This is a genomic window from Trinickia acidisoli (assembly GCF_017315725.1).
GTDB classification, from domain to species: Bacteria; Pseudomonadota; Gammaproteobacteria; order Burkholderiales; family Burkholderiaceae; genus Trinickia; species Trinickia acidisoli.
Genome location: NZ_JAFLRG010000001.1, coordinates 1 through 228894, shown reverse-complemented (window position 1 = coordinate 228894; position 228894 = coordinate 1). Strand labels below are relative to the sequence as shown.

At 63.7% G+C, this 228894-nt stretch carries 213 protein-coding genes, 2 tRNA genes, 4 pseudogenes and 2 riboswitches; of the genes and pseudogenes, 90 read left to right on the top strand and 129 right to left on the bottom strand.

Annotated elements, in window-relative coordinates:
• Positions 1 to 340: 340 nt before the first annotated feature.
• From J3485_RS29375 to J3485_RS01080, 3 genes are all read left to right on the top strand, one after another.
• Positions 341 to 595 (top strand): hypothetical protein, encoded by a 255-nt coding sequence (locus J3485_RS29375; RefSeq protein ID WP_309476968.1) that lies wholly within the window; start codon positions 341 to 343, stop codon positions 593 to 595.
• A 332-nt stretch (positions 596 to 927) separates the two neighbouring features.
• Positions 928 to 1206: a CopG family ribbon-helix-helix protein gene (locus tag J3485_RS01085; RefSeq protein WP_206955588.1), complete on the top strand. Its 279-nt coding sequence runs from the start codon at positions 928 to 930 to the stop codon at positions 1204 to 1206.
• A 26-nt stretch (positions 1207 to 1232) separates the two neighbouring features.
• Complete coding sequence (locus J3485_RS01080) at positions 1233 to 1484, top strand: type II toxin-antitoxin system RelE/ParE family toxin (RefSeq protein ID WP_242538443.1); 252 nt, start codon at positions 1233 to 1235, stop codon at positions 1482 to 1484.
• A gap of 193 nt (positions 1485 to 1677) precedes the next feature.
• Here J3485_RS01080 and J3485_RS01075 read toward each other — a convergent pair whose 3' ends face one another.
• From J3485_RS01075 to J3485_RS01040, 8 genes are all read right to left on the bottom strand, one after another.
• Positions 1678 to 1977 (bottom strand): AbrB/MazE/SpoVT family DNA-binding domain-containing protein, encoded by a 300-nt coding sequence (locus tag J3485_RS01075; RefSeq protein ID WP_242538442.1) that lies wholly within the window; start codon positions 1975 to 1977, stop codon positions 1678 to 1680.
• A 12-nt stretch (positions 1978 to 1989) separates the two neighbouring features.
• Complete coding sequence (locus J3485_RS01070; protein WP_206950780.1) at positions 1990 to 2979, bottom strand: ParA family protein; 990 nt, start codon at positions 2977 to 2979, stop codon at positions 1990 to 1992.
• Positions 2976 to 4160: an ATP-binding protein gene (locus J3485_RS01065; protein WP_206950779.1), complete on the bottom strand. Its 1185-nt coding sequence runs from the start codon at positions 4158 to 4160 to the stop codon at positions 2976 to 2978. The genes J3485_RS01070 and J3485_RS01065 overlap by 4 nt, the downstream gene beginning before the upstream one ends.
• A gap of 236 nt (positions 4161 to 4396) precedes the next feature.
• Positions 4397 to 4472, bottom strand: a tRNA-Ala gene (locus J3485_RS01060).
• Between the two features lie 74 nt (positions 4473 to 4546).
• Entirely contained in the window at positions 4547 to 4924 is a 378-nt protein-coding gene (locus tag J3485_RS01055) for a c-type cytochrome (protein ID WP_374192398.1), read from the bottom strand.
• On the bottom strand, positions 4924 to 5727 hold the full coding sequence (locus J3485_RS01050) for a BON domain-containing protein (RefSeq protein ID WP_206950778.1): 804 nt from the start codon (positions 5725 to 5727) through the stop codon (positions 4924 to 4926). The genes J3485_RS01055 and J3485_RS01050 overlap by 1 nt, the downstream gene beginning before the upstream one ends.
• A gap of 20 nt (positions 5728 to 5747) precedes the next feature.
• Positions 5748 to 6335, bottom strand: a complete 588-nt coding sequence (locus J3485_RS01045) for an SIS domain-containing protein (protein WP_206950777.1) — start codon at positions 6333 to 6335, stop codon at positions 5748 to 5750.
• A gap of 86 nt (positions 6336 to 6421) precedes the next feature.
• Positions 6422 to 6874, bottom strand: coding sequence for a YraN family protein (locus J3485_RS01040; RefSeq protein ID WP_374192431.1), 453 nt, complete (start codon positions 6872 to 6874; stop codon positions 6422 to 6424).
• A 37-nt stretch (positions 6875 to 6911) separates the two neighbouring features.
• On the opposite strand from J3485_RS01040, the gene rsmI reads away from it, so the two are divergent.
• Positions 6912 to 7793: a 16S rRNA (cytidine(1402)-2'-O)-methyltransferase gene (gene rsmI, locus J3485_RS01035; RefSeq protein WP_206950775.1), complete on the top strand. Its 882-nt coding sequence runs from the start codon at positions 6912 to 6914 to the stop codon at positions 7791 to 7793.
• Positions 7794 to 7848: 55 nt separating this feature from the next.
• Here the strand turns inward: rsmI and tssF are convergent, their stop codons facing one another.
• From tssF to J3485_RS01005, 6 genes are all read right to left on the bottom strand, one after another.
• Positions 7849 to 9696 (bottom strand): type VI secretion system baseplate subunit TssF, encoded by a 1848-nt coding sequence (tssF, locus tag J3485_RS01030; RefSeq protein ID WP_206950774.1) that lies wholly within the window; start codon positions 9694 to 9696, stop codon positions 7849 to 7851.
• A complete protein-coding gene (locus J3485_RS01025; protein WP_206950773.1) occupies positions 9693 to 9956 on the bottom strand; it encodes a PAAR domain-containing protein in 264 nt (87 codons plus the stop codon). The genes tssF and J3485_RS01025 overlap by 4 nt, the downstream gene beginning before the upstream one ends.
• A 34-nt stretch (positions 9957 to 9990) precedes the next feature.
• Positions 9991 to 11415: a virulence factor gene (locus tag J3485_RS01020; protein WP_242538441.1), complete on the bottom strand. Its 1425-nt coding sequence runs from the start codon at positions 11413 to 11415 to the stop codon at positions 9991 to 9993.
• Between the two features lie 47 nt (positions 11416 to 11462).
• Positions 11463 to 13625, bottom strand: a complete 2163-nt coding sequence (locus tag J3485_RS01015; RefSeq protein ID WP_206950771.1) for a T6SS effector phospholipase Tle3 domain-containing protein — start codon at positions 13623 to 13625, stop codon at positions 11463 to 11465.
• 19 nt (positions 13626 to 13644) lie between these two features.
• Positions 13645 to 16455 (bottom strand): type VI secretion system Vgr family protein, encoded by a 2811-nt coding sequence (locus J3485_RS01010; RefSeq protein WP_206950770.1) that lies wholly within the window; start codon positions 16453 to 16455, stop codon positions 13645 to 13647.
• 602 nt (positions 16456 to 17057) lie between these two features.
• Positions 17058 to 17654 carry a septal ring lytic transglycosylase RlpA family protein gene (locus J3485_RS01005; protein WP_206950769.1) on the bottom strand — a complete coding sequence of 199 codons (597 nt, stop codon included), beginning with the start codon at positions 17652 to 17654 and terminating at the stop codon, positions 17058 to 17060.
• A gap of 636 nt (positions 17655 to 18290) precedes the next feature.
• Here J3485_RS01005 and J3485_RS01000 point away from each other — a divergent pair.
• The 3 genes from J3485_RS01000 (at position 18291) to J3485_RS00990 (ending at position 20134) form a co-directional block, all read left to right on the top strand.
• Entirely contained in the window at positions 18291 to 18935 is a 645-nt protein-coding gene (locus J3485_RS01000; RefSeq protein ID WP_206955585.1) for an MBL fold metallo-hydrolase, read from the top strand.
• Complete coding sequence (locus J3485_RS00995; protein WP_206950768.1) at positions 18932 to 19585, top strand: 3'-5' exonuclease family protein; 654 nt, start codon at positions 18932 to 18934, stop codon at positions 19583 to 19585. The genes J3485_RS01000 and J3485_RS00995 overlap by 4 nt, the downstream gene beginning before the upstream one ends.
• A gap of 90 nt (positions 19586 to 19675) precedes the next feature.
• On the top strand, positions 19676 to 20134 hold the full coding sequence (locus tag J3485_RS00990; RefSeq protein ID WP_206950767.1) for an Lrp/AsnC family transcriptional regulator: 459 nt from the start codon (positions 19676 to 19678) through the stop codon (positions 20132 to 20134).
• A gap of 71 nt (positions 20135 to 20205) precedes the next feature.
• On the opposite strand, the gene J3485_RS00985 is transcribed toward J3485_RS00990, so the two are convergent.
• The 3 genes from J3485_RS00985 to J3485_RS00975 all read right to left on the bottom strand — a co-directional run bounded on the left by J3485_RS00985 (position 20206) and on the right by J3485_RS00975 (position 23065).
• Positions 20206 to 21393 carry a cation diffusion facilitator family transporter gene (locus tag J3485_RS00985; RefSeq protein WP_206950766.1) on the bottom strand — a complete coding sequence of 396 codons (1188 nt, stop codon included), beginning with the start codon at positions 21391 to 21393 and terminating at the stop codon, positions 20206 to 20208.
• Between the two features lie 307 nt (positions 21394 to 21700).
• Positions 21701 to 22000, bottom strand: a complete 300-nt coding sequence (locus J3485_RS00980) for an H-NS histone family protein (RefSeq protein WP_206950765.1) — start codon at positions 21998 to 22000, stop codon at positions 21701 to 21703.
• Positions 22001 to 22399: 399 nt separating this feature from the next.
• Positions 22400 to 23065 (bottom strand): HugZ family pyridoxamine 5'-phosphate oxidase, encoded by a 666-nt coding sequence (locus J3485_RS00975; RefSeq protein WP_206950764.1) that lies wholly within the window; start codon positions 23063 to 23065, stop codon positions 22400 to 22402.
• A 230-nt stretch (positions 23066 to 23295) separates the two neighbouring features.
• Between J3485_RS00975 and J3485_RS00970 the strand changes: the two genes are divergently transcribed.
• Entirely contained in the window at positions 23296 to 24414 is a 1119-nt protein-coding gene (locus tag J3485_RS00970; protein WP_206950763.1) for an MFS transporter, read from the top strand.
• Positions 24415 to 24628: 214 nt separating this feature from the next.
• On the opposite strand, the gene J3485_RS00965 is transcribed toward J3485_RS00970, so the two are convergent.
• Together J3485_RS00965 and J3485_RS00960 are read right to left on the bottom strand one after the other, a co-directional pair.
• Positions 24629 to 25777: a branched-chain amino acid ABC transporter substrate-binding protein gene (locus tag J3485_RS00965; protein ID WP_206950762.1), complete on the bottom strand. Its 1149-nt coding sequence runs from the start codon at positions 25775 to 25777 to the stop codon at positions 24629 to 24631.
• 454 nt (positions 25778 to 26231) lie between these two features.
• A complete protein-coding gene (locus tag J3485_RS00960) occupies positions 26232 to 27347 on the bottom strand; it encodes an NAD(P)H-dependent flavin oxidoreductase (protein ID WP_206950761.1) in 1116 nt (371 codons plus the stop codon).
• 258 nt (positions 27348 to 27605) lie between these two features.
• Here J3485_RS00960 and J3485_RS00955 point away from each other — a divergent pair, with 258 nt between their 5' ends.
• Positions 27606 to 28307: a dienelactone hydrolase family protein gene (locus J3485_RS00955; RefSeq protein WP_206950760.1), complete on the top strand. Its 702-nt coding sequence runs from the start codon at positions 27606 to 27608 to the stop codon at positions 28305 to 28307.
• A gap of 54 nt (positions 28308 to 28361) precedes the next feature.
• On the opposite strand, the gene J3485_RS00950 is transcribed toward J3485_RS00955, so the two are convergent.
• From J3485_RS00950 to J3485_RS00940, 3 genes are all read right to left on the bottom strand, one after another.
• A complete protein-coding gene (locus tag J3485_RS00950; RefSeq protein WP_206950759.1) occupies positions 28362 to 28676 on the bottom strand; it encodes a high-potential iron-sulfur protein in 315 nt (104 codons plus the stop codon).
• 128 nt (positions 28677 to 28804) lie between these two features.
• A complete protein-coding gene (locus J3485_RS00945; protein ID WP_206950758.1) occupies positions 28805 to 29911 on the bottom strand; it encodes an NAD(P)/FAD-dependent oxidoreductase in 1107 nt (368 codons plus the stop codon).
• 225 nt (positions 29912 to 30136) lie between these two features.
• Positions 30137 to 31114 (bottom strand): AAA family ATPase, encoded by a 978-nt coding sequence (locus J3485_RS00940; RefSeq protein WP_206950757.1) that lies wholly within the window; start codon positions 31112 to 31114, stop codon positions 30137 to 30139.
• Positions 31115 to 31441: 327 nt separating this feature from the next.
• Between J3485_RS00940 and J3485_RS00935 the strand changes: the two genes are divergently transcribed.
• From J3485_RS00935 to J3485_RS29215, 9 genes are all read left to right on the top strand, one after another.
• Entirely contained in the window at positions 31442 to 32047 is a 606-nt protein-coding gene (locus J3485_RS00935; RefSeq protein WP_206950756.1) for a hypothetical protein, read from the top strand.
• A 29-nt stretch (positions 32048 to 32076) separates the two neighbouring features.
• Positions 32077 to 32904 carry an endonuclease/exonuclease/phosphatase family protein gene (locus tag J3485_RS00930; protein ID WP_206950755.1) on the top strand — a complete coding sequence of 276 codons (828 nt, stop codon included), beginning with the start codon at positions 32077 to 32079 and terminating at the stop codon, positions 32902 to 32904.
• 35 nt (positions 32905 to 32939) lie between these two features.
• Positions 32940 to 33584, top strand: coding sequence for a LysE family translocator (locus J3485_RS00925; RefSeq protein ID WP_206950754.1), 645 nt, complete (start codon positions 32940 to 32942; stop codon positions 33582 to 33584).
• A gap of 251 nt (positions 33585 to 33835) precedes the next feature.
• A complete protein-coding gene (locus J3485_RS00920) occupies positions 33836 to 34606 on the top strand; it encodes a ferredoxin--NADP reductase (RefSeq protein ID WP_206950753.1) in 771 nt (256 codons plus the stop codon).
• A 483-nt stretch (positions 34607 to 35089) separates the two neighbouring features.
• Positions 35090 to 35959 carry a sensor histidine kinase gene (locus J3485_RS00915; protein ID WP_206950752.1) on the top strand — a complete coding sequence of 290 codons (870 nt, stop codon included), beginning with the start codon at positions 35090 to 35092 and terminating at the stop codon, positions 35957 to 35959.
• A gap of 4 nt (positions 35960 to 35963) precedes the next feature.
• Entirely contained in the window at positions 35964 to 36620 is a 657-nt protein-coding gene (gene rqpR / locus J3485_RS00910) for a response regulator transcription factor RqpR (protein ID WP_206950751.1), read from the top strand.
• A gap of 144 nt (positions 36621 to 36764) precedes the next feature.
• A complete protein-coding gene (gene bcaP, locus J3485_RS00905) occupies positions 36765 to 38162 on the top strand; it encodes a branched-chain amino acid transporter BcaP (protein ID WP_206950750.1) in 1398 nt (465 codons plus the stop codon).
• 241 nt (positions 38163 to 38403) lie between these two features.
• Positions 38404 to 38985, top strand: coding sequence for an SRPBCC family protein (locus J3485_RS00900; RefSeq protein WP_206950749.1), 582 nt, complete (start codon positions 38404 to 38406; stop codon positions 38983 to 38985).
• A complete protein-coding gene (locus J3485_RS29215) occupies positions 38967 to 39092 on the top strand; it encodes a hypothetical protein (protein WP_277991584.1) in 126 nt (41 codons plus the stop codon). The genes J3485_RS00900 and J3485_RS29215 overlap by 19 nt, the downstream gene beginning before the upstream one ends.
• 13 nt (positions 39093 to 39105) lie before the next feature.
• Here the strand turns inward: J3485_RS29215 and J3485_RS00895 are convergent, their stop codons facing one another.
• The 5 genes from J3485_RS00895 to fliE all read right to left on the bottom strand — a co-directional run bounded on the left by J3485_RS00895 (position 39106) and on the right by fliE (position 42469).
• Complete coding sequence (locus J3485_RS00895) at positions 39106 to 39483, bottom strand: EscU/YscU/HrcU family type III secretion system export apparatus switch protein (protein ID WP_206950748.1); 378 nt, start codon at positions 39481 to 39483, stop codon at positions 39106 to 39108.
• Positions 39480 to 41072 carry a flagellar hook-length control protein FliK gene (gene fliK / locus J3485_RS00890; RefSeq protein WP_206950747.1) on the bottom strand — a complete coding sequence of 531 codons (1593 nt, stop codon included), beginning with the start codon at positions 41070 to 41072 and terminating at the stop codon, positions 39480 to 39482. The genes J3485_RS00895 and fliK overlap by 4 nt, the downstream gene beginning before the upstream one ends.
• A 92-nt stretch (positions 41073 to 41164) precedes the next feature.
• Positions 41165 to 41494, bottom strand: a complete 330-nt coding sequence (locus tag J3485_RS00885) for a flagellar protein FliT (protein WP_206950746.1) — start codon at positions 41492 to 41494, stop codon at positions 41165 to 41167.
• Entirely contained in the window at positions 41491 to 41928 is a 438-nt protein-coding gene (fliS, locus tag J3485_RS00880; RefSeq protein WP_206950745.1) for a flagellar export chaperone FliS, read from the bottom strand. Before fliS ends, J3485_RS00885 begins: the two co-directional genes overlap by 4 nt.
• 199 nt (positions 41929 to 42127) lie before the next feature.
• On the bottom strand, positions 42128 to 42469 hold the full coding sequence (fliE, locus tag J3485_RS00875; RefSeq protein ID WP_206950744.1) for a flagellar hook-basal body complex protein FliE: 342 nt from the start codon (positions 42467 to 42469) through the stop codon (positions 42128 to 42130).
• Between the two features lie 260 nt (positions 42470 to 42729).
• On the opposite strand from fliE, the gene fliF reads away from it, so the two are divergent.
• From fliF to fliR, 13 genes are all read left to right on the top strand, one after another.
• Complete coding sequence (gene fliF, locus J3485_RS00870; protein ID WP_206950743.1) at positions 42730 to 44529, top strand: flagellar basal-body MS-ring/collar protein FliF; 1800 nt, start codon at positions 42730 to 42732, stop codon at positions 44527 to 44529.
• Complete coding sequence (gene fliG / locus J3485_RS00865) at positions 44519 to 45514, top strand: flagellar motor switch protein FliG (RefSeq protein ID WP_206950742.1); 996 nt, start codon at positions 44519 to 44521, stop codon at positions 45512 to 45514. Before fliF ends, fliG begins: the two co-directional genes overlap by 11 nt.
• Positions 45507 to 46175: a flagellar assembly protein FliH gene (gene fliH / locus J3485_RS00860; RefSeq protein WP_206950741.1), complete on the top strand. Its 669-nt coding sequence runs from the start codon at positions 45507 to 45509 to the stop codon at positions 46173 to 46175. The genes fliG and fliH overlap by 8 nt, the downstream gene beginning before the upstream one ends.
• Positions 46172 to 47854 (top strand): flagellar protein export ATPase FliI, encoded by a 1683-nt coding sequence (gene fliI / locus J3485_RS00855; protein WP_206955584.1) that lies wholly within the window; start codon positions 46172 to 46174, stop codon positions 47852 to 47854. The genes fliH and fliI overlap by 4 nt, the downstream gene beginning before the upstream one ends.
• Positions 47855 to 47867: 13 nt before the next feature.
• Entirely contained in the window at positions 47868 to 48320 is a 453-nt protein-coding gene (gene fliJ, locus J3485_RS00850) for a flagellar export protein FliJ (protein WP_206950740.1), read from the top strand.
• Between the two features lie 69 nt (positions 48321 to 48389).
• A complete protein-coding gene (locus J3485_RS00845) occupies positions 48390 to 49919 on the top strand; it encodes a flagellar hook-length control protein FliK (RefSeq protein ID WP_206950739.1) in 1530 nt (509 codons plus the stop codon).
• A 239-nt stretch (positions 49920 to 50158) separates the two neighbouring features.
• Complete coding sequence (fliL, locus tag J3485_RS00840) at positions 50159 to 50662, top strand: flagellar basal body-associated protein FliL (RefSeq protein WP_206950738.1); 504 nt, start codon at positions 50159 to 50161, stop codon at positions 50660 to 50662.
• Between the two features lie 82 nt (positions 50663 to 50744).
• A complete protein-coding gene (gene fliM, locus J3485_RS00835) occupies positions 50745 to 51746 on the top strand; it encodes a flagellar motor switch protein FliM (RefSeq protein ID WP_206950737.1) in 1002 nt (333 codons plus the stop codon).
• Positions 51739 to 52224, top strand: a complete 486-nt coding sequence (fliN, locus tag J3485_RS00830) for a flagellar motor switch protein FliN (protein WP_206950736.1) — start codon at positions 51739 to 51741, stop codon at positions 52222 to 52224. Before fliM ends, fliN begins: the two co-directional genes overlap by 8 nt.
• Positions 52221 to 52799 carry a flagellar biosynthetic protein FliO gene (gene fliO / locus J3485_RS00825; RefSeq protein ID WP_206950735.1) on the top strand — a complete coding sequence of 193 codons (579 nt, stop codon included), beginning with the start codon at positions 52221 to 52223 and terminating at the stop codon, positions 52797 to 52799. Before fliN ends, fliO begins: the two co-directional genes overlap by 4 nt.
• 3 nt (positions 52800 to 52802) lie before the next feature.
• Positions 52803 to 53582 (top strand): flagellar type III secretion system pore protein FliP, encoded by a 780-nt coding sequence (gene fliP, locus J3485_RS00820; protein WP_206950734.1) that lies wholly within the window; start codon positions 52803 to 52805, stop codon positions 53580 to 53582.
• 49 nt (positions 53583 to 53631) lie between these two features.
• Complete coding sequence (fliQ, locus tag J3485_RS00815) at positions 53632 to 53901, top strand: flagellar biosynthesis protein FliQ (protein ID WP_206950733.1); 270 nt, start codon at positions 53632 to 53634, stop codon at positions 53899 to 53901.
• Positions 53902 to 53925: 24 nt separating this feature from the next.
• Complete coding sequence (gene fliR, locus J3485_RS00810) at positions 53926 to 54708, top strand: flagellar biosynthetic protein FliR (RefSeq protein ID WP_206950732.1); 783 nt, start codon at positions 53926 to 53928, stop codon at positions 54706 to 54708.
• Between the two features lie 99 nt (positions 54709 to 54807).
• On the opposite strand, the gene flgL is transcribed toward fliR, so the two are convergent.
• From flgL to flgB, 12 genes are all read right to left on the bottom strand, one after another.
• Complete coding sequence (flgL, locus tag J3485_RS00805; protein WP_206950731.1) at positions 54808 to 56046, bottom strand: flagellar hook-associated protein FlgL; 1239 nt, start codon at positions 56044 to 56046, stop codon at positions 54808 to 54810.
• A gap of 11 nt (positions 56047 to 56057) precedes the next feature.
• Positions 56058 to 58061: a flagellar hook-associated protein FlgK gene (gene flgK, locus J3485_RS00800; RefSeq protein WP_206950730.1), complete on the bottom strand. Its 2004-nt coding sequence runs from the start codon at positions 58059 to 58061 to the stop codon at positions 56058 to 56060.
• 115 nt (positions 58062 to 58176) lie between these two features.
• Positions 58177 to 58932, bottom strand: coding sequence for a flagellar brake protein (locus tag J3485_RS00795; protein WP_206950729.1), 756 nt, complete (start codon positions 58930 to 58932; stop codon positions 58177 to 58179).
• Positions 58933 to 59305: 373 nt separating this feature from the next.
• On the bottom strand, positions 59306 to 60307 hold the full coding sequence (flgJ, locus tag J3485_RS00790) for a flagellar assembly peptidoglycan hydrolase FlgJ (RefSeq protein ID WP_206950728.1): 1002 nt from the start codon (positions 60305 to 60307) through the stop codon (positions 59306 to 59308).
• A gap of 15 nt (positions 60308 to 60322) precedes the next feature.
• Positions 60323 to 61495: a flagellar basal body P-ring protein FlgI gene (locus J3485_RS00785; RefSeq protein ID WP_374192397.1), complete on the bottom strand. Its 1173-nt coding sequence runs from the start codon at positions 61493 to 61495 to the stop codon at positions 60323 to 60325.
• Between the two features lie 5 nt (positions 61496 to 61500).
• Positions 61501 to 62226, bottom strand: coding sequence for a flagellar basal body L-ring protein FlgH (flgH, locus tag J3485_RS00780; protein WP_206950727.1), 726 nt, complete (start codon positions 62224 to 62226; stop codon positions 61501 to 61503).
• A 44-nt stretch (positions 62227 to 62270) separates the two neighbouring features.
• Positions 62271 to 63059, bottom strand: a complete 789-nt coding sequence (gene flgG / locus J3485_RS00775) for a flagellar basal-body rod protein FlgG (protein ID WP_206950726.1) — start codon at positions 63057 to 63059, stop codon at positions 62271 to 62273.
• Positions 63060 to 63104: 45 nt separating this feature from the next.
• Positions 63105 to 63863 (bottom strand): flagellar basal-body rod protein FlgF, encoded by a 759-nt coding sequence (gene flgF, locus J3485_RS00770; RefSeq protein WP_206950725.1) that lies wholly within the window; start codon positions 63861 to 63863, stop codon positions 63105 to 63107.
• Between the two features lie 40 nt (positions 63864 to 63903).
• On the bottom strand, positions 63904 to 65142 hold the full coding sequence (flgE, locus tag J3485_RS00765) for a flagellar hook protein FlgE (RefSeq protein WP_206950724.1): 1239 nt from the start codon (positions 65140 to 65142) through the stop codon (positions 63904 to 63906).
• Between the two features lie 36 nt (positions 65143 to 65178).
• A complete protein-coding gene (locus tag J3485_RS00760) occupies positions 65179 to 65904 on the bottom strand; it encodes a flagellar hook assembly protein FlgD (protein WP_206950723.1) in 726 nt (241 codons plus the stop codon).
• A gap of 11 nt (positions 65905 to 65915) precedes the next feature.
• Complete coding sequence (flgC, locus tag J3485_RS00755; protein WP_206950722.1) at positions 65916 to 66338, bottom strand: flagellar basal body rod protein FlgC; 423 nt, start codon at positions 66336 to 66338, stop codon at positions 65916 to 65918.
• A 65-nt stretch (positions 66339 to 66403) separates the two neighbouring features.
• Complete coding sequence (flgB, locus tag J3485_RS00750; RefSeq protein WP_206950721.1) at positions 66404 to 66907, bottom strand: flagellar basal body rod protein FlgB; 504 nt, start codon at positions 66905 to 66907, stop codon at positions 66404 to 66406.
• Between the two features lie 221 nt (positions 66908 to 67128).
• Here flgB and flgA point away from each other — a divergent pair, with 221 nt between their 5' ends.
• From flgA to J3485_RS00735, 3 genes are all read left to right on the top strand, one after another.
• Positions 67129 to 68298 (top strand): flagellar basal body P-ring formation chaperone FlgA, encoded by a 1170-nt coding sequence (flgA, locus tag J3485_RS00745; protein ID WP_445267847.1) that lies wholly within the window; start codon positions 67129 to 67131, stop codon positions 68296 to 68298.
• A 167-nt stretch (positions 68299 to 68465) separates the two neighbouring features.
• Positions 68466 to 68813, top strand: coding sequence for a flagellar biosynthesis anti-sigma factor FlgM (flgM, locus tag J3485_RS00740; RefSeq protein ID WP_206950719.1), 348 nt, complete (start codon positions 68466 to 68468; stop codon positions 68811 to 68813).
• A gap of 83 nt (positions 68814 to 68896) precedes the next feature.
• Complete coding sequence (locus J3485_RS00735) at positions 68897 to 69337, top strand: flagella synthesis protein FlgN (RefSeq protein ID WP_206950718.1); 441 nt, start codon at positions 68897 to 68899, stop codon at positions 69335 to 69337.
• 97 nt (positions 69338 to 69434) lie between these two features.
• On the opposite strand, the gene J3485_RS00730 is transcribed toward J3485_RS00735, so the two are convergent.
• From J3485_RS00730 to flhD, 23 genes are all read right to left on the bottom strand, one after another.
• On the bottom strand, positions 69435 to 69743 hold the full coding sequence (locus tag J3485_RS00730; RefSeq protein WP_242538437.1) for a HigA family addiction module antitoxin: 309 nt from the start codon (positions 69741 to 69743) through the stop codon (positions 69435 to 69437).
• A 3-nt stretch (positions 69744 to 69746) separates the two neighbouring features.
• On the bottom strand, positions 69747 to 70475 hold the full coding sequence (locus tag J3485_RS00725; RefSeq protein ID WP_206950717.1) for an RNA polymerase sigma factor FliA: 729 nt from the start codon (positions 70473 to 70475) through the stop codon (positions 69747 to 69749).
• Positions 70476 to 70506: 31 nt separating this feature from the next.
• Positions 70507 to 71382 carry a MinD/ParA family ATP-binding protein gene (locus J3485_RS00720; protein WP_206955581.1) on the bottom strand — a complete coding sequence of 292 codons (876 nt, stop codon included), beginning with the start codon at positions 71380 to 71382 and terminating at the stop codon, positions 70507 to 70509.
• Positions 71375 to 73189, bottom strand: coding sequence for a flagellar biosynthesis GTPase FlhF (flhF, locus tag J3485_RS00715; RefSeq protein WP_206950716.1), 1815 nt, complete (start codon positions 73187 to 73189; stop codon positions 71375 to 71377). The genes J3485_RS00720 and flhF overlap by 8 nt, the downstream gene beginning before the upstream one ends.
• Positions 73186 to 75288, bottom strand: a complete 2103-nt coding sequence (flhA, locus tag J3485_RS00710; protein ID WP_206950715.1) for a flagellar biosynthesis protein FlhA — start codon at positions 75286 to 75288, stop codon at positions 73186 to 73188. Before flhA ends, flhF begins: the two co-directional genes overlap by 4 nt.
• A complete protein-coding gene (gene flhB, locus J3485_RS00705; protein ID WP_206950714.1) occupies positions 75285 to 76490 on the bottom strand; it encodes a flagellar biosynthesis protein FlhB in 1206 nt (401 codons plus the stop codon). Before flhB ends, flhA begins: the two co-directional genes overlap by 4 nt.
• A gap of 269 nt (positions 76491 to 76759) precedes the next feature.
• On the bottom strand, positions 76760 to 78007 hold the full coding sequence (locus tag J3485_RS00700) for a DUF3443 domain-containing protein (protein ID WP_374192430.1): 1248 nt from the start codon (positions 78005 to 78007) through the stop codon (positions 76760 to 76762).
• Positions 78008 to 78030: 23 nt separating this feature from the next.
• Positions 78031 to 78552 carry a DUF2844 domain-containing protein gene (locus J3485_RS00695; protein WP_206950712.1) on the bottom strand — a complete coding sequence of 174 codons (522 nt, stop codon included), beginning with the start codon at positions 78550 to 78552 and terminating at the stop codon, positions 78031 to 78033.
• A gap of 397 nt (positions 78553 to 78949) precedes the next feature.
• Positions 78950 to 80275, bottom strand: a complete 1326-nt coding sequence (locus J3485_RS00690) for a DUF3443 family protein (protein ID WP_206950711.1) — start codon at positions 80273 to 80275, stop codon at positions 78950 to 78952.
• 22 nt (positions 80276 to 80297) lie between these two features.
• Positions 80298 to 80810: a DUF2844 domain-containing protein gene (locus J3485_RS00685; protein ID WP_206955580.1), complete on the bottom strand. Its 513-nt coding sequence runs from the start codon at positions 80808 to 80810 to the stop codon at positions 80298 to 80300.
• A gap of 205 nt (positions 80811 to 81015) precedes the next feature.
• Positions 81016 to 81702 (bottom strand): protein phosphatase CheZ, encoded by a 687-nt coding sequence (gene cheZ, locus J3485_RS00680; protein WP_206955579.1) that lies wholly within the window; start codon positions 81700 to 81702, stop codon positions 81016 to 81018.
• Between the two features lie 19 nt (positions 81703 to 81721).
• Complete coding sequence (gene cheY, locus J3485_RS00675) at positions 81722 to 82117, bottom strand: chemotaxis response regulator CheY (protein WP_206950710.1); 396 nt, start codon at positions 82115 to 82117, stop codon at positions 81722 to 81724.
• Positions 82118 to 82169: 52 nt separating this feature from the next.
• Positions 82170 to 83258, bottom strand: a complete 1089-nt coding sequence (locus tag J3485_RS00670) for a protein-glutamate methylesterase/protein-glutamine glutaminase (protein WP_206950709.1) — start codon at positions 83256 to 83258, stop codon at positions 82170 to 82172.
• Between the two features lie 5 nt (positions 83259 to 83263).
• Positions 83264 to 84034 carry a chemoreceptor glutamine deamidase CheD gene (gene cheD, locus J3485_RS00665; RefSeq protein WP_206950708.1) on the bottom strand — a complete coding sequence of 257 codons (771 nt, stop codon included), beginning with the start codon at positions 84032 to 84034 and terminating at the stop codon, positions 83264 to 83266.
• A 37-nt stretch (positions 84035 to 84071) separates the two neighbouring features.
• Positions 84072 to 85037, bottom strand: a complete 966-nt coding sequence (locus tag J3485_RS00660) for a CheR family methyltransferase (protein ID WP_206950707.1) — start codon at positions 85035 to 85037, stop codon at positions 84072 to 84074.
• 212 nt (positions 85038 to 85249) lie between these two features.
• A complete protein-coding gene (locus J3485_RS00655) occupies positions 85250 to 87202 on the bottom strand; it encodes a methyl-accepting chemotaxis protein (RefSeq protein WP_206950706.1) in 1953 nt (650 codons plus the stop codon).
• 37 nt (positions 87203 to 87239) lie between these two features.
• Positions 87240 to 87773, bottom strand: a complete 534-nt coding sequence (gene cheW / locus J3485_RS00650; RefSeq protein ID WP_206950705.1) for a chemotaxis protein CheW — start codon at positions 87771 to 87773, stop codon at positions 87240 to 87242.
• Positions 87774 to 87796: 23 nt separating this feature from the next.
• The gene (gene cheA / locus J3485_RS00645; RefSeq protein WP_206950704.1) at positions 87797 to 89989 is read right to left on the bottom strand and encodes a chemotaxis protein CheA; all 2193 of its coding nucleotides are present in this window, start codon (positions 89987 to 89989) and stop codon (positions 87797 to 87799) included.
• Between the two features lie 133 nt (positions 89990 to 90122).
• Complete coding sequence (locus J3485_RS00640; RefSeq protein WP_206950703.1) at positions 90123 to 90488, bottom strand: response regulator; 366 nt, start codon at positions 90486 to 90488, stop codon at positions 90123 to 90125.
• Between the two features lie 33 nt (positions 90489 to 90521).
• Complete coding sequence (gene motB / locus J3485_RS00635) at positions 90522 to 91565, bottom strand: flagellar motor protein MotB (protein WP_206950702.1); 1044 nt, start codon at positions 91563 to 91565, stop codon at positions 90522 to 90524.
• Between the two features lie 33 nt (positions 91566 to 91598).
• Positions 91599 to 92459, bottom strand: a complete 861-nt coding sequence (gene motA, locus J3485_RS00630) for a flagellar motor stator protein MotA (RefSeq protein WP_206950701.1) — start codon at positions 92457 to 92459, stop codon at positions 91599 to 91601.
• Between the two features lie 250 nt (positions 92460 to 92709).
• Positions 92710 to 93291 carry a flagellar transcriptional regulator FlhC gene (gene flhC, locus J3485_RS00625; protein WP_206950700.1) on the bottom strand — a complete coding sequence of 194 codons (582 nt, stop codon included), beginning with the start codon at positions 93289 to 93291 and terminating at the stop codon, positions 92710 to 92712.
• Positions 93292 to 93374: 83 nt separating this feature from the next.
• Positions 93375 to 93695 (bottom strand): flagellar transcriptional regulator FlhD, encoded by a 321-nt coding sequence (flhD, locus tag J3485_RS00620; RefSeq protein WP_206950699.1) that lies wholly within the window; start codon positions 93693 to 93695, stop codon positions 93375 to 93377.
• 656 nt (positions 93696 to 94351) lie between these two features.
• On the opposite strand from flhD, the gene J3485_RS00615 reads away from it, so the two are divergent.
• Complete coding sequence (locus tag J3485_RS00615; protein ID WP_206950698.1) at positions 94352 to 95419, top strand: glycosyltransferase family 4 protein; 1068 nt, start codon at positions 94352 to 94354, stop codon at positions 95417 to 95419.
• Between the two features lie 263 nt (positions 95420 to 95682).
• Here J3485_RS00615 and J3485_RS00610 read toward each other — a convergent pair whose 3' ends face one another.
• Positions 95683 to 95982: an H-NS histone family protein gene (locus tag J3485_RS00610; protein ID WP_206950697.1), complete on the bottom strand. Its 300-nt coding sequence runs from the start codon at positions 95980 to 95982 to the stop codon at positions 95683 to 95685.
• A gap of 481 nt (positions 95983 to 96463) precedes the next feature.
• On the opposite strand from J3485_RS00610, the gene J3485_RS00605 reads away from it, so the two are divergent.
• Complete coding sequence (locus J3485_RS00605; RefSeq protein WP_242538436.1) at positions 96464 to 97225, top strand: histidine phosphatase family protein; 762 nt, start codon at positions 96464 to 96466, stop codon at positions 97223 to 97225.
• A 32-nt stretch (positions 97226 to 97257) separates the two neighbouring features.
• Here J3485_RS00605 and J3485_RS00600 read toward each other — a convergent pair whose 3' ends face one another.
• Positions 97258 to 98082 carry a Cof-type HAD-IIB family hydrolase gene (locus J3485_RS00600; protein WP_206950696.1) on the bottom strand — a complete coding sequence of 275 codons (825 nt, stop codon included), beginning with the start codon at positions 98080 to 98082 and terminating at the stop codon, positions 97258 to 97260.
• Between the two features lie 166 nt (positions 98083 to 98248).
• The gene (locus J3485_RS00595; protein ID WP_206950695.1) at positions 98249 to 99130 is read right to left on the bottom strand and encodes a glucosamine kinase nucleotide-binding domain-containing protein; all 882 of its coding nucleotides are present in this window, start codon (positions 99128 to 99130) and stop codon (positions 98249 to 98251) included.
• Positions 99131 to 99367: 237 nt separating this feature from the next.
• Here J3485_RS00595 and J3485_RS00590 point away from each other — a divergent pair, with 237 nt between their 5' ends.
• A complete protein-coding gene (locus J3485_RS00590; protein ID WP_206950694.1) occupies positions 99368 to 99967 on the top strand; it encodes a DNA-3-methyladenine glycosylase I in 600 nt (199 codons plus the stop codon).
• A 146-nt stretch (positions 99968 to 100113) separates the two neighbouring features.
• Positions 100114 to 100542: a hypothetical protein gene (locus tag J3485_RS00585; RefSeq protein ID WP_206950693.1), complete on the top strand. Its 429-nt coding sequence runs from the start codon at positions 100114 to 100116 to the stop codon at positions 100540 to 100542.
• A gap of 221 nt (positions 100543 to 100763) precedes the next feature.
• Here J3485_RS00585 and rpsU read toward each other — a convergent pair whose 3' ends face one another.
• Positions 100764 to 100976, bottom strand: a complete 213-nt coding sequence (rpsU, locus tag J3485_RS00580) for a 30S ribosomal protein S21 (RefSeq protein WP_006401410.1) — start codon at positions 100974 to 100976, stop codon at positions 100764 to 100766.
• A gap of 781 nt (positions 100977 to 101757) precedes the next feature.
• Between rpsU and J3485_RS00575 the strand changes: the two genes are divergently transcribed.
• The 4 genes from J3485_RS00575 to J3485_RS00560 all read left to right on the top strand — a co-directional run bounded on the left by J3485_RS00575 (position 101758) and on the right by J3485_RS00560 (position 105739).
• Complete coding sequence (locus J3485_RS00575; RefSeq protein WP_206950692.1) at positions 101758 to 102576, top strand: flagellin domain-containing protein; 819 nt, start codon at positions 101758 to 101760, stop codon at positions 102574 to 102576.
• A 213-nt stretch (positions 102577 to 102789) separates the two neighbouring features.
• Entirely contained in the window at positions 102790 to 104214 is a 1425-nt protein-coding gene (fliD, locus tag J3485_RS00570; protein WP_206950691.1) for a flagellar filament capping protein FliD, read from the top strand.
• Between the two features lie 27 nt (positions 104215 to 104241).
• Entirely contained in the window at positions 104242 to 104541 is a 300-nt protein-coding gene (gene fliT / locus J3485_RS00565; protein WP_206950690.1) for a flagellar protein FliT, read from the top strand.
• A gap of 328 nt (positions 104542 to 104869) precedes the next feature.
• Complete coding sequence (locus tag J3485_RS00560) at positions 104870 to 105739, top strand: hypothetical protein (RefSeq protein WP_206950689.1); 870 nt, start codon at positions 104870 to 104872, stop codon at positions 105737 to 105739.
• Here the strand turns inward: J3485_RS00560 and J3485_RS00555 are convergent.
• From J3485_RS00555 to J3485_RS00510, 10 genes are all read right to left on the bottom strand, one after another.
• On the bottom strand, positions 105736 to 107727 hold the full coding sequence (locus tag J3485_RS00555; RefSeq protein ID WP_206950688.1) for an O-linked N-acetylglucosamine transferase, SPINDLY family protein: 1992 nt from the start codon (positions 107725 to 107727) through the stop codon (positions 105736 to 105738). The two genes, J3485_RS00560 and J3485_RS00555, sit on opposite strands and share 4 nt — an antisense overlap.
• Complete coding sequence (locus tag J3485_RS00550; protein ID WP_242538435.1) at positions 107727 to 110048, bottom strand: tetratricopeptide repeat protein; 2322 nt, start codon at positions 110046 to 110048, stop codon at positions 107727 to 107729. The genes J3485_RS00555 and J3485_RS00550 overlap by 1 nt, the downstream gene beginning before the upstream one ends.
• Before the next feature lie 36 nt (positions 110049 to 110084).
• The gene (locus J3485_RS00545; protein ID WP_242538434.1) at positions 110085 to 111899 is read right to left on the bottom strand and encodes an O-linked N-acetylglucosamine transferase, SPINDLY family protein; all 1815 of its coding nucleotides are present in this window, start codon (positions 111897 to 111899) and stop codon (positions 110085 to 110087) included.
• 7 nt (positions 111900 to 111906) lie between these two features.
• Positions 111907 to 112590, bottom strand: coding sequence for a glycosyltransferase (locus J3485_RS00540; protein ID WP_206950687.1), 684 nt, complete (start codon positions 112588 to 112590; stop codon positions 111907 to 111909).
• A 32-nt stretch (positions 112591 to 112622) separates the two neighbouring features.
• Positions 112623 to 113342 (bottom strand): WbqC family protein, encoded by a 720-nt coding sequence (locus tag J3485_RS00535; RefSeq protein WP_206950686.1) that lies wholly within the window; start codon positions 113340 to 113342, stop codon positions 112623 to 112625.
• Positions 113339 to 114436, bottom strand: a complete 1098-nt coding sequence (locus J3485_RS00530) for a DegT/DnrJ/EryC1/StrS family aminotransferase (RefSeq protein WP_206950685.1) — start codon at positions 114434 to 114436, stop codon at positions 113339 to 113341. Before J3485_RS00530 ends, J3485_RS00535 begins: the two co-directional genes overlap by 4 nt.
• The gene (locus J3485_RS00525; protein ID WP_206950684.1) at positions 114433 to 115650 is read right to left on the bottom strand and encodes an aminotransferase class I/II-fold pyridoxal phosphate-dependent enzyme; all 1218 of its coding nucleotides are present in this window, start codon (positions 115648 to 115650) and stop codon (positions 114433 to 114435) included. The genes J3485_RS00530 and J3485_RS00525 overlap by 4 nt, the downstream gene beginning before the upstream one ends.
• A 2-nt stretch (positions 115651 to 115652) precedes the next feature.
• On the bottom strand, positions 115653 to 116384 hold the full coding sequence (locus tag J3485_RS00520; protein ID WP_206950683.1) for a class I SAM-dependent methyltransferase: 732 nt from the start codon (positions 116382 to 116384) through the stop codon (positions 115653 to 115655).
• A 36-nt stretch (positions 116385 to 116420) separates the two neighbouring features.
• Positions 116421 to 117515 (bottom strand): DegT/DnrJ/EryC1/StrS family aminotransferase, encoded by a 1095-nt coding sequence (locus tag J3485_RS00515; protein WP_206955575.1) that lies wholly within the window; start codon positions 117513 to 117515, stop codon positions 116421 to 116423.
• A gap of 250 nt (positions 117516 to 117765) precedes the next feature.
• Positions 117766 to 119472: a glycosyltransferase gene (locus tag J3485_RS00510; protein WP_206950682.1), complete on the bottom strand. Its 1707-nt coding sequence runs from the start codon at positions 119470 to 119472 to the stop codon at positions 117766 to 117768.
• A 372-nt stretch (positions 119473 to 119844) separates the two neighbouring features.
• On the opposite strand from J3485_RS00510, the gene J3485_RS00505 reads away from it, so the two are divergent.
• Positions 119845 to 121986 carry a tetratricopeptide repeat protein gene (locus tag J3485_RS00505; protein WP_206950681.1) on the top strand — a complete coding sequence of 714 codons (2142 nt, stop codon included), beginning with the start codon at positions 119845 to 119847 and terminating at the stop codon, positions 121984 to 121986.
• Here the strand turns inward: J3485_RS00505 and motB (J3485_RS00500) are convergent.
• From motB (J3485_RS00500) to J3485_RS00490, 3 genes are all read right to left on the bottom strand, one after another.
• A complete protein-coding gene (gene motB, locus J3485_RS00500) occupies positions 121964 to 122959 on the bottom strand; it encodes a flagellar motor protein MotB (protein WP_206950680.1) in 996 nt (331 codons plus the stop codon). The genes J3485_RS00505 and motB (J3485_RS00500) overlap by 23 nt on opposite strands.
• Positions 122960 to 122973: 14 nt before the next feature.
• The gene (motA, locus tag J3485_RS00495; RefSeq protein ID WP_206950679.1) at positions 122974 to 123849 is read right to left on the bottom strand and encodes a flagellar motor stator protein MotA; all 876 of its coding nucleotides are present in this window, start codon (positions 123847 to 123849) and stop codon (positions 122974 to 122976) included.
• 432 nt (positions 123850 to 124281) lie between these two features.
• Positions 124282 to 124860, bottom strand: a complete 579-nt coding sequence (locus J3485_RS00490) for a hydrolase (protein WP_206950678.1) — start codon at positions 124858 to 124860, stop codon at positions 124282 to 124284.
• Between the two features lie 188 nt (positions 124861 to 125048).
• Between J3485_RS00490 and J3485_RS00485 the strand changes: the two genes are divergently transcribed.
• Positions 125049 to 125726: a TetR/AcrR family transcriptional regulator gene (locus tag J3485_RS00485; protein ID WP_206950677.1), complete on the top strand. Its 678-nt coding sequence runs from the start codon at positions 125049 to 125051 to the stop codon at positions 125724 to 125726.
• A gap of 571 nt (positions 125727 to 126297) precedes the next feature.
• Positions 126298 to 126720 (top strand): type II toxin-antitoxin system HicB family antitoxin, encoded by a 423-nt coding sequence (locus tag J3485_RS00480; protein ID WP_206950676.1) that lies wholly within the window; start codon positions 126298 to 126300, stop codon positions 126718 to 126720.
• A gap of 64 nt (positions 126721 to 126784) precedes the next feature.
• Here J3485_RS00480 and J3485_RS00475 read toward each other — a convergent pair whose 3' ends face one another.
• The 12 genes from J3485_RS00475 to J3485_RS00420 all read right to left on the bottom strand — a co-directional run bounded on the left by J3485_RS00475 (position 126785) and on the right by J3485_RS00420 (position 143416).
• Positions 126785 to 127711, bottom strand: a complete 927-nt coding sequence (locus tag J3485_RS00475; protein ID WP_206950675.1) for an alpha-amylase family protein — start codon at positions 127709 to 127711, stop codon at positions 126785 to 126787.
• Entirely contained in the window at positions 127701 to 129212 is a 1512-nt protein-coding gene (locus J3485_RS00470; RefSeq protein ID WP_206950674.1) for an AMP-binding protein, read from the bottom strand. The genes J3485_RS00475 and J3485_RS00470 overlap by 11 nt, the downstream gene beginning before the upstream one ends.
• Positions 129213 to 129221: 9 nt before the next feature.
• Complete coding sequence (locus J3485_RS00465) at positions 129222 to 129494, bottom strand: acyl carrier protein (protein ID WP_206950673.1); 273 nt, start codon at positions 129492 to 129494, stop codon at positions 129222 to 129224.
• Between the two features lie 23 nt (positions 129495 to 129517).
• Positions 129518 to 131125 (bottom strand): MBOAT family O-acyltransferase, encoded by a 1608-nt coding sequence (locus J3485_RS00460; RefSeq protein WP_206950672.1) that lies wholly within the window; start codon positions 131123 to 131125, stop codon positions 129518 to 129520.
• A gap of 11 nt (positions 131126 to 131136) precedes the next feature.
• Positions 131137 to 132342, bottom strand: coding sequence for an alginate O-acetyltransferase AlgX-related protein (locus tag J3485_RS00455; RefSeq protein WP_206950671.1), 1206 nt, complete (start codon positions 132340 to 132342; stop codon positions 131137 to 131139).
• Positions 132339 to 133358 (bottom strand): alginate O-acetyltransferase AlgX-related protein, encoded by a 1020-nt coding sequence (locus J3485_RS00450; RefSeq protein WP_206950670.1) that lies wholly within the window; start codon positions 133356 to 133358, stop codon positions 132339 to 132341. The genes J3485_RS00455 and J3485_RS00450 overlap by 4 nt, the downstream gene beginning before the upstream one ends.
• Positions 133359 to 133456: 98 nt before the next feature.
• Entirely contained in the window at positions 133457 to 134212 is a 756-nt protein-coding gene (locus J3485_RS00445; protein WP_206950669.1) for an alginate O-acetyltransferase AlgF, read from the bottom strand.
• 47 nt (positions 134213 to 134259) lie between these two features.
• Positions 134260 to 136821, bottom strand: coding sequence for an NfrA family protein (locus J3485_RS00440; protein WP_206950668.1), 2562 nt, complete (start codon positions 136819 to 136821; stop codon positions 134260 to 134262).
• The gene (locus tag J3485_RS00435; RefSeq protein WP_206950667.1) at positions 136818 to 138992 is read right to left on the bottom strand and encodes a glycosyl transferase family protein; all 2175 of its coding nucleotides are present in this window, start codon (positions 138990 to 138992) and stop codon (positions 136818 to 136820) included. The genes J3485_RS00440 and J3485_RS00435 overlap by 4 nt, the downstream gene beginning before the upstream one ends.
• Positions 138989 to 141220, bottom strand: coding sequence for a cellulose biosynthesis cyclic di-GMP-binding regulatory protein BcsB (locus tag J3485_RS00430; RefSeq protein WP_206950666.1), 2232 nt, complete (start codon positions 141218 to 141220; stop codon positions 138989 to 138991). Before J3485_RS00430 ends, J3485_RS00435 begins: the two co-directional genes overlap by 4 nt.
• A 79-nt stretch (positions 141221 to 141299) precedes the next feature.
• Positions 141300 to 142499: a non-hydrolyzing UDP-N-acetylglucosamine 2-epimerase gene (gene wecB / locus J3485_RS00425; protein WP_206950665.1), complete on the bottom strand. Its 1200-nt coding sequence runs from the start codon at positions 142497 to 142499 to the stop codon at positions 141300 to 141302.
• A 515-nt stretch (positions 142500 to 143014) separates the two neighbouring features.
• Complete coding sequence (locus J3485_RS00420) at positions 143015 to 143416, bottom strand: DUF6795 domain-containing protein (protein WP_206950664.1); 402 nt, start codon at positions 143414 to 143416, stop codon at positions 143015 to 143017.
• 327 nt (positions 143417 to 143743) lie between these two features.
• On the opposite strand from J3485_RS00420, the gene J3485_RS00415 reads away from it, so the two are divergent.
• From J3485_RS00415 to J3485_RS00400, 4 genes are all read left to right on the top strand, one after another.
• Positions 143744 to 144043: a type II toxin-antitoxin system RelE/ParE family toxin gene (locus J3485_RS00415; RefSeq protein WP_206950663.1), complete on the top strand. Its 300-nt coding sequence runs from the start codon at positions 143744 to 143746 to the stop codon at positions 144041 to 144043.
• A 6-nt stretch (positions 144044 to 144049) separates the two neighbouring features.
• On the top strand, positions 144050 to 144349 hold the full coding sequence (locus tag J3485_RS00410) for an addiction module antidote protein (protein ID WP_206950662.1): 300 nt from the start codon (positions 144050 to 144052) through the stop codon (positions 144347 to 144349).
• A 179-nt stretch (positions 144350 to 144528) separates the two neighbouring features.
• Positions 144529 to 145797 carry a multidrug effflux MFS transporter gene (locus tag J3485_RS00405; protein ID WP_206950661.1) on the top strand — a complete coding sequence of 423 codons (1269 nt, stop codon included), beginning with the start codon at positions 144529 to 144531 and terminating at the stop codon, positions 145795 to 145797.
• A gap of 387 nt (positions 145798 to 146184) precedes the next feature.
• Positions 146185 to 147423 carry a hypothetical protein gene (locus tag J3485_RS00400; RefSeq protein ID WP_206950660.1) on the top strand — a complete coding sequence of 413 codons (1239 nt, stop codon included), beginning with the start codon at positions 146185 to 146187 and terminating at the stop codon, positions 147421 to 147423.
• Positions 147424 to 147508: 85 nt separating this feature from the next.
• Here J3485_RS00400 and J3485_RS00395 read toward each other — a convergent pair.
• Positions 147509 to 147652 (bottom strand): annotated as a pseudogene (locus tag J3485_RS00395) (toxin-antitoxin system HicB family antitoxin); the annotation flags it as partial.
• A 416-nt stretch (positions 147653 to 148068) separates the two neighbouring features.
• Here J3485_RS00395 and J3485_RS00390 point away from each other — a divergent pair.
• The gene (locus J3485_RS00390) at positions 148069 to 149466 is read left to right on the top strand and encodes a hypothetical protein (protein WP_206950659.1); all 1398 of its coding nucleotides are present in this window, start codon (positions 148069 to 148071) and stop codon (positions 149464 to 149466) included.
• A 4-nt stretch (positions 149467 to 149470) separates the two neighbouring features.
• Here J3485_RS00390 and J3485_RS00385 read toward each other — a convergent pair whose 3' ends face one another.
• Positions 149471 to 150916 carry a heavy metal sensor histidine kinase gene (locus J3485_RS00385; protein WP_206950658.1) on the bottom strand — a complete coding sequence of 482 codons (1446 nt, stop codon included), beginning with the start codon at positions 150914 to 150916 and terminating at the stop codon, positions 149471 to 149473.
• Positions 150913 to 151584, bottom strand: a complete 672-nt coding sequence (locus J3485_RS00380) for a heavy metal response regulator transcription factor (RefSeq protein WP_206950657.1) — start codon at positions 151582 to 151584, stop codon at positions 150913 to 150915. The genes J3485_RS00385 and J3485_RS00380 overlap by 4 nt, the downstream gene beginning before the upstream one ends.
• A gap of 155 nt (positions 151585 to 151739) precedes the next feature.
• Between J3485_RS00380 and J3485_RS00375 the strand changes: the two genes are divergently transcribed.
• The 6 genes from J3485_RS00375 to vapC all read left to right on the top strand — a co-directional run bounded on the left by J3485_RS00375 (position 151740) and on the right by vapC (position 156656).
• On the top strand, positions 151740 to 152348 hold the full coding sequence (locus tag J3485_RS00375; protein WP_206950656.1) for a cytochrome b/b6 domain-containing protein: 609 nt from the start codon (positions 151740 to 151742) through the stop codon (positions 152346 to 152348).
• Between the two features lie 28 nt (positions 152349 to 152376).
• Positions 152377 to 153150 carry a molybdopterin-dependent oxidoreductase gene (locus tag J3485_RS00370; protein ID WP_206950655.1) on the top strand — a complete coding sequence of 258 codons (774 nt, stop codon included), beginning with the start codon at positions 152377 to 152379 and terminating at the stop codon, positions 153148 to 153150.
• Positions 153151 to 153208: 58 nt separating this feature from the next.
• Entirely contained in the window at positions 153209 to 153817 is a 609-nt protein-coding gene (locus J3485_RS00365; RefSeq protein ID WP_206950654.1) for a hypothetical protein, read from the top strand.
• Positions 153818 to 154074: 257 nt separating this feature from the next.
• Complete coding sequence (locus J3485_RS00360; protein WP_206950653.1) at positions 154075 to 155634, top strand: hypothetical protein; 1560 nt, start codon at positions 154075 to 154077, stop codon at positions 155632 to 155634.
• Positions 155635 to 156015: 381 nt separating this feature from the next.
• Positions 156016 to 156246, top strand: coding sequence for a type II toxin-antitoxin system VapB family antitoxin (gene vapB, locus J3485_RS00355; RefSeq protein WP_206950652.1), 231 nt, complete (start codon positions 156016 to 156018; stop codon positions 156244 to 156246).
• Positions 156246 to 156656: a type II toxin-antitoxin system tRNA(fMet)-specific endonuclease VapC gene (gene vapC, locus J3485_RS00350; protein WP_206950651.1), complete on the top strand. Its 411-nt coding sequence runs from the start codon at positions 156246 to 156248 to the stop codon at positions 156654 to 156656. The genes vapB (J3485_RS00355) and vapC overlap by 1 nt, the downstream gene beginning before the upstream one ends.
• Positions 156657 to 156687: 31 nt before the next feature.
• Here vapC and J3485_RS00345 read toward each other — a convergent pair.
• Positions 156688 to 156840 (bottom strand): annotated as a pseudogene (locus J3485_RS00345) (type II toxin-antitoxin system RelE/ParE family toxin); the annotation flags it as partial.
• 170 nt (positions 156841 to 157010) lie between these two features.
• A complete protein-coding gene (locus tag J3485_RS00340) occupies positions 157011 to 157595 on the bottom strand; it encodes a hypothetical protein (RefSeq protein WP_206950650.1) in 585 nt (194 codons plus the stop codon).
• Positions 157596 to 157797: 202 nt separating this feature from the next.
• On the opposite strand from J3485_RS00340, the gene J3485_RS00335 reads away from it, so the two are divergent.
• The gene (locus J3485_RS00335; RefSeq protein ID WP_206950649.1) at positions 157798 to 158181 is read left to right on the top strand and encodes a type II toxin-antitoxin system death-on-curing family toxin; all 384 of its coding nucleotides are present in this window, start codon (positions 157798 to 157800) and stop codon (positions 158179 to 158181) included.
• A gap of 94 nt (positions 158182 to 158275) precedes the next feature.
• On the opposite strand, the pseudogene J3485_RS00330 reads toward J3485_RS00335, so the two are convergent.
• The 3 genes and pseudogenes from J3485_RS00330 to J3485_RS00325 all read right to left on the bottom strand — a co-directional run.
• Positions 158276 to 158473 (bottom strand): annotated as a pseudogene (locus J3485_RS00330) (transposase domain-containing protein); the annotation flags it as partial.
• The gene (locus J3485_RS29490; RefSeq protein ID WP_374192396.1) at positions 158418 to 158606 is read right to left on the bottom strand and encodes an Arm DNA-binding domain-containing protein; all 189 of its coding nucleotides are present in this window, start codon (positions 158604 to 158606) and stop codon (positions 158418 to 158420) included. The pseudogene J3485_RS00330 and the gene J3485_RS29490, both read right to left, overlap by 56 nt.
• A 350-nt stretch (positions 158607 to 158956) precedes the next feature.
• Positions 158957 to 159796, bottom strand: coding sequence for a hypothetical protein (locus J3485_RS00325; protein ID WP_206950648.1), 840 nt, complete (start codon positions 159794 to 159796; stop codon positions 158957 to 158959).
• Between the two features lie 93 nt (positions 159797 to 159889).
• Here J3485_RS00325 and J3485_RS00320 point away from each other — a divergent pair, with 93 nt between their 5' ends.
• The 7 genes and pseudogenes from J3485_RS00320 to J3485_RS00285 all read left to right on the top strand — a co-directional run bounded on the left by J3485_RS00320 (position 159890) and on the right by J3485_RS00285 (position 166747).
• Positions 159890 to 160099: a helix-turn-helix transcriptional regulator gene (locus tag J3485_RS00320; RefSeq protein WP_206950647.1), complete on the top strand. Its 210-nt coding sequence runs from the start codon at positions 159890 to 159892 to the stop codon at positions 160097 to 160099.
• A gap of 31 nt (positions 160100 to 160130) precedes the next feature.
• Positions 160131 to 161165, top strand: coding sequence for a hypothetical protein (locus tag J3485_RS00315; RefSeq protein ID WP_206950646.1), 1035 nt, complete (start codon positions 160131 to 160133; stop codon positions 161163 to 161165).
• Positions 161162 to 161443, top strand: a complete 282-nt coding sequence (locus tag J3485_RS00310; RefSeq protein ID WP_206950645.1) for a mobilization protein — start codon at positions 161162 to 161164, stop codon at positions 161441 to 161443. Before J3485_RS00315 ends, J3485_RS00310 begins: the two co-directional genes overlap by 4 nt.
• Positions 161444 to 161566: 123 nt before the next feature.
• A pseudogene (locus tag J3485_RS00300) lies at positions 161567 to 163288 on the top strand (MobA/MobL family protein).
• A 45-nt stretch (positions 163289 to 163333) separates the two neighbouring features.
• A complete protein-coding gene (locus tag J3485_RS00295; RefSeq protein ID WP_206950642.1) occupies positions 163334 to 163588 on the top strand; it encodes a hypothetical protein in 255 nt (84 codons plus the stop codon).
• A 261-nt stretch (positions 163589 to 163849) separates the two neighbouring features.
• Positions 163850 to 164524, top strand: a complete 675-nt coding sequence (locus tag J3485_RS00290) for a PIN domain-containing protein (RefSeq protein ID WP_206950641.1) — start codon at positions 163850 to 163852, stop codon at positions 164522 to 164524.
• Positions 164525 to 164533: 9 nt separating this feature from the next.
• The gene (locus J3485_RS00285) at positions 164534 to 166747 is read left to right on the top strand and encodes an NACHT domain-containing protein (protein WP_206950640.1); all 2214 of its coding nucleotides are present in this window, start codon (positions 164534 to 164536) and stop codon (positions 166745 to 166747) included.
• A 77-nt stretch (positions 166748 to 166824) separates the two neighbouring features.
• On the opposite strand, the gene J3485_RS00280 is transcribed toward J3485_RS00285, so the two are convergent.
• The 3 genes from J3485_RS00280 to J3485_RS00270 form a co-directional block, all read right to left on the bottom strand.
• Positions 166825 to 167049, bottom strand: a complete 225-nt coding sequence (locus J3485_RS00280; RefSeq protein WP_206950639.1) for a hypothetical protein — start codon at positions 167047 to 167049, stop codon at positions 166825 to 166827.
• A 78-nt stretch (positions 167050 to 167127) separates the two neighbouring features.
• Positions 167128 to 168195 (bottom strand): integrase, encoded by a 1068-nt coding sequence (locus J3485_RS00275; protein ID WP_206950638.1) that lies wholly within the window; start codon positions 168193 to 168195, stop codon positions 167128 to 167130.
• Positions 168196 to 168301: 106 nt separating this feature from the next.
• A tRNA-Arg gene (locus J3485_RS00270) sits at positions 168302 to 168377 on the bottom strand.
• Between the two features lie 180 nt (positions 168378 to 168557).
• Between J3485_RS00270 and J3485_RS00265 the strand changes: the two genes are divergently transcribed.
• Entirely contained in the window at positions 168558 to 169808 is a 1251-nt protein-coding gene (locus J3485_RS00265; protein ID WP_206950637.1) for an integrase catalytic domain-containing protein, read from the top strand.
• Between the two features lie 392 nt (positions 169809 to 170200).
• Positions 170201 to 171106 carry a c-type cytochrome gene (locus J3485_RS00260; protein WP_206950636.1) on the top strand — a complete coding sequence of 302 codons (906 nt, stop codon included), beginning with the start codon at positions 170201 to 170203 and terminating at the stop codon, positions 171104 to 171106.
• Positions 171107 to 171202: 96 nt separating this feature from the next.
• On the opposite strand, the gene J3485_RS00255 is transcribed toward J3485_RS00260, so the two are convergent.
• Positions 171203 to 173293: a UvrD-helicase domain-containing protein gene (locus J3485_RS00255; RefSeq protein ID WP_206950635.1), complete on the bottom strand. Its 2091-nt coding sequence runs from the start codon at positions 173291 to 173293 to the stop codon at positions 171203 to 171205.
• Between the two features lie 283 nt (positions 173294 to 173576).
• Between J3485_RS00255 and J3485_RS00250 the strand changes: the two genes are divergently transcribed.
• Positions 173577 to 174656, top strand: coding sequence for an oxidoreductase (locus tag J3485_RS00250; RefSeq protein ID WP_206950634.1), 1080 nt, complete (start codon positions 173577 to 173579; stop codon positions 174654 to 174656).
• Between the two features lie 135 nt (positions 174657 to 174791).
• On the top strand, positions 174792 to 175178 hold the full coding sequence (locus J3485_RS00245; RefSeq protein ID WP_206950633.1) for a hypothetical protein: 387 nt from the start codon (positions 174792 to 174794) through the stop codon (positions 175176 to 175178).
• Positions 175179 to 175409: 231 nt separating this feature from the next.
• On the opposite strand, the gene J3485_RS00240 is transcribed toward J3485_RS00245, so the two are convergent.
• The 5 genes from J3485_RS00240 to J3485_RS00220 all read right to left on the bottom strand — a co-directional run bounded on the left by J3485_RS00240 (position 175410) and on the right by J3485_RS00220 (position 178475).
• Positions 175410 to 175826 carry a type II toxin-antitoxin system VapC family toxin gene (locus tag J3485_RS00240; RefSeq protein WP_206950632.1) on the bottom strand — a complete coding sequence of 139 codons (417 nt, stop codon included), beginning with the start codon at positions 175824 to 175826 and terminating at the stop codon, positions 175410 to 175412.
• Complete coding sequence (locus J3485_RS00235; protein WP_206950631.1) at positions 175813 to 176046, bottom strand: FitA-like ribbon-helix-helix domain-containing protein; 234 nt, start codon at positions 176044 to 176046, stop codon at positions 175813 to 175815. The genes J3485_RS00240 and J3485_RS00235 overlap by 14 nt, the downstream gene beginning before the upstream one ends.
• 96 nt (positions 176047 to 176142) lie before the next feature.
• The gene (locus tag J3485_RS00230; protein ID WP_206950630.1) at positions 176143 to 177225 is read right to left on the bottom strand and encodes a phytoene/squalene synthase family protein; all 1083 of its coding nucleotides are present in this window, start codon (positions 177223 to 177225) and stop codon (positions 176143 to 176145) included.
• An 85-nt stretch (positions 177226 to 177310) separates the two neighbouring features.
• Positions 177311 to 178192, bottom strand: a complete 882-nt coding sequence (locus tag J3485_RS00225; protein ID WP_206950629.1) for a DMT family transporter — start codon at positions 178190 to 178192, stop codon at positions 177311 to 177313.
• A 109-nt stretch (positions 178193 to 178301) separates the two neighbouring features.
• Positions 178302 to 178475: a hypothetical protein gene (locus tag J3485_RS00220; protein ID WP_206950628.1), complete on the bottom strand. Its 174-nt coding sequence runs from the start codon at positions 178473 to 178475 to the stop codon at positions 178302 to 178304.
• Positions 178476 to 179006: 531 nt separating this feature from the next.
• Here J3485_RS00220 and J3485_RS00215 point away from each other — a divergent pair.
• Positions 179007 to 180458 carry an MFS transporter gene (locus tag J3485_RS00215; RefSeq protein ID WP_206950627.1) on the top strand — a complete coding sequence of 484 codons (1452 nt, stop codon included), beginning with the start codon at positions 179007 to 179009 and terminating at the stop codon, positions 180456 to 180458.
• Between the two features lie 31 nt (positions 180459 to 180489).
• Positions 180490 to 180876: a DUF2784 domain-containing protein gene (locus J3485_RS00210; RefSeq protein ID WP_206950626.1), complete on the top strand. Its 387-nt coding sequence runs from the start codon at positions 180490 to 180492 to the stop codon at positions 180874 to 180876.
• A gap of 12 nt (positions 180877 to 180888) precedes the next feature.
• Here J3485_RS00210 and J3485_RS00205 read toward each other — a convergent pair whose 3' ends face one another.
• The gene (locus J3485_RS00205; RefSeq protein ID WP_206950625.1) at positions 180889 to 182619 is read right to left on the bottom strand and encodes a tetratricopeptide repeat protein; all 1731 of its coding nucleotides are present in this window, start codon (positions 182617 to 182619) and stop codon (positions 180889 to 180891) included.
• A 404-nt stretch (positions 182620 to 183023) separates the two neighbouring features.
• Here J3485_RS00205 and J3485_RS00200 point away from each other — a divergent pair, with 404 nt between their 5' ends.
• Positions 183024 to 184439: a hypothetical protein gene (locus J3485_RS00200; RefSeq protein WP_206950624.1), complete on the top strand. Its 1416-nt coding sequence runs from the start codon at positions 183024 to 183026 to the stop codon at positions 184437 to 184439.
• A 39-nt stretch (positions 184440 to 184478) separates the two neighbouring features.
• Here the strand turns inward: J3485_RS00200 and J3485_RS00195 are convergent, their stop codons facing one another.
• On the bottom strand, positions 184479 to 186185 hold the full coding sequence (locus tag J3485_RS00195; protein ID WP_206950623.1) for a thiamine pyrophosphate-binding protein: 1707 nt from the start codon (positions 186183 to 186185) through the stop codon (positions 184479 to 184481).
• Positions 186186 to 186428: 243 nt separating this feature from the next.
• Here J3485_RS00195 and J3485_RS00190 point away from each other — a divergent pair, with 243 nt between their 5' ends.
• A complete protein-coding gene (locus J3485_RS00190; RefSeq protein WP_206950622.1) occupies positions 186429 to 187448 on the top strand; it encodes a DUF3626 domain-containing protein in 1020 nt (339 codons plus the stop codon).
• A gap of 59 nt (positions 187449 to 187507) precedes the next feature.
• On the opposite strand, the gene J3485_RS00185 is transcribed toward J3485_RS00190, so the two are convergent.
• The 5 genes from J3485_RS00185 to gcvT form a co-directional block, all read right to left on the bottom strand.
• Positions 187508 to 188896: an L-serine ammonia-lyase gene (locus J3485_RS00185; RefSeq protein ID WP_206950621.1), complete on the bottom strand. Its 1389-nt coding sequence runs from the start codon at positions 188894 to 188896 to the stop codon at positions 187508 to 187510.
• A gap of 144 nt (positions 188897 to 189040) precedes the next feature.
• On the bottom strand, positions 189041 to 190075 hold the full coding sequence (locus J3485_RS00180) for an alginate lyase family protein (protein ID WP_206955574.1): 1035 nt from the start codon (positions 190073 to 190075) through the stop codon (positions 189041 to 189043).
• A gap of 224 nt (positions 190076 to 190299) precedes the next feature.
• Positions 190300 to 193257 (bottom strand): aminomethyl-transferring glycine dehydrogenase, encoded by a 2958-nt coding sequence (gene gcvP / locus J3485_RS00175; RefSeq protein WP_206950620.1) that lies wholly within the window; start codon positions 193255 to 193257, stop codon positions 190300 to 190302.
• A gap of 106 nt (positions 193258 to 193363) precedes the next feature.
• On the bottom strand, positions 193364 to 193744 hold the full coding sequence (gcvH, locus tag J3485_RS00170) for a glycine cleavage system protein GcvH (RefSeq protein ID WP_206950619.1): 381 nt from the start codon (positions 193742 to 193744) through the stop codon (positions 193364 to 193366).
• 79 nt (positions 193745 to 193823) lie between these two features.
• Entirely contained in the window at positions 193824 to 194942 is a 1119-nt protein-coding gene (gene gcvT / locus J3485_RS00165; protein ID WP_206950618.1) for a glycine cleavage system aminomethyltransferase GcvT, read from the bottom strand.
• Positions 194943 to 195033: 91 nt separating this feature from the next.
• Positions 195034 to 195200, bottom strand: a riboswitch (glycine riboswitch).
• Positions 195201 to 195220: 20 nt separating this feature from the next.
• Positions 195221 to 195329, bottom strand: a riboswitch (glycine riboswitch).
• Positions 195330 to 195606: 277 nt separating this feature from the next.
• On the opposite strand from gcvT, the gene J3485_RS00160 reads away from it, so the two are divergent.
• The 3 genes from J3485_RS00160 to J3485_RS00150 all read left to right on the top strand — a co-directional run bounded on the left by J3485_RS00160 (position 195607) and on the right by J3485_RS00150 (position 197071).
• Entirely contained in the window at positions 195607 to 196278 is a 672-nt protein-coding gene (locus tag J3485_RS00160) for a hypothetical protein (protein WP_206950617.1), read from the top strand.
• 155 nt (positions 196279 to 196433) lie between these two features.
• The gene (gene vapB / locus J3485_RS00155; protein ID WP_206950616.1) at positions 196434 to 196670 is read left to right on the top strand and encodes a type II toxin-antitoxin system VapB family antitoxin; all 237 of its coding nucleotides are present in this window, start codon (positions 196434 to 196436) and stop codon (positions 196668 to 196670) included.
• On the top strand, positions 196670 to 197071 hold the full coding sequence (locus tag J3485_RS00150) for a type II toxin-antitoxin system VapC family toxin (RefSeq protein WP_206950615.1): 402 nt from the start codon (positions 196670 to 196672) through the stop codon (positions 197069 to 197071). The genes vapB (J3485_RS00155) and J3485_RS00150 overlap by 1 nt, the downstream gene beginning before the upstream one ends.
• Before the next feature lie 10 nt (positions 197072 to 197081).
• Here the strand turns inward: J3485_RS00150 and J3485_RS00145 are convergent, their stop codons facing one another.
• Both J3485_RS00145 and J3485_RS00140 read right to left on the bottom strand, forming a co-directional pair.
• Entirely contained in the window at positions 197082 to 198161 is a 1080-nt protein-coding gene (locus J3485_RS00145; protein WP_206950614.1) for an aldose epimerase family protein, read from the bottom strand.
• Positions 198162 to 198231: 70 nt separating this feature from the next.
• The gene (locus J3485_RS00140; protein WP_206950613.1) at positions 198232 to 199446 is read right to left on the bottom strand and encodes a XylR family transcriptional regulator; all 1215 of its coding nucleotides are present in this window, start codon (positions 199444 to 199446) and stop codon (positions 198232 to 198234) included.
• Positions 199447 to 199783: 337 nt separating this feature from the next.
• Between J3485_RS00140 and xylF the strand changes: the two genes are divergently transcribed.
• From xylF to J3485_RS00105, 7 genes are all read left to right on the top strand, one after another.
• Positions 199784 to 200812, top strand: coding sequence for a D-xylose ABC transporter substrate-binding protein (gene xylF, locus J3485_RS00135; protein ID WP_206950612.1), 1029 nt, complete (start codon positions 199784 to 199786; stop codon positions 200810 to 200812).
• 102 nt (positions 200813 to 200914) lie between these two features.
• A complete protein-coding gene (gene xylG, locus J3485_RS00130; RefSeq protein WP_206950611.1) occupies positions 200915 to 202486 on the top strand; it encodes a D-xylose ABC transporter ATP-binding protein in 1572 nt (523 codons plus the stop codon).
• On the top strand, positions 202483 to 203673 hold the full coding sequence (locus J3485_RS00125; RefSeq protein WP_206950610.1) for a sugar ABC transporter permease: 1191 nt from the start codon (positions 202483 to 202485) through the stop codon (positions 203671 to 203673). Before xylG ends, J3485_RS00125 begins: the two co-directional genes overlap by 4 nt.
• A 77-nt stretch (positions 203674 to 203750) precedes the next feature.
• Positions 203751 to 204524 (top strand): D-xylose 1-dehydrogenase, encoded by a 774-nt coding sequence (gene xylB, locus J3485_RS00120; protein WP_206950609.1) that lies wholly within the window; start codon positions 203751 to 203753, stop codon positions 204522 to 204524.
• Positions 204521 to 205405 (top strand): SMP-30/gluconolactonase/LRE family protein, encoded by an 885-nt coding sequence (locus J3485_RS00115; RefSeq protein WP_206950608.1) that lies wholly within the window; start codon positions 204521 to 204523, stop codon positions 205403 to 205405. Before xylB ends, J3485_RS00115 begins: the two co-directional genes overlap by 4 nt.
• Positions 205406 to 205452: 47 nt before the next feature.
• Positions 205453 to 207237 (top strand): IlvD/Edd family dehydratase, encoded by a 1785-nt coding sequence (locus J3485_RS00110; protein ID WP_206950607.1) that lies wholly within the window; start codon positions 205453 to 205455, stop codon positions 207235 to 207237.
• Between the two features lie 58 nt (positions 207238 to 207295).
• Positions 207296 to 208468 carry a fumarylacetoacetate hydrolase family protein gene (locus J3485_RS00105; RefSeq protein ID WP_206950606.1) on the top strand — a complete coding sequence of 391 codons (1173 nt, stop codon included), beginning with the start codon at positions 207296 to 207298 and terminating at the stop codon, positions 208466 to 208468.
• Positions 208469 to 208553: 85 nt separating this feature from the next.
• Here the strand turns inward: J3485_RS00105 and J3485_RS00100 are convergent, their stop codons facing one another.
• Together J3485_RS00100 and J3485_RS29210 are read right to left on the bottom strand one after the other, a co-directional pair.
• A complete protein-coding gene (locus tag J3485_RS00100) occupies positions 208554 to 208820 on the bottom strand; it encodes a DUF2442 domain-containing protein (RefSeq protein ID WP_206950605.1) in 267 nt (88 codons plus the stop codon).
• Entirely contained in the window at positions 208817 to 209077 is a 261-nt protein-coding gene (locus J3485_RS29210) for a DUF4160 domain-containing protein (RefSeq protein ID WP_206950604.1), read from the bottom strand. Before J3485_RS29210 ends, J3485_RS00100 begins: the two co-directional genes overlap by 4 nt.
• A 271-nt stretch (positions 209078 to 209348) precedes the next feature.
• Here J3485_RS29210 and J3485_RS00090 point away from each other — a divergent pair, with 271 nt between their 5' ends.
• Positions 209349 to 210509, top strand: coding sequence for a hypothetical protein (locus J3485_RS00090; RefSeq protein ID WP_206950603.1), 1161 nt, complete (start codon positions 209349 to 209351; stop codon positions 210507 to 210509).
• Positions 210510 to 210535: 26 nt separating this feature from the next.
• On the opposite strand, the gene J3485_RS00085 is transcribed toward J3485_RS00090, so the two are convergent.
• Together J3485_RS00085 and J3485_RS00080 are read right to left on the bottom strand one after the other, a co-directional pair.
• The gene (locus J3485_RS00085) at positions 210536 to 210883 is read right to left on the bottom strand and encodes a DUF6396 domain-containing protein (RefSeq protein WP_206950602.1); all 348 of its coding nucleotides are present in this window, start codon (positions 210881 to 210883) and stop codon (positions 210536 to 210538) included.
• 33 nt (positions 210884 to 210916) lie between these two features.
• Positions 210917 to 212284, bottom strand: coding sequence for a cytochrome P450 (locus J3485_RS00080; protein ID WP_206950601.1), 1368 nt, complete (start codon positions 212282 to 212284; stop codon positions 210917 to 210919).
• Between the two features lie 190 nt (positions 212285 to 212474).
• Between J3485_RS00080 and J3485_RS00075 the strand changes: the two genes are divergently transcribed.
• Positions 212475 to 213413: a helix-turn-helix domain-containing protein gene (locus J3485_RS00075; RefSeq protein WP_206950600.1), complete on the top strand. Its 939-nt coding sequence runs from the start codon at positions 212475 to 212477 to the stop codon at positions 213411 to 213413.
• 60 nt (positions 213414 to 213473) lie between these two features.
• Here the strand turns inward: J3485_RS00075 and J3485_RS00070 are convergent, their stop codons facing one another.
• On the bottom strand, positions 213474 to 214391 hold the full coding sequence (locus J3485_RS00070) for a LysR family transcriptional regulator (RefSeq protein WP_206950599.1): 918 nt from the start codon (positions 214389 to 214391) through the stop codon (positions 213474 to 213476).
• A gap of 112 nt (positions 214392 to 214503) precedes the next feature.
• Here J3485_RS00070 and J3485_RS00065 point away from each other — a divergent pair, with 112 nt between their 5' ends.
• Complete coding sequence (locus J3485_RS00065; protein WP_206950598.1) at positions 214504 to 215268, top strand: SDR family oxidoreductase; 765 nt, start codon at positions 214504 to 214506, stop codon at positions 215266 to 215268.
• A 93-nt stretch (positions 215269 to 215361) separates the two neighbouring features.
• Here the strand turns inward: J3485_RS00065 and J3485_RS00060 are convergent, their stop codons facing one another.
• Entirely contained in the window at positions 215362 to 216258 is an 897-nt protein-coding gene (locus J3485_RS00060) for a LysR family transcriptional regulator (RefSeq protein WP_206950597.1), read from the bottom strand.
• 121 nt (positions 216259 to 216379) lie between these two features.
• On the opposite strand from J3485_RS00060, the gene J3485_RS00055 reads away from it, so the two are divergent.
• From J3485_RS00055 to J3485_RS00045, 3 genes are all read left to right on the top strand, one after another.
• The gene (locus tag J3485_RS00055; RefSeq protein WP_206950596.1) at positions 216380 to 217900 is read left to right on the top strand and encodes a M20 family metallopeptidase; all 1521 of its coding nucleotides are present in this window, start codon (positions 216380 to 216382) and stop codon (positions 217898 to 217900) included.
• 64 nt (positions 217901 to 217964) lie between these two features.
• Positions 217965 to 219266, top strand: a complete 1302-nt coding sequence (locus J3485_RS00050) for an MFS transporter (RefSeq protein WP_206950595.1) — start codon at positions 217965 to 217967, stop codon at positions 219264 to 219266.
• A 79-nt stretch (positions 219267 to 219345) separates the two neighbouring features.
• The gene (locus J3485_RS00045; RefSeq protein ID WP_242538433.1) at positions 219346 to 219921 is read left to right on the top strand and encodes a hypothetical protein; all 576 of its coding nucleotides are present in this window, start codon (positions 219346 to 219348) and stop codon (positions 219919 to 219921) included.
• Positions 219922 to 219948: 27 nt separating this feature from the next.
• Here the strand turns inward: J3485_RS00045 and J3485_RS00040 are convergent, their stop codons facing one another.
• The 3 genes from J3485_RS00040 to J3485_RS29205 all read right to left on the bottom strand — a co-directional run bounded on the left by J3485_RS00040 (position 219949) and on the right by J3485_RS29205 (position 222113).
• The gene (locus J3485_RS00040) at positions 219949 to 220824 is read right to left on the bottom strand and encodes a lipid A biosynthesis lauroyl acyltransferase (protein WP_206950594.1); all 876 of its coding nucleotides are present in this window, start codon (positions 220822 to 220824) and stop codon (positions 219949 to 219951) included.
• Positions 220825 to 221081: 257 nt separating this feature from the next.
• Entirely contained in the window at positions 221082 to 221219 is a 138-nt protein-coding gene (locus J3485_RS00035) for a hypothetical protein (protein WP_206950593.1), read from the bottom strand.
• Positions 221220 to 221579: 360 nt separating this feature from the next.
• A complete protein-coding gene (locus tag J3485_RS29205; protein WP_206950592.1) occupies positions 221580 to 222113 on the bottom strand; it encodes an H-NS histone family protein in 534 nt (177 codons plus the stop codon).
• Between the two features lie 454 nt (positions 222114 to 222567).
• Here J3485_RS29205 and J3485_RS28745 point away from each other — a divergent pair, with 454 nt between their 5' ends.
• Together J3485_RS28745 and J3485_RS00020 are read left to right on the top strand one after the other, a co-directional pair.
• Positions 222568 to 222885, top strand: coding sequence for a hypothetical protein (locus J3485_RS28745; RefSeq protein WP_242538432.1), 318 nt, complete (start codon positions 222568 to 222570; stop codon positions 222883 to 222885).
• A gap of 213 nt (positions 222886 to 223098) precedes the next feature.
• Complete coding sequence (locus J3485_RS00020; RefSeq protein ID WP_242538431.1) at positions 223099 to 223323, top strand: hypothetical protein; 225 nt, start codon at positions 223099 to 223101, stop codon at positions 223321 to 223323.
• Between the two features lie 601 nt (positions 223324 to 223924).
• On the opposite strand, the gene gyrB is transcribed toward J3485_RS00020, so the two are convergent.
• The 3 genes from gyrB to dnaA all read right to left on the bottom strand — a co-directional run.
• Positions 223925 to 226396 (bottom strand): DNA topoisomerase (ATP-hydrolyzing) subunit B, encoded by a 2472-nt coding sequence (gene gyrB, locus J3485_RS00015; RefSeq protein ID WP_206950591.1) that lies wholly within the window; start codon positions 226394 to 226396, stop codon positions 223925 to 223927.
• Between the two features lie 205 nt (positions 226397 to 226601).
• Positions 226602 to 227705, bottom strand: coding sequence for a DNA polymerase III subunit beta (dnaN, locus tag J3485_RS00010; RefSeq protein ID WP_206950590.1), 1104 nt, complete (start codon positions 227703 to 227705; stop codon positions 226602 to 226604).
• A gap of 253 nt (positions 227706 to 227958) precedes the next feature.
• A partial coding sequence (gene dnaA, locus J3485_RS00005; RefSeq protein ID WP_206950589.1) for a chromosomal replication initiator protein DnaA occupies positions 227959 to 228894 on the bottom strand: 936 nt, incomplete at its 5' end.

Sequence of the window (228894 nt, the reverse complement as noted above, 5' to 3'; positions counted from 1 at the left end):
TTCACCCGAGCTAGTCACAACTCCGACTGATGCCACGTCGACGGTTGCTGTGCCTGCAATTACAGCGACCGTCGCAACGGCAACCGTGACGGTCGCCCTGGGGGGGCACTTGAAACGCACACGGCACGCGATCGTGGCGAACGCCCAGGCGAGTCCGTGTGCCAGTCGCTTCTGCCTCGTGTCTCCTCTAAGCCAATATGCCAAGATTTTTCCACTGCGGGTTACCTTGAGCTAGCGAGTCGTCCGGAATAAGGGGCGGTGTGTAAAAATGCCCAACGCTCGATCTCGCGTAAGCGCGAATTTAAGCGCACCTAGAATCGGAAGCTGAACGAGCGCAGGCTTGCGTCCGCAACTACAACTTGCGGACGCAACCGCAACACAGAACGAAGTTGATTTCCTTCCGCTGCGGGTGACCAGCGTGACCGCGGCGGGCAAGCGCAAGTTTGACGCCGAAGGTAAGCGCAAGCTGATTGAAGCCTGCCTGCAGCCGGGCGCGTCAATTGCCGGACTGGCGTTGAAGGCTGGCGGAACGCGAACCAACTGCATAAGTGGATTCAATTGCGCGAACGCGCGAATGCCGCTGCTGCGACGGTAAGCGTCGAGGCGTTGCCATCGGCATTCGTGCCGGTCGTCGCGATCAACGAAGTGGCGCCGGTGCGCACGAACCCCGAGCCGGTGAGCGTGCGGCGATCGTCGCACGGATACGAACCGGGGAAGACAGCGACGCCGGCGCGGCTATCGGCGCAGTTGCCCAACGGCGTGACGCTGCAGCTCGAATGCGCCGCACACGATGGCACTCTCGTGAAGGCGATGGTCGAAGCGTTGGGAGACAACCTCCCGGCGCGTAATATCGGCGCCACATTGACCTCCGCAGCGATCAAATTTATAGTAGCCCAAGGTATTACCTTTTGCTACGGAGATCGGATCATGACGACAGCGACATCGATCAAGCTCGATGACGAACTGAAAGGTCGGATACAACACCTGGCTGAAGCGCGCCGGCGCACCCCGCACTGGATCATGCGTGAAGCCATCGAGCAGTACGTCGTGCGCGAGGAAAAGCGGGAGACGTTGAACCACGATACGCTCAAAGCGTGGGACGAGTTTCAAGCGACAGGCCTACACGCGACCGCAGACGAAGTAGATAAGTGGCTTGCGAGTTGGGGCACTGAAAACGAACTGCCGGCGCCCGAATGCCACAAGTGATCCTTGCAGCAGCAGCTATCCAGGACATGCAACGACTGCGCCATTTCTTGCAACCGAAGAACCCTGACGCCGCGAGGCGCGCTGGCGAAGCGATCAGACAAGGCGTGCGTGCCCTCGGTAGCCATCCTCGAATGGGGCGCCTAGTGGAAGACTTACCCGAGCAGTATCGGGAGTGGCCCATCGATTTTGGGGATAGTGGTTACGTGGCCCGATATCGCTTCGACGGCGATACCGTCACGATCTTGGCTGTGCGGCATCAGAAGGAAGCGGGGTATTGATCGCGGGATCAACATAATCCACTTGACTATCAGGCGCCCCCCATAAACGCAGCACTGCCGCAGACGAATTCACTGTCGCGACATAATCAGCGGCAAGATGCGCACCGATGCGAATGTTGACTAGCCGTGCGGATTGCCCCTATTTCGTCAGCAGCGACAGCTCGAAGCAAGACGTCGGTATCACCAGTCCCTTTCATGCGTTACCGGCCCCGGATTTAGCGCCGGCTTCGGCTATCGCTTCGTTGATTTCCTCGATGCTCAATCGAACGCCGTTCGTCTTGCTTTTAAGGATACCGCGCAGATCCCGGAAAGAACCTTCGGGGTGCACGGCCCTCAACTCGACGCGGCCGTCAGGCAGCAAATCCAGCTCGATCGTTTCGCCGGGCTTGATGCCAAGGTGCTGCATCACCTCCTTCCAAAACGTTACTTGGTTCCGCGCGGTGACCGTTAGTGTGCTCATAGGATTACCCCGTCGGTTACTCTGCGACGACATACTCGCCCATCCTCAACTCACAACAAACCCCGACTTCTCACCAATGCGTTTCCCCAATGTCAGGAAATCGTCGTAGCAAGCCCTGACGGCCTCTACATGCGCTCCGATCGCCCCATCAGCGGGTTTGAGAAAGAACATGGGTTTATGGGCGTCCATCGCCAGGGGCATAAGGGACCGATAGTGCTTCAACAACGACAAGCAGAACGGATCCTTTTCAACCACCGGTGGCTTGGCGACGGGTTTATCCAGCACTGCATTCCGATACACCCCCGGGATACGATCCATCCAGCGCTGATATGCCTTCACGGGGCGGCTGTCACGCACGCCATGCTGCATGACGACATAGCCAAGAGGCTGCATTTCCCCAGCCGGGGTATCGATTCCCGCATTGGCGGGTAGTTCGCCCAATCGCTTTTGCCAGCCTTTTCGCCAATCACGCAGAGTAGGTCCGAGATTGCGAAGCCCCTGCAGCGAAAACAAGTCCGGCGCCAAGGGCAAAACCACTTGCTCCGCAGCGATCAACGCCGCTCGATTGATGGCACCGAGGTTAGGGCCGACATCGATCAAAATGAGCTCGGCCTGCATACTTTCCGCAGCCTGATGCATGATGCGATGGAAGGCAGTAATGATACGAAACGCTGCCACGTCTCCGCCCAAACACTTTGGCCAATTCTCGGATAGCAGATCTTCGAATCGCGACAAGGCGAGATTACCCGCCACGAGGCCGATCCTTTGGGTCACCTTCTCAACATGAGGCGCGGCGATATCGCCGGTGCGATCGATCAGCGGTTGCAGACTGTCGACGACCGTACTCTTTTCGCCATCGTCCCACAGCGCCACCAAACGTTCATCGTCGAGGAACATCGCGCTCAAGTTGGCCTGCGGGTCGAGATCCACGACCAGTACCTTGATGCCCCTGTCGGCGTACAACCAAGCCAGGTGATAGACCAACGAGGTCTTGCCGACGCCACCCTTGTTATTGAAGAAGGCAATTGTTTTCATACCTGCTTCCTGCGAATGATGGCGAGAAACACTTTGTCATCGATCTGGAATTCGGCGGGAGCACTCCCGTTATCTTGCAGGAGTTTTTGCGCGCGCTGGATACCATAGCCGAATCGGTTGACGTAGCCCAGCGATTTCATGCACTCGGCAATGACCGGATTACGGTAGCTGTTGGTTTGCGTCAGGGTTTCGAGGGTGACCTCGCCGTAAAGCCCACCTGGGCTCTGGATTTCGATTCGGTCGGCAAACCAGTAGAAACGCACAGGCGTGTTGGACTGGTAGTCACGATGCATGATGGCATTGAGCAGCAATTCTCGTACTGCGATCGTCGGATAATCCTGGACGGTACGCTCACGGAGTGCAGTCGCCTGCTCCAAGCCCGTATGGATGTTAGCTTTCAGCCGAGCATCCAGTTCGCGCAGAACTGTCAGCAAGTCCCCCGAAATCTCGGCTTGGTCGTCCGGCCGTTCGGTCAACGTCGTACCCGGCAGGCGCAAGAACTGAATATAGGCACCGGGAAGGAAATAGCGCGGATTCTTGCCGAACATCAAGATGCCGGCAACGGTGGGCAGCTTGGCTCGATTGTCCAGGAAGCGCAGGGATTCCAACTGGTCCTCCACGGGCCGATGATTGGCAGCGATGACTTCCGGGTCGATCACGTCATGCCGGTACGCCTCGAACAACGCCAGCGACAAGTCACCCACGGCTGCATCGGACACAGGCGTAGCGTCGAAGCTGCGCGCGTTCGCAATTCGCCGCTCCATCAAAATGCGCTCCTCCTGTTCGCTGGCAATCGCTTTGCTCGGCCCTACACGCAGCCAGACTTGCCCCTTGTAACGCACCGGCGGCAGATCGGAAGGCTGCACTTCGACCACGGCCACTTGCCCGCCATCGAATTCAAATCGCGCTACCGACAACGCCGGAATCGGAAGGATATTGCCGTCGGAGCGCAATGCTCCGAGGTTTTGCAAAAGCTGGTCGGTGACGGTCAAATCCGACAGTTTGCCGGAATCGTCAACGCCGACGATTAGGTATCCCGGCCGCCGATGGTTGGGGTAATCGTTTGCGAAGGCGCAGACAGCTTGGGAGAACTTATCGGTGTTGGTTGTCGACGTGGTCCGCTCCACCCGATCCGATTCGAGATCGACCAGAAGGGCTTGCAATTGGTCTTCGGTCAGCATGGTGTCGCGCCTTTCTCACTAGTTCGTTCAGGCCAGAATCGATTCTGGCCTGCGCCCCGCCGGGGCCCTCCGCGAGCTTACCGTCATCATGCGTGACATTGAGCGACTGCGCGGTCTTTCGGACCGACGGCGCCGCTCCCTTACTTTCCCCGCGCAACACCTTGCTTCTGGTCTACGTCGACCGCAAAAACAAAAAGGGCCACAGGAAACCCTTCCTGTAGCCCTTTCAAATTCCGTGGTGGAGCGGATGAGGATCGAACTCACGACCTTCGCATTGCGAACGCGACGCTCTCCCAGCTGAGCTACCGCCCCAACGAAGCAGCAATTCTGGCACGGGGGCATGGGGTTTGACAAGCCCCCGAGCATCAAAACCTGTTCGAACCCAACTACTTAGCGGCGGCCCCGGCAGAAGTCGGCGCCCCCGCCAGCACCCAAGCGACAACGGTATGAATATCCGCATCGCTCATCCTGGGGTGAGAAGGCATGGGAATCACGCCCCAAACCCCAGCCCCGCCATCCCGAACCTTCTTCTCGAGCGTGGCCTGGGCCTGCGCATCCCCTTTGTACTTGGCGGCGATGTCTCGAAACGCAGGCCCGACAAGCTTCCGATCGACGGTGTGGCACCCCAAGCAGGCGTTTTGCTTGGCGATCTGATACCCAGCCGGAGCCGAAGCGGCCAAAGCCACCCCAGACCACCCCGCCGTCGCCATCGCCGCCGCGCTCGCCACCATCCTGGCGAACGCCCTACGCAGCACAACACCCATCACTGCACCTGCCCGCTACTACCGGGGTGCACCTGCGTCGAGTTGCTGACCGGTGCCGGCGCCTGCGTATCCAACGGCTGCTCCGTCACGCCCCCGCCCATCGGCACGGCCCCCACCGTCGGCGCGGCTTCCGCCGGCTGCTGCGCCGAACTCGGCGCGCTGGCCGCCTGCGACGCCGTCGGCGCCATCGCCTGGGCCTGTTCCGGTTGGATGTACTGGAACACCTTCACCACGCGCATCACACCCGGCACGCTGGCCGCCACGCTGGCGCCCCGCATCCCCTCGTCCTGCGTCACGAGCCCCATCAGATAGATGTTCCCGCGCTCGGCCACAACCTTGAAGTCGTTCGCCGAAAGCCCCTTCTCCGCGATCAAGGCTGTCTTCACCCGCGCGACGAGGTACGAATCGTTCGCCCGGCCGGAAAACTCCGTGGCCGGCGCAACCTTGAGCTCGTTGACGATCGCTTCGACGTCGCCCACGCCACGGGCGGTCTGTTCCGCCTGCTGCTTCATGGCATCGGTCGGCACTTCACCCGTCAGCAGCACACGCCGGTTGAACACGGTCACGTCCACATGCGCCGTATTACCTAGTTGGTCGGCAATCTGCGAGTACGCTTTTACCTGGATCTCGCGGTCGGCCGTTTGCGTGCCGAGCGTGCGCCGGTCCGTCGCCATCAGCGCCCCGCCGCCCGCCGCGCCGGCCACGGCCAGCACACATCCTTGCAACGACGCCACCAATGCAGCCGCCGTCGCCGCCGCCAGCGTGCCCCGCACAAGCGTCTTCATGACGCGATTCGCCCTCATCAACGCACTCCCTTTCGAAGTCAATCTTCGCCGAGCAACATGGCATCGATGCCGTCGCACAAGCAGTGGATAACCAACAAGTGCACTTCGTGAACGCGCGCCGCCCGCTGCGACGGCACGCAAATCTGGATATCGGTTTCGGTCAGCGCCTCGCCCACCCTGCCGCCGCCGTTGCCCGTCAGCGCGATCACGAACATCTCGCGCTCGTGCGCCTCGGCAACCGCTTCGATCAAATTAGCCTCATAGCCCGCCGCCGCGACGACGAGCAGCACGTCGCCCGCATGCCCCAGCGCGCGAAGCTGCTTGGCGTAGACGGAATCGAACGCGCCGCCTGCGCTCAACGCGGTCAGCACCGTGGAATCGGCCGTCAAGGCAATTGCGGGCAAGCTGGGTCGCTCGCGCTCGAAACTCGCGATCAACTGCGCGGCGAAACGCTGCGCGTCGGCCGCGCCCGCGCCGTTGCCGCACGCAAAAATCCTGCTGCCGTTCGCGAGCGCGCCGAACATCGTATCGATGGCGGCGGCGATCGGCATCGCGAGCGCGTCGAGCGCCTCGAGTTTCAATGCCGCGCTTTCGCGAAAATGCTGTTGAATTCGTTCGACTGACATCGGTTCTCTACTCTGCCGGCCCCGCCAATACGCGGCCGTTCGTCAGCGCGCAAGTTTACCCCACTCGCCACGTGCATTCGCACGTTTTAGCTGCCGTCCTCCCTAAACGCATCGCGCAGCCAAACGAGCCGTCTCCCTTCGAATACCACCGCATCGAAGCGGCACGGGCTCGCGCCGCCCCCGCGCGTCGCCAAAAAGTAGCGCGCAGCAAGCAGGATGCGCTGCCGCTTATGCACACCAATGCTCGCCGCCGCCCCACCGTAGCGGGTGCCGGCCCGCGCGCGCACTTCGACGAAGACGAGCGCGCCGTCCCAGTCGCGCATGACCAGATCGATCTCTCCGCCCCGGCACGTGACATTGCGCGCCACCAGTCGCATGCGCTGCCTTCGCAAGAAATCGAGCGCGTGCGCCTCGAACGCGGCTCCGATGCGTTTCGACCCGCCTCGGCTGGAAAAGTTGTCGGTGGCCTCGACGCTGCCGCCGCTTTGCTGCCGCGGCGCTCGCTCGCGCGCCGTTCTCGTCTGCCGCGCGTGGCACAATGGCGGCCTTCCCTCGCTCCTTCGTGTTTCTCGCTTCATGTCCGATCTCCTCGATCTTGCGCAGCGGCAGCAATACCCGCCCGCCACGCTGTACGTCATTGCGACGCCGATCGGCAATGCCGCCGACATCACGCTGCGCGCGCTGCACGTGCTCGGTCTCGTCGATCGCGTCGCCGCCGAGGACACGCGCAATACGGGGCAACTGCTCGGGCTCTACGGCATCTCGAAGCCGCTCCTAGCCGTGCACGAGCACAACGAACGCGAGGCCGCCGGGCGCATCGTCGATTACTTACGCGCCGGGGAGCGCGTAGCCTATGTCTCCGACGCAGGCACGCCCGGCGTATCGGACCCCGGCGCGAAGCTCGTCGATGCCGTGCGCGACGCCGGCTTCACCGTCGTGCCGCTGCCCGGCGCCAGCGCGATGACGACAGCCCTCTCCGCCGCCGGCGATTTCGTCGGCGCGTTCTCGTTTCTCGGCTTCCCGCCGACGAAGGCCAAGCAACGCGCAGCCCATCTGCAAACGCTCGCGGCGCATCCGCATGCGATGGTCTTCTATGAAGCGCCGCATCGCATCGTCGAAACTGTGCAAGCGCTGGCCGATACGTTCGGCGGCAACCGGCAATTGCTCATTGCACGCGAGTTGACGAAGTTACATGAGGCGATTCATCGATGCACCCTGGCCGAAGGGCCAACGTGGCTCGCCGCCGATCCGAATCGGCAGCGCGGGGAGTTCGTGCTCGTCGTTCAAGGGGCGTCGGGGCAGGAAGAGCAAGACGAGGCGGCGCACGACGCGCTGCTGTCGATGCTGCTCGAAGAGGTGTCTGTAAGCGCCGCGGCACGGTTGGCCGCTTCGATCACCGGGGCCTCGCGCAATACGCTTTATTCGCGCGCGCTGGCGTTGTCGAAGCGCGATAGTTGAAAGACAGCGCAGCGAACGGTAGCGCCAGCTCTTCGAGCCACATTCGAAGTCAACGTCAAAGAAGCGCGATCGCACCGGGCAATGGTCGCCCTCGTATCATCTCCGCTCCGTTTCGAGCCGATATGAGAACCAGTTGCACCCAGCTATTCGCCGGCGCGTAGTGCTGGAATACGCTTTCCAACACGCGAGCGAACACGCTCACCGCGCAGTCGCCAAGCATGGTCTCGTCGACAGCCAAACGCACACGAATGCCACGCACCAACATCGGCTGCGGCTCCATCTGAATCCATTCGAGCGCGGATTCGCGGGCGAGATACGTCAAGCTATCGATGTGCCGCGTCGCAGTTGTCGAACGCAAGGGCACATGAGCCTTCAATAACTGCTTGAACGCCGGTAGCCCCGCTTGACACAAGTTCAACGCCCCTGCGGACAACATCGCCACGATGTCCCACAGTGAGTGCCGCGCCTTCGATCGTTCGATGCTTTCCGTTGGTAAGCTTAGCATCGATACTCGCCCCGTCAGCTTCGCGTTCGCGTGCACCCAATCCCCCTGTGAGTCTCCGACTTGCAAGCGCGCAGGCGAATTTCCATTCGTACAGGTGAGGTCCATCTCGATCCGCTCGCCTGTTACGTCCGTCATTTCGCCGCTCGAATCGACGAGTGAGAGCAGCATGTCTTGTCCCGGCACGAATTCGGCAAGCCGGCCGTCGCGCTCGGCAAGCCAATAGATCGCGGAACGTTGCTGCGTCATGGGGTGCGAGAGGGATTGATAAGGCTCGATTTGCCGGATGACCGTGCCATTTGGCGAAGCCTGCGTCAACCGAACCGCGTCGACGCGATAAACCGAAGTATTCGAAACACTGAGCGCCCCCGGCATGATCGGATAAACAGCGAACACCGCGTTCTCCAGCGGAATCGGCACGGAGGGCAAGGCGAACAGATTGATGATCGGCGCGCAAAACAGTTTGAAGTTCGCCCCCGAGAGCCGTTGCAGAACTTGGGCCGGCGCTGAATCGCGATGTAGGTCCTTGATCGACAGATGCAACGTCACACGATTGCAAGCGCCAGCGACACGCACAAGAGTCGACAAATCGACATCGATAAAGTCGAACTTCTCCGGAAAAGAAAAGTACTCGAGGAGGATGCGAAACTGCGACTCGTGGCTGTCGTGTTGCTCGATCATGGCCTCATCATTATCGAAGCCGACGCAAGATAATGGTAAGGAGTCCAAAGCAATCCATGCTCCGCTTCCATCGGCTTCGACGAATGCATTCGATGTGCGCAGCAGTATCGTATCGATCGTCGCGGCAACCGTGCGGCAATCTCCGTCGACGAAAATACGCACACGCTCCGGCATGCTGCTACCGTCGATCGCATTTTCCCCAAGCGCTGCGAATGTGATCGAAACGATGCCCGTCGTCGCCTCGTGCAGTCGAACTTTGGGCGGCGCGGACGTCGCCGGCGCAAAGCCGGCGGCGGCTATGCGTAATGGGGCGAGTACGACATCGTAGACAGTTCGAAAGCAATACCCGCCCGTGCGCGTTTTCAATTCGATGCCGCGTTCGATCGTGGTTGGTTCAACCATCTTTTCGATGACATCGGCATCCTCGAAATGCGCGATCGAACACGAGGGGAACGGTCGCAGATACTCGGGATAGAGAATCTCGAGCAGCGCCGTCGGCAATTCGGAGAAATCGTCGTCAAGACGTGCGCTCGCTCTCGCATTGAGCAGCGCGGCCGATTGAATCAACCGTTCTACGTGCGCGTCCTCCGAGTGTTCGCCGGAAATAGCAAGCCGCGTTGCCGCTTTCGGGTAGCGTTGCGCGAATTCGCCGAGCGATCGACGCAATAGCGAGAGTTCACGCTCGTAATCGGGAAGTAGATCATCCTCCGCAGCGGTCATACGCGTCCCGACGACGACACGCTCGAAATCAGCGTCGCACCGCAAGAGGTTTTATGGCCGTGGAAGGCGGCGGGCTTGCCGTCCACGGTGAAGTTCGGGTCGCCTTCGGCGATCACGCAGTGTTGATGTCCTTGCATGGGGCAGATGCAACGGTCACCTTGCCGCGCAACGGGGCGGTCCATGACTTTGCTCATATCGCTTCCGGACACGACTTCGCCGCCGTGACTGGTTGCGTCGCCGACTCGGATGATCCCTCGCATGCTACCTCCGTTATTTCGTTACTTCGTTGCATCGTTAGTTCGTGAACCCTTGCGTCGGATAGGAAACGCCGCGATGGCGGCCCCACCACGGCAGGTACGCGTTGTCCTCACCGCGTGCCCTGAACCAGTCGCGCTCGGCATCGATCGGGATCAATTGAGCCGGCGGGGTCACGATCACCGCGTTCTGTCGAGCAGGATCTGTCGTGCCCGCCACCAACACGTGCCCGCCAAGGTGATTCGCTCGGCCGATCGCCAATGCGACGTTGGTTAGCGCGGCACCGGCCCCCATCTCGCCGAGCAACGCGGGGGTGTTGAAGGTTTGCTTCTGGAATTGGAAATCGGGCAACGTCTCGGTCAGCGTGCGACTTAGCGAGGCAATGCGTTCGGAGGCAGCGTCGCTGCCTGCGCCGGCATCGTGAATGACGTATGCGATGTCGGATGGCTTGATGCGCGCACTGAGCGCGGCGGTATCGATCGCGGCTTTCCAGGCTTGTGCCGCGCGGGTCGTGCCCACCTTCGGTTCGAAATCGGCAACGTTCGCCGTCGCGGCATAACCGATCCAAGCCAGTGGATCGCGGCCAGTGTCCCTCTGGGGCCCCGCGAGAATCAGCAGGACCATGTTCTCGTTCATTTGCATGTCGTTCGGCGGAAAGCTCGGGGCATCCCAATTCATCACCCAGACGCTTTCTTTCGGATGCATTTGCAAATAGTCGAGCGCCGCGTTCAGCGATGTGAAGCCGGCGTTGGGGCCGCCAGGTGTTACGTGGACCTCCGGCGGGGTGCTTTTCGTCCACAAGGTGGGGAAGTGAGGGTTGCCGATGTTGAATTGGCTTTTGATTTCCTCTCTCAGATAGTTGCCGGCCTCCGCTGGATCGAGCCGGTCAGCGGGAATCGCGTATTCGACGTGGATGCCGGCGAGCTCGCGCCATTCGCGTTTGTTCGACGACGCTACCGTGTAAAAGTAGTATGGGTTTATTACGTAGCGATCGGCGAAAATTACCAGCAATTCATCTATGTACTTTTCATGGAAGCCCTTGAACGTTTCTCGCCCATCAGCTCCACTCGCTATTCCTGCCACCGGTTTGATGGACGTGAAGCTCGCGGAGTCCGTTCGCACCATATCGTCATTCTTGTTCGCTGTGACGAGACCCAACGTCCACAGCAGTTGCCATTCTGTTGGGTAATCTCGACGTTGCAGGGGATTGAGCCATTCAAGCCCGACGACCTGTGCCGTGAACATCGGAGCGTATGTCGACGATAGCGGTTCCAACTCGGCTGGGCGGACCGTTTCTGCCGCCTTCGCGGGCGCAGCCAAGGCGCTTGAAAAACAAAAGGCAGCGACAGCCAGTAAGAACGGGAAGGCAAAAAGTTGAGCGATCACCTCTGCAAAACTCCATGAACGATGGGCGTGCACGCCCGCAAACATAAGCGCCGACACGATAATGATGGCGACAAGCATCACGCATGCAGCCAGAGCGAGCCGGCGACGCCAAGTTGAAATAAGCCTCATAGAACACCATCCCGCTGATCGACAATCTTGGACGGCATGCTCGCATCGGGATCGGACTTCACCCAATCAGCAAGCGATCGTTCTTTCATTGAACCAGTCTGAAAATACTCAAAATATTGATAGCTTGGATCAGACTTATCCATGCCCTTTCCGAATCGCCAATCCGCGGCAATACGCAACTGCTTGAGTTGACTGCGAGACAGGTAACACAACCCAATCGCAACGTCATAAGCCAGCGCCTTCTCCGCGTGCTCGGGATTGGTCATGATCGTCGAGTGATTCGTCGCGTTGTTATCGACGCCTTGCGTGAGGATTGTGTTGATCTTCTCTCTACGCCAGTGCAGATACTCGAAGCTCGCCTTAGCCAGATCGTCTTCACCCGTGACCTTGCCTTCTCCGTCCACCCACCCCGGCTGCTTCTCACGCCGGGCCATCATCCGCAGCGCCGCGTGGTCTTCATACCGTAGCGCCGCTTCGCTCTGCACGGTTCCCAATCGTTTGCCCTCCCAGGCATCGTATGGATCGTCCGGGTTCAAAGCCGTCCCGTCTTCGCCCTTGTTCTTGTGGAGCGAATCGGCCGGCCGGTCATAGCCCTCGTTGAAGTCGCTCGTATGATCGGCGTCCTCGACCGACGCCACCGCACCAAGGCGGATCGCTTGCGGTTTGAATGGAACCTTCAGCGCGGGCGCATTGATGTAGATCCTCCAGTCCGGATCAGGGCTCGCATTGACCGGAATCTTCGCGACTACATTGAACACATAGAGCATCGGCGCCGTAGCCAACGTCATGAATTGCGTGATCGGGCCGGGGTTCGACCGCAGCCCGCGTTCCAACGAGAACTTCGCAAGCGGCGAGGCCGGAAACCAGAACCCGTCCGTCTTGTTTTTGCCGCGCCGCCAATCATCGTCCCAATAGTGGTAATACGAGCCCGTATTGCCCACCTCGTAACCGGATGAGAAGACGCGCTGCGTCAACACGCCGTCGGCGTTCGTATCCGCACGCTCTTCGTCGTTCATTCCCCGCCAGCCCATGCCTTGCACGGTAGTGGCAGAAATCACTTGATCGTGTGGGCAGCAATAGAGCGTGACACGACCGTATGTGGAGCCATTCAAGCCATGCGCGGTTCGGTCGTCGCGGGCGTTGTACGCAGCCCCGCCGCTCTCCGACGTGCGCGTATTCGCCATCTCCGCATCGAGTTCGGCGGCCGCCGGCTCGAGAGCCGCCCGCTCGCGCAAGATGTCGAAGTAGGCTTTTAACGTCTCGGCGCGCGCGACGTAGCTTTCGCGCCCCCTACCTCCGTCCTTGTCTTTCACGCCGCGCTGGGCCCAAGAATCGGTCCCGATGCTGGGCACCAAGCTGTAGGGCGGATTGGAAAGCACGTAAGCGTCGGCGACGCATCGGCCGCTCTTGCCGAACACGTCCGTCACGGGTGGGGCACGATCTCCAAGAAACGCGGCCGCCATTCCAATCATGTTGCCCTGGCTGTGGCAAACCACGGTGATCGGCGTATCGGCTTGCTTTCTGCGGATCGATTCGATCAGCTTTGCCAGTCGCAGCGAAGCGAGCACCATATACGCTCGCGGTGGGCATTCGTACACCATTCGTGACTCGACGGAGTTCAAATGCTGTACGTTGATCCACAGAAACAGCCTGTCGTTCAGCCCTTCATGCCATGAATCCGGCAGACTCGTCGTTCCGTTGGCGAACGGGCCGCCTCCCCAATAGTTCTGCTCGTTCAGGAAGATGTTCGTGCCGTAACGCTGCATCTCCTCCTTGTTGGCCTTGTAGCCCCAGCGAAAGTGAATCACCGGGGAAAACGACGCCTGCGGCGAGATGTAGTTACCCGACCACATCTGCGGATTGATATAACCATCGGCCGTCAAGCTCTCGATGTAGTGCACGGGCGAGAGCTGACCGGCCTCGGGGCCCGTGTATTTCAATTGGTCGCTCTTGCGCCCGAGCCGCGCATTCAAGCCACGGCACAGCCCCTCCTCCGAAGCGGTGTACCACTCTCCATCCGAGTTCACGCCATGCACGAAGATGACGATGCCCGGTAGCGGCAATTGTTTGAGGCAGATCAGAGATGTCTCTGGATTGAACAACATCGTGCCCTGCGTGCGGCTCACGAGCACGCGCGGGTCATCCACGGAAGCGGCCATAGCTAGAATCTCGCTTCTTTTAAGTCTTGTCCTTGAAGAAGTCGACGACCAACGGTTCGAAGCGGTCGCCTCGGATTTCCGGCAGCTTGCCTTGCGCATCCGACTGCCCTTCGAGCAAGTCGCCGGTCGACTTGTATACCTCGCCCCGATAGCCTTCGACCGGTGCACCGTCCGAAACTCGGACCAATTGAGGTATGCGGCCCATCGATCCCGCATCGAATTTCGGCATATCGGCACTCATGCTGGCCGGCCCACTCCACGCATGACCGGCGGACTTCACCGTGAAGCTGCCGGGGCAGCCGAGCTCGATGTTTGCGCCATGAAGCTTGAGATAGGCACCGCCCGACGTGACGAACACGACCTCTTCACTCGCCGCGCCCGCAAGCTTGCCGCCCGCTGCCGTGAGTTGAATGTTCTTCGCGGAATCGATCTGCGTATCGTCGGCTTGGCTTTGCAGCGTCACCTTGCCTTGATTGGCGATCGCCGAAATGCCGTCCGACTGCGCGAATACGGCCACGCCCTGTCCGGCCTGGAGGTGGAGCCGCTGTCCGCTCGCAACCTGCACGTGCTGACGGGCTACGTAATCGATGTTCTCGCCGGCATAGGTAACGTGCGTCTTCGGCGTCACATTGACGGTGCCCGTTTGCGCACCGAATGCCATCAACGCATAGGCGCTCCTCATCGAGCCCGCCGCGCTGACGGCGCCCGCGCCACCGCTCGCGGACTGCCAGCCTTTGAACGCACTCGCAACCGTGCGCTGCCCCTGCGCATCCGTCTGCTTGCCGCCATGTTGGCCCGCGTAATCTCCGAGCGATTTGAACAGCGCCATGCATTCGGTCAACAACTGTTCCAGTTCGTCGCGATCGAGCTGATGCCCCGTTGCTTTGTTACGCGCGTAGGTCGTCAACAGAATGCCCCGCGCGGCCCGCAGCGCAGCGGCCGCGTCAGTTCGTAACTCCACCCCTTCGCCACGCGCCTCGCCGACGCCGCTCGTCCTCGGATGTGTCAGATAACCGAGATTGATTTCGCTCGCTTCGTGTTGGCTCGCCAGTTGAACGCTGATTTGCGATGGCGTGTCGTCGAAGCGCAGTTGGTTATAGCGTCGCCCTTTCACTTCTCGGGTCTTCGCGCCCGATACATAGCGATTGCCCGGCAGCGAGCCCGTATTGCTGAACGCCGCGGGCATGTTCGGACCATTGTGAAAAGCGCCGGCCACATACATCTTGTCGGGGTCGCCGCCGAGAAAATCCAATAAGACTTCCATGCCCTTGCGCGGCATCCAGCTCTCGCCGAAGTTGTCTCCGGCCAGCCCCGTCATGACCCGCACCCACGCACTGTCGCGCTGGGTGCCGCTCGTGCCCATGCCGTTGGCGTGCTCGTGATCTTCGGGATCGAGCCCTTGCAGTTGGACGTTGATTCGCCCGTACTCGTCGCAATAGATTTCCTCGCCGTCGGGCGTGACGACTACGCCGACGATCGGATAGACCCGAGGAAGATCGATGCGCGGATCGTACGTCGGCGTTAGCGGTATGAGCGGCGTCCCGCGCGGCACGCCGCTGAACGTGTTTTCGTATCGGCTCTGCGTCGAATCGCCATAAACGGTTGGCCGCGCGGGTGTGTCCACCGAGACAGGGGGTGATTCGAAAGACCAACGGCTCGCCGTGAACAACGCCTGCGCGCGCTCGTTCAGGTCTTTCGGCAAGTTGTTCTCGGCGCGGTGATGCAGGCCGGTGATCGTGATCCTTCGATCGCTCTTCGACACACGATCGAGCTCTGAATGCCCCGTCACCTCGATCCATTCGCCAATGGCGAGATCGCGGACGCCGCTGACGCCGTTTGAGCGAGCCGCACGCGCGCCGTGCGACATCACGCGCGCCAAGCCGAGTCGATCGTAATCCGCCCATGAATCCGCGAGATGCGGTGAGTCGATCCGCGAGTCCGTCAGCAGTTTGGCAAGATCGTTGCCTGCCTCACCTTGATCGACACGCGTCGGCCCGTGGATGCGGTCCATTCTGCCGGGCTTGTAGTCCCAACTGAAGCGCCGTATCGATCCCGGCACCAGTTGTCGCGCCGCGCACAGCAACGTGATGGCGTCTCTCTCGCCGATGGTGGCGTCCGGCCGATAAGCGATCGAACCCGCTGCGGATCGCTTCAATTTGATCGCATTATCGTAAAGGACCAGCGTATGTGCCGGATCGCCGGTTCTATCCACGTCCTTTTGACCCGGCTTGCCCGCACGCACGAACCAACCGATCCCTTCGCGTCGACATAAGCGACGAATAAACGCGGCATCGGATTCATCGAATTGGATCGTTTGTTCTCGGGAGGGAAACTTCGCTCTATCCACGTTCGCAATATCGAGATAGAACGCGTCGGCGAGGACAGTGCTCTTTTGCCGCCATTCGCCGATCAGCGTCGCAATAGTGTCCAGCACATTCTTTTGGCGAAAAATTCGCGTATTGATTCGCCGCTCCAATATCGACAGCGCATCTCGAATAACCAATTGGTAGGTGGCGAGGGAACCATCTGACTCGCCCTCTCGTGCATCGACGACGATGCCGCAAATGGCGCGCAAACCGCCCGTGTCGGTGACAAGCTGAACTGCGATCGGCAAACCGATGAACGTGCTCAGCGCTATGCCGGCGGTGGTCGACACGCACGATACGCTACCGTCGATACCGCCGCACAAGTCCTCGCGGATGTCGATGCGCTGCGGCAGCAATGAGCGCTGAAGGCGTTGTTGCCGCTCGCCCCAGTGAAGCCGGATGGCTCGCCTATTTTGAGATGGAAATGATCCAAATGATGTGTGTAGCTGATTTGCATAATTCACCGTTTACTCTCTCGCGAAAAGTGCGAACGACGTTCATTGAATGACTCAAGAATATGCATTCCGAGTAATACTCATGAGCACCAAACCTTACAAATGAAAGGTTTAAAACTATCAGCGATTGAATGCCTGTGTCAAACCGGCCGAATGGACAATCGATAGGAAATAATTCCCAGCCTTGATCAGAATTCCGTAGCAAATTCCAATTCGCGGATTCGAGCACGACATCAATCAACGACACTTCTCGTCATATTCGACTGTTCGCGCCCACGAGCGCTCGAGGCCCGATGGCGGAGCGAGGCAGCGATGCACCTCACAGCGGTACGCGCAGGACTGGACCGACGATCCCTTCCACATTTCGACCATCAGTCCTCTCGGTCATATCGGTTAGTAGTCCTGAATATTCTCACCTTAGATGTCGAAATGCATCGATTCGTGGATGCTTAGGGTGCTACAAAACCGCATGGAATCAAGCGAGCATCACGTATCGGTATCGGATCCCTCCACCAACTACTTAGGACTCCTGATTAATCTCACCTAAACAAAAACGGCGCCCCGAGAGGCGCCGTCGATAGTCGATCGTGAGGTACGAAGTAGGCGGACGACTAGTTGCCCACGTCCTTCGGCGGATTGCCGTTGCTCGCCAGCGTTTCGTCACGCTCGACGCGCGCCTCTTGCTGCGTCAACCCTTGGATCTGCACGCGTGCCGTACCCGCATGCGACATGCCGAGCAGCTTCGCCGCCGCGTAAGACAAATCGATCACTCGCCCGCGCACATACGGGCCCCGATCGTTGATCTTCACGACGACCGCCTTGTGGTTCGACATGTTCGTCACGCGGACGTAGGAAGCGAGCGGCAGCGTCTTGTGCGCGGCCGTCATCGCGTACATGTCGTAACGCTCGCCATTGGCCGTGCGCCGGCCAGCGAAGCGACGCCCGTACCACGAGGCTCGGCCAACCTGCTTGAAGTCGGAAATATTCGGGCCGCCCTCTTCGAGCGGCTTTGCATCGGCCAGCGACTTGTCGCCGGCAGCAGGCTGCGCCGACGGGCTGCCGAATGCGATCGGCGCGTTCGCGCCCTGCGCAACGGCGGGAACCGCGCTTGCGCTCCCGGTCTGGGTCGTGGCCGGCTGCGTGGCGCAGCCCGTTAGCGCGCCGAAGACAAAAAAGATCCCCAGCGATCGACAAAATCGATGATTCATATGACGTTTAGCCAATCTGTCAAGCCGCGGCAACCAGCGTTCCGCTGTGTGTGCGGCTCGGGCGATCGAGCGCGACACGCCACGCACGCGCTAAGCGTGCGTCGTGATACGGCACTCGGCTGCAGCCAAATCGGCCACATTCAGCCCGGTTGGTGTTCACGTCTGGTGCGGCTGTCCCCTTCAGCTTGACCAGACCCCAAACGCCGCCATCGAACATGGCACCCATGTTCTAGCGCACCCGAAGGCACAAGGAACAGCGGCGTAGGCTTGCCCGGCGGTACGGCCGATAGCCGTATCAGGCGCGCGGCGCCTGGCTGGGCAAGACGTGTGCATCGAACTTCGTCGACACGGATAGAAGCCGCGCAAATTGCAGCTTCAGACTTCAATTGACAACGATCGGCATGCGCAAGTTCACGCGAGGGCCAGATCGCCGGTAAGCGCTACGCGGGCCATCAGCCCACGCACAAGATGGCCCATTATAGCAGAAAAATGCAGCAATCCAGGCGGGGCGGTTAGGCCCTCAATTGATTCTCTCTATGGCCGCAACAATGCGAATTGGGTATGGCCGTTTGGCTAGGCAGCGCCGGGTGGAGCCGGCTGGTACCATCTTTCTTTTTGCCGTTCGCACCCACCGAGATGAAGGTCTTCGTCATTCCCGTCACGCCGTTTCAGCAGAACTGCTCGCTCGTCATCTGCGAGGCAACGCAGCGCGCGGCCATCGTCGATCCGGGCGGCGATCTCGAGCTGATTCAACGCGCCGTCGCCGAACATGGCGCGAGCGTCGAGAAGGTGTTGCTCACGCATGGCCACATCGATCACTGCGCCGGCGCGAAAACGCTCGCCACGCACTACGGTGTGCCGATCGAGGGCCCGCATCGCGACGAAAAATTCTGGATCGACAAGCTCCCCGATCAAAGCGTGCGGTTCGGCTTTCCGGCCGCTCAGGCATTCGAGCCCGACCGTTGGCTCGACAGCGGCGACACCGTCCAATTCGGCGAAGAATCGCTCGACGTCTACTACTGCCCCGGCCACACGCCCGGCCACGTGGTGTTCGTCAGCGCGCGGCATCGGGTCGCATTCGTCGGCGACGTGCTCTTCGCCGGTTCGATCGGCCGCACCGATTTTCCGCGCGGCAATCACGCCGATCTCATTCGCTCGATCCGAACCCAGCTCTGGCCGCTCGGCGACGACATCACGTTCGTTCCCGGTCATGGCCCGACGTCGACGTTCGGCGAGGAGCGGCGCACGAATCCTTATGTCGCCGACGGGGTAAGCGCATGACATCCGAGATCTACGTCAGCACCGACATCGAGGCCGACGGCCCGATTCCCGGCCCGCACTCGATGCTGAGCTTCGCATCGGCCGCCTATACCGAGGACAAGCAACTCATCGGCACGTTCTCGGCCAATCTCGAAACGCTGCCGGGTGCGCAAGCGCATCCGGTGCAGGAAGCCTGGTGGAAAACGCAGCCCGAAGCGTGGGCCGCCTGCCGCGCCGATCTGCGTCGCCCCGAGGAAGCGCTCGTGGCTTACGTCGAATGGGTCGAAGCGCTGCCGGGCAAGCCGGTGTTCGTCGGCATGCCGGCCGGCTTCGATTTCTCGTTCATGTTTTGGTACATGATGCGCTTCGCCGCGCGCTGTCCGTTCTCGTGGTCGGCACTCGACATCAAGACGCTCGCCTTCGCCATGACGGGCCTGCCCTATCGCAAGTGCATCAAGCCGCGTATGCCCAAGCACTGGTTCGACGATCACCCGCATACGCACGTCGCCCTCGACGACGCGATCGAACAAGGGGCCCTCTTCTGCAACATGCTCAAGGATTTACGCGTTTGGCAGAAGACGTTCTCCACGGCGGCACCGGCGCGGGCACGCACCGCCACAGCCGACGCAAATGGAGCAGGACAAAACGACGCCGAGAGCCCGCCAAATTAGGGAAAATCCCTCGCTCGCCGCCCCTGCGATTGCCTTTTGTTTCTTCCGCCACTAATATCGGACACAGTGGCTGTCGTAAGGGAGGCGCGGATGGCACTCGACACGTTTTCTCAAAAAATCTTGCGCCTGTTGCAGCTCGATGCGCGACGTTCGGTGCAGGAGATTTCCGATCAAGTCGGGCTGTCGAGTACGCCGTGCTGGCGACGCATCAAGGACATGGAGCAATCGGGCATCATTCAGCGCTATACGGCGCTGCTCGATCGCGAAAAACTCGGGTTGCATGTCTGCGCGCTGGCTCACATTCATTTGATGCGGCACACGGAAGGCGGGGTTGAAGCGTTCGAGCGCGAGATCTCCACCTGCCCCGAAGTGACCGAGTGCTACAGCACGACGGGCGAAGCCGATTACATCCTCAAGATCGTCGCGCCGGACATCAAAGCCTACGACGCGTTCCTACACGATCGCATCTTCAAGATTCCCGCCGTCGCGCAAGTGCGCACGAGCGTCGTGCTGCGCGAAATCAAATTCGATACGCAGTTGCCGCTTTGAAAGCGCCTTGACGCTGCTTCGGATCCGCTCTGCTCTGTGACTGCGACAAACCGGCTGCTCCGCGGCTGCGCTCAGGCATGCCCCGAAGCGCGAACCTTCGCCGCCCCAAGCTCACGCTGCAGCGTGACGTTGCGCGCACCCAATTTCCCTTTCAGCGCGGTCAGGTCGATGCGGTCGATCAGCTCGGCGTCGTGTTCGCGGTCGGCGAGCGCATCGGCTGCAAGCGTAATGTCGAGATCGAGCCCGGTGCTCAGATAATGCACGTTGAGCCCCGCGGCGCGCAGCCCGTATTTCGCTAGCTCGGTATCGACGAGCGCCGCGACCGCCGCGCGCGTCGGCAGCCGCGCGGGCGGATGCGCCACGGCGTCGTTTTCCGGGTCGACGTGAATCAGTGCGTCGAGTACGCGGTTGTTGGTCATGACGCGCGCGCGCGCCGATTCCGCGATGTAGTGCCCTTCCGAGACGGAGATCAGCGGGTCGACGAGGATGTGCGCATCGACGAGTGCGAGGTCGCCCATTTTGCGCGTGCGCAACTCGTGCACGTCGCGCACGCCCGGCGTCGCCATCAGAAGCTTGCGGATGTCCGTCGTCGCGACGTCGTCGAGTGCGCGGTCGGAAAGGTCTTGCAGCGCATCCCAGCCGAACACCCAACCCATCCGCGCGACGAGGAAGCCGACGATCGCGGCCGCGATCGGGTCGAGCAAACGCACGCCGAACAAGCTACCGACGATACCGACCGCAACGACGAGCGATGAAGCCGCGTCCGAACGCGCGTGCCAGGCGTTTGCGATCAGCATCGCCGAACGAACGCGTTGGGCTTGCCGCAGCATGTAGCGGAACAGCGATTCCTTCGATACGAGCACGAGCAAGGCCACGAAGAGCGCGCTGACGTGGACGGCCGGGATGTTTTCCAGGTTTGCGAGACGCGTGCCGGCGCGCCAAAGCATGCCGACGCCGACCGTCACGAGTAGCGCGCCGAGAAACAGCGACGCCACCGTCTCGTATCGGCCGTGCCCGTAGTTATGGTCCGCATCGGGTTTTTCCGCGCTGGCACGATTCGCCACCAGCACGATGAAATCGGAAATCAGATCGGCGAGCGAATGCACGCCGTCGGCGATCAGCGCTTGCGAGTGCGCGAACAAACCAATCGTGACCTGCAAGCTCATCAGGACGACGTTGGCCCCCACGCTCGCAAACGTGCTTTTGCGTGCGACGGCTTGCTTTTCTCCGGATTCGACTTCGACGGTATGAGGATGCATCGGAAACGGTAGAAGACCTGTTGTTTACCGTTCGATTGTACCAAGCAGCGCACGGCACCGCTGTGACAGCGATGTCATTTTTCCTTTTGAATCAGCGGGTTATGAGAACGCAACGTATTCTTATTTCGAATCTCGTCCGCACTGTCGGCCCCGCTATCGGCCAGCCTCGATCCGAATAGGCGTATCGTCCCAATTCATTGATTAGACGAATAAAAACCGCGCACCCAAATGGAATGGGTTACGCGGCTCTCTTTTAGACTGCCGCCCGCAATAGCGCCGGCGCGCCGACTGCTATCCGATCGGTTTATTACTTTTGAATCAGGAACTGATCGCGATCCTGACCGGCAATCCACCGGGGCGGCTTGCCGCGGCCCGACCATGTATTGCCGCTCGCCGGATCGCGATATTTCGGCGCAACGCCGGCGCGAGGACGACCCACCTTGGCATGCTTGCCGCGACCGCCGCCGAGTTCGGCAAGTGTAATGCCGTAGTCAGCCATTTTCTGTTTGATCTCGTTCAGCACTTCGGCGTATTCGCGCGCCTTCGCCTCTTCGATCTGCTTCTCCAGCTTCTCTCGTTGGGCGAGAAGTTCCTTGTAAGAAGACATATGTTCCCTTGTGGTTTCGGTAAATGGCTCCGATCTTATGCCGGGTTTGCCACCTGAATGCGAGGTGCCTCGGATATTTCGGATGCGAGATTAGCACAAAAGACAAGCGGACGAAAAGCCCGAAAAGAACATCACGAGAAATAACCTCACTCATTTGTTTCATTCATTCGTGATCGGACCGGTCATCTCGATTTACCCAATCCAAGTGCCACCTCATATTTCCAACGTCATGAGAACCCAACACCCCTAACTTTCAATGCATGAAACAGATTTTACCGATCTCGCAAGAAGTTCTCATCAAATGAGAGGATGATGCACCAGCGCGGCAATGCCGTGAGACGACCGGCCTGCCCGCCCGGCCGTCTCGGAAATTTCCCTAATATGAGATAAACGGACGCGCTAATCGACGTGATCGGCAATGCACTGCGCAAGCGCGCGTTCAAGCGCGGACATATCGTTTTTTGCCGAATCGAACGCATAGCGTCGACGCTGTCCGTGCACTTTCAAATCCGCGCCGTATCGGTCGACGCCAGCCAATCGCACGATCGACGGACGGCTCACGTGGCGGTCGAAATATTCGATCAGTGCCGTTTCGTCTTCGTCCGTCAAAGGTTCGAGTGGATCGAGTTCGTCGGCATCGAGCCAGCCCATTGCGCCGAATCCGCCGATGTATCGCATACGTTCGATTTCGAGCACGTGAAACGAAAAATCCCCGAGTGCGAGATAACGTTCGGCGTCGGGGTGATAGCGTAAATAGCGGCGCACGAGCGCAGGCTCGAGCCCGCCTGGTGTGAAGTGACCCAGCAGCGTCAGGCGTTCGCCATTCAGAACGTCATCGTTCGGTGGCGCATCGACGACGAGAAAACCCGCGCGCGGGTCGGCTTCGAGATTGCGCGCATGTTCGGCCAGACGACTCACGAGGACGACGGGCCGATGCTTGGCATCGGGCGCGAACGGCAGCGCCGTCGGGTACGGATAGCCGAGCGGCTCGCGCGCATGCGTCGCCAGTGCGCCCGTGGGCTTACGATGCAATAGATGCAGCGGTGCGTATGCGGAAATGTTCATGAGTTCGTGTCCCCGGCTAGGGTTCGCATCGCATCTCGGCGCGGCGCGAAGCCCTCCGTTAGAATCGGCGTTCCATTCATCGTAGCGCTTGCGAGCGCGGCCGCCGCGCCGGCTTGCGCGTCCTCGCCCTTTTTGGCCTTCCCAACGTGTCGCAGACCACCTCGCCCCAGGCCCCCGCCGCGCATCTCAATCTGGCTCCGGCCGCGCGGCAGCGCGCACGGTACGCCACTATGGCACTCTTTTTTATCGCCGGTATGGGGTACGCCTCTTGGGGCGTGCACGTGCCGACCGTGCGCGACAAGTTCCACCTGGACCCGGCGGCGCTCTCGCTCGCGCTGTTCGTTCTGACCGGCGGCTCGATCGCGGCCACCGTCAGCAATGCGAAATGGATCGCGCGCGTCGGCACGCGCCGCGCCTGTCTCGTGGGTGGGCTCGTCATGTCGGTCAGCATGGCACTGATTTTAGTCGCGCCGACGTACGAAACGCTGTTGCCCGTGCTCGCCACCTTCGGCGCGGGCCTGGCGACGATGGACGTGGCGATGAACGCCGAAGCGAGCGCCGTCGAGCAAGCGCTCGGGCGGCCCATCATGTCTTCGCTGCACGGCATGTTCAGTATCGGCGGGATGTTCGGCGCCGCCGCCGGCGGTCTAGCGCTCGCGCACGGCATCGCGAGCGCGCTGCACATGCTGCTGGCCGCCGTCGTCATTGCGACCGTGCTCGCGCTCGCTTGTCCCTCGGTGCTGCCGCACGTGCCGCACGCCGAAGGTCATCACGAAAGCGCCCGCTCGAGCCGCTGGCGCTCGCCCGTGCTGTGGGCGCTTGGCGCCGTCGCGCTCATCGCGCTGATCGCCGAAGGGGCGATGTACGACTGGGCCGCGGTCTACATGCGCGACGTCGTGCGCTCGAGCCCGGCCTTCGCCAGCGCCGGTTATGCCGCATTCACGGGCGCGATGGCCGCCGGGCGATTCGCCGGCGATGCCGTGCGCGCCCGCTTCGGGGCCGTGCAGCTCGTGGCGGTGAGCGCCTCGCTGGCCTGCGCCGGGATGATTGCCGCGCTCGTGTTGCCGTTCTCGGTCACGGCGTTGCTCGGCTTCGCGATGATGGGGCTCGGGCTCGCCAACATGATGCCCGTGCTGTTCGCGGCCGCCATGCGCGTGAAAGGCATCCACGCCGCCGAAGGGCTCGCGCACGTCGCGAGCATCGCCTATGTCGGCTTGCTGTTCGGGCCCGTGCTCATCGGCGGCGTCGCGCAAGCGACGAACCTGTCTGTCGGGCTTTCGGTGGTGGCGCTGTGCGCGGCGCTCGTCGCCTTCGTCGGGCCGCGTGTGCTTAGAAAGCTAGGCGTTTGATCGACGAATAGCCGGGCTGCGAATAACCGGGCTGCGACCGGACCGCGACCGCGACCGCGACCGCGACCGCGCCGATAATGGCCAGGCCGCAAACAAACCGCCAATACAAAATAAAAAGGGCGCGCCCGCCGCAGCGTACGCGCCCTCGAGTCCGCTCTCCGGCTGGTGGGCCACCCAAGCAGCCCACCACCTTCGATCGGTCGGCTCGCGCCGATTACATGTTCACTTCGCTCAGCAGCGTCTTCTTGCCGTCCTTGTAGTCGTACAGCGAGATCACGCCGTGCTTCAGATCGCCGTGCTCGTCGAACTGCACGTTACCGATCACGCCGTTGTAGTTCGTCGACGGCATCGCCGCGAGAATCTTTGCCGGATCGGTCGAGTTCGCACGCTTCATCGCGTCGACGATGATGTACACCGCGTCATACGTGAACGGCGCGTAGATCTGGATCGGCACGCCGAAACGCTTCTGGTACTTCGCTTCGAAGTTTTTGCCCGCATCACCCATCTTCTCGAGCGACTTGCCCGCTTCCGAGCACACGATGTTGTCCGTCGCATCGCCAGCCAGCGTCGAGAGCTGGTCGGTACAAACACCGTCACCCGCGAGGATCTTCGCCTTGATGCCGAGCTGCTTCGCTTGCTTGGCGAACGGGCCGCCGGTGGCGTCCATGCCGCCGTACATGATCGCGTCAGGACCTTCGCCCTTGATCTTCGTCAGAATCGCGCGGAAGTCGACAGCCTTGTCGTTGGTCGCGTCATGCGAGAGGACTTGCATACCGAGCGACTTCGCCGTCTTTTCGAATTCGTTCGCGAGACCTTGGCCGTATGCCGTGGCGTCGTCGACGATCGCGACCTTCTTCAGCTTCAATTGTTTAGCTGCGTAGTTTGCGAGGGCGGGGCCTTGCTGCGCATCGGTCGCCACGACGCGGAACGTCGTCTTGAAGCCTTGCAGCGTATATTGCGGGTTCGTCGCCGACGGCGAGATCTGCACGATGCCCGCATCGCTGTAGATCTTCGAAGCCGGGATCGTCGTGCCGGAGTTCAAGTGGCCGACGACGGCAACCACGTGGTCGTCGACGAGCTTCTGCGCAACCTGCGTCGCCGTGCGCGGGTCAGCCGCGTCGTCCTGCGCGTCCAGTTGCAGCGTGACCTTCTGGCCGTTGATCACGAGACCTTTCTTGTTGATTTCCTCTACAGCAAGACGAGCGCCGTTTTCGTTGTCTTTGCCGAGGTGAGCGATCTGCCCCGTCAGCGGCGCAACGTGACCGATCTTGACGATTTCGTCTGCCGCGGCACCCGTTGCCATCGTCGCGCACAACATTGCAGCCGCGGTGATCGGCAACAGCTTTTGCATCTTGATATTCATGTAAGTCTCCGGTTTCGGTCCCAAAAACGACGTGATCGCCCTAATCCCCGCCTTCCTCTTGTCTGTGCCGAAGGGGCAATTACGTCGGATGCATCGTCATGCACTTGGTTGGGCACGCGAGCCGGCCAGTTTGTGACAAGCCGCGCCTTCGTGCTGCGCGCAAGTGTAGGGCAACAAATTAAAGTTGTGGATTTTTTTGAGAAAGTGGGAAGACTACTAATAGCGCCGGCCGCAAAAAAGGCTGATGAAAACATCGTAACCGCCCGGAAACCCATTGGGCATGCGGGTTTTCGAGCAGTGGGATGGTGCGGCGGCCGCGCAACACTACGATCTTCAATTACGAAGGCGATGCGCAAAAGTCTCGATCTCGATCAAAAAAAACGCTTAACCGAACATACAAATGCCATTCAGTCGTTCGGTGATCGGCCCGCTTATACGACGATCCGTAGACAGCTTATTCCACTTGCGCCGCGCGTGAAACCCGACTCGAAGCGGCTCGCCATTCCGCATCGAGCGCGTCGATGAGTTCGGCCGTGCCGCAGCCCGGGCGACGGCCGCGCAGAAGCGGCGCGCCCTGCCCCGCCCACAGCGACAGGTAATCGCCGCGGTCGGCGCGCGCGGCCGCTTGACGCAGCTCCTGCGTCAGCGCGTTTTGCACGGGATACGGCGCCACGCGGGCGGGCTCAGCCTCGAGACGGTCCATCAGCGTATTGCGAATGCCGCGTGCATAGCGGCCGGTGATCGCGCGCGTGACCGACGTCGCGGTATCGCTGCTCGCGGCGAGCCGCTTTCTCCAGTCCTGCGCGATCGCGCTTTCGGCGCATGGCAGAAACGCCGTGCCGAGCTGCGCGGCCTGCGCACCCAGCGCGAGCGCCGCGGCGATCCCGCGGCCGTCCATGATGCCGCCCGCCGCGAGCACGGGAATGCGCAGTGCGTCGACGAGTTGCGGCACGAGCGCCATCGTGCCGACGAGCGGGTTCTTGTCGGCATCGATGAACGTGCCGCGATGCCCGCCCGCCTCGGCGCCTTGGGCGCAAACGGCATCCGCGCCCGCATCGCGCCAGGCGATGCCCTCGGCGACGTGCGTCGCCGTGCCGATCACATAGGTGCCGGCCGCCTTGAGCCGCTCGACGTCGGCCGCCTCGAGCACGCCGAACGTGAAGCTCGCGATGGGCACGCGCAACGCGATGAGCTGCTCGAGCTGCGCGCGAAGCGCTGGGGCATAGCGCTCGGGCGCGCGGCCCGGCGGCAGACCGAGTTCGGCGCGCAGCGGATCGATCGCATCGAGCGCACGGCGCAGCATGGCGCCGTCGGGCGCGATCGGGTCCAATACGAACAGGTTGACGCCGAACGGGCGCGAAGTCGCGCCGCGAATCTCGGCCACCTCGGCCGCGAGCTTCTCCGGCGCCATCGCCCCCGCGCCCAAACTGCCGAGCGCGCCGGCGTTGCTGGCCGCGACCACGAGCGCCGGCGTCGTCGCCCCCACCATCGGCGCTTGCACGAGCGGCAAACGCAGACCGAAACGTTCGGCGAACGGTGTGGCGTAATGGCTCGTGGCACGCGTGTTCATCTCGACTCTCCTCGTTCGGTTCGCTCTTGTGCGCGCGAGTGTCCCCCCGGGTGCTCAAGCTGCGCAACGTTGCGCTCACTCTACGCGCGGGTGCGGCTCACGAAAAATGAATTATCGAGATCGATTCGTTCGCGATCGGTGAACGAATCGATCGCGGCGGTCGTATGCACCTTCTATGCCTCTCGTACGCACCTTCAGCGAGCGGCGCGGATCGGTGCCAAACTGGCAGGCTCTACGACTGACGATGGGAGATAGGCAATGAGCGTAACGACCCGATGGATTGAAATCGATGCTGGCGGCGGCGAGCACTACGATGGGTACCTAGCCCTGCCGCGCGCCGGCAAAGGCCCCGGTGTCATCATCGTGCAAGAAATCTTCGGCGTGAACGCGCATATTCGGTCGGTGGCCGAGCAATATGCGCTGGCGGGCTATGTCGCGCTCGCACCCGACATTTTTTGGCGCAGCGAACGGCGCGTGGAACTCGGCTATGAAGGCGCCGACCGCGACAAGGCGCTTGCGATACTCAAGAGCCTCGACGTCGACAAGACGGCGGCTGACCTCGGCGCCGCGGCAAGCACGTTGCGCGCACAGCCCGAAACGGCCGGCAAGATCGGCGCGACCGGGTTCTGCTTCGGCGGACAGCTAGCCTACTTGATGGCGGCACGCGGGACGGTCGACGCGGCTGTCTCTTACTATGGCGGCGGGATTCAGAACAAGCTCGACGAAGCGGAGCACATCCGCGTGCCGATGCTTTTCCATTATGCGGAGCACGATTCGTCGATCCCGCAGACGGCCGTCGCCCAGGTCAAGCAGCGCTTCGCGGGGCACGCGAACGCGCAGTTCCACGACTATCCGGGCGTCGGGCACGGCTTCAACTGCTCCGACCGCGCCGCCTACGATCAGCATGCCTCCGCGCTCGCGCACGGGCGCACGCTGGCGTTTCTCTCGTCGAACTTGTAATCGATTGCGAATCGGTACGGCGCGTTCGAGCCGTGCCGATTCTTTTCGATCGCGTCAGGCCTTCTTCGAATAGGCGCTGCACCAGCCGCCGTTCGCCACTTGCTTGCCGCCGAACATCGGGCACGGCGCGAACGCCGAGGTAGCCGTGCCTTGGAAGAATTGGCAGTTGCTGCACTTCTCGCCCGCGGCGTACTTCGGTTGCTTCGTCTTGTCGACCTTGGTCGCGTCCATCTTGTAGCCGAGCGCGACGGCGGTCGGATCGTTTTCCGCGACATGCGGCGCGTCGGCCAGTGCTTCGCGCGAAGCCAGCGCGAGCGCGGAAACGGCGCCCAGACTCGTGATCAAAAACGTGCGACGGGACGATTTCATGGGGACTCTCCTTTGTATGACCTACTCAACGCTGCTCTGCGGCAGCAGTGGGCAAGCATAACAACGAAGCGCGCCCAGCGCATCCAGGCCGACCAAATGTCGCGGATAAGTGAGATAGGTGAGCGACGTCACGCCCGCCCGACGAGTTCGCGGACCCGCTGCGCGATCGCCAGCGAAGCCGTCAGCCCCGGCGATTCGATGCCGAACAGGTTGACGAGCCCCCGCACCCCATGCGCGGCCGGACCTTGGATCACGAAGTCGGCCGCGCTCTCGCCCGGCCCCGACAACTTCGGGCGAATCCCCGCATAGGCCGGCTGCAGCGCGTCGTCGGGCAGCTCGGGCCAATATTCGCGGATGGCGGCATAGAACGATTCGGCGCGGCGGGGATCGACGTCGTAATTGATCGTGTCGACCCATTCGACGTCGGGACCGAAACGCGCCTGGCCGCCAAGGTCGAGCGTCAAATGCACGCCGAGGCCGGCGTCGTTCGGCATCGGATAGATCAGGCGCGAAAACGGCGCCCGGCCCGAAATGCCGAAGTAGTTGCCGCGCGCGAGATAGAGCGGCGGGACGTGCCGCGCATCGAGGCCGCGAATCTTGCGGGCCAGCGCATTCGCGTGCAAGCCGGCGCTGTTGATGACGCAAGCGGCCGATAGCGTCGTCGGCGTTTCGCCTCCGACCGTCACCGTGAAACGCCCGGCCCTCGCCTCGACCGACTGCACCGGCGAATGAAACGCGCATACCGCGCCGCCGCGCTCAGCATCGCCTTGCAACGCGAGCAGCAATTGATGGCTGTCCACGATACCCGTCTGCGGCGAAAACACGGCCGCTTCGCATTGCAATGCCGGCTCGAGTTCCCGCGCGTCCGCACCGGTGAGCCGAATCAGATCGAGCACGCCGTTCTCTTTGCCGCGCGCCTCGATGGCCGCGAGCTGCGGCACCTGGTTGCGCGCCGTCGCGACGAGCAGCTTGCCGCAGCGCTGATGCGGGACGCCGCGCGCGGCGCAGTATTCATAAAGCATTTCGCGGCCGCGCACGCAAAGCGTTGCTTTCATCGAGCCGCGCGGATAGTAGAGCCCCGCATGTATGACTTCGCTATTGCGCGAACTCGTGCCGGTGCCGATCGCTTCGCTCTCTTCGAGCACGATCACTTCGCGGCCTCGCTCAGCGAGCGCGCGTGCGATCGCCAGACCGACCACGCCCGCGCCGATCACTACACATTCGATCTCATCCATGTTTGTCGCCGCGACCGGCTCGGCCGCGCTTCTCCGTCCGCTTTCGACTTCGGTGGGACTTCTTCGCGAGCGCGCTCAATGCGCTTGGAGCGTCCTGTCTGGCATCGTCGCGGCGCGCCGCGACGTCGATGCGTAAAGGCCATTGTACGACGCACCGTAGCACCGACGCCGCGTGCATGGAGTAAAGCGCCGTCTTATTGGCCGAAGCGATACGTATCGGGGGCGTCAGAAACCGATCGGCCGGCGGCGAGCGCCTCGCTCGGGGCGGATGTCGTCGGCGCGCACGATGTCGCGGCCATCGATGCGGGCCGCGCCGAATGCATGCAGCAGCGCGCGGCGCATGTCGCGCGGCGAGGTGCACGCGAGCGCTTCGAGGGCGTCGTCGCCGAGCCGCTCCGGGAAGCGCCGGCCCCAGCTATGCGCCGTACGGATTTCGTCGTAGATCGTCTGCGCAATGCGGCGCGCGCCGTCGCGATCGGGCGGCGCGATCTCGTAGACGCTCATGCGGCTCAGGATCGGCGCGGGAATCGCGCGCTCGTCGTTGGCCGTCGCGACCCAGATGACCTGGCCGGCATTGATCGGGACTTCGGCGAACTCGTCGATGAACGCCTGCGCGGTTTCGTATTCGAGCAACGCATAAAGTGCGCCGAGCGGATCGTATTGCGAGTCGCCGCTCGCTTTGTCGATTTCGTCGACGACGATCACGGGATTCGCATAGCTGCCGTTGACGAGGGTTTCGAAGACTTTGCCGGGCTTCGCATTCTTCCACTGCGACGAGGCGCCCGACAGAATCCATCCCGCCGTCAACGAACTCATCGCGACATACTGGTGCGAGGTGCCGAGCAGACGCGCGAGCGCCTTGGCGAAGTGCGTTTTGCCGATGCCCGGATCGCCGAGCAGCAGGATCGGCATCAGCTCGAGCCGGTCCTCCGTTTCGACGCACAGCGCGACCTGCCGGCGCACATCCTCGAGCGGATCGGCGAAGTTCGGCAGCGCGTCGATCAGCGCATCGATCGCCGGCATGCGGTTCGGCTTGACGCAAAACCGCAGGTTGCCGACCTTGAGCATCTTTTCGTAGGTTGTGCGCAGCGCTTCGTTCGCACTTTCGTTCAGTTCGTTCAGCGCGGTTTCGACCCGATCGAGGTCGTACAGCTTGCTGAACGACGCCACTGCGATTTCCTGTTTCACCACGGCTGTCGTCATCGCTCACCTCTCATGCCGCGACCGAAGCGCATGCACTGCCGAGCGCCCCGCCGATCCATGGTGTGCTGCCACGCGTCCGGCCTTGGGGCGGCGCATCGTTCGCTGCTTTGCGATTTCAGTGTAGCGAAGCAAGTTCCATGCGAAAAGCCAGCAGCGCCGTGCGCGTGCTGCTAATAAGCGCCGCGAACGCGCTCGCTCGCCAATGCGGCACGCGCCTCGCCCCGCGGCGAGGCGCCGTGGGTCATGCGGCCACAGAGGCGTTAGGCGTAAGATGGGCGCTTGTCGTCGCGCGCGGCCGCATTCGTCTGCGCGAAGGAGAACGGTTCGATGAGGCGTGCTACTCGCATCGCCGCCACGCTCGGCGGCGCCGTCGCCGGCGTGATCGGCATCGTGGCCGCGCTCGCGCTGGCCGGCGCGCTAACCGCGGGCAATGCAACGGCCGCGGGCGAAGCGCCGGCGAATTCCGCCGCTTCGGGTGGCGCCGGTGGCCCCGGCGGCGCCTCGTCCGACGACCTGCCCGCCGCCATCCAATGGCAACTCGACGTCGTGCGCGACGGACAAACGATCGACACGTTTCAAGCCACGACGATGGTCGGCCAGGCGTTCAGTGCCACGCATCATCATGCAGTCACCCATCGCGTCGGCTGCAAGGAAAACCCCGGAGGCGGCATCGATCTTGCGCGGACGATATCGGTCTCGCCCGTCGCGGCGGACGTCAGCGGCATCACCCTCGCCATCGATGCCGACGAGACGATCGAGGACGATAGCGCGCCGACGACGCCCGAAGGCTGTGCGTTGCCGCCGCAGCCTCGGCGCGTCGACGCGAGCCATCCCGGTCTGTTCGTGCCCGTCGGCGAGTCGGCCGACTGGACGCTGATCGACAAGAATCCGACGCTCGTCTATCGCGTGCACGCGAGCGTCGCGCCTCATTAACGGTTGGAACGAAGCGGAAACGAAGCGGCATGCGAAACCCCGAAGACCTCATGCAGACAGGTGCGGCAAGCCCGCAAAAGAAAGACTTCGTCGCGGTGAGCTGGAACCTGCACAAGGGTCGATCGCCGCTCGGCTTCACCGCCTGGAAGGCGATGCAGCGCTGGGTCGAATCGACGCATGCCGACGTCTATTTCCTACAGGAAGCGATGGCGCGGCGCATGCCGGGCCCGGTGCTCGCGACGAGCTTCGGTGCGCCCGTGCACGAGCCGCTCGCGGACGTCTGGGAATGCCAGGCGACCGAAATCGCCCATGCGCTCGACCTGGACATCGCGCTCGGGCCGAACGTCTTCAAGCCGTCGTGGCGCCATGGCAACGCAATCCTCTCGCCGCATCCGCTCGATCTCGGCGGACGCTGGGACATTTCAGCGCACCGGTTCGAGCGGCGCGGCTTGCTCGTCGCACGCGCGGCATTCGCGGGCCAATCCGTCACGCTGTTGTGCGCCCATCTCGCGCTCACGCGCTCGGCTCGGATGCGGCAGATGAATTGGATCGCCCATTGGATCGCGCGCGAGGCGCCGGCCGGGCCGCTCGTGCTCGCGGGCGACTTCAACGACTGGCGCAACGATTCGGTCGGGATCTTCGGCGAGCATGGGCTCGTCGAGGTCGCGACGCTGCTCGGGCAGCCGGCCCGCACGTTCCCCGCGTTCTCGCCGGCGCTCGCGCTCGACAAGATGTTCGTGCGCGGCATGCAGCCGATCGCCTGCGTCCAGCCTACGCAGGAAACCGCGTGGCTTTCCGACCACTTGCCCTACATCGCCCGTCTCGAATTGAGCGACTTACCCGTCGAAGTGCGTTAGATTGAGCGGTCTCGTTTCGCCTGGCGCTCACCACGATGCATTACTTGCCGATTCTTCTGCAAATTGCCGTCATCTATCTGATTGCCGCGGCCAGCCCCGGACCGAACTTCTTCATGGTCACGCAGCTTTCGCTTGCAGGCAGGCGCGGGCTTGGCGCCGCTTCCGCGCTCGGGGTCTGCACGGCATCGATGCTCTGGGTGACGCTGGCCATGCTCGGGCTCGCGGCCGTGCTGCAACGGCTCGAGTGGCTCTACACCGGCGTGCGCATCGCCGGCGCGATCTACCTCGTCTATTTCGGCCTGAAGCTGCTGCGTGCAAGCACTCGCCGCAGCCCGGCGCCGCAAGTTCACGACAGCGGCGCGGAGCCGATCGCGCACGGTGCGGCGGCGTGGCTGCGTTCCTACCGCTCGGGGTTCGTCACCTGCGCGACGAATCCGAAGTCGTGCGCGTTCTGGACGAGCGTGTTCGCGGCGATGTTTCCCGCGCATCCGCCGCTTTGGTTCTATGGCGCGGTGTTCGCGACGATCGGTTCGCTGTCGGCTAGCTGGTACTGCGGCATCGCGTTCATGTTCGCCACCGAGCGCACCCAGCGCGGCTATCGCAAACTGCGCAGGCCGATCGACGCGTTCTGCGGCGCCGCACTCGTCGGGCTCGGCGCGAAGCTCGTCGCCGAGCGATAGGCGCGCGCTACGCCGGCGAACCTCGGGAGCTGGGCGCGCGATGCGAACGGCGGCTCTGGTATGCCTTCGTCGTACCGGCTCGCCGGCTGCAAAAACCCTTCGCGCGATGGTGATGCTGCAGGCGCGGTAAAATAGCGGATTTTCAGCGTCGCGAGACGCAGCCGCGAAAGCCCCTTCGCCCCCTGCCCGCCGGCCGGAGCGTCCGTGTGCCGAGCGCTTTGGTGCCCATCTCTTCGCACTTTCACGTAGCCATGAGCAATCTGAACCCGCAAACCGTCCTCTCCGTCCATCACTGGACCGATACGCTCTTTAGCTTCACCTGTACCCGCGATGCGTCGTTTCGCTTCGAAAACGGGCAATTCACGATGGTCGGGCTCGAAGTCGACGGCAAGCCGCTGATCCGCGCCTACAGCATGGCAAGCGCGAACTACGAGGAAAACCTCGAATTCCTGAGCATCAAGGTGCAGGACGGCCCGCTCACGTCGCGTCTGCAACACTTGAAGGTCGGCGATCAAGTTCTCATCGGCAAGAAGCCGACGGGCACGCTCATGGCCGACAACCTGCTGCCGGGCAAGACGCTCTGGCTGCTCTCGACGGGTACGGGGCTCGCGCCGTTCATGTCGATCATCAAGGACCCGGACGTCTACGACCGCTACGAGAAGGTCGTCCTCACGCACACGTGCCGGTTCGTCGACGAACTCGCTTACAAGGAATACATCACCGATCACCTGCCGGCCCACGAGGACATCGGCGAGCTCGTTCGCGAGAAGCTCGTCTATTACCCGACCGTCACGCGTGAGACGTTCCACAACCGCGGCCGGATCACCGAACTCATCGACACGCAGAAGCTGTTCGAGGACCTGAACGTGCCCCCGTTCTCGCTCGAGAACGACCGCGTCATGCTCTGCGGCAGCCCCCATATGCTGCGCGATACGCGCGAACTGCTCGACGGGCTCGGCTTCAAGGAAGGCAGTAACAACGAGCCGGGCCACTACGTCGTCGAAAAGGCGTTCGTCGGCTAACGGCCGGAGCGGCAAGCGCTCGCACGCAGCAACGCTCGCTCGCACCCCGCGGCGCGCGCCATCGATTCTCGACCGCGGCTTGCGGCCACCCCGCCGTCGACAAAACCGGAGCCTCGTGCTCCGGTTTTTGTTTTTGCGCGGCAATTTGCCGCACCTATTTGCCGCACCTATTTGCCGCACCTATCTGCCCCTATCTGCCGCAGCTTCGGTTGTTACAACTGACCGCCGGTCGGCCCCGTTTGATCGTAGGATTTTTTCCTACAGCCGAAAATCTTCGGGCTGTCAATCAGGGCTTGTCGAGACGTTGCAACGCCAGTCGTGACGCCATGTTTCCTAATTTTGAGATATGATCCGCCCCGAAGAAGGGTCGAATGGAAACGATTTGGCTCGGCAATTTCGTTGTTACCAGATGTAAATTTCGTTACGCAACACGTCATCTTTTCCGCCGTCACAGCGTGCAAATTGGAGATTGTGATCTTCGCGATGAGTCAACGTCTGGCCAATTCGACCGATTTTTTCGAAGAGCGTGGCGGCGAGCGCGCCGAGAGGCGTCTGCGCGAACTTGCGACCGAACTGACGGAAGCGCGTGAAGCGATCAAGCGGCACGTCGCCCGCGAGCTCCATGACGGGCTCGGCGCCGAGCTGACGGCGGCACGCTTCGCACTCGCCAACGTCGAGCACGCGTTGAGCGCGGGCGGCGATCCCTCGGCGGCTGCGCAAGCGCTCGCGCTCGCGCAGCAATCGATCGATGCCGCGTGCGAAGCCGGCCGCCGCCTGGTTCAAGAACTGCACGCACCGAACGTCGAGGGCGGTATCGTCGCGGCGCTCGCCCAGTGGACGCGGACGTTCGCGCAGCGCACGGGCCTCGCGACGAGCTTCGTCTGCGCTGCCGACGTACGTCTCACGCAACTGCCGCCCGACGCGGCGCTCGCCGTGATGCGCGTGGCCCAGGAAGCGTTGAACAACGTGGCCAAGCACGCCGACGCTTCGCGCGCCGACATCTGCATCCAGACCGATGCGAAGCGCTTGACGCTCGTCATCGAGGACGACGGCCGCGGCATGCCGCCGCGCGCGCGCCGCGCCGGTGCACCCGACTCGGCCAGCGCTCGCGGCTTCGGCCTGCCCGGCCTGCGCGCTCGCTGCGAAGCGTTCGGCGGCGCGCTACGCATCGCCTCGCGGCTACGTGACGAATCGTGCACGCCTTGGCTTGGGACATGGCCTGCTGCCGACGCCGGCGCACCGGCCGCGCGCTCGGGCACGACCGTGCGCGCGCACTTCCTGTGGGCCGCCATGGCGCACGGGCAAAGCGCCGCCACCGGTCAGCGTCCGACCCGCGTGACGCGCGCGAGGTAAGGCGATGACGCTCAGAATCCTGCTCGTCGACGACCACGCCATCGTCCGCCAAGGCGTTCGCCAGCTCTTGCTCAACCACGGCGTCGCGCGCGAGGTCGTCGAAGCCGACAGCGGCGCGCAGGCGCTCGCGAGCCTCGACGGCGCCCCGTTCGACATCGTCTTGCTCGACATTTCGCTGCCCGACATGAACGGCGTGGAAGTGCTCAAGCGCGTGAAGCGCCGCGCGCCGCGCGCCCCCGTCATGATGTTCTCCATGTACCGCGAGGATCAGTACGCCGTGCGCTCCATCAAGGCGGGCGCCGCCGGCTATTTGTCGAAGGCGGTGACGGCCGCGCAGATGATCGAAGCCATCCGCCAGGTGGCCTCGGGCCGCAAATACGTGAGCCCCGCGCTCGCGGAGGCGCTTGCCGATTACGTCTCCTTCGACAACGACCACTTGCCGCACGAAAAGCTGTCGGACCGTGAGTATCAGACGCTTTGCATGCTTGCCTCGGGCAAGCGGCTGACCGACATCGCCCACGCGCTCTCGCTATCCGTGAAGACGGTCAGCGTCTACCGCGCGCGGCTGCTCGAAAAGATGAAACTGCGCAACAACGCGGAACTCACGTTCTACGTGATGAGCAATCGGCTCGTCGATCTCAACCCGGCGATGACGGCCTGAAAACAGGGTATCGTCGGTGGCATCTAAGACATTTCTGATTGCTTACGGCATCGCGGGTCAAGCGGGTCGTCTCCGCTAGAATCCAGGGTTTTTCCGTAGCCAAATTGCACCAGCAAGGTGCGATTTCTAGGAGACCCTCGCCCCATGTCCCTCTTCCGCAAGAAAAATGTCGAGCAAATGATCGCCGGTGCCGAGCGCACGGGCCTGAAAAAAGCGCTCGGCGCGCTTGATCTCATGTTCCTCGGCATCGGCGCCATCATCGGCACCGGTATTTTCGTGCTGACGGGCACGGGTGCCGTGCAAGCCGGCCCTGCGCTGATGGTCGCGTTCCTCATCGCCGCCGTCGCGTGCGCGCTCGCCGGCCTCGCCTATGCCGAGTTCGCCGCCACCATCCCCGTGGCCGGCTCGATCTACACCTACTCGTACGCGACGCTCGGCGAACTCGCGGCCTGGGTCATCGGCTGGGATCTCATGCTCGAATACGGCTTGGCGGCCTCGGCCGTCTCGGTCGGCTGGTCGGGCTACCTGCAGTCGCTGCTGGCCGGCTTCGGCCTGAAGCTGCCGATGGCGCTCACGGCCGCGCCGGGCGCCATCGCCGGCCATACGACGCTGTTCAACCTGCCCGCGTTCCTCGTCATGATGATCATTACGACGCTGCTGGCCGTCGGCGTGCGCGAATCGACGCGCGTCAACAACATCATGGTCGCGATCAAGGTGGTGGTCGTGCTCGCCGTCATCGCGGTCGGCGCATTCCACGTGCAGCCGGCGAACTGGCACCCGTTCATGCCGAACGGCTGGCACGGCGTCTTCGGCGCCGCGGCCGTCATGTTCTTCGCGTTCATCGGCTTCGACTCCGTTTCGTCCGCGGCCGAGGAAGTCAAGAATCCGAAGCGCGATCTGCCGATCGGCATCATCGCTTCGCTGGCCCTGTGCGCCGTACTGTACGTCGCGGTGGCCGCCGTCGTGACGGGTATCGTGCCCTCGCCGCGCTTCGCCGATATTTCGCACCCCGTCTCGTACGCGCTCCAAGTCGCGGGGCAAAACTGGGTGGCCGGCTTCATCGATCTGGGCGCCGTGCTCGGCATGCTCACCGTCATCCTCGTCATGAGCTATGGCCAAACGCGCATTATTTTCGCGATGTCGCGCGACGGGCTGCTGCCGCAAGCCCTCTCGCGCGTGCACCCGCGTTTCGCCACGCCGTTCCTGACGACTTGGATCGTCGGCATTTTCTTCGGCCTCGTCGGCGCACTCGTGCCTTTGAGCGTGCTGGCCGAGCTCATCAACATCGGCACGCTCGCCGCGTTCTCGATGGTCTCGATCGCCGTGCTCGTCCTGCGCCGCACGCATCCGCACCTGCCGCGCGCTTTCCGCTGCCCCGGCGTGCCCGCTCTGCCGCTCGCGGCCGTCGCGGCGTGCGTCTTTCTGATGGTCAACCTGCAATGGATCACGTGGGTCGCGTTCGTCGTTTGGCTCGCGATCGGCCTGACCGTCTACCTCGGCTACTCGCGCAAGCATTCGCTGCTCGCCCACGACAAGCACTGAGCGCCGCGCTAGCCGTGGGCGTACGAACGCTCACGGCGCCTGTGGCACCCCGTTTCCAAACGGCATTGCCGGCTTCGGCGGCGATGCCGTTTTGCTTTGCACGCGGCTTGCTGCTCGTTCCGCTCGTGCGGCCGATGAACTCACACGCGCCGCGGGTACATAATGACTAATCGGTACCCTGTTGCCGGGCGCCGGTTCTTCCTTTTCTTGGTTCTTCCCTTTTTACTGGAGGAGCAACGCAATGGAATTAACGGAAAGCTACACGCTGCCGGTGCCGCCGCAGCGAGCTTGGGAAGCGCTCACCGATGCCGCGATTCTGCGTGCTTCGATCCCCGGATGCGAAGACATTCAAGCCGACGGAGAGAACGGCTTCGCATTGGCGATGGATCTCGGCGCGGATGGGGTCGGGGCCCGCTTCAAGGGGCGGGTGCGACTGACCGAGGTCGATACGCCGGGCGCCCGCACGCTGTTGTTCGAGCTCGACGTGCCGCCATTGACTGCCTCCAACGGCTCGGGAGCGCCAGGACCGCATGGCGCACGACTGCGGCTCGAAGCCGACGGCGATGCGACGAGCACGTTGCTCTACACGGCGTACGCGCAAACGCTGCACGCCGACGGCAAAAGCGCCGCCGATGACGTCGTGCGCAAGGTGGCCGACGAATTCTTCAAACGCTTCGCGGCGCATCTGAACGCCGCCGACAACCTGCTGCCGAGCGATGCGCCGCAGCCGGCCGGCCCCTCGGGGCAACACGCGGCCGTGCTCGAATCGGCGCCGTCGGGCAAGGGAGGCAAATCGTGGAAGGCATGGACCTCGAGGTCCTGAACACGAGCCTGCGCTGGCTCACCGACGGCCAGCGCGTGTCGCTCCCGACGATGTTGCAGGTCGAAGGGGCCAAGGCCGCGCGCGAGCATGCAGCATGTGGGGCATGAGAGAGAAAAACGGCTAGCGCGGCAATAGCGGCACGGGCGAGCGGGGTGGCATGGGGCCGTCGGCGGCAGGCTTGCTTGGCGACGCCGTGGCCTGGGCCTCGAAGTCCTCGTCTTCGTCGGCAACACCGCTCTCGAGACGGTAGAGCCAGGCGAGCAACTCGGCCACGGCCTGATAGAGCTCGGGCGGAATACGCGCATCGAGATCGACCTGCATCAGCAGCGACACCATTTCCGGCGCGCGATGGACGTAGAGCCCCGCCTCCTGCGCACGCTGAATGATCATTTCCGCCACGAGCCCGTAGCCTTTCGCCACGACGCGCGGTGCGTTGTCGCCGCCTTTCGCGTCGTAGGCCAGGGCCGCCGCGCTCTTACGTCGCGGGCGCCGAGTCATGATCCACTCCATTCGAACGGATCGTCGAACAGACGGTCGATCGGCGAAGGCACCGGGCCGCCATGGGCTGCACCGCGCTTGGGCGGCGAATCGGCCTCGCCGGTTTGCGCTGCGGCCATGCCGGTCGCGCTGAGTCCGCCGTCGCGCACTTCGACGTCGGACACGTCCTTCGGTGTCTCGCGCGCCTCGGCCTCGGCAGCCGCTCGTGCGTAGGCCGACGTCGCGGCCGAAGCGGTGCCCCCGCCGGCGGCCGGCGCCGTCCCACCGATTTCGCGGATCTGCAGGCCGGTCAGCTCGATTCCCGCCGCCTGAAGCCGGCGTCCGAACGCCGCGCTGCCCGAGGCGAGCCGCGCTGCGCCGCCTGGGCTCGCCTGCACGCGCATGACGAGTTGAGTGCCGTTCATGACGAGTTCGGCGTCGACGGTGCCGAGCGTCGGCAGCGCAAGCGTGACGCGCGTACGCCACGTCTGCTGCGCATCGTCTTCGCCGTCGCTCCCCCAGCCGCGCCGCTCGCGCTCGGGTTCGATCGTCCAATCGAGCTTCGCGCCCGGCCATACCTCGCCGCTCCAGCGAAATTGCTGTGTGGCGAGCACGTCGAGTTGCTGGCGCACGAGCGGAATCGTCGCCGGATGGATCGAGGCGGCGATCGACGAAGGCATGTCGGCCGCAGGACCGCCGGCGCGGCCCGCGCTCGCGCCGCCAAAGGCCGCGTCGTCGAGCGAGCCGTTGGATGCGCCGCGCCACGCCGCGTTGTCGGCGGCCGTGCCGGCCGTACCCGCTGTGTCCGGATAAGGGGCCGCGTTGGCGTGCGGCGCCGCGCCGAACGGGGGAAGCGACAATTGCGGCGGCAGTTCGTGCGGCAACCAGCCTCCGCCGGCAGGCAGCGTACCGCCCGATGCCAGCCAGCCGGGCATGCCGGCCGCATCGGCATCGCCCGTCGGATTGCTCCAATCGAGCGGCAACTGGAGCGCCTCGGCCGCGAGCCGCGTTTGCGGCTCGTCGGCAAGAGCCTCGGCCGGATAAGTACCGCTCAGCCACTGCGCGAGATGCGATTCGTAGAAAAGACCCGATTCGTTGACGGTCTGCTCGAGCGCCTCGGCGAGCGCGGCAACAGGTATCGCCGTGGCCGCTGCGCCGACGGTAGCCGTGCCACCGGTTGAACCCGCTTGGGCGGATGCGGCGGAGGTAGCGGATGCGGCAGAGCCGGCGGCATCGCCCGCCATCGCAGCCGGGCTCGCATCGACCGCCGCACCGGCGGCGAAAAGCTCGCCCGCCGCCGCGGCCGTGTCGATCGCGGGCGGCGCGGGCCAGATCGGCGCCTCGCCGATGACGGCGGGCGTCGCCTCGCCGCCGAAGCGCGAAATGGCATCGAGCGTCAGTGCAACTTCGGAAAGAATGGCCTGCGCCGAGGCGGGAGGCGGCGTGTCGGCCAGCGCGGCGGCGCCGTCGGCCGCGGCCGGCGTATCGACCGTGAGCCCCGTCGCGCCCGATTGGGCCGCGCCCGTGCGCGCGCCCGCGCCGACGCTGTCGAGCAGACCGTCGATGCCGCTGACCAGCATCGAGGCGAGGGCAGAGTCGATTCCTGTCATGCCGCGTCCTTGCGCCGTCGTTCGAACCTGCCCTCGCTACGCGGGCACCGCGCGCCGCGGGCCGGAGAGCTGGATGACTACATCATGCACGCTCAACGCGCGCCGAACAGTTCCTTGAGCACATGCGCCGGGCGCCGTGCGGAAAAAAAAGCGGATAGGCGCGCGACGCTCGGATTGACGAGGTCGCGAATCGCGGCGTCGTCGGCCAGAATCTGGCGAATCAGGTCGTACTTGCGCATCCGCTCGTGTTCGTTGAGCGAGACGCTGGCATCGACCTCGCGCAGCGTATCGACAAGCGCCCGGTACTCTTCCTGCAACTCCATCAATTCGGTCCACAGCGCATGGCGAGCCGCCGACAACATGCGCGAGGAAACCGAGGCAATCGCCTCGTAACGTGCGAAATAGTCTGCTTTCGAATTCATCGCTGCGCGTCCGCCTGCCCCTGCTGCGCCATGATCCGCGCCGCTTCCACGCCGATGCCGATCCAGGCTTCCTCGAGCGTTGCGAGCAAGCCGTCCACTTCGATCAGCATCGCTTCGCTCTGGGCGATGTTCGCCTCCAACAATCGACGCGTCATGTAACTGTAAAGTGCGTCGAGTCGATGAGCGATCTCGCCCCCCACATCTTTGTTCAGCGATGCCTGCAAGCCGCTGCCGATGATCCCGATGGCCTTGCTGATCGCCTCGCCGCGCGGGCCGATGTTGCCTTGCTGCAAATGCATGCGCGCCTGCGCGATGGCCTTGCGCGCGCCTTGGTACAGCATGAGGATCAATCGATGCGGATTTGCGCCCATCACCCCTGTCTCGACGCCGACGCGCGCATAGGCACCCGCTCCAGCGTGTCCGTGGGAAAACATCGGCGCTTCTCCTTGTTGGTCGTGAATGTGCGGAAATCCAGTCGGCGCGGCGAGATGCACACATCGCCTCCCCGCGCCTGCCCCGTCGCTGCCGAGCATGCGTGAGTGCCGCGCGCTGGCCATATTGCGGTTATCGGATCGCCTAGGGCAAAGCTTTAGCCGCTTGCGGTCATCCAGGCAGCAAGCGGACTGCAAAGCTTCAGACTGATATCTGCATGATGTCGTTGTAGGCGGCCACGAGCTTGTTGCGAACTTCCAAGCCGAATTGCAGGCCGATGTTCGCCTTTTGCATGTCCACCATCACGTCGCTCAGCGAAACGTTCGGCGAGCCGAGCTCGAATGCCTGCGACTCCCCGACCGCTTTGTTTTGATCGTCGCTGATCTTATCGATCGAGCTCTTGAGCACCGTGGCGAAGCTGCCGGCCGTCGCCGCGCCCGACTGTTCGCCCAGCGCGGCGGCGTTCGATGCGCCGGCCGCTTCGGCTGCCATGGACTGCATCTGCTGCAGCGCCGACGTAAGCGGATTGACTGGCACGGTCATGATTTCTCCAGAAAAAGGGGCGAAAGGCCGCCGCCGTCCGAATGCGCGACGCACTGACCCATCACGGTGAATGAGGATAGCAGCGGGCCTTTTCGCAAACCCGTGAAACTAGGGGGGAAACCCGCTTCTATTCGACTGATTCAGTTGCAGATCGGTATGGATAATCCCAATCGTGAAAGTGTCCCGCCCGCCCCGACGCGGCTTCCCGCCTACTCGGACCCGCCGGCCGGACACCCCCGCATCCCGGAGAACCCCGACGCATGGATTCGCAGGCCAATTCTTTGATCAATCCCGACGCCCGCATGGGCCTCGCTAGCGCGCCCGCAGGCGCCGCCGGCGCTGGCGCCCTGCAAGGCGCGGGCGGCGCGGCCGACCTCGGCGGCATCGCCCAGCGGCTGTCGTCGTTCTCGCAGATGCGCGGCAACCCGCGCGCGCCGCTCATCATCGCCGTGGCCGTGTTCGTGGCCGTCGTCACCGCGCTCGTGCTCTGGAGCCGGACCCCCGACTATCGCGTGCTGTATAGCGGCCTGTCGGATCAGGACGGCGGCTCGGTGCTTGCCGCACTGCAGCAAGCGAACGTACCCTACAAGTTCTCCGACGGCGGTTCGGCCATTCTCGTGCCGTCCGATCAAGTCAACGAAGTGCGGCTGAAGCTCGCCTCGCAAGGCCTGCCCAAGAGCGGCTCGGTCGGCATGGAACTGATGGACAACGAGAAGTTCGGCATCAGCCAGTTCGCCGAGCAAGTGAACTATCAGCGCGCGCTCGAGGGCGAACTCGAACGCACGATCGAATCGATCTCCGTCGTGCGCCAGGCGCGCGTGCATCTGGCGATCCCGAAGCCTTCCGTATTCGTGCGCGACCAAGAGGCGCCCACGGCGTCGGTGCTCGTCAATCTCTATCCGGGCCGCACGCTCGACGACGGCCAAGTCTCGGCGATCACGCACATGGTCGCCTCGAGCGTCGCCGATCTGCCCGTCAAGAACGTCACCGTGGTCGATCAGGACGGTACGCTGCTCACGCAGCCTTCGTCGGGCGCGGGGCTCGACGCCTCGCAGCTCAAGTACGTCCAGCAAGTCGAGCGCAACACGCAGCAGCGCATCGACGCGATCCTCGCCCCGCTGTTCGGCGCCGGCAACGCGCACTCGCAAGTGAGCGCCGACATCGATTTCTCCCAGATGGAGCAAACGGCCGAAACCTACGGCCCGAACGGCAACCCGCAGCAGGCCGCGATCCGCAGCCAGCAGACGAGCGAGGCGAGCGATCTGACGCAAAGCGGCGCCTCGGGCGTGCCCGGCGCGCTGTCGAACACGCCGCCGCAACCGGCCTCGGCGCCGATCGTCGCCGCAAGCGGCGCCGCCGCCACGGGCGTGACGACGACACCGGTCAGCGAGCGCAAGGACGCCACGACGAACTACGAGCTCGACAAGCGTGTCAGCCACCTCGAGCAGGCCAAGGGCGGGATCAAGCATTTGTCGGCGGCGGTCGTCATCAACTACCAGCGCGTCGTCGACGCCAAGGGCCACGCGACGATGCAGCCGCTCACGCCCGAGAAGCTCGCGCAAGTCACGCAGCTCGTGAAGGACGCGATGGGCTTCGAGGTCAAGCGTGGCGACTCCGTCAACATCGTCAACGCGACCTTCACGACCGAAGCCGATCCGCTCGCGAATCTGCCGTGGTGGCGCCAGCCCGACGTCATCGCGCTCGCGATCCAGGCGGCCAAATGGATCGGCATCGGCATTGCCGCGCTGCTCCTCTATCTGATGATGGTCAAGCCCGCGATGCGGCGCGCGTTCCCGCCGCTCGAGGCGCGCGCGGCGGCCGACGGTCAAGCGGCGAGCGCGTTCGACGGCCCCGGCGAGCCGATGCTGCTCGACGGCGGTTCGCCGACGCCGATCACGACGGCGATGGAGCATGAAGACGACATGGAGCAAAACCTCCTGGCCTTCGAGAACGAGAAGCACAAGTTCGAACGGAACCTCGATTACGCGCGCACCATCGCGCGCAAGGATCCGAAGATCGTAGCGACGGTTGTCAAGAATTGGGTGTCCGATGAGCGCTGAAGGGGTGACGAAGAGCGCGCTTCTGCTGATGTCGATCGGCGAGGAAGAAGCCGCTGAAGTATTCAAGTTTCTCGCGCCGCGCGAGGTGCAGAAGATCGGCGCCGCCATGGCCTCGCTCAAGAACGTGACGCGCGAGCAGGTCGAGAACGTGCTGCAGGACTTCGTCAAGGAGGCCGAGCAGCACACGGCGATGTCGCTCGATTCGAACGACTACATCCGCTCGGTGCTGACCAAGGCGCTCGGCGAAGACAAGGCCGGCGTGCTCATCGACCGTATCCTGCAAGGCAGCGATACGAGCGGCATCGAAGGGCTCAAGTGGATGGACTCGCCCGCCGTGGCCGAGCTCATCAAGAACGAGCACCCGCAGATCATCGCGACGATTCTCGTGCATCTGGACCGCGATCAGGCTTCGGAAATCGCCGCTTGCTTCACGGACCGGCTACGCAACGACGTGCTGCTGCGCATCGCCACGCTCGACGGCATTCAGCCGGCCGCGCTGCGCGAGCTCGACGACGTCCTCACGAGCCTGCTCTCGGGGAGCGACAACCTCAAGCGCAGCCCGATGGGCGGCATCCGCACGGCGGCCGAAATCCTCAACTTCATGCCGACCCAGCACGAAGAATCGATTCTCGAGAACGTCCGCCAGTACGACGCGGACCTCGCGCAAAAGATCATCGACCAGATGTTCGTGTTCGAGAACCTGCTCGACCTCGAAGACCGGGCGATCCAGTTGCTGCTCAAGGAAGTGGAGTCGGAAGCGCTCATCATTTCGCTCAAGGGCGCGCCGCCCGCGCTGCGTCAGAAGTTCCTCTCGAACATGTCGCAGCGCGCGGCCGAGCTGCTCGCCGAGGATCTCGACGCGCGCGGTCCGGTGCGCGTCTCGGAAGTCGAAACGCAACAGCGCCGCATCTTGCAGATCGTGCGCAACCTGGCCGAGAGCGGCCAGATCGTGCTTGGCGGGAAGGCGGAAGATGCCTATGTCTGATTCGGGCCGTTCGAACAAGAAACCCGTCTCCGCGTATCAGCGCTGGGAGATGGCTTCGTTCGACCCGCCCCCGCCGCCCGATCCGGTCCGCGAGAACAAGCTCGTGCAAGAGGTGCATCGCATTCGCGAAGCGGCCCACGCGCAAGGGCTCGCCTCGGGCCATGTCGCCGGCCAGGCGATCGGCTATCAGGCCGGATTCGACCAGGGCCATGCCCAAGGGCTAGAGAAAGGCCGGCAGGAAGCGCATGCCGAGGCCGCGCGCCTCGCGGGCCTGGCCGATGCGTTCAAGGCCGCCCTCGATGGGGCGCAAACGGAAATGGCCGAGTCGCTCGTCGCGCTCGCGCTCGACATCGCCCAGCAGGTCGTGCGCCAGCACGTCACGCACGATCCGGCCGCCCTGCTCGCCGCCGCGCGTGAAGTGCTCGCGGCCGAGCCGGCGCTCGCGGGCGCGCCGCAGCTCATCGTCAATCCGGCCGATCTGCCGATCGTCGAAGCCTATTTGAAAGACGAACTCGATACGCTCGGCTGGAACGTGCGCACCGACGTCGCCGTCGAGCGCGGCGGCTGCCGCGCGCAGGCCGCAACAGGCGAAATCGACGCCGCGATCGGCACGCGCTGGCAGCGCGTGGCGGCCGCGATCGGCAAAGTGAGTCAATGGTGAACGAAGCCACCGTCCAGTCGTTGCGCGCAAGCGGCCTCTCGCCGCTCGAGGTCGAGCTCGCGCTTGCCTCGTTCAGCCCCGAGGCGATGCCCGAAGCGCGCCGCGCGCTCGCTCCGGCCGGCGACCTGGCCTTGGCCCGCGCCGATTCGGCGGACGAGTTGGCGGCGATCGATGCCATCGACGCCATCGCGAAGGCGGCATCGAGCGAAGACGCGCCCATGCCCACGCAGCCGCCTCACGGCGCCCGGGCGCCGCAAGCAAGCGCGGCCGCCTCGCTCGCCGGCTTCACGCCCAATCCCGCGCTCGCGAACAATCGCCATCTGGCGGCTTGGCGCACGCGCCTTGGCGCTTTGCGCGAACGCAGCGCGCTCGCCCGGCCGCTGTCGGCCTGCGGTCGTCTCACGCGCGCGGCGGGGCTCGTGCTCGAAGCAATCGGGATGCGGCTGGCCGTCGGCGCCGAATGTTTGATCGAGATGCCGCCCGGCAGCACGCTGCCGATGGCCGAGGCCGAGGTGGTCGGCTTCGCCGGCGATCGGCTGTTTCTGATGCCCACGACCGAAGTGGCGGGCCTGCTGCCCGGCGCGCGCGTCTATCCGCGCGAAAGCGCACCGCTCGCCGATCCGCTCGCGGGTGCCAAGCGCCTGCCGGTGGGCTGGGGCATGCTCGGACGCGTCGTCGATTCGTCGGGCCGGCCGCTCGACGGCCTCGGACCGCTCGATACCCACGCCGACGCCCCGCTGTCGGCGCCGTCGATCAATCCGCTCAAGCGCGAGCCGATCCAACAGGTGCTCGACGTCGGCGTACGCGCGATCAACGCGCTGCTCACTGTCGGACGCGGCCAACGCATGGGCCTGTTCGCCGGCTCGGGCGTCGGCAAATCGGTGCTGCTCGGCACGATGGCGCGCTACACGAGCGCCGAGGTGATCGTGATCGGGCTCATCGGCGAGCGCGGCCGCGAAGTGAAGGAGTTCATCGAGCAAATCCTGGGCGCGCAGGGGCTCGCCCGCTCCGTCGTCGTGGCGGCGCCGGCCGACGTCTCCCCGCTCATGCGGATGCAAGGCGCCGCGTACGCCACCTCGCTCGCCGAGTACTTCCGCGATCAGGGCAAGCACGTGCTGTTGATCATGGATTCGCTGACGCGTTACGCGATGGCGCAGCGCGAGATCGCGCTCGCGATCGGCGAGCCGCCGGCGACGAAGGGCTATCCGCCGTCCGTTTTCGCGAAAATGCCGGCGCTCGTCGAGCGCACCGGCAACGGCCCGGCCGGCGGCGGTTCGATCACCGCGTTCTATACCGTGCTGACCGAAGGCGACGATCAGCAAGACCCGATCGCCGATGCGGCGCGCGCGATTCTCGACGGCCACATCGTGCTGTCGCGTTCGCTCGCCGAAGCCGGCCATTACCCGGCGATCGACATCGAAGCCTCGATCAGCCGGGCGATGACGGCGCTCATCGACGAGAACCATCTGGAGCGCGTGCGAATTTTCAAGCAGATGCTGTCTCGTTATCAGCGCAATCGCGACTTGATCAACGTCGGTGCCTATTCGAGCGGGCGCGATGCGCTGCTCGACCGGGCGATCGCGCTGTATCCGCGCATCGAAGCGTTCTTGCAGCAGGGCTTTCGCGAATGTGCACCGTTCGACGCAAGCCTCAATATGCTAGGTGCGTTGTTTGAATGAGGAGTCCTAAGCGATGGCGAATCATTTCCCGATCAAGACGCTGATCGACCTCGCGCAAAACGACGTCGACGCGGCGGCCAAGCAGCTTGGCCGCGCGCAGCGAGAACGCACGGACGTCCAGACGCAGCTCGACGCGCTGGTCCGCTATCGCGATGAATATCACGCGAACTTCTCGGCTTCGGCGCAGACGGGCATGCCGGCCGGCAACTGGCGCAACTTTCAAGCGTTCATCGATACGCTCGACGCGGCGATCGAACAGCAACGGCGCCTCCTCGCCGCGGCCACCTCGCGCGTCGAGACGGCCAAGCCCGAGTGGCAGCGTCAAAAGCAAAAGCTGGGCTCGTACGAAGTCTTGCAGGCGCGCGGCGACGCGGAGCAGGCGCGCGTCGCCGCGCGGCGCGAGCAACGCGACACCGATGAGCATGCCGCCAAGATGGTGCGCATGCGGCTCGAAAATTTGAATTGAACCGGAATCGAATCGGCCCGGACGGCGCGGAAACGCGGCCGACGGACCGCCGAACATAAAGGCATACCCATGTCGCCCATCTCCATCCTCGGGTCTCTTTCTGGCGCATCGAGCAACTCGCCCGGCAGCGCGGGCTCGGGCTCGAACGCGCAAGCGGCCACGCCGTTTTCGCAGACGCTGCAGCAAAGCGTGAACGCGCAGCAGCAGGCGGCGCAATCGGCACAATCGGCACAGTCGGCGCAACCCAACACGGGCGCATCGTCCGCGAACGGTGCGCAGAACGCCGGCGCGTCGCAATCGGCGTCGAACGGCAGCCAAGCCGCGAACGGCAACGGCAGCTCGGCCTCGCAGGGGTCGTCAAGCACGACAGGCAGTGCCGATGCATCGTCATCACAAGCGAGCGCGGGGGCAAAGCACACCGACTCGTCCTCGACCTCGCAGCAGCAAGCCAGCCAAGCACAAAGCGCTGCCAACGCAAGCACCGCGGCCGCGCAAGCGGCCGCCGCTGCGCAAGCCACGGCGCAACAGATGCAAACGGCGGCGCAGCAGGCGCAGGCCGCGGCGACCGGTGCCACGGCCGACGGCACGTCCGACACCGCCGATGCCACGACCGGGACCGACGCCGCTGCGGGTGCATCCGGCACGGCGTCGAAAGGCACGGCCGCACCCAAGACCGTACGCGCGGCGCTCGAAGCCGCCTTGGCCGCGCAAATGGGTATGCAAAGCGCGGCGGCGGCCGCGGGCGCCACGGCCTCGAGTGCCGCGGCCAACACGCCTGGCACCCAAGCGCTCGGCAGCAGCGGCGGCTCGAGCGGCACCGGCAATCTCGGCAACGGCATCGGCTCGCTGCCGCTCAACGGCAAGGCCGTCACCGAACTGACGAGCGACGGCAAGAGCGCGAACGCACAGGCGATCGGCAACGCGACCGAGGAAGCCGCCAAGTCGACGGCCGGCACCACGGCTTCGTCCGACAGCACGGCCGTTGCCACGGCACAAGCGAGCGCGAGCGGCGGCGACGCCACGACGGCGATCGCAACGCTCAAGGACAACGCTCAGGCGAGCACCGCGGCGCTGGCTGCGACGCAAGCCGCTTCGGCCTCGAGCGTGGCCACCGCCCAAGCGGCCGCGGCCACACCGAACGCAGCAGCGGCCGCGGCGGCTTCGCTCGCGCCGGAAGTGGGCACGCCCGATTGGGAAGACGCGCTGAGCCAAAAGGTCGTCTTCCTCTCGAATGCGCATCAGCAAAGCGCGGAACTCACGCTGAACCCACCCGATCTCGGCCCGCTGCAGGTCGTCCTCCAAGTGGCCGACAATCACGCGCACGCGCTGTTCGTCTCGCAACACCAGCAGGTGCGCGAAGCGGTCGAGGCGGCGCTGCCGAAGCTGCGCGACGCGCTCGCATCCGGCGGCCTCGGCCTCGGCAGCGCGAGCGTCAGCGACGGGTTCGCCCGTCAGGCGAACCAGCAGCAGGCGGGCAACCAGAGCGGCGGCCGCGGCCGGCGCGGCGGTAGCGGCTCGAGCGACAGCGACGACACGGTGGCCTCGACCGCCACGGTCAGCACGCGGCGCACCGTCGGGCTCGTCGACACCTTCGCCTGACGCCCCGCACGGGCCGCGATGCTGCGCCGCACGCCCCCGCGGCGCAGCCTGGGCAGGCGCAGGCCCACACCCTTGTCCCTAGGTGCTGGGAGCGGATTTTGCTCCTCGCTTTTTCTCGCGGTCTCGGCGCTATCGTCTTAAACGGACGAGATGGCGTCGAATGTCCCTTCTTTTCGGCTTATCGCCAAAGCCCGCTATAGCCAACAATTCACCCTACCGCATTCACGCAAAGCATTGTCATGGCATCCACGACCGCAAGTCAGCAGACCGTCGACGTTCCCAAGAAATCGGGCAAACTCAAGCGCATCGTGCTGATCGCTCTGATCACGCTGTTGGCGGCCGGCGCCGCTGCCGGGGGTATGTACTTTTTTCTGTCCAAGCACGGGCTCGGCGGCCCGAGCAAGCCGGTGCCCCCGCCGCCCCCGCCGCCGCCTGTGTTCTTCGCGCTCGATCCGATGACGGTCAATCTGCTGTCCGACGACGGCCAGCACTACCTGCGCGTCGGCCTGTCGCTTAAGCTTGCCAATGAGAAGACGCAGGAGGGGCTGCAACTGCACATGCCGGAGATTCGCAGCCGCATCTTGCTCGCGCTGTCGAACAAGCATCCGGAGGATCTGGAGACGCTCGACGGCAAGCACGCGCTCGCGCAGGAACTGAAGACGCTGATCGAGAAGCCGACGGACCCGGGCGAGCCGCCCGTGCACGTCGAGGAAGTGCTCTTCACGGAATTCGTGGTCCAGTAGCGCGCGGTGCTCGGCGCAACGCCGGGCCGAACGCGCCACCTTGGCGATACTCACCAACCGCAACACAGGGACGAGCAAAGCGATGGGCCACGAAGAGTTCATGTCCCAAGAGGAAGTCGATGCACTCCTCAAGGGCGTAACGGGCGAATCCGATGCCGATACCGAGCACCGCGACAAGTCGGGCGTACGCCCGTACAACATCGCGACGCAGGAGCGGATCGTTCGCGGCCGGATGCCCGGCCTCGAAATCATCAACGAGCGCTTCGCGCGCCTCTTGCGTCTCGGCATCTTCAATTTCATGCGCCGCACCGCCGAGATTTCGGTCGGCCCGGTCAAAGTGCTGAAGTACAGCGAGTTCACACGCAATCTGCCGATTCCGACGAACCTGAATCTCGTGCACGTCAAGCCGCTGCGCGGCACGTCGCTGTTCGTGTTCGATCCGAATCTCGTGTTTTTCGTCGTCGACAATCTGTTCGGCGGCGACGGCCGGTTCCATACCCGGGTGGAAGGGCGCGACTTCACGGCCACCGAGCAGCGGATCATCGGCAAGCTGCTGCAACTCGTCTTCGACCACTACACGACCGCGTGGAAGAGCGTGCGGCCGCTGCAGTTCGAATTCATGCGCTCGGAGATGCACACGCAGTTCGCCAACGTCGCGACGCCGAACGAAATCGTCATCGTCACGCAGTTCTCGATCGAATTCGGCCCGACGGGCGGCACGCTGCACATCTGCATGCCGTATTCGATGATCGAACCGATCCGCGACGTGCTGACTTCGCCGATCCAAGGCGAGGCGCTCGAAGTCGACCGCCGCTGGATCCGCGTGCTCTCGAAGCAAGTCCAGGCTGCCGAGGTCGAGCTGACGGCCGATCTAGCCCAAATCCCCGTCACGTTCGAGGACATCCTCAACATGCGCGCGGGCGACGTGCTGCCGATCAACATTCCCGAGAACATCGTGGCCAAGGTCGACGGCGTACCGGTCATGGAATGCGGCTACGGAATCTTCAATGGTCAATATGCGTTGCGCGTGCAAAAAATGATCAGCGCAGCGGACAACACGATTAAGGAAACGGAATATGAGTGATCTGAACGCGACCCCGGGCGAAGGCGCCGGCCAAGTCGACGCGCAAATGGCCGCCATGGCCGCCGAGACCGCCAAGAAAGCCGCCGCGGCCGCGGACGACGAGGGCGGCCTCGACGATTGGGCTGCCGCACTGGCCGAGCAGAACTCGAACCCGACGCCCGCGCCCGCGGCCGGCGTGTTCCAGCCGCTGTCGAAGGTCGAGCCGACGTCGACGCGCAACGACATCGACATGATCCTGGATATTCCCGTCCAGATGACGGTCGAGCTCGGGCGCACGAAAATTGCGATCCGCAATTTGCTGCAACTTGCGCAAGGTTCCGTCGTCGAACTCGACGGGATGGCCGGCGAGCCGATGGACGTGCTCGTGAACGGCTGTTTGATTGCCCAAGGTGAAGTCGTCGTGGTCAACGACAAGTTCGGCATCCGGCTGACCGACATCATCACGCCGGCCGAGCGCATTCGAAAATTGAATCGATGAAAGCTCGCTTGCACCGTGCGCCGCTGCTGCGGCGCGTGGCGGCAATCCTCGCGGCGTATGCGGCAGCGGCAGCCGCATCGGCGGTGTTCGCACCCGCGGCCATGGCCGCCGACATGAACGCGGTCAACCACGCCGCGCAAATCGCCTCGCGCGTAGGGGCCGGCACAGCCGTGCCGTCCATCGGCGTGGGCGCCGTGCTACAAACGCTCATCGGCTTGGCCGTCGTCGTCGCGCTCGTGTTCGCCTGCGCGTGGCTCGCCCGACGCCTGGGCCTGCAGCCTTCGGCGCGCGGCCAGCTCGTGCGCACCGTCGGCGGCGTCTCGCTCGGCGGCAAGGAGCGCGTGGCCGTCGTCGAGATCGGCGACACCTGGCTCGTGCTCGGCGCCTCGCCCGGCAGCGTGCGGCTGCTCCATTCCATGCCGGCGCCGACGGCCGATGCCCGCATCGGCACGCCCGTCAGCGGCGCCGACCCTGCGGACAGCACCCTGCCCGGCACGTTCGGCTCGCGCTTTCGCGCCGCGCTGGCCGGTGAAGCAAGAAAGCGGTTTTCTCGGCCTTCGGGCGGAGGCAAGTAAAAAATGTCGTCCAGGCCCATCGTGCGGCTCGCGCGCGCCGCGCTACCCGCACTGCCCTTTTTGATCTTCACGCTGCTGCCGCAACTCTCGCACGCGCAAACGGCGCCGACGGGACTCCCCGCCTTCACGACGAGCCCCGGCCCGAACGGCGGCACGACCTACTCGCTGAGCGTGCAGACGATGCTGCTGCTCACGATGCTGTCGTTCCTGCCCGCGATGGTGCTGATGATGACGAGCTTCACGCGCATCATCATCGTGCTCTCGCTGCTGCGCCAAGCGCTCGGCACCACCACGACGCCGCCGAATCAGGTGCTCGTCGGGCTCGCGCTGTTCTTGACGCTGTTCGTGATGTCGCCCGTCATCACCAAGGCTTACAACGACGGCTACAAACCGTTCGCCGACGGCACGATTCCGATGGAGACGGCGGTGACGCGCGGCGTTGCCCCGTTCAAGCAGTTCATGCTGAAGCAGACGCGCGAATCGGATCTCGCCCTATTCGCGAAGATCTCGCATTCGCCGCCGCTGCAAGGGCCCGAGGACGTGCCGCTCTCGCTGCTCGTGCCCGCGTTCGTCACGAGCGAGCTCAAGACGGCCTTTCAGATCGGTTTCACGATCTTCATTCCGTTTCTGATCATCGACATGGTCGTTGCCAGCGTGTTGATGTCGATGGGGATGATGATGGTCTCGCCCGTCACCATTTCGCTGCCTTTCAAGCTCATGCTGTTCGTGCTCGTGGATGGTTGGCAACTGCTCATCGGCTCGCTCGCGCAAAGTTTCGCCTGAGCCCGCTTCCGAGTTCACCGATGAGCCCGCTTTTCCGAGGACCGCTCTCATGACGCCCGAATCCGTACTGACGCTCGCGCATCGCGCAATGTACGTCGCCTTGCTGCTCACGGCGCCGCCGCTGCTCGTCTCGCTGATCGTGGGCTTGCTCGTGAGCTTTTTCCAGGCCGCCACGCAGATCAACGAATCGACGCTTTCGTTCATCCCGAAGCTCATGGCCGTGACGATCACGCTCGTCATTGCGGGCCCATGGATGCTCTCGATCGCGCTCGACTACATGCGCGAGATGCTCACGAACATCCCTCAGCTCGCGGGGTAAAGCGCGCCGGCCCCGCCCCCACCGATGTTCACGGTCACCTACGCACAGTTGAACGCCTGGCTCACGGCGTTCCTCTGGCCGTTTACGCGCATCGTCGCGCTCGTCGCGGCTTCGCCCGTGTTCGGCCATACGTCCGTGCCCGCCCGCATCAAGATCGCCCTCGCGGCGTTCATCACGCTCATCGTGGCGCCCACGCTGCCCGCGATGCCGCAAGCCACCGTCTTTTCGGCCACCGGCGTCTGGATCATGGTCACGCAGTTGTTGATCGGCGCGGCGCTCGGATTCACGATGCAAGTCGTGTTCGCCGCCGTCGAGATGGCGGGCTCGCTCGTCGGGCTGCAGATGGGGCTCGGCTTCGCGACGTTCTTCGATCCGGGCTCGGACGCGTCCTCGCAGGTCATCTCGAGCTTTCTGAACGTGGTCGCAACGCTCGCGTTCCTTGCCTACAACGGCCATCTGCAAGTGATCGCAGCGCTGATCGAATCGTTCCAGTCCGTGCCGATCGCGTCGGCCGCGCTTGGCCCGCCGGGGCTGAACACGCTCGCGCAATGGGGCGGCGCGATTTTCACGGCGGGCCTGTTGCTGTCGCTGCCCGTCGTCATCGCTCTGCTCATCGCGAGCCTGTCGCTCGGCATCCTCAATCGCGCCGCCCCGCAGATCGGCGTGTTCCAGATCGGCTTCTCGGTCACGCTGATGGTCGGCATGCTGCTCTTGATGCTGATGCTGCCGAACATGATTCCGTTCTTCGCGCATCTCGTCGATACCGGTATCGACGAGATGGGGCGCGTCGCCGCGGCGCTGCGTTAGCGCATCGCCCGCCGCTCCCGCGTCGCCCATAAAAAAAGCCGAAGTCCCGACGACGGGGCTTCGGCCGGATCGCACGCCCTTGCGGGCGTGTGGCGTCAATCAGGAGCTGATGTACTGGAACAGCGACATGCCTTGAATCTGCACGAACGACTTCTGCGCAGCCTCCAGGGCGTTCTGCTCCTGCTCGTAGTTGCTGATGACCGACACCATGTTGATGTCGGTCAGATTCGACAGATTGCTTTGCGCTTGCAGTGAGTTCGACTGCGTCGTCGTCTGCAGCGCTTGCAACTCTTGCTCGCGGCCGCCGACCGACGCCTGAACCACGGTGATGTTCGTCAGCGAATTCTGGAAGGCCGCCGTGCCCGACGTCAGCGCGTTGGTCAGGTTCGCCGTGGCCGATGGGTTGTTGGTCGCCGGCGTTTGCAGTGCCGTGATGATCTTGTCGATCGTCGCAAACACGTCGCTGTTCTGCGACGACGTTGCCGGCGTGACCGAAAACGTATCTCCGGGGCTGGGCGCGCCGGAAATCGACACCTGCATGCCCGAACCGAGTTGAATCGGCGTACTCGCGTTGAAGGCCGTGGCGGCCGTCGTCGTCGGCGGCACCGCCGTATTGTCGGTGACCGTGTACGTGGGCGCGGCGATCGTGCCGCCGAACGTGATCGAATAGCTGTCGTTGTTGGTCGTGGCCGATGCGTTCGTGATCGAAGCCGCACCGATCGTGCCCGTACCCGTGTTGGTCGAGCTGCCCGCCGAAACGGGCGACGTACCCACCGAAGGTACCGTGAGGAACACGCTCGCGCCGCTGTCGTTCGTCGCGATTTGCGTCGTGGAGGCCACCTGGGCTTGGCGCAGACCGTTGTCGCCGAGGTACGTCACCCCGCCGCCGGCGGCGTTGGCAAACGGAGCGGTCGACGCTTGATAACCCGAAAACAGGTAGTTGCCGGCGCTGTCGCTCGTGTTGGCGAGCGTCAGCAACTGGCTGCGATAGCCTTCCATTTCCTTCGCGATCGAGGAACGCTCGGCATCGCTCAGGCTGCCGTCGCCGGCCTGCGTGATCTGCGCGTTGATGCTTTGCATCGTGTTGGCCACGCTCGAGAGCGTCTCGTCTTCGAGCTGCAGCGACGAGAGCGCCGTGCTCTGGTTGCTCTGGTACTGCGTCAGCGTCGCCGACGTCATCGACAACTGCACGGCTTGCGCCGCGGCGAGCGGATTGTCGGCCGGCGTCGTCAGCGCCTGGCCGCTCGAGAGCTGCTGGTAGTACGTCGCGAGCTGGTTCTCCTGATTATCCATCGTCTGGATATTCTGGCTATAGAACTCGGAAGTCGAGATACGCATCGCTGACCGCCTTATTGGAAGATGCCGATCAAGGTTTGGAACATCGATTCAGCCGTCTGAATCACCTTGCTGTTCGCTTGATAGGCCTGCTGGTATTGCAGCAGGTTGGACGCCTCTTCATCGAGATTGACGCCCGAAACCGATTGCTGCGCCGACGTGATCTGCGTCACGAGCGCCGATTGCGACGTGCTCGCCGCCTGGAGTTGGCTCGCGGCATTGCCGACGTTGTCGACGTACGAGGCATAGGCGCCCGTCAGCGTCGAGGTACCGCCGTTCAGCGTGTTGTTGGAGACGATCTTCGACATCGCGAGCGCATTGCTGCCGTCGAACGTGCCCGTATTCGGCGCGATCGTGAACGTATCGCCGTTCGCGGGCGTGCCCGAAATCGACAGCGACACGCCGTTCGTGATGCCTGCCGGCGGCGGCTGCGTCGTGCTGTTGATCGTCAGCGTCGCGCCTTGCGCCGGGCTGTAGGGCACCGTCGTCGTCGCGGACGTGATCGGAATCGTCGTGGGCGGCGAGCCGGCGACCGTCACGGTCGTCCCCACTTGGAAGCCGCTCAGCGTGCCCGTCGTCGAATCGTACGTGAGCGTCGTCGTGCCCGAGATCTGGTAGCCGGCGCTCACCGTGCCTTGCGTGATCGACGCCGAGCCCGTGTTCTCGGTCGAGGCCGACGCGAGCACCGGCGACGCCGCCGCGATCGCCGACGGATTCGACGTGGTCAGCCCGAAACTGTCGAGCGCGCCGCGCGTGGGCTGGATCGTGAACGAATCGCCCGCGCTCATCGAGCCCGACGTGATGTTCAGCATGAGCCCGCCCATCGCGGTCGTACCGTTCGGCGCCGTGGCCGAGGTGCCGACGACGGTGCCCGTCGTCGTATCGGTCAGCGTGTACGTGCTGCCCGAGTACGAAAGCGCATAGTCGTCGCTCGTCGGTTGCGCGGCGTTCGCGAAGCTGACCGACAGCGTCGCATTGCCCGTGTTGGCCGCGTTCGAGTAGACGGTCGGGCTGCCGGCGGTGAACAGGTTGCCGCCCGCATTGCCCGACAGATCGAGCCCGAGCGCGTTTTGCGAATTCACCTGCGCGGCGAAGCTCGTCGCGATCGCGCCGAGCTGCGATTCGGCCGGATCGAGCGTCTGGCTGCGAAACGTGAGCAGGCCGCCGATGGTGCCGCCCGTCGTCGCCGACGACGACAGATATTCGACCGACGACGACGGTGGCGACGAACCGGCCATGCCGTTGTAGGTGACGGCGAGCTCGCTCGGATCGCTCTGCGACGTCGCCGTGCCGAGTTGGAAGCTTTGCCCCGCCACGACGAGCGGCTGGCCGTTACCCATGAAGACGCTGTAGCCGCTCGAGTTTTGCACGACCGACACGCCCACGAGTTGCGACAGATTCGCGACGGCCTCATCGCGCTGGTCGAGCAACTGGTTCGGCGGCTGGCCTTGCGCGCTCGCCGCGGCGATTTCCGTGTTCAGGCCGGCGATTTGCGACGTGTACGTGTTGACCGAATTGACGGCCGTCGTGAGCTGCGTGTTCACGCTCTGACGCAGTTGGTCGTATTGCTGGCCGGCCGCGTTGATCTGCGAGACGAGCGTTTGCGCGTCGCTGACCGCGGTCTCGCGCGTCGCCGTCGTATTGGGGCTGGTCGAGACGTCCTGCAGGCCCGTGAAAAACGTCGTGATCGCCGAGGAGATGCCGGAGGTCGGGCTACCCACGAGGTTGCTCAACTGCGACGCCATCGAGTAGTTGGCCGACAGCGCACTGTTCGTCGACGTGGCGTTGTTGAGCTGCGTGGACAGGTACTGGCTGTAGTTGCGCTGCACCGTGACGGTGTCGACGCCGTTGCCGAGATAGCCGGAGCCGGTGTACTGGCCGCTCGCCTCGGCATAGACCGGGTTCTCGACCGTGTAACCCGCCGTCGACGCGTTCGAGATGTTCTCGCTCGTCGTTTGCAGCCCCCATTGGGCGGCGTTGAGCCCGGACAGGCCGATGCTGAAAATATCGTTGGACATGCGTCTTCCTGAAGGGCAGACGCCATAGGGCCGTCCGCCGCGTTGAGGGAACACATGTATAACGGCCGCGCGAACGAAAATTTAAGGGGGCCGCATGTGCCGCCCCCGGATTTTTTTATGCCTTGACGAGCGAGCGCCGGCGCATCTCGAGTTGGGTGATCAGGCGCTGCAGCGTGTTCTCCGCGCTGCCGGGCAGCGCAACGAAACGCATGCCGAGCTGGAAGCGTCGGCCGCCGTTCGGCAGGTCGGTCGCACGCATCGAAACGAGTTCGAGATCGAGCGCAAGCATGCCGTGCCCGTTCAGGTGCACTTCGACGTCGGGGAGCATGGCGCCCATCGGCAATTCGGCGACGCGCTCGTCGGTCGTACGCAGCCCGATGCCGCCCAGCGACAAGTCGTGTACTTCGAAGCGGAACGTATCGCCGTCGGGCAACCGGCCGCGGCAGAAATAGGGATCGAGCACGGGCGCGTCGACGCGAAAGTACTCGCGGCGCTGCACGTAGAACAGCACTTCGGGAAACGGTGCTTCGAACGCGGGCAGCCCTTCGAAACGCGTTTCGGCCGGCGTGACGGTGGAAAACTCGACGCGCACGCCGTCGGGCGATGCGCGGAAGATGCAGTGAGGCGAGGCGAGCACGCCTTTGTTCTGCTCGGGCAGCGCGCCCCAATCGAAGGAAAACGTGCGTCCGCGCACGTCGACATCGAGAATCTTCGTGACGAGTTGCCCGTTCTTGTACTGAACGGTCAGAAAATCGCCGCGGTTGGCCAAGTTGCGGAGCTGAACGCCGATTTCGAGCGGATTGCGGCGACCGAAATCATGATAATTTTCGGCGGTATCCTCCGTCGGGCCAGTCGACTGATTGGTATCCATGGGCTCGGGTATGCGAACTTGCGCGGCACGCTACACGCGCCGGCGCCAAAGCTTTCGGATGCATTACAGCAATCCGAACAGGGTCTGTCTGATTAGCGGCATCGGACGTGCAAAGTTTAGAGGTATTCTCGAAATATTTTTTTAGTTTTCGAGCAAACACTCGGTTTTCGGCCTATGCCGGCAACCGTTGCTTTAACCCTTTTGCAGTCTCTCGCCGATGACCGGCGCCATTATCTGCGGCCGATGCGGCGTTGTCCATCGCGGCTCGGCCGACCGCCGTGCGGCGGTCGGCCTTCATGCCGTCTTTCCCTGCTGGCCCCGTCGCGCTCGAAAGCGCTCCCCGTTAAACACTCGTCATTACCGATAAAATCGGTCAAACCATCTGCCGCATGATCGAAATCAGCTTATTCGCGTAGTGCGGATCGGTTGCGTATCCGGCTTTCTGCATGCCGTGCGCAAAGCTCGCCGCGTCGCGTGACGTCGACAGCACCGACGCATAGCGCGGGTTGTCGCGCAGCATGCTCGCGTAGTCGGTCATCGCCTCGGTGTACGAACCGTAGGAACGGAATTTCTGAACGACCTTGCGCGGCTTGCCGTTCACGTATTCGGTCGTGACCGCCGACACCGTTTTGCCCGTCCAGTCCGGCGTCGCCTTGATGCCGAACACGTTATGACTCGACGTGCCGTTCGCGTTCTTGATCTCGCCTTTGCCCCAGCCCGATTCGAGCGCGGCTTGGCCGACGATGAAGCGCGCCGGGATGCCCGTCGCCGCGCTCGCGGCTTGCGCCGGCGCCGCCATCTTGTCGACGAACGCGTCGACCTTGGCCGAGGCGCCGTTGCCGCGCAGCGGCGGCGTCAGCGAGCTCTGCCCCGAGTAGCCCTTGCCCATCGCGAGCGAGCCGTTCGCCTGCGCGTTCGAATACGCGCGCGCGAGCGCACCCATCATGGCCGAATTGCCGGAGTCGCCGCTCCCGCCCCCGCCACCGCCGAGCAAGTTGTTCAGTGCATTGGACGAACCCGAGCCGTTCGCGCCGCTGCCGCCCATGTTGCGCGAGAGCTGCGTGATGAGCGCATCCGCCACCCCGATCCCCTTCGACGACAACTGCTGCGCGAGCTGTTGATCGAGCATCGACTGATACTGCTTGCTGTCGTTCGAATCGAGGATGCCGTCTTGCGGCGTCGCCTCGCGCATGCTCTTGAGCATCATCTGGATGAACACCGCGTCGAACTGGCGGGCCGTCGACTTCAACGCCTGCTGCGGCGAGGCCGCGGCTTGAGCGCGCAACGCGTCGAAGCCCTGCACGTCGAGCGCGAAGCGCTGCGAGATGTCGGTGCCGGTGTCGACTTTGCCGTCGTAGGTCGTGTTCGGGTTCATCAGGACACCTTCTTCTTAGATGATCTCGAGGTCCGCGCGCAATGCGCCCGCGGCCTTCATCGCTTGCAGGATCGACATCAAATCGGCCGGCGTCGCGCCGAGCGCGTTGAGCGCCTTCACCACTTCCGCCAGGTTCGCGCCCGCCGTGACGAGCTTGAGCGAGCCGTTGTCCTGCTTCAGTTGAATCTGCGACTGCCGCGACGAGACGGTCGTGCCGTTCGAGAACGCGCCGGGCTGGCTCACGGCCGTCTGCGTGTTGACAATGACCGACAAGTTGCCGTGCGCCACCGCGCAGCTTTGCAGCGTCACCATCTGATTCATGACGATCGAGCCCGTGCGCGAATTGAGAATGACCTTCGCGGCCGCTTGCGCCGGACGCACGTCGAGGTTCTCGAGCTGCGCCATGAACGCGACTTGCTGGCTCGGATCGATCGGCGCGCGCAGTTGAATCGTACGCCCGTCGAGCGGCGTGGCCGTGCCTTCGCCGAATGCGTTGTTGACCGCCGCCACGATACGCTGCGTCGTGTCGTAGTCCATGTCGTTCAGCTCCATCTGCATCGTGCCGCCCGCCTGCGCGACTTGCGTCGGCACGGCGCGCTCGACGATCGCGCCGGAGGGAACGCGTCCGGCCGCGAGCTGATTGACCTGCACTTTGCTGCCGTTGGCGCTCGCGCCCGCGCCGCCGACGGCGACGTTGCCCTGGGCCAGCGCGTAGACCTGCCCGTCGGCGCCCTTGAGCGGCGTGAGCAGCAGCGTGCCGCCGCGCAGGCTCTTGGCGTTGCCGAGCGACGAGACGGTAATGTCGATCGCCTCGCCCGGCCGCTCGAACGGCGGCAGCGTCGCCGTCACCATCACGGCGGCCACGTTCTTGAGCTGCATGTTCGACGCGGGGCTCGCGCCCGTCGATTGGCCGTTGTTCAGCGAGATGCCGAGGTTGGCCAGCATGTTCGTGAGCGTTTGCGTCGTGAACGGCGTTTGCGTCGTCTGGTCGCCCGTGCCGTCGAGGCCGACGACGAGGCCATAGCCGATCAGCGGGTTGTCGCGCACGCCCTGGATCTGCACGAGATCCTTCAGGCGCTCGGCATGCGCCGTACCGGCGCAGGCCAGCATGACGGGCACGCCGACGAGCACGAGTGCGCGGCGAACGGTATGAAGCGTGCGCAAGGCGCGCATGAACGAGGTCGTCATCGCGATCACCATGGCGCTATGTTGAGGAAGAAACGCTGGAGCCATCCCATCGTTTCCGCTTCGTTGATGTAACCCTTGGCCGAGTATTCGATGCGCGCGTCGGCCACCTGCGTCGAGAGCACCGTGTTCTCGCCCGACACCGTGTTCGGGTTGACCACGCCCGAGAAGCGCACGAACTCGTTGCCCTGGTTGATCAACATCTGCTTCTCGCCGCTCACGACGAGATTGCCGTTGGGCAACACGTTCGTGACCGTGACCGTGATCGTGCCGTTGAACGTGTTCGATGCGTTCGCGCCGCCGGAGCCGGCGAACGTGTTCGAGCCCGATGCGTTCAGATTGACGTGGTTGAACAGGCCCGAGAGAAAGCCCGCCGTCGGCACCGATGTCGCGGTGCTGCCGGCGCGGCCGGCGTTGGCCGCCGACGATTTCGTCGCGTTGATGTTTTCGGAGATGACGATCGTGAGGATGTCGCCGACGTTGCGCGGACGCTGGTCTTCGAACAGCGGATGGCCGGCGTAGCCGGGGTTGTAGATCGAGCCCGGCGGCTGCAGTTGCGGCGGCACCGGCGGCGTGGCCGTCATCGGCTGCTGCACGATCGGCTGGCGGTGCTCGATCTGCGCGCAACCGGCGAAAGTGCCCGTCAGCACCCCCGCGAGCGCACTCGCGAAGGTCAGCGTGGCTGCCGCGCGCAACCCGCGCACGCGAAAGGGAATTCGGCTCGTTTGCGACATCTTCGTCTACCGCCTGCTCGTCAAAGTCCTGCTTCCTACTCGCCTCAAACCGACATCTGGCTCAAGGTCTGCAACATTTGATCCGAAGTCTGGACCGCCTTGCTGTTGATTTCGTACGCGCGCTGCGTCTCGATCATGTTCACCAACTCTTGCACGACGTTCACGTTAGAAGCTTCGACGTAGCCCTGGTTCAGCGTGCCGGCACCGTTCAAGCCCGGCGTCGTCACGTTCGGCGCGCCCGAGGAGGTCGTCTCCGAAAGCAGGTTCTCGCCGTTCGATTGCAGACCGGCCGGGTTGATGAACGTGGCGAGCTGGAGCGTGCCGATCGTCTGGTTGTTGGTCGAATTGGGCAGCGTGATGCTGACCGTGCCGTCGCTGCCGATCGTCAGCGAGGTCGCGTTCTGCGGAATCGTGATCTGCGGCATGACCGGATAGCCGCTCGAGGTCACGAGCTGGCCCTGTGCGTTCGTCTCGAACGAGCCGTCGCGCGTGTAGGCCGTCGTGCCGTCGGGCATCTGCACTTGGAAGAAGCCGTTGCCGTTGATGGCGACGTCCTTCGAGTTGCCCGTTTGCGTCAGGTTGCCCTGCGTGTACAGCCGCTCGGTCGCCACTTGCTGCACGCCCGTGCCGACCTGCAGCCCGGAGGGCAGTTCGGTTTGCTGCGTGGAGTTCGCGCCGGGCTGGCGCAGCGTTTGATAGATGAGATCTTGGAACACCGCGCGCGAGCCCTTGAAGCCGTTCGTGCTCACGTTGGCGAGGTTGTTCGAGATGACATCCATCTGGTCCTGCTGCGCATTCATGCCGGTAGCGGCGATGTAAAGCGAGCGGTTCATGGTGAATCTCCTGGTAATGACAATCCGGTTCCGGCGAGGAACCGGTTAGCTGAACGTCAGTAGCTGGTTGGCCGACTGATCGTTCTGATCCGCCGTCTGCAGCAACTTCGTTTGCATCTGAAACTGGCGCGCGTTCGTGATCATCGAGACCATCGCCGCGACGGGGTTCACGTTGCTGCCTTCGAGCGCGCCCTGCACGACGTTGACGGTCGGATCGGCATCGGCCGGCTGGCCGTCGGCCGTCCGGAACAAACCGTCGTCGCCGCGCGTCATGGTGCTCGGGTCGGGATTGACGAGCTTGAGCTGGTCGAGCACGACGATTTGCGAGGGCGAATCGCCCGCGCCGAGCGCCGACACCGTGCCGTCCTTGCCGATCGTCACGCTCGCGCCGGGCGGCACCGAAATCGGGCCGCCGGTGCCGAGCACGGGCTGGTTCGTCGCCGTCACGAGCTGGCCGTTTTCATCGACGTGCAGATTGCCCGCGCGCGTGTAGGCTTCGTCGCCGTCCGCCGTTTGCACCGAGAGCCAGCCCGGACCTTGGATCGCGACGTCGAGCGGGTTGCCCGTCTGCGAAATCGGGCCCGGCGCGAAGTCCGATCCCGGCGTCGCGGTCAGTGCGAACGTGCGCGTCGTGTCGTTGTCGACCGTCGTGCCGTCGCCGAAACTCAGCGGCGCGTCGCGGAAGTTCGCGAGCTGCGCGCGAAAACCCGTCGTCGACGTATTCGCCAAGTTGTTGGCGACGACGGCCTGCTGCTCGAGCGCCTCGGAAGCGCCCGTCATCGCGGTGTAGATCAGTCGGTCCATGACTCGCCTTGTCTTGCGGTACGAAAAGCGCGCCGTGCGCTTACAGGTCGATCAGCGTTTCGTCGACGGTCTGCTGCGTCTTGATCGTCTGCGCGTTCGCCTGGTAGTTGCGCTGCGCCGTGATCAGATCGACGAGCTGGCTCGTCAAGTCGACGTTCGAATCTTCGACCGCGCCGCCCGTCAGCGTGCCGTGGTTCGTGCTGCCCGGCGCCGAAATTTGCGGCACGCCCGAGGCCTGCGTTTCCTCGTACTCGTTGCCGCCGAGGTCCTGCAGGCCGTTCGGGTCGTTGAAGTTCGCGAGCACGATCTGGCCGAGCGATTGCGTTTGGCCGTTCGAGTACGTGCCCGTGATCGTGCCGTTGGCGCCGATCGAGAAATTCGAGAGCTCGCCCGTGGCATAACCGTCTTGCTGCAGGTTGTTCACGCCGTCCGTGCCGCCGTATTGCGTCGAGCCCGTCAAGTTCAGCGTCAACGATTGCGGCGATCCGCTGCCGTCGGTGTTCGGCACCGTGAACGTGAGCTCGCCGGTGGCGGGCGACGTGGCCGGCGCGGTCGCCGCGGTCGAGGTCAGCGCACCGGACGAGCTGAAGCCGACCGAGCCGACCTGGCTGATCGTGCCGGTGGACGGGCCCGCGTAGACGTCCCACGAGTTCGCGGCCGTCTTCACGAAGTACATGTTGATCTGCTGCGACCCGCCGAGCGAGTCGTAGGTCTGGATCGACGTCGAGTAGTTGTACGTCGACGAGTTCGTCGACGAGAACGGCGTCACCGTCGGCACGCTGTCCTGCGAGTTCAGATTCAACTGCGCCGTGATGTTTTGCGTGGCAACCGGTGCGATGTTGGTCGTCGGGATTTGGATCGGCACCGTCTGCGCGGTGTTGATCACGCCGTTCGCGTTCGCCGCGTAGCCCATCAGTTCGAGCCCCGACGAATCCGTGATGTAGCCCTGGTTGTTGAGCTGGAATACGCCGTTGCGCGAGTAGGTCAGCGTGCCGTCGTTCGACATCTGGAAAAAGCCCGTGCCGTTGATCGCGACGTTCAGCGCCTGGCCCGTCGTCGTGAACGTGCCTTGCGTGAAGTCTTGCTGAACGCCCGCGAGCTGCGTGCCGATACCGATTTGGTTGTTGACCGACGTCGCGATCGTGTTCGCGTACAGGTCCGCGAACTGCGCCGTGCTTTGCTTGAAGCCGTCGGTGTTGGCATTCGCGATGTTGTTGCCGATCACGTCCAGATCGTTCGACGATGCGGACAAGCCGCTCAAGCCTTGTTGGTAGCCCATTTAAGTGGTCTCCCTGCGAATAAGTATCAAAGTTCGTTACATGATGGCGACAACACTGGTCGTACCGACCGTGCTGCCGTTGCTGAGCAAGAATCCCGTCGACCCGTCGCTTTGCTGGACGATGCTGTCCACTTGCGCGCCGGTCAGCGTCGTTTCGGATGTCGTCGCGCCGGTGCTGCTCGTGCCGACCGCGGAGATCGTGTAGGTGCCGTTGGCCAGCGTGTTGCCCGACGAGTCGGTGGGCGTCCAGCTCACCGGAACGGTGCCGGCCTGCTGCGCGCCGAGATCGATCGTGTTCACGATCTGGCCCGAGGAATTCTTGATCGTGACCTTCAGATCGGAGACGTTCGAGGCGACCGTCACCCCGAAGCCGGGCGAGGTGCCGCTCGAGACGGTCGCCGTCGAGCCCGCCACGAGGACGTTCTGGCCGATCAGCAGCGAGGATTGCGCGTTTTGGCCGGCCGAGAGCTGCGAGGCCAGCGAAGTCAGCGTCGTGTTCAACTGGCTGATGCCCGTCACCGTGTTGATCTGGGCGAGCTGCGCGGTCATTTGCGAGCTGTCCATCGGGTTGGTCGGGTCTTGGTTCTGCAACTGCGCCACGAGCAGTTGCAGGAAGGTCTGCTCCAAGCTCGTCGATGACGTCGCACTCGAGGACGATGAGCTCGAGGACGAGCTGCTACTCGACGAAGTGCCGTTGATCGTATCGAGCAACTGCGTCGAAACGGTGCCGCCGTTGCTGATGGTGGTATTGGATGACGTCACAAAGTTTCTCCTCAGGTGCCGATCGTCAAGGTTTTCAGCATCAGGTTCTTGGCGGTGTTCAGCGTCTCGACGTTGGCCTGGTACGAGCGCGAGGCCGAGATCATGTTCACCATTTCTTGCACCGGGTCGACGTTCGGCATCGTGACGTAGCCGTTCGAGTCCGCTGCGGGGTTGGTCGGGTCGTAAGTCGTCTTCATCGGTGTGGGGTCGTCGATGACGTTCGTCACCTCCACGCCGCCCACTTGCTGGCCGCTGGCCGTTTCCGCCCCGCCGATCGGCTTGACGCCGAACACGACCTGCTTGGCGCGGTACGGCTGACCGTCCGGGCCCGTCGTGCTGTCGGCGTTCGCGAGATTCGACGCGGTGACGTTGAGCCGCTCGGATTCGGCCGACAGCGCCGAGCCTGCAACGGTAAAAATGTTCATCAATGCCATGGCTTACGTGCCTCTTTCGATGGACGCTTGAACGATTCCTAAATAAAAGCGGTAGGCGCGCCTGCTCAGCCGCCCGACGTGATCGCCGAGAGCAGTTGCTTCATCTGCTGCGACACGGTGGTCATGCCTGATTCGTAATGCACGGTGTTGTCGGCAAATTGGACGCGTTCCGCGTCGAGATCGACGGTGTTGCCGTCGAGCGCCGGTTGTGTCGGAATCCGGTAGGCAAGCTTGCCGTAATCCTGGGTTTGGCCGCCGGTCGGAATGAGCTGAGCGTTGCCCGTCATGTGGCCGGGCTCCGTCGACGCCATCGTCATCCCGCTCGTCACGCCGGCCGGCTGGGCCAACGGCAACGCAGCCGCGCCCGAGCTGGCCATCGCGCTCGTACCCTGCGTCGCGCCGCTGCGCTGAAGCGCGGTGGCGAGCGACGAGCCGAAATCGACGTCGCGCGCCTTGTAGCCGGGCGTATCGGCGTTGGCGATGTTCGACGACAGCAACTCCTGCCGATAGGCGCGTACATCGAGCGCCTCACGGCCAAAGGCGAATTCGGCATCGAGTTTGTCCAGCATCGGTGTTTCTCCCGTTCTCAAGCGTCGGCCGCTTGTTGCCGCTTCTCGGCCTCACCCTGGTTCGGGACAAGGTGCGCCAAGAAGGCTTTTTTGCATGACGAGCATCTTAGGGTCGGCAAGCAAGAGCCAATCGGATGAATAACCGGGGAAGCCGCCCTCTATTCAACGTTTGCGCCCCTCGCGCGAGCCCTAGAATTCGATTCGTCGTCCGAATTGTTTCGATGGAGAAACCGATGTCCTTGTCCGCCGCTTCCGATCCCGCGCGCCGAGCAGCGCCGCGCGCCCTCGGCCGGCGGCATGCTCGCCTCGTGCGCGCAGCGGCCTGTGCGCTGGTCGCAGCCCTGTTGCCGCTCACGGCGGCCCAGGCGCAAAACACCGATACGAGCGCGAGCGGGCAGATCTATATCCCCGGCCCGGGCGAGGCCAAAGCCGTTAAGCCGAGCGGCGCGATGATTTCGATTCCCGGCCCCGGGCAAGCGCAAGCGAGTGCGTCCGCCGGCACGGCGACGAACGGCATGATCGTCATCCCGGGACCGGGCGAGGCGCGCGGCGCCGCGCCGGCCAACGTTCCCCCTATCGTCAGCGAGCCGCATCCGGCGATCGCGACGGCGGCAAGCCGCGTCATACCCGTCGTCGTGACGGCGCCGCAGCGCTCGATCCGCGCCGCGCAACCGATTGCGCCCGCCTCGGTCGGTGGGCCCACTCGCCCGACGGCGCCGGCGGCTGCAACCGCCGCGGCCTTGGCGCCCGCCTCCGACGCGCCGGCCGGCCAGGAAGACAGCGAGGCGATTCGCCACGCGGCCCTTGCCTATCTTCAGCAACAGACGATCGGCCTGCCCGGCAAGATCAGCATCACGGTTGCCCCGACCTTCCCGCGGGGCCTGGCCGCCTGCACGACGCTCGAGCCGTTCATGCCGACGGGCGCCCGGCTATGGGGCACCACGTCGGTCGGCGTGCGCTGCGCCGGCGCCAAGCCGTGGACGCTCTATCTGCGAGCCCGCATCGCGATCGATGCGACCTACTACCTCGCGGCGCGCCAGATCGAGCCCGGTACGGTCGTGACGGCGCAAGACCTGCTCGCGCGCGACGGCGACCTCTCGAATTTGCCGCGCGCGATCATTACCGATCCGTCGCAGGCGATCGGCTCGACGGCACTGGCCCGGATCAGCGCCGGCATGCCGCTGCGCCAGGATCTGCTCAAAAGCGCGAGCGCGGTCGCGATCGGCCAAACGGTGCGCGTCATCGCGCAAGGCCAAGGTTTCACGATTTCGTCCGAGGGCAGCGTCATGAACAACGCGGCGCCCGGACAAGAGGTTCGTGTCAGGCTAGCCGGGGGCCAGATCATCTCCGGCATCGTCCGAGATGCCGGAACGGTGCAGGTTCAGATGTGACCGGGCCGAGGCGGTCGAAACGGGCGAGACGACCGGTGCGTGGAGGCGCCGGACGATTCGGCCCCGAATCGCCGAATGAGGCTGGGCGGTGTTCTTCCCGATTGCGCTAAAGTTTCGGCGAGTGTCGCCGTTATCACACTCAAATCGAAATCGTTCGGGAAGCCATCGTGAAAGTCGATTCAACCTCCACTTCGAGCCTGACCTCGCCCAAGGGCGACGTGCAGGGTGCCCGGCAGGGCGGTCAAACCGCGGCGAGCACCGCGCAAACGAGCGCCAATGCCGCGTCGGCTCAGTCCACGGGCAGCGGCGACGCCAGCAACGTCAGCCTGTCCGGGCTGTCGTCGCAGTTGCGCTCGCTGGCTGCGTCGGGCGAAGCCGACATCGACGTCGCGCACGTTGCGTCGATCAAGCAAGCCATTGCCGACGGCACGCTGACGATGGATACGAGCAAGATTGCGGACGGCATTCTTTCGACCGCCCGCGATCTGTTGAAGAACCCGTCGACGGGCGGCTGAGGCAGCGCTCAAGCGCTTATCTCTCGCCTCGTCGGCTTCGTTGAGTGCGCGCCTGCGCGCCGGCTTATGTTTTGGCGGATGAGATGAGAGACGCCCTGCTTGCCACTGTGACCGAAGAACACGCTGCGCTCGAAGCGTTTGCGTCTTTGCTGATGTACGAGGAAAAGGCGCTTGCGGCCGTATCGCCGCTCGAGACGCTGCCCGGCATCGTCGAGAAGAAGACCGAGCTGACTGAAAAGCTCGCGTCGCTCGAAAAAACGCGCGACAGCCAACTGCGCCAGATGGGATTGCCTGTTGGCTGGAAGGGAATGGAGCTCGCGATCGCCGACGACGCTCGCCTTGCCAAGCAGTGGCAACTATTGCAGGCCGTCGTGCAACGCGCGCGCCGCTCGAACGCCACGAACGGCCTCATGATCCGTATCCGGATGAACTACAACCAGAACGCGCTCGCCATCCTGCGTGGCGGTGCCTCGCGTCATTCGGCCAGCGTCTACGGGCCGGATGGGCGGATGGCGACGGCTTGAAGTAGCACGGCCGCCGGTGAGGCGGCCGCAGCCCGCTGGCGTATCGGTTCTCGATACGCGCCTCGTGGCTCGGAGTCGGCGGGCAAGCCCTTCCGCGTCAAGCCGCGCGCTTGAACGCATGCACGTGCAATTGCTCTTTGCGCTGCTCGATCTGCCATAGATCGTACTCGGCCTGGTGTGCCAACCAGGACTCGGCGCGCTTTCCGAAAGCTAGTTCTAGGCGCACTGCCATCTCCGGGCTGATCGCAGCTCGGCCGTTGACGATCTCCGAAAGCGTCTTGCGCGACACCCCCAGCGCCTCGGCGGCGCGCGTGATCGAAAGCTCGAGCGGGTCGATCGCATAAGGCCCCACGCGCGCAGCCGGAACCGGTGTAGCGGCGGCCGCTTCGCGCCCCTTCCGGGGCAATATTCAGTCGACGCTGGCCCAAGCCATCTCGCGCAGCTTGGCTCGCAGCCTCGCAACCGCTTGGCTATGGAGCTGGCATACGCGCGATTCGCTCACTTCCATCACCGCGCCGATCTCGCGCAGGTTCATGCCGCGCTCGTAATACAGCGACATCAACAGCTTCTCGCGCTCGGGCAGCTTGTCGATCGCTTCGACGAGCGCCGCGCGCAGGCTGTCGTCGAGCAGTGCCGAGAGCGGGTCCGAGTGATCGACGCAGTAGCGGTCGAGGAACGGTTCGTCGTCGGCCGAGCGGTCGAAATCTTCGTAATAGATGAGCTGACTGCCGTGCAGATCCTGCAGCATCGACTGAAAGGCATCGAGCGGCATCTGCAGATGGTCGGCAACTTCGGTCTCGCTCGCGGACCGGCCGAGCCGCTGCTCGACCTGGTGCACGGCCGATTCGACCTCGCGCGACGTCTTGCGCAAGCTGCGCGGCAACCAATCGTTGTTGCGCAGTTCGTCGAGCATGGCGCCACGAATGCGTTGACTCGCGTAGGTTTCGAACTGCGCGCCCTGGTCTTCCTTGTAGCGGCTCGCCGCGTCGAGCAAACCGATCATCCCGGCCTGAATCAGGTCGTCGAGATCGACGCTCGCCGGCATCTTCGCCACGAGTTGCAAGCCAAGCCGGCGCACGAGCGGCGCGTACTGCGTCAATACATCCGTCTGGGACATTTTCCCTTGAGCGTTGTACATCGAGGGCCCCCTTCTCCTTGTCCCTAACGTTTCAAGCGTGTTGGCGCGCGGCCGCGCCGTCGGCGATCGCCGACGCCGGCAAGGCCGTGCGCACCGTAACCTCTGGCCGCGGCGAACACATCGCCGGGCGCATCGGCCAATACAACATCTCCGCGGCGACGTGCCGAAAGTCCCGCGCCGACGGCGCCGACGGGAACGCATCGACGACGCATCGCCCCAGTTCGAGCGATCGCTCCATCAGCGAATCGGCCGCTACGCATCCGGCGTCTTCGATCGACACCGTCAGATAGCGCGCGGCGACCTCGGCGAGGTTGTCGAACGCCGTCTGCGCGTCGGCCAAACTCGACACGTGATTCACGAGCACGCGGAACTGCGCGATCGCGTGCTCGAAGTGCAAGCGCTTCATGCAGGCGTACGCTTCCGTGATCGCGGCGGCCGCCACGCGCGTAACGATCAGCACGTCGTGCGCTTGCGCCCCGAGCGGCGAGAGCGCCCCCTGGCGGTCGAGCCGCGCATCGACGAGCACGACGTCGGCCGGCCCCGAGAGCAGCAGGCCAAGCTGCGCGGCGCTATAGCCGGCGCAGTTCTCGCGCGAGGCCGCGAGCACCGAAAACCCCAATTCGTGGCGCGAGCAGGCTTGATCGAGCGCGATCTCGCCGTTCATCAACGCGCGCAGCGAGCCGGCGCCGTGCAAGCCGCCCAGCATGGCCGAGACGGAATTCGCGCCGAGGCGCTCGTCGATGACGAGCACGTCCTTGCCGAGCGTGGCCAATGCCGCCGCCAAATTCACGACCGTCGACGTGCGGCCGACACCCATCGGGCCGCCCGTGACCGCCACCACGCGCGACCCGCTCTTCGCGAGCAGCCGGCGCAGCCCTTCCGCCTGATCGGTGACTTGCTTACCCAAAGCGAACCTCATGCAGTTCGGCGCTCGAGCGGCTCGAGAGCGCCGAGAGCAATGCGGGAATCTCGTCGTCGTGCGGGACGAACGGCGAACCGTCGCGCGGAATGCAGAACGCACTCTTGATCAGGAATTTCTTCGTCGCGACGTACAGGTTCTCGGGCACCTTCTGTCCCGTCGAGATGTAATGAACCGGCAGCTTGTAGCGGATGACCGTATCGAGCACGCCGCCGAGGTTCGTCGCCTCGTCGAGCTTGGTGAGGATGCAGCCGGCCAGCTCGGGCTGTCCTGGGGCGCTGCGATAAGCCTGCACGACTTCGTTGAGCGTATCGCCGTGACTCGTCGCGTTCAGCAGCAGCAGCCGTTGAACCGGCAGACCCGCGCCGCAGAGCATCGCGATTTGGTCGGACACCGTGCGGTCGCGCTGACTCATGCCGATCGTGTCGATGAGGACGATGTGCTTGTTGCGCAGCTCGGTGAGCGCGAGCTGCAGATCGGCCACGTCCTTCACGGCGTGGACCGACACGCCGAGGATCTTGCCGAAGATGCGCAACTGCTCGTGGCCGCCGATCCGGTAGCTGTCGGTCGTCAAGAGCGCGACCTTGCTCGCGCCGAAACGCATCACGCAGCGCGCGGCAAGCTTGGCCGTCGTCGTCGTCTTGCCGACGCCGGTCGGGCCCATCAGCGCGAACACGCCGCCGCGCTCCATCAGCGCGTCTTCGTTCTCGAGCACGGGCAGATTCGAGGCGAGTACTTGGTTCACCCAGTCCATTCCCGCGTCGAGGTTTTCGACTGCGGGCATGTGGTCGACGACCATCCGCACGAGCTGCGCCGAGAAGCCGGCCGAGAACAGCGCTTTCGTCACTTCGCCGTTCACGGGGCTGCGCCGCTGGCGATCGCCCCACGTCAGGCCGGCGAACTGCTCTTCCATCATGCCGCGCATCGACGACAGTTCATGCATCACCGTCTGATTGACGATCTCTTCCACGCGCGCACGGACCGCTTCGGCCATCGCTTCGGCGTCTTGTTCGCCAAAACCTTCGAAGGCCGGCTTCACACGCGGCACGGCACGGCGCGCCGCGACACGCGCGGCTTCGTGTGCCCAGTCGGGGATCTGCGCAGTATCGAGCTCCTCGGCCGACAGGACGCGGCCCGGTGAGCCCAGCCCCTTGGCAGCCGCGGCGGCGGGCGTCATCGCGTGGGAACGCGAGGCATGCGCCGCGCGCTCGTTTTGCGCGGCGATGCGGCGGCCATGGTCGATCAGCCAGGGATTCGTTTCGGCCATCGTGCGCGACGCTTCCGTCTCGCCCGCGCTCGCGCCGTTGGCATTGAACGCAGCGACGGAAGCGGCGGCATTGGCCGACGCGCTTGGCGCGGCCGCACGCGCGGCGAAGCCGGGGCGGTCGGTCACGCGCGGCGAAGCGATCGCAGCGGCGTCGGGCAAGGCCGGCCGGCGCTCGTCGGACGTCTTCGAGCCCGCTTCGGGGCTCGCACCGAATACGGCCGAGAACACGTCGGGCATGCCGTTCGCGTACGGGTTGGACGGCATGGCGCCCGACGGCTGCGACGCACCCGCAGCTAACGCATACGGATTGGCCGTCGGCGCGGGCAGGCCTTGGTAAGCGCCTTGGGAGCCTGTCTCGCCTGCATCGGGCGCGATGTGCGCGAAATCCGTGTCCGCGAGCGCGACGATCTCCACGCTGCCGTCGTCGTTGGTCCGGTTCGACAGCACGACCGCGTCCGCACCCAGGGCCTCGCGCACGAGACGCAGCGCGTCGCGACTCGTCGCGCCGATGAATTTACGAATGTTCAAGCTTGACCCCCGATGAGGTTAACGACTTTGATCGTGCGGGTCTCGGGCACTTCGGCATACGAGAGCACTTTCAATTGAGGCAGGCTGCGGCGCAGGAACCGTGCGAGCATCGCGCGAAGCGCGTGTTGCACGAGCAGCACCGGAGGCAGCCCGGTATTTTGTTGACGCGTGATCGCCCTTTGCGTCGCCGTCAGCAGCGTGTGCGCGAGGCCGGGCTCGAGGCCGGGGTTCGCGCTCGTCGCGAGCGCCTGCGACAGCACGCGCTCGAGGTTCGAATCGAGTCCCATCACTTGCATTTCGCCGTTGCCCGGATACCACTGCTGCGTGATCGCGCGGCCCAGGGACAAGCGCACGCAGGCGGTCAGATCGTGCGCATCGGTCAGTTTGGCCGCGTGCTCGGAGAGCGATTCGAGGATCGTGCGCATGTCGCGAATCGGCACGCCTTCCTCGAGCAGGCTTTGCAACACCTTTTGCAGCGTCGTGAGCGACAGCGTCTTGGGCACGAGGTCTTCGATGAGCGAGGGGGCGTCCTTGCCGGTGCGCGTGATGAGCGACTGCACTTCCGCGCGACCGAGCAGTTCGGCGGCATGCTGCACGACGAGGTGATTCAGGTGCGTGGCAACCACCGTGCTCGCATCGACGACGGTGTAGCCGTACACCTGCGCCTGCTCGCGCAAGTTCGTGTCGATCCAGATCGCCGGCAGGCCGAAGGCCGGATCTTGCGTCGGCTGCCCCGGCAGCGCGGCCGTGACCTGCCCCGGATTGATCGCGAGCCACTGGCCCGGATAGGCCTCGCCCACGCCCACTTCGACGCCCTTGAGCGCGATGCGGTAGCCGTTCGGACGCAGTTCCAGGTTGTCGCGGATGTGGATGACGGGCGGCAAGAAGCCGATTTCCTGTGCGAACTTCTTGCGGATGCTCTTGATGCGCTTGAGCAATTCGCCGTCGGCGTTCTTGTCGACGAGCGGGATCAAGCGGTACCCCACTTCGAGACCGAGCGTATCGATGAGCGTGACGTCGTCCCAGCTCGCTTCGTTGTTTTCGACGGGGGTCATCGCCGTCGGCGCGACGTCGACGAGCGAGGCGCCGGTCTTGGCGGCTTCGGCGCGCTTTTTCAGCGTGCGGCCGAGCTGGATCGCGCCGCCGCCGAGCAGCAAGAATGCGAAGTGCGGCATGTTCGGGATCAGGCCGAGCATCGTGATGATCGTGCCCGTGATCATCAGCACACGCGGGTTCGTGAAGAGCTGACTCGTGAGCTGCGTGCCGATGTCTTCGTCGGTGGCGACGCGCGAGACGATCACGCCGGCCGCCGTCGAGATGACGAGCGACGGAATCTGCGCGACGAGCCCGTCGCCGATCGTCAGCAGCGTGTAGGTCTTGCCGGCGGCGGCGAAATCCATGTTGTGCTGCACGACGCCGACGATGAGCCCGCCGACGACGTTGACGACCATGATGATGAGGCCCGCGATCGCATCGCCGCGCACGAATTTCGACGCGCCGTCCATCGCGCCGTAGAACTCGGCTTCCTGCGCGACGGACAGGCGGCGCTTGCGCGCACCGTCTTCGTTGATGAGGCCCGCGTTCAGGTCGGCATCGATCGCCATCTGCTTGCCCGGCATCGCGTCGAGCGTGAAGCGCGCGGCCACTTCGGCGATCCGTCCCGCGCCCTTCGTGATCACCATGAAGTTGATGACCATCAGGATCACGAACACGACGATGCCGACGGCGAAGTTGCCGCCCACGAGGAAGTGTCCGAACGATTCGATGACCTGACCTGCCGCGCCCGGGCCCGTATGGCCTTCGAGCAGCACGACGCGCGTCGAGGCCACGTTCAGCGACAAGCGCAGCAACGTCGAGAACAGCAGCACCGCCGGGAACGCCGCGAAATCGAGCGGCTTTTGCGTGTACATGCTCACGAGGAGCACCATCACGGACAGCGCGATGTTGAACGTGAACAGCAGATCGAGCAGGAACGGCGGCAACGGCAGAATCATCATGCCGAGGATCATGCAGATCAGGATCGGACCTGCGAGGGCACGCAGATTCGTGCCGGCCAGCACCTGACTCTTGCCGAAAAGGCTTCCGACGCGCGCGTTCATGCCGAGGCTCCTTCATTTGCGTCGCCGAGCGTCTCTTCGGCTTCTTCGCGTTCGTCGGCCTCGGAAATCGGGTCTTTCTTATCCAATTCGGCGGGCACTTCGAGTTCGGTCGGCGCGGCGGGAACATCGCCGCCTTCCACGCGGAACTTGCGCAGTTGATAGACCCAAGCGAGCACTTCGGCCACCGCGTTGTAGAGCGAGCCCGGAATTTCGCGGTTCAGTTCGACGTTGTGATACAGGGCGCGTGCGAGCGGCGGCGCTTCGAGCACCGCCACGTTGTGTTCGGCCGCGATTTCGCGAATGCGGGCGGCCACGAGGTTCACGCCCTTGGCCACGACCTTGGGCGCGCGCATTTCGCCATCCGAGTACTGCAACGCAACCGCGTAGTGCGTCGGGTTCGTCACGACGACGTCGGCCTTGGGCACCGCGGCCATCATGCGGCGGCGCGCAATGGCGCGCTGCTGCTGGCGGATCTTGCTCTTCACGCGTGGGTCGCCTTCGTTTTCGCGGTGTTCGCGCTTCACTTCTTCCTTCGTCATGCGCAGCTTCTTGTGGTACTGCCAAATTTGATAGGGAACGTCGAGCGCGGCGATCACGAACATGCCGGCCACGGTCGTCGCGCAGCAGACGGCAACGAGCGACAAGCCATGTCCGAGCGCGGTCCGCAGGGGCTCGGCGGCGAGCCCGAGGATCTCGGCCTTGCGGTGCCATACGCCGGCCACGCCGATGGTGCCGACGACGAGCGTCTTCGCAAGCGACATCCCGAGCTGGATCGGGCCGTTGATCGAGAACATGCGGCCGATCCCCGCGGCGGGGTTCAAGCGCTCCAAGTTGAACTGGAATACGTTCGGCGAAATCAGAAAACCGCCGATCGCCATCGGCGCGGCCAGCGCGGCGCCGCCCGTCAGCGCGAGGATCGGCGCCAGGGCCATGAAGGCTTCCCGTCCGGCGCTGCCGGCGCCCATCAGCATGCGGTTCGTGTCGGACAGCGACGCGTGATTGAACGTGAACGCGCCGCGCAGCATGGCTTGCAAGTGCAAGCCGATCGTGCCCGACAAGGCCCAGACACCGAAAAATCCCGCGGCGAGCAGGGCGAACGACGACAGTTCCCGCGAGCGCGCGACCTGCCCTTCCGAGCGCGCCTTTTCCAGGCGCCTAGGAGTGGCTGCTTCGGTTTTTTCGAGGTCGCTGTCCTCTGCCACGGGAAATTTCTCCGCAAGAAAAACGGCGACATGCCGTTATCCAGTGAGACGAATTATTCCTGCCCAGGTCAAGGGACGATCGGCGGATAAGGCGGGGGAAAGGGGTGCATTTCGAGTGATCGGCGCCCGGCCCGCTCCCGCGAGCGATCAGCCCGCCGCGGGCGCGAGCGCGCAGCGCGCCGCACATGAGAAACGGCGGGCGCCATGATGGGGCCCGCCGACAGAAGAAAAACGAAAGGTAGGACCCCGGGCGCGCCCGGAGCCTTCGCTCAAAACGCCACGAACGGGCCGGCGCCGCCCGAGCCGGACTGATCGAGCCCGTAATAGACGTTTTGGCCGTAGAAGAACGGCATGCCGAGATCGACGAACGTCGCGCCATTGCCGAGGCTGCCGGCGAGATTATCGAGCGCGTAATTGCCGTTGGCGAGCAACTGCGTGGCGTTGCCGATGGGCATCGTCAGCAGCACGCCCCCCGCCGCCCCCGGCGTGGCGGCGTTATAGCTGGCCACGCCGATGCCGCGCGTCACGTTCGAAGTCGGACAGTAGAACGACGACGCCTGGCCAGAGCAGTTCGGCAGCGTGCTGTCGGTGAAGAAATACGCGTTCGAGCCCGAATCGAAGAAAGCCGTGACCGCGCCGCCGGCGAAAGTGGCATTGACGTCGCCGTAGGCATTCGTTGCCAGCTTGGTCACCGAACTCGGCAGGGCATTGTTCGCTTGCGTGCCGACCCCGAAGGTCAGCGTACCGGTAACGGTGCGCCCGCCGCTCGGCCCGATCGCGGGCATCGACAGCATGACACCGTTGTTGTCGCCGGCAAACATCGAGACGGGATTGGTCACCTGCTGCGCGACCGGCACGAGCGCCTGCACGCAATTGGTGTTGCCGGGGCACGTGTAGTAGCTGCTGTTGCCCACCGGCGGCGTCGCGCAGGTCGTTCCGCAATCGTTTGCGGCGACACCAATGCCAAGGATGCCGTTGGCCCCTAGATCGGCCGGCGTCAACTCGAGCGTGCCCGTCGAGCATCCGCCCGTCGTCACGGCACCCTGCGACAGATCGCCCACGATCTGCAGCGGCACGCGCGAGGCTGTCTCGCCGCTGATTTTGACGTCGGCGGTGCGGATCGAGCCCCAGGTGTAGCCGTCGGCGAACGCCGTGCATTCGGCGATCGGGCTGCCCGCCACCGTTTCCTGCGGCAATGCGCTCAACACCTGGCTCGCGGCCGAACTGGCGAGCCGCAGCCCGAACGATTCGGTATCGACCTGGACGTTGTTGATGGTTTGGCACACGCTGGTGCCCGGCGCGCAGATCGTGACGCTGACGGTCGGAATGTTCGCAACGCCTTCGACGCCGGCGCCCACCGTCACCGCAACCTGATTCGCGGCCAACTGCGACGTGCTGCCCGAACCGCTGCTGCCCCCGCCTCCGCCCCCACCGCCGCAGCCCGCAACGAGCACCGCGGTGGCGGCGGCCAAACCGAGCGCGCGGAGCGCCCGCAAGAGTCTTCTGTGAGTACGCAACATGATTTCCCTTCTTCGCTCGGTTACTTGATGTCGGCACCGGTCACGCCGGCGGGCAAAGCGCTCGGCAGCCACGCTTGGCCGAAGAACGAGCCCATATGGCCGCCGGAGCGGACCACGAGGTTCGACTGCTCGACGTCGACGGGGCCGCGGCCGGGGCGCGCCGCGTGCAGCGCTTGAACGCCGCTTGCGTACTGCGGGAAATAGTTACCGAGTAACGACTGCAAATCGGGCATGCGCGGGCCGTTCCATGCAATGCCGAAGACATTGCCGTCGGTGCCGAGGTATTCGCGCACGCTCGTGCCGCTTGAATATGTGGTGGCGCGCACCGAGTACTGGGCTGGGGCGGCCGTGGCTGCTGTGCTCGATGCCCCCGTGCCGGCGGCGGCTGCGTGGGCGATATGAGCGAGCGTGGTGGTGGTCGCACCGGCGGGCGTCGGCATGGGGCTGCCGCCGAGGGCCGCCCTGGCGGGCAGCGTCACCGCCGTGAGTGCGCATAGAACGAACGCCGCCGGCACGGCAGCGCGTAAAGGACGATTCAACATCGGATCGACTCCTCCCTGGTTGAGGTCTCTAGCGCGTGTGGCCGTAACCGGAGCGAGACGATCCCGCCGGTTCTGACGTTGTTCTTCTGATGTTCTTCTAGGAATCTAGTACATGCGGCTGCGAACGCATAAGCGTCGGACAACAGCAAGGGACGTGCCTGGGGGATGATTGGGGTGCGGCGAGGCTGGGGCGCACGGTGCTTACCGACGACGAGGGGCAGTCGGAGCGGGGATGCAAAAGAGGGCGAAGGGGAGCGAAGATCTGCGGCGCGCGCCTGGGTGGCGCGAGGCGAGCACCCCTTCGCCGGGTAGGGGCACTCGCGCCGCCGATCATTCCGCGAACGGCGGCGCGGCCGCGCGCGGATTGGGCCGATTGGGCCGGTTAGGACGCAGCGGCTTAGAAGGCGACGTACGCCGTCGTACCGGTGCCGAGACTCCCGTCGGTGTTCGGGTCGTAGTTGATATAAACGGTACGACCGTAGAAGAACGGCATCCCAAAATCGATTGCAAGCAACCCGTCGGCCGTTCCGCCGAGGTTGTTGAATGCATACCCGCCACCGTCGACCAGGTCGAACGCGTTTTGGACGCTCATCGAAATAGAGGCCGTCGTAGTGTTGAAGCCGGTCACGGAGGGCTGCAGCGACACAGCCGACGCAGGGCAATAGAAGCCGCCGCCACCTGCGCAAAGGGTAATGCTGGTGTCAGGGAAGAAGAGGCCGTTCGATCCGGTATCAAAAAATGCCGCGCGCTCGAACGAAGAGGAATCCGAGTACGTCGAGCCGTTCAGCGACGCGCTACTCACGTCCCCAAAGTGGTCGGTCGTAACAGTTTGAATGCCCGAGGACGGTACCGTGTTGTTCGTTTCCGTGCCGATCCCGAAGTTCAACACGCCCGACGCGCTGGTCGCGCCCGACGACGACACCACGGGCATATTCAAGACCACGCCGTTGTTATCGGTGGCAAAGAAACGGACTGGGTTGCCCACTTCCTGTGTAACGGCCGACAGCGCCAAATCCGTGCAGCTCGACGTGCACCCGTAGTAGACATCGTTCGGAGCGCTCGTGCAATTCGTGCCGCAGTCATACTTCGCGGTGCCGATCCCGAGAATGCCGTTGGCGTGGAGCTGCGACAGCGTGTCGTTGAGCGTGCCGGTTGCACAGGAATTGTTGCTACCGCCGGCTTCCGATTGCGGCACGTCGCCCAAAATTTGGATGGGGATGTTCGAAGCCGTCTCGCCGCCGATCTGCACGTCGGCCGTCCGCACCGAACCCCATGAAAATCCGTCGGCGAAGCTCGCGCATTCCGCCACCGATTGGCCACCCACCGTTTCGGTCGGCAACGCGGTCAGCATCGTATCCTTGACTAGCCGCAACCCGTACGAACCGGTATCGAGTTGGACGTTATCGATCGTCTCGCACGTGCTGGTGCCGTGCTGGCAAATCGTCACGCTCACCATCGGCAGGTTCGGCGTCCCCGTGACGGAGGATACGACGACGGCCGCCTGATTGCTGGCCAGCGTCGCAGGCGTGCTGGAGACCGGACCGGTGGCGACGATGCTCGTGCTCCCCCCGCCGCTATTGCTCGTGCTCCCATTGGTGCTGCCGCCGCTACTACTCGAGCCGCTGCCACCGCCACCGCCGCCGCAACCCGCGACGAGGCCGACGATTGCCGCCAAGCCAAATGTGCCGAGCACACGGGCCAATTTCTTATAGATATGCAACATGGTTTTACTTGCCCTCGCTCGTTTATCGGATATCGGTAGCGCTTACGCCGGCCGGCAATGCCGACGGCAAATACGCTTGTCCGCCAAACGCGCCCATGTGCCCGCCGGAGCGGACGACGAGCCCCGGCAGTTCGATGTCGAGAGGACCGCGGCCCGGGTGTGCCGCGCGCAGCGTGTTGCGTGCGCTGTCGAATTGCGAGAAGTAAGTTCCCAGCAGCACTGGCAGATTGGGCATGACGGGCCCACTCCAAGCGATGCCGAACACCACCCCCGCGGTCGAAACGTATTCACGCACGACCGTACCGGAGGAGAACGTCGTTTGCGTCACCGTATACGACGCGGTGCTTGTTGAACTGGTAGCGCTAGCCGCGCCCGATGCAACGTGGGCAACCGGCTCGAGCGAGGTGGAAACAGCGCCCGTGGGCGGCGTGGTGGGGGAGCCGCCGAGAGCGGCAGATGCGGGTGCGGCCACACCCAGCATGCTGCAAGTCAGCGCCGCGCAAGCCGCGGCGCGCATGATGCGATTCGACATCAGGAACGAACCCCTTTTTATGGTTGGTTTTTATCGCGCCCCTCGGCGCGGGTTTGCCGGGCCATCTTTTGAACATCAACGGCGCGCACGAGCATTCGCGCCGGGCGTGCGGGAGATGGACCGAGCGTCGCCCCGCAGCGCACACGACGAAAGGCCGCTCCGCGCGAGGCGGGCCGCCTTTCGAAACACTAATTACCAAAGAAATGTGTCAGAACCCGAGACTAGCCAGCAAATCGTCCACGTCCGCCTGATCCTGCACCACGTCGGTGCGCCCTTCCGGGTTGATCTGCGGGCCGTTGAGCAGATGATCGGGGGTGGCGCTGGCCGCCGGGTCGGCCGCCAGCGCCGCCGCCGTTTGCGCGAACTGCTCGCGCCGCTCGGGGGCGATGTTCTCGACCAGCACCGTCAAGAGCTGCTGCTCGATCACATACACCACATCCATGATCTTCTTGATGACCTGGCCGGTCAGATCCTGGAAATCTTGCGCCATCATGATGTCCAGCAGCTTCTGATTCGTGGCCGCCGTCGCATCGGGCACGCTCGCGAGAAATGCGCGCGTGTCGCCCATCAGCGTGCGCACTTCCTCGCGCTCGATCGGCGCGGCGAACCAGCGCTCCCAGCGGCCATCGAGTTCCTGCGCGTCGGCCTGGAGCTGATCTTGCAGCGGCTTGGCAATGTCGATCGCCGTCAGCACGCGCTCGGCCGCCTGCTCGGTCATGTTCGCGACGTACTTGAGCCGGTCGCGCGCATCGGGCACCGCTTCGGCGGCGAGTTCGACGTGCTTGTCGAGACCGAGCTCGCGCATCGAGTCGCGCAGCGTCTTCGTGAGTTGACCGATACGAGCAAGAATGCGGTCGGTCGTCAGATCGGGGCTGTCCGCGCCGTCCGAATGCATATTGGTGGCCTGATTCACGTCAGCTCCCGGTTTTCGCCATCTTCTCGAGAATCTTCGTGAGTTTTTCGTCGAGCGTGGCGGCGGTAAACGGCTTCACCACGTAGCCGCTCGCGCCGGCCTGCGCCGCCGCGATGATGTTTTCCTTTTTCGATTCGGCCGTGACCATCAGCACCGGCAAATGCGAGAGCGACGCGTCGGCACGGATGCGCTTGAGCATCTCCAGACCGTCCATGTTCGGCATGTTCCAGTCCGAAATCACGAAGTCGAAGCCGCCTCCTTGCAGGCGCGACAGGCCCGCCGCGCCGTCTTCGGCTTCGTCGACGTTGCCGTAGCCGAGCTCTTTCAATAGGTTGCGGACGATCCGGCGCATCGTCGGAAAGTCGTCCACGACCAAGATTTTCATGCTTTTGTCCATCTTTGTTCCCTTTAACCCTAATTGGTCGGCGCAAGAAGCCGGGCGGGCCCGGTCATACGCGCTGCACTCGATCGCCCATCGCCGCGAGGCGCGTCATCACTTTGCGGCTCATTTCCGACAAAGGCACGACCTCGTCGGCGCCGCCGAGCGCGATGGCTTCGCGCGGCATGCCGAAAACGACGCAGCTCGCTTCATCTTGCGCGAAAGTGTATGCGCCTGCATTTCTCATGTCTAACAGTCCCGCGGCGCCGTCGCGGCCCATTCCGGTCAAAATCACGCCGACCGCGTTCTTGCCGGCATGCTGGGCGGCCGAGCGGAACAGCACGTCGACCGAGGGCCGGTGGCGGTTGACGGGCGGATCGTCCGACAGATGCGCAATGTAGTTCGCACCGCTACGCGCCAGCAACAGATGGGCATGGCCCGGCGCGATGTAGGCATGGCCCGGCAGCACGCGCTCGCCGTGCTCCGCTTCCTTGACCGTGATCCGGCACAGGCCGTTCAGGCGCTGCGCGAACGACTTCGTGAAGCCGGGCGGCATATGCTGCGCGATCATGACCGCGGGCGCGTCGGGCGGCAGCGGCACGAGCACTTCGCGAATCGCTTCGGTACCGCCCGTCGACGCGCCGACGATGATCAGCTTTTCGGTACTCACGAGCGGGTTGTTGAACAGCGGCGCCGCCGCGCTGGCGACCTGCGCGGCGCCGGCCGCCGGCGCGGCCTGTGCTTGGCGCGCCCGCACGCGCGCGCGGGCGGCGGCGCGGATCTTGTCGGCGAGCTTCTCCGTGTAATCGAGCATGCCTTCGCGAATGCCGACCTTCGGCTTCGTGACGAAATCGACGGCGCCCAGTTCGAGCGCGCGCAGCGTGATTTCCGAGCCGCGTTCGGTCAGCGAGGACACCATCACGACCGGCATCGGCCGTAGCCGCATCAGCTTCTCGAGGAAGTCGAGCCCGTCCATGCGCGGCATTTCGACGTCGAGCGTCAGCACGTCAGGGTTGTGTTGTTTGATGAGCTCGCGTGCGACGAGCGGGTCCGGCGCCGTCGCGCAGACCATCATGTCGGGCTGCCCGTTGATGATTTCCGTCATCAGGCTACGAATCAGCGCCGAATCGTCGACACACAATACTTTGATTTTCTGCACAGCGACTACGCCTCCTCTACGGTCTTGGCGCTGTTGATCGGGTTCGCGCCGCGCGCGTTCGCGCCGAAGAGCTCGACGCGGGGCTTGGCCCCCGCCGGCGCGCCGAACAGCTCGATCCGCGGCTTTTGCGCGGCCGCCTGGCCGCCCGCCGCGAACAATTCGACTTGGCCGCGCTCGCGCGCCGCCCTGGCGTGGCGGGCCGCACGGGCTTCGGTCACTTGCTTGGCAAGCGCCTGCTCGCGCTCGGCCACGGTCGGGTCCTGCTGCAAGCGCAGCTTCTTGACCATGGCCTGGCCCGTATCGGGCATGAACGCGACCTTGCGCGGATGCACGCCTTGCAAATCCTCGGCGATGATGCGGATCTTCTCGAGCCCCAGATAGCGGCGCACGAACTCGGCATTACGATCGCCGATATTGATCGTCGTCATCCCCGCAAGCACCGCGGCGCCACCGAACACCTTGGCTTCGAAGCGCTCGCGGCGGCCGCCCATTTTAATGAGTTCGTTGATGAGCACTTCCATCGCGTATGCGCCATAGCGCATCGAATCGGAAGCGACCTGCGACGGCTGTTCGCCGTCGTCGGGCAGCATGAAGTGGTTCATGCCGCCGATGCCGGCGGTTCGGTCGTGAATGCAGGCGGCCACGCACGAGCCGAGCACGGTGACGAGCACCATGTCCTCGCGCGTCGTGTAGAACTCGTTGGGCAGCAGCTTCACGCCGCGCCGGCCGAAGTGGTTGTCGAAATACAGATTCGTCGCAATGGGCAAGGCGCTCATGCGGCCTCCCGCGAACGAATGTGAGCGTGGGGGCCGTTCATGCTGCCTCCTCCTGGCGCGTACGCGGCGCCGCGTGCGCTCGGCCGCCCGCCTGCGCGTCGCGCGCGAGCTCGTACACCGTCTGGCCGCGCAGACGAAACGACTGCGTGACGTAGGTGAAGTTCTCCGAGTGACCGGCGAACAAGAGCCCGCCCGGCTTCACGAGCGGCTCGAAACGCGAGAGCACTTGCGACTGCGTCGGCTTGTCGAAGTAGATCATCACGTTGCGGCAGAAGACGGCGTCGAACGGCTGACGCAACCCATAGTCGGCATCGGTCAGGTTCAACTGCGCGAAGCGGATCATCGCGCGCAACTCGGGGCGCACCTTCACGAGGCCCGCATGCGGGCCCGTTCCTTTGAGGAAGAAGCGCTTGAGGCGCTCAGGGCTCAATTGCTTGACCTGATCGAGCGAGTACACGCCCGCTTCGCCTTTGGCGAGCACTTGCGTGTCGAGATCGGTGGCCAACACGGTGGCCTGCCGCGCCTGCGATTCGCCGAGCGCCTCGACGAGCGTCATCGCGATCGTGTAGGGCTCCTCGCCCGTCGAGGCGGCCGAGCACCAGACCGAGATCGGCTGCTGGCGACGCTTCACGAACTCGGCGAGGATCGGGAAGTGGTGCGATTCGCGGAAGAACGCGGTGAGGTTCGTCGTCAGCGCATTGGTGAACGCTTCCCATTCCTCGGGGCTGTTTTCCGCTTCGAGCAGTTCGAGATAGCGACGGAAGCTGTCGAGGCCGCGCGCGCGCAGGCGCCGGGCGAGACGGCTGTAGGCCATGTCGCGCTTGTGCTCGGACAGCGAAATGCCCGCACGGCGATGGATGAGTTCGCGGATGCGAGCGAAATCGGCAGAGGTGAACTCGAAATCGCGATCGGCAAAGCCGGCGCGATCGGCCAAGCCGGGCCGTTCGTCGGCTCCGCCTGGCTCGGCCCGCTCGGGCCGAAAATTTGCGCGCGCTGTCGTCATGGTGCTTCTCTCACTTCGTGAATGCCGGCTCGCACCGATGCGCACACGCACCGGCTCCCGGCACGGACGCCGCCGCGCCTAGCGCTTGCGGCTCCCCGCTCGCGCGGGGCCCGCGCGGCGCGATGAGTGGCCCGATTGCGGGCGGAGTGCCGAAACGCCACATGCTCGTCTGCCTTTCCTGCTCGCGGCGCGCCCTAACGCGCGCCGCCGGTTCAAAACGTTTCCCAATCGTCGTCCGACTTGCCGCTCGATGCCGCGACGGCCGGCGCCGGGGCCGCGCTCGTCGCCCTCGCGGGCTTGGCGGCAACGGCCGCCTTGGCCGCCGGCGCACTCTTCGCGGCAGGCGCGACGGGGGCGGCAGACGCCACCGGCGTGGCCGGTAAGCTCTTCGCAGCGGGCGCAGCAGCAGCCGGAGCAGCTTGCGCAGCCTCGCTCGCCGCGACGGCCGCCGGTTGATGCGCGAGTCGCGGCGCAGCCGGTTGGGCCGCGCGCGGCGCTGCATGCGCGGCCTTCGCGGCCGGCTTGCGCACCGGATGCGTCGCGCTCTTGGCCGCCGGCTTCGTCACGGGCCGCGCGAGTGCGGGGGCGAATGCACCGCCCGACGCTTGCGTGCCGTCGATGCGCCACTGGCCGACAACCGTCTTCAACTGGCGCGTCTGTTCTTCGAGCGACGCGGCGGCCGCGGCGGCCTGCTCGACGAGCGCCGCGTTTTGCTGCGTCACGTCGTCCATCTGCGTCAGCGCGCGATTCACGCCTTCGATGCCCGTCGACTGCTCCTCCGAGGCCGCGCTGATCTCGCCCATGATGTCGGTTACGCGGCGCACAGCTTGAACGATTTCGTCCATCGTCGTGCCGGCGCGGCCGACGAGCTGCGAGCCGCTCGCCACCTTGTCGGCCGAATCGCCGATGAGCGCCTTGATTTCCTTGGCCGCCGCAGCGCTACGCTGCGCGAGGCTGCGCACTTCGCCCGCGACCACCGCGAAGCCGCGGCCCTGCTCGCCTGCGCGTGCCGCTTCGACGGCCGCGTTCAGCGCGAGAATGTTGGTCTGGAACGCGATGCCTTCGATCACCCCGATGATGTCGACGACCTTGTTCGAGCTCGTCGCGATGTCCTGCATCGTCGTGACGACTTGGCTCACGACGTCGCCGCCGCGCACGGCGATGTCCGACGCGTTGACGGCCAATTGACTCGCTTGCCGCGCATTGTCGGCGTTCTGGTGCACCGTGCCCGTGAGCTGCCCCATGCTCGTCGCCGTCTGCTGCAGCGAAGCGGCTTGCTCCTCCGTACGCTGCGACAGATCGGTATTGCCGATCGAGATTTCGCGGGCGCCGACGTCGATCGACTCGGTGCCGGCGTGCACCGCCTTGACCATCGTCCCGATGGCCTGCTGCATCCGTGCGATGCCCGCATAGAGGCGGCCGATCTCATTCGTGCCGGCGCCTCGCACCGAGCGCGTCAGATCGCCGTCGGCGATGTGCTCGAAGTGCTCGATGGCGTCGTTGATCGGCTGAACGATGAGCCCGCGCAGCGCGAAGCGGATGAAGACGACGAGCACGATCGCGAGCGCCGTCACGGCGACGATCAGCGAGCTCATGAAGCTCACGCGCGATGCCGATTCGGCATGCAGCGCCTCGGCGTGATCCTGCCGCTCCTTCAGCACGCGCGTAGCCGCATTGTCGAACGCGATGAACATCGGGCTGATCTTCGTATCGGCGATCGCGTGATAGCCGGCCAAATCGCCCGCCTGCGCGGCGGTGAACTCGGGCTCGACGCCGTCGTGCAAGAGCGTGTCGTGGCGTGTGTTGATCTCGTCGACGAGCGCCGCATCGAGCCCCTCCTTCGGCGCGCTCATGAACGTCTGCCAGGCTTGATTCGACAATGCCAGCAATTCCTGCGCGCGTGCGAGCGCCTTCTTCGCTTCGTCGGCGTTGTTCGCCTCGGACAACGCGCGGAAGCGATCGAGCGCGACGCGCGAACGCAGCAAATAGCTGCCCGCGTCGTCGAGCGCGTGAATCGTCGGCAAATCGCCGCGCGCGAGCGTATCGAGCGAGCGGTTCGCGCCCGACAGCGCGGTGAGCCCGAGCACGCCGACCGCGACAGTCAGCGCCACGAGCACGCCGCCGATGGCCGTCAACGTGGTGCGGATCGACCAGTTCTGCAGCATCGTAAATCTCCCGTTGGATGCGCGCGAGCGTGCCGCCTCAGTGGGCGGCGAACGTTTCGATGAGTGCCATTTCCTTGCTGACCATCAGCTTCTCGATGTCCATGAGGATCAGCATGCGGCCTTCGACGGTGCCGAGGCCCGTCAGGTATTCGGCGGTCAGCGTCGCGCCGAATTCGGGCGCGGGCATGATCTGGTCCGCCGTCAGCGTCAGCACGTCCGACACACCGTCGACGACCATCCCGACGACGCGATGCGCGACGTTCAAGATGATGACGACGGTTTGATGGTCGTACTCCACGCGGCCCAGGTTGAACTTGATCCGCATATCGACGATCGGCACGATGATGCCGCGCAGGTTGACGACGCCCTTGATGAAATTGGGCGCGTTGGCGATGCGCGTCACGTTGTCGTAGCCGCGGATCTCCTGCACTTTGAGGATGTCGATGCCGTACTCTTCCGCGCCGAGCGTGAAGATCAGGAATTCTTGGCCGGCCGCATCGGCCTGCAACGCATCGCGACGGCCACCGGCAACGGTCAGGCCGTTCGCATGGTTGGATTGGAGTTCTGCCACGTTAGCCCCCAAACGGTTGGGAATTACGAAAAGTTCATGGCGCCGTGCGCTGCACGGCTCTCACGGTTCAATGCCGCTACGTCCACGATCAACGCGACGCTGCCGTCGCCGAGAATCGTTGCCGCCGAAATACCGCGCACCTTGCGATAGTTCGTCTCGAGGTTCTTCACGACGACCTGCTGCTGGCCGACGAGCTCGTCGATCAACATGGCGAAGCGACGGCCTTCGGTCTGCATGATCGTGACGATGCCTTGGGTCGGCTCCGTGCGCGCGCCCTCGACCACGAACACTTCGTGCAACGCGACGAGCGGCAGATATTCGCCGCGCACGCGCACCACGCGCTCGCCGCCGGCCACCGTGTAGATGTCCTCGGCCACGGGCTGCAGCGATTCCATGACGAAATTGAGCGGCAGGATGAAGATTTCGCTGCCGACCTTCACCGACATACCATCGAGAATCGCGAGCGTGAGCGGCAAGACGATGCGCGTCGTCGTGCCTTTGCCCGCGTGCGAGGTGATCTCGACGTGCCCGCCCATCGATTGGATATTGCGCTTGACGACGTCCATGCCGACGCCGCGGCCCGAGACGTCCGTCACCTGCTCCGCCGTCGAGAAGCCCGGCATGAAGATGAGGTTCCACACTTCCTCGTCGGACATCGACTCGCTCACCTGCATGCCTTGCTTCATGGCCTTGGCGAGAATCTTGTCGCGACGCAGGCCCGCGCCGTCGTCACTGACTTCGATCACGATGTTGCCGCCGTGGTGGGCCGCCGACAACACGAGCTGGCCCGCGCCGTCCTTGCCTGCCGCGCGCCGCGCCTCGACCGTTTCGATGCCGTGGTCCAGGCTGTTGCGCACGAGGTGCGTCAGCGGATCGACGATCCGCTCGATCAAGCTCTTGTCGAGTTCGGTCGCTTGGCCGAAGGTGACGAGCTCCACTTCCTTGCCCAGCTTCGCCGCGAGATCGCGCACGAGACGCGGGAAGCGGCTGAAGACGTAGTCCATCGGCATCATGCGGATGGACATCACGGTTTCCTGCAGATCGCGCGCGTTGCGCTCGAGCTGCGCCATCCCGTTGAAGAGCCGATCGTGCAACGCCGGGTCGAACGTGCTCGTCGTCTCGGCCAGCATCGCTTGCGTGATGACGAGTTCGCCCACGAGGTTGATCAATTGATCGACCTTCTCCACGCCGACGCGAATCGAGCTGCCTTCGGCCGCCGCCGCGGCCGCCGCGGGGCGAGCCTTCTTGTCGTCGCCGCCGGCTGCCGCGGCAGGCGCCGCGACGCTCTTGGCCGACTCGGGCGCAGGCGCCGCCGGGACGATGGCCGCCGCAGCGGCCGCGGCCGGCGCGGCTGCCGCCGGTGCCACGGCCGCGGGGGCGCTCGCCGGCGGCGCGCTCGCGGCCGCGACCTCTACCTCGGCTTCGACGCCGGGCGCGGTGCCGTGGCTGAGCGCGATCTGACTTTCGTCGATCACGAAGCAGCACACGGCCGTAATGTCGTCGGACGGCACGTCGGTCTCGAGGTAGACGATCAAGTCGCCGCCGCTCTTCACCTGTCCGACGATGTTGCCCAGGTTGCCCAATTCTTCGATCAGGAGCGCCTGGTCCTTCTCCCCCACCCCCCGTAGCGTAACTTTCAGGTGAGGCCCTTCATTGCTCGAGTTGCCCGTCGCCGCGCCGGCCGAAGTGCCGCCGTGCGTGGCCTCGACCGCCTGCTCGACCACGTGCTCGGGCGTGCCGTCGGTCGCGGCCGCCGGCGCGAACGCGGAATCGAAGGCCGGCGCGGGATCGAAGGCCGGCTCAGGCTCGGCCGCCGGCGCGCCGTTGCCCTCGACATGCAGCCGTTCGAGCTTCGCGCAGATGGCGGCAGCGGCGGCGGCATCGGGCTCGGCGCTCGCACGGTAGGCGGCGAGTTGATCGGCCAGCACGTCCTTCGTTTCGAGGAACGTGTCGATCATGTCCTTGCGCAACTTCAACTCGTTGTTGCGCGCCCGATCGAGCAGCGATTCGAGGATGTGCGTCGTTTCGGTCAGCGCCGTGAAGCCGAACGTGGCCGCGCCGCCCTTGATCGAGTGAGCCGCGCGGAAAATGGCCGCGAGATCCTCCGGATCGGGCGTGCCGACGTCCAGGTTGAGCAGGAGCTGCTCCATTTGCGCGAGCAGTTCGTCCGCCTCGTCGAAGAACGTCTGATAAAACTGGGTAATGTCGAGTGTCATGCTTCAATCACCGCTGAGAGTCGTTCGCTTCGCTGGTGCGCGTTGTCTATCCGTTTGCTCGATGCACGCGCGTTGCGCCGCACCTGCCCTGCCTGCTGCCTACCGCTTGGCCCACCTCACCTTGGTTCCCGCCTCACGCATTGAGCGCGTCGACGAGCTCGGTCAACGTATCGGGATCGAGCGGCTTCTCGATCCAGCCCGTCGCCCCGGCCGCACGCGCCGCATCCTTGAACGCGACGCCGTCTTCCGTCGTCAGCACGAAAATCGGCGTGACGGCGTAGGCCGGCTGCGAGCGCAGCGCCGCGATCACGTCGAGCCCGCTGCGCTTGGGCATGTACTGATCGGTCAGCACGAGATCGAACGACCGCGCCAATGCGTTGGCGAGCCCCTCGTCGCCGTCGGCCGCCACCGTCACTTCGTAGCCGGCCGTGCGCAGCGTTGCCGCGAGGATTTCACGCATCGCGGCCGAATCGTCGATCGCCAAAATGTTCCTGATCATGAATGCCTCACACCGCGCTCGCCGCACGCTTCGTCATTTCGTTACCGCTGAACCGACAACGTTCACCGACGGCGCCGCCGCGGTCGGCGCCGCCGTCCCCGCCACCCCCGCCGCTACCGGCGGGATCTTGCCGATGATCGGTGACGCGCTCGCGGCATCGTCCGACAGCGTCGTCGCGGTCGAATCGTCGCGCATCAATTCGTCCTCGGACTTCTTGTTCAGCACGATGATGCTGATACGCCGGTTCTCCGGGTCGAGCGGATCCGCCTTGTCCAGGTTCTGCGTCGAGGCCAGCCCCAGCACGCGCATCACCTTGTCGTCGTCCATCCCGCCTGCGATCAACTCGCGCCGCGATGCGTTCGCGCGGTCCGCCGACAACTCCCAATTGCTGTAACCCTTGCCGCCGCCCGCGTAGGGCACCGCGTCGGTATGGCCTTGCACGACGATGCGGTTCGGCACGTCGTTCAGCGTCTGGCCGATCGCCCGCAGAATGTCGCGCATGTACGGTTCGACCTCGTCGCTCGCCGTCGCGAACATCGGCCGCTTCTGCGTATCGACGATTTCGATGCGCAGCCCCTGCAACGTCGAGTCGATGCGGATCTGCTGCTTGAATTGACGCAGCACCGGGTTCGATTCGATCGCCGCCATCAGCTTGACCTGCAGATCGTGCAGCCGTGCCTGCTCGCGGCGCTCGAGCGCGCCCTGCAGTTGATTCATCGCCTCGTCGTCGGCTTTCACGGCCGTGTGCGTCGCCTGCGTCATCGTGCCGTCGGAGCGGCGGGTAATGCCGTCGCTATCGGTCGAGATGTCGCGTCCGCCGCCGTTGATGATGCTCGACTCCTCGGCGCTACGTTGGCCGCTGCCCAGCAGCGCCGCCTTCAACGGCTGATTGAAATACTCGGCGATGCCTTTCAGTTGCACGGGCGTCACGGCGCTGAGCAGCCACATCAGCAGAAAGAACGCCATCATCGCGGTCATGAAGTCCGCGTACGCGAGCTTCCACGCACCGCCGTGGTGCCCCTTCTTGGAAGGCGCCACGCGCTTGACGACGATTGCCCGATCCTTACCTTTGGTCATGGGGCGTTGTCCTCGCTTGCCTGGCCGTGCCGCTTATTTCGCTTTCACGCGGCGCACGTGCTCTTCGAGCTCGGCGAACGACGGGCGCTCGGTCGAGAAGAGCACCTTGCGGCCGAACTCCACCGCAATCGCAGGCGCGTAGCCGTTCAGGCTCGCGAGAATCGTGACCTTGATGCACTGGAACATCTTCGTCGACTCCGCCACGCGCTGCTCCGCGAGACTCGCCAGCGGCCCGATGAGGCCGTACGAGAGCAAGATGCCGAGGAACGTGCCGACGAGCGCTTGCGCGATCATCGCGCCGAGCACCGCGGGCGGCTTGTCGGCCGACGCCATCGTATGGACCACGCCCATCACGGCGGCCACGATCCCGAACGCGGGCATCGCATCCCCGACGCGCATCAGCGCGTGAGCCGGACCCTCGCCCTCGGCGTGGTGCGTCTCGATCTCCTCGTCCATGAGGCTTTCGATTTCGAACGCATTCATGTTGCCGCCCACCATCAGGCGCAGGTAGTCGGTCAGAAATTCGACGATATGGTGGTCGGCGAGAATTTTCGGGTACTGCGTGAAGATCGGGCTTTTCTCGGGATCGTCGATGTCGGCTTCGAGCGTGAGCGTGCCCTCTTTGCGCGCCTTTGCAAGCAAAACGTAAAGCAGCGCCATCAGCTCCATGTACACGTCTTTCGTGTACTTCGAGCCTTTGAATAGTGTCGGCAGTACTCTGATGGTGCCCTTGATCGTCTTCAGCCCGTTGCCGAGGATGAACGCACCCAGCCCGGCGCCGGCGATCATGAGCCCCTCCTCCGGCTGCACGAGTGCGCCCAGATGGCCGCCCGCGAGCGCATAGCCGCCGAAGACGGACAATACGGTAACGAGTGTTCCAACGAAAATCAGCACTGCCGGGTCCTCACAAGAGCGACGGGGAGACCGCCGTTAATCTGGTTTACGGCAGGCAAGCCGAAAACTTTGGGGGGAAAAGAGGGTCGGGGAATGCCGTGTAAACCAGGACGGCGAAGGCGGGATAGCGCATTCGGCCTGGCCCGCAGCGCTGTGGACGATACCTCCGGGCCAGCCCCGAACAGCCCCGCCGCCCGGCTCGGCAACCCAGCGGCAACTAAGTCGCCACTGAGCAGCCACTGAGCAGCCACTAAGCAGCGAGTGCGGCGACGGCCGGCTGCGTGGCCGTCGAGTCTTGCCCAGCCTTGGCCGCGGCCAATTTCTTGGTCTTGCCGGCCCGCGACGGCGGCTGGCAGAGCCCGCACACGAACCCGTGCTGCGGGTCGTGCGCGTGCGCGACGAAGTGCCCACGGCAGCGCGTGCACGACGTGAGCTGCAGCATCCCGGATTCGAAGAAGCGCACTAACGTCCAAGCGCGCGTCAGGCTCAAGAGCGGCTCGTCGCCGTTGAGCGCCGTGTGCTCGAGGTACAACCGGTAGCTTTTCACGATGGACTGAATGCTTTCGCAGCGGCCGTGTCGCGCCATGAACCGGTAAATATTGTAAAAAAGCGACGAATGGATGTTCGGCTGCCAGGTCATGAACCAGTCCGTGGAGAACGGCAGCATGCCCTTGGGCGGCGACACACCTTTCAATTCCTTGTATAGCTTGATGAGCCGATCGCGCGACAAGCTCGTTTCCGCTTCGAGCAATTGCAGACGCGCGCCCAATTCGATCAGCTCGATCGCCAGGGTGATTTCCTTGACTTCGAGCACGACGCTCTTGGTTGCCATATCGGCCGTGTGCCCCGTTTACTTAATACCGAGTCCATGACCGCGCCGGTGCGCTAGCCGGCCGCTTTGCGTACGGTTGTTCGTCAATTGATCGATTCAACCGGTTGGCTCGCCATGAGGATGGCGGAATGCGCTTGCGCGAGCGAAGCCGTCTTGCCCTTGTCGGCGAGCGACGACAGGATGGCGTGATCGTCGAAGCGGAAGCGGCACAGAAGCTGGTTCGATGCGGCGAGCTTCACGGTCTGCGCGAACGAAAGGTTCGCGAGGACGTCGGCCAACTGATCGCCGATACCCATACGGAACATGCCCATCGCCTTGTCTTCCCGCAACAGACGCTGCGCGAGCAACAAATACGAGAGATTGACTTCTTTGATCTCGCTGAGCATTTCGGTTGTGGCGCTCATGATTCCCCCGGGTCAATCGAATGTGTCGACCGCGGCGGGCGCTTTACGTCAGTGCCCGGCCCCGGTCCCATGCTTCGCATTCGATCGGAATCGGCGCTTGAGCGCCCTCCTCCAATCCCATGCGAAGCCCAGTCCTTCGGAAACGTTTGCTCGACACCGTCTCTCCCGATGCGCGATGCCACCCGTTCTTGGTCTTGGCCCAAATTGTGTCGAAATGTAAAAAGGGTGGAAATAGGAAGAGCACCTCCGGTCGATGCCGGAAATGTCTAGAAAGCGTGTAGGAATTTTTCTGACATGGCGCGCAAAGGGCGGCGGCGGGCCTCGCGCACATCAAGGGAAGGGCTGGCACGAGAAACGCTCAGCGATGCGGCGTTGCGTCGATGCGAGGGGTTCGAATTATAGGGAGCCGCGTCATCACGTCGCAACAATTGCCGGCTGCCGACGACGCATCAGGCCCGTTTTACCGGAATGCGGGATGCCGCGAGCGCCCGCTGTTTCGCCCTGTAACAAGGATTAAGGGTTTGAAAACCCGCTCATGCCGGCGGGACGCATTCCCGATAATGGCAGCACAGCCCGAAGGTGATCGGCGGCGCAGTGCCATGTGCTGCGTATTGCCGCCCCACGTAACGACGCCCGCACGAAAAGGAGATTGACGCATGCGAATCGCTCAGATCGCGCCGCTTTACGAAGCCGTACCGCCGAAGTTTTACGGAGGCACCGAACGCGTCGTGTCGTATTTGACCGAAGCGTTGGTCGACCTCGGACACGACGTCACGCTGTTCGCCAGCGGCGATTCGATCACGTCGGCCACGCTCGACTCAGCCTGGCCGCGCGCGCTGCGGCTCGACCCGTCGATCCGCGATGCGCTCGCACCGCATATGCTGCTGCTGGAAAAGGTGCGTCGCGTCGCAGCCGAATTCGACGTGCTCCATTTCCATCTCGACTATTTGCCGTTCTCGCTTTTCGCCGACGCGGGTACGCCCTCGGTGACGACCTTGCACGGCCGGCTCGACCTGCCCGAGTTGCAGCCCGTATTCGATACGTTTTCGCAGGCCAATGTCGTTTCGATTTCGCAATCGCAACGGATGCCCCTACCGCAGGCACGCTGGCGCGGGACGGTTTATCACGGCCTGCCCGAGCGCTTGTTGACGCCGCAATCGCATGGCGAACCCGAATACTTGGCTTTTCTTGGGCGCATTTGTCCGGAAAAGCGCGTCGATACGGCGATCAGGATCGCGGCCATGAGCGGCATGCCGCTCAAGATTGCCGCGAAGGTGGACAAAGTCGACCAAGACTATTTCAAGCAGGAGATCGAACCGCTGCTTTCGCAGGCGCACGTCGAATTCGTCGGCGAGATCGATGAAGCGCGCAAGCCCGAATTCCTATCGCGCGCCAAAGCGCTGTTGTTCCCCATCGATTGGTGCGAGCCGTTCGGCCTCGTCATGATCGAAGCGATGGCGTGCGGCACGCCCGTGATCGCGTTCAATCGCGGCTCGGTGCCCGAGGTCGTCGACCATGCGGTGACGGGCTACATCGTCGAGGACGTGCAAGGCGCCGTCGCGGCGCTGCAGCGCCTGGACGAGCTATCGCGCGAGGAAATTCGCGCGCAGTTCGAACGCCGCTTTACCGCCCATACGATGGCAAGCAACTACGTGAAATGCTATGAGACGCTGCTCGAACAGGGCGCTGGACGAACGCGTCTACATAGCGTCGCCGCGGGATAACCCGAATACGGAAGGAATGACGCCGTTATGTAATGAAGTAACAGCGGTAATGAAAGCTCATTACGCGCTCGAAATAATTCGAAAGAAAACGCCATCCGCATTGCGCGGCGCGTCATCCGTCGATCGTGTGCGCAATGAAAAGCGCCCACGCGTGTCCCGCTAATTGAGCGCGGTTGGGACCGGTAAGCGTGCTTGGCCCGACGGCCGCGGAACGCGATGCCGGGCACCGTCGCGGCACCGGGCATCGCCATTGAATCGCGGTATTACTGAGCGATGAGAAAGCGATCGCGGTTCTTGCCGACGATCCACTTCGGCGGCTTGCCGCGTCCGCTCCACGTATTGCCGGACTTCGGGTCCTGGAACTTCGGCGGCAGCGGCGCCTTCTTCGGCGGACGGCCGCGCCGTGCGGCTTCGGCGAAGCCGAGGTCATGCGCACTGAGTCCGAATTCGACGATCTTTTGCTTGATTTCCGCAATCACGTTGACGACTTCTTGACGGCGTGCGTCATCCGCTTTTGCCTGCAATTCTGCGATCTTGGCCTTCAGTTCCGCGTATTGGGACATCATGGTCTCCCTAGATTGAAAAACGAGTTTGCTCCGAGATTAGTCGGAATGAACCTCACTGGCAATGCCGAATTTACCCGATATGCCATGAAATCGTATGATAATTCTTAAAGCGGCGTGCACCGTGCGTAAAGCCTCATTATTGGGCGAATTGCCGGGCGCCGACGGCGGCCCAATGGTGGGAATGCGCGCCAATGCCGTGAGCGTTCGCCGCGCGCTCTAATGGCGCCGCATACGATGCCGCATTGGGCATTCACGCAACGGCTCACCATGGCCACGGTAGCGCCGGTCGTTAGCATTCCGAAATAATTCAACGTATCCGTATCCGCAAGAAACGAGCACGAGCGAGTGCAGGCGCCGCTGCTAGAATCGGCTCGCACTCGAAGCTCATTCGAGGCCGATTTTGGGTTGATTTCGGGTTGATGTCGGGCTTATTCCAGGCCCATTCCCGGTTCGCCCCCCTTCACGGAAAGGAAGCGTCATGACACGTTGCAATGCCGATCGGAATGCCGATGCAAGCCCTGCCGATCGGCAAAGCCGCCGGCCTCCCCTGCCGCGTCGTCGCTCGTCGCCGCGGTCACGGGCGGGGCTTTCGTTCGCGGCCGCATGGGTCGCGCTGGCCGTTGGCCTCGTCGGCATTGGCGTTGCGCGGAACGCATCGGCTGAAACCGAAACGCTCGTCTTCGTGCGGCACGGCGAAAAGCCCGCGCAAGGCGATGGGCAGCTCGACTGCCAGGGGTTGAACCGCGCGTTGGCGTTGCCGGCCGTCGTTGCGGCGAAGTTCGGCAAGCCCGATGCGATTTACGCGCCCAATCCGTCGGTACGTAAGACGGACGACGGCGTGTCGTACGACTATGTCCGTCCGCTAGCGACGATCGAGCCCACCGCGATTCAATTCGCCCTGCCCGTCGACACGACCTACGGATATGCGCAAATCGATGCGCTGGCGCACGAGCTCGTCAAGCCCGCGAATGCCGGCAAGCTGATCGTGACGGCCTGGGAACATCATGAAATCGAAGCGCTCGTGCGCAGCCTCATGAACGGGTACGGCGGTGCGAAGCAAGACGTTCCGCATTGGCGCAGCCGCGATTTCGACAGCATGTATGTCGTCAAGCTCGATTGGGATGCCCACGGCCAGGCGCCGCGCGCGACGTTCGTCCTCGACCATGAAGGCCTCGACGGACGCAGCAAGGATTGCCCGTGCGCGGCGTTGCCCGATGCGCCGGCGCCCGCTTCTCGATGAAGCATCGGCCCGACGAGAAAGCGGTAGCTTGCCTATGAGGCCGTGAGTTCGTCGGTAATCGAAAACAATTTGCGCAAATGATGCGCAACGCCGGCTTCAAAATTATTGCCGATACGCGGCACATTCGGTAGACGCGCGATCAAATCCGGATTGGCGTTGTTCATCATGAACGGATGCCCGGCCGTCTCGAGCAGATCGATGTCGTTCATGTTGTCGCCGAATGCGACGCAGTGCGAGGCATGCACTTGCAGACGGTCGAGCACGAATTGCAGCGCGCGTCCTTTCGAAACGTTCGACGTCATGACTTCGAGACAATCGGGCAGCGAATAGGTGACATAAAGCGCGTCGCCGAATTCGCCCTGCAAGCGCGCCGCGATTTGCGCGAGATCCGAGGGCTCGCCGATATAAAGCACTTTCGCGATCTCGCTCCCATCATGCGCATGCATGTCGATCACCTCATAGCAAAAACCCGAATCCTGATGAAACGCGAGCAGTTCGGGGGCATCGCGATCGATGAGCCATGCGCCGTCGGCGAATAAGTTGACGATAACGCGGCCGTGCGCGCCGACGATCTCGGGTTGCACGAGCCGGCGCACGACCTCACTCGATAGATTGCGTGCATGGATCATCGTGTCGTCGGGCGCATGCACGCGGGCGCCATTCGACGTGACGAGGTATGGCCGAATGCCAAGGACGTCGCGAATGCCGGCGACGTCGCAATAATGGCGGCCCGTGGCGATGACGAATTGCACGCCCGATTGCGCGAGCCGGCGCACCGTCTTCACCGTGAACGGGTCTAGCTGATGATCGCTGTTCAGCAGCGTTCCATCGAGATCGGTAGCGACAAGCTTGTACATGGCGGACGGTAAGGCGATAAGGGTGCGAGAAGAGTGCGATAAGGGTGCGATACGGCTCGCGACAAAGAAGCAAGAAAGAAGCGGGAAAGAAGGGCGATGGCGCAGACGCTATTTTATGCCGCGCCGCCAAGGCTGCGCGCAACCGCGCTAGAACACGCCCTCTGCCCTAGGGTTTCGTGCGCGCCAGCGCACGCCGCGCCAGTTCGAGCGCGCCGTGCGCGGAGTCGGCCAGCGGCGGCCGCAGCCGCGTGCGGTGCGACGCCGGCACGTACTCCGCGAGCGGCGCGGCCAACCCGCCGCACAGGGCGATGGGCAGCCGCGCGCTCGAATCGAGCGCATCGACGAGCTGGGCGATGTCGGCTCCGGCTTGAGCGAGGAGCGCCGCCGCCACGGGATGATCGCGATGCGCGAGTACGACGGGCGCAAGCCCGGCGTAAGCGGTTTGATTCGCTTCGCAGAGCCACACGACCAGCGCGTCGCGGTCGCACACGCTCATGCGAGCGAGCAGCGCGTCGGAAAACGCGTCGGGGCGCGCGCGGCCGTCGAGCGCTTGCTGGACGTGGACGACGGCACGCAAACCCAGCCACGCCCCGCTCGCTTCGTCGCCCGACGGAAATCCGTAGCCGCCCGCGATACGGCAAGCTCCGTCGCGATCGAGCACCGCCGCGATACTGCCCGTGCCGACCGCCACGATCACGCCGGCCTCGCCGCCATGCGCGCCGAGCAGCGTCGTGTAGGCGTCGCTTTGGACATCGAGCGCCGCGAGCTTCGGTGCGCGCGCGACGAAGTCAGCCAACCAGTCGCGATTGTTGACCCCGGCCAACCCGCAGCCAAGTGCACAGCGCGCCCAATCGAGCTGCAGCCCGGCGGCCGCGAACGCCTGCGCGCATGCCGCTTCGATCGCTTGCCAGGCGCGCGCCACACCAAGCGCGAGGCCCGAGCCCCCGCCCTCGGCCTGCGCGAGCTCGACGCCGTGCGCGTCGGCCAGCACCACGCGCGTGCCCGTTCCGCCGCCGTCGACACCCATCAAAAAAAACGTTGCTTCCATACTTGCCACCCGCGGCACCGCGCCGCCTCGCTAACAGTGTGAACGCCCGAAAGATTACCGGCTTCGCGCGGCGACGCCAATTGGCCGAACGGCCGAGTTGCCCTTCGCCGCCGCTGCGCTATGCTTGCGAGCAATCGAATCCGGCACCGGTCATCAAGAACAACGACGAGCGCCGGCGCCGCGACGAACCGATATTGAACGGCCCGAGCCTCGCGCGCCGGGCCACGAGAGGCATCCATGACCGAACGCTGCAACTGGGTGAGAACCCCGGCCGACGAGCATTACCACGACACCGAATGGGGCGTGCCCTCGCACGACGACCGGCATCTGTTCGAGATGCTCGTGCTCGAAGGCGCGCAGGCGGGCTTGTCGTGGTCGACGATTCTCAACAAGCGAGAGAACTATCGTCGCGCGTTTGCGAATTTCGACGTCGAGGCGGTCGCACGCTTCACGCCGGCGAAGATCGATGCCCTAGTGCAAGACGCAGGCATCGTCCGTAATCGCGCCAAGATCGAATCGGCCGTCGTCAATGCGCACGCCGTCTTGCGCATTCGCGCCGAACACGGCTCCCTGGCCAATTTCGTTTGGTCGTTCGTCGGCGGCGAGCCCGTGCAAAACGATTGGGCGCTCTACAAAGAGCACGCCCCAGCGTCCACGCCGGCCTCGGATGCGCTGAGCAAAGCGCTGAAAGGCTATGGCTGCAAATTCGTCGGCTCGACGATCTGCTACGCGTTCATGCAAGCCGTCGGCATGGTCAACGATCATCAAACGAACTGCGCGTCGCGCGAGCGCTGCGCCGCGCTCGCCAAGCGGCCTCGCGCACGCTCTCGTCCGTGACGCGTACGCAACGCTCGGCAAAAAATGCTTGATCGCAACGCGCCTCGTGAGGAATATCCCCAAAACGCTGTAACTTTGCCCACCGCGGCCGTTAAAGCACTCACGAGCAACGACATAAGCGCTGCCCCGCGCAGCCGATCAAGATCATGAAAACCTTGCACTTCCTGACGCATCAGGAACTGTTCGATCACGCCGTCGATCACCTTTTCTCGCAGCGGCAAGCGGCGCTGCTGCCGCGCGGCGGCGGCGCCTATCACGGCTTTCGCGGAGGGTGCCCCATCGGCCGCCTCATTCATCCGCGCGACTACATGAGCGCGATGGAAGGCGTGCCCGTCCGCTACGTCGACAAGCCGGCCACCGCCGTTCCAGCCTACATGGATGCCGGCGTCGCCGCGCTGAAGAAAGCGCTGCTGAAGGCGCGCGTGAACATCTACGATCCGACCACGGTGAATCTGCTCAGTTGCCTGCAGAACGTGCACGACGCATTCGGCGTATGGGAATGGAGCGAGCGGCTCGCATCGATCGCGCGGCAATTCGACCTATCGGCCGCGCAGCTCGAAAAACACGCGGCCTGAAGCACGAGAGGCACACAGGCGCGTAAAGCGTAAAGGGTACGCAAAGACGGGTACGCAGAGACCGAGGGCACGTAGAGGCAGCGGCATGCGCTGACCGCGCGCGTGAGCGCGCATCCAATGCATCCACGCGCACCAAAGCAAACGGCGGTGCGGCTTCTTTCGAAGCCCACCGCCGCTCGTCCGTCTTCGCTTCGCTGTCGCCAAGGACAGCGCGGCACGACTTAGTGCAGCTTCTTCGGCAGCATTTGGCTGCGCAGACGCTTGTGCAGGCGCTTGACCGCAGCGGCCTTCTTGCGCTTGCGCACGGCCGTCGGCTTTTCATAGGACTGACGCTCGCGCAGCTCGGCGATCAGGCCGTTCTTTTCGATGGCGCGACGAAAGCGGCGGATCGCCACTTCGAACGGCTCGTTTTCCTTCAGAAGAATGGTCGTCATGAAATTCCCAAAGTTACGTTCAAATGCGTAGCGCGCTTTCGCGCACGCGCCAGTCCGATGGACTTCGCCGCCACGCTGCTTTACCGCTTTAGCAGCGCGGGCGTTGATACAGCCGGACAGGCCTGAAAAGAGAGAGCGGAGCGTTCACCGCGCACGCCGATCGACATACCTTGCCGACGCCGCGTTTGGCTACCGGAGAGCTTGCCAATGCCTGCCAGCCCTTGCCAGCCCTTGCCAGCCCTTGCCAGCCCTTGCCAGCCCTTGCCAGCCCTTGCCAGCCCTTGCCAGCCCTTGCCAGCCCTTGCCAGCCCTTGCCAGCCCTTGCCAGCCCTTGCCAGCCCTTGCCAGCCCTTGCCAATACCCACTCGCGAAGCACCGCGAGCCCACTGCGGCACGACCTATAGTCCTATAAGTCCTAGCCGAGGCAGCGAAAGGGCGGCAGATCTCAAATGAAAACGGCAGCGATCTCAATTCGACCCGCGATGGTAGCAGAAAAACGTGCAGCGCACCACCATTTGTTCGCGGCCACGATTGACAGCCTTGCTTCGCCGCACGATTTTCAGCCCCGCTTCGCAAACGTTTAGTTTCCTTGCAACCTTTATCCAGCTTGACTTTCAGGTGAACATCGACGTCCGGGCGCATGAATTCGTCGGTCGGTCCCTAAAGTTTTTTCTCGACCTCGCCGACAACCAGGACAGGCGGGCAGCGCCATTCGCGAAAGCGCGACGCCGAACCCCGAACCAGCCTAGTCCCTGGACCGTATTCCAAACGAGGAAGCAAAATGTTAGACATCAACACAAATATTCTGTCGCTCGAAACGCAAACGAACCTGAATAGTTCGGGCTCCGCGCTGTCGCAAGCCATCACCCGCCTGTCCTCGGGCAAGCGCATCAACACCGCGGCCGACGATGCTGCAGGTATGGCGATCTCGACGCTGCAAACGGCGTCGATCAACGCGCTGAACCAAGGCGAGCAAAACGCGAACGACGGTATCTCGATGGTGCAAACCGCTTCGGGCGCGATCTCGTCGACCGTCTCGAACCTGCAACGTATTTATCAGCTCGCCGTGGAATCGGGCGACGGCTCGCTCGGCTCGGCAGCGCAGGCCGACCTGCAGACTGAAGTGAACACGCGTCTGACGGAAATCAACCGCGTTGAATCGCAAACGACGTTCAACAACCAAACCGTGCTCGGCGGCCTGGGCAGCGTGAACTTCCAGATCGGCGCATCGGCCAACCAAACGATCACGGCGAACTTCGGTACGACGTCGTGGACGACGACGGGCCTTGGCATCAGCGGCATCGACATCTCGACGACGTCGGGCGCGCAAAACGCGATGACGGCGATCCAAGCAGCGCTGACGCAAGTGAACACGTTCCAAGCAACGCTCGGTGCAACGCAGAACACGTTCACGTCGGCCATCTCCGACACGCAAACGGAATCGACGAACCTGTCGTCCGCCCAGTCGCAACTCGTGGACGCCGACTACGCGCAAGAAACGGCCAACCTGTCGAAGGCGCAAGTGCTGCAACAAGCCGGTATCTCGGTGCTCGCGCAAGCGAACTCGCTGCCGCAAAACGTGCTCAAGCTCCTGCAATAAGCGTAAGCTTCGCGCCGCGGGCCGCAACGAGGGCTCGCCGCGCGCCCGGCAACGCCAGACGCGTCGCACTGCGTCCGGCGTTGCCGGCAAAAAGAGTCGAAAGCTCGATCGGGAGGGATACCTCCCGTTGTGCATTGATAGACCGGCCGCTGTTTTTTTCGACGCACGGCCCAACTTGGAATCCCGATCCCGCGGCAACGCACGGAGCCTGGCATGAGTACCGTAACTTCAGCGAGCAGCGCCATCGCGAGCGCCAACAGCGTTCTGCAAGAAGCAGCGCAATCAATCTTGAGCGGCGCGACCGGCTCGACGCTCGATGTGACTTCACTCGTCTCGGCACTCGTGACCGCAAGCACCGCGGGGCAGCAGCAGACGATCGACAACGCGATCTCGAGCGACAACACCACGCTGTCCGCACTCGGCCAGGTGAATTCATCGCTTTCCTCGCTGCAATCGTCGCTGGCCGGCCTGGATGACGGTAGCGCCTTCACCGCGCTGTCTGCCACGATGAGCGGCAGCGGCATCACGGCCACGACCACGTCCGACGCCGCGGCAGGCTCGTACACGGTGGCCGTGCAGCAAATCGCCACGGCCAACCAGATTTCGTCGAAGGCCTATGCGACCAACGCGACGCTCGGCACCGGCAACCTGAACATCACGATCGGCAGCAGTACGATGACGATCGCGTTGAACTCGTCGAACAACACGCTGTCCGGCATCGCGAGTGCGATCAACAGCGCATCGAACAACCCCGGCGTGACGGCCGCCGTCGTGACGGGGACGGACGGGCAGCATCTCGTGCTCACGTCGACCCAAACCGGCGCGGCCAACGACATTTCGGTCACGGCCGACCCGACCGTCGACTCGGGCATGGCCACGGCCAACTTCACGCAAGAGACGGCCGGCCAGGACGCCAAGCTGACGATCAGCGGCGAACCGGTCGACAGCGCCAGCAACAACGTCACGAACGCATTGACCGGCGTCACGCTGAGCCTTTCCTCGGCTTCGGTCGGCACGTCGCAGACGCTGTCGGTGGCAACCAACACGTCGGCCATCACCAACGACGTACAGAGCTTCGTCAGCGCGTACAACTCGTGGATCTCGACCACCCAGTCGCTCGCCTCCTACAGCTCGAGCACTGCGACGGCCGGCCCCCTGCTCGGCGATTCGATGCTCGACTCGGCGGTCAACGGCATTGCGTCGATCGTCTCGGGCGGCATCACCGTGGGCGGGCAGACGCTCACGCTGGCGCAAATCGGCGTCAACTTGACCGATACGGGAACGCTGACGTTCACGTCCGCGACGCTGCAAGCGACGCTCGCGTCGTCGCCGAGCACGGTGTCGTCGGTGTTCAACGCAACGAACGGCATCGGCGAGCAGTTGAACTCGCTGATCAATACGTTCATCGCGCCGGTCACGGGCCAGATCGCGCAGCGCGAATCGTCGATCAATACCGATATCACGAACCAAGGCGAGGCGAACAGCACGCTGTCGGCTTACGCGGCCACGTTGACGACGCAGTATCAGACGGAGTTCACCGCGCTCGACTCGCTCATGGCCGAGACACAAAGCAACACGTCGTATTTGAATCAATTGTTCGGGGGCGACGGCTCCGCCGGCACGATAAACAAGTCGTAACGCAACCTCCGCCAGGAGTTCGCAACCATGCAGAACGAATCGCTCTCGCGCGCCTACGAATTGACGCGCACGCTCGTCGCGGCGCTCGACGCCGGCGACTTCGGCTTCGCGGCCGATCTTGCCGAGGAACGTTCGCCGCTCATCATGTCGCTGACCGCGGAGCAGACCGATGAAGCGCTCGTCATGATCCACGAAATTCGGGACATGAACGCAACGATCATGCAGAAGGCGTCCGCCGCGCGCGACGCGATCTCGGCGCGCTTTAGCGAAGCGCAGCGGCGCGTGTCGGCCGCGCGCCAATATCAGACGGCGGGGCAATTGCGATAACGCCCGGCCGGAACGCCGCGGAGGCAGTCGGGCGCGCCGCGCCTTGCATAAGGAGGCGCACCGCCTTCGGCGGCATGCAGTCGCGGAACAAGATACGAAGAACAACCGCTCGATGCGAGAGCGGTGCGTCACACTCGAAGCCGCGGCAACGCGGCTTTATTTTTTTCCTGCGCCGCGCATCGTGCGGCACACCGCACGGCACAAATTGAGGCCGGATTCGCGCGCTGTTCGAGCAATGCGATGCGCAGGCCGGCTGGCACACTGTCTACTCGCCGCCGTGCGCCCGCGCGCTGCGCGCTATACCCTGTCAATCGACTGAGATTCACTCATGCACGCACCGTCGAGCCCGCCCGTCGGCAACCGCCGCGTCGAGATTCGCCAGATTTTTTACTCAGAGGCCACGCGAGCGCAGCTCGACCCCGGTTTCATCGCGCTCGACAACCGCGGCCAGCGTCCCGATTGGCGCGAGTATTGGCCGATTCGCAGCTACCTGCAAAGCCATACCCTCGACGAAAACACGCTTTACGGATTCTTTTCTCCGAAATTCGGCAAAAAGACCACGCTCGATTCGGCCGCCGTTCATACGTTCCTCGCCACGGTGGGGCGCGACGTCGACGTCATCGGGTTTTCGCCGTTTTTCGATCAAGGCGCCGTCCATCTGAATACGTTCGATCAAGCCGCGACCAATCACGCGAACAGTTGGCCCGTCTTCGAACAAGCCGTCGCCTTCGTCGCGCCCGGGCTCGACCCGCACAACGTCGTGATGGATTCGCGACACAGCATCTTTTGCAATTATTTCGTGGCGACGCCCGCGTTCTGGCGCCGCTGGCTCGCGGTCAACGAGGTGCTGTTCTCGGTGGCGGAGGCCGGCACGAGCGCGCTCGCGCAGTTGCTCAACGGGCCGATCCCCTATGCGAACGATTTCGTCCCGGCGAAGGTATTCGTGCAGGAGCGCATCGTTTCGCTGTTGCTGCTCAGAGAGAAGCACTGGCGGGTAAGGCACTACGATCCGCTGCGGCTGCCGATGTCGGGCTCGATCGCGAGCCCTTATCCGGCCGATCTGCTCGTGCTCGATGCCTTGAAGACCGCCGCGATCGAACACGGCAGCCATCAATATCTGCGGATCTTCCAGCAGGTGCGCAATACACTGCTCGAAACGGCCCGGCGTGCGAACAACATGCCGACGGGCACTGCTTAGGACTCCTTAGCGTTGCCGTTGCTCGCGCATTTGCGCCACATCGCTTCGAATTGCTCTTCGAGCGTGCGCGCGAATCGATCGGGCCGGCACAACGAGGAGCCCGACACGCGCGCGCGCAAGGTGCCGCGCAACGCCGCCAAGGCTTGCCACTCGTTCGCGAACGCGACCGCCTTCGCAACGTAGTCATCGTCGTCGAGCGCAATCCAGTCGCCGAGATCGACGCTCTGAAGCACGCTCTCGCACAAGTGCCCGAGGAAGCGATCGCCGTGCCGGCACAGCACCGGCACGCCCATCCAAAGACTTTCGGCCGTCGTCGTGCCGCCCGGATAGGGGAACGGACTGAGCGAGATGTCGACTCGGCGGTACGCCGCCAAATACTCGGCCCGCGGCGAGGGGCCTTCCATCAGAAGGCGATCGGGCGCAATGCCATGCGCGGCGAAGCGCTCGAGCGTCGCTGCGCACTGCGCGTCGTCGGCGAGTTGCTGGGCCTTCAAGAACAGCCGCGCGCCGGGCACGGCATGCAGGATGCGCGACCATATCGCCACCACGCGACCGTTCACCTTCACGAGATCGCTGAAGCAGCCGAACGTCAGCGCGCGAGCCGTATCGTTCATCGCCTCGGCATCGATCGTCGTCGTCGACTCGGGCGGCGTGAAGCACAGATAGCCGTGCGGCAACCGCCACGGACGCTCGATGAAATGCGCGGCCTCCTCGGGCGGTAACACCCATTCGTCGCCGAGCACGTAGTCGATCGCCGAGAGCCCCGTCGAGGCGAAGTAGCCGATCCAGCTCACCTGCACGGGCGCCGGCTTCCATGCGAATACCGGCAGACGGTTGCTGTCGGTATGTCCCGACATGTCGAACAGGATATGCACCCCGTCGTTGCGGATGGTCGTTGCGGCAGCCTCATCGGTGAGCCCGACGAGGCTGCGCCACTGGGCGAAGCGCGGCTTCAAGCGCTGCGTCAACGTGTCCTCGGCGGGGCGCGTCGAATAAGCGAACAACTGCACGCGCGCCGGATTCAGATGCGCGAGCACGCCTTCGAGGAAGAACCCCACCGGATGCGTACGCAAATCGCCGGAAACGAAGCCGATCCGCAGCGGCGCGCCCGGCGTTCGATCGACGAGCCATTCGGTATGCGGCCGCGCCAGTTGGCTCGCCACGCGGCCGAAGGCGAGCGCTTCGATCAAGTAGTCGCGCGGCGCGACATCCTGCGCGAAGCTCAGCGTAAACAGCAGATTGCTCCATGCCTCGCTCCACGCCGGCCGCAACGCAATGGCGCGGCGGAAAGCCGCGATCGATGCCGCGTGGGCACCCGTCTCGCGCAGCACGATGCCGAGGTTCAGCGCCACCTGCGCTTCGTGCGGCATCAAACGCTGCGCTTGTTCGTAGCACGCGGCCGCCTCGGCCAGCTTGCCCTGGGCTTTCAGCGCATTGCCGAGGTTGTTGTGCGCCTCGCCGAACGCAGGCAGCAGCGCGATCGCCTTGCGGCAATGCTCTTCCGCCGCCTTCGCCTCGCCGAGTTCTCGCAGCACGTTGCCGAGGTTACTGTGCGCTTGCTCGAACGCGGGATTGAGCGCCACCGCCTTGCGAAAACTCGACGCCGCGGCAGCCGGCAGCCGCATTTGCAGCAGGACCATGCCGAGATTGTTGTGCGCACGAAAATGCCTCGGATCGAGCGCGATCGCCTGCTCATGGCTTTCCACCGCCGCCTCGAGCTTGCCCCAGCTTCTGAGCGCGCAACCGAGGTTGTCGAAATACGCGGCCTGCGGGCTGATCTCGATCGCACTTCCGATCAAGCGCAGCGCATCGGCATAGCGCTGCTCCTGCATCGCGACCACGCCGAGCAAGTGCAGCGCATCGGCGTGGCGCGGCACGCGCGCGAGCGCCGCTTCGTAGCGCTCGCGCGCCGCTTGCAGGCGGCCGTCGCGATGATGGGCGATACCGTCCTCGACGAGCGCAAAAGCGCTTTGATCGACCGTCGTCATTACGCGATTTCCTTGATCTTCGTTTGCCACATCTGCTCGATCGCCGTCATCCAATGCTTGGCGAAGCGCGGCGCGTCGGTGAGCGGCGAGCGCTCGACGCGTTCGCGCAGTCCCGCGCGAAGCGCGGCCAGCGCGGGCAGATCACGCGTCGCAGCAACCGCGCGTGCGACGTAGTCTTCGGTATCGGCCGCGATCCAATCGGGCAACCCCACCGTCTTCAACACGAGTTCCCCCAAGTGCGAAAGGAAACGATCGCCGCGGCACGTCAAGACGGGTACGCCCATCCACAGCCCCTCGACGCTCGTCGTGCCGCCCGGATAGGGAAACGGATCGAGCGCGAGATCCACCTGACGATAGGTGGCGAAGTACTGCTCGCGTGTGGAAGGGCCCTCGAGCCGCAAACGCGCTTCACCGATGCCGTGCGCGGCGAAGCGTGCGAACGTATCGCGCAGGATCGACGGCTCGCCGAGCTGATGGTTCTTGAGCAACAACCGCGCATGCGGCACCGCGTGCAATATGCGCGACCAGACAGCGATCACGCCGTCATTGAGCTTCTTGTGATTGTTCAAGCAGCCGAACGTGAAGCAGCCATTCGCGAGCGCGGGCAAAGGCCCGATCGGTTCGGGCTGCTCCGGCACGGTGAAGCACAGGTAGCTATCGGGCAAACGCCAGACGCGTTCCGTGTACTGCCCTTCCTCACCGGGCGGCACCACGTGTGGATCGGCCAACAGATAGTCGATCTCGGTGAGCCCCGTCGTCGCGAAGTAACCGAGCCAGCTCACTTGAACGGGCGCGGGCCGCCACGCGAACATGGGCAGCCGGTTGCGTCCCGTGTGGCCGGACAGGTCGATCAGCACGTCGATGCGGTCATCGTGAATCCGTTGCGCGAGCGCGGCATCGTCCATTTCGGCGACATGACGCCAAAGCGCGAAGCGCGGTTGAATGCGCGCTGTCAGCTCGTCACTGTGCAACGCGTTCGAATAGGCGATCGGCTCGATGCGCGTGCGATCGAGCTGCGCCAGCACCGATTCGAAAAAATAGCCGACGGGATGCTTGCGCAGATCCGCCGACACGAAGCCCACGCGTAAAGGACGTAAAGGACGTAAGGGACGCAACGGCCGCCCTGTGTCGGCACGCTCGGTCAGCGCCGGCCACTGCGTATAAGGCGTTGCGCGCGCGCGCATCTTTTCGCCGAAATGGCGCGCATCGGCCAAATGCGTCTGCGCCGACCAGTTCGACACGTACGACTGCCCGAACAGCACACAGGTGTGCGATTCGCCGAAATCGGGATTGAGCGCGAGCGCGTCGCGGTAGCAGGCAAGCGCGTCGTCGGGTTGGCCCAAATCGGCGAGGATGGTGCCGAGATTGTTGTGAAACGGCGGCGTGTCGCCGCGCAGTTCGATGGCTCGGCGCGCGTAGCCCAGTGCGCGCTCGGGTGCGCTGAGACGCCTGAGCGCATTGGCCAGGTTGTGATAGCCGTCGGCGAACTCGGGATCGAGTGCGATCGCGCGCTCGTAGCACGGGACCGCTTCAGGCACGCGTCCGGCGCCGTTCAGCGCGTTGCCGAGCACGTTGTGCGCGTGAACGGATTCCGGCGTGAGATCGACGACGCGCCGATACGCGTCGATCGCCCCGTGGATGTCGCCGCGATGCATCAAGATACCGGCGAGCTTGTCGTGCGCCGCGGCCAATCCCGGTGCGAGCGCCACGGCTTCGCGCAGGCATTCGAGTGCCGCATCGCCGTGACCTTTCGCCTGCAACGCCACACCGAGATTCAAGTGCGCCTGCGCAAATGCGGGCATGGCGGCGATCGCCTTGCCGTAGGCGGCAATCGCCGCATCGAGCTCGTCGAGGTCTTTCAGCGCGTTGCCGAGATTGTTGTAGGCCTGCCCGTAGCCGGGCTTGATCTCGATCGCGCGTGCGCAACTCGCGAGTGCCGCACCGGCGTCACCCTGCTCGCGCAGCGCGTTGCCGAGGTTGTTGTGCGCATCGGCGTAGTTGGGATCGAGCTCGACCGCACGGCGATAGGCCGATACCGCATCGTCGAGCTGGTGCGCTTCGCACAGCGCATTGCCGAGGTTGTTGTAGTAAATCGGGCTCGCGTGCGCGGCGATCGACTCGCGCATGAGTGCGATGCCGGCCTCGCGCTGGCCGATCTGGCAAGCGAGCAGACCCATGAAATGAAGCGCATCGGGATGCTTCGGCCGATCGGCGAGGATGCGCGCATAGAGCGCCTTCGCCTCGACGAGCCGGCCCGCCTGGTGATGCGCCAACCCAGCGTTGAGCAGCTTGGCGACGTCTTGCATGTTCGATACCGTCATGGGAAGAAGCGGCTTAACGCCGTCGTTACGTCGTCGTTAAGCCGTCGTCGCGCCGAGCGGGCGATGCAAACGCGCGGTGCCGTCGCGCCACATCGCCTCGAGCGCCGCTTCGAGGTGACGCGCGTAGCGCGCGGCATCGCACAGCGGCGAAGCGAGCAGCGACGCGCGCAGCGTCTTACGCAGCGCAGCAAGACGCGACACATCCGCGGCGAAGGCAACCGCTTTGGCCACATATGCTTCGTTGTCCTGAGCAATCCATTCGGCCAAGCCTGCCGAATGCAGCATGCTCGTGCAGATGTTCGACAAAAAACGATCGCCGCGCCGGCAGAGCGCGGGCACCCCCATCCAAAGACCTTCCACGCTCGTCGTACCGCCCGGATACGGAAAGGGGCTCAGCGCGATATCGATGCGGTTATAGGCCGCGAAATAGTCGGCGCGCGGCGATTGCCCTTCGAGGATCAAGCGCGACGCATCGATCCCCCGCGCGGCAAAGCGCGCGAGCGTCCGGTCGCGCGTGGGCGCGTCGTCGAGTTGCCTCGCCTTGAGGAACAGACGCGAGCGCGGCACCGCGTGGAGAATGCGCGCCCAGACGTCGACGACGCCCTCGTTCATCTTCATCAAATGATTGAAGCAGCCGAACGTCACATAGCCTTGCGCGGCCTGCGGCGGCGGCCCGACGTCGATGCGCTCCGCCGGCGGCGTGAAGCATAGATAGCTGTCGGGCAAGCGCAACAATCGTTCCGTGTAGTGCTGCTGTGCCTCGGGCGGCAACACGTGAGGATCGCCGAGCAGGTAATCCATCGCGGGCAAGCCCGTGCTCGCGAAATAACCGAGCCAGCTCGCTTGCACGGGCGCCGGCCGCCAGGCGAACAACGGCAAGCGATTGAAGTTCATGTGCCCCGACAGATCGAGCAACACATCGATGCGATCGTCTCGAATGCGTGCGGCGGCTTGCTCGTCGTTCAACGAGGCGAGCGGGGTCCAAGCGGAGAAATGCGGCTTGATGCGTGCGGTCAGCGCGTCTTCGAAGCGGCGCGTCGGATACGCGACGAGTTCGATGCGGCTACGGTCGATGTGCGCGAGGAGGCTTTCGAGAAAGTGGCCCGTCGGGTGAATTTTCAGGTCGCCGGAGACTAAACCGACGCGCAGTGGCTTGCGATGATCGCCGGGCATGGGCGGGGCCAGCGACACATGCCAATCGCGCCACGGCTTGGCTTTCGCGGTGGCGACACGGCCGAACTCGATGGCTTGCGCCAAATAGTCGGCTTGGGTCAAGTCGTCGCGATAGCTGAGAATGAACAGCAAGTTGCTGCGCGGTTCGACGAAATCGGGCCTGAGCGCGATCGCATGGCGATAGGCTTCGATCGCGGCGTCGAGGTCGCCGAGATCGACGAGCGCATTGGCGAGGTTGTTGTGGGCTTCGGCGTAGTCGGGTTGGAGAGCGATGACGGTGCGAAAGCACTGCACGGCCTGTGCGAAGTCGCGTTGCTCCCGCATCAGATTGCCGAGGTTGTTGTGCGCTTGGATGTAATCGGCCTTCAGCGCAATCGCTTGCCGGAAGCATTCGATCGCGGCCGCACGCTTGCCCTGCGCCGCGAACGCATTGCCGAGATTGGCGTAGAACATCTCGCTCGTATGGTGCGTTAGCGCCGCCATGATGAGTTCGACGGCCGCGCCATAGTTGCCTTCGTAATAAGCGACGAGGCCGAGCAAGTGCAACGCATCGGGGTGGGTCGGCTGCACCGCGAGAATCTGCCGATACACCGCGGCCGCTTCGGCCAAGCGGCCTGCCTGCAACAGCGCGAGGCCGTTCTCGATCGGCGGGATGGCCGGATGCGTCATGGTCTGCATCGCCGCGTCACTCGCCGTATTTGCGCAAATAGCGTTCGTAAGCGGCGCGCCATTCCGGCTTGCCATAGGCGCCGCCGCTTTGATGCACGACGCTGATCGGCCAAGTGCCCATCGTCACGCCCTTTAGTTCGGCCTGCCGGCAAAAATCGAGATCGTAGAAATGAAAGTCGAATTGCTCATCGAAGCGCAAGCCGCTTTGCACGAGTCGGTCGCTGTCGGCGGCGAGCATGAGGCCGTCGAGCAGCTTGCAGGCCCGACCTGCAGGCCCGAAGTGCGAGACAACCTTGCAGGGAAAACCATCTCCATGGCCAACCGTTCCGCTCAAGAACTCGCGTTGATCCCACTTCAACTCGGGCGTGAACGCCCATGACGGCTGAAGCGGCATGCGGCGCGTATTGCCGGCAAGCCCGATGACATCGAAGCTTTTAAGTCCTTCATGAATGCGATCGACCCAGTGGAAATCGCAGATCGAAATATCGTCGTGGATGAACACGAGGATGGCCGGGTGCGCCTTGGCATGCTCGATCGCACGGTTGTAGATCGTCGACAGGCCGGTGCGATTGTTGTCGAACAGCAGAAGCTCTTGTTGCGGCGGATAGTCGTAAAGCTTGAGCGAGCGCCCGAGCACGGACTGCTCGACGAACTGTGCTTCGCTATACCGGGTACCGCAAACGAGTCGAATCGGCTTCATGGGATCAATACTTTCTGAGGTTCGCGTGACACTCAAGCTGCTGCGAGTGTCAGGTTTTCGCGCAGCGCCTTGGCAATGCGTTCCGGCTCATTCCAAAGCAGCACATCGAGAATCGACAGGTGCGGCTCATATCGATATGGTTTGGGCTCATAGGCAAACTCAGCGACCTCGGCAAACGACAGTTCCACGCCGATGCGTGCGAACCGTGAAGGATCGAATAGTGCCCGCCCTCCCGCCGGATTCATGTAGCTTGTGGCGCCGAGCGCCTCGCAAATGAACGGGGCCCAATCACCGGCACCCATTTGCTCGGGAAATGTCAGGTTGAGCTCCGAGCAAATCCGATAGCTAAACGGCACACCGAGGTAGTCGCATACCGTACGCAGCGTACTCACGTTCAGGGCGCAAAGCGTATCGTCCTGGCGCGTCGCGTACGCATGACGGATCAGATCGACGACACGCGCATGAAACGGCGCTTGCCGGCGAAACGCCGATAGCTTGCCGATTAGCGCAGTCTCGGCAGCGGCAGGATCAAACAGCTTCGCCTCGTGCGTGCGGATCGATATGGAACCGTTCGCCAGCGGCACGCTCACGTACTGCCACCCTTCCTTCGGGTGAAGAATCCGATTGCGGTTCATCCACGTTTTCGGCGTGTACTGCGTGACATCGAAAACAATCCACTCATCGACGGCCGCGATCAACGCAAAATGACCGAAGTAGGGAAAGAAATAAGGCTGCATAATACCGAGCCTCATGCCGCGCTCCCTGTCGAGCAACGTCGGGCCACGGCTTCACCGATAAGCGTACACACGCGCTCGACGTCGCTTACACCGACATGCGCACCGAGCGGCAAACGCAACCACGATCTTTCGATATCCGCGGCGAATCGTTCATTCGAATCAAACGCACGGACGGCGACGGCTTCGATTTGGTGTTCAGCGAGCCGTGCAATCAATCTATCGCGCGACAAGCCCGACACGTCCTCGTCGACAGCGCATACGAGCGTTTGGTGATTGGAGATGTCGACTCGTCTGGGTTCGACAACGCGAATGCCTGGGGTCGCGCTTAATCCCGAACGGTATGCCTCGAACAACGTCTGGTTGCGTTCACGGTTCGCGTCGTAGTCGTCCAAGCTCATCAGACCTAGTGCTGCCTGCGCCTCCGACATGCGTCCGTTGGACGTTTTCACAACCGCGACGGGCCGTCCGGCGCCGTAGCTGCTGCGAATATTACGCAGACGGGCGGCAAGCTCGTCATCGTCGGTCGTCACACATGCCCCCCCTCCGGCGTTGACAATATCGGCCGCGTCGAACGAAATCACTTCAGCGTCGCCGAAACCGCCGATGCGCTGCCCCGCCGTCACGCAACCGAATGCATGCGACGAGTCGAACATTATCGGTAGCTTGTGCTCTCGCGCCAACTCAACGAGTGCCGACGCATCGCAAGCATCGCCCCACAGGTTCGCACCAACGATTGCGCTCACCGGGCCCATCTTGGCGATGCTCACGGCGAGCGCATCGACGTCGAGTTGGCCGTCGACAGCATCGACATCGGCGAAGGCCGGCTCCACGCGACACCAGGACAGCGCATGCGCCAGCGTAACGTTGCGGATCGCGGGTGCGATGACGCGTCCGCTGATACACAGCGCTTCGCTCGCCATCATCAGCCCGATCGTGGTATTCGTGACGCAGATAGCGTGCTTAACGTTTAGGACTGCTTGTAAACGCTCTTCGAATGCTCGCGTGAGTGGTCCCTGATTGGTGTAGTAACGGCGCTCGAATATGCCGCGCATGATTGCTTCATAGCGATCCCGCGACGGCACATTGAGCTGCCCCACGTGCAGCATCATCGCGTCGCCTCCTGATTTGCGCGGCAAACCCCGATGGCATCAGCTTGCATGTATATGAACGCGAGCAATTCGACGACTTCATCGATATCCTCAAGCGTGACGAACTCGCCGCACGGCAGCAGCATGAATCGCTGCGCGAGCCCATCGGTCACAGGCAGCTCGGCGGGGATATGCGGATAGGCCATCGGCTTGCCATGCAACGGCGGCGCGTAATAGGCGCGCGCCAGCACGTTTTCGGCATTCAGTATCTCGAGCGTGAGCGTGCGCGTAAGCGGCCACTCGGCCGTCAGCTCGACGACGATATTTTTATAGCTCGTCGGCTGAGTTTCGTCGAACGTAAGCAAACGAACGCCCGCTACTCCGGCGAGCACCGCCCGATAGCGCTCATAGCGTGCACGATTGCGCTCGACCTGCGCATCGAGTTCGTCCAAGTTGGCGAGCGCCATGGCCGCGTGGACATCGGTCAAGCGCGCATCGATCGCACCGGGAAGCATTGTCGAACCATCTCTTAACGCGACAAGCCGACGTGCGATCTCGGAATCGTTCGTCGTCACATAGCCGCCTTCGAATCCGTTGATGAGCTTGCTCGCATGGAGCGAGAAACATTCGGCATGTCCAAACGCGCCAACCCTGCGCGGCAGGCCGCGATCGTCGGTACACCGCTCATAGACGGACTCAACGCCGTCGAACAGAATTGGCAAGCCGGCATCGTTCGACAAATCGACCAAGGCCTGGGCGTCGCAGCAATTGACGATCGGATGCACGGCAAGCAGTAGAGCGGTATCGTCGTTGATCCAAGGAGCCGCGGTCGCCGCACTGATCGCGAGCGTATCGGCATCCACCTCGCAAAAGCGCGGCAGCAAGCCGGTCCAGGCAATGACGTCCGCCATACGGCGGTAAGTCAGCGACGGAATAATCACCTCTCTCCGTCCGGCGCGCGCCAGCGCGACGATTGCAGTAGCAAGCGCCCAAAAACCGCTGCAAAACGCAATGCAATGCTCGGCCTCATGAAATACCGCAAGACGTGCCTCGAACTGAGCCGTCACCACGCCCGGCGGCTGGCCGACAGCCTCGAAGATGGGCCGCGAGTAATCGAGAAAGCGATTGAAATCCGGGCCGACGAGGTTCGATGTCGACTTCGGCACAGCGAACCATTTCGAGCCGCCGAACAGCGCAAGCTCACTGGCCGAGCGCCGATTGGCGCGCACATCCATCGTCACGCTCCTTGCACGCTACGGCGCAGGAGCACGTCATAGCGGTAATGCACGGAAAAAAATCCCCCGGGCATCGTCGAGAATTGCGCGTCCCAGCCGGCCGCAGCGGCCATCTGCGCAAACGCCTCACGCGTGCGCCAGATTCCGATTTGCGCGCGCGGATCGTCGAGTTCGCCCGATTGAGGCTCACGCGGCGCATAGAACGCTGTCGCGCGATCGCGGTCCGGCAGATTGCCGATGAAGACCGATCGCACATTGACGAAGCGCTCGCTGAGCGCGTGGAGCGTCGCACGCGCATCGTCCTCGGAAAAATACGCAAAGCTGCCGTAGCACAGCACCTTTGTGAAGCGCTGCGGATCGGCAACAGTCGCGGCGTACTGAGCGGCGCCCTGAGCCGCGAACGTCACCCGCGGGGGTTCGGCGAAATGGCGGTTGGCGACCTCGATCAGGTACTCGGAGATATCGACCCCGGCGAGGGCCGCGCAAGCATCGCTGAGGCGATGCGAAAGCGCGCCGTTGCCGCAAGCCAAATCGAGCACGACATCCTCCGGCGCGAGTGTCAATTGGCGCTTGATTTCACCGACGATCCATTCGATCTGCTCCTCCGAAACGGGCCTGCCGTGCACGGTACGTTTCACCTGCGCCCAAAATGCGTCGGGCGGGCACGTGCGCGCATGCGCGTCGTAGTCGACTGTCGGATAGCTGCGATCAGGCGAAGGGGTTGCGTTTGACATGGTAATGATCCGGTGCGGAGCGAGCGAAAAACTCACTCAATGCGCGTGTCCTTCGTCGAAGCAAGAAAGAACGACGTCGATGATCCGTTGCTGATCGTGTTCTTCGAGCGCGGGATAGATCGGCAGGCACAACACTTGTCGTGATGCTTCCGTGGCGATGGGCAAATTGCTCGGTGCCGCCGACGGCAACCCGCGATAAGTCGGAAACTCGCTGATAAGCGGGAAAAAATAGCGCCGTGCGGCGACCTGGTGCTCACGCAGCTTCTCATATAGCGCATCGCGATCGATCGGGAAATCGCAGGTTACGCGAACCGGAAAGTACGCGAAGTTGCGCGAGCAATGTGCCGCCACATCGTGCAATACGATGCCGCTCACGCCGGCGAACGCGTCGCGGTAGCGTGCATCGATCCGCGCACGCTCTGCCATGACATGCTCCATATGCTGGAGTTGAAGCAGCCCGAACGCAGCCTGCACTTCGTTCATTTTGCCGTTTATACCCGGTGCCACGACGGTGGTCTCGTCGATGAAGCCAAAATTCTTCAAGTTGTCGATCCGGCGCTTGGTCTTTGCATCGCGACAGACGATGGCGCCACCCTCGAACGTATTGAATACCTTCGTCCCGTGAAAACTGAGCACCGACATGTCACCGAATTCGAGCACCGATCGCTCTCGCACGCGCACACCGAATGCATGCGCAGCGTCATAGATGACGCGTAGGCCGTACGTGTCGGCAAGTGCGTCGATCGCGTCGACGTCGCACGGGTTCGCGTAAACGTGTACAGGCAAGATCGCCGTCGTTTGTGGCGTAATCGCCGCTTCAATCTTAGTGACGTCTAGATTCATCGATACTCGATCGATGTCGACGAAAACCGGCTTGATACCGTTCCAATGCAGCGCATGCGTCGTCGCCACGAAGCTGAACGGCGTGGTGATGACCTCCCCGGTGATCTTCAATGCCTGCAATGCCGTGATCAATGCAAGCGTACCGTTCGAGAACAGCGACAAATGTTCGACCCCGAGGTGGTCGCACAGCGCCTCTTCGAGCTGCTGATGGAACACTCCGTTGTTTGTCACCCATTTACGGCGCCAGATTTCCTCCAAGTACGGGATGAACTCGGGAAGCGGCGGCATGTGCGGCTGCGTAACGGGGATGAAACCTTGCTTCGGATCTGCCAACGCACTAACGCGCGTATTGATCGCCGGCGGCAAAGTATGCGACGCGCCGGGCACTGCGGCAGCGCGTGCTTGCAACTCGTCGCCGTCTATATCGAATCGTTGCGTTTCGGCCTGGGTCAACAAGATGTTTGTCCTCAAATCGTTCGCGCTGTCCGCATCGCGGCGGCGCCTATGAGCCTGACTCGGGGCGCCCCACTATTTCACTTCAAGCGCCGAACTGCGGCGCCTGCGCGCCCTTCGTAAAAAAGAAGAATGGCTCGCGGCCATTGCAGCCGTACGTGTCGGGATCGATTTCACCGAGCACCTTCTCATGACCGTAAAGGTCGCCGCTAAGACCAACCGATCGGAATCGATCAACGATGTCAGCGCCGAAGAGCCGAACGTGGTCGCTCTGACCGAAGTATTGCGTAGCGAAGGCTGGCGTCACGGTCTTATTCAATTCGAACGTGTTTCGAAGCAACGGCGAATACGGCGTTTGTGCAACCAGATACCCGCCAGGCGCAAGGCATCGGTTGAACTCGGCCAGCGCCGCATCGGGATTGCCAACGTGTTCGAGCACATGGTTGCAAAGGATGATGTCGAAGGAGCCGTCGGGAAAATCCAGTTGCTCGACATCTAGCCGGCGATGGTGCGGCAGCCGGGGCGACAGGTCGCCTGTGACATACGTTGCCGGCGAGAGCCTACGAATGCGCTGCTCGATACCGGCCTCGGGCGCGATATGCAGGATGCGCTTTTGGGCCGCGTCTTCGAGAATGCGCGAGAACGCGAGGTAGAGCCAAAGGTGCCGTTCGCGGTCGTTGCAGCCGCAGTTCGGGCATTGATGGAGTTCGAGCGTCGAGCCGATCGATTCGACCTGCTTCATGAAAGCTCGGTTGGCGCTTTTCGCCTCTGGATGCGGCAGCCATCGGGGTACCGGTTGTTCGCAGACGACGCAAAATTTTTGGACTGGGGGAGGCGCGGCACGCTTGCGCTGCTCGATACGCTCCGCAACGACCGAACGCGCGTGTGCGAGGTCGGCGGCGAATCGTTCCGACGCATAAAGGTGATGGGAGGGTGCAAGCGTCAATTCATCGAGATTAGCGAGTAGGCGCGCGATCTCGGGCATCGATGGGGCCCAATGCGAATAGAGTTGGCGCAATGCGCGCTCCGCGCTTTGCAGTGCCGCCCCCGAGAGATACCCTGCGGCTGCCTCGCCGCGCACCATCAGCTCCCATTCGTACAGACCGGCTGCAAAGTTCGAGCCGCGCGGAACGGACGCTTGCCCCGAGTGCTTCCGGAACGCGCTTAAATATCCGCCGACGGCGAGCAATGGCGCCTGCTCGGCGCAGTTCAAATAAAGTGCAACGTCGCCGAGGAAATCGAGCACCCATGTGCGATAGTCGAACGCGCGCGCGATATCGACGCGATCGCGTACCAGCATGACGTTGCTCGGCTCACCGACGAAGTTGTTGATACGGCCGAGCAGATTCTCAACGACCGACTGACGCGAAATTAACGCTGCCTGCCCGGGCGGCAGCAGCATTGGGGGCGTGGCGACGACCGCATCCGATTCATCGATGAAGACGCGCTCGTGGAAGGCAAGTACGACGCCAGGGTTCGCACGTAACGCGCTGACGAGCGCCTCGACCGAGGTCGGCATCAAAAGATCGTCATCGAATAGCCATTTGACGTACTGACCGCTCGACTTTTCCCATAGCGCCCGCGAGTTGCGCGTGCCCTTCTGAAAACCATGATGGAAATACCGAACGCGCGGATCGTCGAATTGTTGGACGATTTCTCGTAGTGCGCCGTCGGGGGTATCGTCCCCCACGAGGATTTCGACGTCCTCGAACGTCTGACGCTGCGCGCTGAGGATGGCGCGGCCGAGGTATTGAGCTTTATAGGCGGGAATGAGAATGCTGACAGTGGGCATTGAGGCTGTCCTTCCGGATGGGGCGGCGCCGCGCGGCCTGCTGAGCCCAGATAAGCCCGGGCGGCCGCCGCGGCCTGCGCGGTCTTTGCGATGCTGGAAGATTAGCGAGAAAGGGATCAACTCAATCGCACGAACAGACCGGGAATTGGGCCTCAATTGCGCAATTGCGGGCCGGGGCCCGCCGTCAAGCAGCGCTGCGAGCCGATCAAACCGCGGAATAGGGAGGGGCAATTCGCGTTGTTCTCGCCTTCGAACGCCGCGAGCCCAACGTAAGCTTGCGACTTAGCCTACCCGACTCGCGCCTAGCGCGACGGCAAGCCGCCACTGACCAACCCGCTTTACAGCGCCGGCCACCGCCCGCCGCGACCACCGATGCCCGACAACCCGCCGAGCCTTTCCGTCACGCCGCAAACCGTGCTCGCGCTATGCAGCGACAGCCGGTTCGCCGATGCGCTGCCACTCGCCGAACAGCTCGTTGAAGCTGCTTGCACCAGCGGCGAGGCGCCCGCACTCGCCCAGGCCCTAAACGCATCCGCCCTAGCCTCACTCGGCCTCGGCGACACACACACCGCCGAAGCCTCATGGCGCCGCGCGATCGAGGCATGCCCGGCGTTTGCCGATCCATATCGACATCTCTCTAGGTTGCAATACGACGCGGGCAGACTGCAAGACGCCGCCGCGACGTTGCTCGCGATGGTCGTGGTTCACGACACCGATGCCGAGGCGCATCTGAGCCTCGCCGTCGCGCTCCACCGCCTAGGCCGGCAGAGCGAAGCCGAACGCGCGGCGCGGCGCACGCTCGAGCTGCGGCCGAACCATGCCGATGCGCACAACGCGCTAGGCCTGCTGCTGCATGATCAAGGGCGTCTGCCCGAAGCGGAGGCGGCCTATCGTGCCTCGCTCACGCTGCGCCCCGATCACCCTGAAACCCACAAACTGCTCGGCGGCACGCTGCTGCAGCAGGAACGTTTCGCCGACGCCGAGCACGCATACAAGCAAGCGCTGACACGGAACCCGCAGGACGCCGACGCGCTCGGCAACCTCGGCCGGGCGCTCTACGGGCAGCAGCGTCTAGCTGAAGCCGCGCTCGCATCGCATCTGGCCGTCACGCTTCGGCCCGACCATGCCGACGCGCGCAATAACCTCGCGTGCGCGCTGCTCGACCTCAACCGCGTACCCGAGGCCGAGGCGGCGCTACGCGCGGCGTTGGCAGTGCAGCCGGCACACGCCGACGCACACTTCAACTTGGGCGTCGCGCTGCAACGCATGGGGCGCCGCGCCGAAGCCGAAGCGGCCTATCGGGAAGCAATAAAAATGCGCCCGGACAGGGACGCGGCCTACAACAATCTCGGCAACTTGCTACAGCAAGGGAGCCGCTTTCAGGAAGCCGCCGACGTCTATCGGCAAGCGCTTGCGCTCGATCCCACCGCTTCGCCGGCGCATTACAACTTGGCGGTCGCGCTGCGCGCGCTCGGCCGCACGCAAGAAGCCGAATCGCACTACCGCCGCGCGCTCGAGCTCAAGCCCGATTGTGTCGACACGCAATTCGGTCTCGCGATGCTCCTGTTGAGCACCGGGGCTTTCGACGAAGGGTGGCGGCTGTACGAATCGCGCTATGCCTTGCCGCAATTCGTTCACGGCAAGACGAAGGAATCGCTGCCGCTGCCGCAATGGCAAGGCGAACCGCTGCGCGGCCGCTCGCTGCTCGTATGGCAGGAGGACGGCCTAGGCGACATGATTCAGTTCGGCCGCTATCTGCCGCGCCTCAAAGCCGAGGGCGCCAAGCGCGTCGACGTGGTGTGCGAAGCGCCGCTACGCCGTCTGTTCTCGAACGTCGAGGGCATCGACGCGGTGCTGACGCACAAAGCCTGTGTCGCACAAGCGAGTAATTACGACTGTTGGACGAGCCTGTTGAGCGCACCGTTGCACCTGCGCACGACGGTCGACACGATCCCCACCGCGAAGTATCTGCAGGTCGACGCAGCGCGCGCGGCGTACTGGCGTGAGCGGCTCGCGGCCTCGTTGCCGCCGGGGCCGCGCATCGGTGTCGTCTGGAAGGGCAATCCGCGCCATCACAACGACATGCACCGTTCGCTGCCGTCGCTCGCGTTGCTGCTGCCGCTATGGAGCTTGCCGGGCGTCTCGTTCGTGAGCCTGCAGAAAGGGCGAGGCGAAGACGAGGCCTCGCAGCCGCGCTCGTATCAGCCCCTGCTTGCCCTGGGGCACGAGCTGACCGATTTCGCCGATACGGCCGCGCTGATCGAGCAACTCGATCTCGTGGTGTCGGTCGACACGTCGACAGCGCACCTCGCCGCCACGCTCGGCAAACCGTGCTGGGTCCTCGTGCCGCACCACGACCCCGACTGGCGCTGGCTCGTTGGGCGCAGCGATTCGCCGTGGTACCCGGACACGATGCGCGTATTCCGTCAACCGTGGGCAGGCAACTGGGCCGCGCCCGTGGAGGCCGTATTGCAAGCGTGCCGCGAGCACTTCAAGACGCGCTCCCCGTCGTAGCCGGCCGGCTCATCGCCACCGGTTTCACCGCGGCTTGCAGCGCCGGCACGGCAGGCTGCGCGTCGTTGATCGTCGTCGTGCGTCCACCGTCGCGGAAGAATGCCATTTCGGCCGCGTGGTTCATGATCAAAATGCTGATGCGGCGATTGGTCGGCGCATTCGGATCGTTGCCTTGCAGCGGCAGCACGTCCGCAAGGCCGCGCACTTGCAACAGCTTGTCGAGTTGCATGCCGCCGGCCACGAGCGCGCGGCGCGCGGCATTGGCCCGATCCGACGACAGCTCCCAGTTCGTATAGCCGTCTTCGCTGCCTTGATACGGCACGTCGTCGGTATGCCCCGCGATCGACATGTGATTCTCGACGCCGTTGAGCGCGGAGCCGATCTGCGTGAGGATCGTCACGGCGTAAGGCTGCATCTGCGCGCTACCGGAAGCGAACATCGGCCGCTTCTGCGTATCGACGATCTCGATGCGCAGCCCCTCGCTCGTGATCGAGATTCGGATCTGGTCCTTGTAGGCGTTGAGCGCAGGCGTGTGCGCGATCAATGCGGTGAGCTTGGCCTTCAACTGCTGCAGCCGCTGCAGCTCATCGGCGGCGAGCTTCGGCGTAACGCTCTGCGATACCGGCGGATCGGGCTGCGTCATCGAACCCACGCCGGGGCGTGTATCGGAGATGTCGTGTCCGCCGCCTTGCACGACGTTCGAGGGCGTCGCATCGCTCTGCTCCTTGCCCGAGAACAGCGCGGAGAGCGGCGTATCGAAGTACTTCTCGATCCCTGCCTTGTCGTACTTCGAGGTCGATCCGAGCAGCCACATGAGCAGGAAGAACGCCATCATCGCCGTGACGAAGTCGGCGTAAGCGATCTTCCATGCGCCGCCGTGATGGCCATCGTGATCGCCGCCGCGCTTGTTGCGCCGAACGACGATGCTCATCGGCCGCTTGTCGGCGGCATCGCGGGAAAGTCTGTCACCCATTGCTCAATCGCCCATCAGGATACGGCCGCCTTCGAGACCTTCGTCGCACGCACGGTGTCGTCGAGTTCTTTGAAGGTCGGGCGATCGGTCGTGAACAACACCTTGCGGCCGAATTCGACGGCCACGGACGGCGCATATCCGCTCAACGAAGCAAGCAGCACGGCCTTCACGCACTGAAACGGCTTCGCGGCTGCACGGCCCTTCGCATGCAGCAGCTCGGCCATGGGCCCGACGAAGCCGTACGACAGCAAGATGCCGAGAAACGTGCCGACAAGCGCGGCGGCAATCATCTTGCCGAGGATCGCGGGCGGCTCGCCGACGGAAGCCATCGTGTGCACGACGCCCATGACGGCCGCAACGATGCCGAATGCGGGCAAACCGTCGGCCATCTTCTGCAGCGCGTTGGCAACGACCGATTCTTCCGCGTGATGCGTGGTGAGCTCTTCGTCCATCAAGTCCTGCATTTCCAGTACGTTGATGTTGCCCGTCGACATCATGCGCAGATAGTCGATGATGAAGTCGAGCAGATGATGATCGCTCGAGATCGCCGGATACTTCTGGAACAACGGGCTTTGCTCCGGCGCATCGACGTCGGCTTCGAGCGCCATCATCCCTTCCTTGCGGGCCTTCTGCATGAGCTCGTAGAGCAACGCGATCAACTGCAGGTATTTCGCCTTGTCGTAGTGCGGCCCTTTGAAACACGCGGGCAAGCTCTTGATGGTTTTCTTGAGCGTGGAAATGGGATTGGCCACGACGAACGCGCCGAACGCCGCGCCGAAAATGCACACCAATTCGAATGGCTGAAGCAACGCGTATAGATGCCCGCCCTCGCCGACGAAACTTCCGACCACGGCACCGAGCACCACGAGCCAGCCGATTGCGACAAACATAAATTTCTCCACAAGCTAAGGGCCGCGCATGTGCGGACATGCTGCGCGCACGACGTCGCGACGAACGGATCGTTCGGAGTCCTATCGGTTTTTCAAGCGGAGGAACGGCTCGGGTAGAGCCTATGCTGTGCGACCGATCGCGACGAGGGGCACGATGCAGCCTCGTATTCGTTCATGCCTGGCTAACGGCCGGAAGATACGATAGCTAAAGGGCGCGCTGATGATTTAAAAACGGGGTCATGTCGAACCGTTGCGCGCGGTCAGTATTAATGACGGAGCACGCGCATTCTTTGATTTGAATCAAATGCGCGCGTCGGTATTCACGCTAGCTAACGAGCTAGTTAGTTCGCTTTCCTCGACTCAATCCGCCACGGCCCGACGCGTTGTTCCGCGTCCGCCGTTGCGCGCGATATGTTGTGAGCGAAACGCGTCTCAAACGGTCATGGCCGCCAGCACGTCGTCGGTCTTTCGCACATGGCCGAGCCGCGGGAAGATGTAGCGCACCGACGCTTCGTGTTGCTCGGTGGCGGCGCAGCTCATGGCGTCTTCGACGAGCACGAGCGAGTAGTTGCGCTCGAACGCGGCACGCGCCGTCGACTCCACGCCGATGTTCGTCGAGATGCCGGCGAGCACGATCGTCCGAATGCCGCGGCGGCGCAATTGCAGATCGAGCTCGGTGCCATAGAACGCGTTCCATTGCCGCTTCGTGATCAGAATGTCGCGTTCGCTCGCTTCGAGTTCGGCCGGGAACGTCCACCAGTTCGCGGGCAAGCCGCCCGCCGGTACGGGCGACGGCTGGTCGACGCTTTGCCGCAGTGCATCGCCGAAATCGGGACTTGGGCCAACGCGCACCAGCACGACCGGCGCTCCCGTTTCGCGAAAGCGCTTGGCGAGCCGCACGCTCGCTTCGAGCACCGCTGCGCTCGTGCGCGGCCCCTTGGCATACGGCAAGATACCTTCCTGCAAATCAATGAGGACGAGTGCGGTGGTATGTGGATCGATAGAGTCCATGATGGATGCCTTGTGTCCAGTCGAGGCGACTTTGTGATCAAGTCGAGTCGGGTTGATTGAAGTATTGATTCAAGTCGCGTCGACTTGAAGGTGCCCATAGTGGACCGGCGGTTGAGCACGGCCTGCAAAACGGTTCTAATGAGCGAATCTAATAACGAGGATACCCTCACAAAACGGAGTATATGAGGATGGCCTCACAAAATGCAAGCCGCGCGAGCGAGGACACGCAACCCGACGCGCGAGTCGACGCGAAGCGCCCGCAGCGCGAGCGCGGGCGCGCGCGCGTGGCCGCGCTGTTGGACGCGGCCGGCGTGGAATTTGCCGAGAAGGGTTTCGATGCGGCGACTATGACGGCGATCGCAGCGCGTGCGGGTGCATCGATCGGCTCGCTCTATCAATTCTTTCCGACGAAGGACGTGCTTGCCCACGCGGTACTCGAGGCGCATTTGACGGCGCTGATCGGTGACTTCGAGCGCTTGCGCGAAGCTGCCTCTACGCTCGACGCCGCCGCGCTTGCGCACCGTCTTGCGCATGCGTTGATCGCGTTTCGCGCGGCGCATCCGGCGTTCGCCCAACTCATCGAAGCGCATGGACGTTCCGTGCCGAGCTCGGCAGGCGTGCGGGAGCGTCTTCGTCGCGAGATCGCGGCCGTGCTGCGCGCGAAGGTACCGAGCATGAAAGCGGCCGAAGCACAGGTGCGCGCGGCCGTCATCCAACAACTCATGAAAGCGGCCGTGGCGATCCACGGCGAAGCATCGTTGACGCATCGCGCGGCAGCGATCGATGAGTTGGAGCGCATCGTGAAGATGTATTTGGACGAGGCGTTTGAGGCCCCGGCCGGACCGGCCGCGCGATTCAAGCGCTAGAACCCGAGTTGGGCCTCGGCGATACCAAGCGCCGATGCGATCTTCTCTCTTGACGACTTGCGTGGGCGATCGCGTTCTTCCTGTCGATTTTCCGTCCGATTTCGTGCGCTATCCGATACGAGCGAGCGCCTTTCATACATAGTGCGTCCGCCGTCGGCAGCACTACCGCCGATTTCTCCGTGATCCGCCTGCAAATGGGCAAGCAGGACAAACCCTCCTGCCGTTGCGTCCGATCGAATTTCATGCCGCAACAACAAGAAGACACGGCGGCCTGCCCACAGGTCTGTTCACGGTCCTTTTGCACTGCAATCATTTTTGTTTACAATACGGACGACCAGTGAAGCAAAGCGAATTCAAGAGATGGCTCGTTAGACAAGGAGCGACGTTTATCGAAGGCTCGAGGCATACGAAGATCTATCTAAACGGGCGCCAGTCGGTCATGCCCAGGCACGCAGGCGCCGAGCTTGGCGAAAACCTTCGGCGCCTGATCATCAAACAACTTGCAATTGAACGAACATCGTAAGCTGCATGAGCCGATGCCTTGACTGCATAGAAACGAAAGGAAACGACGATGTTTAGATACCCTGCCCGCCTAATACCCGACGGAACCGGCTTCGCCGTCAAGTTCCGCGATATTCCGGAAGCGCTGACCTGCGGTGCGACGCGCGAAGAAGCCATCGATATGGCGCGCGATGCACTCGCCACTGCGATGGATTTCTATTTTGAGGACAAGCGTGTCGTGCCTATGCCATCGCCCCCCAAGCGCGGCGACGTGGTGATCGACTTGCCCGCCAGCGTGGCCGCGAAGGTGCTGCTACTCAATGCGATGCTGGCGCAGAAGGTCAGTGCCGCGGAACTCGCAAGGCGACTGCATACGCGCCGCCAAGAAATCAATCGCGTCATCGACCTGCGTCATACCACCAAGATCGACACAATCGCAACGGCACTCTCAGCACTAGGGATGCACTTGGAACTCTCGATAACACCCGCGTAATACCTCGTCGAGCGTTCCGCGTGTACCCCCTAGCCTCCTCACCAACGCGGCACCCCCGTCAGCTCTACCCGCCCGCTCGCTCCACCACCTGACGCACGAGCGCGGGCGACACGTAATGCGGCCCGTCGAAGAGATACACGCGATACCCGCGATAGGCTTCGAGTTGCGGCGTCAGCTCCGCCGCGTCGGCCGCGCGAAAGCCCCCATTCGGCAACGCCCGAAACGCTTCGGCGATGATTCGCACGCGCGCACGGCCCAAGCGCTCGGCTAGCGCGTCGGCATACGCGCGCGCCACGGCCGGATCGCGCACGTAGCCGCCGCAGCCGTCTTGGAAGAACACGCCGACGTCGCGCGGCAGCCAGCCGTCCAGCCACGCCGCAAGCGCGGCCCCGCCGATGTTCGAATTGTCGTAGACGCTGATCCAAAGCGGCTTCGGCAACTGCTCGAGCAACGGCGCGAGCGCGCGCGCGTTCTTCCAAGTCGGATCGACCTCGACCGGAAAATACCAGCCGGCCACGTGCAATGGCCAGCGCGCCGAAGCCAGCGCGAGCGACTGCGCCGCGAGACGTGACGTATGCGCGCGCGCCTGCGATTCGTTAAAGCGTCCCGCCAAGCCGACGATCACTTCACGCGCCCACGGCTCCCTGCCGATACGCTTCCAATCGGGCAAGCGAGACGCGATCTGCAACCCCGCGACGGGCACGAGCGCTTCGTCGTCCACGGCCGTCCATTGCACGAGCAAATCGCTGACACCGAGCGCATCCCAATCGCCGCGTGGGTTCGCATGCCCCGCATCAGGCTGCCAGACGATGCCTTGCGCAAGCATCGGCTGCGCAGCTACCGGCTGCGTGAGCGCAGGCGACGCGGCGTCGACCGCTTCCGCGCCGAGTGCGACGATCGCGCACAGCGCAACGGCAGCGCCGCGCCGGCAAGCATTCGCGAATCGGCCGTTGCATGGGGCCGCCCTACCACTACGATCGCTAGCGCCCATGGCCATCCGTCACCGATTCGAACATCGCGTGACGATAGTCGTCGGCGAGACGCGCTCGGTCGATTTTCGCGTTGATCGTCAGCGGCAGCATGCGGCACGCGATCAGCTCCGAGGGAATCATGTACGGCGGCAAGCGCTCGCCGAGCCGGGCCCGCCAATCCGTGGGCAACGCGAGCCGCGCCCCCTGCGCGTCGTTGGCGCCCGTTTCGACGAATGCAACGATACGCGCCACGGACCCGTCCGGTCGCCGCAGCGGCACGGCGGCCGCGTGGGCCCCGCCCGGCATCGCGGCGAGCGCGGCGTCGATTTCCGCGAGTTCGATGCGGTAACCGTTCAGCTTCACTTGGTCGTCCATGCGGCCGTGGCAAAACAGCAGGCCGCCGGCGGCGACGTGGCCAAGATCGCCCGTGCGGAAGGCGCGCGCGCCATCGCGCGAAAACATCCGCGTCACATTGAGGTCGGCTCGGTTCAGATAGCCGCGCATCACGTAGGGCCCGGCGATGCAAAGCTCGCCCTGCTCGACGAACACGCTTCCGCCGCGCCGGGCAAATCCGATCGGCAAGCGCTCCGGATGCGCGTCGAGCACGGCATCGTCGACAACGATCCAGGTCGCCGCGACCGTCGCCTCGGTGGGGCCGTACGTGTTGATGATTCGCGCCTTGGGGAAGCGTTCGCGCAAGCGTCGCGCGAGCGAAACCGGCAGCGTCTCGCCGCAAAACAAAAATGTGTCCAGCGAGGGCAGCGCTGCCTGCGCGAAGCGCGGATCGAGCAACTGCTGTTGCGCGAACGAAGGCGTCGACACCCACGTGCTCACCCGTGCGCGCGCCAGCGCCTCGACGAAGGCCGCGCCCGGCAGACACGCCGCGCGCGACATCATCACGATCGTGCCGCCGAGCGCCAACGTACCGAATACTTCGTACATCGACAGGTCGAAGCTGAACGGGGCTTGATTGAGAAACACGGGCGCCGGGCCCAGCGCGAAGTCCTCTTCCATCCATTGCGCCAACGACGCGACGCTCTCGCGCCCGATCTGCACGCCCTTCGGATCGCCGGTCGTCCCAGACGTGAACTGCACGTACGCCACGTTCGTTTCGCGCAACGCAGGCGCACGCGTCTCGACTCGCCCTTGAATCCGCACCGCGTGTGCGACACCGTTCAATCGCTCGAAGCGCCCTCGGCGCGCATCGAAGTAGACCGATGCATCCAGCGTGCGCGCAATGCGGCGCATGCGTTCGTCGGGATAGACGGAATCGACGGGCACGAACGGCGCGCCCAGCAACAGCGCACCGGCCATCGCCACGAAGAAGGCGGCTTCCTTGTGTCCGCGCACGATCACGGGCACATCGCGCCCGAAGCCCTCGGCCAGCGCCGCGTCACGCCAGACGGTTGCGGCGGCGGCCAGTTCACGCCAACTCAGCGTGGCGTCGGCCGCGATGACGGCCGGCGCATCGGCGCGCAAATCGGTTTCGACAAAACGGCTTTCGGCTAGATCGAAGCGCATCGCGGCCACCTATCGACTTGAGGGATTCGGCGCGTTGTCGGCGATGAAGCCGGCCAGCGTCGCCACGCTGGCCAGATGCTCGGCGATCTCCGTGGGCGGAAGCCGCGCGCCGAACACCACCTCGACGCGCAACGCGATCTCCACGGCGAGGACTGAATCGACGAGGCCCGACTCGATCAGCGCGGTATCGGCGTCGATGCGCCGCATCACGACCGATTCCACGAGCACCCGGGTTTGTTCGAGCAGCTCGGCTTGGGTTGACTTGTCTTGGGCTGACGTCATCGAGATCTCCTTGGACAGAACGATCAAAACTGGAAATAGAGGAAGCGCACTTCGCCGTGCAACTGCGCGGCGCAGACGAGCAGCACGAGCACCACCGCGACAGTCCAACGCCAAGACGGCGACCAGGCGAGCCGTGCCGGCACGACGCTCGATGCACGCTCGAGCGCGGGCGAAAACCGGCCCATCCATTCGTGCGAATTCGGTGTGAACCATGCAATCGCGAGCAGCAGCGCCAATTGCGGCGCCGGCATGGAGCGGCCCAACGCGAGCCGCAACCAAGCGAGCGCGTCCGTGCCCGCGTCGAGCGGCGGCCAGGCGCTCGCGCCGAAGCCGCGCGCGCCGGCCATCCCTTCGAGCATGGCGAGAGCGTCGCCGATGCCGTGCGCGCGGAAGAACACGAAGGCCACGAGCGCCGCGGCGAACGTCATCAGCACGCTCGCGACGTGCCACAGCTTCGTCGACAAAGCGCCCGGGTGCGCGACGGCCCCTCGCGCGGATGCGCGCCAATTGCGCCAAGCGTGATTGACGGTCAGATAGGCTGCGTGCAGCAGGCCGTAGATCAGGTACTGCAAGCCCGCGCCATGCCAGATTCCGGCCAATCCCATCGTGTAGAACGTCGGCACGGCGACGGTCGCGGCGAAACCCGACGCCGAGCGTTGCGCGGCGCGCCCGATCGGCAAGCCGCGTGTGGCACGCCGTCGGTTGATCCGCATCGACAGCGGGTAGTAGAGATAGGCGGTCAGGTAGCGCGTGAGCGTGATGTGCCAGCGCTGCCAGAAGTCGATGATGCTCGTGGCCTTGAACGGCGAGTCGAAGTTCAACGGGAAACGCACGCCGAACATTTTGGCTAGGCCGACGGCCATGTCTGAATACCCGGAAAAATCGAAGTAGAGCTGCAGCGCGTACGCGAGCGCCGCGGCCCAAGACGCCCACGCACCCAAGGCGGCAGGCGCGGCGAAGCCGGCGTCGGCAAAGCGGGCGATCGGATCGGCCAGCAGCAGCTTCTTGGCCAGGCCGATCGCAAAAACGCTGGCCCCGATCGAGATGTTCTGCGCGCGCAGCCGGTAGGTCTCGGGCTGCGCGAACTGCGTCATCATCTCCTTGTGATGAAGGATCGGTCCCGCAATCAGGTGCGGAAAGAAGGTCACGAATTGCACGAAGCCGAGCGCGTCCGAACGTTTGACGATCCTCGCATGGCAATCGAGCAAGTAGCCGATCTGCGTGAACGTGAAAAAAGACACGCCGAGCGGCAATACGACACTCGACGATGTTTGCGCGAGCCAGCCGTGCAAGGGCAAGCCGAGCCAGGCCACGAGTGCGCAAGCCATCGTCGACCAATACTTGTAGCGCACGAGCACGCCGACATCGACGCAGATCGCGGCCGCCAGCCAAACGCGCCGGCCACGCGAGCCGGGCGCGCCGGCGAGGATCGCGCGGCTCATGCCGTAGTTGAAGCCGATCGAGGCGACGAGCAGAGCGACGAACGCGGGCGCCCACGCACCGTAGAACACGAGCGAGGCGATGCAAAGCCATAACGCGGCGAAGCGCGGCGAGCGTGCACCGGCCACGTAGTAGACAGCCAGCGCGATCGGCAGAAACAGCGTCAAAAAGACGAACGAGTTGAACAGCATCGGAATCCCTTTCAGTGTCGCCGGCTTGCGTCCGTGCCGACGACGGTCAGCGGCGATGCGCTCGCCGGCGGCTCCGATGACGCATCCTCCGACAACGCGTCCTCCGACATCTCCCAGATCACGACGCGCAGCGTGCTCGGCCACGTCGCGCGCTTGGCCCAGATCGCGGCGAGCGCTCGATCGAAGCGGCCGTCGTCGACGCTCACGTTCCACACCTCGCGGCCCAATGCGCGGCCCAAGCGATCGGCGAAGCCGCTGCGCCGGGAGAACGAGCTGCCCGCGAGCAGCACCTGTGCAGGCGGCGCGGCGTCGAGCAGGCCCCCGGACGGCTCGGCGCGAATCGTCTCGGGCATCTCGACGTCAACGGGCGGGCGCCAGCCATCGGGCACGTTCGCGAGCCCGGCAAGCCGCACCAGGTCGCCCACGCGCGGATGCACGCCGGCGTCGTGCTCCACCGTGAAACGCACGTCGCCGCGCCCGCCGACGAGCGGCAGCACGGCGGCGGCAACCGCATCGGCCGCGGCTTGCGCGCCTCGCGCATTCCAATGCACGTCGGTGCGATAGAAAGACGGGCGCGCGGCGGTCAACGCTCTCAGCAAATCGACCTGCGCAACGCGATCGTTCGCCAGCGCACCCCGCCACGTGTCCCAGGCCGCCGTCATCCGCGGGTCTTGACGCAGACCGCACAGCGCTTCGGTTTCGACGCGCGCCTTGTCGGGCACGGTCACGACGACTAGCGCAATGCCCTCGCGCCGCAATGCATCGGCATAGCGCCGCATCGTGGCGATCCGCTCATCCATCGCCTGGGCCGGTGCGAGCGCCGCCTGCGACGGTGGCGCTCGCAAGCCGTCCGCGTAGAACAGCCAACCCGGGCAGCCTTCGCGAACCTGCGAACCCAAATCGCCCAGCAAGCGGTAGCGGACGGCCGCGCTCGCGCGGTGAACCGCGTCGGCATACGGCACGTCGATCGCGCGATCGATCGCATGCATCGCCGCGCCGCCGCGCCATGCGTCGATGTCCTCGAGCGGAAACGTCGCATCGGTCGTCGCACGCACGACGATCGAGGTCACGCCGAGCGCGAACGCGACGGCCAGCAGCACGAGCAGACACGCCGCCATCGGACCGTGCCCGCGTTCGGCCGATCCGGACGCCCGCGGCGAGCGTGCCGCACGGCGGCCCTCGGTGCCTCTCTCTTGTCGAACGGCCGTTTCCGTCATTGCGCGAGCGCCTTCTCGAGCCGATCGAGCCACGGGGCCTCGGCGATGATCGACGCGGCGTCCCACTGCCCCGATGCATCGGGGCCATACGCCATTTGCCCTTCGTTGAACTGCCACACGAGGGCCTGCGGCTTTTGCTTGGCGAATGCCGGCGACTCGAGGTAATCGAGCAACGTCTTCCACGGTCCCGTATCGCCGAACGTCCACTTCAATCCGACCGGACGCGCGAGCGTATGCGCGAGCCGCTGCGGGAAGCCGAGGTAAGGCTGGACCATGCTGTTGCCGACCACCTGCACGACAGGCGCCGCATCGGCCAGCAAACCGCCGTCGCCCGGCGCTTCGCGCACGATGAAACGGTCCTTGCCGATCTCGCGCTTGCGCGCGGGCGGCAGCAAGGTGGCCAGATCGCCGTAGTCCATCGACTCGGTCCAATCGCCGAGCGCCGGCGGCTCGGTCGTTTCGCCGCGCAACGCGCCGGTGGCCGAAAGATGCTCGGCCGTCGCGTCGGCGACCGCCTCGGCCGTATGGGCCGACCAGTGGTAGTCGGCGCGAATGTAGGTGCTGTCTTGGCTCGTGTCGACGTTCGCGAGCGCCGCGGCGGCATCGACGAAATCGAGCCCGGCTTGCTTGCCGTGCGCGAGCATCGCCGCGTAGCGCTGCGCGACCGCCGGCGAAAGCGAGGCGCCGTCGGGTAGCTCGCCGGCGGCGGCACGCGCCTTCAACGGCGCGACGACGATCGTGCAGCGAATGCCGTGCGCCGCCAGCTTGCCGGCCGCGACGCCGATCAGATCCACTACCTTCAAGCACGCGGACGTATCGTCGTCGACGTAGCTTTCCCAGGCCGGAAACAGCCACCGGTCGCGGCCCTCGATCACGGCTTGCTGCGCCGCTCGGGCCGCGCAAGGCAAGAAGGACAAGGCGCCTGCGAAGGGTGCGGCCGCCAACGCGAGCAGCAAGCGGCGGCGGCGCGGAGCGGCGACGGTGCCTGCATCGGGAGAAGAAAGAATCGGTTGCATCGCTAATGTAGTCGGTAGAAAGCGTTACGGTGCGGTTGCGGTTGCACTCGAGCGTCGCGGAGCAATTCGACAACGCGTGGGCGCCGCCGAAAGTCTGCTCAAGGCTCGCGCCCAGGCCATGCGAGCGCGTCGGGCGCGCCGCTCAGCAGCGGTTGCGCGGCGGAGCCCGACAGAAACAAGCTGTAGCTCTGGCCCGCCGCGAGCCTGGGCAACGCGAACGGCGGCGATACGGCCTTGCCGCACACAGCCACGAGCGTCGCGGTGACGGGATTGACCGAGCGCGATGCCGCATCGCCGGGCGCGACGTGCGCGAAGACTGCCGATGCGGGGCTGCCCGAGAGGACGACCTTACCGTCGCATCCGTCCGCGAAATTGAACAGCCGCAGTTGCGCCCGCAGCGCGTCCGCTCCCGCAGCCGGCGCGGCGATCGAAGTCGCATGCCAGCCGCTCGCGTCGTCGTGCGCGATCGCCACCGTGATCGTCTGGCCCGCCGTCGCGGTGCTCGCCACCTTCGCCCCGCCCGCTGGCCCCCTCGGAACGGACGCATCCACCGTCACACGCAACGGCGTGCCGGGCCGCACGACATCCAGGCGCGTCGCCGCGCCTGAAGGCAGTTCGAGCAAAGGCGTACCGCTTGGCAGCGAGACCTTCGCCGTGCGCGTCGAAAGATTGACGACGCGCAAGTACGTGGCGTCGGCCGGCGGCTGGGGACCATACAAGCGCGCGACGTCGCCGGCGGCGGTATCCGCTACGGCGGGCACGGCCGCCAGAGCGAGCACGAGCGCCAGCGCGCGGCGAAGCGAGGCGCACGTGGCGCGTGTGGTCGGTTCTGAGCGTAGGGTTCGTTTCATCATCGTTCGGATCGGTTCGAGTGCTGGACTAGAGTCGAATGCGGCGGCCGTCAGTAAGAAAACAACGCACCGAAGAACACGCCGCGCGCACGGTCGTCGCCCGCAATCTTCCACCGGTACTGAAGCGAGAGTTCGACGGACGAGCGCAGCGTGTCGTAGCGGCCGTCGCGAAACGCGTAGCTGGCGGTCGCGCCCACGCCGGCGCCGATCGGCACGCTGCGATCGACGGTCGTGTCGTAATCGGCGCCGAAGACGGCATACGGAAACAGCGTGACGCGCGGACTGATGCGATCGAGCCGATACGTGCGCCCGGCTTCGACGACGGCGGTTGCGTAATTGGATGGATGGACGATGTAATGACCGCCCTCGGCGTAAGTCGACAACGTCCACCAGGACGGCACGTCGACGCGCCGCTCAGTGCCGATGCCGCCCGAGTAGGCCAGCCGTGCGAGCCAATCGCCTTGCGCCTGCGAGCCGATCGGGACGAGGCGCTCGAAAGCGACGATCGCGTCGATGTCCGCCAACGGCTTGGCGCGCACGCCGAACGCGGTTTCGAGCGAACTTGCCCCCGTCGGTTCGCCGCCGGCCACCCCGAAGCTCTCGTAGCCGCGCATATAGAGTTCGAGCATCCGATCGCCAAGACTGCCGAACGGACGCCAATAAACCTCGGCCCCCGCTTCCCAGCCATTGCTCATCGTCGCCTGCGGCGCCGTCGCGAAACCCGATTGCAGGCCGGCGCCGCGATAGTCGAGCGATACGTCGAAGCCCCATCGGCGCGTGGCCTCCGAATGCGCGGCACGCAAATCCTCGAGTTCCTGAGCGGCCGCCCCTTTCGCCGGGCCGTGCAGGGTGCGTTGATCATCGGCCGCGAGCTTGTCGATCGCGCGTTCGAAGTAGCGCGCCGAATCGGCATCGCGATCGTCGGACGCCGCCGCGTAGCCCACGTCGGCCAACGTCGACGCCGGCAGCTTGCCTTGTGCATCGGCGCGCCTAAACGCCGCGAGCGCGCGCGCGTTGTCGCCGGCTCGCAGCGCCACGTAGCCCGCGTCGAGCGGCGACAGCGAATCGAGCAAGCCGTCGGCGATCAGCGCGCGTGCCGCGGCGGCCGCCTCGCGTGTCTGCCCCGCATCGTCGAGCGCATCGATCAACTCGACCCGATGCCGTGCGCTATCGGGCGTCGCCGCGACCGCTTCGCGCGCATAGCGCACGGCGGCCTGCTTGTCGCCGCGCTCGCTCGCGAGTTCGAGCGCGCTCGCCGCCGCATAGCCCGGATCGGCCGGCCAGACATCGCAACTTTCGCCGAAGTCGGGATCGTCCTTGCAATCGACGATCGGCCGCTTTGACGCCAACGTGGGCGTGGGCGTGGGCGCAGGCGTCGCATGTTGCGCGGCCTCATGCGGCACCGCTGCGAGTAGCCGGCGCGCACGGCTCAACCGCTCGAGGATGAGCGCGTCGCTATCGTCCCCCGTCGGCCGCAGCGCGGCGAGCCGTTCCTCGGCATGCTGGGCACGACCCTGCGCCATCCAAATGTCGGCTGCGATCGAACGGGCACTGTTCAGCGTGGCCCGGGTCTCGTCGTGATCGCGGAATACGACGTCGAGATCGGCATCGGCCTGCGCGACGCGCTGCTGCGCCGCGCGTGCATAAGCACGAAACACGAACGGCATGACCTCCGTGTCGTCGTAGGCGATCGCATCGCTCGCCGCGGCCTCGAGCCCGGGCCAATCGCCGGCGGCGATCAACGCATCGAACAGCGCGACGCGGTAGTCGGCGTTGTCGGGCGCGTAGGCGACAGCGTCTCGCCCAGCCGCGATCGCAGCGTTCAAGTCGCCGGCCTGGCGTGCGGCAAACGCCTGCTTCGACGCTGTCGGCGCGAGGCCGTTGCCGATGAACGTGCGCCGCAGCCTGAGATCGTCGCTATCGCCGAATCGGCTAACGGCCTCGACGTCGGCCTGCCAGGCAAGCAGGTCGTTGCCGGCTGCATTCGCCGCGTCGATCAGCAGCAGACGCAAGCGCAGCACGTCGGGCCTGAGCGCGATCGCGCGCTGGACGTCTTGCGCCGCGTCCGCGTAGTGCTTATCGGCATAGGCACGATAGGCGCGTTGCGCCGTCTCGAACGCCTCGCCCGTCAACGCATCGCTCGGCGCAGGCGGAGCGACGGCCGCGCGCGCCAGCTTCGCGCTCGCCGCAGCTACCGCGTCGATCTTAGCGCGGCGCTTCACGAGCGGGCGCAGTGGCCCGAACGTGCCGATCGCGTCGCCGAGCGCTCGGCTCGCCGCCTCATAACGATGCTGCGCCGCGAGCGCATTGGCCAGCAAGAGGCGCAACTCGAGCACGTCGGGCCGCTGCCGAATCGCCTCGCGCGCGAGCGCGACGGCCTGCGCGTAGTCATGGCGCCCGTAGTCGGCGTAGGCCTGCTCGGCCACGCGGTAAGCCGCGCCGCCCAGCGGCGGCGCAACGATGCTCTCGCTCGCGTGCGCGGTACCCTGCGCGAATGCGATGCACGCCACGCAAGCCCGAACCATGAGGCGGACCGGCGGCATCAGCGGCATCACGCACGCCGGTACCCTGTGCGCCGAACGCTCTGCACGAAAACGCATCGGGCCGCTCATACCATCACTCCCGCGGGTCCGCTCGCACGACGCTGTTCTTCGATGACGCGCTCGATCGCCTCACGCGAAACGACACCGCGCGCGACCATGAAATCGCCGATGCGGCCGTGCCGATCGGGCAGGTAATCGGTCAGCGCGGCTTCGAACGCTTGCCGGCGCACGTAGCCGCGCTCGATGAGCAAGTCGCCGATAAGCGGCACGCTCGTCGCACGTCTCGGTCCGGCCTGGCGATCGTCGCGTGCGCGCTCCTCCACTCCGGCATTCGTCACGCCGCGCAAATACCGCAGCCCGAATGCAATCTCCCCTTCGCGCACGATTCTCTGCTCGACGGCTCGGCCAAGCTGGGCCTCGATCTGAGCCATCAACGCATCGCCGAGCGGACTCGCCGTCAGCACGACGGCATGGCCTTGCGCATCGATGCCTTGCGGCAAGATGCGATAACGGACGATCGTATCGAGCGGCAACTGCGCACGATGCCGTTCGAGCGCCACGCCATCGAGCACGCCGCGCCCGAGATCGCTCTGGAAAGCGATCGCTTCCGCGAGCGTCTCGTCGTCGAGCCAGCCCTTGGCCATCAGCACGCGCCCAAGCGGCGCCTCACGCGCATGCGCTTCGTCGAGCGCGCTTTGAAGCTGGCCGGCGTCGATCGCCTGCCACGAGATCAACAGTTCGCCAAGCCGCTGCCGTCGCTCCTGCAGCCCATCGGCCGATGGAAAATCGTGCATCGTCTTGTCCCAGGCGAGCCGCTTGCCCGTGACGGCGTGCACGAGAAAGAGCCGCCACGCGCGCATCACGGCCAGAAAGTTGATGAAGTTCCCGACGATCATGCGCGGCGCCGACAACACGCCGTGCTCCCACCCGTACAGACGTGTGACGAAGTACATCCGTTGCAACGTGCGCAGCATCAGCGCAACGGCATTGATCCAAAGCAGCGTGCGAAACCAAGTCGCATCGGCGAGCGGCGACGCGGCGAAAGGCGGCGCAATGCCGAGCCCTTCGGCCAACGCGAACAATAGAAACTGGACGACGAGCCCATACGCCACCATGCCGACGATGGCCGTGACCGTTCCCTTGCGATCGCGCAGCAGCAGGTAGCGATTGGCGAGCGAGCCGGAAAAGCCCGTCTGCCGCCACCCTTGCAGCCCGATGCCGAGCGTCCAGCGCGCGCGCTGCCGGTAGGACGTGCGCAGCGTGTCGGGAAAGAATTCGCGTACGCAAAGCGGCATCGTCAGCGTGAATTCGCGCACGGGACCGAAGCCGAACCACGTCTTGCGGCGCGCCGCGAACGTGACGGGAAAGCGCGCGAAGATCGACTGCATGCCGAGCTTGGCCAGCCGCGCGCCGACGTCGTAGTCCTCGGTCAGGCTCTCGGTATTGAACGGCTGATTGTTCGTCTGTGCGATCAGCGCGAGCAGCGCGCGCCGGGAGAAGCACGTGCCGACGCCGGCCGACGGCACGGCGCCGGCCAAGCTTTCGCGTACGACGAGGTCTTTCGCATGCCACTCGGCGAATTCGTCCATGTAGGTGCCCGCCACGAGCTCGAACCAATGCCGCTCGAGCGAGGCGACGGGAAGCTGGATCATGTCCTTGCGCGGCAATAGGTAGTTGAAGAACTTGAGTTCGAGCGGATGAAGCACGTCTTCGCTGTCGTGCAGCACGACGCCGGCGAACTCGATACCCGCCTCGCTCTCGTGCTTGAAAATCGCTTGAATGACCCAGTTCAGACAATCGGCCTTGCAGGTCGGGCCGTCGTGCGGCACCTCGACGCGACGCAGTTGCCGATAGCGGCGGCGCATGCGTTCGACCTCCTCGATCGTGCGCGCATCGTTGCGATAGGTGCCGACGAAAACGATGTAGCGCCGGTAGTCGAGCACGCGCACCATATCCTCGAGCATCGCAGCGATCACGTCGTACTCGAGCCAAGCTGGCACCATGATCGCGAGCGGCTGTTCCTCGCGCTCCTGCAATTGCGCCGCCGTGAGCGCGCGGTGGCGTCGTTTCACCGTGAAATGCCGATAGAGCTCGCGCGACCAATACCAGAGATCGACGAACAAATCGTCGAGGCTCGAGACGAAGATGGCGACGGCGACCACGGCGGCCAGCAACTCCAGCACCGTGAAATAGCGGCCCATTGCATAGCCGCCGTACCAAGTCCACGCCGCGAGGTTCATTGCAGGTCGCCCTTCGCCCGGTGACGGCGGCGCTGGATACCGGCGATCGCGACGAGTGCGATCAGCAAGAGGACGATGCCCGTTGCGATCAGCCACGGCAGGCGGCGCGCGAACGGATCGACAGGCGCGTGGTCGGTCACGACCTCGCCCGGATGACGCGAATCGAACAACCGCGCAATGCCGTCCGATGCGACGAGCGCAACGTCGCCGCGCGCAAGGCGCAGCGTGGAGGGCAGGCGCGGCGCCACCGGCCCGAGCGTGCGATAGGCAATTCCCGCAGCCCCGTTCGCATGCGTCACGTCGATGACGGCCAGATTCGAGAGGCCCGATACATCGGCATAGACGCGCCCCGCCCCATCGACGAGCATCAGGCGGTCGTTGGACAGCTTCGCGCGCGCCGTCTGCTCCTCTTGCAGCGCGACGTCCATCGCCAGAAACGACCCGCTCGGCGCCGCCACCGCGCCGCTCGGCACGACCGAGAGCGTCGCCCGCGCCGGTGCGACGCCGGCCACCGCGGCCAAGCGAGCCACGCGAGGCAGCGCGTGCGTCGCATCGTCGAGATAGGCGGCGGGCACAACCACGTCCGCCGTCGTCGCGAAGCGCGCGAGCAATCCGATGAAGTCGTCATCGGTCGAAGTGCGGACGAGCGTCAGATGGCTCGTGGGAAGGATCGCGACTGGGTAACCCTGCGAGCGCGCCTCGCAGTCGCCGTCCGGACGACGCTGGAAGACGACGCGCAAAGTGTTGGTCGGCGCGAGCGCGTAACGCGGCACGTGCGCGGCGATACGCTGCGGCTTGCCGCCGTCGTCGAGCATCTTCGAGCCGATCAGCACGCCGTTGAAATAGATCGATGCGATGTTGCCGTCGCCCCGCGGCGTGGGGGCGGCCGCGACATCGAGCACGACCTCGTCGGGTAGCTTGCCGTTTGCCGCGACGGCCGCGAGATCGAAGCCCGCGTCCCATACCGCGCGGCCCACCACGTCGAGCGTACGCGGCTCGCCGCCCAGCGCCGACAACGCGATCTTGTCGACATCGGCGCCCGAGGCATCGTCGAATCGGTGCACGACGTAACGCTCGGCGACCCCGATCGGCCGCCAGTCGCGCGCGAGCGCTTGCGCGGCCACGCGGTCGCCGACGACGATCGCCGTTTCCCCCGGCAAATGCGCGATGCGCACCTCGCCCGCTGCCAGCGGGCTCGTGATCGGTGCGTAAGTGCGTGCGCGCCACGCGTCGAAGGCCGCCGCGCCAGCGGGCGAGACTGCGTCGATCTGCAGGCGCAGCGCATCGAGCGCGGTGTTCGCTTGCTGGCGCAACGCATCGTCGGCGACGACGACGTCCGGCGCGAAAGCGCTCGACGGCGCCGTCGATGCGAGGACCAACGACGCCCCCACCTGTGCCTCGTCGGCAAGCGTGACGCTGCCGCTGCCGGCGAGCGCCGCGAATGCGGGCACGTTGCGCAGCGCGGCGGGCACGTCGGCTGCATCGACTGCGATCGTATCGCCGACCTTCGGCCAGGTGCGCACGATCGGCCGCCGCCCCTCGCGCTCCATCAGCGTGTGAAGGCGCCAAGCCGTGTCGAAGGCCGGCTCGCCGATGCGCGTCCCCGAGATCGCAATCACGGGCGCGGCCGGCAACGCGCTCCATGCGGTGGGCACGTCGGTGACGGCGCCCGAATCGAAGCGATATGTCAGCCGCGAACTCGGTGCGACGCGCAGCACGTTGCCGATGGCCGTCTGATCGGTGCAACGCCGATCGTCGATGACCGACGACCATTGCAGCCCTACCCGCACGAAGCCGCTTGCGCGCGGCGATCCGTCCACGCCGACGCTCGCTTGGGCGTCGCCCTGCGGCTCCCCGAAGCCGCGCGCGAGCACGGGTGCGCCGTCGAGCGACACGAGCATCGTCTCGCGACCGCCGTCGGCATGCAGATAGGCGCCGTCGATTTGCAGCGTCGCGCCGGCGATCGGCAGGCTCGCGGGCACCGGCACATACAGTTCCTGGCGCGCGTCGGGCGCGGACAGCACGAGCGGGTCGCGGATGCCGAGATCGGCGAGCGATACGCTGCGCGTAATCATCCGGTGCTCGCCCAGGTGCGCGAAGACATCAGCCATACCGCCCGCGGCAGTGTCGGCCGCGACGGCGTGCACATGATGGGCGAGCAGCAAGACGGGCGCGGCGCACAGAGCGAATCGAAGGCGCGCGACAGCGCGCGTGGAGGGAACGAGCATCACGGTCTACCAAGTTGAATACGCGAAGTTGAAAGAATGGCTGGCGGTCGCTGAAAGACGCGTACGCCGCGGCTTGTCGTTAGATCGGCGCGGCGGCCTCGGCCACCTGGGTCGATATCGAGCGCTCGCTCTGCCGCGCGATGCCGGCAAACTCGTCGAACGGCCGGCCGACGATCGCGGCGACGATGCGCTGCGCCGCGCGACCGTCGCCGTAGGGGCTGATCGGTGCGCGCGCAGCAACGCCTGCGCGGCGCTCGGCGAGCAGCGCGCGCACGCCTTCGACGATCGCATCGGTGCGGGTGCCGACGAGCCGCACGGCGCCGGCCTCGAGCGCTTCCGGTCGTTCGGTGACGTCGCGCATGACGAGCACGGGCTTGCCGAGTGCAGGCGCCTCCTCTTGGACACCGCCCGAATCGGTCAACACGATCGTTGCGCGTTGCATGAGCCGAACGAAGCCGAGATAGTCGAGCGGTTCGATCAGATGCACGCCGGGCGTAGCGCCGATGCGAGCGCGCGCGGGCGCGCGCACGTTCGGATTCAGGTGGACGGGATAGACGATCTGCGCATCGCCGCTGCGTGCGAGCTCGTCGAGCGCCGCGCAGATCGCGGCGAAGCCTTCGCCGAAGCTCTCCCTGCGATGGCCCGTCACGAGCACGATCGGTTTTGCGTCGTCGAGTGCGGGCAGCCGGGCATCGAGCTTGGCGCGCAACGATGCATCGGCATCGATACACGCCGTCGTCGCGTAGAGCGCGTCGATGACGGTATTGCCGGTCACGACGATACGACCCTGCAGCGACTCGGCCGCGAGATTGGCCTTCGCGCTTTGCGTGGGCGCGAACATGAGGTCGCTGATCGCATCGACGATGCGGCGATTCATCTCCTCCGGCCACGGGCTCGTCAAATCGCCCGTCCGTAGACCCGCTTCGACGTGAGCAATGGGAACGCGCCGATGAAACGCGGCCAGCGCCGCGGCGCAGGCCGTCGTCGTATCGCCGTGGACGAGCACGTAATCGGGGCGCTCTTGCGCGAGCACGTCGTCGAACGAGAAGATCAGCCGCGACGCGAGACCGTTCAGCGTTTGATTGGCCGTCATCAATGCGAGGTCGTACCGCGGCCGGATATCGAACAGCTCCAGCACTTGCTCGAGCATCGACCGGTGTTGACCGCTCACGCACACGATCGATTCGATGCCGGGCGTGTCTTCGAGCGCCTTGACGACGGGCGCCATCTTAATCGCCTCGGGGCGCGTGCCGAAAACGGACAAGATCTTCGATGCCATCTGTGATTCCCCGTGAATTGCTTATGTGTCGGCGCGCTCGTACCGCGCTCGCTCATGAATTCGGTGCTCCACTTGGCGACGGCGACGGCGCCGACGACAAGCTGGTCATACCGATCGGCTCGCATAGACGGCATTGATCGGACGATTTAAAATCACGCCGAAATAACGATGCCGAGCAATCGCGCCGGAGAGGAATTTTCTGAATTTTCAGGGGCGATCATACAAACAATTGTTAAATTATTTGTAAACAAATATCAATTCAGACTGAGATATCAATACGCAAACGGTTTACCGCCACTGGCACGTCAGCGGTTGTCGTGTATTTGCGACACATCGCACTCAGATCGAATATCGATATTTCGATCGATGAGAAAAACTGAGAATTATATTTCTCAAAAATTATCAAATTCTTTTAATTCACTTGACATACAAAACTAATAAAAGCACCGCGCGCGCATTAGAGAGAGATCGAAGGGGAATCGAAAATGACCGCGCAATCGATTGCGCGCCGTGCCTTAGCACGGCATGCCGATGCCGTAGTGCGTGCCTTCCATTTCCGGCGACCGGGTCAATTCGCACATCAAGTTCAGCCGTTTGCCGTCGAGTTCGGTATTCGGATCGTAGCTGTCTTTGCCGTGCATCCAGGCGAGGTACTCGACACCCTCGTCACGGATCGTGATCGTCTGATGCACCATCGGCTGCGACGCAATGAGCCGCCGCAACCAGGCAGCGCGCTGGATTGCCGGAAATCGAAAAGCGCCGTCCGCACCGGTTATCGTCCGCTGCACGGGATTCTTGTCTTCGCGCAGCGACCACACCGCTTTCTGCACGAGTTCGGCGCCGACAACGGGTTTGCCGTCCTTTAAGACAACACCGCTCACTTCGGGAAAAAGAACGAGCCGATCGAAGGCGCCCAAAGCTTTGTCTCCTCGTACGATGGACACGAACGCGGCAAGCATAAACCGAAAAATGGGGAGCGCTTGCAGGGGAGGCGCTCGCCCGCACCGCGACGCTTCCTACGAGGCGGGGCCGCCTGCTCGCGGCATTGGCGGCGCGGCCTCGTGACAGCGCGTCGTCCGATATTTGCCTTATCCCGCAGCGATTCGAACAAATGCGTTTACGGTCGTGTTGCCGCGCTCCGCGTAGTTCGCTTCGGACGTGAGCTTGCTCACGCACGGGACGCCCTCACTCATCCAATCGTCAACCATGGTTTACATATTCGTAATCCCTGGACTACACTTCAGATGCTGAACATCCGAACAACCGAGGTATTCGACGCGTGGTTCGATGGCCTGCGCGATCGCATGGCCAAGCGCCGCATTCAGGCGCGTATCGACCGGCTAGCAATGGGTAATCCGGGGGATTGGAGATCCGTGGGCGCACCCATTACCGAGCTGCGCATCGATCATGGCCCGGGCTACCGCGTCTACTACGTGCAACGCGACACGATGTTGGTCGTTCTGCTGTGCGGCGGCGATAAGTCGTCGCAAGGCGTCGATATCCGGACCGCCTTCAACATGCTCAGCTACCTGGATTGGGAGTGATTCGCTATGGAAAAGGTCAAAACCCGGCCCTGGGATTCGGCCGCTCATCTGAAGACGGAAGAGGATGTCGCCGAATACTTTGACGCCTGTCTAGTTGAGGGCGGCGACGATCCGGCCTTTATCGCACACGTACTCGGCGTGATCGCACGTGCTCGCGGCATGTCGCAGGTCGCCCGCGATGCAGAGATCTCACGCGAAGGGTTGTACAAAGCGTTGTCCGCCGAAGGCAATCCTAGCTTCGGCACCATCCTGAGGGTCATCAAAGCGCTCGGGCTGCAATTGCATGCCACAAGGGCCTCTGCTTGATCGACACCTGGGAACCTTGCGAACACACCAAATCACAGCGTCGCCACTGCGGTGCGCACACGGCGTTGCCGCGCGCCCGAAAGCAAGTTCCCCCGCCACTCACTACAATAGCGGGTGACAGTTTCATGCCGGCCGTCGAGCGAAGGACCCGTTCGGTGCCGCCCCCTTTCGACGCCGTGATGACTCCCAATATCCCCAACCGCTTTGCCACGCCCTTGCCGCCCCACAATTCGCCGCGCTTCCTGCTGATCCTGATTTGCCTGTTCGCATCCGCGGGGCAACTGGCGATCGACATCTACGTACCGGCGCTGCCCGCGATGGCGCACTACTTTGCGATCTCACCGCAGGCGATCCAATCGAGCGTGTCCGGTTACATGGCCGCCTATGCGCTCGGTCAACTCATGTTCGGCCCGATCTCCGACGCGTATGGACGCAAGCGCGTGCTTGCCTTCGGCCTCATCGCCTACACGATCGGCTGTGCGCTGTCGCTCGTCGCGACGAACCTCGAAACGTTCATCCTCGCGCGGTGCCTGCAGGGTTTCGGTATCGCCGCGACGAACTTGCTTGCCAAGGCGATCATTACCGATTCGTTCGCCGGGCAGGCATTGATGCATGCGTTCACCTACATGTCGATCGCATGGGGGCTCGCACCGATCGTCGCCCCCGTGATCGGCGCGCATCTGCAGACATGGTTCGGCTGGCACGCGTGTCTCGTGTTTTTGCTCGTCTATTCGCTCGTCATGTGGGGCGTACTCTGGCGTTATCGCGAGACGCTGCAATCGCCGGTGCATTTGGAGCCGCGCACGCTCGCGCGGAACGCAAAGCTGGTGCTGTCGAGCCCTGTTTTCCAAAGCTGCTTTCTCGCGCAAGGGATCTGCTACAGCATCCTGCTCGTATTCAATATCGTCGGGCCGTTCATGGTCCAGAGCACGCTGCATAAACAACCGACCTACTTCGGCTATCTCGCGCTCGGGATCGGTTTCATGTACTTCCTCGGCGGGCTCTCCAATCGTCTCCACGGCCCGCGGCTGCCTAGCGCGGAGACGCGGCTGCGTGTCGGGGCGTGGGTGATGGTGGTGGCGTCGATCACGATGCTCGTGCTCGCGTCGACGATCGGCCTGCGCGTATGGACGCTCGCTACGCCGGTGCTCGTGATGGGTCTTTGCGCCGGCACGATGTATCCCACGCTGATGGCCAAGGGCAATTCGCTGTTCCCCCATATCGCGGGCTTGACGAGTGCGATTCTCGGCTGCGCGCTGCTACTCGTCTCCTCGGCGATGATGGGGCTGGCCGGCTTCGTCTCGGTGCGCACGCTGCTGCCGCTCGCGGTGTTCTTCGTGATTCTCGCCGTCACGGTTGTCGTCGTGGTCACGAAACTGCTGCGGCACCTGTCGCAATTGGAAGGCGAGCACGTCGCTCGCGACAAAGCCAACGTTTCTGCGGCCTGACCCACGCGCCTTCGCGTTGACGGAAGGCAAACACCCTCATCATGGGCTACGGTCCGAATTCGGAAACGAAGCCTTGGTGAGACGAAGATGGGTGATTCGCGGATCGATTCGAATAATGCCGATGCCATCTCGCCGGGCGCTTCCGAATCCTCTTCGTCTTCGTCGCCTAAGTCGGCCGACCCTTCCAGCGGTAATCAAAACCCTGGGTGTCTGAACGATCTCATGGGTATCGGAACTCGTACCCGCCCGCGGGTGCGAGCCGACGTTTCTCGGGGAGGCGCTGCCGCGCTCGAAGCGCAAGTAGGCCAGGTAAGCACTCCCGCGGAATTCGACGCGGTGCTGCAGCAGATCAGCCGAACCAAGGATGTCCCCTCGCGGCGTGATCTCTTGGCATCGCTATCGAACCGAATCGCCAAACTGCCGGCCTCCACGCGAACGGACGCGTTCGACAGCGTGCTCGATCAAATCGCGCGGCTACCCGTTGACCATCGCAGTCAGCCCTTGGCCGAACTCCTGAGCGGGATGGAGCATCTCTCGCATTTCCGGCTGCTGCCGACATTCAACCGCGCCCTCGACCAAATCGGACGACTGCCGGTTGACCATCACAGCGAACCCTTGACCACGCTCGCAAGGGAAATAAAGCGGCTCCAGGATGCGCACCGCCCGCCGGCGATCGGCCGCGTCTTCGCTCGGATGGAGCAATTGCCTATCGAATATCGCAGTCAGCCCTTGGCCGCGCTCGCACGCGAGATAGATTGGCTCCCGTATGCTCACCAGCAACCCACGTTCAACCGTGTCCTCGCTGAGGTTGGACAACTGCGCGCTGAGCATCGCGGCGAACCCTTGGCCGCGCTCGCAGACAGCATCGGGGGGCGGCCGATCGCCGAGCGGCTATCGGCATTCGATCGCATTTTCAATCAGGCCAGATCGTTGCCCGCCGAACGTCACGGCCAACTCTTGGGAACGCTTGCCTTTGCGGTCGGAGAGCTACCGGCCGACGAACAGCAACCGGCGCTCGGCCGCATTGTTCGCGCGGCTAGGGACCTGCCTGAGGCGCATCGGGCCAAGCTCGTAGGAACACTCGCCGATGCGATCGGATCGCTGGCGCCCCCTGAGCGGATGCAGGCGTTCGACGACGCTTTTAACGCGGCTAGCGACCTGCCCGAGCAACAACGCGGCGAGCCCCTCCGAGCGCTCGCCGATGTGATCGGGGCGCAACTGGACCCCGAGCGGGTGCCGGCGTTCAACGCGCTCGCGGGTCAGGCCGAACGACTGCCGGCCAATCTCCGCGGCCCGCTCTTGGCCGCGCTCGCAAACAGGATCACGTTGCTGCCGGGCGCCGGACATCTGCCGGCATTTCGTCGCATTTTGAATCAGGCCGAGTCACTTCCCGCGCAGGATCGTAGCCGCGTTCTGACCATACTCACCCACGAACTCGATAGATTGCCGCGCGCCGAACAATTGCCGGCATTCGACGACATCTCGGATCAGGCTGCGCAATTGCCCGCCGAGCACAGCAACGCCCCTCTGGCGGCACTCGCGAGCAGCCTCTCGTTCCTTCGATCGATCACAGACCGGCGCATGGCAAAAATCCGGTTGGCGGAACTCGGGCATCGCGTGACATAAACACCGGTTGTCCGTCTTTCCGAGAATCGCAAGCGCTCGCGAATCAGGCTCAAACAGCGACGACGCGTAGGGACTGGCAACGAGGTCAAGCGCAGAGCTTCGCGCTCGCTAGGCGATTCAAGCTAGCCCCTTGCTCGGCCGCCTGTATCACCAACGCGCGATGCGCCTGCGGCGGAATCCGAACTTTGAACTCGCCGCTGTAGGTACGATCGGCGATCGGCTCGAGTACGCAGGATCACCGAGAAGTGAACACGAGCGACGCCTGTCCGCTTGGTTTCGGACGCTTTCCGCGTCGACGGCGCCCTTGGCATGCAGCCTTCCTTGCGGCAAATCGCAAGTGCCCCCAACCAACAAACAGGGGAAATAACAGGGGAAATGACGCCCGAAACCATTTCTGCGGCTTGAGGCACAAGGCTTCGTGTTGACAGAAGGCGAACCCCATCCGCGCGCGCTACGGTCCGAATGACGCAATGAAACTTTGGCCAAACGAAAATGGATATCCCGCCGATCAATCCTAGTGACGCCATCCCGCCCGGCCCCCCCGGATCCGCCTCGCCCGTTCCGCCGCGTCGGCCGCTCGCTCCTTCCGGCGGCGACGCAAGCGCTGGGCGTTTGAGCGGTCTCGTTAATGTAGTGAGAGGTCGATTGGCGTCAGCCCATATCCACCCGCGGGTACGAGTCAATGCGCCTCAAAAGGAAGATGCCGTCGCGCTCGAAGCACGCGTCGACCAGATAAGCACGCCAAAACAGTTCGACGAACTGCTTGCGCAGATCGCCCTGATTGAGCGTGCTCCCTTGCGGCGCGATCTCCTGACGCTCCTGTCGAAGCGGATCGTCGAGTTGCCGGAATCCAAGCGCAGTCGGGCGTTCGACAGCATCGCCGCCCACATCGAGCAACTGCCCCTTGACCATCGCAGCCAACCCTTGGATGAGTTGGCATACACGATAGGGTGGCTTCCGAACGGCCAGCGGCTACCGGCATCCAACCGTCTCCTCGGTCAGGTCGAGCAGTTGCCGGTCGAGGATCGCAGTCAGCCCTTGAAGGAACTCGCCCGCCACATAGGATCGCTCCCGGCAGGCAAGCGGTTGCAGACATTCGATCATGTCTTCGCTCAAACAGAACAACTGCCTCCCGAGCATCGCAGTTCGCCCTTGGCTGCGCTCGCAAGAGAGATGGAGTCGCTCCCGAGTGCCCATCGCCTGCCGGCGTCGGTCCGCATCTTAGGTCAGATCGAGCAACTCCCCATCGAACATCGCAGTAAGCCCTTGGCCGCACTCGCACGCGAGATAGGACAGTTCTCGGATGCCGGGCGGCTGCCGATGTGCAATCGCATCCTCGCCCAACTCACGCGACTGCGCACCGAACACCGCGCCGAACCCTTGATTGCGCTCGCAGACAGTCTTCGGGCGTTGCCCGCCATCGAGCAGCAGCCGATGTTCGACCGGATTTTCATTCAGAGTCGAGCGTTGCCCGCCGAACCTCGCAGCCGGCTCTTGGATTCCCTCGCCTTTGAGATTAGGGCGCTACCGGAAGCCGAACGGCCGCCAGCGTTCGACCGAATTTCCAACGAAACTGAACGCCTGCCCGCGGAGCATCGCGGCGAACCGTTGCGGATGCTCGCCCACGTGGTCGATCAGCTACCGGACTCCAAGCAGATGCCGGCATTCGACTACCTCGCGGGCCAGGCCGAGCGATTGCCGGCAAGGGACCACGGCCAACTCTTGGCCGCGCTCGGACGCAGGATCGCGTGGCTGCCAGGCGCCGGGCGTCAGTCAGCGCTCAACCGCATCGTGGATCAGACGGTGCGCCTCCCGGTCGAGGATCGTATCGATACGCTGACCATGCTCGCCGACCAACTCAGGCAATTCCCGTACGCGGAATCGGCAGGCCGCATCTTGGACCAGACTGCACAGCTACCTGCCGAGTATCGCCGCGAGCCGCTAGCTGCGTTCGCGCGCAATCTCAAGTACCTGTACCTCCCGCCGGAAGCCCAACGCGCGGTAAAAGATCGGTTGGCGGAGTTAGGACACCCGGTGGCGTAGCGCCTTACCGCACCGAGACCCCATCTTCCCCGCCGGGCGCCATTGCACTATCCACCTCGCGCGGAAAGCGCAAAGTAAATTCGATCCATCCGTCGGGCGAGCAATCGGCCGACACGCTTGCGCCGTGCAGATGCATGATGGCCTGCACGATCGACAAACCGAGCCCGCTCGATTCGGTGAACTCGCTGCGGGCCGCGTCGCCGCGATAGAAGCGGTCGAACAGGCGCGCGAGTTCGTCGCGCTCGATGCGTGGCCCGCGATTGCCAATGACGATGCACGCACCCGTTTCGTCCGAATGCCCGCGCATTCGCACTACTGTGCCCGCTTCGGCGTAACGCACCGCGTTGACGACGACGTTGCCGAGCGCTCGCCGGCACATGATTGCGTTCGCAACCATTTCACCCGTAGCATCGATTTGGAACGTGATATGCCGCTCGTCCGCAATGCCGTCGAAGTATTCGGCGATTGCCTCGAGTTCGTCGCGAATATCGATGCGCTCGCGATCGATACGTTGCGGTCCATGATCCGCCTGTGCGAGAAACAGGATGTTTTGCGCAATGCGCGCAAGCCGCTCGAGTTCTTCCAGATTCGATTCGAGCACGTTGCGATACTCCGCGGTGCTGCGTTCGTGCGCGAGCGTCACTTGTGTCTCACCGATCAGCACACCGATAGGTGTGCGCAACTCATGCGCGAGATCGGCGGAGAACTGCAATAAGCGCGCGTAACCATGTTCGAGACGATCGAGCATCGCATTGAACGATGCGGCGAGGCTTTGCAACTCCGTCGGCGCGCGCGCCACTTCGAGTCGCGCCGACATGCGGTTCGGCGAAATTTCCGCAGCCTTGTCGGCCATCGATCTCAAGGGCATCAGCCCGCGGCTCGTGACCCAATAGGCAAGCGCGAGCGTGATCAGCACCGCGCAGATGACCGTAATCCAGACCCGAGTGAGATACACCGACAGCACGCGCGCTTCTTGCGTCATCACATGGGCGGCGATGATCTGCACCACCTCGCCGCTATTGCCGATTTGCGCTTGCGCGGCAACCCAGCGCATGCGGATGCCGTCGGGGCGCTTCCCCTCATACAGCGCGTCGAGCCCGACATGCTGCGCAATCGGCACGATACGGAACGGCGGCAGCGCCATGTGGTCCGGATTCACGTCGATGAACGGCGTCGAACCCGGACGCCTGAAAATGATGACGTCCTGGCTGTCGCCGAGCATCGTCTCGAAGAGCCTGGGCCGTGCTTCGATTTCCTTGATCGTATAAAGATCGTGCAGCAGCGAGCGAAAATGCTCGACGCGGGCGATCAATTGATAGTCGGCGCGCGTGGACAATGCGCGGTTGGTTGCGTGATACAGCGCCGCCCCCACCATGCCGACCACCACGCAGACGATCACGGCAAACGATAACGCGATGCGAACCGCAAGCGAACGCGCAGGCCGTCTCAAGAATCTTCTCCAAACGAATAGCCGATGCTGCGCACCGTGTGAATCAGCTTGAGATCGAACGGATTGTCGATCTTCGCGCGCAAACGCTTCACCGCGACATCGACCACGTTCGTGTCGCTGTCGAAGTTCATATCCCACACTTCCGATGCGATCAGCGTGCGCGAAAGCGCTTCGCCTTGTCGCTTGCAAAATAGATGCAGCAGTGCAAATTCCTTATTGGTCAGCGTAATGTCGATGCCCTTTCTGGTCACCTTGCGGCGTAAGATGTCGACGTGCAGATCAACGATTTGAAATGTGTCCGATTCGCGCATGACGCCACGCCTGAGCAACGTGCGGATGCGCAAGACGAGTTCGGTGAAGGAGAACGGTTTGACGAGGTAATCGTCGGCGCCCAATTCGAGGCCATGAATGCGGTCCGTCACATGATCGCGCGCCGTCAGAAAAATGACAGGCAAGTCACGTTTCGCGCGCAGTGCCGACATGATTTGCCATCCGTCGATGCCGGGCAACATCACGTCGAGCACGATCAACTCGTACGGGTTCGCAAGCGCCTGATGCAGACCGTCCGTGCCGTTGCGCGCGAGATCGACCTGATAGCCGGACTCCGTGAGTCCCTTCTTCAGATAATCGCCGGTCTTGCGGTCGTCTTCGATCACGAGGATGGTCATGCTGGCGCCGTCCTGATTGCACTAGCGACATTTTAGCGACGGCATGCGCGATCCCCGCGATAAATGACAAAAAAGTCATCGACGGGTCATCGAGCGATCAGCGCCGCCTCATTACCATGCCAAGCGTTTAGGCTCGATCGAACGCGAGGCATGGCGTGCAAAAGCAAACGCAAACGCATCAAACCATCCAGCCGCTCTGGCTGCGCGTCACACACTGGATCAATGCGCTCGCCATTCTCATCATGGCGACGAGCGGCTGGCAGATCTATAACGCATCGCCGATCTTCAAGACCCTGACGTTTCCGTCCGCCGTCACGCTGGGCGGCTGGCTCGGCGGCGCGATTCAGTGGCATTTCGCGGCGATGTGGCTATTGGCCGCGAACTTCATCGTCTATCTCTCGATGAATATTGCGACCGGGCGATTACGGCGCCGCATGTTTCCGCTGCACCTCAAGCGCGTCTTCGGCGATGCGTACGCCGCGCTGCGCGGCAAGCTCGGCCACGACGATCTCACGCACTACAACGCCGTGCAGAAGGCCGCGTACCTCGCGGTGATCTTGGACCTCTCGATCGTGATTCTCTCGGGACTCGTCGTGTGGAAATCGGTGCAATTCCCGCTGCTGCGCACGCTGATGGGAGGCTACGACAACGCCCGCGTCGTGCACTTCTTCGGCATGAGCTTTTTGGTTGCGTTCTTCGTGGTGCACGTCGCGATGGTTGCGCTCGTGCCGCGCTCGCTTCTGACGATGATACGCGGGCGCTAGGGCCTCGCTTGCCAAGGAACCTTCAACGATGTCGCGCAAACTCCTCGAATCCAGACCCGACGCCGATCTCATCATCAAAGACGCGGCAAAGGAATTAAAGGCGCCCGCACGCCGCTTATTCGGCAAGCGCATTCTTTCGCTTGGCGGCCTAGCGATGCTGTCCGGCTGCAGCATCAGCGACGACAAGTCGATCGACGCGATGCTGCGCAAGATCTCATCGTTCAACGACGATGCACAGGCATTCCTGTTCGATCCGAACAAGCTCGCGCCAACCTATCCCGAGTCGATGATCACGCGACCGTTTCCGTTCAACGCGTTCTACGACATCGATGAAGTCCCCGAAGTCGATCCGTCGACCTACAAGCTGACGATCGGTGGGCTCGTGAAAGGCAAGCGCGTGTGGACGCTCGACGAACTGCATGCGATGCCGCAGGAAAGCCAAATCACACGACACATCTGCATCGAAGGTTGGAGTGCGATCGGCAAGTGGGGCGGCGTGCGCTTCGCACGTTTCCTCGCACGCGCAGGGGCCGACACGAGCGCGAAGTATGTCGCCTTCCACTGCGCGGACAACTATTCGACGAGCATCGACATGCCGACTGCGCTTCACGCGCAGACGCTGCTCACGCTCACCTACGACGGCCAGATCCTGCCGCCGAAATACGGCTTCCCCATGAAGCTGCGCATGCCGACCAAGCTCGGCTACAAGAATCCGAAGCACATCGTCGCGATCACCGTTACCAATGAATACCCGGGCGGCTATTGGGAGAACCAGGGCTACAACTGGTTCGGCGGTTCATGACGAGCGCACCTCACGCCTACTCACGCTCGCCCCACCTTCGACAAAACAAGGAGATCCCATGTCGATTCGAATCAAACTCGCCGTCAGCGTTATGACGCTTTCGCTTGCATCCGTGGCATTGGCTCAAGCGCCGGCCAAACCGGCGCGCATCCGCGGCGACATCGTTTCGCTGTCCGGCGACACGCTCACCGTGCATCGTCGCAGCGGCGACACCGTCAAGATCGCCGTGAAGGCCGACACCCCCGTCACTGCACTCAAGAACATCAAGTTGCAGGACATCAAGCCGGGCTCGTTCGTCGGCACGGCGGCGATGACCGGCGTCGACGGCAAGCTCACCGCGACCGAAGTGCTGGTGTTCCCCGAATCCGCGCGCGGCACGGGCGAAGGCCACTACGCGTGGGATCTGGGCCCGAACAGCTCGATGACCAACGCGAACGTCGATCAGGTCGTGCAAGGCACCAGCGGCCGCGATCTGAAGCTCTCGTATAAAGGCGGCTCGAACGCGGTCACGGTGCCGGAAAACGTGCCGATCGTGACCTTCGCGCCCGCCACGCATGACGACCTGTTGCCCGGCAAGCAGGTGTTCGTCGTCGCGAGCCCGGCAGGCTCAGGCTATGCCGCGCAACGCATCGTGGTGGAAAAGGATGGGGTGAAACCGCCGATGTAAGTAAAAAGGCGCAGCGTACGTCGCGAATGACCTTCCGCGGCGTACGCATGGATTGACGAGCGTTGCCGGCAATATCCACCGTCGGCGATGAGGGAAGTACTGCCGGTGGAGCATCAACGGCCGTCGTGCCCGAAAGCGCGGCAGCCCCGCGCAGCATTTCTGCGGCTTGAGACACAAGGCTTCGTGTTGACGGAAGGCGAACGACATCCGCGTGCGCTACGGTCCGGATTCCACAACGGAACCTTGGTCAGACGAAAATGGCTAGTTGGCGGATTAACTCTAGTGATGCCACTGCGCCCGGCATCCCCGAATCGCCCCCTTCCGTTTCGCAGCGTCGCCTGCCCGTTCCGACCGATAGCAGCCCGAACGCTGGGCCACTGAGCCGTCTCCTTGGCGGGTCGATTAGAGGGAGACTTGCATCGACCAACGCCCGCCGTCCGGGGCTGGTCGACGTTCCTCGGAAAGAAGATGCCGCCCCGCTTCAAGCGCGTGTCAGTCAAGTACGCACGCCAAGACAATTCGACGAACTGCTCCAGCAGATTGAGCCGATCGAGGATGCTCCTTCGCGGCGCATCCTCCTGACGTCCCTATCGAAGCGAATCCGCGAACTGCCGGAATCCAAGCGCAGTCGGGCATTCGACAGTATCGCCGCCCAAATCGAACTGCTGCCCCCCGACCATCGCGCCCAACCCTTGGAAGAGCTTACCTACGCGATAGGAGGGCTTCCGAATGGCAAGCAGCCGTCCGCGGCCCATCGCGTCTTCGGTCAGATCGAGCCACTGCCCGCTGAACAGCGCAGTTGGCCGTTGGAAGCACTGTCGCGCCACATAGGACTACTCCCAGCCGGCAAGCGCCAGCAAACGTTCGACAGTGTCTTCGCTCAAGTCGAACAACTGCCCCCTGGTCATCGCGGCTCCCCCTTGGCCGCGCTCGCAAGAGAGATAAGGTCGCTTCCGGTTGCCCATCGGTTAACGGCGTTCACCCGCGCCTTGGATCAGGTTGAGCAACTGCCGTTCGAAAATCGCAGTGAGCCCTTGGATGCCCTTGCACGCGCGATAGGGCATTTAGTGCAAGCCACGGATGCCGATCGGCTGACGGCATTCGGCCGCGTCGCCCATCACGCTATCCAACTGCCCCTTACTCATCGCGGCGAACCCTTGGCCGGCCTCGCAGCCGGTATTGACGAATCGATGCCGGTCACCGCGCGGCTGCCGATGTTCGAACGGATTTACGCTCAGGCCGAACCGTTGTCCGCCGAATCGCGCAGCCGACTCCTGGATGCCCTGGCTTTTGCGATCAGGGCACTACCGGAAGCTGAACGATCGGCAGCGTTCGACCGGATTTCCGGTGCGGTTGAACACTTGCCTGCGGAGTATCGCCGCGAGCCGCTCAAGGCGCTCGCTCACACGATCGAGCAATTGCCGGACTCCGAGCGGATACCGGCATTCAACCGCCTCGCGGATCAGCCCGAGCGATTGTCGACGAAGGATCACGGCCGGCTCTTGGGCACGCTCATGCGCAAAATCGTGCTGCTGCCGGACGCAGGGCATCAGCCTGCATTCGATCGCGTCTTCGATCAGATCGCGCGACTTCCCGCCGAGGATCGTATCCGTCCTCTGACCGCGCTCGCCGACGAGCTCGAGCGATTCCCGCACGCGGAACTGGCGCGGCAAATCTTGGACCTGGCTCGGCGGCTACCGCCTGAGTATCGCGGCAGGCCCCTTGCCGCGTTCGCGCGCACTGTGCAGTACCTCCCGATCGATGCCCAACGCGCGGCAAGAATTCAGTTGGCGAAATTACGGCGCGCGACGACATAGATGCGAGACGCGCCAGCTCTTTGTGTAGCGTCCCCGCCGAGGTCCCCGTCCGCCGTGCGATCTCACGGACGTGATATTGCAATTCGGGCTGGAGGAGCAAGAGCCCCAACACGCGCCGACGGTAGTCGCTGAAAAGAAGGGTGAATCGCGATTCAAGCATATTTGGCTACACATGCAGCCTAATTTGCGACACACGGCAAGATTCGCGGTTTGGCCTGCCCAACCGTAACCGCCCTCGGCTTTTTGAGTGTGGAGCGCTCGCCTATCGGTGAGCAAACGACGGAGGGCCAGCATGAAGGGAGAGCAGCCTACATACGCCGACGACGATCACGGCCTTCGCCCGATCGGTATATCCCATTGACATATCCCAAGAAGCTCATCGTGGAACAAGGCGCCATCTTTAAAAGTAACCGCAGCCAGGCGGTACGCCTCCCAAAATCCGTGGCGCTTCCCGACGATGTAAAACGGGTCGACGTGGTGGCCATCGGTCGCACCCGCATACTCACCCCTGCCGGGGAATCCTGGGATAGCTGGTTTGATGGCGAAGGCGTCAGCCCGGACTTCATGTCCACGCGCAACCAGCCCGCCGATCAGGAGCGTGAGGCGTTCTGATGCTCAAGTACATGCTCGACACGACCATTTGCATCTTCACCATCAAGAACAAGCCCAATGAGGTTCGCGAGGCATTCAACCGCCACCATGGTCAACTCTGCATCAGCACAGTGACCTTGATGGAATTGATCTATGGCGCGGAGAAATCCGCGTCGCCGGAAAAAAATCTGGCTGTCGTCGAGGGTTTTGCGGCTCGCCTAGACGTCCTGAGTTACAACCACGAGGCGGCCGCGCATAGTGGGCAACTCAGGACCGAGCTAGGAAAAAATGGCAAGCCGATTGGCCCCTACGATCAGATGATTGCAGGGCACGCCCGATCCCAAGGCCTGATTTTGATAACGAATAACCTTCGCGAGTTCGAGCGAGTACCTGGTCTACGGGTTGAAGACTGGGTGCACGCGGGTCGGTAACCCTTCGACGCGAACCTGACTCGGTTGTGTCTTAGCCATTTTTTACCTCCTTGAGGCGCGCTCGGGCAACGCGCAATTCGTTCTGCGGGGTTTCTTGCGTCTTCTTCACAAAGGAGTGTAGGACGACGACGCGCTGGCCCACGTGCGTGCAATAAAACACGCGCCCGATGCCTTCCCGACCTTTGTGCGTATTTCGGACGAACGTGACCGGCCGTCTCGGGATCGTGACCGGTCATTTCGGGAAGGTGGCCGAACGGACCGGAAGTAAGCGGTCGTTCATCGACGCCCCGATGGCAACCTCCGAACACCGAAGCATAGGTGTCGACACTTTGCTGCACCCGGCATTCGCCAGCGCTAATGGGCGGCCGGCTCGGCTTCGCGATATAGCGAAACGCCCATCGCGACCATTTTCGTCAAGCTCGGGTCATCGATCAGATGGCGGCTGTCGATCACGGTCCCATGTCGGTACGCAAGCGGGTAAATATCGCTGCTGGTGAATATGCCGGCGTTCTCGATGGTCGTGTGGACCACCACAAGGTTCTGGCCGGGGCGGTCGGTGAATACCAGGTCCGCCCGATCGAGGGCGGTCATCTCGTATTTGACATGAACGATCGCGCGAATCCGCGCACCAGGGACCGTGTACTGCTTGACCCGCCGGTCGTGCTGGTCCACGAGGAACACCAAACCCTTGTCGGCGCCGTGCGCGATCACGTACGGGTCGTTGAGCGGTGCGCCGCACGCAGCCTCGGCGCGATAAGCGGTGGGCAGCGGGCCGGATTCGTACGACGCGGTCCAGTCGACGCCTTTGATGTCGCTGGGCTGGCGTTTGGTCGCGACGGTGCCTCTTGTGTGCGTATCGGCCATATTGGACGAATCGGCGGCCATCGCCTGTCCGGCGGTGACGGCGAGGAATACGGCGAGGGGCAGGAGTCTTTTCATGGCGAAATCGGTTTGAGGTTCCCTTGGTTTTTCGCCGTCCAGAGGCCCCGGGTTATGCAGCCATAGGGCGATGCCTTGTATCTAACCGAGGCACCCGAACGCGGCTATCGGATTAGCCGTACAACCTGGATTTTGAACGCCAGGTGAAGCTGGCGGAAGAGATCATGCACGATGACCGCGATATTTTGCGGGCACTGGCCAAATGACAGCATGGCGCTGGGTGCGTTCGGACCTGACTGACGCAATCCATGATCGCCAGCTTGCTGAGCATGGCGGGCTCGATGGTGTGCGCGACAAAGGCGCGGTGGAGTCGGTACTGGCACGGCCGCAGAATCTCGATGTTTATGCGGGTGCGGACGCGGCGGCGCTCGCCGCCGCATATGCCTATGGGTTAGCGTGGGATGATGGCTTTGCGGACGGCAACAAGAGAACTGCCTGGGTGATTGCGCGCCTTTTCCTGGCAGGCAACGGCTTTCGGCTGAAGCTTGATCCGGCCGGCGCCGTTAGGGCCATGGAAATGGTGGCTGCTGGCGCGCTCGACGAAGTTGCGCCGGCGGAGTGGTTCCAGCAGCGGATCGCCGAGTAAGTCGGCGGACGAGATTAAACTCGAAACTCGCGGTGGGTTTAACCAGTTACGGGGTAAGCGGTCGATTGACCATGCTCTTGCACGGTGACGCGAATTAGGCCGCGGTGTCATCCCCGCGCTGCCCCAGCGTCCATGGCAACAACGCTTCATAGTCGTCGGCGCTTCGCGCGTAAGGCAACGCCTTGAACAATTCGGTCAGATAGCGATAGGCGTCGACACCATTGGCCTTGCGCGACTCAACGAGCGAATAGAGATTGGCACTCGCCTTCGCTCCGCCGGTCGTATCCGCGAATTCGCATGTAGCGATAAACCCAGACCTTACGAGTCGGATGAACACGCAGGTACAACCCATCGCCATCCGCCAGAAAGTATTCTCTCGTCCGGTGCTCCGCTTTCTTGACCTGCAAGTCGGTGAGCTGTCCCATGATCTTGCACCCCAAAAGGCAAAATCGAGGAACAACCATTTTGGGTACAACTTCTGAGACATGCAAACGCCGGATTTCACGGGAGTTCTCCGGCTTCGTGCGGACGCAAATTTCCCGCAACGCCTTATCTGGCGGGGCTTTTCAGGATCTAAGGGGATTTTTGAGGAAAACCAGATGGCGCGCCCGGCTGGGATCGAACCAGCAACCCCTGCCTTCGGAGTCCGCGAGGAACCCGTAATGGATTCAATGACTTACACAATTAATCTTTTTCTGATCAAGCACTTATGCGAGCATGCGTTAGCTTGATGTCGCAGAGTTTAGCAAACTTTAGCGATGCATCTACGGGCAGATTACGGGTCAACTGCCGTCCGTAACCCATACACGAGGAAGTGATCTTCCTCATACATCTTTTCGCCGTCCACGATCGTCGTTTCGACGAAGACATCACTTCCCGTTAGGACGTCTCCAATTTTGTATTGGGGAGACTCGTGGGCGCGGACTCTTCCAGCATCAAGCAACCCATCACCGACGGCCGTCTGGACAATTGACGCACCAGCATCACTTAGGACTGTCCGGACAATGGCCTCAACCATGTCCGCTTCGTCTAATTCCGCCTCGGCTATCCCCACTTCACCACCCTCATATCGAGATCCAAGATTGGTAATTACAAGGGCCTTATGCCAGTCCGGGCGACCGTCCCAAACTGCTTGCGCCTCAATCCGGGCCATCTCCCAAACCTGTCGCCATGCCTTGATAGTAGTTGGGTACGCACGCTTCTTCTCGCGCCAGCCCTTCGCCAACGCACCCAGAATATCTTCGCGATCAAGGCACCTCAAAAGTACCCCTGCGCGCGCCTCATCGATGGCCCCTGCCTGCAACGCCGATTGGATAAGTGCGAGAGCACTCCCAATGCTCATCATTTTGGGCTTTGCGCTGCCCCGAAGCCATTTCCTACCGGCGTTTACATATCGCCTCAGATAGTGCCCCTCAAACCGACTACCAGCAACGGGGGTTTCATGAAGCAATTCGTCCCCGAGCTTACCAATGCTCTTGCCAGAGGCGGCGGCCAACATCTGCAAAACGTTGGTTATGTCAGTAGAGGAGCGAGCCGGCCTCGAAGTCCCAAGGCGTAATGTAAATAACGCCTGGAGGTCATCTCCCCGCCCTAAATACGAAAGATAGTTCTGCATTTCCGAGTTTTGTTCCTCGATATCAGCGCCTGAGGCTACTACCTTACACCTACGACTTCAAGCAGTAGCGATGTTTAGCCTTAAGGAGCCTTTATGCGAACCAAAGAACAATTTGAACTCGCCAAGTGCATCGGCCAGCTCGACGACAACGCCCTCATTGATGCCAATGAGTTTGCGGCAATCACTGGGTTCTCACCAAATAGCATCCGTCAAAAGAAAGTCGCCGGTCTGCCAAAACCAGACGTAAGAATCGGACGCCTGCGGTGGCGTCTTGGCAACGTGCGCGCCTGGCTTCAAGGCTGATCCGAAATCATCAACGCGCCCGGAAACAACCATGAAAGCAACCATCATTAATCGCAGACGTCATCGTTTCGGCATCGTAGAAGAAAGAACGCTTGAGGATCCTCGGCTTGGCCCCGTCGCACGGACCGCAGCAGCCTGGATACAGGTCAAGCCTCTTGGTTGGACAATTTCTGTAGAGCACCTTCAATATCGGCTCGGAATCGGGGTATCCGCTTGGCGTACCGCCTCTCGTGAACTGCGGGACGCTGGCTACCTCGCAATTTCTCGTACGCGTGGCGCGCTCGGGCAATGGGTCTGGAAATTGGACTTCGACGTTCCGGAAGAAGTCCCCGAGCCAGGCAAACGAAAACCGAACGCTACACGCAAAGAATCCATCGACGGAGAACCGACTGATGGGGACGAAAAGCCAAGCCGAGTAAGAACTCTTGAGACTTCTACGATGCCAGCCATCAGCAAAAACTCCATCGATGGTCGCTCCGTTGATGCGCTCCCCATCGATGAGCAAACCGCCGATAAAACACTACCAAAAGAGTCTCCTACGGAGACTCTATTAACAAACACCACCACTCGCACCGGGGGGATAGAGGTGGTCGTCATCGAATCGAAGGCAGCCGTCTACCGCGACTTGCTCGACCTTGCATTCGCGGACCTATCTGTTGAACAACGTCAAATTTTGGCCGACACACTCGAACATCGACTGCGACGCCCAATCGATCCGCCGGGTTCAATCGCTCGCTGGATCACGACGGTAAAGCGGTCGTTGTTGGGGCAAGGGGAGAATCCATTCGATCGTTCGGGAGCACTCGAAATTGCCGCCAATAGAGCCCGCGCCAAAGCCAACGCTGAAGCCGTCGCTCGAAGCATGGTTCCTCCACAACCAATCGCGCCAGCAAGCGAGGGAAGATCCTCCAACCCAAAAGCAATTTCCAGTTTGCGCGCTGTCCTCAAAGCAGCAGCCGCGCGAGATTCCATTACGCATCATCAGGAGACCAACCTCGTAGATATTCACCAAGAAGAGCCCCACGACACTACGAGAGATCCACAACCGACATGGAAAAAGCAATGACCGAGCGCAAACAGACAATCGATCAGAGAATCGCGCTGACTGTCGAAAAGCTCAAACAGCTCAAAGCCAAGAAGCAATTAATCGAAGCAAGGCATCGAGCCACCCAGGCCAAGCAGGAGCGCGCAATCGATACCCGTCGAAAGATTCTGCTTGGCGCATTCATGCTGGAAATCATGGAGCAACGCGGCTTCACTGCCGCAACTCTTGAAGACGGAAAATTCGATAGATGGCTGGTCCGTCCAGACGATCGCGCGCTTTTCAGCCTGGCACGCTACTGAGCGATTAATCGTGTCCGGGGTAGGGCCCGAGCGACAGCAAGGGCGCACTTAGAGTAATCCCCTGTGGGGATTACGTGCGGGCCTTCAGCCGGACTCTGCGAGGCCAAAAGAAACGAGGTTGCCATGGCGCAGTTCCATATGTCCGTGAAAGTTATCTCCCGTAGCGCGGGGCGCTCGGCCACTGCCGCCGCTGCATATCGCGCGGGCGAGAAAATCACAGACGAGCGCACGGGTGAGGTTCACGACTACAGTCGAAAGTCGGGCGTCTTGGCCTCCCGGCTAATGATGCCTGGTGGTGGCAGCGAAGATCGCGCCACCTTCTGGAATCGTGTTGAGTTACACCACAAGCGCGGCGACGCTCTGCTAGCTCGGGAGTTCACACTCGCGTTGCCCTACGAGCTGGACGAGCCCGCCCGCGAAAAGCTTGCGTTCGACTAGGGGCTTGAGCTGGCCGATCGTTACAGCGTGGCCGTCGATGTAGCGATTCACCGACCCGACACGCACAAGGGTTCGGACGTTCGGAACTACCACGCCCATGTACTCATGTCGGCCTGCGCCGTCGCGCCCGACGGTACGCTCGGCAAGAAAACCGTCAATCTCGATCCGATCCACTGCCAAAGACACCGGATCCAGAATTTTGCCGATCGTGAACGTCCGCGCTGGGCCGAGCTTCACAACAAGCGCATGGCGGCCAACGGGCGGGGCGAGCGGATCGACCACCGATCGTTGTGCGCGCAGGGTATCAATCGCGATCCGACGCAGCACCTCGGTCCCGCGGTCACCGAGATATTGCGCCGCGACCGCCCTAGCTCCGTGTTCGATCGCATCGAGGCGCAGGCCGCTACGCGGCGTCTTGAGGCAGCTAGGGCCGAGGGCGAACGAGAAAGGGCTGTCGCTGCGATCGAGCACGGTGTGATCGATGCCGAAACCGAGCTGCGCGCGGCGCTGGCCGAACGCGAGGCGCTAGCCCGGCGGCAGGCCGAGGCCCGGCAGACCGCCGAAATCATGCAGAAATTGGTCGATAGCGGCAGGCTGACCGACCAACACATGAATGAAGCCGTTCAGCTGGTCAGCAAAGCGATCGACGGGGCTGTGCGTGACGTCGTGTTGCGCGCGAGGCTGGAAACTCTGCGCGAGCATCTTAAAGGCCGCCAGACCGCGGCGAAGCAGGCCGAACATGCAAGGGCACAAGCCATCATCGCGGAGTCCCGGGAACGCCTCGCCGCTCGTTACGTGGCCCAGCGGCGGCACGCCGAACACGCGCGACTAGAGGCCGTCGCGCAGCAGCAGGCTGCCGAAACCCGCGTGCAGCAGTCCTTACCCAAGGCCGACGCCCTATTGGGGGTAGTCGCGGCAATCGCCGCTTCGCCAAATCTGGACATAGGTGCTCTGGAAAAAGCGTGGGTACAGCAAGAGACTCGCCATATCCCGCCATCCCAGGCAATGTCGGCAGAGGCCGAGCGCCTGCGCAAGCACGAAGCGGCACGCTTCGCCGTTCGAGCGGCGGTCGCGGAAGGGCTTATCAGCAAGGATGAAGGGCGAGCGCTGGGCTTGTTCCCTTCTGAGGTCGAGCGCATCAACGACAAGCCCCCCAGCGAGGTGGCGGCAGCGGCTGAGCGTGTGCGGCAGGCCATAGAAAAGGAGCCTGGCCATCCGCTGGCCGAGCTGCGCCTGGCGCTGGCCGAAGCCATTTCTGTGAGCGATACGACGAAAACTCTCTCGACACTTGCCCTCGCCAGGAACAAGCACGGACAGCGCCTTGCCGAAAGTGGCAAGCCTGACCCAGCCACGCCAGAGCCAAGCACGAAATCCGCGATGCGCAACGCTCCCGCGCCGAGGACGTAGCACTAGCAGTCAAGATATTCTCATACCCATTCAAAAGGAGTCCTCATGCTAGAACTGCTGATCAACGAGCTTCACTTGCTGGAAGTCCGCACGCAGGGCGGGAATCGAGCCACAGATAATGAAAAGACCCGGATCGCGTGGCTGAAGGAGAACATTGCCGCCCGGCGGATCAGCTTGGCCCGCGCGCGGGAAGAGGAGGAGGAAAAGCGGGAAACACATGGCGGTGCGTCAACCCAGCAAGCCATCCCTGCAACAGAACCTAACGAACCAGTAAAGTTGCGCTCCCCTCGCCCTAAATGAACCCTTCGGCTGCCCAACTGGTCGCACGGTAGTGTTCCACGAGCTTCGACTGGCCCGCACGGTACATTCGTCACAACATCTCGCACGCCAGCTTGCACAGCTTCCTCGACGAGCGAAGGCTAATTTCGCTGCTCCATACTTGGGTTGGGTACGAGCTGACGCAAAACGGGTAGACTTGGTGCCGAAATTGAATAGACGAATGAGCGTCCGAGAGTCAGCACGCCGTTCAGCCAATCTCGTGCTTCCATAACAGATCATTTCATGACCGCGAACATTGTCAATACCGGGGGCGCCATACCAACACGGCGACCATTTGTAAAAGTCTCAGCATTCGTGGACTGGAACTCGCAACTCTTGCTTACAAGTATCCCGTGCGAACAAGAGCCCCTGACTGCCGCTCGCACCGCTTTTCAGCAAGTCACTCGCCGAATCGCACGTCGCCTGGCAGATATCAGCGAGCAAATGTATTTTCAAGTTTCTTTGCGCCTCTATCACGGATGGCGCAAGGGCTACGAACCTACCTTGAATTTAAAAGCAATCAGACAGGTCATTTCCGAGACAGACTTCCCCTCTCTTTCGGAACGGAGCAATGTAACCTACTCCAGCAATATCGGTTATGGAGACTGCCTAATCTCTGCGCTGCCTAGAAGATTGCACGCAAAGATTGCGATACATTTGCCCAACACGTGTCGGGACCGGGGATTTAAGGGGCACGAGGAAAAAATGGTCGACACTGCCATGGCCGCTGACACTGTGGTGTGCGCGTATCAAGACCCAGAGGATTGGATAATTATGGTCGGGGAGGACGACGACTTGGTTCCCCCGTTATTTACCGCGGAGGCGATTATCAGCTCGCGGGGAGCGAAAGCACTTCTGATAAGCCAACGCACTCGCGGCAATAATTTTCTTTTGCTAGATGGCCTCGATGCCCGCTAAAAGGTATGTATGAACAGGGAACAACTACTCGCTGATTTTTCTCCATTCGTCGACATCGGTGCCGATGCACCGAAAATCGCACTCGAAAAAGAGAAATATACGATACGTTTTTTGAGGGACGGCCGCGATCTGAAAATCGTAATCGATGAACGAGCCGGCACGATCAAGTCGACCTGGGGCAAGGCACCTCCCCGAAACCACGTGTCACTTTCCGCGCTACTCGCTTCCGATATCTTTGCAAATTTGAAGCGGTGGGCGGAGATTCAGATCGAAATTCTGAAGCGAGAACTCGGCGATCGTAAGCGCTCAATACCGATAAGCGCGCGCACTCGCATGGGAACCATCGCTAGCGGTGCCGAAGAAATCGACGCGTTAATCGGCGTCGATGAACGCCCACAGGACGCTACGGAAGTGATCGTCCTTGATGGGCCTGCTGGCATAGGTAAAACGTACCTCATTTCCGAGCTAGCGCTGCTTCGGGCTGAATCGTACAAAACTGCGCCGCGCCCCGTGATTTTGCACGTAAAAAGCAGAGGTCGAGTGCTATCTAATCTCGACGATCTTATGGCCTTCAGTCTGCAGACGATTCGTTCTAACGTCACGTACGACCAAGTCCCCGTGCTCGTGCGTCACGGCTTGATCATGGCCGCAATCGATGGTTTCGACGAACTTGGAGATCCCAACGGCTACGAGACGGCTTGGGCACAACTCAGCGAACTGATAAAAAGCGCCCGCGGTCTAGGGACGCTAATCCTTGCGGGTAGGGACACGTTCATCGGGCGTGATCGCATAATGAAAGACGTCAACAGCTTGCGAGAAGGTGTTGACTTGGTTAGCGGCATCACGATGCAAGCCCCCACCGCTGAGCAAGCGAAAAGTTGGCTGTCGACACACGAAGCGTGGGGTGAGGCGAGCTTCGGCATTCCTTCGATCTCAGTTCTGCTGGAGGAGGGCTCGTTTGCTCTGAGGCCGGTATTCCTACGACTTCTCGCTGAACGCGTGAAACCGAAGGATATAAAAGGCACGCATGTGCGGTACCTCACGCCCTTTTTGATGCGCGGAATACTAAGCCGCGAGGCAAATCTTTTTGGAAAAGCAGTTCAAGCGGTGCTGCAATCGGAGCAGATCGAGAATTTCCTCGATAATTTTCTCCTAGAGGTAGCCAGAGAAATGGCAGACATGCAGAGCGAGGCGCTTGACGGAAGCACGCTCGCCTGGACCGCCGAAGCTGCCTTAGGCGATGGCTACCCAGCTGACATTGTGGGGTTGATCAAAAACCGCGCATCCGTGGTGGCACTCCTTGTCAACGATGAAAGGCCTGGATACAAGACGTTCCTACACACTTACCTTCAGAATTACTATCTCGCAAGAGTGGCAATCGAAGCCTTGGCTCGAGGGGAAGTTCCTAAATTTATCCGACGGAATATTCTGGGTCCCGAATTTTTGATCACGTTCGTCGACGTCGCGTCAGAATATGGTTCTGCGAAGCCGCAGACAATGCGCAACTTCCTTATTCGGGCACAGGGCTTGGCTCAACAATATACAAACATCGATAGAGGTGCGAGAAACCTTGGAGCATTGCTCTTAGCGGCGCTGCAGACCGTGAATGCAGAAGACGCCGTTCACTTTAGCACCCTTCAGCTTGACGATGCGATCGCCCGCGGCACCGCTGGCCCGGCCAAATTTTCATCCGTTGTTGTCAATCAGTTGGACTGCAGACTGGCCGACCTTACATCGGTTGAGTTCAACGACTGCAGCATCACAAGTCTGATCGCTGACGAAGGATCGCGATTCTCGACGTCATTTCCCAATCCGACTGTCCTTACCAACGGCGCGGGCGAACAAATCACCGATGCGGGCAAAATAGCCGATTGGCTCGACGTACGGGGGCGCGCGAGCGGCTCTCCGGCAAACTCTGTCGTGTCCAATAAGGTGCGACAGCATGGCATCTACGCGTTGCTCGGTCGAGCCTGCCGGGTCCGCCAATATTGGCTGCGCGCGGGTGATGACGACATTCAGTCGGAGCGGATTTTGCGCGATTCCAATTGGCCGACGCTGAGTAAGGTGCTGGTGAACCATAACTTTTTACGCGTTGAAAAGCGCGATGCATCCGGGCGTCGGTCAGACTTCTATCACCTCAAACAACCAGAGAGACTCCTTGCTGAAAGCGAGTGCGATCAGGAGGTGGTCTTGTTCTTCGCGGACTTGGAAAAACATATATGAGACGCGGCTGCCGCCCGGAATGAGTTGGCCAACACCTTTACTTCAAATCAACCTTCGACGGTATGGGCGCGACCAATTCACCCACGGTGCCGAATGCAATCAGATGCTTTGCCGAACAATCGTTGCTCAAGTAAGCCGGTCAGATAAGCCACCACAAGTGGAAAATCCTTTGAGCATTCAGCTAGATCTTGCAATCGCGTGACAGTCGCGAGCAGCAAGTCTTCCGTCTCGAAAATGACAGCTAGATCGCTGTCGATCGGGACCGATGCCAGCGGGTGGGCCGTTCGAATTCGTGCAGCCATGACTTCACCTCTTCAAAAGGTGGTGGTCTGGCTCGCCGGCCCGTTACACCGGTCAGCGAGCCGCGTCGGAAAAAGTATCTAGCCCAGTTTCTTGGCCAAGTCGGATGCTCGCGGGTGGTAGTAGCGCTTCAACATCTGCACGGTCTTGTGCCCCGTGACGGACGAGAGTTCGAGGACGTTGTCGAGTCGTTCCGCAATGCGGGATGTGGCCTCGTGCCGTAGGTCGTGGAACCGAAGATCGCGGATCCCCGCGCGCTCACAGGCTCGGACAAATGATTGCTTCAGGGCCTCGGCTGACACCGAAAAGACTCGTCCGCCCCCAGGCCGATGCTTCGCCAACAATTCGGTCAACGTTTGGAAGGCGCGTGACGACAACGGAACATCCCTCGCCTCGCCATTCTTGGTGTCGTAGAGCCGGACATAGCGATCCTCAAGGAACACGTCACTCCATTGCAGCGACAGAAGTTCGCCCCGTCGCATCGCCGTTTCGACTGCCAAGATGACGATCGGCCGCATATATTCGTTGCGGCAACCTCGACAGCCTCCGCGTCCATAACCACGAACGACGTCTTCTGGATTCAGTTCCAATTCAGCAAGCAAGCGTACCTCTTCGTCACCGCCAAGCCGGCGAGTGCGTGCGCGGTTTTCGCGCGGACGCCGAATTTGGGAAACCGGATTGATATGGACATGGACGCCCCACTCCTTGCTAGCGATGCTGAGCACATGGCTAATCAAGGTAAGCTCGCGATTGACCGTAGAGCCGGAGACGGCCTTACGTTTCGAATCCCCAGCTAACCGCCGGTCGCGGAATTGAGCGATATGCGCCCCGGTAAGCGCCGCGACCTTGATTTGCGCCAACGGATCGGCAAGAAGGCACCGAATGCGCAAGATCTCGAGAGAGCCACCTTTTTTTGATGGCGAAATCTCACACCCATACCGCTCCAGCAGATCTCCAAAGGTGTTGCGCTCGGCGCTAGAGCGATCAACGAATGCGCCGCGCGCAATTTCGCTCTCGATGGTCGCTGCCCAAGCCAGGGCTTCACGACGTGACGAAAAAGTCTTGGAGACCGATACGCCACCGCGCTTTCTGATCGCGGCTTCGAATTTGGTTGTGCCCCGACTGGAGCGCTTGATGATACTTGCCATGCTTCCCGTTTCTCCCTCCGTAACGCTGTTACGGAAAAATTACGGGAACCTCGGAAAGCGGGCGAGGAACAAATCTCGGAATTATTGCTAACCCCTTGATTCTACTTGGCGCGCCCGGCTGGGATCGAACCAGCAACCCCTGCCTTCGGAGGGCAGTACTCTATCCATTGAGCTACGGGCGCTTCGGCGTGGAGGCGTCGCGGCCAAAGGGCGCGGCGCCGAGCGAGACCGAGAGCATACCCGGTTTCGCCTAACGCGTCCATCGCGAGCCTTGTCCAATGGCAAAGGAGTCTGGGCGGGGCGGCGTGATTCCAACGGCAAAGGAGTCTGAGCGGGGAGTTTTAGGGGTCGATCATTGCGCGATGGTGATCGACATGAATACGACAAGGCTGGAGACGATCGGGCAAGTCCGGGAGTTCCTGGCGGGGGTCTGCGACGTTGAGCTGCACGTCGTTCAGGACGAGGCTGAGCGACGACGGTTCGTTGAGCGCACGCTGCGTTGGTTCGGCTATTTTCGGCGGTCTCGCGGTGAGCGCGGGCTGCTGTTCGCCTATGTGCAGCGGGTCTCGGGCTACTCACGTGCCCACGTCATTCGACTCATTGCGCAGTACCGCGAGAGCGGCACGCTCGAGCAGCGTGAACGCGGCACGCGCACCCAATTCCCACGTCGCTACACGGACGAGGATGTCGCCTTGCTGGTCGAACTGGACAGCCTGCACGACACGCTCTCGGGGGCGGCCACGCGGGCGCTGGCGCGGCGGGCCTGCCAGGTGTATGGCGATGCGCGCTACGAACGCTTGTCGCACATTTCCGTGTCGCACCTATACAACTTGCGCGCGGGCCAGGCGTACCGCCAGCGGCGCCTCACATGGACGAAGACGCGGCCCAGCCCGGTGCAGATCGCCGTGAGGAAGGCGCCGGCGCCTGAAGGCCTGCCCGGTTATATCCGTATCGATACGGTCCATCAAGGCGATCAGGACGGCGTCAAGGGCGTCTATCACGTCAACGCGGTGGACATCGTCACGCAATGGGAGGTCGTGGCCGCTGTCGAGCGCATCAGCGAGGCGTACCTGCTGCCGGTCATCGCGCTGATGCTCCAGAGTTTTCCGTTCGTGGTGCGCGGCTTTCACTCTGACGGTGGTAGCGAGTACATCAACCGCGACGTGGCTGGCCTGCTCGAGAAGTTGCGCATCGAGTTCACCCGCTCACGCCCGCGCCAGACCAACGACAACGCACTGGCCGAGTGCAAGAACGGCGCGGTCGTTCGCAAGCTCATCGGCTATGGGCACATCCCGCAGAGGCATGCCGCGGCGATCAACCGCTTCCACGAACAGGCGCTCAATCCGTACCTGAACTTCCACCGGCCCTGTTACTTCGCCGTGGACACGGTGGATGCACGTGGGCGCATCCGCAAGAGCTACCCGAGCGAGCGGATCATGACGCCGTGGGACCGGCTGCGCTCGATCCCGGATTTCGAGCAGTACCTCAAGCCCGGCGTCACCGCCCAGACCCTTAGCGACACTGCCATGGCCATGACCGACTCCCAGGCCGCCCAGCAGCTTCAGGACATGCGCCGCAACCTGTTCGCCTCGTTTCGTCGCAAACGAGCCTGAGCCGCTGCCGGTGGCTACGGCATAATCCGGGGGCGGGAGTTGCCCACCGCCGTGCCGGCCGTGGACAACTCCCGCTTTCCGATAGAGACACAGCGACCCCTGAACCCCACACCACCTACAGGTTCAGACTCATCTCAGGATTGGAAAATACTTCGCGCCCCGCGGCGCGACAGCGTGAAGGCGCCCTATTACGCTCCCCGCGAGCACAGCCCGGGTAAACGCCGCCCCCGCCAGCCATTCGCCCCGCTCGCCGACGCCAAAATGTTGAGTCTATAATCGACCCGTGTTTGATCGAATTAATTAAGTCGTTGCCGACTTAGCCGTTTCAGGTTTTAGCTGTTGCCGTCGCGCTGTACCGCTCACCAACAAAATTCCCGGGAGACGAGACAAGCATGAGCGAAGCACCACACGGAGCCCCGATCAAAACGCCTGGCCAGTTGATTGCCGCCGTCATCGCGGCATTCGCCATTCCGATCATCGTCATCTGGCTGCTCGCGTACTACGTCAATCAGTCGGAACGCTCGGGAGCCGGTACCGATGGCCTCGCCGACACAACCGTCGCCAGCCGCATCGCCCCGATCGCCCAAGTCGACGTCCGCGACGCAAATGCGCCCCACGTCTACAAAACCGGCGAAGAAGTCTTCAAAGCCGTCTGCACCACCTGCCATACGCCGGGCGCCGCCGGCGCGCCGAAGTTCGGCAACGCCGCCGACTGGGCGCCGCGCATCGCGCAGGGCTATGAAAAGCTAGTGCAAACGGCCCTGCACGGCACGGGCGCCATGCCCCCGCGCGGCGGTACGAGCCCCGACGACTACAGCGATTACGAAATCGCCCGCGCCGTCGTCTACATGGCCGATCACGCCGGCGCGAACTTCCCCGAGCCCGCCGCCCCCGCCGCAGGCGCCGCCGCCACGCAAGCCGCCGCCGCCGCGTCGGCCGCATCCGGTGCCCAAAGCCCCGCCTCCGGCTCTAGCGCCGTGAACACCGAGGCCGCCGCCGCGATCGCAGCCTTGTCGAGCGCTCCGGCCCCGGCCCCAACCTCGGCTAGCGCCGACAACGCGCAAGCCGGCAAGGCGCTGTACACCCAAGTCTGTCAGGCCTGCCACGCCGCCGGCGTGCTCGGCGCGCCGAAGTTCGGCAACAAGGCCGATTGGGCGCCCCGGCTCAAGGACCCGATGAACGTTATCTACAACTACGCGCTGCATGGGAAGGGCAACATGCCGCCCAAGGGCGGGTCCACCGCGTCCGACGACGACGTCAAAGCCGCCGTCGATTACATGGTCAGCGCAGCCAAATAAAACGCTCGCATCTTGGAAGCGCACACGTTTAAGCCCCGAGCAACAACTCGGGGCCTAAACGCCTAGGCATTCCAAGCATACAAAACAAACAACGCCTCAAGGCTTCTGCAGCAATGCCTTCAGGCTCGCCAGCCGATCCTTCGGCGTCATCGGCGCCTCTTCGGGCGTCGGCGGCGGTGCTTCGTCGAGTCCCATTTCGGGGATGAAGCGCGAAGGCTCGCACACCACCGTCTCGCGTGCCCGCTTGCGCTTCTTGCACCAATTCAAATGCAGGCTGCGCTGCGCGCGCGTGATCGCCACGTACATCAGGCGTCGTTCTTCCTCGATCCGCGCGTCGTCGATCGGCTCGTCGTCGGCGCTGCCGCGGTGCGGCATGATCCCCTCTTCAACGCCCACGAGAAACACATGCGGATACTCGAGGCCCTTCGACGCATGCACGGTCGAGAGTCGTACGGCGTCCGGGTCTTCGTCCTTGCCGTCGAGCATCGACATCAAAGCAACCGTCTGGATCAGCCCGAGCAGGTTCTTCCCGGTGTCGGCTAGTCCGTCCGCATTGTCGTAGCCGCTCGCCTCGCCGTCCTCGGCCTGCTCGGGCTCCGGCTTCGTGCCCTTGCGCTTGAGCCATTCGAGAAACTCGAGCACGTTCTGCCAACGCGACTGCGCCTGGCGCTCGTCGAACGTGTCGTAGAGATAAGCCTCGTAATGGATCGCTTCCATCAGATCGTCGATCAGCGTCGTCGCCGGGTCCTTCGTCGCGCGATCGGCAATGCGCTGCATGAAATCGCAGAACACGCGCAGCGGTTCGACCTGCCGCGCCGACAAGCGCGCTTCGATCCCGCCCATATAGACGGCCTCGAACAGCGACACCTTCGCTTGTCCCGCGAACGAGCCCAGCGCTTCGAGCGTGGTATTGCCGATGCCGCGGCGTGGCGTGGTGATCGCGCGGATGAACGCGGGATCGTCGTCGGCGTTCGCGATCAGGCGCAAATACGCGCAGATGTCTTTGATTTCGGCTTTGTCAAAGAACGACTGGCCGCCCGAGAGCACATACGGAATGCGCTCGCGGCGCAGTACCTGTTCGAAGATGCGCGCCTGAAAATTGCCGCGGTAGAGAATCGCGTAGTCGCGAAACTGCGCGCGCCGCTCGAACTTGTGCGCCGACAGCCGGAACACGACCGATTCGGCCTCGTGTTCTTCGTCGTTGCAACCCGTAACCGTGACGGTATCGCCCATGCCGTGCTCGGACCACAGTTTCTTCTCGAACAGCTTCGGGTTGTTCGCGATGACGTTGTTCGCCGCCGTCAAAATCCGCACCGTCGAGCGGTAGTTCTGCTCGAGCTTGATCACGTGCAGCTTCGGAAAATCCTTGCCGAGTTGCGCCAGGTTCTCGATCGTGGCGCCGCGCCATCCGTAGATCGCCTGGTCGTCGTCGCCCACGGCCGTGAACGCCGCACGCGGCCCCGCGAGCAGTTTCACCAATTCGTACTGGCACGTGTTCGTGTCCTGGTACTCGTCGATGAGCAGGTAGCGCAGCTTATTCTGCCAACGGTCGCGCACCGCTTCGTTCTGCGCGAAAAGCTCCGTCGGCAAGCGAATCAGGTCGTCGAAATCGACCGCCTGATAAGCGTGCAGCGTGGCCACGTAGTTGCGGTAGACGATCGCCGCTTGGTGCTCGTCCTCGTTCGCGGCACTGGCCTGCGCCGTCTGCGGATCGATCATGCCGTTCTTCCACAGCGAAATGATCGACTGGATCTTGCGGATGAAGCCTTTGTCGGTCGTGCCCACTTGCTCTTGGATCATGCCGAAGCAGTCGTCGGAATCCATGATCGAGAACTGTGGCTTGAGCCCCAAATGTTCGGCTTCCTGCCGCAAGATCTGCACGCCGAGCGAGTGGAACGTGCAGACCGTCAGTTGATTGACGGGGACCTTGCGGCCCTCTTTGCCCGGCGCCGTCAGCGTCTTGCCTTCGAGCAGCTTGCCGACGCGCTCGCGCATTTCCGCGGCGGCCTTGTTCGTGAACGTCACGGCCGCGATGTGGCGCGGCTCGAAACCTTTGTTCTCGATGAGGTGGGCGATCTTCTGCGTGATCACGCGCGTCTTGCCGCTGCCGGCGCCGGCAAGCACGAGGCAAGGGCCGTCGAGATAGCGCACCGCTTCGCTCTGGGCGGGGTTCAATCCTGCGGACATCGTCTGTGGATGGGTGTAACGAGGTTGGCGGCCCGCCCAAGCGCGCATCCATGCTGTGGCGAATGCGGCGCGCGAAGCCGTGAGGGCAAGTGCGCGATGTTAACACGGATGTGCGCTTCGTCCGGCCCGGTCGAATGGAATCGGTTCCTCCTCATGGCGAGGCGTGCCACAATGTTCGACTCGCTCGCCGCGCGGCCGGCCCGCCCCTTTTGAGGTCGCTTGAACTGAAGGCGGTTTGTCGCGCGCCCCTCGTCCATTTGCCGTAAGGCGGAGGAAAGCACGCATGGCTTCGACGTTGAAAATCGGTTTGATGGGCTACGGATACGCAGGCGCGACGTTTCACGCGCCCGTCATCGATCATTGCGGCGCACCGGCCGATGCGCCGGACACGCCCTACGCGCGCGTGGCGGCCATCGCCACGCGCCAGCCCGAGCACGCGCGCGCCGATTATCCCAACGCGCTGATCGTTGCCGATCTCGACGCGCTGATCGCGTCAGACGATGTCGACTGCGTCGTCATCGCTACACCGAACGACACGCACTACGCGCTCGCGGCCAAAGTGCTGGCGGCGGGCAAGCATGTCGTCGTGGACAAGCCCGTCACGCTGACAGCCTTCGATGCCTGCACGCTCGCGCGCCTTGCACGTGAGCACGGCGTTCTGTTCGCGCCGTTTCACAATCGCCGCTGGGATGGCGATTTCATGACGGTGCGCGAACTCATCGAGAACGGCGCGCTCGGACGTGTCGTCCACTTCGAGTCGCACTTCGATCGTTTTCGGCCGCAGGTGCGCCAGCGTTGGCGCGAGGAAGCGTCGCGCGGCGGCGGGCTGCTGTTCGACCTCGGGCCGCACCTCGTCGATCAGGCGCTCGCGCTGTTCGGTGCGCCCGAATCGGTCTACGCGACGGTGAAGCTGCATCGCGATAACGCGAGCGCGCCCGATTACGTTCATCTGCTGCTCGGCTATCCCGATAAGGAAGTCGTGCTTCATGCGAGTGCGCTCGCGGCGATCGAGCCGCCGCGCTTCGTTGTCCACGGCACGCGCGGCAGCTACGTGAAGGCGGGGCTCGACACGCAGGAGGACCAACTGAAAGCGGGGTTGCGCCCGGGCCAAGCCGGATTCGCCGGCGGCAATGCGGCGGGCACGCTGCGTGCTCTGGAGGGCGAGCGTGAAGTCGAGCACGTGGTGCCGACGCGTGACGGCGCCTATGCCGAGTTCTATCGCGCGGTCGCGCATTCGATCGCCCACGAAACGCCGTTTCCCGTGTCGCCGCAAGATGCCGTGGACGTCATGGCGATCATCGAGCTTGCCAACGAAAGCGCTCGCGAAGGCAAGCGGCTGCCGTTCGTGCGCATGCCGGCGTGAAACGCTCGCGGAAAAGAATTTCGTTACAGATTCGTGGCGCGTCTGTCATCTAAGCGGGCGCGCCGGACGTTTGTTATCGCGTGGTCATCGGATTCACCCACACTCGAACCCACGCAAAACCACAAGGAGAATGGGATGCAACGCTCGATTCGCGCACTCGTTTGCTGCGCACTGGTTTCCGCGCTGGCGGCCTGCGTCGTGACGCCGCCGCCGCCGCACCGGCATCCGCCCCCCCCGCCGCCGCCCCCGCCGCCGACGGTGCGGCCGAACCCGCATGACGCCGAACTCGCCCGGCGCGCGCAGATCGACGAGCGCATCGACAATCTCAGCCGCCGCATCGATGCGCACGTCAGCCAGGGCTACTACCCGCCGCCGACGGGCGGTGCGCTGCACCACCGGCTCGATGTGATTCGCCAGGAAACGAACGATATGGCTGGGCAGCATGGCGGCGGCTTGTCCGGCGACGAGCAGCGCCTCCTCAATCAAGAGCTCGACGGCGCGGCGAGGGCCATCGGCAATTGATGTCGAGAAGCGGGGTAGACCTGCTCCGACGACGACAATAAAACGCGGCGGCGCCGGAAGGCCCGCCGCGTTTTGCGTTCAATCGCCGGAATGACGTTGGTGCGCGTACTCCACACGCGAGCCGCCAAATTCGAACTGCCGAAGCACGACGCGTTTCTGCACGGCAAGGCGCGCGGCACTGGGCAGTGAACACGGGAGATCGCGATCGCGTGGAAAGTCCGGGCTGCCTTGCTATTCGAACGGATTCAACACTTGAACCCCTGTTGCAACGAAGTCATCGACTTTCCTGGTAACGACAATCAGATCGTGAATCAACGCCGTCGCAGCAATCAGCTTATCCAGGGCATGCGCTGGGTGCGGCACTCGAAGGCGCCCCCAAAGTTGACCCGTGTCGTCGTCCACCGGGAGAACGCTTTGACCGTACTCCTTCAAAACGATACTGAGCCACGCTTCGAGCCGCTTAGCCTGCGCCGTGCCCCCTCTGTGCCGGATCATCTCCACGCCGCGTCGCAACTCCCCGATCGTCACAACGGATAGGTAGAGGTCGTTTCCGTCGCTCGCGGTTCGTCCGAAAAAATTCCGCACACCCGTATTGGCGCGTTCACCCTTTCTGACCTCGCTGATGACATTCGTATCAACCAAATACATGTGAAGACTCGCCATCGTCGATCCGATCGAAGTCTGCATCTTCACCAACATCAGGCATGTCCATGAGAATTTCCACGAAGCTCCTGCGCTTCGGTTTGCGAAGTGCCTTTGCCAAAATCTCCCGGTGCTCTGCCTCGGCACTGCGACCGTGAGCCGCAGCCAATTCACGGAGGCTTTGGACGAGCGTTTCATCCACGTTGCGCACTAAAAGCGTTGCCATTTGCTCCCTCTCCCATCAAGCGCTATCAACGATAGCATCATGATCCCTCAATGCAATCACTGCTATCAAGGCTCAACTCACTCCATTCGCACGTAATTACGCAACGGCCGCCGACGCCGCCGCCGGCCCCAGCTTCGCTTCGATCTCGCGCATCGTCCGTTCGATCCAGCCTCGCAGCACCCCATCGAAACAGACGGTGGCCATCGAACCCGCGACGAGACGATAGACGTGGTTGCGGCTCACCTTCGAGATCTTCGCGGGATCGAGCCATGCTTCGTTGCCGACGAGCAGCCGTAGCGTTTCCAGCCCGATCAGGATCGGCCACAAGCAGGCCAGCCGCAGGCGGATCGACCAACGAGGAATCGCGAACGTGTAGTCGGCCGCAGCGCGGTAGTGCGCGAGCGCCGTCGCCATCAGTTCGACGAGGACGGGACGCGCGCACGAGGACGCGCCGGGCGCGCGCAACGCGGCAGGCGTGAGGCCGTGCTGCTCGAGCATCGATGCCGGGAGATAGCAGCGGCCGATGCGAAGGTCCTTCGAGCAGTCGCGCAGGATGTTCGTCAACTGCAGCGCCTTGCCGAAACGCACGCCGCGCGCGATCACCGTCTCCTGCGGCTCGTCGAACGTGCCGGGCAGATGCGCACACGTCATCTTCGTCCAAAACTCGCCGACGCATCCCGCCACGAGGTACGTGTAGCGGTCGAGCGCCAACGCATCGGGCAGCGCAACGATGTCTCCCGAATCTTCCGCGGGAAACGTGCGCAAGTCGAACTCCATGCCGGTGGTGAGCGTCGCGACGATGTCGCGCACGGCCGCGCGATCGGCGGTGGCGAGCTGATCGAGCACGGACAGCGCCGCGCCAAGCGATTCGAGCAAGCGCTTCTCGTCGGGAAGCGCTTGTCGCCCGGCCACGTCGCCGGCCATCTGCCGAATCGCGAGCATCGTTTCGCCGCTCGTGTCGCCGCCCACCGCCGCACGCAGCGCCAGCAGCAGCGACAAGCGGCGCGCGGGCTCGATCAGCGAGGTGTCGGCAATCGTATCGGCCGCACGCGCAAGCAGGTAAGCAAGCCCGACGGGATCGCGCATCGGCGCCGGCAGGACGGCCAACGTCAAATAGAACGAGCGCGAAACGCGCTTGAGCAGTGGGCCGAGAAGATCGGCTCGGGCAGCGGTGGACATCGATCGATCGAAGGAAGTGGACGCACGTCGCGGTCCGCAATTGTAGCCGGCCGTCTCGTGCGTCGACGACGCTCGCCCAGGCAAGCTACGCGCTGGCCGAAGCCTTGGGGCGCGGCTCGGCCTTCAGCACGAGTGCAAGGCCGCCCAAGATCGCCGCCATGCCGACGAGTTCCCGCGGATGCAGGCGGTTGCCGAGAAACGCGTAATCCATCAGCGCCGTGACGATCGGCACGAGGTAAAACAAGCTCGTGACGTTGACGAGATCGCCCCGCTGCACCAGTCGATAGAACAGCAATTGCGCGAGCACGGAAATGACGAGGCCGAGCCACAGCAACGAGACAAGGAGCGTGGCATCGGGCTTGAGCGCGAGCGGCATCGCCGGCGCGATGGCCGCGCACAGCACGAGACCGACGGCGTTCTGCAGCGGCAATACGTCGATCGGCGCTTGCGCGATGCGTTTCTGCAGGATCGCGCCGACGGTGATGCAACCGAGCGAAGCGAGCCCGAACGCCATGCCGACGGCCGATGTCGTGGTGCCGCTTCCGCCGGGATGCACGACGAGCGATAGGCCGAGCAGGGCGAGCGCCAGCCCAGCGAGACGGCGCGGCGAGTGGCCCCGCTGCGTCGCCAGCATCGTCAGGATCGGCTGCGCGCCGAGGATCGTCGCGAGCAAGCCGGGCGTCAGCCCGCGCGCGAGTGCAAGGAAGTAGCAGATCGAATAGCCGCCCGTCAGCAGCGCACCCGTCAGCGCAACGCGCCACCGCGTGCCGCGCGCTGGGAGCCAGCGTCCGCGCCCGATGCCGAACACGGCCAATACGGCCGAGGCGAGCGCGAAACGCAGCAGCAAGAACGCGAAGGCCGATGCATGCTCGATGCCGAGTTCGGCAAAGATCGCGCCGCTGCTCCAAAGCAAAACGAAAAGCGTGGTCGTGCCGTAAGCCGCCATCGCGGCCCGTAGGGAATTCATTTGAGTGTCACCTGTGCTTGTGTGCGTAGGACCCGGCGTCAGTGCGCCCTGCGCGTTCGAGGGAACGCGAGGCGAAGCGACTGACGCGGGGAGCCGGAAGGATCGGCGCTTAGGCGTGCGCCATTGGCGGCGCAGCGATACCGACGACCGCCTGCCTCGGCGGTGGGGGCGAACCGGCTTGCACGAGCACGACGACCATCGAGTGCGAAATGCGCCCAGCGCCGCCGACGCTAACGTCGGAAGTGCCGGTTACGGAGCCGTAGGTGCGCATGGAATTCGTCATCGATGTCGATCGGTGAAGGATGCGGCCGCTGAACGAAGCGGCAGCCACGATGGGTCGCCTGACTGGGAAGCAGGCGACCGTTCGACAGACTACCCTCGGCAGCTCGGTTGCGCAACGGCGGCGCTATGGAGCGAGGCGCCACGCGGCATCGCGATCGGTCTCCTTTTCGACGGGAAACATCGGTTGATATTTTGAACAATCAGTCATAATATAGATCGCATCGGCTTACGCTGCTTCGTCGGTATCTGTGCCGTCGTCCGCGTCGTCGATCATTCATTACTGCGAAATCCTTCCCATCTTCGTCGGCGGCCATCGGAGGCAGTGATTCGTGCCGTGCATTCGAGCACCGTTACCCATCTATTTTTTGACTAAAAAGTCATAAATACGCGTGAACAATCGCTCGAAAACATCTCATGTTCGAAGCTCCGCCCCGCGGGCTCGAATCGGTACCGCGCCGAGGATCGAAGCCAGCCCGCGCTCGACTTCGTTCCCGATTTCGCCCCATACCTCATCGGATTTTCCCGCTCCGTCATGAACACCAAAACTGTCGCCATCTCGCCGAGCACCGCCACATCCTTCGATACGCGAGCCGCGCGCGTACTCGCCCTAGTCGTGCTGCTGACAGGCGCGTTTCTGTCCCCGCTCGACTACTTCATCGTCAACCTCGCTCTGCCCGCGATACATAGCGCGCTGCATGCCAGCGCGGCGCAGCTCCAATTGATCGTGTCCGTCTATACGTCGGCGTTCGCCGTTTGTCTCGTCACGGGCGGGCGGCTCGGCGATCTCGTCGGACGCAAGCGCATGTTCATGGCCGGCATGGCCGGCTTCGTGCTCACGTCGCTCGTTTGCGCACTCGCGCCGACCGGCGGCGTGCTCGTGGGCGGCCGGCTCGCCCAAGGCGTATCCGCGGCGATACTCGTGCCGCAAATCCTCGCGACGATCCGCAGCGTCTTTCCGAAGGAACAGCAAACGAAAGTCATGGGGCTTTACGGATTCGTGTTCGGATTCGCGTCCGTCGCGGGGCAAATCGGCGGCGGCGCGCTCATCACGTTGCAGCCCTTCGGGCTGCAATGGCAATCGATCTTCCTCATCAACGTACCCGTCGGCTTGCTCGCACTCGTCGGCGCCTGGCGCTTCGTGCCCGAGAGCCGCGCGCCGCACCGGGCCCGCATCGACGTGCGCGGGCTCGTCCTGCTCTCGCTGTTTTTTGCGCTCGTCGTCTATCCGTTGACGCAAGGCCGCGAGGCCGGCTGGCCGGCCTGGACGTTCGTCGCGCTCGCGGCGAGCGTGCCGGCGCTGGCCGCCTTCGTGTACAGCCAGCGCCACGCCGCACGCGTGGGCCGCGACCCGCTCGTCGATCTCTCGCTCTTCCGCAATCCCGTCTTTGCGGTCGGCCTCGCGCTCGCGTTCTGCTTCTACTGCGACAGCGCGTTTTTTCTGACCTACGGGATCTATCTGCAAACGGGGCTCGGCTGGTCGCCGCTCGTTGCCGGCCTCGCGATCTTCCCGTTCGGCGCCGGCGCGATATTGGGCCCGCTCGTCTCGCCCGCGCTCGTTCGGCGCGCCGGCCATCACGTACTCACGGTCGGCTTCACCGCGCTTGCGGTCGGCTTCGCGCTCTCGTGTGTCGCCTCCGAGCGTGTGGTGCCCGGCCTTGCGTTCGACCTGGGCCTCGTGCTCGCCGGCATCGGCCACGGTCTCGTGTTGCCGAGCGTCGTGCGCATCGTCGTGGGCGAGATCGAACCCGCGCGGGCCGGCCTCGCCTCGAGCATCGTCACCTCGATGCTCCAAGTCGGCTCGGCGTTCGGCGCGACCGCGATCGGCGGTGTCTTCTTTTCCGCGCTCGGGCCGCACGCCGCCGCCGTCGACTATGCGCACGCCTATCGCGACGCGATGGCGATCGTCAGCGCGCTGTTCGTCGTTTGCATCGGGCTGGCCGCCGTGTTGTCGGCGCGCGCGCATGGGAAGACGGTGCGATACTGACCGCCGTTCGCCGCGTCGACGATGGCTTTCCATGACCGCTCTGGCCGATCTCGTTCTCGTCTTGCATGCGCTCGTCGCGCTGTTCATCGTCGGCGGGTTCGTCGCGATTTGGCTCGGCGCCGCGCTGGACTGGGCCTGGGTGCGCGGACGGCGTTTTCGATTCGCGCATCTGGCCGCCATCGGCGTCGTCGCGCTGCTTGCGTCGCTGGATGTTCCTTGCCCGCTGACCGTGCTCGAGGATTGGCTGCGCACGGGCGGCGTCGGTTCTGAAGGGTGCATCCAGCATTGGGTCGGCAAGCTGCTCTACTACGCGTTGCCGGCCTGGGTGTTTACGTTCGCCTATGTGTTGTTCGCGCTCGCCGTGCTGCTGACTTGGCGCTTCGTGCCGCCACGCCCACCGCGGCGACTCCCGCGATGAGGCCACGTCGCATCAGGGCGATTGCTCGGCCTCGCGCAGCTTGGCCGCCGCCTGCAACACCGCTTGCGCTTCGCGCTTTCGCCCCATCTCGCCGTATAGCTTCGCGAGATTGCCCAGCACGCGCGCGTAATCGGCGCGATAGGTGGCCGGCTCCGCTTTCGTGAGCGCGTCGTACAGCGCGATCGCGCGCCGATAGGCGCCTTCCGCCTCATGCGGGCGGTGCGTCTTGGAGAGCAGCACCCCGAGATTGTTCAGCGTGCGGGCTCGGTCGGCACCGAACGCGCCCGGCGCGGTCCGCTCGAGCGGCTGCAGCGTGCGCAGCGCCTCGCGATACGCATGCTCGGCCTGCGCGGAGCGGCCCTCCTTTCGATACAGCACACCGAGGTTCGTCAGCGTGCGCGCCACATCGGGGACATCGCGCGCGGGGCTCTCGCGCGCCAATTGGCGGCGAATCGCGAGCGCTTCGCCGTATGCTCGTTCCGCTTGCTCGAGTTGCCCCTCGTCGCTGTAAAGGTTGCCGAGATTGTTCAGCGTACGCGCAAGCGCCGGCCGATAAGCAAGCGCATTCTCCCGTACCAGCGCGCGCTGCAAGCCGAGCGCTTCGGCATAGGCGCGCTGCGCATCGTCGGCGCGGCGCGCCCTCGCATAGAGTACGCCGAGGTCGTTCAGCGTCGTCGCCAAATCGGGCGTGTAGCCCGGCGCATCGTGCTCGGCAAGCGCGCGCTCGAGCTTGAGCGCCTCGTGGTAGGCGTCGATCGCGTCGTCGGGGCGGTCCGCATCGCGATACAAGGCGCCAAGCGATTCGAGCAAGTCGGCGACGGCCGGCCCGTAGTGGGCGGGCTGCTCGCGCGCCAGATTCCAATAAATCCCGAGCGCATGCAGGTCGGCCATCTCGGCATCCTGCGGCAGTGCCAGCGCCGTGTATAAATGCCCGAGCTTGGCCAGCGCGAGCGCGAAACGCGGCTCCCATCGATCGGGCTTATCGTGCGCGAGCAATTGATACCGCAGCACGAGGGACTCGTAGACCGGCTGCGCCTGTTCGAACAGACGCGCTTGCTCGAGCAAATCTGCGTAGACGTCGGCGATCTCGAGATCGTCCGGCCGCAGGACATGGGCGATGCGGACGAACGCAAGCGCTCTCTTCGGCGAAAACCGCAGCCAATCGACGATCCCGGCTTGGAAGCTACGTAGCGCGATCAAGTCGTCGGGCGCGCCCGGCTCCGCGAGTTCGGCCGCGAGCAGCTTGGCGGCGCTGTCGAACTCGAGCGCGGCAATCGCGGCATCCACCTGCACCTCGAGCGGATCGTCGGTTCGCAGCACGCGCGCCCGCCGTGTCAGCAGGCCATATCGCGCGCTCCAATCACGCGCCGTCGACATGAAATCGACGTCGTCCGCTTCGCTGCTTTGCGCGGCAAGGCCGAGCACGAGTGGGGCGACGGATGTGAACGGTTCGGCGGGCATCGCCTCGAACATCAGGTTCGCGGCCTTCGCGAAGGCAACGCGCTGGCTGCCCGGCAGATGAGCGCGGCGTGCGGCACGCTCGGCGTCGGCGGCAAAGCGCTCGCGCTCCCTAGGGGCGACGCCGCAATCGCGCTCGAAGCGGAAGCCGTGCTCGACGTCCGTCACCGAAAGCGCCGGCACGCACGGCGGCTGCGGTGCCGCGGGGGTCGCGGCGGCCGACGCCGTCAGGGCCTGCGCCATCGCCAGGCCCGCCAGCCAACGATGTGCGCGCCGATTCGTCATGCTCGTCTTCTCGTGACAGGTGGCTGTCGATCAGATACATGAAGAACGGTCGCGGCGCAGCCGTATGTTGGCCAACGCACGTCCGTGCGCCGCCACCGGTTGCCGGCGTGCGCGCGACGCCACATAGTGGCCAGCATAGGCCCGTTGGCCGAATCGTGCCGGGCTGCAAGGCGTGCGGGGAGTCGGCCGCATCGCTCGACTCACATGCGCATGCCAGGTCCCGCCCGCACGGGTGCGGCGACAGCGCCCGCGTCACACCGAGCGCGGCAACGGGCTTCCGATTCGACATCATGCGTCCTCCAGCGATCTATCGAACCGCGTATCGCACACGCCGCTCACGCTGCCCCGCTTGCGGGGCGTTTTCGTCGATGGGCGCGGCAGTCTGCGCGCGATGCGGGCGGCCGTTGATACAGCGTTTACCGCCGGCGGCCGCGCGCGGCACCCATCTGAACGAAATCCTGCCACGGCATTGGACGCCATCCGATCCGAACGGCGCGCGCCGATGGGGCCTGAGCTTCGGCGCCGGGTTGTTGCTTTTCGTGGTCGTCGGCCTCTTCGGCGTCTATATGGCGATCGACGAGCACGAGGACGAAGACGCTTGGAATCGGGTCGACCTCGGTCGCACACATCGCTTGCTCGCGCCGGCGAGCGGCGTGAGCGCGCAAGTCGGCTCGACCGAGCCGCCGCCATCGGCCGATCTCGTTCCGCTGTTGGAAGCGCAAATCGCGAGCGCGAACGCGGACGGCGCGGCCGACGCCGTCCGAATGCGGCGCACATCGCCGCCGCAAAAGCTCGCGCGCGAGCCGCACCGCACGACGAGCGCCGAGCATACAGCGGCCGTTTCGAAGCCGGTGGCAGCCTCCTCGACACCGGCGGCAGCCGTTTCCGCGCCGGTAGCGACTGCCTCGACGACGGCGCCGCCCGCGGCTAAGCGCCACGCCACGCAGCGGCGGGTGCACCCTGCCAACACGAAAATCGCGGCGGCGTCCGTCTACGCAGCGGAGACCGCATCCGCGCCCGCTACGGCGGCAGCGGCAGTGCCGGCTACGCCAACGCCCGCCGCTACGGCAACGAACGTCGCCCCCGGAACGGCTTCCTTGACACGCCCCACCGAGCGGGCACGAGCGCGTGCGGCATCAGAAACCGAGACAGAGACGGCACCCGCGGCCGCCCCGAAGCCGATGGCGAACGCCGAGGACTTCGTGCATCCGCCGCTACTGCGTGCACCGCCTTCCGACACGGCCGCCACCAGCGCAACGCACGAGTCGCCGCCTCGATCGAGCGTCGAGGCAAGCAGCGCGGAAACGCGAACGCCCCCCTCGTCGGAAGCCGCCGCACCGCGCGACCGCGCGCCGGCAATCCTATGCGAGCCGGAAAACGCCGAGCGCGGTTGCACACCCGCGGGCGAGACCCAACCGGCGCTCGCCCCGCCGCACGACTCGACGCACGACGCCACGCAAAGCGAGGGCCGCAGTGCGCCGATCGAACATACCGCGTCTACCGCCGTGGGCGACGCGGAGGCCTCAACATCGTCGGCCTCGACGAAACCGCCCAGCGTCGCCCGGACGCTGAAACCACGATCGCTCTCGCCCGGTGCGCAAACAGCGAACATCCGCCACGCACACAGCCCAATCGTGCATCACCCGGCCCCGACTCGTCACCGACATGCGGTTCGGGCCGCCGCCAGCCGCCCGTCGACGTTCCTCTTCACGTTGCCGCGCTCGTTGACGGCTCCGCTGCGGCTGCCGGCGTTCCCGCACCCGTCGTCGCTGTCGTTCGACCTTTCCGCCAATCAGCGCGAGCTCTATCGGGGCCATTGATCTCGTCGGACCGGCTCCGGCGAGCCGGCGAAACGCCGACTATTTTGCGGCGGCAGCGCGCAAGCGCCGGCCTTGCTCGCGGATGTCGTCGAGCGTGGCCGCCGGCGTGCTGACCTCTTGCGGCACGCGGATTTCGATCAGTGCCGGCCGGGCGCTCGCCACGCATCGATCGAACGCGGGCAGAAAATCGGCGGTCCGTTCGACCGTCTCCCCATGCGCGCCGAACGAACGCGCAAACGCCGCGAAGTCCGGATTCGTCAGCCCCGTGCCGTGCGTTCGCCCCGGATAATGCCGCTCTTGATGCATGCGGATCGTGCCGTAGTGGGCGTTGTTGACGACGATGAAAATGACGTTCAGGCCGTACTGCATCGCGGTGGCGAGTTCTTGCGACGACATCATGAAGCAGCCGTCACCGGCAAGCGCCACGACCGTGCGCTCGGGATAGAGCGCCTTCGCCGCGATCGCGGCGGGCACGCCGTAGCCCATCGCACCGCTCGTCGGCGCAACCTGCGTCCGCCATTGCCGATAGGCGAAGTGCCGATGCAGCCAGATCGCGTAGTTGCCGGCGCCGTTCGTGACGATCGCATCGGCGGGCAGCCGCGCGCGCAATTGCGCCATGATTTCGCCGAGTTGCACATCGCCGAGCATCGGCCGCGGCGCGCGCCAGTCGAGATACGTGCGATGCGCCTGCTCGGCTGTGCCCGTCCAGGCCGGGGTGCCGCGCGGCTCGAGCGTCGCGAGCGCGGCGGCGATCTCGGGCATGCCCGAGACGATCGGCAGATCGGCCGCATAGACGCGCCCCAGCTCCTCCGCCCCCTGGTGCACGTGCACGAGCGTTTGCTGGGTCTTCGGAATGTCGAGCAGCGTGTACCCGCCCGTCGTCGATTCGCCCAAACGCGGGCCGATCACGAGGAGCAAATCCGCCTCGCGGATACGCTGCGCAAGCGCGGGGTTGATGCCTAGGCCGACGTCGCCCGCGTAATTCGGATGATCGTTGTCGATCGTGTCTTGATAGCGAAACGCGCAGCCGATCGGCAATTGCCACGCCTCGACGAACCGGCGCAGATCGGCGCACGCTTGCTCGCCCCATCCGCTGCCGCCGGCCACGACCATCGGCCGCTGCGCGTGCTCGAGCAACTCGCGCAGCCGCTCGATCTGCGCCGGCGACGGCGACGCCGCGACGCGTTGAAAGCGCGGCGCGCCCGGCATGCGCGGACACGGATCGGAGAGCATGTCTTCGGGCAAGGCCAGGACGACAGGGCCCGGCCGGCCCGCACAAGCCGTGTGAAACGCGTGGCTCAGATATTCGGGGATGCGGCGCGCGTCGTCGATCTGCGCGACCCATTTCGCCATCTGACCGAACATGCGCCGATAGTCGATCTCTTGAAACGCTTCGCGATCGAGGTGATCGCGCGCGCATTGGCCGATGAGCAGAATCATCGGCGTCGAATCTTGAAACGCCGTGTGCACGCCGATCGAGGCATGCGTCGCGCCCGGCCCGCGCGTGACGATCGCAACGCCGGGACGGCCCGTGAGCTTGCCCGTCGCCTCGGCCATGTTGGCCGCGCCGGCCTCGTGCCGGCAGACGATCGTGCGAATCCGCTCGGTTTCGTCGTGAAGCGCATCGAGCACGGCGAGAAAACTCTCCCCCGGCACGCTGAAGACACGATCGACGCCGTGCGTGACGAGCGCATCGACGAGCAGACGCGCTCCGGTCACGTTGGCGGTATCGGCGACGTTCGACATGATGCGGCAACCTCCTGAGTCGGTGATGGTGTTCGAAGCGGCGCGACCGAACAGCGAATCGCGAGAGACGGCCGACAGCTTACGCCCGCGTCGCGCGCGTTGTCACTGCGTGAATATTGGGGGGTGGCTTGCGCCCCCATGCATGCGCGGCCATGCCGCGGGCGCGATTCTGCGACTTTTCGTCTGCCGAACCGAGTCGGGCGACGATACATTTCGCGTCATCGCACATTGCCGGGAGCACTCATGCAAGTCGACGAATTCGAAGCCGAAGCCGCGCTGGCACGGCTGGCTCGAAACGAAACGTTGGGTCTGCTCGATCTTGCGCGGAGCGGCCGCGATCTGAAGGAGCGGGCGTTCCGCCGCTTTCTGGCGATTTGCCGGCCTGCCGGATCGGCCGCGCAGGCCCGTCGCTTTTTCGAATCGAACATGCTCGGGATTCTGAAAGACGGCCGGCTGACGATCAACTTCAACGCCAATACCTGGTTCGGCAACGGCAAGGAGCCGATGCGCGTGCTGAACCTGTTCGACCGGGTCCACGGTCCTGCCGAGAACGCCAAGACCGCAAAGGATCGGTGGTACCGCAACGACGTGGAAATGGAATTCGGCGACTACGCCGGCCACGCGCGCAACACCGCTCATGCGCGAAACGTGAAGGACGCGCGCCGGCTGGTCGCGCGCTACGGCGCCACGCAGATCGACCGCGTCGGGCTGCCGACGTCGCACCACTTCACATCCATGGTGCGGCCCCGATACGGCGCGCTCGACTTCGCCTACTGCCTAGGCGGCGGCGCGGGCGGCAACGGCTACGGGCGCTCGTTCGCCATCATCAAAGAACACGTCAAGCATGCGTCGAGCTACCTTTACACGGATTCGTTCAAGGTCAACGCCGACCTCGCCGCGCGTCGCGAAGAATACGGCGGCAAAATCGTCACGCTGCACGACGCGATGGCCACCTACCTCCAGCTCGAAAAAATCCTGCTCTATTGCACGCCGCAGATGCTCAAGCAGATTTATGCCTATGCCAGCGGCAAACGGGCTCGCGGCTCGAGCTTTTGTCTGCCGCCCGATACGACCGGCGTCAAGGTCAACTACATCGAATTCCAAGCGCATACGGATATCCGGTTCGATCGCGATATCGCCGCCATGACGATCTCGCGTTCCGAAATACCGCAGACGTTTCTCGGCCTGCCTTGGCACAGTGCCGAGCGCCACATTCGCGAATTCGCGCAAAAAAACCGCATTCGCGTGTCGTTCTTTGCGTAGTCGGTTTGGCTGAGCCGCCGAACGGCCGCCCCGCATTCGCATGGCGCACTACATCGAGCTCAGCACTCGACGATATTCACCGCGAGCCCGCCGCGCGAGGTTTCCTTGTACTTCGTCTTCATATCGGCGCCGGTCTCCCGCATCGTCTTGATGACCGAATCGAGCGACACGTAGTGGCTACCGTCGCCGCGCAGCGCCATGCGCGCGGCATTGACGGCCTTGACCGCGGCCATCGCGTTGCGCTCGATGCAGGGAATCTGCACCATGCCGCCAACCGGATCGCAAGTGAGCCCGAGGTTGTGCTCCATGCCGATCTCGGCCGCGTTCTCCACCTGCTTCGGCGTGCCGCCCGTGACCGCCGCGAGCGCGCCGGCCGCCATCGAGCACGCCACGCCCACTTCGCCCTGGCAACCCACCTCGGCACCCGAGATCGACGCGTTGAGCTTATAGAGAATGCCGATCGCGGCAGCCGTCATCAGGAAGTCGATCACGCCTTGCTCGTTCGCACCGGGCACGAAACGCGTGTAGTAGTGGAGCACGGCTGGGACGATACCGGCCGCGCCGTTCGTCGGCGCGGTGACGACGCGCCCGCCCGCCGCGTTCTCCTCGTTGACGGCGATGGCGTAGAGATTGATCCAATCGACCATCGAGAGCGGATCGCGCAGCGCCTGCTCCGGGTTGCCCGAGAGCGCGCGATAGAGCTGCGGCGCGCGCCGCTTGACCTGAAACGGCCCGGGCAGCGTGCCGTCCGCATCGGGATTGCCGATGCCGCAGCCGCGCGCAACACACGATTGCATCACGTCCCAGATCTTCAGCAGGCCGATGCGCGTCTCTTCCTCGGTATGCCAGACGCGCTCGTTGTCCCACATGAGCTGAGCGATCGACTTGCCCGTCGACGCGCACAACGCGAGCAATTCGTTGCCCGTGCTGAACGGATGCGCGCGTTGATCGGCCGCTTGCAACACCTTCGTGTTCGGCGCGCCGGCTGTCACGACGAAGCCGCCGCCTACTGACAAGTAAGTTGCCTCGCGCAGCACGGCACCCGTCGCATCGGCCGCCCGCAGTTTCAAGCCGTTCGGGTGCTCGGGCAGCGCTTGCCGATAGAAGGCGATCTGCTCCTTCGGCGCGAAGCCGATCTCGTGCTTGCCGCCGAGCACGAGCCGGCGCGATGTTTTCACCGCATCGAGCCGAGCGGCGACCGTCGACGGATCGACGGTGTCGGGCGCATCGCCCATCAGGCCCAGCATGACGCCGCGATCGGTGCCGTGCCCCTTGCCCGTCGCGCCGAGCGAGCCGTAAAGCTCGACCTTGACCGCCGCGGTCTGCGCCAGCAAACCGTCGCGCTCGAGCCCCTGCACAAACAGCAAGGCCGCGCGCATCGGCCCGACCGTGTGCGAGCTCGAGGGACCGATGCCGATTTTGAAGAGATCGAATACGCTGACTGCCATTGCTGCTCCACAAGCGGATCGAGGCGGCACGCGCATCGTGCACGCGCGCCTCGGGTTGATGAGTGCCCGCGCCTCGCGGCAACCGTCGCCGCTCAGCTCAGCGATACGGCCGGCGCACCAGGCACGGCGGGCACGCCAACTACGTTACCTCGCCGGTAACGGCAAACAAACGGAGAGCCACGCGGGCGGCGTCGGCGACAAGCGCTGCGCCACGCTCGCGTAGCGGCCCGACAGCCGCGCGGCAAGATGAAACAATTCGGCCGCGCCCTTCGGGTCCCATTGCCCCGAGTAGCCCGGCAGACCCGCCGCGCGCCGCTTCGCATCGAACGCGACGCTCGAATGGACGAATTCCTCGTGCGTCTTTTCGCCGAGCGCATACGGCACGAGCCAATCGAGCGCGAGCCCGAGCGATGCCCCGCTCGGCGCGCGCACGGCGAGCCAATTGCGGTTGTGGCGCCGCGCCGCCAGCGCCGCAACGACGAGCGGCTGCAAGTCGTACGTCACGTAATGGAGCGCATCGCGCTCGGTGAAATCGACCGTCGTGCCGTCGGGGGCGATGTTCGTGCCGATCTGCTCGACGAACAACCGCTGCGCCGCATTGATGAGCTTGCGGTCGTCGAGCGTGAACGCGGCCATGGCGACGAGCTTGACGCGATGGCTCTCCCAGTTGTTGCGGAAGGTGCCCGTCAGCGGACGCGGCTGCGCGCCCAAGCGCTCGACGTAACCATTCGCGAGCTTCGCGATGAACGCGGCCGTCGCGTTGCGCGTCTTCACGGGCAGCGCGCTCGCGGTCAAGTCGTACGCGAGAATCATCGAATCGAAATGCGTCTCGTCGATCGGATCGAAGCTCGGCTGATAGGTCGTGGCCCAGGCCAGCAGGAAACGGTCGACGAGGCGCAGATAACGTTCCTCGCCCGTCGCGCGCCAGACCAGCGCCGCATCGCGCATGAGCTCGAGATCCTGCTCGGCCTCGACGCTCTGGTCGTGGATCCCTTCGTGCGGCAGCGTGCCTTCGGTGTGCAAGTGTGCGAGCGGCTTCGGCTGATCGTTCAGCCGTGCCGCGACACGCTTGACGAGCGCCTGCACCGCGGGCGCCGCGCTCGCGCGCTCGCTCGTCTGCATAGCCGGCGCCGCGCAGAAGTTCATCGCCGCGCGCGCCGCCCCGGCGGGCGCGAGCATGCCCGCGCAGGCGATCAGCCAGGCCGCGAGGGATGCCCCCGGCCGCAGCCCCGGCCGTTCGTCGATACGCAAGCCCGGTGTGCGCCATTGCGCGCGGGGTATGTGCGCCGGCACCGTCTGCACCTCTCGTCCCATCGGTCGCTCCTTCTGTAGCTTGATCCGCGGTGTGAGATGGTAGCCGGTATTGCCGACGAGCGACGCACGCCCGCTTGCCGCAGCCGCCGTCAGGCGTAATCCGCGATAGGCACGCAAGAGCAGAACAGATTGCGGTCGCCGTAAGCATTGTCAGCGCGGCCGACGGGCGGCCAGTACTTGCGCGTCACGAGCGACGGCAGCGGGTAGGCCGCCGCCTCGCGCGAGTACGCATGCGGCCACTCGTTGGCCGTCACGACCGCCGCCGTATGCGGCGCATGCTTGAGCGGGTTGTCCTCGCGATCGGCACGCCCTTGTTCGACGGCGCGAATCTCCTCGCGAATCGCGATCATCGCCTCGATGAAGCGGTCGAGCTCCTCCTTCGATTCGGACTCGGTCGGCTCGACCATCAGCGTGCCCGGCACCGGGAAGCTCATCGTCGGCGCATGGAAGCCATAGTCGGCCAAACGCTTGGCGACGTCGTCGACGGAAATCCCGCTCGCGTCCTTGATCGGGCGCAGGTCGAGGATGCACTCGTGCGCGACGAGCCCGCCGGGGCCCGAGTACAGCACCGGATAGTGCGACGCCAGGCATTTGGCGACGTAGTTCGCGTTCAGAATCGCCACTTCCGTCGCCGCCGTCAGGTTCTTCGCGCCCATCATCGCGACATACATCCACGAGATCGGCAAAATCGACGCCGAGCCGTACGGCGCGGCCGAGACGGCACCGATACCGTTCTCGGCGCGACGATAGCCCGATGAAGTCTGGTTCGGCAGGAACTGCGCCAGATGCGCGCCGACCGCGACCGGACCAACGCCAGGGCCGCCGCCGCCGTGCGGGATGCAGAACGTCTTGTGCAGGTTCAAGTGCGAAACGTCGCCGCCGAACTGCCCCGGCGCCGTGAGCCCGACCATCGCGTTCATGTTCGCGCCGTCGACATAGACTTGCCCGCCGTGGGCATGCACGATCTCGCAGATCTCGCGCACGTTCTGCTCGAACACGCCGTGTGTCGACGGGTAGGTGATCATGATCGCCGCGAGCCGCGCCGCATGCTCGGCCGCCTTCGCCTGCAAGTCTTCGATGTCGACGTTGCCCTGCTCGTCGCAGCCGACGACGACGACTTTCATCCCCGCCATATGCGCCGACGCCGGATTCGTGCCGTGCGCCGAAGCCGGAATCAGGCAGACGTCGCGATGGCCCTCGCCGCGTGCCGCGTGATAGGCGTGGATGATCAAGAGGCCCGCGTACTCGCCTTGCGAGCCCGCGTTCGGCTGCAGCGAAACGGCCGCGTAGCCCGTGGCCGCGACGAGCATCTGTTCGAGCTGATCGATCATTTCGCGGTAGCCGACCGTCTGCTCGGCCGGCGCGAACGGGTGGATCTGCGAAAACTCGGGCCACGTGACAGGTAGCATCTCCGAGGTCGCGTTCAGCTTCATCGTGCACGAGCCGAGCGGAATCATCGAGCGGTCGAGCGCAAGATCCTTGTCGGCCAGGCTGCGCAGATAGCGCAGCATCTCCGTTTCCGAATGGTGACGGTTGAAGACGTGGTGCGTGAGGTAGGCGCTCGTGCGCGCGAGCGCGGCGGGCAGCGCGGCCGAATCGCCGCCTTGGCCTTGCTCCTCGGCGCGCGTGAGCGCCGCATCGAGCGCGTCGACGTGCGGCACGTCGATCGCGCCGGCCGCATGCGCGAAGAGCGAGAGCAAATCGGCGAGATCGGCACGCTTGGTCGTCTCGTCCACCGAAACGCCGACCTGCGTATCGCTCACGCGGCGCAGATTGATGCGCATACGCTTGGCGGCATCGTGCGCAGCCGCCGTGCGCGAGCCCGTCTCGATCGTCAGCGTGTCGAAGAAGGTGTCGTTGGCAAGCGTGTAGCCGAGTTGCTTCACGCCGGCGGCAAGCAGCGCCGCCACGCGATGCACGCGCCGGGCGATCGATTTCAAACCATGAGGCCCGTGATAGACGGCGTACATGCTCGCCATGATCGCGAGCAGCGCTTGCGCCGTGCAAACGTTGGAAGTGGCCTTCTCGCGGCGAATGTGCTGCTCGCGCGTTTGCAGCGCGAGGCGCAGCGCGCTCTTGCCTTGCGCATCGACGGTCACGCCGACGAGCCGGCCCGGCATCTGCCGCTTGAATTCGTCGCGCACGGCCATGTACGCGGCATGCGGCCCGCCGAAGCCGATCGGCACGCCGAAACGTTGCGAAGTGCCGACCGCGACGTCGGCGCCCCACTCGCCCGGGGGCGTCAGCAGCGTGAGCGCGAGCAGATCGGCCGCGACGACGACATGGCCGCCCGCCGCATGCACGGCTTGCGCGAGCGCGCGGTAGTCGCGTACGTCGCCGTTCGCGCCCGGATATTGCAGCAGCACGCCGAACGCGCTCGCGCCGGCCGCGGCCTCCGCCGGACCGACCCGCACGTCGATGCCGATCGGCTCGGCGCGCGTGCGCACGACTTCGATCGTCTGCGGCAGCACGTCGTCAGCCACATAGAAAACGTTCGACTTCGATTTGCCGGCGCGCTGCAGCAGCGTCATCGCTTCGGCCGCGGCGGTTGCTTCGTCGAGCAGTGAGGCATTGGAGATTTCAAGCCCGGTCAAGTCGCCGATCATCTGCTGAAAGTTGAGCAGCGCCTCGAGCCGGCCTTGCGAGATTTCGGGTTGATACGGCGTATAGGCCGTGTACCACGCCGGATTCTCGAGCACGTTGCGCAAAATGACGGCCGGCGTGTGCGTGTTGTAATAACCCTGCCCGATGTAGGTGCGGAACACCTCGTTCTTGTCCGCGAGCTCGCGCAGCCGCGCGAGCGCCTCGGCCTCGCTGCGCGGCTGCTCGAACGGGCCGAGCGGTAGCGTGTCGGCGCGGCGGATCGCCCGTGGGATCACGGCATCGATCAGCGCGGCGCGCGACTCGAAACCGAGCGCCGCCAGCATCTTGTGCTGATCGGCGTCATCCGGGCCGATGTGCCGCTCGGCAAAAGCGTCATGCGCTTCGAGCGCGGCGAGCGAGAGAGGGGAGCGGTTCATCAGACGATCCGGATGTTCGAGCTTCATGATAGGGCAGCTTGTAGTACGCGGCTTGTAGTGCAACTTGGGGGGCGCGGCGGTTCGGGCTCAGGGCCGCAAAACGCGCCGCGCGGCAGGAAACGTAAGGAACGGCTCAGCCGACGAGCTTCTGATAGGCGGCGGCATCGAGCAGCTTGTCGACCGAGCCGGCGTCCGCGAGCTTCACCTTGAACAGCCAGCTTGCGTAGGCGTCCTCGTTGACGGCGTCGGGCGTGTCGACGATCGCATCGTTGACGGCGACGATCTCGCCCGAAACGGGTGAGTAGATGTCGGAGGCCGCCTTCACCGATTCGACGACGCCGATCGCATCGCCGGCCGCGATCGTCTTGCCGACCGAGGGCAGCTCGAGGAAAACGATGTCGCCGAGCGTCTCTTGCGCGTGGTCGGTGATGCCCACCGACACCGTGCCGTCAGCTTCGGTTCTGATCCACTCATGTTCCTCGGTGTATTTCAGATCGGCCGGGACGTTGCTCATTTGAAGCTCCTGGGGAAATAGGAAATGCGTTGAATTGAAAGCGTAAGGACCGAGACGCGCGCGGGGCCGCGCCTTCGATTTAGGCGACGAGCACCTTGCCGCCCCGCACGAACGGCAGTTTTACCACGCTTGCGGGCAGCGCCTTGTCCCGGATCTGAACCTGTACGCGCTCGCCGGGGCACACCCCCTTCGGCACGCGCGCGAATGCGATCGATTCCTGCATCGTCGGCGAGAACGTACCGCTCGTGATTTCGCCTTCGCCAAGCGGTGTCAGTACCTTTTGGTGCGCACGCAGCACGCCGCCGGCCTTGCCGTTTTCTTTTTGCAGGACGAGGCCGACGAACACGTACCGCGAGCCGTCGCGCTCGAGGGCGGCGCGGCCCACGAAATCGCGCGGGGCGGCCAGATCGACGGTCCAGGCAAGCCCGGCGTCGAGCGGGGATACGTCTTCGTCCATGTCCTGGCCGTACAGATTCATGCCCGCTTCGAGCCGCAGCGTATCGCGCGCGCCGAGCCCGCACGGATGCACGCCGGCCGCTTGCAGCGCTTGCCAGAGCGCGACGACCTGCGCCGCCGGCACAATGATTTCGAAGCCGTCCTCGCCGGTGTAGCCCGTGCGCGCAATCGTCAGCTCGCCGTACGGCGCAACGCTCACGCGCGCCGCGTTGAACGGCTTGAGCGCTTCGGTCGCCTCGCGCACAGCGGGCAGCACCTGCCAGACCTTCGCGCGCGCGTTCGGTCCCTGGGCGGCGACGATCGCGAGATCGCGACGCGGCGTGATGGCGAGGCCGAAGCCGCGCTCCTCGTTCAACCGCTTGAACCAGGCGATGTCCTTCTCGGCCGTGCCGGCATTGACGACGACGCGAAAGCAGTCGTCAGCGAAAAAGTAGACGATCAGATCGTCGATGACGCCACCGCGCTCGTTCAGCATGCACGAATAGAGGGCCCGGCCCGGCGTTTGCAGCTTGCCGACGTTGTTGGCGATCGCATACTCGAAAAACGCACGGGCGCGCGCGCCGGCGAAATCGACGACGCACATGTGCGAGACGTCGAACATCCCGGCATCGCCGCGTACGGCTTGGTGTTCGTCGATCTGCGAGCCGTAGTTGACGGGCATGTCCCAGCCGCCGAAATCGACCATGCGCGCATTGAGGGCACGGTGAGCGGCGTTGAGCGGGGTGTGTTTCAGTTCGGTCATGAAGGTCTCGGCACGCAAAGGTTCGCGAAAACAAAAAAGGGCCATGCCGATCGACGCGCGCGCGGCTCGATTGCCTGCGGCGAATACGGTGCATGCCCCCTCTGTCCTCGGTACCTGAGAGATTGCGCCGGCGGGACGAATACGTTTCCCGCTCGATGCGCGCGCCCCTTCGGTGGGCGACTTGCTCGCGCGTGCGGCCGCGGATTGCGGACTTCGGCGCACCGCTGCGAGCTATCGCCACTCTCCAGAGTGCGAAAAACCCAGCTCACGCGGGGCCTTTCGACGCGGTCGGTCCTTTTGCCTGAGAGTTTGTGGGTGTGCCCCTTCGGCGGCGTCGCCGGCGGGCCGAAAAACCCTACCGCGAGCGCGCTCTCCCGACGCGTGCGCGAAATTTACGCGAGCGTAATGGGGTTGTCAAATGCAGGGGTTGTCAAATGCCGGGGTTGTCAAATGCCGGGATTGCAAATGAAGGGGGTTGTCGACTGAACGTGCGATGCGCCTCAGCAGGCAGCGCCAAGACGAGCTAACTTACACATATGCGCGACGAACGACGAACGCACCGCTCGGTCCATCCTGAACGTCGATGGGAATAGCGGCGCGCGCAGCTCCGTCTAACGGAGCAACGTAGGCGATCGCGCCGGCAGCAACACAGAGGAGGAAAATCATGTCGAACCGAAACCGATTCTGCTGCACCGACCCCGACATCGGCCTGCTGGCCGCGGGTCGCGTGCGGTTCGCGTCGAGCGAGGCGCTCGAGCACGCGATGACGCCGCTGATCGAACGCGCGCGCACCGTGCCGACGGGCACCCTGGCCGACGTCTTCCGCGACGTCGATGCCGACGCGCTACTGTTCGTCGCGGCCTGGCGCGTGATTCGGTTCGAGGCGGCCGAGCGCACCGTCGTCGATGCGATCGCACACGCCATCGAACCGTTGCGCAGCGAGGCCACACCCGAATGGGTCGACGTCGCCGCGCCTGCCGGCGCATGGACGTCAGGACGCAGCGGGCCCGGCGAGTGCCTGGTGCTCCTGCGCCAACTGCTGGAAAAACCCGACGATGCGATACAGGCAAGCTGGATCGACAAGGTTCTGCTGGCGTTGAACAGCGATGCGGAGCCGCCCGACGGCTTGATCTCGGCCAACTTCTTCGCGACGCACGACGATGCCTCGGTACTCGCCTTCGCGCGCTGGATGAGCGCCGACGCCCATCGCGAGGCGCTCGCAAGCGGCCACTACGGACATGGGAACGTCGGCACATCGCAGCTCTGGCAAACGACGCGCGAACATCCGGGTATTCGCGCCGATCACGAGGTGTGCCGGTACGTAAGGGTGTCGTAGCGCGTGCACGGGCGAGCACGTAACCCGATCATGGGACGTATGGCCCCAAGAACCGAACCCGCTATGGCGCGACGATGTACACACATGGATTTACATCACCCGAATGATAGCCTATAGTACATACGTCGTACACACATCCGACGTCGAGGTTCTAGATGCAGACCACCAGAGTTTTCAAAAACGGTAATTCCCAAGCCGTGCGTATCCCGGCCGAGCTGGCGTACGAGCGTAGCGACGTGGATCTCGAGATTGAGCGTATCGGAGACGAGTTGCGCATTCGCCCTGCTCGCCGGCCGCTTACGGGAGTGCTCAAGAAATTCGCGAAATTCGGCCCGGATTTCATGGCCGAAGGGCGCGGCGATCATGAACAGGCTGAACGCGAGGGCTTGTGATGCCGCGCTATATGCTCGACACGAACATGTGCATTTACCTCATGAAGAATCAGCCGGAGCAGATCGCGAACCGATTTGCGCAGTGCTATGTGGGAGATGTCGTGATGTCCGCGATCACCTACGCGGAACTCGAATATGGTGTGGCCGCCTCGTCGAATCGAACGCGCGAGCGCCGGAACCTGGCCTCCCTGATCGAGGACATTCGCGTCGCTCCCTTCGATTCGGCCGCGGCCGCAGCGTACGGCCCCATTCGCGAAGCGACGCGCGAACGGAAAAAGGACCACCTCGATAAGCTCATCGCGGCCCACGCGGCCGCGCTCGACGTCGTGCTCGTGACCAACAACGAGCGCGATTTCGTCGATTACCCGGGTGTAAAGCTTGAAAACTGGGTCAACGGCTAACGAAGCACCCTCAGCCCAGCACCCCCACGCGATACTTCGTCACTTGCCGATACGGCTTGTCGGCGCGCGAGATCACGTCCTCGCGATCGGCCATGTTGATTTGATTCGGGAATCCTCCCGTTTCGAGGCACAGCCCCGCGTGGCTCGTATAGATCGACGAATTGCGCCCGCGCACGCCGTCGAGGTAGTTGCCGGTATAGAACTGCAAGCCGCGCTGATCCGTCGATACGGTCATCAAACGCCCGCTCGCCGGATCGTATAGGCGCGCAACCTCGCGCACGGGCCGCGCACCGCCGCTTGGCACGGCAACGTCCGCCCCGCGCAGCACGTAGCAATGATCGAAGCCGCGAGCGAGCGCGAGTTGCTCGTGCGGCCACTCGAGCCGCGCGCCGATCGGCGCCGCCTCGCGAAAGTCGAACGCATTGCCGGCTACCGCCGTGCGACCGATCGGAATCAACTCGGCATCGACCTCGAAAAACGCATCGGCATCGATCGAGAGGACATGTCCCTTGATGTCGGCCCCCGTCTGCGCCGCCAGATTGAAATAGCCGTGGCTCGTCAGATTGAGCGGCGTCGGCGCATCGGTGCTTGCGCGATAGTCGATCGTCAGTTCACCGTCGTCGTCGAGCGTATAGCGCACTTCCACATGCACGTTGCCCGGGAAGCCCGAGGCGCCCGCCGCCGAATCGAGCGCGAGCACGAGCACGCCGTCTTCCTCGCGCGCCTGCCAAATCGCACGATGAAAACCCGTCGTGCCGCCGTGAAGCAGATTCTCGCCCTCGTTGCGATCGACCGCATAGGTAACGCCGTCGAGCGCGAAGCGCGCACCCGCGATGCGATTGGCCCAGCGCCCGACGAGCGCGCCCATGTACGTTTTCGCTTCCCGGTAATCGGCGGGCGTATCGTGCCCGAGCATGATGTCGCCGAGCCGTCCCGCGCGATCGGGCGCGTGCCAGGAGACGAGCGTCGCGCCCAATTCGCTGACGGATACACGCATACCCTGCGCATTGCGCAACGTGAACAGATGAACCGTTTCGCCGCCGGGCAGCATGCCCCAAGGTTCGTGCGACAACTTAGCAGTACTGATCATGTGGTCGTGATGGTTACCGTTGCTGAAATTCGTTGAAAGGATGGGTTCGCTCAGCCTCGCTTGCGCCTGCTCAAACCGCTTCGCGCGCGCTGGCGCGCGCTTGATATTCGCGCGGCGTGCAGCCGAGTTCGCGACGAAACACAGCGTGCAAATACTGTACCGATTTGAAGCCGCAGCGCACGGCCACGTCGGCGCTCGATACGTCGCGCTTGACGAGCAAGGCTTTGGCCGCATCGAGCTTTTGCCGAAGAATCTCCTGATGCACGGTGCACTGCAACTCGCGCCGGAAATACTCTTCGAGCGACGAACGCGACACGCCAACGTAATCGGCGACCTGCTCCGTGCGGATGCCCTGGCACGCATACTGCCGAATGAAATGCCGCGCCCGCGCGACGTAAGGGCTCGCGAGCGGCTGATGCTTGGTCGAATCGAGCACGTTGATGCCGACGGGCGGCACGAGAATCCGTTGCCCCGGAAAACGCGCGCCGCGCAGCATTTGATGCAGTAAATGCGCGGCCGTGCGCCCCATCTCCTCCGTGCCTTGAATCACCGACGACAGCGGAATACGCGTCAACGTGCGCGTGAGCGGATCGTTGTCGATGCCGATGATGGCCACGTCCTCGGGCACCGGAATGCCCGCGATCAGGCAGGCTTGCAAGAGGTGCCGGGCCCGCGCATCCGTTACCGCGATGATGCCCACCGGTTTGGGCAACGCATCGAGCCACCGCGTCAATTGCTCGGTCGCTTGATTCCAGGTCGGCGCACTCGTCGACAGCCCGCGATAGATCTCCGCGTCGATCTGCTCGCGCGTGCGCCCATCCGCCTCGCGCAAGCGCGCGAACGCGAGTTCGCGCTGATAAGCCCAACGGTGTTCGTCCGAAAGCGGCAAGCTGTAGAGCGCGAAGTGCCGCAGCCCCGCGCCGATCAAATGCGTATGGGCGAGCGAGACGAGCTTGCGATTGTCGGTGGCGATGTACGGCACGTTGTCCGGATAGTGGGACGGGTCCTCGAACGACGAACCGACGGCAACGACGGGCAGCGGGCACTGCGCCAGCGCTTCGCAGACGGCAGGATCGTCGAAGTCGGCAATGATGCCGTCGCCGTCGAAGCGATCGATGCCGGCGAGCCGGCAGCGAAAATCCTCTTCGAGAAAGAGATTCCAGCCCACGCGCGTGGAAAGCAGATATTGGCCGACGCCCGTGATGATCTCGCGGTCGTAGACCTTGTTCGCATTGAACAGCAGCGCGATGCGATGCGCCTTCTGCGGGGCGGGCGGCCTCGTCATCGCCGCGGCCTTGCGAGGCTGCGCGCGGCAGATGCGGCGTCGAGCATGGGTTCGTCTCCTCTTGGTCGTCGTTCTCGATGTGTTCCGCGATTCTAGGCGCGAATGGCGCTCGTGCGCGAGCCCGGGTACGCATCGGCAAGAAACGTTAATGCCGATGCGCAATTTCGCAATTGTGGCCGGCATGGCGGCGCTGGCACCATGGCCGCACTTCGACGACCGGCCGCACCGAACGCCGGCGTCCCCCAAGGCAACCGCATTGCGGCTGCGCGAGTCGCCGCGCACACGCCGCGTCATCGGCAAATCAGGCGACGTCCAATATATAAGACAGGAGTGAGACATGGCATTCGCAAAGCGTCGTTCTATCTTAGGCTCGTTCCTCGCGGGCGCAGTCCTCGCGAGCATCTCGCTCGTGGCGCCGCTCGCTCACGCGAGCAAGGCGCATCCGGTCATCGGCTTTTGCATCGACGATCTTCGCGTCGAGCGCTGGGCGCGCGACCGCGATTACTTCGTTGCCGCGGCGCAAAACCTCGGGGCGACCGTCTCGGTGCAGTCGGCCGACGCCAGCGAAGAGCGTCAGATTTCGCAAATCGAAAACCTGATTTCGCGCGGCGTCGACGTGATCGTCATCGTGCCGTTCAATTCCAAGACGCTCGGCAATGTCGTCGCCGAAGCGAAAAAGGCCGGCATCAAGGTCATCTCCTACGACCGCCTGATCCTCGATGCCGACGTCGACGCCTACATCTCGTTCGACAACGAGAAGGTCGGCGAACTGCAAGCGCAGGGCGTCTACGATGCGAAGCCCAAGGGCAACTACTTCCTGCTCGGCGGCTCGCCCACCGACAACAACGCCAAGATGCTGCGCGAAGGCCAGCTCAAGGTGCTGCAGCCGGCCATCGACCGCGGCGACATCAAGGTCGTGGGCCAGCAGTGGGTGCCGGAGTGGAGCGCCTCGACGGCGCTGCGCATCACGGAAGACGCGCTGACGGCCAACAACAACAAGATCGACGCCATCGTCGCATCGAACGACGGCACGGCCGGCGGCGCGATTCAAGCGCTCGCGGCGCAGAACCTCGCGGGCAAGGTGCCCATCTCGGGGCAGGACGCCGATCTCGCGGCAGTCAAGCGCGTCATCGCCGGCACGCAGACGATGACGGTCTACAAGCCGATCAAGCTGATCGCGACCGAAGCGGCCAAGCTCGCCGTGGATCTTGCGCAGGGCCGCAAGCCGGCGTTCAACGCGCAGTACGACAACGGCAAGAAGAAGGTCGATACCGTGTTGCTGCAGCCGACGCTGCTGACCAAGAAGAACGTCGACATCGTGGTCAAGGACGGCTTCTATACGCAACAGCAGCTCTCGAGTCGATAACGCGCAATCCTAAGCGATAACGAGCGGACCGAAGCGCGGCGCCCTTCCCGGGCAGCCGCGCCGCCCCCGAGCATCGCAACGGAACGAGAAGGAACGAGACGTATGACGCAAACAGAACCGTTGCTGTCGCTCAAGGGAATCGTCAAAACGTTTTCGGGCGTCAAAGCGCTCGATGGCATCGATCTATCGGTCCGCCCCGGAGAATGCCTCGGCCTATGCGGCGAGAACGGCGCGGGCAAATCGACGTTGATGAAGATCGTCTCGGGCGTCTATCCGCACGGCACCTGGGACGGCGAGATCGTCTGGGACGGCGCCCCCCTCAAAGCATCGAACGTGCGCGACACCGAGCGCGCCGGCATCGTCATCATCCATCAGGAGTTGATGCTCGTGCCCGAATTGTCGGTGGCCGAGAACATCTTCCTCGGCAACGAGATCACGCTGCCCGGCGGACGCATGAACTATGCGGCGATGCACCAGCGCGCCGACGCGCTGCTACGCGAACTCGGCATCGAAGGCATCCACGTCGCGCAACCGGTGATGAACTTCGGCGGCGGCCATCGGCAGTTGATCGAAATCGCCAAGGCGTTGAACAAGCAAGCACGGCTCTTGATCCTCGACGAGCCGTCGTCGTCGCTGACGGCGGCCGAGACGCGCATCCTGCTCGACATCGTGCGCGACCTCAAACGGCGCGGCGTCGCCTGCATCTATATCTCGCACAAGCTCGACGAGGTCGAAGCCGTCTGCGATACCGTCACCGTGATTCGTGACGGGCGGCACGTGGAAACGGCGCCGCTTGCCGCGATGCCGGGCCCGCGCATCGTCGCCCTGATGGTCGGGCGCGAGATCACGAACCTCTTTCCGCGCGAGCCGCACGAGATCGGCGAGATCGTGCTCGAAGCGCGCAACGTCAGTTGTTTCGACGTGACGAACCCACGCCGCAAGCGCGTCGACGACGTTTCGTTCAGCGTGCGTCGCGGCGAAATTCTCGGCGTGGCCGGGCTCGTCGGGTCCGGGCGCACCGAACTCATGCAGGCGATCTTCGGCGCCTACCCTGGCGCGTGCCACGCGACGGTGGCCGTCGACGGCAAGCACGTGGCCATCCGCGCGCCCGGCGATGCGATTCGCGCCGGCATCGGCATGGTGCCCGAAGACCGCAAGGCGCACGGCATCGTGCCCGACCTCGGCGTAGGCCAGAACATCACGCTCGCGGTGCTGCGGCGCTTCGTCAAGCGCGGTGCGATCGATACGGCGGCCGAACTCGACACGATTCACAAGTCGATGAAGCGGCTTTCGGTGCGCGCCGCCCACCCGCTGCTGCCGATCGCGCATCTGTCGGGCGGCAATCAACAAAAGGCCGTGCTCACGCGCGTGCTGCTGACCGAGCCGAAGGTGCTGATCCTCGACGAACCGACGCGCGGCGTCGACGTCGGCGCGAAGTACGAGATCTACAAGCTCATCTTCGCGCTCGCCAAGCAAGGCATGGCGATTATCGTCGTGTCCTCGGAGCTGCCCGAGGTGCTCGGTCTCGCCGACCGCGTCCTCGTCATGGGCGAGGGCGAACTGCGCGGCGATTTCGCGAACGACGGCCTCACGCAAGAAACCATTCTCACGGCCGCCATCGAACCGGCGCACCGGGCCGCGGCCTCCCATCCCAACGAAACGGCTTCCGTATGACACCGGACATTTCCTCCGCCCGCCCGGCAAGCAACGCCGCGCAAGCCGGCGCCGATCGCATCCGCCAATGGTTCGCGCGCTACAAGATCCTGGCGCTGCTGTTCGCCGTCGCGCTGATTTGGCTGTTCTTCACCGTGCTCACGCACGGCGCGTTCGCGACGCCGCGCAATCTGTCGAACCTGCTTCGGCAGATGGCGATCAGCGGCATGCTCGCCTGCGGCATGGTGTTCGTCATCATCGCCGGCGAAATCGATCTGTCGGTCGGCTCGCTGCTGGGGCTGCTCGGCGGCGTCGCGGCCATCCTCGACGCCAATCACGGCTGGCCGATCGAAGCAACGATTCCCGTCGTGCTCGTACTCGGCGTGGCGGCCGGCTTGTTCAACGGCTGGCTCTCGACTTACGGGCGCGTGCCCTCGTTCATCGTCGGCCTCGGCGGCATGCTCGCCTATCGCGGCGTGCTGCTCGGCATCACGGGCGGCTCCACGATCGCACCCGTCTCAGACCGCTTCGTCTTCCTTGGCCAAGGCTATCTGCCGCGCCTGGCCGGCAACGCGCTCGCGCTGTTGCTGTTCGCCGTGCTCGCCTTCGTGACGGCACGCCAGCGCAGCAACCGGCGCCGCTACGCGCTGCCCGTGCCGGCGCTCTGGCAAGACGCCGTGAAGATCGTCGGCGCCGGCGCGATCATCCTCGCGTTCGTGGCGACGCTCGACGGCTACGGCGGCATCCCCGTGCCGGTGCTGCTCGTGCTGCTCTTGCTCGGCATCTTCACCTGGGTGGCGACGCAAACCGTGTTCGGCCGCCGCATCTACTCGGTCGGCTCGAATCTCGAAGCCACGCGCCTATCGGGCGTCGACACGAACCGTGTCAAGCTCGCGATCTTCGCGCTAATGGGGCTCATGTGCGCGTTCGCCGGCATCGTCGATACGGCGCGGCTCGCGGCCGGCTCGCCGTCGGCCGGCAATATGGGCGAGCTCGACGCGATCGCCGCCTGTTTCATCGGCGGCACGTCGATGCGCGGCGGGTCCGGCACCGTCTACGGCGCGCTCATCGGCGCGCTCGTCATGGCAAGCCTCGACAACGGCATGTCGATGCTCGACGTCGATGCCTACTGGCAAATGATCGCCAAAGGCGCGATCCTAGTCGTCGCGGTCTGGATCGACGTCGTTTCGCGCACGAACCGGCGCTGACACCGCCGCTCCTATTGCGATGCAACACGGCGTCCCCTTCCCTGGGGACGGCATTTTCTTCAAACGTGGAATTTTGCATGTCGTACGCCATTTATCCGAGCTTGGTCGACAAGACCGTCGTCGTGACGGGCGGCGGGAGCGGCATCGGCGCCGCGATCGTCGAAGCGTTCGCCGCGCAGGGCGCGCGGGTGTTCTTTCTCGACATCGCCGACGCCGACGCGCAAACGCTCGCGCAGCAACTGCGGAACTGCGCCCACGCGCCCGTGTTCCATCATTGCGACTTGCGCGATACCGACGCAATCGAGCGCGTATTCGCGGCAATTTGCGCCGAAGCGGGCACAATCGACGTGCTCGTGAACAACGCGGCCAACGACGATCGCCATCCGTTCGGCGAGATCACGCCTGCCTATTGGGACGAGCGCATCGCCGTCAACCTGCGGCATCAATTTTTTTGCGCGCAGAACGCGGCGCGCGGCATGAAGACTGCGGGGCAAGGGGTGATTCTGAATCTCGGCTCGATCTCCTGGCACCTCGCGCTGCCGAGCCTATCGATCTACATGACGGCCAAGGCCGGCATCGAAGGGCTCACCCGCGCGCTCGCCCGCGAACTCGGCCCCAGTGGCATCCGCGTCAACGCGATCATCCCGGGCGCCGTGCGCACGCCGAGACAGATGAAGCTGTGGCAATCGCCCGACAGCGAGGCGAAGCTCGTCGCAGACCAATGCCTACCCGAGCGGGTCGAGCCCGAGCATGTCGCACGCATGGCCTTATTTCTCGCATCGGACGACGGCTCGCGATGCTCGGGACGCGAATACTTCGTCGATGCGGGGTGGTATGGAGCATCCTCATGATTTCACCTGAATGCATCTGGCCCTTGGGCGCTGAACTCGGCGAAGGCCCCGTGTGGAGCAAAAGCGAGAAAGCCGTCTATTTCGTCGACATCAAGCGCAAGCACGTGCACCGCTACGCGGCCGAGACGCGCGAGACGATGACGTGGCCCGCGCCCAGCGAGCCGGGCTTCATCGTACCCGCGTCCGACGGCACGTTCGTTTGCGGCCTGCGCAAGGGGCTCTATCGATTCGATGCGCGCACGGGCACCTTCGACAAACTGAAGGACGTCGAGCGCGATCAGGTGGGCAACCGCCTGAACGACGGCTTCTCCGATCCGCAAGGCTACCTGTGGTTCGGCTCGATGGATGACGAAGAAACAGCGCCCACGGGCGCGCTCTATCGCGTCGGCGACGACGGCGAGATCGAGCGGCGCGACGAGGACTACGTCATAACGAACGGCCCGGCGATGAGCCCCGATCGGCGCACGCTCTACCACACCGATACGGTCGGGCAGACGATCTACGCATTCGATGTCGACGCGCACGGTACGCTATCGAACAAGCGCGTCTTCATCAAGGTGCAAGGCACCGCCCACCCCGACGGCATGGCCGTCGACGCCGAAGGGTGCCTGTGGGTCGGGTTGTTCGGCGGCGGATGCATCGAACGTTATTCACGAGACGGCAAGCAGATCGACACCGTCGCGTTTCCATGCTCGAACATCACGAAGCTCGTGTTCGGCGGCGACGATTTGCGCACCGCCTACGTGACGACGGCGATGAAGGGATTGAGTGCGGCCCAGCGAGAGCGAGAAATGCTGGCGGGCGGCTTGTTCACGTTTCGCTCGCCCGTGCCGGGTTTGCCGCAAAACGTAGTGACGCGCGGCCTCGTGCGCGCGCGCTGATCGCCGGCGCGCCGCGCTTGCGCCACGTTTAGGAGAACGAAACACTCATGTCAACGACGCCTCCGCGCAGACTGCGCAGTCAAAACTGGTTCGACGATCCGACGCACGCCGACATGACCGCGCTCTACGTCGAGCGCTTCATGAACTACGGCTTGACGCGCGAGGAACTGCAATCGGGCCGGCCGATCATCGGTATTGCGCAGACGGGCAGCGATCTCGCGCCCTGCAATCGCCATCACATCGAACTGGCCGCGCGCACGAAAGCCGGCATCCGCGATGCGGGCGGCATTCCGATGGAATTCCCCGTCCATCCGCTCGCCGAGCAAAGCAGACGGCCGACGGCGGCGCTCGATCGCAATCTCGCCTATCTGGGGCTCGTCGAAATCCTGCACGGCTACCCGCTCGACGGCGTCGTGCTAACGACGGGTTGCGACAAAACCACGCCCGCTTGCTTGATGGCCGCGGCCACAGTCGATCTGCCGGCCATCGTGCTATCGGGCGGCCCGATGCTCGACGGCTGGTTCGAAGGCCAGCGCGTCGGTTCGGGCACGGTCATCTGGCATGCGCGCAACCTGCTCGCCGCGGGCGAGATCGATTACGAAGGCTTCATGCGCCTCACGACGGCGGCATCGCCCTCGATCGGCCATTGCAACACGATGGGCACGGCGCTATCGATGAACAGCCTGGCCGAGGCACTCGGCATGTCGCTGCCCGGCTGCGCCTCGATTCCGGCCGCCTATCGCGAACGCGGGCAGATGGCCTACGTGACGGGCAAACGTATCGTCGAGCTCGTGCGCGAGGACGTACGCCCCTCGCGCATCCTCACGCGCGAGGCGTTCGAGAACGCGATCGTCGTCGCCTCGGCGCTCGGCGCATCGACGAACTGCCCGCCGCATTTGATCGCGATCGCGCGTCATATCGGCGTCGAGTTGTCGCTCGACGATTGGCAGCGGCTCGGCGCCGAGGTCCCTTTGCTTGCGAACTGCATGCCGGCCGGCGAATACCTCGGCGAGGGCTTTCATCGCGCGGGGGGCGTGCCCGCCGTACTGCGACAGCTTGCGCAAGCGGGTTTGCTGCACGGCGAGTGCCTGACGGTATCGGGCCGCACGATCGACGACATCGTCGCGCAAGCACCCGATGCCGACGGCGACGTGATTCGTTCGTACTCCGAACCATTGAAGCATGGCGCCGGCTTCATCGTGCTATCGGGCAACTTCTTCGACAGCGCGATCATGAAGATGTCGGTCGTCGGCGAAGCATTTCGCCATACCTACCTCAGCGAGCCCGGCGCCGAGAACACGTTCGAAGCACGCGCCGTCGTCTTCGACGGGCCCGAGGACTATCGCGCTCGCATCGACGATCCCGCGCTCGGCATCGACGAACGCTGCATCTTGGTGATGCGCGGCTGCGGCACGCTCGGCTATCCGGGCAGCGCCGAAGTCGTCAACATGGCGCCGCCTGCCGCGCTCGTGAAGCAGGGCATCACGTCGCTGCCGTGCATGGGCGATGGCCGCCAAAGCGGCACCTCCGCGAGCCCATCGATTCTGAACATGTCGCCGGAATCGGCGGCGGGCGGCGGCCTCTCGCTGATGCGCACGGACGATCGCGTGCGCGTCGATCTCAATGCGCGGCGCGTCGAGTTGCTCGTCGACGAAGCCGAACTCGCGCGCCGTCGCAAAGAAGCCGCGCCGAGCGTGCCGCCGTCGCAAACGCCGTGGCAGGCGCTCTACCGGCAGTTCGTCGGGCAACTTTCGACGGGCGGCTGCCTCGAGCCCGCCACGCTTTATTTGAAAGTGATCGAGACGCACGGCGATCCGCGCCATTCGCATTGAAACAACCCATTAGTAGGCCAGTAGGCCCAAATCGACCATTCAACGCGAGAGCCGCCCCATGCATATCGATCCCGCTTCCTGCCTTCCTTTCGACCTCGACCGCGCGTTGCTTATCGGCCGCATCTGGCGCGATGCGCCGATCGACGGGCCATCCGTGGTCGTCGTGCGTAATGGCGAGGTGTTCGACATCACGGCCAGCGCACCGACGACGAGCGATCTATTCGACCGCGACGACGTGGCCGCTTTCGCGCGTTCGGCCCCCGGTGAACCGCTTGGCTCCGTGCATGCGTTCTTAAGCGCCAGCGCTCAGCCGCAAGCGCGACCGGCCGCTCGCCTGCTCGCCCCATGCGACGTGCAGGCGATCAAAGCCTGCGGCGTGACGTTCGCGGTCAGCTTGCTCGAACGCGTGATCGAAGAGCAGGCCGGGGGCGATCCGGGACGTGCAGCCGACATTCGCGCCTCGTTGCACGCGCTGATCGGCACCGACCTCGCGCAGATCCAACCCGGCTCGCCGGCCGCAATGCGCTTGAAAGAGGAACTGAAGCGCCGCGGCGCGTGGTCGCAATACATGGAAGTCGGCATTGGTGAGGACGCCGAAGTATTTACGAAGTCGCAGCCGATGTCGGCGGTGGGCTTCGGCGCCGACGTCGGTTTGTATCCCACGTCAGCATGGAACAACCCCGAGCCTGAAATCGTGCTGGCCGTGAACGCGGCGGGGCATATCGTGGGTGCGACGCTCGGCAACGACGTCAACTTGCGCGACATCGAAGGCCGCTCGGCGTTGTTGCTCGGCAAGGCGAAGGACAACAACGGCTCGTGCGCGATCGGCCCGTTCGTCCGCCTGTTCGACGACGGCTTCACACTCGATACGATCAGGCAGGCAAGCGTTTCGCTGCGCATCGAAGGCGAGGATGGCTTCGTGCTCGAGGGCGTGAGCCACATGCGCGAGATCAGCCGCGACCCGCTCGATCTCGTGACGCAGACGTGCGGCGCACATCATCAATATCCGGACGGCTTCATGCTGTTTCTCGGCACGATGTTCTCGCCGATCAAAGACCGCGATGCGGCGGGCGGCGGCTTCACGCATCATCTCGGCGACGTCGTGACGATCTCGACGCCCGCGCTCGGCGCGCTCGTCAATACGGTTCGACTGTCAACCGACATCGCACCCTGGCATTTCGGGGTGCGGGCGCTGTATCGGCATTTGGCGGGGCGTGGGGTGTTGGAGTGATGTAGGGAAGCTCGGCGAGACGTCACGCCGAGCATGCTCATCGCGTGACGCAAAAGGTCTTGCTACGCTCGAGGCATCCGCTCTTTTACGCGGCTGCCCCGGCCAGATCTCCCCGCACTTCGTCATACATAGCGTCCGGCGCTATATCAACGCCGTTTGGCCAGACCACGACGCCATCGCGGATCGTCGCGAGCGCGAAATACGATTCATCGGCCAGCGGGGCGAACACTCCATTGAAATCGTCCTTCGACATATCCACTACACCATGCGCACCGTCAGCAAATCCGACTTCGAGTCGATGCCCGGATAACACTTTCAACTCCGTCACGTTCCATGCGATCACGATGGTCACTCCAGTGGAGCGATCGGCTTCGGCGTCGCCAGTGCGCGACACAGTTGCCAATCTTCAATCAGTTCGGCTCGGTGTTCCGACGCCCACTCCAATACAAGTGCGAGTGCGCGCTTCGGCAGCGCACCTCGGATTACCTCAAGCGTATCAACGCGGATTAGCGCCTCGAACTCCCCATACCGTGCGTGAAAATGGGCTGGATCGTGATCACGCCAATACATGCTGATGACAATCCCGAAAAAGACGCTGATAGTCGGCACACCGAACTCCCAAATATACTCATCGAGTATGTTAACCCCAATTTCCCGGCCAGATCTTCCAGCACTTCGCCAATACCGCCCCATATCCTACCAATCCACTCGGTTCAACTAAACGATCGTCTCCGACCGAAAAGCACGAGAAGTTGACGCATTTCGTCTGCACATACCGTCTTTCCCCTCTCGCCTGCGCGACTATCGTGGAACGGCTGACAAATTGAAAGCGCGCATGCACGAATCGATTGCGTTCTGAACCGGATTCGGAGGGACGGCTATGGGCATCGGCAGCTTGCATCGCGACTCACATCGCAACTCGCACCCCATTCTCGCACCGCTCGCATCGGCCCTCGCCGCGCTGTGGCTCAGCGTGCCCGCGGCATCGATCGCCGGCACATTACCGGCGGGCGGCACGTTCGTCGCTGGGTCGGGCTCGATCAGCGGCGGCGGCTCGACGCTGACGATCGACCAAACCACCTCGCGCGGCGTCATCGACTGGTCGCATTTCAATTCGCTGGCCGATCTGGAAAACGTCGCGAAGAACCTGTCCGGCAACTATGCGTTGGGCACGAACATCGACGCAAGTGCGACGACCGACGGCAGCTACGTGCCGCTCGGCAACGTCAATACGCCGTTCAACGGACAGTTCGACGGCTTCGGCCATACGATCGACAACCTCGACCTTCAGCAGACCGTCGCCGGCGATCAGGGCCAGCAAGGCTACGTGCTGCAGCCTCTTGGTCTGTTCGGCTTCATCGGCAGGAGCGGCGTCGCCAGCAATCTCTCGGTCAACGGCTCGACGGCCCCGTACGGCGCGTACGCCACGTACGGCGTGCTTGCCGGCATCAACGAAGGCACGATCGTCGGCGCTGCGACGTCGGGCTCGATGACGTTGGTCGGCGGCTCCTCGTACCAGGCCACCGTGGGCGGCCTCGTCGGTCAAAATCGCGGCACGATCTCGCGCTCGTCGAGCAGTGTGTCGATCGAATCCGAAGGCGACAACGGCGGGCTCGTCGGCGACAACGCCGCGGGCGCGACGATCGAACAATCGTATGCGACGGGATCGGTCAATTCGGTTGCGCACTCGCGGGGCGGCGGCGGCCTCGTCGGCACGAATGAAGGAACGATCACGCAATCCTATGCGACGGGGCAAGTCGTGGAGCCGAATCCGCCTGACAATCCGAATCTGATACCCGCAGTCGGCATCACCGTGTCGAATATGGGGACGATCGGCAACGACGTCTATTGGGACAAGGACACGACCGGCGCGAGCATCGGCGTCTACACCGGGACGCAAGTGCCGGCGGCCAACGGGCTAACCTCCGCGCAGATGAGCGAAACGGCTTCGTTTGCCGGGTATGACTTCGGCCCCGGCGGCGTGTGGGCGATGCCGGCCGGTGCGACGCATCCGGTTTTGAGTTGGCAAGTGGGGCAGTGAGGTGACGACGACCGGCGCTCCGGCTTCTATGTCTTCGAAGATGAAGCCGTGCCCTCTAACGGCAACCCGGTCGCCGGGTCGAGATGTTTGTCCTGTGCCATCCGATTGACGAGATCGCTCGATGGCTTCTCGGGCGGTTTAACCTTCGTTTGTTCTTTGTCCCACTGGAACGTACCGTCCCAGGCTGGTAATGAAGCAGGTGGAAGCGGAACGATCTTGTCGATATCGGGGACTTTGGGGCTGCGTCCGTCGTTTTGCTCGATGAACCTGCGGATCTTCAAGTACCGATCCGATCGAGCTTGGTCATCCGGCAGCCCGAGGAAATTCATCCGGTCGGATGGCGGCGGCCCCTTGAACCCATTTTCCAGATTCAACGCAGACAGTTCGTGCCCTGCCTCGACCGCTTGCTAGATGGGTGCTATCGCCAAATGCACCGGCCGATCCGGCCGCAGCGTGACGTTCAACACCGGACGCGGTGCCGCCATCCCCTCGGGCACGGACAGTTCGAAGCGCTGCAGCAGTACCGCGGCGATCACCGTCATCTCTGCCATGGCCAAATGCTGCCCCAGGCAGACACGCGGCCCCGTACCGAACGGCATGTAAGCACCACGCGGAATGTCGGGGGCATCGGCCGCAAAGCGCTCGGGCCGGAAAACCTCAGGCTCGGAAAACCAGCGCGAATCGTGATGCAGCAATTGCACGGGCAGCATGAATAGCGTGCGCGCCGGCAATTGCCACGGGCCCAGGTCAATCGGCCTCGTGCTGCGGCGACTGATCAGCAAAGGCGCGACGGGATACAGGCGCAACGTCTCCTTGATCGTCTGCATCAGGTACGGCAGCGAAGGCATCGTCTCCGCCGTCGGCGCGCGCCCGTCCAAGACGCGCCGAACCTCCTCGCGCGCCGTCGCTTGGGCCGACGGGTTCGACGCCATGCACCAGGCCCACCAGACGAGCGTCGCCGCGGTGGTTTCATGGCCGGCGAGGAACGTCGTCATGCATTCGTCGCGCACGGCTTGCAGCGGCCATGCCGACGGCTCGTCTTCATGCAATTGCAGCAGCCGCGTCAACAGATCGTCGGGCCATGCGTCACGTGGCATGCTCGAGCGCGTTTGCACATGCCGTTCGATCAAGCCGCTCAGATCGGCGAGCGCCCGCCGTTTGGCCCGCTTCCAAGGTACCCAGTCGGGGCAACTCGCCGGCCAGTAGAACTCGGCGTTGGCTGCCGCGCTCGTCACGCGAATCGCATGCTCGGCGATACGCGCATCGTTGCCGATGCCGCTCGAAAACGTCATCTGCAAAATGACTTCCATCGTCAGCGACGTCAGCGCGCTTTCGATCGGCCAATGCGCATCCCGCACCGGCCAATGCACCAATGCTTGCTCGACGGTGTCGGCGATCGTCGGCAAAAAGCTTTGAACCGCTTTCGGCGAAAAACTCGGCTGCTGTGCGTGCCGCTTATTACGCCATGCCTCGCCTTCGGCAACGAGCACGCTGTGCCCGTGCACTTGAGAAAACACGCGTATGCCGCGCTCCCAGCGAATCAGCGCGTCGTGGTGCGACACGAGCAATTCGCGCACGAGCTCGGGATCGGCAACGATCACCTCATGCTCGGGCCAGATGCGCAGATGCACCACGTCGCCGAACTGGCTTCGCCATGCGCCCAGCGTGCCGAGCAAATCGCGCGACATGCGATTCAACAAGCCCCATCCGGTCAGGCTGGCCGGTCCGGGCGGCCATACGCCGAGCGGGTGTTTCGGTTGCGGCGGTGACGACATGTCGTCGTGAATAGTGTCGTGAACCGGGCAGCGAGAGGAGGATGGCGAGTTCATATGCGTCTACCGGTGGCCTTGAGGTTGCGCGTCGTAATATCTTGTTTTCGATACGGATGATTCGCGAACGGGCGTCCGATGTCTTGAACGCAAACGACATCGACAGGCGCACGAGTCCTCCCTATACTGCGCGCTCATGCTCACCGCAGACTTGCACATCTCGCCGCAATGCCCCGCGCCGTTGACGCGCGCCCCGCGTGCGTCGAGCGGCGGCAGAGCCCCTCACGCGCGGCTCCATCTCGCGCCGCCGGGTTTGCAAGGCGCCATCGCCGCCATTCTGTGCCGCGATACGCGCGGCTTCGAATTGAACGACGCGCAGCGTCTGTCGCACTTTCCCGCCTCGCCGCGCGTGTGTCTTTCGTGGTTTCAAGGGATCGACGGCGGACTCATCGAAGGCGGACAAGACGGCGCGGTGTGGCGCCCCTTCGATTCGGCCTTCACGCTTTCAGGCAGCCAGTCGCAGCCTACCGTGTGCTGGGGGCGTAGTACCGGGCGCGTGGGGATGATCTGCTTCGAGGCCGATGCGGCGCGCGCGTTGTTCGACATCGATTTATCCGTCATTCAAGACCGGATCGTGCCGGCCGGCGAACTGCTCGGGCCGGCCTGGCGCCCGTTGCTCGACGCGCTCCTCGCCGCCGACAACGACGCGGCCTCGCTCGCCGTACTCGAGCACTATTTGGCCGCGCCGTGGCGCGCGCTCAAAGGCCGCGGCTCAGCCCTATCGCCGCTGCGAGAGGCAGGCCGCTATTGGGTCGAACGCCTCGCCTGGCAAGCCCACGAATGGCGCCGCACGCATAGCCCGCGTCAAGTCGAGCGACGCATCAAGGCGTACAGCGGACGCTCGTTGCGCGAGTGGCAATCGTTCGTCAAAACCGAAGCCTTGTTCTTCAACGCGCGCGAGCGCTACGAGACGGGCCGCTCGCTCGATTGGGCGGCGATTGCGCAAGACGAAGGCTTTGCCGACCAGGCGCATCTGAGCCGCGCGGTCAAACGCGCCACGGGGTTTTCACCGAGCGAATTCACGCAACGCTTCGTCGAGGACGAATCGTTCTGGGTGTATCGGTTGTGGGTGTGATCGCGGGGCGCGCGATCGATTCACACGGTCGAGATGCCCCGCTTGCTTCGTCCACTAAGCCTATTCCGCGATGGCATCCCCTTCGTCCAATAATGCCGGCAACTGCGTCTGCAGCCAAGCCACGACAGCCCCTGTCTTCGCCGGCACCTTTCTTGACGCCGGATAGATCGCGTGCACCGGCAAGTCCGGCAGCGGATGATCGAGTAGCAGCGGTACCAGTTGGCCCGCGGCGATTTCGTTTCGGCATACCTGCCGATGCAGAACGCCGATGCCATTGCCGGCTAGCAGCGCGGCGAGTAGCGGGCGCCAGTGATTGCAACGCCATGCTGAACGCACGTGCGCCGTCACGGATGCCCCGTCAGGCCCATCGAAGCGCAGCTTGCCGTCCCGTGCGAGGCCGTCGATGTGGACGAACGGATGGGCTGCCAGCGCCGCGGGCGAGGCGGGCGCGCCGACGCGTGCGATATAGCCGGGCGATGCCAGCAGCAACCTGCGCACACGGCCGAGCGGCCGCGCGACGAAACCGCCTTCGCCGAGCCGCCCAACACGGATCGATACGTCGACGCCTTCGATCACGGGATCGACGAAACGATCATTGAGGATCAAGTCGATCGACAACTCCGGATGGCGTTGCTGCAGCGTTGCAAGCAGCGGCGGCAACAATACTTCACCCAGCGCATGCGGCGCGGCCACGCGCAATGTGCCGCGCAATTGCCGATTGAACGTGGCGACGCTCGCCGCCGCATCATCGGCTGCGTCGAGCGCGGCCTTGGCGCGGGCATAGAACACCGCACCCACGTCGGTTACGTTGACCGAGCGTGTATTGCGATCGAGCAGCCGCGCCCCAAGATGCCGCTCGAGTTGGCGCAAGCGCTCGCTGACCGCGGGCTGCCCGAGCCCCAGATCGCGGCCCGCGGCCGATAGGCCGCCGCATTCGACGACGCGCACGAACACGCGCATGGCGAGTAGAAGGTCCATGTACGCCAATCTATCAAATAATTCGATGGCCGTAATCGAAACAACACCCGTTCCGCGAGAGCAAGCTCGCAGACAAGATGGCAACTCCTCTTCCCATAGATCGGAGAATGCGATGAATGAACATCTGATCGGCCACTCGGCCGCAGCGGACGGCGCAACCCACTCGCCGCTCGCGGGGCGGCACGTGGTGGTGGTCGGCGGCACGTCCGGCATCGGGCTGGCGGTCGCGCATAGCGTCGCGCGCGCCGGCGCCGACGTCACCCTCATCGGCCGTGACGCGCAGCGGCTGCGCCATGCGGCCGACGCGATCGGCGGCGCGCGGCAATGCGTCGGCGACTTGCACGATCCCGCATCGTTTCCGGCGCTCTTCAACGCGCTGCCGGCGCTCGATCATTTGGTGATCACGGCCGGTACCGCGTCGCTGAAAACGTTGCGCGAGAGCACGCCCGAGGAGTTGCGGCGGACGCTGGACGAACGGCTGGTTGGACCGCTGTCGATCGTGCGCGCGGCGCTCGAACGTCTGCGCCCGACGGGGTCGATCGTATTGACGTCGGGATTGCTGGCCGAGCGGCCCATCCGTACCGGCGCGATCCTGGCGGGCGCCGTTGCTGCCGTCGAGGCGATCGTGCGCTCGCTTGCCCTCGAACTCGCGCCGATCCGCGTGAACGCGGTGTCACCGGGGCTCGTCGATACGCCGCTGTTGGACAGCTTCTTCGGCGATGCCAAGAACGACGCGTTGGCAGGGGCGGCCGCCGCGCTGCCGACAGGCCGCATCGGGCGGCCGGACGATATCGCGCAAGCGGTAAACCTGCTGCTCACGGGTGGTTTCATCACCGGCGAGGTGTTGCATGTCGATGGGGGCGGACGGCTGGTGTAGGTCGGAGGGCTCAGCCGATGCCGGTGCGCGCGCGATGAACGAAGGGTATCTTCGGCCGGTGCGGAACAATCTGTACTAGGGGTGGCGACCGCGTCATTCCACCCCAATCATCTCGACAATCACCCCGATCACCCCCTTCACGACCTCAGGCAACCGCCGCTCGCGCATCGTCGTCACCTGCAGCACTCGCTGATTCAGAACCGGCTCGTCGATCGGCCGCCATACCATCGACATCTCATTCGCAAGCCCCTTGAGCGCCACCGAACTGCCGAGCGTAACCGCACCCGCGAGCGCCGCGAACGCATGCAGCGCCGCCGAGTTATTGCTGCTCAGCACGGGCTCGATCCGGATTCCGCGCGTCGAGCAGCAGAGATCGAACAACTGCCGCACCGTCGTCCCGCGCTCGAGCAACGCGACTGGATAAGCCTGCAAATCGGCCAGCGTCACGGATCGACGCGATGCAAGCGGATGATTCGCTCCGAGCAGCGCGCGCACCGGCATGTCGGTCGAATGGACGACGCTCAACGCAGACGTATTGCCGCTCGAAAACGCGACGCCGATATCGACCTCGCCTACCGTCACCCAATGCTCGACCTGTGCGGGCGTACCCGAGCGCAGCGTATAACGTGCGTTCGGCGCAACTTCACGATGCCGCGCGAGCGCCGCCGGCAAGAACGACCGCGTGAAACCCTCCGTACAGGCGATCCGCACGAGCCTCCCGCCGCGCGCCTCGCTGGCCGAGATCTCCCCGAGCACGGCGTCCGCTTCCAGCAGCGTGCGCCGCGCGTGCTCGGCAAGCAGCTCGCCCGCGTCGGTCAGCACCATGCCGCGCGGCAGCCGCTCGAACAGCGGCGCGCCGACATCCTCTTCGAGCTTGCTGATTTGCCGACTGATCGCCGACACCGCGACATGCAAACTATCCGATGCCGCCGCGAGCGAGCCCGTGCGAGCAACCTCAACGAAGTAGCGCAAAGCGATTCCGTGCAGCATGTTGCCGATCCTCGTGTCCCGAGTTGCGTTGCCATTTCGGCAAGCGTAATCGACAAAATTGAAATTGTTGCGAATTTTTGGCGTTCCTAATCTTGCTTCGATAGCCCAAACAGGAAACGCCATGACCGCGAACCAAGCGACCGACAGCGCCCGTCAGCAGGCAATCGCCCGCGTGCTCGACGTCTACGACTCCGGGCAACTGCTCGACGATCTGAGGCGGCGCGTCGGATTTCGCACCGAAAGCCAGAACCCTGAGCAGGCGGGTGCACTGCATGCCTATCTCGCCGGAGAAATCGCACCGACGCTTACGCGGCTCGGCTTCACCTGCCGCATTGCCGCGAACGCCATCGCCGAACGCGCACCGTTTCTGATTGCCGAGCGAATCGAAGACCCTGCGCTGCCCACCGTGCTGACCTACGGCCATGGCGACGTCGTGCGCGGCTACGACGACCAGTGGCGCACCGGCCTGGCGCCCTGGCAAGTGACGGTCGTGGGCGACCGCTGGTACGGCCGCGGCAGCGCCGACAACAAAGGCCAGCACTCGATCAACTTCGCCGCGCTAAGCGCGGTGCTCGACGCGCGCGACGGCAAGCTCGGCTACAACGTGAAGGTGATCTTCGAAATGGGCGAAGAAATCGGCTCGCCCGGCCTCGCCGAGATTTGCGCGAAAGAGCGCGCCGCGCTCGCGTCGGACTTGTTCATCGCATCGGACGGCCCGCGCGTGAGCGCCGAGCGCCCAACTGTCTTTCTCGGCTCGCGCGGCGGCGTGAATTTCGACCTGACCGTCGACCTGCGCGAAGGCGCGCACCACTCGGGCAACTGGGGCGGCGTGCTGCGCAATCCCGCGACCGTGCTCGCGCATGCGATCGCGAGCCTCGTCGATCGACGCGGCGCGATCGTTGTCGACGGACTGCGGCCACCACCTGTTTCCGATACGGTGCGTCGCGCGCTGGCCGACATCGAACTCGGCGGCGACGAGCATGCCCCCGCCATCGATCCCGACTGGGGAGAGCCGGGCCTTACGCCGACCGAACGCGTCATCGCATGGAATACGCTCGAAGTGCTCGCCTTCAAGGCCGGCAATCCCGATGCGCCCGTCAACGCGATCCCGCCCGTCGCACGCGCCACGTGCCAATTGCGCTTCGTCGTCGGCACCGACAGCATGCATGTGGCCGAACACCTTGCCGCGCACTTCGCGCGCCACGGCTTCAACGAAGTGCAGGTAACGGTCACGCGCAGCGCCGCCGCGACGCGTCTCGATCCCAAAGATCCTTGGGTCGATTGGGTACTGGCATCGATATCGACGACGACCGGTAAAAAGCCCGCCCTGCTGCCGAACCTCGGCGGCACCGTGCCGAACGACGTCTTCGCCGACACGCTCGGGCTGCCCACGCTCTGGGTCCCGCACTCATATCCCGCGTGCTCGCAACACGCGCCGAACGAGCATCTGCTGGGCTCCGTCGCGCGTGAGGCGCTCGGCGTGATGGCGGGGATTTGGTGGGATCTCGGCGAGGACGCACGGCGCATCGCGAACGTACGCGCGGCTCGTGTCGGTACGTCGCTGGCTTCTTCTGCGGCCGCATCGCCATCTTCGTCGTCAGCATCGACGTCGTTTGCCGTGGCCGCGCTCACGCAGTCCTAACGTGCGGGCGCTTCAACGCCCGCTTTGGCTTTCGTCGTCGTTCGCCAACCTATCGAGGGTCGCGATGAGTCACCGCCTATCTTCCGGCACGCCGGCATGCAAGCCGTTGAGCCTGACGCAGATCGTCATCGCGACGTCGGCCGGCAATGCGCTCGAATGGTTCGACATTGCGATTTATGGATTTTTCGCGATCTATATCAGCAGACACTTCTTCCCGACGACGAATCAAACCGCGTCGCTGCTGCTGACGTTCGGGACGTTCGGCGCGTCGTATCTCGTGCGTCCGATCGGCGGTATCGTACTCGGCGCCTATGCCGACAAACGCGGAAGAAAAGCCGCGTTGATGATGTCCGTCGGTTTGATGATGATCGGCACGGCGATCATCGCGCTGATTCCAACCTACGCGAGCATCGGCCTCGCGGCGCCGATCGGCGTCTTCGCGGCGCGATTGATTCAGGGATTCTCGGCGGGCGGCGAATTCGGCGCATCGACGGCGATGTTGATAGAACATGCACCGCATCGACGCGGCTTTCTCGCAAGCTGGCAGTTCGCGACGCAAGGGCTTTCGACGCTGATGGCGGCGACGTGTGGCTTTGCGCTCACGAGGTTGCTGTCGCACGAGGCGTTGGCGTCGTGGGGTTGGCGCGTGCCGTTTTTTGTCGGCTTGCTGATTGGTCCGGTCGGGTTGTATCTGCGACGCTTTCTCGAAGACGCTCCGGCCTTCACCGAGGCCGTGCACACCGAGACGCCCGTTCGCGACGTATTCGCCGCGCAAAAGCGAATGGTGCTCGTTGCGACCGGCGCACTCGCTGTATCGACTTCGGTCAATTACTTGCTGCAGTATCTGCCCACGTTTGCGATCCGCGAATTGCATCTGCCTGCATCGACGAGCTTTGCGGCGACGATGATGGGCGGCGTCATTCTGACTTGCGTGACGCCATTTGCAGGGCATCTGTCGGATCGAATCGGTAGGCTCATGCAGATGACGACCGTGGGATTGCTGCTCGTGATCACCGTGTATCCGGCGTTTTCTTATACGGTCGACCACCTGTCGACGGCCACATTGTTCGGGCTCGTTGCTTGGCTTGCGCTGTTGAAGTCGATTTATTTCGGCGCGTTGCCCGCGCTGATGTCCGAACTCTTTCCGGCGGCAACGCGCTCGACGGGGATGTCGATCGCTTATAACGTCGGCGTGACGGTGTTTGGAGGATTCACACCGGCGGTGGTGACGTGGCTGATAAGCGTGACGGCGAATCGCAGCGCGCCGAGTTTTTATTTGATGGTGACGGCGATGATTAGCCTTGCGGCGCTTGCATCGGTTGGACGGGTGAGGCGGATGACGGTCGATGGGCGGCTTGCGGCGTAGCGAGCAGCGATTCCATGCCGGGCATTGCGGGCGATGCCGAACGACGTGCTAAGGTTGCGACGGATCGCTTGTTCTTCTTATGGACATTGACATGACGTTGCTTAGGAAATCGATTGAAACCTACATTGATGCGAAGGACGGTAATCGCCCGCATTTGATAGCCGATGCATTCATGCCCGATGCCGAGCTAGTCATGGAATTGAAAACCAACGAGATATCGTTCCCGAGCAGTGTCAGCGGTGCTGCTGGAATTTCCAGAGTCCTAGTGAGTGAGTTCGCACAGCAGTATGAAAATGTCTATACGTTTTGTATAGGAAAGCCACCGGAAGACGAGGCGTCGTTTCATTGCCATTGGTTGGTCTGCATGACCGAGAAGAGCACGCGTGCGGCTCGGGTCGGCTTCGGTCGATACCAGTGGGATTGCAACGATGTAGCGGGGAAAATTTCGAAGCTGCGGATCATCATCGAAGAGATGAACACGTTGCCCGGACAATGGAGTGCGCCGATGCTTGCGTGGGCTCGAACTCTACCGTATCCCTGGTGCCCTGCTGATGTGCTGGCTAGAGGTACGCCCGCGTTCGCTCCGATTCAGAACGTTGTGCGGGCATTGGAACGGTTGGCGAGCGATCTTGGTGTCGGCGCGCCGCAGAGTTAATCGGGATTCGGTGAACGGATTGCTCGATCAATACACCGAGGGCATGCCCGGCGGACGATGCTTGAAGCGTCGATGCACCCAGTAATACTGAGTGGGAATTTTCATTATCTGGGCCTCGAGAAACGCGTTCATACACCGCGCATCGTTCGTATCGCTCGCTGACGGGAAATCACTGAGCGGCTCGAAAATGGTCAACCGATACCCTTTGAAATCCGGCAGTACTTCCGTGACGAACGGCACGACACGCGCGCGCCCCAATCTCGCCAGACGCGAAACAGAAGTCAGCGTGCACGCAGGGACGCCAAAAAAAGGCACAAAAACGGAGTTTTCGACGCCGTGGTCCATGTCCGCGGCAAGCATGACCGGCTTTCCCTCTTGAAGGAATCGCACGACCTTCCTGGCGCTTGTCGAGCGCTCGATCATCTCCGCGCCGAATCGGCCGCGTTGCCGTTTGGCGAGATCGCAAATACGCTTGTTCGACATGTGCGTGTACAAAGCGGCGACAGGCAACTTCAGCGAGTAAAGCATGCACCCGATCTCGATGCCGACGAAATGAAACCCCATGAAGATGGTGGGCGGAGGATTTTTGTCTTCGAGATCAATCGCACTTTCGATCTGGACAATGTCTCTTATTTTTTGCGCGCTACCGAACCATTGAATGCCGCGTTCGAGATAGCTGCGAACGACATGCCTGAAGTGTTCCTTCGCAAGCTCACTGTACTCACGCTCGGTCTTACCCGGAAAACAGAGACGCAGATTGACGAGAACGATCTGTTTGCGACGGCTGGGAAGCGCATACAGGGCCCCGCCAAGTGCGCTGCCAAGTCTCGCGACCAACGGGTACGGAAGTATTGAGAGCGCGCGCAGCAAAGCTACGACGAGCAAATGACCGAGTTGCCCCAAAACTTACTCCTGTGCGACGGTTGGCTGTGCCCTGCGGGGACGCGTCCATTCGCATACGTTCATCAGGTAAAACTGCAAAAAGCGACATCGCTTTCCTGGCGCGCCGCACAGAAAGAGTGCGTCGACAAACCGAAGGGCTTGGCTTCACGACCAGGAGTTGAACACTTCCGGTTTACGCAAACGGGCGACAACGACGTGACGCGCGCATCGTCCGCGGGCCGGGCGGTTGGCCCGGCTCGCGGACGTATTCGCAGGCGTTACTTCTTTTCGCCAGACTTGGCGGGTGGCGGCGCCTTGGGCGTCGCCCAGTTTACGGCCGCGCCAGGCGTCGGCTTGGCCTTGGCCTGTTTGGGTTTCTTCTGTTCCTTGTTGCTGCGTAATTGACCCTTGGCCATGACGTCCTCCTTATATGTCGCTCGTTAGAAGGGAAAAGAATCAAGGAGGGAAGGACAACGAGTACCGCGGGTAGCGGTCAATGATGAGCAATCGAGCTTCTTGAATACTTCCTCCGGCGACACTACTTCGTACCCATCACCCCGTCAAGTTATTTCAGTTGGGCTCGGCGATACGTGATGCGGTCGACGGGCGGCTGCGGAGTGCAAACGGGGGCGGCACGGCACGTTGAACTCCCCCTCGAAGCCCGACAACGCCCCAACATGTGGGTGCGGTTCACACGCGGGGCGCTCTTTTGCAGGTACAGCCGAATATTTCTCGATCCCCGACAGCATTTGTCAGCCACCGGACGCATCAAGCCATCAGGAGTCCTTACTATCTCCAACCTTCTGTGCGTCCTCGATCAAAAACCTCGTGCGGTTTTTCGCATTTCCCATCCATGCCGGCGCGGGACCGCGACCCGACCACGTGGCACCTGACTTAGGGTCACGATACTTAGCCGGTTGCGGGCCTGTAATATAGTTGCCACGCCTTTTCGCTTTAGTACTCGCAGAGGTGGATGAGTCCGATGCGGTGCCGTCAACGAGGAAGCGCGCGCGGTTCTTTACTTGCGCGATCCATGCGGGCGCCCGGCCGCGTCCTGACCACGTTGCGCCCGTTTTCGGGTCCTGGTATTTCGCCGTGCTGAGCCCGGCGGGGACAGGCGTCGCCTTACCTCGTCTTGCGCCGGCTTTCTTGCCACCGATGTGAGCCTCGATGTCCGCGACAGTCACTCCGCTTTCTTGCATGAGTTCGACAATGCGGTCGAGCGTTGCCGAAGCCTGCTTTGCTTTGATGGCATCAGCTTGTTCCTGCAGACGCTTTATTTTCGTTGCGATTGCTTCCAACGTCGGCATGACTTCCTCTCGAGAAATGAATTCGCCGCACTATGCCACGATCGGAAGCGTTCTGCTATCGGCATGGAAACTCTAATGTTCGGGCGCTTTGTTTTGCGCCACCGACGCAGATGGCGAGAGATGCCGTTACGGGAAATTTGCGAGATACTCGGGATCGCCAACGCTGGTTCGGCTCAACGATGGGCAAAAAAAGGCGCTTTAGAGAGGGGCGTTCGCGGAGGCAAGTGTGACCCGCGGCCCCACGACGATCGCACTTTGGTCCGGCATATGCGAAAGCTTCGAAGGTCATGGCAAGGAATGTCTCCGACCAGACAAGGCATCAAGTTTCCATTGGAAACATTCCCGTAAAGGACAGCGACGAATTATAAAAGCCAGTTATAGCGACCAAGTACGAGCAACCCGCGCGCCTCGCCACACAGATAGCGCAAGCGTTGCCGCCGCAACCAGCCCGACGATGCCGGCTACCGCGGTCGCAACCGAGAAACCTCGAGCAAAGGCAGAGGCACTGAAGCTCAAATCCAGAGGATTCGACTACTACCTGAACAAGTACGCCCAGGCCCAGTTCGGCAAGGACTTCGATGTGCTGACGACGGAAGAGCGCAACGCTGTCTACTACACGGTGCTGAAGAAAGCGGGCGGCGCCAATGCCAATGTCTCAGCCAAGGTTCGCCGGTTGCAGGTCAGCGCCCGAGTCGCCATCCTATTCACGGCGATCATCGCGACCGGCGAGCTTGTTGGCGCCAAGGACAAAGTGAAAGAGGCCGCCCGATAGGGAAGCATCATCGCGGGCGGCATGATTGGCGGAAGCCTTGCGGGGCTCGCCGTTTCATTCGTTTGCGGACCCGCCGAGCCCGCGTGCGCTATCGCGCTGGTGTTCGTCGGGAGTAACCTGGGAGGAACGGCGGCCGAAGTCGGAAACGACATGTATCAAGAAGAACTGCCTGTTTTCATGCACTGGATGAACGACTAAGCGGAACGCCGAAAAATGTCGACGCCAATATTTGTAGTTCTGTTCGTGCTCTTCGTCTGTGCCGCCGCCGTGATTATCATCAATCTCACCGGCGACCCGGGCATCGACTACTGGGACCTCGACGGGGAGAACAAACCTCCTGCGTCCAAGCTCGATGTCCTCCGAAACAAGCCCGTATTCTATGGCGCTGGGGCGGTGCTCATCGGTACCTTCATTGCTTACCTATTGGTACGCCGTTAAATGAAGGTTATCGACGTGAAAACGCAATACATCGCACCGATGTCGCTTTGGCTCGTGGTGCGCAAGCGGTTCCTAGACACGGGGCTCTTCATCGAGCCCGCATGGGTTGGTTCGGGGGAGAAGTGGGGGCCAGTGGTCTTTGTCTCGCGCGTTCTCGCGGAGTCGTATGCCAATCTACGAAACAAGTACCACGGGCCAGACGATAGTGACACTTGGAAAGTCGTCGCATTGCAAGACTTCGACTTGCTAGACCATGCTCGTGGCGTCGACGGACCGCTCTACTGCATGATGGCCTTTGGGTTCTCCATGCGAGCAGTTGATTCTTCCGGGCCCGATACAGGGTTGCGCGCGAGGGAAACGGATGGACCAGCAACTGACCCGCGCGCTCCTTTGCATAGGCATCGCGAGCGAGTGGGATGGCCGCATCAAAAGAGACACCGCGTTGCTCACAGATTTCATCAATGTGCCGCAGGACATAGGTGAGCAGACGCACCCGCTCGTGCAGCGCCGGGTTATCGTATTGAGCCACGATGCTGACGCGCGGCATTCCCTTGCGATGCAAGACGAGACTACCTTCAGCTTATGGCTCCCGCTACCCCCCTCAAACATCAATATTCCCCGCCCTCAACGCATTGCTTTCGATAAACGCTCTGCGAGGCTCAACCTCATCCCCCATCAGCGTCGTAAAGATCCCATCCGCGGCAATCGCATCTTCAATCTGCACCCGCAGCAATCGCCGAACATTCGGATCCATCGTCGTTTCCCAAAGCTGCCCGGGATTCATCTCCCCGAGCCCCTTATACCGCTGCTTCGAAACGTTCCGCTCGGCGTCCGCAATCAGCCACCGCATGGCGGTCTTGAAATCCGACACAGCCATACTGCGCTCGCCACGCTTGATCAGCGCACCGGCTCCAATCAACCCCTTGAACGTATCGGCCGTCTTCACGAGCTGGTGATAATCCGCGGTCAGCAAGAAGTCCGCATCGATCACCGACTTCTTCGTATTCCCATGATGCCGGCGTTCGATACAAATCGACCGCAACTCACGCACCGCGTCATACATCGCGTAAGCCTTGACCTCGGGCTTCAACGGGTCATTGCGCAAAGCCGTTTCCAGCGCCTGAGCCGAAGCATCCGCCGCCGCTTCGCTCGTCAAATCGATGGCCACGCCATCCATCACCGCCTCGAGCGCCTTCGCGTCATAAAGCCGGCTCAGCCGTTCCACGACAGCCTGCGCAAGCAAGTACGACCGCGCGAGTTCCCCAAGCGCATCACCCGCAATCGGCGCCCCGCCTTCCGACGGCACGAGCTCCGATCCTTGCAACGCCAGCCGCAGCATATGCGCGTTCAACTCCGCGCCATCCTTCAAATACCGCTCGTCCTTGCCAGCCTTGACCTTATAAAGCGGCGGTTGCGCGATATAGATGTACCCGCGCTCGATCATCTCCGGCATCTGCCGATAGAAGAACGTCAGCAGCAGCGTGCGAATGTGCGCGCCGTCGACGTCCGCGTCGGTCATGATGATGATTCGGTGATAGCGGAGCTTGTCGAGGTTGTAATCCTCTTTGCCGATCCCGCACCCCAGCGCCGTAATCAGCGTGACGATCTGCTCCGATGAGAGCAGCTTGTCGTAGCGCGCCTTCTCGACGTTCAGCACCTTGCCCCGCAGCGGCAAAATCGCCTGGAATTTCCGATCGCGTCCTTGCTTGGCCGATCCGCCCGCCGAGTCACCCTCGACGATATAAACCTCCGATTTCGCCGGGTCCTTCTCTTGGCAATCGGCCAGCTTGCCCGGCAAACCCACGCCGTCGAGCACGCCCTTGCGTCGCGTCATCTCGCGCGCCTTGCGCGCCGCATCGCGCGCACGCGCGGCGTCGACGATCTTGCCGCAGATGATCTTCGCGTCGTGCGGCGTTTCCAATAAAAATTCCTCGAGCGCCTTCGCCACCACGTCTTCCACCGGCGCGCGCACTTCCGACGATACGAGCTTGTCCTTCGTCTGCGAGCTGAACTTCGGCTCCGGCACCTTCACCGACAGCACGCACGACAAGCCTTCGCGCATGTCGTCGCCCGACGTCTCGACCTTCGCCTTCTTCGCGATCTCGTGATCGGCGATGTACTTGTTCATGACGCGCGTCATCGCCGCACGCAAGCCCGTCAAGTGACTGCCGCCGTCGCGCTGCGGTATGTTGTTCGTGAAGCAGAGCACGCTCTCGTTGTAGCTGTCGTTCCACTGCATCGCCACTTCCACGCCGACGTTATCTTTCTCGCCAGTGATATGGAAAATCGTCGGGTGCAGCACCTGCTTGTTCTTGTTGATGAACTCGACGAAGCCCTTCACGCCGCCGCCATGCGCGAAATCGTCCTCCTTGCCCGTGCGCTGATCGGTCAAGCGAATCCGCACGCCGTTGTTCAAGAACGAAAGCTCACGAATACGCTTGGCCAGAATGTCGTAGTGATATTCGACCGAGCCGAAGATCGTTTCATCGGCCATGAAATGCACTTCGGTGCCGCGATTTTCGGTCTCGCTCACATACTGCATCGGCGATACGCGCTCGCCATTCACTTCCTCGATCACGCGGTTTTGCGGCACGCCACGGTGAAATTCCATGAAGTGCTTCTTGCCGTCGCCACGCACGGTCAAGCGCAGCCAGCTCGAGAGCGCGTTCACGCACGAGACGCCCACGCCATGCAGCCCGCCAGACACCTTGTAGCTGTTCTGATCGAACTTGCCGCCCGCATGCAGCTCGGTCATCACGATTTCGGCGGCGCTGCGCTTCGGATCGTGCTTGTCGTCGCGCTTGATGCCCGTCGGAATGCCGCGGCCGTTGTCGGTGACGGAGATCGAGTTGTCCGCGTGGATGATCACTTGGATGTCGTTGCAATAACCGGCCAACGCTTCGTCGATCGAGTTGTCGAGCACTTCGAAAACGAGGTGATGCAAACCGGTGCCGTCCGACGTGTCGCCGATGTACATCCCGGGGCGCTTGCGCACCGCCTCCAGCCCCTCGAGGATCTGGATCGACGAGGCGTCGTAGCTGTTGTCGGGTTGCGTATTGTGCTGTTCACTCATGGATAGGTTCCGGTTCTGCATTCACTGCGGTTGTGCCGCGCAATACTTCGAACGCCTGAGAAAAACCAAGCAGCGGCGCTGGTTTTCTTGCACCCCGCAAGGGGGATCGGCGGCGGGCAGCGGCGGGGTGGCCGATCTCGCATGCCCTTTAAGAAACGCCAAAGGGGCACTGCGCCCCTTGGTTTCGTCTCGTTGTGGCCCTGCCTTAAATGCGCATCGGCATAACGACGTACTTGAATTCCTCGTTCTCGAGAATCGTGATCAGCGCACTGGAGCTGGCGTCGCCGACGCTCACTTGCAGCATGTCCACCTTCAGATTCGCAAGCACGTCGAGCAGATACGTGACGTTGAAGCCCATGTCGATCGTGTCGCCCTGGTAAGCGATTTCGAGCTCTTCTTGCGCTTCTTCCTGGTCGGCATTGGTCGACATGATCTTGAGCTGGCCCGGCTCGATCACGCAGCGCACCCCCTTGAACTTGTCCGACGTCAAAATCGCCGCGCGCTGCAACGAACGCTGCAACTCGTCGCGACCGATCACGAACGTGTTCTTGTGAGCCTTCGGGATCACGCGCTGGAAGTCGGGGAACTTACCTTCGACGAGCTTCGAGACGAGTTCGACTTGGCCGAACGTGAACTTCACCTGCGTCGAGGCGATATCGATTGTCAGCGTGTCGTCGATGTCTTCGAGCAGGCGCTGCAATTCGAGAATCGTCTTGCGCGGAATGATCACTTCCTGACGCGGGAAATCGCCGTCTATCTTCATCGACGAGAACGCCAGCCGGTGTCCGTCGGTGGCCACGGCCATCAACTGGCCGCCGTCCACGACGAGCAGCATCCCGTTCAGGTAGTAACGGATGTCCTGCTGCGCCATCGAGAAATAAACCATGCCCAGCAACTGGCGGAACGTCTTTTGCGGAACGGTCAGGCTCGCGCCGTAATCCTTCGCCTGCGCAACGGTCGGAAATTCGTCGGCCGCCAGCGTCTGCAGCGCGAAACGGCTCTTGCCCGACTGCACGGTCAAACGCTTGTCCGCCAGCGACAGGCTCACCTGGCCGTCAGGCATCGCGCGCAGGATGTCGAGCAGCTTGCGCGCGGCCACCGTCGTGGCAACCGCTTCGCCACCGATACCGAAATCGGCGCGCGTCGTGATTTGCAACTCGAGGTCAGTCGACAGAAACGACACGTCCGGGCCGTTCTTGGTGATCAGCAAGTTGGCCAGGATCGGCAGCGTGTGGCGGCGTTCGACGATACCGCTCACGGTTTGCAGCGGCCTTAGGAGGTTGTCTCGTTCGGTCTTGACCAGTTGCATAGGGTTCCTTCGTTGATATGGCGGCAAACTCCGCCTCACCCGGCAGTCTATTCGACGAAAGTGCCGATACCCCGTATTTCTTGCGCACCTTCGCCCATCTGCCCGCGCTTTTTGTCCCGCGCTTTCATCTCCGCTTCGATCGCGCCGCGAAGCACCGGGGGGCTAAACCTATATTGTGCCTGAAAAAGAGACGGTTCCCGCCAAAACCGGGGACGGGGCACGCGCGCTCGGCCATGCGGCGATAGTTGCCGGCTCAACCCTTCAGCGTTTGTTCGAGCACGTGCAGCTCGTGGTTCAGTTGCGCGTCCTTGCCGCGTTCGTCGGCGATCTTGCGCACCGCGTGCAGCACCGTCGTGTGATCGCGTCCGCCGAACAGCTCGCCGATCTCGGGCAGGCTCTTTTGCGTCAACTCCTTCGCGAGATACATGGCGATTTGCCGCGGCCGCGCGATGTTGGCCGGACGCTTCTTCGAATACATGTCGGCAACTTTGATGTTGTAGAAGTCGGCGACGGTCTTCTGAATGTTCTCGACGGAAATCTGGCGGTTTTGCACCGTCAACAAATCCTTGAGCGCTTCCTTCGTCAGTTCGATCGAAATCTCGCGCCCATGGAACTTCGAGTACGCGAGGATCTTGCGCAGCGCGCCCTCGAGCTCGCGCACGTTCGAGCGCAGATGCTTGGCGACGAAGAACGCGACATCCTCCGACAGGCTCACGCCTTCCGATTGCGCCTTGCGCATCAAGATCGCCACGCGCATTTCGAGTTCGGGCGGCTCGATGGCCACCGTCAGGCCCGAATCGAAGCGCGAGATGAGCCGGTCGTCGATGCCCGAAATTTCCTTCGGGTAGGTATCGCTCGTGATGATGACCTGTGCTTTGTTCGCGACGAGCGCCTCGAACGCGTAGAAGAATTCTTCCTGCGTCCGCGATTTGCCGGAAAAGAACTGAATGTCGTCGATCAGCAGCAGGTCGAGCGAATGGTAGTAACGCTTGAAGTCGTCGAACGCCTTGCGCTGGTAGGCCTTCACCACGTCGGACACGTATTGCTCGGCGTGGATGTAGCGGATCCGCGCACCGGCCTTGTCCTGCAGCAATTGATTGCCGATCGCGTGGATCAAGTGCGTCTTGCCCAAGCCCACGCCGCCATACAAGAACAGCGGGTTGTAGGAGATTCCCGGATTGTCGGCCAC

Excerpts from the sequence above, each read along its gene's own strand:
- J3485_RS01085 (WP_206955588.1), top strand. The coding sequence starts at position 928 with ATGACGACAGCGACATCGATCAAGCTCGATGACGAACTGAAAGGTCGG.
- J3485_RS01080 (WP_242538443.1), top strand. The coding sequence starts at position 1,233 with ATGCAACGACTGCGCCATTTCTTGCAACCGAAGAACCCTGACGCCGCG.
- J3485_RS01075 (WP_242538442.1), bottom strand. The coding sequence starts at position 1,977 with ATGTCGTCGCAGAGTAACCGACGGGGTAATCCTATGAGCACACTAACG.
- J3485_RS01070 (WP_206950780.1), bottom strand. The coding sequence starts at position 2,979 with ATGAAAACAATTGCCTTCTTCAATAACAAGGGTGGCGTCGGCAAGACC.
- J3485_RS01065 (WP_206950779.1), bottom strand. The coding sequence starts at position 4,160 with ATGCTGACCGAAGACCAATTGCAAGCCCTTCTGGTCGATCTCGAATCG.
- J3485_RS01055 (WP_374192398.1), bottom strand. The coding sequence starts at position 4,924 with ATGGGTGTTGTGCTGCGTAGGGCGTTCGCCAGGATGGTGGCGAGCGCG.
- J3485_RS01050 (WP_206950778.1), bottom strand. The coding sequence starts at position 5,727 with ATGAGGGCGAATCGCGTCATGAAGACGCTTGTGCGGGGCACGCTGGCG.
- J3485_RS01045 (WP_206950777.1), bottom strand. The coding sequence starts at position 6,335 with ATGTCAGTCGAACGAATTCAACAGCATTTTCGCGAAAGCGCGGCATTG.
- rsmI (WP_206950775.1), top strand. The coding sequence starts at position 6,912 with ATGTCCGATCTCCTCGATCTTGCGCAGCGGCAGCAATACCCGCCCGCC.
- tssF (WP_206950774.1), bottom strand. The coding sequence starts at position 9,696 with ATGACCGCTGCGGAGGATGATCTACTTCCCGATTACGAGCGTGAACTC.
- J3485_RS01025 (WP_206950773.1), bottom strand. The coding sequence starts at position 9,956 with ATGCGAGGGATCATCCGAGTCGGCGACGCAACCAGTCACGGCGGCGAA.
- J3485_RS01020 (WP_242538441.1), bottom strand. The coding sequence starts at position 11,415 with ATGCTTGTCGCCATCATTATCGTGTCGGCGCTTATGTTTGCGGGCGTG.
- J3485_RS01015 (WP_206950771.1), bottom strand. The coding sequence starts at position 13,625 with ATGGCCGCTTCCGTGGATGACCCGCGCGTGCTCGTGAGCCGCACGCAG.
- J3485_RS01005 (WP_206950769.1), bottom strand. The coding sequence starts at position 17,654 with ATGAATCATCGATTTTGTCGATCGCTGGGGATCTTTTTTGTCTTCGGC.
- J3485_RS01000 (WP_206955585.1), top strand. The coding sequence starts at position 18,291 with ATGAAGGTCTTCGTCATTCCCGTCACGCCGTTTCAGCAGAACTGCTCG.
- J3485_RS00995 (WP_206950768.1), top strand. The coding sequence starts at position 18,932 with ATGACATCCGAGATCTACGTCAGCACCGACATCGAGGCCGACGGCCCG.
- J3485_RS00990 (WP_206950767.1), top strand. The coding sequence starts at position 19,676 with ATGGCACTCGACACGTTTTCTCAAAAAATCTTGCGCCTGTTGCAGCTC.
- J3485_RS00985 (WP_206950766.1), bottom strand. The coding sequence starts at position 21,393 with ATGCATCCTCATACCGTCGAAGTCGAATCCGGAGAAAAGCAAGCCGTC.
- J3485_RS00980 (WP_206950765.1), bottom strand. The coding sequence starts at position 22,000 with ATGTCTTCTTACAAGGAACTTCTCGCCCAACGAGAGAAGCTGGAGAAG.
- J3485_RS00975 (WP_206950764.1), bottom strand. The coding sequence starts at position 23,065 with ATGAACATTTCCGCATACGCACCGCTGCATCTATTGCATCGTAAGCCC.
- J3485_RS00970 (WP_206950763.1), top strand. The coding sequence starts at position 23,296 with ATGGCACTCTTTTTTATCGCCGGTATGGGGTACGCCTCTTGGGGCGTG.
- J3485_RS00965 (WP_206950762.1), bottom strand. The coding sequence starts at position 25,777 with ATGAATATCAAGATGCAAAAGCTGTTGCCGATCACCGCGGCTGCAATG.
- J3485_RS00960 (WP_206950761.1), bottom strand. The coding sequence starts at position 27,347 with ATGAACACGCGTGCCACGAGCCATTACGCCACACCGTTCGCCGAACGT.
- J3485_RS00955 (WP_206950760.1), top strand. The coding sequence starts at position 27,606 with ATGAGCGTAACGACCCGATGGATTGAAATCGATGCTGGCGGCGGCGAG.
- J3485_RS00950 (WP_206950759.1), bottom strand. The coding sequence starts at position 28,676 with ATGAAATCGTCCCGTCGCACGTTTTTGATCACGAGTCTGGGCGCCGTT.
- J3485_RS00945 (WP_206950758.1), bottom strand. The coding sequence starts at position 29,911 with ATGGATGAGATCGAATGTGTAGTGATCGGCGCGGGCGTGGTCGGTCTG.
- J3485_RS00940 (WP_206950757.1), bottom strand. The coding sequence starts at position 31,114 with ATGACGACAGCCGTGGTGAAACAGGAAATCGCAGTGGCGTCGTTCAGC.
- J3485_RS00935 (WP_206950756.1), top strand. The coding sequence starts at position 31,442 with ATGAGGCGTGCTACTCGCATCGCCGCCACGCTCGGCGGCGCCGTCGCC.
- J3485_RS00930 (WP_206950755.1), top strand. The coding sequence starts at position 32,077 with ATGCGAAACCCCGAAGACCTCATGCAGACAGGTGCGGCAAGCCCGCAA.
- J3485_RS00925 (WP_206950754.1), top strand. The coding sequence starts at position 32,940 with ATGCATTACTTGCCGATTCTTCTGCAAATTGCCGTCATCTATCTGATT.
- J3485_RS00920 (WP_206950753.1), top strand. The coding sequence starts at position 33,836 with ATGAGCAATCTGAACCCGCAAACCGTCCTCTCCGTCCATCACTGGACC.
- J3485_RS00915 (WP_206950752.1), top strand. The coding sequence starts at position 35,090 with ATGAGTCAACGTCTGGCCAATTCGACCGATTTTTTCGAAGAGCGTGGC.
- rqpR (WP_206950751.1), top strand. The coding sequence starts at position 35,964 with ATGACGCTCAGAATCCTGCTCGTCGACGACCACGCCATCGTCCGCCAA.
- bcaP (WP_206950750.1), top strand. The coding sequence starts at position 36,765 with ATGTCCCTCTTCCGCAAGAAAAATGTCGAGCAAATGATCGCCGGTGCC.
- J3485_RS00900 (WP_206950749.1), top strand. The coding sequence starts at position 38,404 with ATGGAATTAACGGAAAGCTACACGCTGCCGGTGCCGCCGCAGCGAGCT.
- J3485_RS29215 (WP_277991584.1), top strand. The coding sequence starts at position 38,967 with ATGGACCTCGAGGTCCTGAACACGAGCCTGCGCTGGCTCACCGACGGC.
- J3485_RS00895 (WP_206950748.1), bottom strand. The coding sequence starts at position 39,483 with ATGACTCGGCGCCCGCGACGTAAGAGCGCGGCGGCCCTGGCCTACGAC.
- fliK (WP_206950747.1), bottom strand. The coding sequence starts at position 41,072 with ATGACAGGAATCGACTCTGCCCTCGCCTCGATGCTGGTCAGCGGCATC.
- J3485_RS00885 (WP_206950746.1), bottom strand. The coding sequence starts at position 41,494 with ATGAATTCGAAAGCAGACTATTTCGCACGTTACGAGGCGATTGCCTCG.
- fliS (WP_206950745.1), bottom strand. The coding sequence starts at position 41,928 with ATGTTTTCCCACGGACACGCTGGAGCGGGTGCCTATGCGCGCGTCGGC.
- fliE (WP_206950744.1), bottom strand. The coding sequence starts at position 42,469 with ATGACCGTGCCAGTCAATCCGCTTACGTCGGCGCTGCAGCAGATGCAG.
- fliF (WP_206950743.1), top strand. The coding sequence starts at position 42,730 with ATGGATTCGCAGGCCAATTCTTTGATCAATCCCGACGCCCGCATGGGC.
- fliG (WP_206950742.1), top strand. The coding sequence starts at position 44,519 with ATGAGCGCTGAAGGGGTGACGAAGAGCGCGCTTCTGCTGATGTCGATC.
- fliH (WP_206950741.1), top strand. The coding sequence starts at position 45,507 with ATGTCTGATTCGGGCCGTTCGAACAAGAAACCCGTCTCCGCGTATCAG.
- fliJ (WP_206950740.1), top strand. The coding sequence starts at position 47,868 with ATGGCGAATCATTTCCCGATCAAGACGCTGATCGACCTCGCGCAAAAC.
- J3485_RS00845 (WP_206950739.1), top strand. The coding sequence starts at position 48,390 with ATGTCGCCCATCTCCATCCTCGGGTCTCTTTCTGGCGCATCGAGCAAC.
- fliL (WP_206950738.1), top strand. The coding sequence starts at position 50,159 with ATGGCATCCACGACCGCAAGTCAGCAGACCGTCGACGTTCCCAAGAAA.
- fliM (WP_206950737.1), top strand. The coding sequence starts at position 50,745 with ATGGGCCACGAAGAGTTCATGTCCCAAGAGGAAGTCGATGCACTCCTC.
- fliN (WP_206950736.1), top strand. The coding sequence starts at position 51,739 with ATGAGTGATCTGAACGCGACCCCGGGCGAAGGCGCCGGCCAAGTCGAC.
- fliO (WP_206950735.1), top strand. The coding sequence starts at position 52,221 with ATGAAAGCTCGCTTGCACCGTGCGCCGCTGCTGCGGCGCGTGGCGGCA.
- fliP (WP_206950734.1), top strand. The coding sequence starts at position 52,803 with ATGTCGTCCAGGCCCATCGTGCGGCTCGCGCGCGCCGCGCTACCCGCA.
- fliQ (WP_206950733.1), top strand. The coding sequence starts at position 53,632 with ATGACGCCCGAATCCGTACTGACGCTCGCGCATCGCGCAATGTACGTC.
- fliR (WP_206950732.1), top strand. The coding sequence starts at position 53,926 with ATGTTCACGGTCACCTACGCACAGTTGAACGCCTGGCTCACGGCGTTC.
- flgL (WP_206950731.1), bottom strand. The coding sequence starts at position 56,046 with ATGCGTATCTCGACTTCCGAGTTCTATAGCCAGAATATCCAGACGATG.
- flgK (WP_206950730.1), bottom strand. The coding sequence starts at position 58,061 with ATGTCCAACGATATTTTCAGCATCGGCCTGTCCGGGCTCAACGCCGCC.
- J3485_RS00795 (WP_206950729.1), bottom strand. The coding sequence starts at position 58,932 with ATGGATACCAATCAGTCGACTGGCCCGACGGAGGATACCGCCGAAAAT.
- flgJ (WP_206950728.1), bottom strand. The coding sequence starts at position 60,307 with ATGAACCCGAACACGACCTACGACGGCAAAGTCGACACCGGCACCGAC.
- J3485_RS00785 (WP_374192397.1), bottom strand. The coding sequence starts at position 61,495 with ATGACGACCTCGTTCATGCGCGCCTTGCGCACGCTTCATACCGTTCGC.
- flgH (WP_206950727.1), bottom strand. The coding sequence starts at position 62,226 with ATGTCGCAAACGAGCCGAATTCCCTTTCGCGTGCGCGGGTTGCGCGCG.
- flgG (WP_206950726.1), bottom strand. The coding sequence starts at position 63,059 with ATGAACCGCTCGCTTTACATCGCCGCTACCGGCATGAATGCGCAGCAG.
- flgF (WP_206950725.1), bottom strand. The coding sequence starts at position 63,863 with ATGGACCGACTGATCTACACCGCGATGACGGGCGCTTCCGAGGCGCTC.
- flgE (WP_206950724.1), bottom strand. The coding sequence starts at position 65,142 with ATGGGCTACCAACAAGGCTTGAGCGGCTTGTCCGCATCGTCGAACGAT.
- flgC (WP_206950722.1), bottom strand. The coding sequence starts at position 66,338 with ATGGCATTGATGAACATTTTTACCGTTGCAGGCTCGGCGCTGTCGGCC.
- flgB (WP_206950721.1), bottom strand. The coding sequence starts at position 66,907 with ATGCTGGACAAACTCGATGCCGAATTCGCCTTTGGCCGTGAGGCGCTC.
- flgA (WP_445267847.1), top strand. The coding sequence starts at position 67,129 with ATGGAGAAACCGATGTCCTTGTCCGCCGCTTCCGATCCCGCGCGCCGA.
- J3485_RS00735 (WP_206950718.1), top strand. The coding sequence starts at position 68,897 with ATGAGAGACGCCCTGCTTGCCACTGTGACCGAAGAACACGCTGCGCTC.
- J3485_RS00725 (WP_206950717.1), bottom strand. The coding sequence starts at position 70,475 with ATGTACAACGCTCAAGGGAAAATGTCCCAGACGGATGTATTGACGCAG.
- flhA (WP_206950715.1), bottom strand. The coding sequence starts at position 75,288 with ATGAACGCGCGCGTCGGAAGCCTTTTCGGCAAGAGTCAGGTGCTGGCC.
- J3485_RS00695 (WP_206950712.1), bottom strand. The coding sequence starts at position 78,552 with ATGTTGAATCGTCCTTTACGCGCTGCCGTGCCGGCGGCGTTCGTTCTA.
- J3485_RS00690 (WP_206950711.1), bottom strand. The coding sequence starts at position 80,275 with ATGTTGCATATCTATAAGAAATTGGCCCGTGTGCTCGGCACATTTGGC.
- cheZ (WP_206955579.1), bottom strand. The coding sequence starts at position 81,702 with ATGCATTCGGACGGCGCGGACAGCCCCGATCTGACGACCGACCGCATT.
- cheY (WP_206950710.1), bottom strand. The coding sequence starts at position 82,117 with ATGGACAAAAGCATGAAAATCTTGGTCGTGGACGACTTTCCGACGATG.
- cheD (WP_206950708.1), bottom strand. The coding sequence starts at position 84,034 with ATGAGCGCCTTGCCCATTGCGACGAATCTGTATTTCGACAACCACTTC.
- J3485_RS00660 (WP_206950707.1), bottom strand. The coding sequence starts at position 85,037 with ATGACGACAGCGCGCGCAAATTTTCGGCCCGAGCGGGCCGAGCCAGGC.
- J3485_RS00655 (WP_206950706.1), bottom strand. The coding sequence starts at position 87,202 with ATGCTGCAGAACTGGTCGATCCGCACCACGTTGACGGCCATCGGCGGC.
- cheA (WP_206950704.1), bottom strand. The coding sequence starts at position 89,989 with ATGACACTCGACATTACCCAGTTTTATCAGACGTTCTTCGACGAGGCG.
- J3485_RS00640 (WP_206950703.1), bottom strand. The coding sequence starts at position 90,488 with ATGATCAGGAACATTTTGGCGATCGACGATTCGGCCGCGATGCGTGAA.
- motB (WP_206950702.1), bottom strand. The coding sequence starts at position 91,565 with ATGACCAAAGGTAAGGATCGGGCAATCGTCGTCAAGCGCGTGGCGCCT.
- flhC (WP_206950700.1), bottom strand. The coding sequence starts at position 93,291 with ATGGCAACCAAGAGCGTCGTGCTCGAAGTCAAGGAAATCACCCTGGCG.
- flhD (WP_206950699.1), bottom strand. The coding sequence starts at position 93,695 with ATGAGCGCCACAACCGAAATGCTCAGCGAGATCAAAGAAGTCAATCTC.
- J3485_RS00615 (WP_206950698.1), top strand. The coding sequence starts at position 94,352 with ATGCGAATCGCTCAGATCGCGCCGCTTTACGAAGCCGTACCGCCGAAG.
- J3485_RS00610 (WP_206950697.1), bottom strand. The coding sequence starts at position 95,982 with ATGTCCCAATACGCGGAACTGAAGGCCAAGATCGCAGAATTGCAGGCA.
- J3485_RS00605 (WP_242538436.1), top strand. The coding sequence starts at position 96,464 with ATGACACGTTGCAATGCCGATCGGAATGCCGATGCAAGCCCTGCCGAT.
- J3485_RS00600 (WP_206950696.1), bottom strand. The coding sequence starts at position 98,082 with ATGTACAAGCTTGTCGCTACCGATCTCGATGGAACGCTGCTGAACAGC.
- J3485_RS00595 (WP_206950695.1), bottom strand. The coding sequence starts at position 99,130 with ATGGAAGCAACGTTTTTTTTGATGGGTGTCGACGGCGGCGGAACGGGC.
- J3485_RS00590 (WP_206950694.1), top strand. The coding sequence starts at position 99,368 with ATGACCGAACGCTGCAACTGGGTGAGAACCCCGGCCGACGAGCATTAC.
- J3485_RS00585 (WP_206950693.1), top strand. The coding sequence starts at position 100,114 with ATGAAAACCTTGCACTTCCTGACGCATCAGGAACTGTTCGATCACGCC.
- rpsU (WP_006401410.1), bottom strand. The coding sequence starts at position 100,976 with ATGACGACCATTCTTCTGAAGGAAAACGAGCCGTTCGAAGTGGCGATC.
- J3485_RS00575 (WP_206950692.1), top strand. The coding sequence starts at position 101,758 with ATGTTAGACATCAACACAAATATTCTGTCGCTCGAAACGCAAACGAAC.
- fliD (WP_206950691.1), top strand. The coding sequence starts at position 102,790 with ATGAGTACCGTAACTTCAGCGAGCAGCGCCATCGCGAGCGCCAACAGC.
- fliT (WP_206950690.1), top strand. The coding sequence starts at position 104,242 with ATGCAGAACGAATCGCTCTCGCGCGCCTACGAATTGACGCGCACGCTC.
- J3485_RS00560 (WP_206950689.1), top strand. The coding sequence starts at position 104,870 with ATGCACGCACCGTCGAGCCCGCCCGTCGGCAACCGCCGCGTCGAGATT.
- J3485_RS00555 (WP_206950688.1), bottom strand. The coding sequence starts at position 107,727 with ATGACGACGGTCGATCAAAGCGCTTTTGCGCTCGTCGAGGACGGTATC.
- J3485_RS00550 (WP_242538435.1), bottom strand. The coding sequence starts at position 110,048 with ATGACGGTATCGAACATGCAAGACGTCGCCAAGCTGCTCAACGCTGGG.
- J3485_RS00545 (WP_242538434.1), bottom strand. The coding sequence starts at position 111,899 with ATGCAGACCATGACGCATCCGGCCATCCCGCCGATCGAGAACGGCCTC.
- J3485_RS00540 (WP_206950687.1), bottom strand. The coding sequence starts at position 112,590 with ATGAAGCCGATTCGACTCGTTTGCGGTACCCGGTATAGCGAAGCACAG.
- J3485_RS00535 (WP_206950686.1), bottom strand. The coding sequence starts at position 113,342 with ATGAGGCTCGGTATTATGCAGCCTTATTTCTTTCCCTACTTCGGTCAT.
- J3485_RS00530 (WP_206950685.1), bottom strand. The coding sequence starts at position 114,436 with ATGATGCTGCACGTGGGGCAGCTCAATGTGCCGTCGCGGGATCGCTAT.
- J3485_RS00525 (WP_206950684.1), bottom strand. The coding sequence starts at position 115,650 with ATGGATGTGCGCGCCAATCGGCGCTCGGCCAGTGAGCTTGCGCTGTTC.
- J3485_RS00520 (WP_206950683.1), bottom strand. The coding sequence starts at position 116,384 with ATGTCAAACGCAACCCCTTCGCCTGATCGCAGCTATCCGACAGTCGAC.
- J3485_RS00515 (WP_206955575.1), bottom strand. The coding sequence starts at position 117,515 with ATGCCGCCGCTTCCCGAGTTCATCCCGTACTTGGAGGAAATCTGGCGC.
- J3485_RS00510 (WP_206950682.1), bottom strand. The coding sequence starts at position 119,472 with ATGCCCACTGTCAGCATTCTCATTCCCGCCTATAAAGCTCAATACCTC.
- J3485_RS00505 (WP_206950681.1), top strand. The coding sequence starts at position 119,845 with ATGCCCGACAACCCGCCGAGCCTTTCCGTCACGCCGCAAACCGTGCTC.
- motB (WP_206950680.1), bottom strand. The coding sequence starts at position 122,959 with ATGGGTGACAGACTTTCCCGCGATGCCGCCGACAAGCGGCCGATGAGC.
- motA (WP_206950679.1), bottom strand. The coding sequence starts at position 123,849 with ATGTTTGTCGCAATCGGCTGGCTCGTGGTGCTCGGTGCCGTGGTCGGA.
- J3485_RS00490 (WP_206950678.1), bottom strand. The coding sequence starts at position 124,860 with ATGGACTCTATCGATCCACATACCACCGCACTCGTCCTCATTGATTTG.
- J3485_RS00485 (WP_206950677.1), top strand. The coding sequence starts at position 125,049 with ATGGCCTCACAAAATGCAAGCCGCGCGAGCGAGGACACGCAACCCGAC.
- J3485_RS00480 (WP_206950676.1), top strand. The coding sequence starts at position 126,298 with ATGTTTAGATACCCTGCCCGCCTAATACCCGACGGAACCGGCTTCGCC.
- J3485_RS00475 (WP_206950675.1), bottom strand. The coding sequence starts at position 127,711 with ATGGGCGCTAGCGATCGTAGTGGTAGGGCGGCCCCATGCAACGGCCGA.
- J3485_RS00470 (WP_206950674.1), bottom strand. The coding sequence starts at position 129,212 with ATGCGCTTCGATCTAGCCGAAAGCCGTTTTGTCGAAACCGATTTGCGC.
- J3485_RS00465 (WP_206950673.1), bottom strand. The coding sequence starts at position 129,494 with ATGACGTCAGCCCAAGACAAGTCAACCCAAGCCGAGCTGCTCGAACAA.
- J3485_RS00460 (WP_206950672.1), bottom strand. The coding sequence starts at position 131,125 with ATGCTGTTCAACTCGTTCGTCTTTTTGACGCTGTTTCTGCCGATCGCG.
- J3485_RS00455 (WP_206950671.1), bottom strand. The coding sequence starts at position 132,342 with ATGACGGAAACGGCCGTTCGACAAGAGAGAGGCACCGAGGGCCGCCGT.
- J3485_RS00450 (WP_206950670.1), bottom strand. The coding sequence starts at position 133,358 with ATGCAACCGATTCTTTCTTCTCCCGATGCAGGCACCGTCGCCGCTCCG.
- J3485_RS00445 (WP_206950669.1), bottom strand. The coding sequence starts at position 134,212 with ATGATGAAACGAACCCTACGCTCAGAACCGACCACACGCGCCACGTGC.
- J3485_RS00440 (WP_206950668.1), bottom strand. The coding sequence starts at position 136,821 with ATGAGCGGCCCGATGCGTTTTCGTGCAGAGCGTTCGGCGCACAGGGTA.
- J3485_RS00435 (WP_206950667.1), bottom strand. The coding sequence starts at position 138,992 with ATGAACCTCGCGGCGTGGACTTGGTACGGCGGCTATGCAATGGGCCGC.
- J3485_RS00430 (WP_206950666.1), bottom strand. The coding sequence starts at position 141,220 with ATGCTCGTTCCCTCCACGCGCGCTGTCGCGCGCCTTCGATTCGCTCTG.
- wecB (WP_206950665.1), bottom strand. The coding sequence starts at position 142,499 with ATGGCATCGAAGATCTTGTCCGTTTTCGGCACGCGCCCCGAGGCGATT.
- J3485_RS00415 (WP_206950663.1), top strand. The coding sequence starts at position 143,744 with ATGCTGAACATCCGAACAACCGAGGTATTCGACGCGTGGTTCGATGGC.
- J3485_RS00410 (WP_206950662.1), top strand. The coding sequence starts at position 144,050 with ATGGAAAAGGTCAAAACCCGGCCCTGGGATTCGGCCGCTCATCTGAAG.
- J3485_RS00405 (WP_206950661.1), top strand. The coding sequence starts at position 144,529 with ATGACTCCCAATATCCCCAACCGCTTTGCCACGCCCTTGCCGCCCCAC.
- J3485_RS00380 (WP_206950657.1), bottom strand. The coding sequence starts at position 151,584 with ATGACCATCCTCGTGATCGAAGACGACCGCAAGACCGGCGATTATCTG.
- J3485_RS00370 (WP_206950655.1), top strand. The coding sequence starts at position 152,377 with ATGTCGCGCAAACTCCTCGAATCCAGACCCGACGCCGATCTCATCATC.
- J3485_RS00365 (WP_206950654.1), top strand. The coding sequence starts at position 153,209 with ATGTCGATTCGAATCAAACTCGCCGTCAGCGTTATGACGCTTTCGCTT.
- J3485_RS00360 (WP_206950653.1), top strand. The coding sequence starts at position 154,075 with ATGGCTAGTTGGCGGATTAACTCTAGTGATGCCACTGCGCCCGGCATC.
- vapC (WP_206950651.1), top strand. The coding sequence starts at position 156,246 with ATGCTCAAGTACATGCTCGACACGACCATTTGCATCTTCACCATCAAG.
- J3485_RS00340 (WP_206950650.1), bottom strand. The coding sequence starts at position 157,595 with ATGAAAAGACTCCTGCCCCTCGCCGTATTCCTCGCCGTCACCGCCGGA.
- J3485_RS00335 (WP_206950649.1), top strand. The coding sequence starts at position 157,798 with ATGACAGCATGGCGCTGGGTGCGTTCGGACCTGACTGACGCAATCCAT.
- J3485_RS29490 (WP_374192396.1), bottom strand. The coding sequence starts at position 158,606 with ATGGGACAGCTCACCGACTTGCAGGTCAAGAAAGCGGAGCACCGGACG.
- J3485_RS00325 (WP_206950648.1), bottom strand. The coding sequence starts at position 159,796 with ATGCAGAACTATCTTTCGTATTTAGGGCGGGGAGATGACCTCCAGGCG.
- J3485_RS00320 (WP_206950647.1), top strand. The coding sequence starts at position 159,890 with ATGCGAACCAAAGAACAATTTGAACTCGCCAAGTGCATCGGCCAGCTC.
- J3485_RS00315 (WP_206950646.1), top strand. The coding sequence starts at position 160,131 with ATGAAAGCAACCATCATTAATCGCAGACGTCATCGTTTCGGCATCGTA.
- J3485_RS00310 (WP_206950645.1), top strand. The coding sequence starts at position 161,162 with ATGACCGAGCGCAAACAGACAATCGATCAGAGAATCGCGCTGACTGTC.
- J3485_RS00295 (WP_206950642.1), top strand. The coding sequence starts at position 163,334 with ATGCTAGAACTGCTGATCAACGAGCTTCACTTGCTGGAAGTCCGCACG.
- J3485_RS00290 (WP_206950641.1), top strand. The coding sequence starts at position 163,850 with ATGACCGCGAACATTGTCAATACCGGGGGCGCCATACCAACACGGCGA.
- J3485_RS00285 (WP_206950640.1), top strand. The coding sequence starts at position 164,534 with ATGAACAGGGAACAACTACTCGCTGATTTTTCTCCATTCGTCGACATC.
- J3485_RS00280 (WP_206950639.1), bottom strand. The coding sequence starts at position 167,049 with ATGGCTGCACGAATTCGAACGGCCCACCCGCTGGCATCGGTCCCGATC.
- J3485_RS00275 (WP_206950638.1), bottom strand. The coding sequence starts at position 168,195 with ATGGCAAGTATCATCAAGCGCTCCAGTCGGGGCACAACCAAATTCGAA.
- J3485_RS00265 (WP_206950637.1), top strand. The coding sequence starts at position 168,558 with ATGGTGATCGACATGAATACGACAAGGCTGGAGACGATCGGGCAAGTC.
- J3485_RS00260 (WP_206950636.1), top strand. The coding sequence starts at position 170,201 with ATGAGCGAAGCACCACACGGAGCCCCGATCAAAACGCCTGGCCAGTTG.
- J3485_RS00255 (WP_206950635.1), bottom strand. The coding sequence starts at position 173,293 with ATGTCCGCAGGATTGAACCCCGCCCAGAGCGAAGCGGTGCGCTATCTC.
- J3485_RS00250 (WP_206950634.1), top strand. The coding sequence starts at position 173,577 with ATGGCTTCGACGTTGAAAATCGGTTTGATGGGCTACGGATACGCAGGC.
- J3485_RS00245 (WP_206950633.1), top strand. The coding sequence starts at position 174,792 with ATGCAACGCTCGATTCGCGCACTCGTTTGCTGCGCACTGGTTTCCGCG.
- J3485_RS00240 (WP_206950632.1), bottom strand. The coding sequence starts at position 175,826 with ATGTATTTGGTTGATACGAATGTCATCAGCGAGGTCAGAAAGGGTGAA.
- J3485_RS00235 (WP_206950631.1), bottom strand. The coding sequence starts at position 176,046 with ATGGCAACGCTTTTAGTGCGCAACGTGGATGAAACGCTCGTCCAAAGC.
- J3485_RS00230 (WP_206950630.1), bottom strand. The coding sequence starts at position 177,225 with ATGTCCACCGCTGCCCGAGCCGATCTTCTCGGCCCACTGCTCAAGCGC.
- J3485_RS00225 (WP_206950629.1), bottom strand. The coding sequence starts at position 178,192 with ATGAATTCCCTACGGGCCGCGATGGCGGCTTACGGCACGACCACGCTT.
- J3485_RS00220 (WP_206950628.1), bottom strand. The coding sequence starts at position 178,475 with ATGACGAATTCCATGCGCACCTACGGCTCCGTAACCGGCACTTCCGAC.
- J3485_RS00215 (WP_206950627.1), top strand. The coding sequence starts at position 179,007 with ATGAACACCAAAACTGTCGCCATCTCGCCGAGCACCGCCACATCCTTC.
- J3485_RS00210 (WP_206950626.1), top strand. The coding sequence starts at position 180,490 with ATGACCGCTCTGGCCGATCTCGTTCTCGTCTTGCATGCGCTCGTCGCG.
- J3485_RS00205 (WP_206950625.1), bottom strand. The coding sequence starts at position 182,619 with ATGACGAATCGGCGCGCACATCGTTGGCTGGCGGGCCTGGCGATGGCG.
- J3485_RS00195 (WP_206950623.1), bottom strand. The coding sequence starts at position 186,185 with ATGTCGAACGTCGCCGATACCGCCAACGTGACCGGAGCGCGTCTGCTC.
- J3485_RS00190 (WP_206950622.1), top strand. The coding sequence starts at position 186,429 with ATGCAAGTCGACGAATTCGAAGCCGAAGCCGCGCTGGCACGGCTGGCT.
- J3485_RS00185 (WP_206950621.1), bottom strand. The coding sequence starts at position 188,896 with ATGGCAGTCAGCGTATTCGATCTCTTCAAAATCGGCATCGGTCCCTCG.
- J3485_RS00180 (WP_206955574.1), bottom strand. The coding sequence starts at position 190,075 with ATGCTCGCGCCCGCCGGGGCGGCGCGCGCGGCGATGAACTTCTGCGCG.
- gcvP (WP_206950620.1), bottom strand. The coding sequence starts at position 193,257 with ATGAAGCTCGAACATCCGGATCGTCTGATGAACCGCTCCCCTCTCTCG.
- gcvH (WP_206950619.1), bottom strand. The coding sequence starts at position 193,744 with ATGAGCAACGTCCCGGCCGATCTGAAATACACCGAGGAACATGAGTGG.
- gcvT (WP_206950618.1), bottom strand. The coding sequence starts at position 194,942 with ATGACCGAACTGAAACACACCCCGCTCAACGCCGCTCACCGTGCCCTC.
- J3485_RS00160 (WP_206950617.1), top strand. The coding sequence starts at position 195,607 with ATGTCGAACCGAAACCGATTCTGCTGCACCGACCCCGACATCGGCCTG.
- vapB (WP_206950616.1), top strand. The coding sequence starts at position 196,434 with ATGCAGACCACCAGAGTTTTCAAAAACGGTAATTCCCAAGCCGTGCGT.
- J3485_RS00150 (WP_206950615.1), top strand. The coding sequence starts at position 196,670 with ATGCCGCGCTATATGCTCGACACGAACATGTGCATTTACCTCATGAAG.
- J3485_RS00145 (WP_206950614.1), bottom strand. The coding sequence starts at position 198,161 with ATGATCAGTACTGCTAAGTTGTCGCACGAACCTTGGGGCATGCTGCCC.
- J3485_RS00140 (WP_206950613.1), bottom strand. The coding sequence starts at position 199,446 with ATGACGAGGCCGCCCGCCCCGCAGAAGGCGCATCGCATCGCGCTGCTG.
- xylF (WP_206950612.1), top strand. The coding sequence starts at position 199,784 with ATGGCATTCGCAAAGCGTCGTTCTATCTTAGGCTCGTTCCTCGCGGGC.
- xylG (WP_206950611.1), top strand. The coding sequence starts at position 200,915 with ATGACGCAAACAGAACCGTTGCTGTCGCTCAAGGGAATCGTCAAAACG.
- J3485_RS00125 (WP_206950610.1), top strand. The coding sequence starts at position 202,483 with ATGACACCGGACATTTCCTCCGCCCGCCCGGCAAGCAACGCCGCGCAA.
- xylB (WP_206950609.1), top strand. The coding sequence starts at position 203,751 with ATGTCGTACGCCATTTATCCGAGCTTGGTCGACAAGACCGTCGTCGTG.
- J3485_RS00115 (WP_206950608.1), top strand. The coding sequence starts at position 204,521 with ATGATTTCACCTGAATGCATCTGGCCCTTGGGCGCTGAACTCGGCGAA.
- J3485_RS00110 (WP_206950607.1), top strand. The coding sequence starts at position 205,453 with ATGTCAACGACGCCTCCGCGCAGACTGCGCAGTCAAAACTGGTTCGAC.
- J3485_RS00105 (WP_206950606.1), top strand. The coding sequence starts at position 207,296 with ATGCATATCGATCCCGCTTCCTGCCTTCCTTTCGACCTCGACCGCGCG.
- J3485_RS00090 (WP_206950603.1), top strand. The coding sequence starts at position 209,349 with ATGGGCATCGGCAGCTTGCATCGCGACTCACATCGCAACTCGCACCCC.
- J3485_RS00080 (WP_206950601.1), bottom strand. The coding sequence starts at position 212,284 with ATGTCGTCACCGCCGCAACCGAAACACCCGCTCGGCGTATGGCCGCCC.
- J3485_RS00075 (WP_206950600.1), top strand. The coding sequence starts at position 212,475 with ATGCTCACCGCAGACTTGCACATCTCGCCGCAATGCCCCGCGCCGTTG.
- J3485_RS00070 (WP_206950599.1), bottom strand. The coding sequence starts at position 214,391 with ATGGACCTTCTACTCGCCATGCGCGTGTTCGTGCGCGTCGTCGAATGC.
- J3485_RS00065 (WP_206950598.1), top strand. The coding sequence starts at position 214,504 with ATGAATGAACATCTGATCGGCCACTCGGCCGCAGCGGACGGCGCAACC.
- J3485_RS00060 (WP_206950597.1), bottom strand. The coding sequence starts at position 216,258 with ATGCTGCACGGAATCGCTTTGCGCTACTTCGTTGAGGTTGCTCGCACG.
- J3485_RS00055 (WP_206950596.1), top strand. The coding sequence starts at position 216,380 with ATGACCGCGAACCAAGCGACCGACAGCGCCCGTCAGCAGGCAATCGCC.
- J3485_RS00050 (WP_206950595.1), top strand. The coding sequence starts at position 217,965 with ATGAGTCACCGCCTATCTTCCGGCACGCCGGCATGCAAGCCGTTGAGC.
- J3485_RS00045 (WP_242538433.1), top strand. The coding sequence starts at position 219,346 with ATGGACATTGACATGACGTTGCTTAGGAAATCGATTGAAACCTACATT.
- J3485_RS00035 (WP_206950593.1), bottom strand. The coding sequence starts at position 221,219 with ATGGCCAAGGGTCAATTACGCAGCAACAAGGAACAGAAGAAACCCAAA.
- J3485_RS29205 (WP_206950592.1), bottom strand. The coding sequence starts at position 222,113 with ATGCCGACGTTGGAAGCAATCGCAACGAAAATAAAGCGTCTGCAGGAA.
- J3485_RS28745 (WP_242538432.1), top strand. The coding sequence starts at position 222,568 with ATGCCGGCTACCGCGGTCGCAACCGAGAAACCTCGAGCAAAGGCAGAG.
- J3485_RS00020 (WP_242538431.1), top strand. The coding sequence starts at position 223,099 with ATGTCGACGCCAATATTTGTAGTTCTGTTCGTGCTCTTCGTCTGTGCC.
- gyrB (WP_206950591.1), bottom strand. The coding sequence starts at position 226,396 with ATGAGTGAACAGCACAATACGCAACCCGACAACAGCTACGACGCCTCG.
- dnaN (WP_206950590.1), bottom strand. The coding sequence starts at position 227,705 with ATGCAACTGGTCAAGACCGAACGAGACAACCTCCTAAGGCCGCTGCAA.